General features: G+C 73.3%; 214 protein-coding genes and 1 pseudogene (2 of these 215 only partly in view). 105 read left to right on the top strand and 110 right to left on the bottom strand.

Going from position 1 to position 222,308, the window contains the following annotated elements; genetic code table 11:
* From ACIBQ6_RS03845 to meaB, 4 genes are all read right to left on the bottom strand, one after another.
* Nucleotides 1-89, bottom strand: the beginning of a protein-coding gene (locus ACIBQ6_RS03845) for an acyltransferase (protein ID WP_397210103.1). It extends 979 nt beyond the left edge of the window; only the first 89 of its 1,068 coding nucleotides appear in the window; its start codon is at nt 87-89; its stop codon lies beyond the left edge, outside the window.
* Nucleotides 86-706 (bottom strand): TetR/AcrR family transcriptional regulator, encoded by a 621-nt coding sequence (locus ACIBQ6_RS03840; RefSeq protein WP_397210101.1) that lies wholly within the window; start codon nt 704-706, stop codon nt 86-88. The genes ACIBQ6_RS03845 and ACIBQ6_RS03840 overlap by 4 nt, the downstream gene beginning before the upstream one ends.
* A gap of 120 nt (nt 707-826) precedes the next feature.
* Nucleotides 827-3,034: a CehA/McbA family metallohydrolase gene (locus ACIBQ6_RS03835; RefSeq protein WP_397210099.1), complete on the bottom strand. Its 2,208-nt coding sequence runs from the start codon at nt 3,032-3,034 to the stop codon at nt 827-829.
* Between the two features lie 215 nt (nt 3,035-3,249).
* The gene (gene meaB / locus ACIBQ6_RS03830; RefSeq protein WP_397210097.1) at nt 3,250-4,218 is read right to left on the bottom strand and encodes a methylmalonyl Co-A mutase-associated GTPase MeaB; all 969 of its coding nucleotides are present in this window, start codon (nt 4,216-4,218) and stop codon (nt 3,250-3,252) included.
* A 101-nt stretch (nt 4,219-4,319) separates the two neighbouring features.
* On the opposite strand from meaB, the gene ACIBQ6_RS03825 reads away from it, so the two are divergent.
* Nucleotides 4,320-5,939: a protein kinase gene (locus tag ACIBQ6_RS03825; protein ID WP_397210095.1), complete on the top strand. Its 1,620-nt coding sequence runs from the start codon at nt 4,320-4,322 to the stop codon at nt 5,937-5,939.
* A gap of 22 nt (nt 5,940-5,961) precedes the next feature.
* Here the strand turns inward: ACIBQ6_RS03825 and scpA are convergent, their stop codons facing one another.
* From scpA to ACIBQ6_RS03800, 5 genes are all read right to left on the bottom strand, one after another.
* Nucleotides 5,962-8,106, bottom strand: coding sequence for a methylmalonyl-CoA mutase (gene scpA / locus ACIBQ6_RS03820; protein ID WP_397210093.1), 2,145 nt, complete (start codon nt 8,104-8,106; stop codon nt 5,962-5,964).
* Complete coding sequence (locus tag ACIBQ6_RS03815; RefSeq protein WP_397210091.1) at nt 8,103-9,818, bottom strand: methylmalonyl-CoA mutase family protein; 1,716 nt, start codon at nt 9,816-9,818, stop codon at nt 8,103-8,105. The genes scpA and ACIBQ6_RS03815 overlap by 4 nt, the downstream gene beginning before the upstream one ends.
* A 45-nt stretch (nt 9,819-9,863) precedes the next feature.
* Entirely contained in the window at nt 9,864-10,643 is a 780-nt protein-coding gene (locus ACIBQ6_RS03810; RefSeq protein WP_358293265.1) for an N-acetylmuramoyl-L-alanine amidase, read from the bottom strand.
* Between the two features lie 78 nt (nt 10,644-10,721).
* Nucleotides 10,722-11,660 (bottom strand): S-methyl-5-thioribose-1-phosphate isomerase, encoded by a 939-nt coding sequence (mtnA, locus tag ACIBQ6_RS03805; protein WP_352328327.1) that lies wholly within the window; start codon nt 11,658-11,660, stop codon nt 10,722-10,724.
* Nucleotides 11,661-11,700: 40 nt separating this feature from the next.
* The gene (locus tag ACIBQ6_RS03800; protein ID WP_397210088.1) at nt 11,701-13,566 is read right to left on the bottom strand and encodes a potassium transporter TrkA; all 1,866 of its coding nucleotides are present in this window, start codon (nt 13,564-13,566) and stop codon (nt 11,701-11,703) included.
* A 95-nt stretch (nt 13,567-13,661) separates the two neighbouring features.
* On the opposite strand from ACIBQ6_RS03800, the gene ACIBQ6_RS03795 reads away from it, so the two are divergent.
* The 5 genes from ACIBQ6_RS03795 to ACIBQ6_RS03775 all read left to right on the top strand — a co-directional run bounded on the left by ACIBQ6_RS03795 (nt 13,662) and on the right by ACIBQ6_RS03775 (nt 20,649).
* Nucleotides 13,662-15,191 carry a serine/threonine-protein kinase gene (locus ACIBQ6_RS03795; RefSeq protein WP_397210086.1) on the top strand — a complete coding sequence of 510 codons (1,530 nt, stop codon included), beginning with the start codon at nt 13,662-13,664 and terminating at the stop codon, nt 15,189-15,191.
* A 56-nt stretch (nt 15,192-15,247) separates the two neighbouring features.
* Nucleotides 15,248-16,360, top strand: a complete 1,113-nt coding sequence (locus ACIBQ6_RS03790; RefSeq protein ID WP_358293268.1) for a DUF5925 domain-containing protein — start codon at nt 15,248-15,250, stop codon at nt 16,358-16,360.
* A gap of 117 nt (nt 16,361-16,477) precedes the next feature.
* Nucleotides 16,478-17,512: a C39 family peptidase gene (locus tag ACIBQ6_RS03785; RefSeq protein WP_397210084.1), complete on the top strand. Its 1,035-nt coding sequence runs from the start codon at nt 16,478-16,480 to the stop codon at nt 17,510-17,512.
* Between the two features lie 6 nt (nt 17,513-17,518).
* On the top strand, nt 17,519-19,390 hold the full coding sequence (locus tag ACIBQ6_RS03780; protein ID WP_358293278.1) for a prolyl oligopeptidase family serine peptidase: 1,872 nt from the start codon (nt 17,519-17,521) through the stop codon (nt 19,388-19,390).
* Entirely contained in the window at nt 19,387-20,649 is a 1,263-nt protein-coding gene (locus ACIBQ6_RS03775; protein ID WP_358293280.1) for a M20/M25/M40 family metallo-hydrolase, read from the top strand. Before ACIBQ6_RS03780 ends, ACIBQ6_RS03775 begins: the two co-directional genes overlap by 4 nt.
* Here the strand turns inward: ACIBQ6_RS03775 and ACIBQ6_RS03770 are convergent.
* Nucleotides 20,642-22,213 (bottom strand): FAD-dependent monooxygenase, encoded by a 1,572-nt coding sequence (locus ACIBQ6_RS03770; protein WP_397210081.1) that lies wholly within the window; start codon nt 22,211-22,213, stop codon nt 20,642-20,644. The two genes, ACIBQ6_RS03775 and ACIBQ6_RS03770, sit on opposite strands and share 8 nt — an antisense overlap.
* An 84-nt stretch (nt 22,214-22,297) precedes the next feature.
* Between ACIBQ6_RS03770 and ACIBQ6_RS03765 the strand changes: the two genes are divergently transcribed.
* A complete protein-coding gene (locus ACIBQ6_RS03765) occupies nt 22,298-22,951 on the top strand; it encodes a TetR/AcrR family transcriptional regulator (RefSeq protein ID WP_397210079.1) in 654 nt (217 codons plus the stop codon).
* A gap of 54 nt (nt 22,952-23,005) precedes the next feature.
* Nucleotides 23,006-23,605 (top strand): TIGR03086 family metal-binding protein, encoded by a 600-nt coding sequence (locus ACIBQ6_RS03760; protein ID WP_397210077.1) that lies wholly within the window; start codon nt 23,006-23,008, stop codon nt 23,603-23,605.
* A gap of 55 nt (nt 23,606-23,660) precedes the next feature.
* Here the strand turns inward: ACIBQ6_RS03760 and ACIBQ6_RS03755 are convergent, their stop codons facing one another.
* From ACIBQ6_RS03755 to ACIBQ6_RS03745, 3 genes are all read right to left on the bottom strand, one after another.
* Nucleotides 23,661-24,404 carry a DUF427 domain-containing protein gene (locus tag ACIBQ6_RS03755; protein WP_397210074.1) on the bottom strand — a complete coding sequence of 248 codons (744 nt, stop codon included), beginning with the start codon at nt 24,402-24,404 and terminating at the stop codon, nt 23,661-23,663.
* 40 nt (nt 24,405-24,444) lie between these two features.
* Nucleotides 24,445-25,029: a hypothetical protein gene (locus ACIBQ6_RS03750; RefSeq protein WP_358293300.1), complete on the bottom strand. Its 585-nt coding sequence runs from the start codon at nt 25,027-25,029 to the stop codon at nt 24,445-24,447.
* 71 nt (nt 25,030-25,100) lie between these two features.
* Entirely contained in the window at nt 25,101-25,568 is a 468-nt protein-coding gene (locus ACIBQ6_RS03745) for an adenylyltransferase/cytidyltransferase family protein (RefSeq protein WP_352354085.1), read from the bottom strand.
* A 206-nt stretch (nt 25,569-25,774) separates the two neighbouring features.
* Between ACIBQ6_RS03745 and ACIBQ6_RS03740 the strand changes: the two genes are divergently transcribed.
* Nucleotides 25,775-26,275, top strand: coding sequence for an ATP-binding protein (locus ACIBQ6_RS03740; RefSeq protein ID WP_358293301.1), 501 nt, complete (start codon nt 25,775-25,777; stop codon nt 26,273-26,275).
* Here the strand turns inward: ACIBQ6_RS03740 and ACIBQ6_RS03735 are convergent.
* On the bottom strand, nt 26,229-27,203 hold the full coding sequence (locus ACIBQ6_RS03735; RefSeq protein WP_387669976.1) for a response regulator transcription factor: 975 nt from the start codon (nt 27,201-27,203) through the stop codon (nt 26,229-26,231). The two genes, ACIBQ6_RS03740 and ACIBQ6_RS03735, sit on opposite strands and share 47 nt — an antisense overlap.
* Before the next feature lie 197 nt (nt 27,204-27,400).
* Here ACIBQ6_RS03735 and thrS point away from each other — a divergent pair, with 197 nt between their 5' ends.
* Entirely contained in the window at nt 27,401-28,576 is a 1,176-nt protein-coding gene (gene thrS, locus ACIBQ6_RS03730; protein ID WP_397210072.1) for a threonine--tRNA ligase, read from the top strand.
* A 16-nt stretch (nt 28,577-28,592) separates the two neighbouring features.
* Here the strand turns inward: thrS and ACIBQ6_RS03725 are convergent, their stop codons facing one another.
* Both ACIBQ6_RS03725 and ACIBQ6_RS03720 read right to left on the bottom strand, forming a co-directional pair.
* The gene (locus ACIBQ6_RS03725; protein ID WP_358293305.1) at nt 28,593-29,561 is read right to left on the bottom strand and encodes a magnesium transporter CorA family protein; all 969 of its coding nucleotides are present in this window, start codon (nt 29,559-29,561) and stop codon (nt 28,593-28,595) included.
* The gene (locus tag ACIBQ6_RS03720) at nt 29,561-30,274 is read right to left on the bottom strand and encodes a DUF72 domain-containing protein (RefSeq protein WP_397210068.1); all 714 of its coding nucleotides are present in this window, start codon (nt 30,272-30,274) and stop codon (nt 29,561-29,563) included. Before ACIBQ6_RS03720 ends, ACIBQ6_RS03725 begins: the two co-directional genes overlap by 1 nt.
* 70 nt (nt 30,275-30,344) lie before the next feature.
* Between ACIBQ6_RS03720 and ACIBQ6_RS03715 the strand changes: the two genes are divergently transcribed.
* Nucleotides 30,345-31,634, top strand: coding sequence for a YibE/F family protein (locus tag ACIBQ6_RS03715; RefSeq protein WP_397210066.1), 1,290 nt, complete (start codon nt 30,345-30,347; stop codon nt 31,632-31,634).
* 6 nt (nt 31,635-31,640) lie between these two features.
* Here the strand turns inward: ACIBQ6_RS03715 and ACIBQ6_RS03710 are convergent, their stop codons facing one another.
* Entirely contained in the window at nt 31,641-32,498 is an 858-nt protein-coding gene (locus ACIBQ6_RS03710; RefSeq protein WP_397210063.1) for an NAD(+)/NADH kinase, read from the bottom strand.
* A gap of 78 nt (nt 32,499-32,576) precedes the next feature.
* On the opposite strand from ACIBQ6_RS03710, the gene ACIBQ6_RS03705 reads away from it, so the two are divergent.
* The gene (locus tag ACIBQ6_RS03705; RefSeq protein ID WP_397210061.1) at nt 32,577-33,428 is read left to right on the top strand and encodes a DUF72 domain-containing protein; all 852 of its coding nucleotides are present in this window, start codon (nt 32,577-32,579) and stop codon (nt 33,426-33,428) included.
* Between the two features lie 25 nt (nt 33,429-33,453).
* Here the strand turns inward: ACIBQ6_RS03705 and ACIBQ6_RS03700 are convergent, their stop codons facing one another.
* Entirely contained in the window at nt 33,454-34,710 is a 1,257-nt protein-coding gene (locus ACIBQ6_RS03700; protein WP_352354069.1) for a cytochrome P450, read from the bottom strand.
* Nucleotides 34,711-34,907: 197 nt separating this feature from the next.
* Between ACIBQ6_RS03700 and ACIBQ6_RS03695 the strand changes: the two genes are divergently transcribed.
* Complete coding sequence (locus ACIBQ6_RS03695; protein ID WP_397210060.1) at nt 34,908-36,050, top strand: glutamate--cysteine ligase; 1,143 nt, start codon at nt 34,908-34,910, stop codon at nt 36,048-36,050.
* Nucleotides 36,051-36,089: 39 nt separating this feature from the next.
* Here the strand turns inward: ACIBQ6_RS03695 and ACIBQ6_RS03690 are convergent, their stop codons facing one another.
* The gene (locus ACIBQ6_RS03690) at nt 36,090-37,625 is read right to left on the bottom strand and encodes an NAD(P)-binding domain-containing protein (protein WP_397210059.1); all 1,536 of its coding nucleotides are present in this window, start codon (nt 37,623-37,625) and stop codon (nt 36,090-36,092) included.
* Entirely contained in the window at nt 37,625-38,197 is a 573-nt protein-coding gene (locus ACIBQ6_RS03685; RefSeq protein WP_358293315.1) for a carboxymuconolactone decarboxylase family protein, read from the bottom strand. Before ACIBQ6_RS03685 ends, ACIBQ6_RS03690 begins: the two co-directional genes overlap by 1 nt.
* 139 nt (nt 38,198-38,336) lie before the next feature.
* Here ACIBQ6_RS03685 and ACIBQ6_RS03680 point away from each other — a divergent pair, with 139 nt between their 5' ends.
* Nucleotides 38,337-38,729: a nuclear transport factor 2 family protein gene (locus tag ACIBQ6_RS03680; protein WP_352330337.1), complete on the top strand. Its 393-nt coding sequence runs from the start codon at nt 38,337-38,339 to the stop codon at nt 38,727-38,729.
* A 23-nt stretch (nt 38,730-38,752) separates the two neighbouring features.
* Here ACIBQ6_RS03680 and ACIBQ6_RS03675 read toward each other — a convergent pair whose 3' ends face one another.
* Entirely contained in the window at nt 38,753-39,268 is a 516-nt protein-coding gene (locus tag ACIBQ6_RS03675) for a carboxymuconolactone decarboxylase family protein (protein ID WP_358293316.1), read from the bottom strand.
* A gap of 320 nt (nt 39,269-39,588) precedes the next feature.
* Here ACIBQ6_RS03675 and ACIBQ6_RS03670 point away from each other — a divergent pair, with 320 nt between their 5' ends.
* The gene (locus tag ACIBQ6_RS03670) at nt 39,589-40,296 is read left to right on the top strand and encodes an NAD(P)-binding domain-containing protein (protein WP_358293317.1); all 708 of its coding nucleotides are present in this window, start codon (nt 39,589-39,591) and stop codon (nt 40,294-40,296) included.
* Nucleotides 40,297-40,370: 74 nt separating this feature from the next.
* Here the strand turns inward: ACIBQ6_RS03670 and ACIBQ6_RS03665 are convergent, their stop codons facing one another.
* The 3 genes from ACIBQ6_RS03665 to ACIBQ6_RS03655 all read right to left on the bottom strand — a co-directional run bounded on the left by ACIBQ6_RS03665 (nt 40,371) and on the right by ACIBQ6_RS03655 (nt 44,258).
* On the bottom strand, nt 40,371-42,758 hold the full coding sequence (locus ACIBQ6_RS03665) for a SpoIIE family protein phosphatase (RefSeq protein ID WP_397210058.1): 2,388 nt from the start codon (nt 42,756-42,758) through the stop codon (nt 40,371-40,373).
* Nucleotides 42,759-42,835: 77 nt separating this feature from the next.
* Nucleotides 42,836-43,654, bottom strand: a complete 819-nt coding sequence (locus ACIBQ6_RS03660) for an SDR family NAD(P)-dependent oxidoreductase (protein WP_397210057.1) — start codon at nt 43,652-43,654, stop codon at nt 42,836-42,838.
* A 157-nt stretch (nt 43,655-43,811) separates the two neighbouring features.
* Nucleotides 43,812-44,258 carry an ATP-binding protein gene (locus ACIBQ6_RS03655; RefSeq protein ID WP_358293322.1) on the bottom strand — a complete coding sequence of 149 codons (447 nt, stop codon included), beginning with the start codon at nt 44,256-44,258 and terminating at the stop codon, nt 43,812-43,814.
* 342 nt (nt 44,259-44,600) lie between these two features.
* Here ACIBQ6_RS03655 and ACIBQ6_RS03650 point away from each other — a divergent pair, with 342 nt between their 5' ends.
* The gene (locus ACIBQ6_RS03650; protein ID WP_397210055.1) at nt 44,601-44,981 is read left to right on the top strand and encodes an STAS domain-containing protein; all 381 of its coding nucleotides are present in this window, start codon (nt 44,601-44,603) and stop codon (nt 44,979-44,981) included.
* 374 nt (nt 44,982-45,355) lie between these two features.
* Here the strand turns inward: ACIBQ6_RS03650 and ACIBQ6_RS03645 are convergent, their stop codons facing one another.
* Nucleotides 45,356-45,718 (bottom strand): STAS domain-containing protein, encoded by a 363-nt coding sequence (locus ACIBQ6_RS03645; RefSeq protein ID WP_358293326.1) that lies wholly within the window; start codon nt 45,716-45,718, stop codon nt 45,356-45,358.
* Between the two features lie 306 nt (nt 45,719-46,024).
* Between ACIBQ6_RS03645 and ACIBQ6_RS03640 the strand changes: the two genes are divergently transcribed.
* Entirely contained in the window at nt 46,025-46,633 is a 609-nt protein-coding gene (locus ACIBQ6_RS03640) for a TetR/AcrR family transcriptional regulator (protein ID WP_358293328.1), read from the top strand.
* A gap of 528 nt (nt 46,634-47,161) precedes the next feature.
* Nucleotides 47,162-47,524 (top strand): DUF1622 domain-containing protein, encoded by a 363-nt coding sequence (locus ACIBQ6_RS03635; protein ID WP_358293330.1) that lies wholly within the window; start codon nt 47,162-47,164, stop codon nt 47,522-47,524.
* A 184-nt stretch (nt 47,525-47,708) separates the two neighbouring features.
* On the opposite strand, the gene ACIBQ6_RS03630 is transcribed toward ACIBQ6_RS03635, so the two are convergent.
* Nucleotides 47,709-48,464 carry a PASTA domain-containing protein gene (locus ACIBQ6_RS03630; RefSeq protein WP_397164135.1) on the bottom strand — a complete coding sequence of 252 codons (756 nt, stop codon included), beginning with the start codon at nt 48,462-48,464 and terminating at the stop codon, nt 47,709-47,711.
* 147 nt (nt 48,465-48,611) lie between these two features.
* The gene (locus ACIBQ6_RS03625; protein ID WP_397210053.1) at nt 48,612-49,364 is read right to left on the bottom strand and encodes a peptidylprolyl isomerase; all 753 of its coding nucleotides are present in this window, start codon (nt 49,362-49,364) and stop codon (nt 48,612-48,614) included.
* Nucleotides 49,365-49,721: 357 nt separating this feature from the next.
* Between ACIBQ6_RS03625 and ACIBQ6_RS03620 the strand changes: the two genes are divergently transcribed.
* Nucleotides 49,722-50,288, top strand: coding sequence for a histidine phosphatase family protein (locus tag ACIBQ6_RS03620; protein ID WP_397210051.1), 567 nt, complete (start codon nt 49,722-49,724; stop codon nt 50,286-50,288).
* A 159-nt stretch (nt 50,289-50,447) separates the two neighbouring features.
* On the opposite strand, the gene ACIBQ6_RS03615 is transcribed toward ACIBQ6_RS03620, so the two are convergent.
* Nucleotides 50,448-51,917, bottom strand: a complete 1,470-nt coding sequence (locus ACIBQ6_RS03615) for an alpha/beta fold hydrolase (protein ID WP_397210049.1) — start codon at nt 51,915-51,917, stop codon at nt 50,448-50,450.
* Nucleotides 51,918-52,301: 384 nt separating this feature from the next.
* On the opposite strand from ACIBQ6_RS03615, the gene ACIBQ6_RS03610 reads away from it, so the two are divergent.
* The 3 genes from ACIBQ6_RS03610 (at nt 52,302) to ACIBQ6_RS03600 (ending at nt 54,087) form a co-directional block, all read left to right on the top strand.
* Nucleotides 52,302-52,829 carry a hypothetical protein gene (locus ACIBQ6_RS03610; protein ID WP_397164129.1) on the top strand — a complete coding sequence of 176 codons (528 nt, stop codon included), beginning with the start codon at nt 52,302-52,304 and terminating at the stop codon, nt 52,827-52,829.
* 172 nt (nt 52,830-53,001) lie between these two features.
* Nucleotides 53,002-53,619, top strand: a complete 618-nt coding sequence (locus ACIBQ6_RS03605) for a hypothetical protein (protein ID WP_397210047.1) — start codon at nt 53,002-53,004, stop codon at nt 53,617-53,619.
* A gap of 147 nt (nt 53,620-53,766) precedes the next feature.
* A complete protein-coding gene (locus tag ACIBQ6_RS03600) occupies nt 53,767-54,087 on the top strand; it encodes a GYD domain-containing protein (RefSeq protein WP_358293340.1) in 321 nt (106 codons plus the stop codon).
* A gap of 164 nt (nt 54,088-54,251) precedes the next feature.
* Here ACIBQ6_RS03600 and ACIBQ6_RS03595 read toward each other — a convergent pair whose 3' ends face one another.
* The 4 genes from ACIBQ6_RS03595 to pdhA all read right to left on the bottom strand — a co-directional run bounded on the left by ACIBQ6_RS03595 (nt 54,252) and on the right by pdhA (nt 58,373).
* Complete coding sequence (locus ACIBQ6_RS03595) at nt 54,252-54,593, bottom strand: MazG-like family protein (protein ID WP_358293342.1); 342 nt, start codon at nt 54,591-54,593, stop codon at nt 54,252-54,254.
* 231 nt (nt 54,594-54,824) lie between these two features.
* Nucleotides 54,825-56,255 (bottom strand): dihydrolipoamide acetyltransferase family protein, encoded by a 1,431-nt coding sequence (locus ACIBQ6_RS03590; RefSeq protein ID WP_397210045.1) that lies wholly within the window; start codon nt 56,253-56,255, stop codon nt 54,825-54,827.
* Nucleotides 56,252-57,271, bottom strand: coding sequence for an alpha-ketoacid dehydrogenase subunit beta (locus ACIBQ6_RS03585; RefSeq protein ID WP_358293345.1), 1,020 nt, complete (start codon nt 57,269-57,271; stop codon nt 56,252-56,254). The genes ACIBQ6_RS03590 and ACIBQ6_RS03585 overlap by 4 nt, the downstream gene beginning before the upstream one ends.
* 1 nt (nt 57,272) lies before the next feature.
* Nucleotides 57,273-58,373 (bottom strand): pyruvate dehydrogenase (acetyl-transferring) E1 component subunit alpha, encoded by a 1,101-nt coding sequence (pdhA, locus tag ACIBQ6_RS03580; RefSeq protein ID WP_358293346.1) that lies wholly within the window; start codon nt 58,371-58,373, stop codon nt 57,273-57,275.
* 189 nt (nt 58,374-58,562) lie between these two features.
* Between pdhA and ACIBQ6_RS03575 the strand changes: the two genes are divergently transcribed.
* On the top strand, nt 58,563-59,009 hold the full coding sequence (locus ACIBQ6_RS03575; protein WP_397210042.1) for an Lrp/AsnC family transcriptional regulator: 447 nt from the start codon (nt 58,563-58,565) through the stop codon (nt 59,007-59,009).
* 34 nt (nt 59,010-59,043) lie between these two features.
* Here the strand turns inward: ACIBQ6_RS03575 and ACIBQ6_RS03570 are convergent, their stop codons facing one another.
* On the bottom strand, nt 59,044-59,835 hold the full coding sequence (locus ACIBQ6_RS03570) for an enoyl-CoA hydratase/isomerase family protein (RefSeq protein ID WP_397210040.1): 792 nt from the start codon (nt 59,833-59,835) through the stop codon (nt 59,044-59,046).
* 1 nt (nt 59,836) lies between these two features.
* The gene (paaZ, locus tag ACIBQ6_RS03565; protein WP_358293349.1) at nt 59,837-61,876 is read right to left on the bottom strand and encodes a phenylacetic acid degradation bifunctional protein PaaZ; all 2,040 of its coding nucleotides are present in this window, start codon (nt 61,874-61,876) and stop codon (nt 59,837-59,839) included.
* Nucleotides 61,877-61,967: 91 nt separating this feature from the next.
* On the opposite strand from paaZ, the gene paaA reads away from it, so the two are divergent.
* The 7 genes from paaA to ACIBQ6_RS03530 are packed head-to-tail and all read left to right on the top strand — an operon-like array spanning nt 61,968 to nt 67,432.
* A complete protein-coding gene (gene paaA, locus ACIBQ6_RS03560; RefSeq protein WP_352324189.1) occupies nt 61,968-62,933 on the top strand; it encodes a 1,2-phenylacetyl-CoA epoxidase subunit PaaA in 966 nt (321 codons plus the stop codon).
* Nucleotides 62,930-63,223 carry a 1,2-phenylacetyl-CoA epoxidase subunit PaaB gene (gene paaB, locus ACIBQ6_RS03555; protein ID WP_352324188.1) on the top strand — a complete coding sequence of 98 codons (294 nt, stop codon included), beginning with the start codon at nt 62,930-62,932 and terminating at the stop codon, nt 63,221-63,223. The genes paaA and paaB overlap by 4 nt, the downstream gene beginning before the upstream one ends.
* A 13-nt stretch (nt 63,224-63,236) precedes the next feature.
* On the top strand, nt 63,237-64,157 hold the full coding sequence (paaC, locus tag ACIBQ6_RS03550; RefSeq protein WP_397210038.1) for a 1,2-phenylacetyl-CoA epoxidase subunit PaaC: 921 nt from the start codon (nt 63,237-63,239) through the stop codon (nt 64,155-64,157).
* Complete coding sequence (gene paaD, locus ACIBQ6_RS03545) at nt 64,154-64,696, top strand: 1,2-phenylacetyl-CoA epoxidase subunit PaaD (protein ID WP_387670030.1); 543 nt, start codon at nt 64,154-64,156, stop codon at nt 64,694-64,696. The genes paaC and paaD overlap by 4 nt, the downstream gene beginning before the upstream one ends.
* A gap of 1 nt (nt 64,697) precedes the next feature.
* Nucleotides 64,698-65,783, top strand: coding sequence for a 1,2-phenylacetyl-CoA epoxidase subunit PaaE (paaE, locus tag ACIBQ6_RS03540; protein WP_358293355.1), 1,086 nt, complete (start codon nt 64,698-64,700; stop codon nt 65,781-65,783).
* Between the two features lie 57 nt (nt 65,784-65,840).
* A complete protein-coding gene (locus ACIBQ6_RS03535; protein ID WP_397210036.1) occupies nt 65,841-66,581 on the top strand; it encodes an enoyl-CoA hydratase/isomerase family protein in 741 nt (246 codons plus the stop codon).
* Nucleotides 66,578-67,432, top strand: coding sequence for a 3-hydroxyacyl-CoA dehydrogenase family protein (locus ACIBQ6_RS03530; protein WP_397210034.1), 855 nt, complete (start codon nt 66,578-66,580; stop codon nt 67,430-67,432). The genes ACIBQ6_RS03535 and ACIBQ6_RS03530 overlap by 4 nt, the downstream gene beginning before the upstream one ends.
* Here ACIBQ6_RS03530 and ACIBQ6_RS03525 read toward each other — a convergent pair.
* A complete protein-coding gene (locus ACIBQ6_RS03525) occupies nt 67,420-68,064 on the bottom strand; it encodes a TetR/AcrR family transcriptional regulator (protein WP_358293360.1) in 645 nt (214 codons plus the stop codon). The two genes, ACIBQ6_RS03530 and ACIBQ6_RS03525, sit on opposite strands and share 13 nt — an antisense overlap.
* Nucleotides 68,065-68,184: 120 nt before the next feature.
* Here ACIBQ6_RS03525 and ACIBQ6_RS03520 point away from each other — a divergent pair, with 120 nt between their 5' ends.
* A complete protein-coding gene (locus tag ACIBQ6_RS03520) occupies nt 68,185-69,027 on the top strand; it encodes a PHP domain-containing protein (RefSeq protein ID WP_397210032.1) in 843 nt (280 codons plus the stop codon).
* Between the two features lie 18 nt (nt 69,028-69,045).
* Here ACIBQ6_RS03520 and ACIBQ6_RS03515 read toward each other — a convergent pair whose 3' ends face one another.
* From ACIBQ6_RS03515 to ACIBQ6_RS03480, 8 genes are read right to left on the bottom strand one after another with little or no spacing between them, the layout of a single operon-like run.
* Entirely contained in the window at nt 69,046-69,768 is a 723-nt protein-coding gene (locus ACIBQ6_RS03515) for a tyrosine-protein phosphatase (RefSeq protein WP_397210030.1), read from the bottom strand.
* Entirely contained in the window at nt 69,765-71,387 is a 1,623-nt protein-coding gene (locus tag ACIBQ6_RS03510) for a beta-N-acetylhexosaminidase (protein ID WP_397210029.1), read from the bottom strand. Before ACIBQ6_RS03510 ends, ACIBQ6_RS03515 begins: the two co-directional genes overlap by 4 nt.
* A gap of 4 nt (nt 71,388-71,391) precedes the next feature.
* Nucleotides 71,392-73,341, bottom strand: coding sequence for an NPCBM/NEW2 domain-containing protein (locus ACIBQ6_RS03505; protein ID WP_397210027.1), 1,950 nt, complete (start codon nt 73,339-73,341; stop codon nt 71,392-71,394).
* 10 nt (nt 73,342-73,351) lie between these two features.
* Nucleotides 73,352-74,896 carry an alkaline phosphatase D family protein gene (locus ACIBQ6_RS03500; RefSeq protein WP_397210025.1) on the bottom strand — a complete coding sequence of 515 codons (1,545 nt, stop codon included), beginning with the start codon at nt 74,894-74,896 and terminating at the stop codon, nt 73,352-73,354.
* Between the two features lie 8 nt (nt 74,897-74,904).
* The gene (locus tag ACIBQ6_RS03495) at nt 74,905-76,206 is read right to left on the bottom strand and encodes an ABC transporter substrate-binding protein (protein ID WP_397210023.1); all 1,302 of its coding nucleotides are present in this window, start codon (nt 76,204-76,206) and stop codon (nt 74,905-74,907) included.
* A gap of 22 nt (nt 76,207-76,228) precedes the next feature.
* On the bottom strand, nt 76,229-77,038 hold the full coding sequence (locus tag ACIBQ6_RS03490; protein WP_352327626.1) for a carbohydrate ABC transporter permease: 810 nt from the start codon (nt 77,036-77,038) through the stop codon (nt 76,229-76,231).
* A gap of 7 nt (nt 77,039-77,045) precedes the next feature.
* A complete protein-coding gene (locus ACIBQ6_RS03485) occupies nt 77,046-77,975 on the bottom strand; it encodes a sugar ABC transporter permease (RefSeq protein ID WP_358293371.1) in 930 nt (309 codons plus the stop codon).
* Nucleotides 77,972-79,273, bottom strand: a complete 1,302-nt coding sequence (locus ACIBQ6_RS03480; protein WP_397210021.1) for a glycoside hydrolase family 36 protein — start codon at nt 79,271-79,273, stop codon at nt 77,972-77,974. Before ACIBQ6_RS03480 ends, ACIBQ6_RS03485 begins: the two co-directional genes overlap by 4 nt.
* Nucleotides 79,274-79,434: 161 nt before the next feature.
* Between ACIBQ6_RS03480 and ACIBQ6_RS03475 the strand changes: the two genes are divergently transcribed.
* The 4 genes from ACIBQ6_RS03475 to ACIBQ6_RS03460 all read left to right on the top strand — a co-directional run bounded on the left by ACIBQ6_RS03475 (nt 79,435) and on the right by ACIBQ6_RS03460 (nt 84,287).
* Nucleotides 79,435-80,589: an ROK family protein gene (locus tag ACIBQ6_RS03475; RefSeq protein WP_358293373.1), complete on the top strand. Its 1,155-nt coding sequence runs from the start codon at nt 79,435-79,437 to the stop codon at nt 80,587-80,589.
* A gap of 192 nt (nt 80,590-80,781) precedes the next feature.
* Nucleotides 80,782-82,476, top strand: coding sequence for an RICIN domain-containing protein (locus tag ACIBQ6_RS03470; RefSeq protein WP_397210020.1), 1,695 nt, complete (start codon nt 80,782-80,784; stop codon nt 82,474-82,476).
* 147 nt (nt 82,477-82,623) lie between these two features.
* A complete protein-coding gene (locus tag ACIBQ6_RS03465; protein WP_397210018.1) occupies nt 82,624-83,652 on the top strand; it encodes an alcohol dehydrogenase catalytic domain-containing protein in 1,029 nt (342 codons plus the stop codon).
* Nucleotides 83,653-83,663: 11 nt separating this feature from the next.
* Nucleotides 83,664-84,287 carry a cysteine hydrolase gene (locus tag ACIBQ6_RS03460; protein WP_397210015.1) on the top strand — a complete coding sequence of 208 codons (624 nt, stop codon included), beginning with the start codon at nt 83,664-83,666 and terminating at the stop codon, nt 84,285-84,287.
* Here the strand turns inward: ACIBQ6_RS03460 and ACIBQ6_RS03455 are convergent.
* Nucleotides 84,276-84,755: a hypothetical protein gene (locus ACIBQ6_RS03455; RefSeq protein WP_397210013.1), complete on the bottom strand. Its 480-nt coding sequence runs from the start codon at nt 84,753-84,755 to the stop codon at nt 84,276-84,278. The two genes, ACIBQ6_RS03460 and ACIBQ6_RS03455, sit on opposite strands and share 12 nt — an antisense overlap.
* A gap of 234 nt (nt 84,756-84,989) precedes the next feature.
* Between ACIBQ6_RS03455 and ACIBQ6_RS03450 the strand changes: the two genes are divergently transcribed.
* The 10 genes from ACIBQ6_RS03450 to ACIBQ6_RS03405 all read left to right on the top strand — a co-directional run bounded on the left by ACIBQ6_RS03450 (nt 84,990) and on the right by ACIBQ6_RS03405 (nt 96,842).
* Nucleotides 84,990-87,197 carry a hypothetical protein gene (locus tag ACIBQ6_RS03450; protein ID WP_397210011.1) on the top strand — a complete coding sequence of 736 codons (2,208 nt, stop codon included), beginning with the start codon at nt 84,990-84,992 and terminating at the stop codon, nt 87,195-87,197.
* Between the two features lie 112 nt (nt 87,198-87,309).
* A complete protein-coding gene (locus tag ACIBQ6_RS03445) occupies nt 87,310-88,425 on the top strand; it encodes a GntR family transcriptional regulator (protein ID WP_397210009.1) in 1,116 nt (371 codons plus the stop codon).
* A 55-nt stretch (nt 88,426-88,480) separates the two neighbouring features.
* Complete coding sequence (locus tag ACIBQ6_RS03440; RefSeq protein WP_397210007.1) at nt 88,481-89,773, top strand: extracellular solute-binding protein; 1,293 nt, start codon at nt 88,481-88,483, stop codon at nt 89,771-89,773.
* On the top strand, nt 89,770-90,702 hold the full coding sequence (locus tag ACIBQ6_RS03435) for a sugar ABC transporter permease (RefSeq protein ID WP_358293385.1): 933 nt from the start codon (nt 89,770-89,772) through the stop codon (nt 90,700-90,702). The genes ACIBQ6_RS03440 and ACIBQ6_RS03435 overlap by 4 nt, the downstream gene beginning before the upstream one ends.
* Entirely contained in the window at nt 90,695-91,507 is an 813-nt protein-coding gene (locus ACIBQ6_RS03430) for a carbohydrate ABC transporter permease (protein ID WP_397210005.1), read from the top strand. Before ACIBQ6_RS03435 ends, ACIBQ6_RS03430 begins: the two co-directional genes overlap by 8 nt.
* Nucleotides 91,508-91,539: 32 nt before the next feature.
* Nucleotides 91,540-92,547: a Gfo/Idh/MocA family oxidoreductase gene (locus ACIBQ6_RS03425; RefSeq protein WP_352328344.1), complete on the top strand. Its 1,008-nt coding sequence runs from the start codon at nt 91,540-91,542 to the stop codon at nt 92,545-92,547.
* Nucleotides 92,544-93,314 (top strand): sugar phosphate isomerase/epimerase family protein, encoded by a 771-nt coding sequence (locus ACIBQ6_RS03420; RefSeq protein WP_397210004.1) that lies wholly within the window; start codon nt 92,544-92,546, stop codon nt 93,312-93,314. The genes ACIBQ6_RS03425 and ACIBQ6_RS03420 overlap by 4 nt, the downstream gene beginning before the upstream one ends.
* A 67-nt stretch (nt 93,315-93,381) precedes the next feature.
* Complete coding sequence (locus ACIBQ6_RS03415; RefSeq protein WP_397210002.1) at nt 93,382-94,821, top strand: beta-N-acetylhexosaminidase; 1,440 nt, start codon at nt 93,382-93,384, stop codon at nt 94,819-94,821.
* On the top strand, nt 94,808-95,833 hold the full coding sequence (locus ACIBQ6_RS03410) for an NAD-dependent epimerase/dehydratase family protein (RefSeq protein ID WP_397210000.1): 1,026 nt from the start codon (nt 94,808-94,810) through the stop codon (nt 95,831-95,833). The genes ACIBQ6_RS03415 and ACIBQ6_RS03410 overlap by 14 nt, the downstream gene beginning before the upstream one ends.
* Nucleotide 95,834: 1 nt before the next feature.
* Nucleotides 95,835-96,842: a dihydrodipicolinate synthase family protein gene (locus tag ACIBQ6_RS03405; protein ID WP_397209998.1), complete on the top strand. Its 1,008-nt coding sequence runs from the start codon at nt 95,835-95,837 to the stop codon at nt 96,840-96,842.
* Nucleotides 96,843-96,957: 115 nt separating this feature from the next.
* Here ACIBQ6_RS03405 and ACIBQ6_RS03400 read toward each other — a convergent pair whose 3' ends face one another.
* On the bottom strand, nt 96,958-97,464 hold the full coding sequence (locus ACIBQ6_RS03400; RefSeq protein ID WP_397209996.1) for a hypothetical protein: 507 nt from the start codon (nt 97,462-97,464) through the stop codon (nt 96,958-96,960).
* A gap of 135 nt (nt 97,465-97,599) precedes the next feature.
* Nucleotides 97,600-97,758: a hypothetical protein gene (locus ACIBQ6_RS03395; protein ID WP_358293398.1), complete on the bottom strand. Its 159-nt coding sequence runs from the start codon at nt 97,756-97,758 to the stop codon at nt 97,600-97,602.
* 338 nt (nt 97,759-98,096) lie between these two features.
* Between ACIBQ6_RS03395 and ACIBQ6_RS03390 the strand changes: the two are divergent.
* Nucleotides 98,097-98,309, top strand: a pseudogene (locus ACIBQ6_RS03390) (MFS transporter); the annotation flags it as partial.
* Nucleotides 98,310-98,384: 75 nt separating this feature from the next.
* Here ACIBQ6_RS03390 and ACIBQ6_RS03385 read toward each other — a convergent pair.
* Nucleotides 98,385-98,807, bottom strand: a complete 423-nt coding sequence (locus ACIBQ6_RS03385; RefSeq protein ID WP_397209994.1) for an alpha/beta fold hydrolase — start codon at nt 98,805-98,807, stop codon at nt 98,385-98,387.
* A gap of 355 nt (nt 98,808-99,162) precedes the next feature.
* Here ACIBQ6_RS03385 and ACIBQ6_RS03380 point away from each other — a divergent pair, with 355 nt between their 5' ends.
* The 3 genes from ACIBQ6_RS03380 (at nt 99,163) to ACIBQ6_RS03370 (ending at nt 101,597) form a co-directional block, all read left to right on the top strand.
* Complete coding sequence (locus tag ACIBQ6_RS03380) at nt 99,163-99,516, top strand: STAS domain-containing protein (protein WP_358293401.1); 354 nt, start codon at nt 99,163-99,165, stop codon at nt 99,514-99,516.
* Nucleotides 99,516-100,445, top strand: a complete 930-nt coding sequence (locus tag ACIBQ6_RS03375; protein ID WP_397209992.1) for an anti-sigma factor RsbA family regulatory protein — start codon at nt 99,516-99,518, stop codon at nt 100,443-100,445. The genes ACIBQ6_RS03380 and ACIBQ6_RS03375 overlap by 1 nt, the downstream gene beginning before the upstream one ends.
* Nucleotides 100,446-101,066: 621 nt before the next feature.
* Nucleotides 101,067-101,597: a hypothetical protein gene (locus tag ACIBQ6_RS03370; RefSeq protein WP_397209991.1), complete on the top strand. Its 531-nt coding sequence runs from the start codon at nt 101,067-101,069 to the stop codon at nt 101,595-101,597.
* Between the two features lie 161 nt (nt 101,598-101,758).
* On the opposite strand, the gene ACIBQ6_RS03365 is transcribed toward ACIBQ6_RS03370, so the two are convergent.
* From ACIBQ6_RS03365 to ACIBQ6_RS03350, 4 genes are all read right to left on the bottom strand, one after another.
* Nucleotides 101,759-105,253 carry a hypothetical protein gene (locus ACIBQ6_RS03365; protein WP_397209990.1) on the bottom strand — a complete coding sequence of 1,165 codons (3,495 nt, stop codon included), beginning with the start codon at nt 105,251-105,253 and terminating at the stop codon, nt 101,759-101,761.
* 27 nt (nt 105,254-105,280) lie between these two features.
* Nucleotides 105,281-106,942: a hypothetical protein gene (locus ACIBQ6_RS03360; RefSeq protein ID WP_397209989.1), complete on the bottom strand. Its 1,662-nt coding sequence runs from the start codon at nt 106,940-106,942 to the stop codon at nt 105,281-105,283.
* Between the two features lie 366 nt (nt 106,943-107,308).
* Entirely contained in the window at nt 107,309-108,115 is an 807-nt protein-coding gene (locus ACIBQ6_RS03355; protein ID WP_397209988.1) for a sulfite exporter TauE/SafE family protein, read from the bottom strand.
* Nucleotides 108,116-108,325: 210 nt separating this feature from the next.
* Nucleotides 108,326-109,183: an SDR family oxidoreductase gene (locus ACIBQ6_RS03350; RefSeq protein ID WP_397209987.1), complete on the bottom strand. Its 858-nt coding sequence runs from the start codon at nt 109,181-109,183 to the stop codon at nt 108,326-108,328.
* Nucleotides 109,184-109,351: 168 nt separating this feature from the next.
* On the opposite strand from ACIBQ6_RS03350, the gene ACIBQ6_RS03345 reads away from it, so the two are divergent.
* The gene (locus ACIBQ6_RS03345) at nt 109,352-110,005 is read left to right on the top strand and encodes a TetR/AcrR family transcriptional regulator (protein WP_397209986.1); all 654 of its coding nucleotides are present in this window, start codon (nt 109,352-109,354) and stop codon (nt 110,003-110,005) included.
* Between the two features lie 204 nt (nt 110,006-110,209).
* Here the strand turns inward: ACIBQ6_RS03345 and ACIBQ6_RS03340 are convergent, their stop codons facing one another.
* From ACIBQ6_RS03340 to ACIBQ6_RS03330, 3 genes are all read right to left on the bottom strand, one after another.
* Entirely contained in the window at nt 110,210-110,497 is a 288-nt protein-coding gene (locus tag ACIBQ6_RS03340; protein WP_397209985.1) for a hypothetical protein, read from the bottom strand.
* 78 nt (nt 110,498-110,575) lie between these two features.
* Nucleotides 110,576-110,890: a hypothetical protein gene (locus ACIBQ6_RS03335; RefSeq protein ID WP_397209984.1), complete on the bottom strand. Its 315-nt coding sequence runs from the start codon at nt 110,888-110,890 to the stop codon at nt 110,576-110,578.
* A gap of 205 nt (nt 110,891-111,095) precedes the next feature.
* Nucleotides 111,096-112,202, bottom strand: coding sequence for a mandelate racemase/muconate lactonizing enzyme family protein (locus tag ACIBQ6_RS03330; RefSeq protein WP_397209983.1), 1,107 nt, complete (start codon nt 112,200-112,202; stop codon nt 111,096-111,098).
* 247 nt (nt 112,203-112,449) lie between these two features.
* Between ACIBQ6_RS03330 and ACIBQ6_RS03325 the strand changes: the two genes are divergently transcribed.
* A complete protein-coding gene (locus ACIBQ6_RS03325; protein WP_358293417.1) occupies nt 112,450-112,947 on the top strand; it encodes a CAP family protein in 498 nt (165 codons plus the stop codon).
* Nucleotides 112,948-113,056: 109 nt separating this feature from the next.
* On the opposite strand, the gene ppk2 is transcribed toward ACIBQ6_RS03325, so the two are convergent.
* The 4 genes from ppk2 to ACIBQ6_RS03305 form a co-directional block, all read right to left on the bottom strand.
* Nucleotides 113,057-114,016, bottom strand: coding sequence for a polyphosphate kinase 2 (gene ppk2 / locus ACIBQ6_RS03320; protein WP_397209981.1), 960 nt, complete (start codon nt 114,014-114,016; stop codon nt 113,057-113,059).
* Nucleotides 114,017-114,119: 103 nt separating this feature from the next.
* The gene (pstS, locus tag ACIBQ6_RS03315; protein ID WP_397209979.1) at nt 114,120-115,196 is read right to left on the bottom strand and encodes a phosphate ABC transporter substrate-binding protein PstS; all 1,077 of its coding nucleotides are present in this window, start codon (nt 115,194-115,196) and stop codon (nt 114,120-114,122) included.
* A 68-nt stretch (nt 115,197-115,264) separates the two neighbouring features.
* Nucleotides 115,265-115,972, bottom strand: a complete 708-nt coding sequence (locus tag ACIBQ6_RS03310) for an alpha/beta fold hydrolase (RefSeq protein ID WP_397209978.1) — start codon at nt 115,970-115,972, stop codon at nt 115,265-115,267.
* A gap of 1 nt (nt 115,973) precedes the next feature.
* Nucleotides 115,974-116,732, bottom strand: coding sequence for a DinB family protein (locus tag ACIBQ6_RS03305; RefSeq protein WP_397209976.1), 759 nt, complete (start codon nt 116,730-116,732; stop codon nt 115,974-115,976).
* A 72-nt stretch (nt 116,733-116,804) separates the two neighbouring features.
* Here ACIBQ6_RS03305 and ACIBQ6_RS03300 point away from each other — a divergent pair, with 72 nt between their 5' ends.
* Entirely contained in the window at nt 116,805-117,761 is a 957-nt protein-coding gene (locus ACIBQ6_RS03300; protein ID WP_387670102.1) for a helix-turn-helix transcriptional regulator, read from the top strand.
* On the opposite strand, the gene nhaA is transcribed toward ACIBQ6_RS03300, so the two are convergent.
* Nucleotides 117,758-118,975, bottom strand: coding sequence for a Na+/H+ antiporter NhaA (gene nhaA / locus ACIBQ6_RS03295; protein ID WP_397209974.1), 1,218 nt, complete (start codon nt 118,973-118,975; stop codon nt 117,758-117,760). The two genes, ACIBQ6_RS03300 and nhaA, sit on opposite strands and share 4 nt — an antisense overlap.
* 103 nt (nt 118,976-119,078) lie before the next feature.
* A complete protein-coding gene (locus ACIBQ6_RS03290) occupies nt 119,079-119,243 on the bottom strand; it encodes a hypothetical protein (RefSeq protein ID WP_397209973.1) in 165 nt (54 codons plus the stop codon).
* A gap of 96 nt (nt 119,244-119,339) precedes the next feature.
* Here ACIBQ6_RS03290 and ACIBQ6_RS03285 point away from each other — a divergent pair, with 96 nt between their 5' ends.
* Genes ACIBQ6_RS03285 through ACIBQ6_RS03275 form a run of 3 tightly spaced genes read left to right on the top strand, consistent with a single transcriptional unit; the run spans nt 119,340 to nt 120,465 of the window.
* Nucleotides 119,340-119,702, top strand: a complete 363-nt coding sequence (locus tag ACIBQ6_RS03285; protein WP_358293432.1) for a hypothetical protein — start codon at nt 119,340-119,342, stop codon at nt 119,700-119,702.
* Entirely contained in the window at nt 119,699-120,127 is a 429-nt protein-coding gene (locus ACIBQ6_RS03280) for a MerR family transcriptional regulator (protein ID WP_358293434.1), read from the top strand. The genes ACIBQ6_RS03285 and ACIBQ6_RS03280 overlap by 4 nt, the downstream gene beginning before the upstream one ends.
* A 5-nt stretch (nt 120,128-120,132) precedes the next feature.
* Nucleotides 120,133-120,465 carry a YnfA family protein gene (locus tag ACIBQ6_RS03275; protein WP_358293436.1) on the top strand — a complete coding sequence of 111 codons (333 nt, stop codon included), beginning with the start codon at nt 120,133-120,135 and terminating at the stop codon, nt 120,463-120,465.
* Here the strand turns inward: ACIBQ6_RS03275 and ACIBQ6_RS03270 are convergent.
* Together ACIBQ6_RS03270 and ACIBQ6_RS03265 are read right to left on the bottom strand one after the other, a co-directional pair.
* Nucleotides 120,443-121,132, bottom strand: a complete 690-nt coding sequence (locus tag ACIBQ6_RS03270; protein WP_397209969.1) for a glycosyltransferase family 2 protein — start codon at nt 121,130-121,132, stop codon at nt 120,443-120,445. The genes ACIBQ6_RS03275 and ACIBQ6_RS03270 overlap by 23 nt on opposite strands.
* Entirely contained in the window at nt 121,129-122,109 is a 981-nt protein-coding gene (locus tag ACIBQ6_RS03265; RefSeq protein WP_397209967.1) for an NAD-dependent epimerase/dehydratase family protein, read from the bottom strand. Before ACIBQ6_RS03265 ends, ACIBQ6_RS03270 begins: the two co-directional genes overlap by 4 nt.
* A 128-nt stretch (nt 122,110-122,237) precedes the next feature.
* On the opposite strand from ACIBQ6_RS03265, the gene ACIBQ6_RS03260 reads away from it, so the two are divergent.
* From ACIBQ6_RS03260 to ACIBQ6_RS03250, 3 genes are read left to right on the top strand one after another with little or no spacing between them, the layout of a single operon-like run.
* The gene (locus tag ACIBQ6_RS03260; protein WP_397209966.1) at nt 122,238-123,596 is read left to right on the top strand and encodes a glycosyltransferase 87 family protein; all 1,359 of its coding nucleotides are present in this window, start codon (nt 122,238-122,240) and stop codon (nt 123,594-123,596) included.
* Between the two features lie 41 nt (nt 123,597-123,637).
* Nucleotides 123,638-124,252, top strand: a complete 615-nt coding sequence (locus ACIBQ6_RS03255) for a TIGR04282 family arsenosugar biosynthesis glycosyltransferase (protein ID WP_397209964.1) — start codon at nt 123,638-123,640, stop codon at nt 124,250-124,252.
* On the top strand, nt 124,249-124,860 hold the full coding sequence (locus ACIBQ6_RS03250) for a class I SAM-dependent methyltransferase (RefSeq protein WP_397209962.1): 612 nt from the start codon (nt 124,249-124,251) through the stop codon (nt 124,858-124,860). Before ACIBQ6_RS03255 ends, ACIBQ6_RS03250 begins: the two co-directional genes overlap by 4 nt.
* A 175-nt stretch (nt 124,861-125,035) precedes the next feature.
* Here ACIBQ6_RS03250 and ACIBQ6_RS03245 read toward each other — a convergent pair whose 3' ends face one another.
* The 4 genes from ACIBQ6_RS03245 to ACIBQ6_RS03230 form a co-directional block, all read right to left on the bottom strand.
* A complete protein-coding gene (locus ACIBQ6_RS03245; RefSeq protein ID WP_397209960.1) occupies nt 125,036-125,470 on the bottom strand; it encodes a PepSY domain-containing protein in 435 nt (144 codons plus the stop codon).
* Between the two features lie 129 nt (nt 125,471-125,599).
* Nucleotides 125,600-126,439 (bottom strand): GNAT family N-acetyltransferase, encoded by an 840-nt coding sequence (locus tag ACIBQ6_RS03240; RefSeq protein ID WP_397209958.1) that lies wholly within the window; start codon nt 126,437-126,439, stop codon nt 125,600-125,602.
* 67 nt (nt 126,440-126,506) lie between these two features.
* Nucleotides 126,507-127,553, bottom strand: coding sequence for a methyltransferase (locus ACIBQ6_RS03235; RefSeq protein WP_397209957.1), 1,047 nt, complete (start codon nt 127,551-127,553; stop codon nt 126,507-126,509).
* 182 nt (nt 127,554-127,735) lie between these two features.
* Nucleotides 127,736-128,680, bottom strand: a complete 945-nt coding sequence (locus ACIBQ6_RS03230; RefSeq protein WP_397209955.1) for a hypothetical protein — start codon at nt 128,678-128,680, stop codon at nt 127,736-127,738.
* Between the two features lie 164 nt (nt 128,681-128,844).
* Here ACIBQ6_RS03230 and ACIBQ6_RS03225 point away from each other — a divergent pair, with 164 nt between their 5' ends.
* The gene (locus ACIBQ6_RS03225; RefSeq protein WP_397209954.1) at nt 128,845-129,459 is read left to right on the top strand and encodes a peptide deformylase; all 615 of its coding nucleotides are present in this window, start codon (nt 128,845-128,847) and stop codon (nt 129,457-129,459) included.
* A gap of 94 nt (nt 129,460-129,553) precedes the next feature.
* Here ACIBQ6_RS03225 and lexA read toward each other — a convergent pair whose 3' ends face one another.
* Both lexA and ACIBQ6_RS03215 read right to left on the bottom strand, forming a co-directional pair.
* Nucleotides 129,554-130,213: a transcriptional repressor LexA gene (gene lexA, locus ACIBQ6_RS03220; protein WP_397164039.1), complete on the bottom strand. Its 660-nt coding sequence runs from the start codon at nt 130,211-130,213 to the stop codon at nt 129,554-129,556.
* Nucleotides 130,210-131,031, bottom strand: a complete 822-nt coding sequence (locus tag ACIBQ6_RS03215) for a lysostaphin resistance A-like protein (RefSeq protein ID WP_397209952.1) — start codon at nt 131,029-131,031, stop codon at nt 130,210-130,212. Before ACIBQ6_RS03215 ends, lexA begins: the two co-directional genes overlap by 4 nt.
* Before the next feature lie 212 nt (nt 131,032-131,243).
* On the opposite strand from ACIBQ6_RS03215, the gene ACIBQ6_RS03210 reads away from it, so the two are divergent.
* Both ACIBQ6_RS03210 and ACIBQ6_RS03205 read left to right on the top strand, forming a co-directional pair.
* Nucleotides 131,244-132,212, top strand: coding sequence for an EamA family transporter (locus ACIBQ6_RS03210; protein WP_397209950.1), 969 nt, complete (start codon nt 131,244-131,246; stop codon nt 132,210-132,212).
* A gap of 91 nt (nt 132,213-132,303) precedes the next feature.
* Nucleotides 132,304-133,653, top strand: coding sequence for a S8 family peptidase (locus ACIBQ6_RS03205; RefSeq protein WP_397209948.1), 1,350 nt, complete (start codon nt 132,304-132,306; stop codon nt 133,651-133,653).
* A 71-nt stretch (nt 133,654-133,724) separates the two neighbouring features.
* Here the strand turns inward: ACIBQ6_RS03205 and ACIBQ6_RS03200 are convergent, their stop codons facing one another.
* The 4 genes from ACIBQ6_RS03200 to ACIBQ6_RS03185 all read right to left on the bottom strand — a co-directional run bounded on the left by ACIBQ6_RS03200 (nt 133,725) and on the right by ACIBQ6_RS03185 (nt 137,465).
* The gene (locus ACIBQ6_RS03200; RefSeq protein WP_397209946.1) at nt 133,725-134,447 is read right to left on the bottom strand and encodes a hypothetical protein; all 723 of its coding nucleotides are present in this window, start codon (nt 134,445-134,447) and stop codon (nt 133,725-133,727) included.
* Between the two features lie 87 nt (nt 134,448-134,534).
* Nucleotides 134,535-135,578: a response regulator transcription factor gene (locus ACIBQ6_RS03195; RefSeq protein WP_397209944.1), complete on the bottom strand. Its 1,044-nt coding sequence runs from the start codon at nt 135,576-135,578 to the stop codon at nt 134,535-134,537.
* A 60-nt stretch (nt 135,579-135,638) separates the two neighbouring features.
* Entirely contained in the window at nt 135,639-136,511 is an 873-nt protein-coding gene (locus ACIBQ6_RS03190) for an aldo/keto reductase (protein WP_397209943.1), read from the bottom strand.
* Nucleotides 136,512-136,517: 6 nt separating this feature from the next.
* On the bottom strand, nt 136,518-137,465 hold the full coding sequence (locus tag ACIBQ6_RS03185; protein ID WP_397209941.1) for an NAD-dependent epimerase/dehydratase family protein: 948 nt from the start codon (nt 137,463-137,465) through the stop codon (nt 136,518-136,520).
* A gap of 72 nt (nt 137,466-137,537) precedes the next feature.
* Between ACIBQ6_RS03185 and ACIBQ6_RS03180 the strand changes: the two genes are divergently transcribed.
* Entirely contained in the window at nt 137,538-138,467 is a 930-nt protein-coding gene (locus tag ACIBQ6_RS03180; protein WP_397209939.1) for a LysR family transcriptional regulator, read from the top strand.
* A 69-nt stretch (nt 138,468-138,536) separates the two neighbouring features.
* Nucleotides 138,537-138,998: a VOC family protein gene (locus tag ACIBQ6_RS03175; protein WP_397209937.1), complete on the top strand. Its 462-nt coding sequence runs from the start codon at nt 138,537-138,539 to the stop codon at nt 138,996-138,998.
* 25 nt (nt 138,999-139,023) lie between these two features.
* Here the strand turns inward: ACIBQ6_RS03175 and ACIBQ6_RS03170 are convergent, their stop codons facing one another.
* Entirely contained in the window at nt 139,024-139,194 is a 171-nt protein-coding gene (locus ACIBQ6_RS03170; protein WP_397209935.1) for a hypothetical protein, read from the bottom strand.
* The gene (locus ACIBQ6_RS03165) at nt 139,191-139,337 is read right to left on the bottom strand and encodes a hypothetical protein (RefSeq protein WP_397209934.1); all 147 of its coding nucleotides are present in this window, start codon (nt 139,335-139,337) and stop codon (nt 139,191-139,193) included. Before ACIBQ6_RS03165 ends, ACIBQ6_RS03170 begins: the two co-directional genes overlap by 4 nt.
* A gap of 113 nt (nt 139,338-139,450) precedes the next feature.
* On the opposite strand from ACIBQ6_RS03165, the gene ACIBQ6_RS03160 reads away from it, so the two are divergent.
* On the top strand, nt 139,451-140,092 hold the full coding sequence (locus tag ACIBQ6_RS03160) for a 4a-hydroxytetrahydrobiopterin dehydratase (RefSeq protein ID WP_397209932.1): 642 nt from the start codon (nt 139,451-139,453) through the stop codon (nt 140,090-140,092).
* A gap of 45 nt (nt 140,093-140,137) precedes the next feature.
* On the opposite strand, the gene ACIBQ6_RS03155 is transcribed toward ACIBQ6_RS03160, so the two are convergent.
* Both ACIBQ6_RS03155 and ACIBQ6_RS03150 read right to left on the bottom strand, forming a co-directional pair.
* The gene (locus ACIBQ6_RS03155) at nt 140,138-141,199 is read right to left on the bottom strand and encodes a B12-binding domain-containing protein (protein WP_397209930.1); all 1,062 of its coding nucleotides are present in this window, start codon (nt 141,197-141,199) and stop codon (nt 140,138-140,140) included.
* Nucleotides 141,196-142,791: a PP2C family protein-serine/threonine phosphatase gene (locus tag ACIBQ6_RS03150; RefSeq protein ID WP_397209928.1), complete on the bottom strand. Its 1,596-nt coding sequence runs from the start codon at nt 142,789-142,791 to the stop codon at nt 141,196-141,198. The genes ACIBQ6_RS03155 and ACIBQ6_RS03150 overlap by 4 nt, the downstream gene beginning before the upstream one ends.
* A gap of 237 nt (nt 142,792-143,028) precedes the next feature.
* Between ACIBQ6_RS03150 and ACIBQ6_RS03145 the strand changes: the two genes are divergently transcribed.
* The 6 genes from ACIBQ6_RS03145 to ACIBQ6_RS03120 all read left to right on the top strand — a co-directional run bounded on the left by ACIBQ6_RS03145 (nt 143,029) and on the right by ACIBQ6_RS03120 (nt 150,142).
* A complete protein-coding gene (locus ACIBQ6_RS03145) occupies nt 143,029-144,387 on the top strand; it encodes a TrkH family potassium uptake protein (RefSeq protein ID WP_397209925.1) in 1,359 nt (452 codons plus the stop codon).
* Nucleotides 144,380-145,042 carry a TrkA family potassium uptake protein gene (locus tag ACIBQ6_RS03140; protein ID WP_352326306.1) on the top strand — a complete coding sequence of 221 codons (663 nt, stop codon included), beginning with the start codon at nt 144,380-144,382 and terminating at the stop codon, nt 145,040-145,042. Before ACIBQ6_RS03145 ends, ACIBQ6_RS03140 begins: the two co-directional genes overlap by 8 nt.
* Nucleotides 145,043-145,156: 114 nt before the next feature.
* Nucleotides 145,157-146,284: a M20 family metallopeptidase gene (locus ACIBQ6_RS03135; protein WP_397209923.1), complete on the top strand. Its 1,128-nt coding sequence runs from the start codon at nt 145,157-145,159 to the stop codon at nt 146,282-146,284.
* Between the two features lie 113 nt (nt 146,285-146,397).
* Nucleotides 146,398-147,285, top strand: a complete 888-nt coding sequence (locus tag ACIBQ6_RS03130; RefSeq protein WP_358293482.1) for a GNAT family N-acetyltransferase — start codon at nt 146,398-146,400, stop codon at nt 147,283-147,285.
* The gene (gene menC, locus ACIBQ6_RS03125; RefSeq protein WP_397209922.1) at nt 147,282-148,391 is read left to right on the top strand and encodes an o-succinylbenzoate synthase; all 1,110 of its coding nucleotides are present in this window, start codon (nt 147,282-147,284) and stop codon (nt 148,389-148,391) included. The genes ACIBQ6_RS03130 and menC overlap by 4 nt, the downstream gene beginning before the upstream one ends.
* Nucleotides 148,392-148,480: 89 nt before the next feature.
* Nucleotides 148,481-150,142, top strand: coding sequence for a helix-turn-helix domain-containing protein (locus ACIBQ6_RS03120; protein ID WP_397209920.1), 1,662 nt, complete (start codon nt 148,481-148,483; stop codon nt 150,140-150,142).
* Here ACIBQ6_RS03120 and ACIBQ6_RS03115 read toward each other — a convergent pair.
* The 7 genes from ACIBQ6_RS03115 to ACIBQ6_RS03085 all read right to left on the bottom strand — a co-directional run bounded on the left by ACIBQ6_RS03115 (nt 150,120) and on the right by ACIBQ6_RS03085 (nt 160,798).
* Nucleotides 150,120-152,207, bottom strand: a complete 2,088-nt coding sequence (locus ACIBQ6_RS03115) for a prolyl oligopeptidase family serine peptidase (RefSeq protein WP_397209919.1) — start codon at nt 152,205-152,207, stop codon at nt 150,120-150,122. The two genes, ACIBQ6_RS03120 and ACIBQ6_RS03115, sit on opposite strands and share 23 nt — an antisense overlap.
* The gene (locus ACIBQ6_RS03110) at nt 152,204-153,427 is read right to left on the bottom strand and encodes an erythromycin esterase family protein (RefSeq protein ID WP_397209917.1); all 1,224 of its coding nucleotides are present in this window, start codon (nt 153,425-153,427) and stop codon (nt 152,204-152,206) included. Before ACIBQ6_RS03110 ends, ACIBQ6_RS03115 begins: the two co-directional genes overlap by 4 nt.
* The gene (locus ACIBQ6_RS03105; protein ID WP_397209915.1) at nt 153,424-155,286 is read right to left on the bottom strand and encodes an ABC transporter substrate-binding protein; all 1,863 of its coding nucleotides are present in this window, start codon (nt 155,284-155,286) and stop codon (nt 153,424-153,426) included. Before ACIBQ6_RS03105 ends, ACIBQ6_RS03110 begins: the two co-directional genes overlap by 4 nt.
* Before the next feature lie 46 nt (nt 155,287-155,332).
* The gene (locus tag ACIBQ6_RS03100) at nt 155,333-156,220 is read right to left on the bottom strand and encodes an ABC transporter permease (RefSeq protein WP_397209913.1); all 888 of its coding nucleotides are present in this window, start codon (nt 156,218-156,220) and stop codon (nt 155,333-155,335) included.
* Nucleotides 156,217-157,167: an ABC transporter permease gene (locus tag ACIBQ6_RS03095; RefSeq protein ID WP_358293491.1), complete on the bottom strand. Its 951-nt coding sequence runs from the start codon at nt 157,165-157,167 to the stop codon at nt 156,217-156,219. Before ACIBQ6_RS03095 ends, ACIBQ6_RS03100 begins: the two co-directional genes overlap by 4 nt.
* A complete protein-coding gene (locus tag ACIBQ6_RS03090) occupies nt 157,164-159,224 on the bottom strand; it encodes a dipeptide ABC transporter ATP-binding protein (RefSeq protein WP_397209911.1) in 2,061 nt (686 codons plus the stop codon). Before ACIBQ6_RS03090 ends, ACIBQ6_RS03095 begins: the two co-directional genes overlap by 4 nt.
* A gap of 185 nt (nt 159,225-159,409) precedes the next feature.
* The gene (locus tag ACIBQ6_RS03085) at nt 159,410-160,798 is read right to left on the bottom strand and encodes a serine hydrolase domain-containing protein (RefSeq protein WP_397209910.1); all 1,389 of its coding nucleotides are present in this window, start codon (nt 160,796-160,798) and stop codon (nt 159,410-159,412) included.
* A gap of 220 nt (nt 160,799-161,018) precedes the next feature.
* Between ACIBQ6_RS03085 and ACIBQ6_RS03080 the strand changes: the two genes are divergently transcribed.
* A complete protein-coding gene (locus ACIBQ6_RS03080; protein ID WP_397209909.1) occupies nt 161,019-162,866 on the top strand; it encodes a S8 family serine peptidase in 1,848 nt (615 codons plus the stop codon).
* A gap of 168 nt (nt 162,867-163,034) precedes the next feature.
* Here ACIBQ6_RS03080 and ACIBQ6_RS03075 read toward each other — a convergent pair whose 3' ends face one another.
* The 4 genes from ACIBQ6_RS03075 to ACIBQ6_RS03060 all read right to left on the bottom strand — a co-directional run bounded on the left by ACIBQ6_RS03075 (nt 163,035) and on the right by ACIBQ6_RS03060 (nt 166,454).
* Nucleotides 163,035-164,228: an FAD-dependent oxidoreductase gene (locus ACIBQ6_RS03075; RefSeq protein ID WP_397209907.1), complete on the bottom strand. Its 1,194-nt coding sequence runs from the start codon at nt 164,226-164,228 to the stop codon at nt 163,035-163,037.
* Between the two features lie 186 nt (nt 164,229-164,414).
* The gene (locus ACIBQ6_RS03070) at nt 164,415-164,873 is read right to left on the bottom strand and encodes a hypothetical protein (RefSeq protein ID WP_397209905.1); all 459 of its coding nucleotides are present in this window, start codon (nt 164,871-164,873) and stop codon (nt 164,415-164,417) included.
* 2 nt (nt 164,874-164,875) lie between these two features.
* Nucleotides 164,876-165,445: a hypothetical protein gene (locus tag ACIBQ6_RS03065; protein WP_397209904.1), complete on the bottom strand. Its 570-nt coding sequence runs from the start codon at nt 165,443-165,445 to the stop codon at nt 164,876-164,878.
* A gap of 52 nt (nt 165,446-165,497) precedes the next feature.
* Entirely contained in the window at nt 165,498-166,454 is a 957-nt protein-coding gene (locus ACIBQ6_RS03060; RefSeq protein ID WP_397209903.1) for an NAD-dependent epimerase/dehydratase family protein, read from the bottom strand.
* A gap of 185 nt (nt 166,455-166,639) precedes the next feature.
* Between ACIBQ6_RS03060 and ACIBQ6_RS03055 the strand changes: the two genes are divergently transcribed.
* Complete coding sequence (locus ACIBQ6_RS03055; RefSeq protein WP_397209902.1) at nt 166,640-167,188, top strand: hypothetical protein; 549 nt, start codon at nt 166,640-166,642, stop codon at nt 167,186-167,188.
* Nucleotides 167,189-167,190: 2 nt separating this feature from the next.
* The gene (locus ACIBQ6_RS03050) at nt 167,191-169,890 is read left to right on the top strand and encodes a M48 family metalloprotease (protein WP_397209901.1); all 2,700 of its coding nucleotides are present in this window, start codon (nt 167,191-167,193) and stop codon (nt 169,888-169,890) included.
* Here the strand turns inward: ACIBQ6_RS03050 and ACIBQ6_RS03045 are convergent, their stop codons facing one another.
* Together ACIBQ6_RS03045 and ACIBQ6_RS03040 are read right to left on the bottom strand one after the other, a co-directional pair.
* Nucleotides 169,891-171,942: a SpoIIE family protein phosphatase gene (locus ACIBQ6_RS03045; RefSeq protein ID WP_397209900.1), complete on the bottom strand. Its 2,052-nt coding sequence runs from the start codon at nt 171,940-171,942 to the stop codon at nt 169,891-169,893.
* Between the two features lie 80 nt (nt 171,943-172,022).
* Nucleotides 172,023-172,580, bottom strand: a complete 558-nt coding sequence (locus tag ACIBQ6_RS03040; RefSeq protein ID WP_358293506.1) for a TIGR00730 family Rossman fold protein — start codon at nt 172,578-172,580, stop codon at nt 172,023-172,025.
* A 107-nt stretch (nt 172,581-172,687) separates the two neighbouring features.
* On the opposite strand from ACIBQ6_RS03040, the gene ACIBQ6_RS03035 reads away from it, so the two are divergent.
* On the top strand, nt 172,688-173,593 hold the full coding sequence (locus tag ACIBQ6_RS03035; RefSeq protein WP_397209899.1) for a polysaccharide deacetylase: 906 nt from the start codon (nt 172,688-172,690) through the stop codon (nt 173,591-173,593).
* A 41-nt stretch (nt 173,594-173,634) separates the two neighbouring features.
* Here the strand turns inward: ACIBQ6_RS03035 and ACIBQ6_RS03030 are convergent, their stop codons facing one another.
* On the bottom strand, nt 173,635-175,134 hold the full coding sequence (locus ACIBQ6_RS03030; protein WP_397209898.1) for an alpha-L-arabinofuranosidase B: 1,500 nt from the start codon (nt 175,132-175,134) through the stop codon (nt 173,635-173,637).
* Between the two features lie 281 nt (nt 175,135-175,415).
* Entirely contained in the window at nt 175,416-175,868 is a 453-nt protein-coding gene (locus ACIBQ6_RS03025; protein ID WP_397209896.1) for a hypothetical protein, read from the bottom strand.
* A 126-nt stretch (nt 175,869-175,994) separates the two neighbouring features.
* On the opposite strand from ACIBQ6_RS03025, the gene ACIBQ6_RS03020 reads away from it, so the two are divergent.
* From ACIBQ6_RS03020 to ACIBQ6_RS02985, 8 genes are all read left to right on the top strand, one after another.
* Nucleotides 175,995-176,291: a phosphopantetheine-binding protein gene (locus tag ACIBQ6_RS03020; protein WP_352353844.1), complete on the top strand. Its 297-nt coding sequence runs from the start codon at nt 175,995-175,997 to the stop codon at nt 176,289-176,291.
* The gene (locus ACIBQ6_RS03015) at nt 176,284-177,465 is read left to right on the top strand and encodes a cytochrome P450 (RefSeq protein ID WP_397209895.1); all 1,182 of its coding nucleotides are present in this window, start codon (nt 176,284-176,286) and stop codon (nt 177,463-177,465) included. The genes ACIBQ6_RS03020 and ACIBQ6_RS03015 overlap by 8 nt, the downstream gene beginning before the upstream one ends.
* Complete coding sequence (locus ACIBQ6_RS03010) at nt 177,462-178,736, top strand: condensation domain-containing protein (protein ID WP_397209894.1); 1,275 nt, start codon at nt 177,462-177,464, stop codon at nt 178,734-178,736. The genes ACIBQ6_RS03015 and ACIBQ6_RS03010 overlap by 4 nt, the downstream gene beginning before the upstream one ends.
* Nucleotides 178,729-180,108: an amino acid adenylation domain-containing protein gene (locus ACIBQ6_RS03005; protein WP_397209893.1), complete on the top strand. Its 1,380-nt coding sequence runs from the start codon at nt 178,729-178,731 to the stop codon at nt 180,106-180,108. The genes ACIBQ6_RS03010 and ACIBQ6_RS03005 overlap by 8 nt, the downstream gene beginning before the upstream one ends.
* 105 nt (nt 180,109-180,213) lie before the next feature.
* Nucleotides 180,214-180,813 (top strand): RNA polymerase sigma factor, encoded by a 600-nt coding sequence (locus ACIBQ6_RS03000; RefSeq protein ID WP_397209892.1) that lies wholly within the window; start codon nt 180,214-180,216, stop codon nt 180,811-180,813.
* A complete protein-coding gene (locus ACIBQ6_RS02995) occupies nt 180,806-181,693 on the top strand; it encodes a hypothetical protein (RefSeq protein ID WP_397209891.1) in 888 nt (295 codons plus the stop codon). The genes ACIBQ6_RS03000 and ACIBQ6_RS02995 overlap by 8 nt, the downstream gene beginning before the upstream one ends.
* Before the next feature lie 118 nt (nt 181,694-181,811).
* Complete coding sequence (locus tag ACIBQ6_RS02990; RefSeq protein WP_397163979.1) at nt 181,812-182,372, top strand: RNA polymerase sigma factor; 561 nt, start codon at nt 181,812-181,814, stop codon at nt 182,370-182,372.
* On the top strand, nt 182,369-183,346 hold the full coding sequence (locus tag ACIBQ6_RS02985) for a hypothetical protein (RefSeq protein ID WP_397209890.1): 978 nt from the start codon (nt 182,369-182,371) through the stop codon (nt 183,344-183,346). Before ACIBQ6_RS02990 ends, ACIBQ6_RS02985 begins: the two co-directional genes overlap by 4 nt.
* Nucleotides 183,347-183,387: 41 nt before the next feature.
* Here ACIBQ6_RS02985 and ACIBQ6_RS02980 read toward each other — a convergent pair whose 3' ends face one another.
* Both ACIBQ6_RS02980 and ACIBQ6_RS02975 read right to left on the bottom strand, forming a co-directional pair.
* A complete protein-coding gene (locus ACIBQ6_RS02980) occupies nt 183,388-184,101 on the bottom strand; it encodes an SDR family NAD(P)-dependent oxidoreductase (protein ID WP_397209889.1) in 714 nt (237 codons plus the stop codon).
* Entirely contained in the window at nt 184,098-184,523 is a 426-nt protein-coding gene (locus tag ACIBQ6_RS02975) for a hypothetical protein (RefSeq protein ID WP_397209888.1), read from the bottom strand. The genes ACIBQ6_RS02980 and ACIBQ6_RS02975 overlap by 4 nt, the downstream gene beginning before the upstream one ends.
* Before the next feature lie 230 nt (nt 184,524-184,753).
* Here ACIBQ6_RS02975 and ACIBQ6_RS02970 point away from each other — a divergent pair, with 230 nt between their 5' ends.
* A complete protein-coding gene (locus ACIBQ6_RS02970) occupies nt 184,754-186,607 on the top strand; it encodes a serine hydrolase (protein WP_397209887.1) in 1,854 nt (617 codons plus the stop codon).
* A gap of 111 nt (nt 186,608-186,718) precedes the next feature.
* On the top strand, nt 186,719-187,996 hold the full coding sequence (locus tag ACIBQ6_RS02965) for an NAD(P)/FAD-dependent oxidoreductase (protein WP_397209885.1): 1,278 nt from the start codon (nt 186,719-186,721) through the stop codon (nt 187,994-187,996).
* A 10-nt stretch (nt 187,997-188,006) separates the two neighbouring features.
* Here the strand turns inward: ACIBQ6_RS02965 and ACIBQ6_RS02960 are convergent, their stop codons facing one another.
* From ACIBQ6_RS02960 to ACIBQ6_RS02950, 3 genes are all read right to left on the bottom strand, one after another.
* Nucleotides 188,007-188,990: a BtrH N-terminal domain-containing protein gene (locus ACIBQ6_RS02960; RefSeq protein ID WP_397209884.1), complete on the bottom strand. Its 984-nt coding sequence runs from the start codon at nt 188,988-188,990 to the stop codon at nt 188,007-188,009.
* A 62-nt stretch (nt 188,991-189,052) separates the two neighbouring features.
* Nucleotides 189,053-190,495 carry an MFS transporter gene (locus ACIBQ6_RS02955; RefSeq protein ID WP_397209883.1) on the bottom strand — a complete coding sequence of 481 codons (1,443 nt, stop codon included), beginning with the start codon at nt 190,493-190,495 and terminating at the stop codon, nt 189,053-189,055.
* Nucleotides 190,496-190,683: 188 nt separating this feature from the next.
* Nucleotides 190,684-191,502 (bottom strand): S1 family peptidase, encoded by an 819-nt coding sequence (locus tag ACIBQ6_RS02950; protein WP_397209882.1) that lies wholly within the window; start codon nt 191,500-191,502, stop codon nt 190,684-190,686.
* Between the two features lie 191 nt (nt 191,503-191,693).
* Here ACIBQ6_RS02950 and ACIBQ6_RS02945 point away from each other — a divergent pair, with 191 nt between their 5' ends.
* The gene (locus ACIBQ6_RS02945; RefSeq protein ID WP_397209881.1) at nt 191,694-192,758 is read left to right on the top strand and encodes a serine hydrolase domain-containing protein; all 1,065 of its coding nucleotides are present in this window, start codon (nt 191,694-191,696) and stop codon (nt 192,756-192,758) included.
* A gap of 29 nt (nt 192,759-192,787) precedes the next feature.
* A complete protein-coding gene (locus ACIBQ6_RS02940; protein ID WP_397209880.1) occupies nt 192,788-193,264 on the top strand; it encodes a protein-tyrosine phosphatase family protein in 477 nt (158 codons plus the stop codon).
* On the opposite strand, the gene ACIBQ6_RS02935 is transcribed toward ACIBQ6_RS02940, so the two are convergent.
* Nucleotides 193,261-194,898 (bottom strand): RecQ family ATP-dependent DNA helicase, encoded by a 1,638-nt coding sequence (locus ACIBQ6_RS02935; protein ID WP_397209879.1) that lies wholly within the window; start codon nt 194,896-194,898, stop codon nt 193,261-193,263. The genes ACIBQ6_RS02940 and ACIBQ6_RS02935 overlap by 4 nt on opposite strands.
* A 122-nt stretch (nt 194,899-195,020) precedes the next feature.
* Here ACIBQ6_RS02935 and ACIBQ6_RS02930 point away from each other — a divergent pair, with 122 nt between their 5' ends.
* Nucleotides 195,021-195,470 (top strand): DUF6789 family protein, encoded by a 450-nt coding sequence (locus tag ACIBQ6_RS02930; protein ID WP_397209878.1) that lies wholly within the window; start codon nt 195,021-195,023, stop codon nt 195,468-195,470.
* A gap of 13 nt (nt 195,471-195,483) precedes the next feature.
* Here the strand turns inward: ACIBQ6_RS02930 and ACIBQ6_RS02925 are convergent, their stop codons facing one another.
* Nucleotides 195,484-195,957: a GNAT family N-acetyltransferase gene (locus ACIBQ6_RS02925; RefSeq protein ID WP_397209877.1), complete on the bottom strand. Its 474-nt coding sequence runs from the start codon at nt 195,955-195,957 to the stop codon at nt 195,484-195,486.
* Nucleotides 195,958-196,268: 311 nt separating this feature from the next.
* Here ACIBQ6_RS02925 and ACIBQ6_RS02920 point away from each other — a divergent pair, with 311 nt between their 5' ends.
* The 3 genes from ACIBQ6_RS02920 (at nt 196,269) to ACIBQ6_RS02910 (ending at nt 201,049) form a co-directional block, all read left to right on the top strand.
* The gene (locus ACIBQ6_RS02920) at nt 196,269-198,677 is read left to right on the top strand and encodes a PQQ-dependent sugar dehydrogenase (RefSeq protein ID WP_397209876.1); all 2,409 of its coding nucleotides are present in this window, start codon (nt 196,269-196,271) and stop codon (nt 198,675-198,677) included.
* Between the two features lie 16 nt (nt 198,678-198,693).
* The gene (locus ACIBQ6_RS02915; RefSeq protein ID WP_397209875.1) at nt 198,694-200,442 is read left to right on the top strand and encodes a glycoside hydrolase family 75 protein; all 1,749 of its coding nucleotides are present in this window, start codon (nt 198,694-198,696) and stop codon (nt 200,440-200,442) included.
* A 64-nt stretch (nt 200,443-200,506) separates the two neighbouring features.
* The gene (locus ACIBQ6_RS02910; RefSeq protein WP_397209874.1) at nt 200,507-201,049 is read left to right on the top strand and encodes a cysteine hydrolase family protein; all 543 of its coding nucleotides are present in this window, start codon (nt 200,507-200,509) and stop codon (nt 201,047-201,049) included.
* Here ACIBQ6_RS02910 and ACIBQ6_RS02905 read toward each other — a convergent pair.
* Complete coding sequence (locus ACIBQ6_RS02905; protein ID WP_397209873.1) at nt 201,018-201,875, bottom strand: alpha/beta fold hydrolase; 858 nt, start codon at nt 201,873-201,875, stop codon at nt 201,018-201,020. The two genes, ACIBQ6_RS02910 and ACIBQ6_RS02905, sit on opposite strands and share 32 nt — an antisense overlap.
* Nucleotides 201,876-201,947: 72 nt before the next feature.
* Here ACIBQ6_RS02905 and ACIBQ6_RS02900 point away from each other — a divergent pair, with 72 nt between their 5' ends.
* Together ACIBQ6_RS02900 and ACIBQ6_RS02895 are read left to right on the top strand one after the other, a co-directional pair.
* Nucleotides 201,948-202,499 carry a helix-turn-helix domain-containing protein gene (locus tag ACIBQ6_RS02900; RefSeq protein WP_397209872.1) on the top strand — a complete coding sequence of 184 codons (552 nt, stop codon included), beginning with the start codon at nt 201,948-201,950 and terminating at the stop codon, nt 202,497-202,499.
* A 182-nt stretch (nt 202,500-202,681) separates the two neighbouring features.
* On the top strand, nt 202,682-203,089 hold the full coding sequence (locus ACIBQ6_RS02895) for an ATP-binding protein (RefSeq protein ID WP_358293555.1): 408 nt from the start codon (nt 202,682-202,684) through the stop codon (nt 203,087-203,089).
* 109 nt (nt 203,090-203,198) lie between these two features.
* Here the strand turns inward: ACIBQ6_RS02895 and ACIBQ6_RS02890 are convergent, their stop codons facing one another.
* Together ACIBQ6_RS02890 and ACIBQ6_RS02885 are read right to left on the bottom strand one after the other, a co-directional pair.
* Entirely contained in the window at nt 203,199-203,669 is a 471-nt protein-coding gene (locus tag ACIBQ6_RS02890; RefSeq protein WP_397160161.1) for a nitroreductase family deazaflavin-dependent oxidoreductase, read from the bottom strand.
* Nucleotides 203,670-203,775: 106 nt separating this feature from the next.
* Nucleotides 203,776-204,390, bottom strand: coding sequence for a TetR/AcrR family transcriptional regulator (locus ACIBQ6_RS02885; protein ID WP_397209871.1), 615 nt, complete (start codon nt 204,388-204,390; stop codon nt 203,776-203,778).
* A gap of 63 nt (nt 204,391-204,453) precedes the next feature.
* On the opposite strand from ACIBQ6_RS02885, the gene ACIBQ6_RS02880 reads away from it, so the two are divergent.
* Both ACIBQ6_RS02880 and ACIBQ6_RS02875 read left to right on the top strand, forming a co-directional pair.
* Nucleotides 204,454-205,053 (top strand): hypothetical protein, encoded by a 600-nt coding sequence (locus tag ACIBQ6_RS02880; protein ID WP_397209870.1) that lies wholly within the window; start codon nt 204,454-204,456, stop codon nt 205,051-205,053.
* Between the two features lie 64 nt (nt 205,054-205,117).
* Nucleotides 205,118-205,648, top strand: coding sequence for a GNAT family N-acetyltransferase (locus tag ACIBQ6_RS02875; protein ID WP_397209869.1), 531 nt, complete (start codon nt 205,118-205,120; stop codon nt 205,646-205,648).
* On the opposite strand, the gene ACIBQ6_RS02870 is transcribed toward ACIBQ6_RS02875, so the two are convergent.
* Together ACIBQ6_RS02870 and ACIBQ6_RS02865 are read right to left on the bottom strand one after the other, a co-directional pair.
* A complete protein-coding gene (locus ACIBQ6_RS02870) occupies nt 205,623-207,044 on the bottom strand; it encodes a hypothetical protein (protein ID WP_397209868.1) in 1,422 nt (473 codons plus the stop codon). The genes ACIBQ6_RS02875 and ACIBQ6_RS02870 overlap by 26 nt on opposite strands.
* 124 nt (nt 207,045-207,168) lie before the next feature.
* Nucleotides 207,169-207,690 carry a snapalysin family zinc-dependent metalloprotease gene (locus tag ACIBQ6_RS02865; protein ID WP_358293566.1) on the bottom strand — a complete coding sequence of 174 codons (522 nt, stop codon included), beginning with the start codon at nt 207,688-207,690 and terminating at the stop codon, nt 207,169-207,171.
* Nucleotides 207,691-207,879: 189 nt separating this feature from the next.
* Between ACIBQ6_RS02865 and ACIBQ6_RS02860 the strand changes: the two genes are divergently transcribed.
* Nucleotides 207,880-209,136, top strand: coding sequence for a cation:proton antiporter (locus ACIBQ6_RS02860; RefSeq protein ID WP_397209867.1), 1,257 nt, complete (start codon nt 207,880-207,882; stop codon nt 209,134-209,136).
* 47 nt (nt 209,137-209,183) lie between these two features.
* On the opposite strand, the gene ACIBQ6_RS02855 is transcribed toward ACIBQ6_RS02860, so the two are convergent.
* From ACIBQ6_RS02855 to ACIBQ6_RS02845, 3 genes are all read right to left on the bottom strand, one after another.
* Entirely contained in the window at nt 209,184-210,722 is a 1,539-nt protein-coding gene (locus ACIBQ6_RS02855) for an alpha/beta fold hydrolase (RefSeq protein ID WP_397209866.1), read from the bottom strand.
* Between the two features lie 157 nt (nt 210,723-210,879).
* On the bottom strand, nt 210,880-211,596 hold the full coding sequence (locus ACIBQ6_RS02850) for a YqjF family protein (protein WP_397209865.1): 717 nt from the start codon (nt 211,594-211,596) through the stop codon (nt 210,880-210,882).
* Nucleotides 211,593-211,820: a hypothetical protein gene (locus ACIBQ6_RS02845; protein WP_358293571.1), complete on the bottom strand. Its 228-nt coding sequence runs from the start codon at nt 211,818-211,820 to the stop codon at nt 211,593-211,595. The genes ACIBQ6_RS02850 and ACIBQ6_RS02845 overlap by 4 nt, the downstream gene beginning before the upstream one ends.
* A 141-nt stretch (nt 211,821-211,961) precedes the next feature.
* On the opposite strand from ACIBQ6_RS02845, the gene ACIBQ6_RS02840 reads away from it, so the two are divergent.
* Nucleotides 211,962-212,717 (top strand): ZIP family zinc transporter, encoded by a 756-nt coding sequence (locus ACIBQ6_RS02840; RefSeq protein ID WP_358293573.1) that lies wholly within the window; start codon nt 211,962-211,964, stop codon nt 212,715-212,717.
* Nucleotides 212,718-212,730: 13 nt separating this feature from the next.
* Here ACIBQ6_RS02840 and ACIBQ6_RS02835 read toward each other — a convergent pair whose 3' ends face one another.
* Nucleotides 212,731-213,321, bottom strand: a complete 591-nt coding sequence (locus ACIBQ6_RS02835; protein WP_397160140.1) for a helix-turn-helix domain-containing protein — start codon at nt 213,319-213,321, stop codon at nt 212,731-212,733.
* A 117-nt stretch (nt 213,322-213,438) separates the two neighbouring features.
* Between ACIBQ6_RS02835 and ACIBQ6_RS02830 the strand changes: the two genes are divergently transcribed.
* Nucleotides 213,439-214,275, top strand: a complete 837-nt coding sequence (locus ACIBQ6_RS02830) for an EamA family transporter (RefSeq protein WP_358293576.1) — start codon at nt 213,439-213,441, stop codon at nt 214,273-214,275.
* Between the two features lie 100 nt (nt 214,276-214,375).
* Here ACIBQ6_RS02830 and ACIBQ6_RS02825 read toward each other — a convergent pair whose 3' ends face one another.
* A complete protein-coding gene (locus ACIBQ6_RS02825) occupies nt 214,376-215,116 on the bottom strand; it encodes an ABC transporter permease (RefSeq protein ID WP_397209864.1) in 741 nt (246 codons plus the stop codon).
* Nucleotides 215,113-215,817 (bottom strand): ABC transporter ATP-binding protein, encoded by a 705-nt coding sequence (locus ACIBQ6_RS02820; RefSeq protein ID WP_397209863.1) that lies wholly within the window; start codon nt 215,815-215,817, stop codon nt 215,113-215,115. The genes ACIBQ6_RS02825 and ACIBQ6_RS02820 overlap by 4 nt, the downstream gene beginning before the upstream one ends.
* 87 nt (nt 215,818-215,904) lie before the next feature.
* On the opposite strand from ACIBQ6_RS02820, the gene ACIBQ6_RS02815 reads away from it, so the two are divergent.
* Genes ACIBQ6_RS02815 through ACIBQ6_RS02795 form a run of 5 tightly spaced genes read left to right on the top strand, consistent with a single transcriptional unit; the run spans nt 215,905 to nt 220,073 of the window.
* Nucleotides 215,905-217,008: a sensor histidine kinase gene (locus tag ACIBQ6_RS02815; protein WP_397209862.1), complete on the top strand. Its 1,104-nt coding sequence runs from the start codon at nt 215,905-215,907 to the stop codon at nt 217,006-217,008.
* The gene (locus tag ACIBQ6_RS02810) at nt 217,005-217,634 is read left to right on the top strand and encodes a response regulator transcription factor (protein ID WP_358293582.1); all 630 of its coding nucleotides are present in this window, start codon (nt 217,005-217,007) and stop codon (nt 217,632-217,634) included. Before ACIBQ6_RS02815 ends, ACIBQ6_RS02810 begins: the two co-directional genes overlap by 4 nt.
* 51 nt (nt 217,635-217,685) lie before the next feature.
* Nucleotides 217,686-218,192, top strand: a complete 507-nt coding sequence (locus tag ACIBQ6_RS02805) for a PadR family transcriptional regulator (RefSeq protein WP_397209860.1) — start codon at nt 217,686-217,688, stop codon at nt 218,190-218,192.
* Nucleotides 218,185-218,850 (top strand): ABC transporter ATP-binding protein, encoded by a 666-nt coding sequence (locus ACIBQ6_RS02800; RefSeq protein ID WP_397209859.1) that lies wholly within the window; start codon nt 218,185-218,187, stop codon nt 218,848-218,850. Before ACIBQ6_RS02805 ends, ACIBQ6_RS02800 begins: the two co-directional genes overlap by 8 nt.
* A complete protein-coding gene (locus ACIBQ6_RS02795) occupies nt 218,847-220,073 on the top strand; it encodes an FtsX-like permease family protein (protein WP_397209858.1) in 1,227 nt (408 codons plus the stop codon). Before ACIBQ6_RS02800 ends, ACIBQ6_RS02795 begins: the two co-directional genes overlap by 4 nt.
* A 34-nt stretch (nt 220,074-220,107) precedes the next feature.
* Here ACIBQ6_RS02795 and ACIBQ6_RS02790 read toward each other — a convergent pair whose 3' ends face one another.
* A complete protein-coding gene (locus ACIBQ6_RS02790; protein WP_397209857.1) occupies nt 220,108-220,644 on the bottom strand; it encodes a hypothetical protein in 537 nt (178 codons plus the stop codon).
* Nucleotides 220,645-220,961: 317 nt separating this feature from the next.
* Here ACIBQ6_RS02790 and ACIBQ6_RS02785 point away from each other — a divergent pair, with 317 nt between their 5' ends.
* The 3 genes in view from ACIBQ6_RS02785 to ACIBQ6_RS02775 are tightly spaced (at most 10 nt apart) and all read left to right on the top strand, a layout consistent with a single transcriptional unit that may run on beyond the window.
* Entirely contained in the window at nt 220,962-221,555 is a 594-nt protein-coding gene (locus ACIBQ6_RS02785; RefSeq protein ID WP_397209856.1) for a hypothetical protein, read from the top strand.
* Between the two features lie 10 nt (nt 221,556-221,565).
* Entirely contained in the window at nt 221,566-221,871 is a 306-nt protein-coding gene (locus tag ACIBQ6_RS02780; RefSeq protein ID WP_397209855.1) for a hypothetical protein, read from the top strand.
* Nucleotides 221,817-222,308 carry the 5' portion of a hypothetical protein gene (locus tag ACIBQ6_RS02775; protein WP_397209854.1) on the top strand. It continues 3 nt past the right edge of the window, so 492 of the gene's 495 nt are visible here — the first part of the coding sequence; it begins with the start codon at nt 221,817-221,819; the stop codon falls past the right edge of the window. Before ACIBQ6_RS02780 ends, ACIBQ6_RS02775 begins: the two co-directional genes overlap by 55 nt.

The raw sequence follows: 222,308 nt of genomic DNA, 5'->3' as shown, positions 1-222,308 counted from the left end.
ACGGCGACGTGATGGGCGACGACCAGCGCGGTCAGCAGCACGCGCAGGTTGTCGACGGCCAGGAGTCTGGTGCCGGTCTCGGTCTTCATCGCCTGCATGCCCTCTCGAACAGGTCGGCCAGCTCCGCGGCGTGCGCGTCGAGGTAGTGGTCGGGGTTCGCCACCCAGTAGGCGAACATGTCGTCGATGGCGGAGAAGTGGGTGATGGCCATGACGCGGCGGTCGAAGTCGCGGAACTCGCCGCTGGACTGGCCGTAGGCGTAGATCTGCTCCATCAGCTGGTAGAGCTCGTCGTTGGCGTTGACGCCGTAGCGCGGCTCCCCGTCGGCGGTGCGCAGGTTGTAGAAGATCTCGCCGAGGGCCTTGAGCCGGGTGCGGTGGTCGCGCATGTGCTCGGCGACGGCGAGGATGTGCGTGCGCACCATGGCGGTGGGGCCTTCGACGCCCTCCATCCGCGCCATGACGTGTGCGGCGATCTCGCCGTAGACGCTGTTGACCACCTCCTCCATCAGCTCTTCCTTGCCGGCGAAGTGGTAGGAGATGACGCCCTTGCTGATGCCCGCGTGCTGGGCGATGCGCGCCAGCGACGCCTGACCGAACCCGACCTCGGCGATCACCTCCACGGCCGAGGCGATGATCTGCGCCCGCCTGGCCTCCTCGATGAACGAGCGCGCCTTCTGGCCGCCCGACTGATTTTCTGACCGCATGGCCAAAATCTAGCACAGGCGGCCAGAAACGCGAGTGGGTCAGGGGTCGCACAGAGGTCGCACAGGGGTCGGAAACCGCGAGAGGTCAGGGACCGCGAGAGGTCAGGGACCGCGCCGGGGTCAGGACAGGCGGTCGCGGTAGATCTCTCTGGCCTGGTCCAGCAGGGCGACGTGGTCGGCGAGCTGGCCGGGGGCGGTCAGGCGGGCGTGCGACCTGATCAGCTCCTCCAGCAGGTCCAGCCACTCCAGGCACCAGCGCACGTCGTCCGGCCTGGCCACCCGGCGGCCGGCCAGGTCCACGTAGACGGGGCTGGTCAGGGCGTAGCCGGTGCCGGTCATGGTGCGCGGGTGGGGGTCGCACACGACCTCGGCCAGCACGTACGTCGGCTCGTCCACGCGCAGGTCGGCCGTCACGGTCAGGCGCTCCTCGCCGTCCGGGAGCCGCTCGCCCGCCGGGAGCCGCTCGCCGGCCGGGAGCCGTTCCGCGCCCGCGCGGACGCCCTCGGCCGTGCGGACGCGCACGGCGGCCACCTCCGGGCCGATCGCGGTGGCGGTGACCCGGACGAGGTCGCCGGGGCGGGCGTCGATGACGTGGCCGGGGCCGTGCCCGTCCACCGTCAGCTCCAGCCACGGGCCGGTGGTGGCGAACGTGCGGCCCGCCCGTACGGCGTCGGCGAACGCGCGGGCGGTCAGCTCGCCCTCCACCCGCGCGTAGACGCGGGCCCAGCCGGGCGGGTTGGACTGGTTGTCCGAACGCGTGAAGGAGATCATCGAGTCGGTCCCGGCGGTGACGGCGAGCCGGTTGCCGGCGCCGATCAGCCGCCGGTAGACGGCCGCCGTGGACGGGATCGAGGCGTGGGTGAGCACGTCGAGGCTGTCCACCAGGCCGAGCGCGGCGTCGGCGACCAGCTCGCGGGCCGCGCAGTTGCGCGGCGCCGGGGAGACGACGGCCCTGGGCGGATCGCCGTCGGCGAGCGGCGTGGCGAAGGGGTGGCTGTAGCCGAGGACCGCGCCGAGGCCGCGCAGCTCGCGCAGCCCCTCGGCGTTCGGCGGCCAGTCGGCGTCGCCGGCGAACCCGGTGTGGAACCGGCCCGGCGCGCGCTCCGGGGCGAAGGCGTAGACGTGGCCGAGCAGATCGTTGCGGTACTCGACGCCCATGCGGGCCAGGTGGGTGGCGTCGGACCAGGGCAGGTCCTCCCCCGCCCAGTGGTCGAGGGCCTCCCGGTCGTAGACGCGCGGCCCTGAGACGTTCCCGGCGAGCAGGTTGAGCACGTGCAGGTCCTCGCCGAGCTGGGCGGCGGCCGCGTCGGCGGGCAGGCCCACCAGGTCGCCGGCCCAGTTGAGGTGGACGTGCAGGTCTCCGCCGTACCAGCCGCGGGCGGCGGCGTCGTAGAGGCGTTCCGGGGTGAGCCGGACCACGCGTTCCTCGCCCGGGGCCAGGGTGACGTCCAGGGCGGACTCGGTGTACTCCATGCCCCGGGTGACGGTGATCGTCAGCTGTTCGGCCGGGACGTCGAGGGTGCGGCCGTCACCGTGGAAGTAGGGCCTGCCGTGGTAGTCGTGCCGGGCCGGGACGCCGGGCGGGTACCAGCCGCGGCCGTCCCGGGAGGCGACGCTCCACCGGCACGGCTCCCCCGCCACCAGCGTGAGCCGGGCGGCGGGGACCGGGCGCAGCAGGGGATCGAGCCGGACGCGCTGTCCGTCGGCCATGATCACGCTGCCGGCGTCGGCCTCGACCAGCCAGGCGCCGTGGGGGGCCAGCTCGCGGCGGGCGTCGTCCACGCTGACCGGGCAGGGGGTGTCGCGGGAGGAGTCGACGAGCAGGAAGATCTTCTCCGCACCGCGCCCGGAGGGCGGCGGCGGCGCCTCAACGGCCGTCGCGGGCCGGGCGTCCGCCACCGGCACCGCGCCCACCCCGCGCGGGCCCGAGTGCGGGCCCGAGTGCGGGCCCGAGTGCGGCTCTCCCGGGGTCAGGACGGTGATCGGCGCTCCGCGCAGCTCGATCCGGTCGGGGCCGACGCGCAGCACGGTCAGGTGCGGCGGCAGCTCGCCGGCGAGGGCGTCGCGCAGCACCCGGTCGTAGTCGGGCTCGGCGAGGTGGGCGGCCAGCCGGTCGATCGGCTGCCCCGGGTGCAGCCGCGCGGCCTCCTCGAAGGCCAGGCGCCAGAACGTGCCGAACAGCGAGGGCGGCAGCACCCTGCGCCGGGCGAAGAACTTCACGTAGTGGATCTCCGGCTCGCCCCAGGTGATGCCGTGCCCGGCCAGCAGGCGACCGTACTCCTCCAGGGCCTGCGCGACCGTTCCGGGCAGCATCGGTTCCGCACACATCTGCGCTTCTCCCCACGTCGGTTGCGCGACATCGTGACATGTCCCGCTCAAGCCGTCGGATCGGAGATGACGCTGTGGATGGGGATATTTCTCCCCCGGGCGCAAGTCTGTTCCTCCGGGGAGTGGAGAGCTCCCGGCGCCCGCCGCCGGACGTCAGAGCCGCTTGAACAGCCACAGCCGGACGTCAGAGCCACTCGAACAGCCACAGCCGGACGTCAGAGCCGCTTGAACACCGACAGCAGGCGGTCGGCGGCGAGCGCGGGGGTGAGCTCCCCCGCCAGCACCTCCCGCTCGACCTCCGCCGTGATCGCCGCCACCTCGGGGTCGTGGCGCAGCTCGGCGAGCAGGCGGTCGCGGACCAGCGTCCAGGTCCACTGGACCTGCTGACGGCGGCGCTTGGCGGCCAGGTCCAGCGAGTCCTGATGGGCCAGAATGCGCCGCCACAGCTCTTCCAGGCCGTCGCCGGTGAGCCCGCTGCACGTCAGGACGGGCGGCGGCCCGGCGTCCGAGCGGAGCATGCGCAGCGCTCCGGCCAGCTCCCTGGCCGCCTTCCTGGCCGCGAGCTCGTACTCGCCGTCGGCCTTGTTGACCGCGATCACGTCGGCCAGCTCCAGCACGCCCTTCTTGATCCCCTGGAGCTGGTCGCCGGTACGGGCCAGGGTGAGCAGCAGGAACGTGTCCACCATGTCGGCCACGGCGGTCTCCGACTGCCCGACCCCGACGGTCTCGACCAGCACCACGTCGAACCCGGCGGCCTCCACCACGACCATGGCCTCCCTGGTCGCCTTCGTGACGCCGCCGAGCGTGCCGGAGGTCGGCGACGGGCGGATGAACGCGGCCGGATCGACCGACAGCCGGGCCATCCGGGTCTTGTCGCCGAGGATGCTGCCGCCCGTCCTGGTCGAGGAGGGGTCGACGGCCAGCACGGCCACCCGGTGCCCCTGGCCGGTGAGGTACGTGCCGAGCGCGTCGATGAAGGTGGACTTGCCCACTCCGGGCACGCCCGAGACGCCGACCCGGCGGGCCCGGCCGGACAGCGGGGTGAGCTCGACGAGCAGCCGCTGGGCCAGCGCCATGTGGTCCGGTCTGGTCGACTCGACCAGGGTGATCGCGCGGGCGATCCACGTACGGGAGCCTGCCCGTACGCCTTGGGCGTAGTCCTCCAGCGAGCGCACGCGGTTCACCCCTTTCTTCTCATTGATCAGCCTAACTTCTGACAAGTCCGGTTATTTGCCAGTAAGGTGCTGGAGTTCTGATCACAGCCGTCACAGGAGTCACTCCCCTCATGCCCAACGTCGAACCCCTCCGCGAGGGCGACCCGGCGGCGGTGGGACCCTACCGGCTGGCCGGGCGGCTCGGCGCGGGCGGCCACGGTGTCGTCTACCTCGCCCGCGGGCGCGACGGCGGTCCGGTGGCCGTCAAGGTGCTCGCCGAGGGCGTCACCGCCGGTGAGCCGTTCGCCAGGGAGATCGCCGCCGCCCGTGCCGTGGAGCCGTCCTGCGTCGCGCGGGTGCTGGACGCCTCGGTCAGGGGCCGGCCGTACGTCGTCACCGAGTACGTGGACGGGCCCTCCCTCCAGGACGCCGGCGCCCTGCGCGGCGCGGACGAGCTGCGGCGGCTGGCGGTGACGACCGCGACGGCGCTGGCCGAGGCGCACCGGGCGGGCGTCGCGCACCGCGACTTCAAGCCGTCCAACGTGCTGCTCGGGCCGGACGGTCCGCGGGTGACCGACCTCGGCGTCTCGGCGGCGTTCGGGACGGGGGTGAGCGCGACCGGCGCCATCACGGGCACGCCCGCGTACATGGCGCCCGAGCAGCTCTCGGGACGGGAGGCGAGCGCGCCCGCGGACGTGTTCGCGTGGGCGTCGGTGATCGTCTTCGCGGCGACGGGGATGCCGCCGTTCGGCGAGGACTCGCTGCCGGCGGTGATCAACCGCATCCTGCACGACGAACCCCGCACCGGCGACCTGCCGCAACCACTGCTCGGCGTGGTCCTCGCCTGCCTGGCCAAGGACCCCGCCCGCCGCCCGCCCATGGCCGACGTCCTCCGCCACCTGCTCACCATCCCCGCCCCCACCTCCGGCCCCTCCCCCCACCCGGCACCCGCCGGCTCCTCGCCTCGCCCGGCACCCGCCGGAACACCGACCCGCCCGACGCCCGCCGGAACACCGACCCGCCCCGCACCCGCCGCAGGGCCGGGGGTCGCGTCGGGGACCACCGGACTGCGTCTGGTCGCGGGCACGCCGCCCCTCCCCCACGGGGGACCGCCGACCTCACAGGTCCCGGCCCCACAGGTCCCCGCCCCGCAGGCCGCCACGCCGGGAACCGCGCCCAAGGTCAAGGTGCGGCGGCGGGTGAAGACGGCGATGGTGGCCGGGGTCTCCGGGGTGTCCGTGCTGGTGCTGTCGGGCGCGATCGTGTGGCTCACTCCCTCGACGCCCACGCCCAAGGCGACCCACGTGGCCGACGTGACCACCGCCCCCACCCCCGCGCGCACCCCCGGCGCCGCGACCTCCCCCACCCGACGCCCACGACACACCCGCACACCGGTCCCCGGGCCGCAGGACGAGAGCACCTCCGGCGCCACCCCGGCCCCCGACCGTCTCACCCTGGCCTCCCTGCGTCCGTCCGGCGGCACCAGGAACGGCGACTGCTGGGACGGCACGGTACGGCTCCAGGCGGCGGTGACCAGGACCGGCGACCCGGTCACCCTCCGGTACACCTGGATCGTCGACGGCACGGTCACCACCCGCTCCTCGGCCACGGTCGCCGAGGACGCCCCCCGCCACCTGACCTCGCCGACCGCGCTGACGACCGCCGGCCCCCACAGCGTCACGCTGCGGATCACCGCGCCGGTCACCCGTCAGCGCACCGTCGCCGTCACCATCTGCGACGACGCCCCCTGACCCGGGCGAGCCGCCCGAAGGGTCACGGGCGGCCGGAGAGCGTCCGGAGCAGGTCGAGGGCGGCGTCGGCGATCACCGTGCCCGGCGGGAAGATGGCGGCGGCGCCGGCGGCGCGCAGCTCGTCGTGATCGCCCGGCGGGATGACGCCGCCCACCACGATCATGATGTCCGCGGCGTCGAGGTCGGCCAGGGCGCGCCGCAGCGCGGGCACCAGCGTGAGGTGCCCGGCCGCCAGCGACGAGACGCCCACGATGTGCACGTCGGCCTCGACCGCCTGCCTGGCCACCTCTTCCGGCGTCTGGAACAGCGGGCCGACGTCGACGTCGAAGCCCAGGTCGGCGAAGGCGGTGGCGATCACCTTCTGGCCCCGGTCGTGGCCGTCCTGGCCCATCTTGGCGACCAGGATGCGCGGGCGGCGGCCCTCGTCCCGCTCGAAGTCGGCGCAGGCCAGGCGGACGCGCTCGATGGCCTCGGCGTTGCCTGACTCGTCGCGGTACACACCGGAGATGGTACGCACCTGCTCGGCGTGCCGGCCGAACACCCGCTCCAGGGCGTCGGAGATCTCGCCGACGGTGGCCTTGGCGCGGGCGGCGTCCACGGCGAGCTTGAGCAGGTTGGCGTCGAGGCCAGGCGCGGGGTTCTCGGCGGCCTTGGTGAGCGCGTCGAGCGCGCGCTGCACGGCCTCGCCGTCGCGCTCGGCCCGGAGACGGGCCAGCTTGTCGAGCTGCTGGGCGCGTACGGCGCTGTTGTCGACCTTGAGCACCTCGATGGGCTCGTCGTCGGCGGCGCGGTACTTGTTGACCCCGATGACCGGCTGGCGGCCGGAGTCGATGCGCGCCTGGGTACGGGCCGCGGCCTCCTCGATGCGCAGCTTGGGCAGGCCCGCCTCGATGGCCCTGGCCATGCCGCCGGCCGCCTCGACCTCCTCGATGTGGGCCCAGGCGCGCTCGGCGAGGTCGTGGGTGAGCCGCTCGACGTAGTAGGAGCCGCCCCAGGGGTCGATGACCTGGGTGGTGCCCGACTCCTGCTGCAGGAGGAGCTGGGTGTTGCGGGCGATGCGGGCCGAGAAGTCGGTGGGCAGCGCGAGCGCCTCGTCGAGGGCGTTGGTGTGCAGCGACTGGGTGTGGCCCTGGGTGGCGGCCATGGCCTCGACGCAGGTGCGGGCGACGTTGTTGAAGACGTCCTGGGCGGTGAGCGACCAGCCGGAGGTCTGGCTGTGCGTGCGCAGGCTCAGCGACTTGGGGTTGGCCGCCCCGAACCGCGACACCAGCTTGGCCCACAGCAGCCGGGCGGCGCGCAGCTTGGCGACCTCCATGAAGAAGTTCATGCCGATGCACCAGAAGAACGACAGCCTGGGGGCGAACCGGTCGACGTCCATCCCGGCGGCGATCCCGGCGCGCAGGTACTCGACGCCGTCGGCGAGGGTGTAGGCGAGTTCGAGGTCGCAGGTCGCCCCGGCTTCCTGGATGTGATACCCAGAAATGCTGATCGAGTTGAACTTCGGCATCTTTTCGCTCGTGTAAGCGAAAATATCCGAGATTATGCGCATCGAAGGGGCCGGCGGATAGATGTAGGTGTTGCGGACCATGAACTCCTTGAGGATGTCGTTCTGGATGGTCCCGGCCAGCTCCTCCGGCGCGACGCCCTGCTCCTCGGCCGCCACGATGTACATCGCGAGCACGGGCAGCACCGCGCCGTTCATGGTCATCGACACCGACATGCGGTCGAGCGGGATGCCGTCGAAGAGCTGCCGCATGTCGTAGATGGAGTCGATCGCCACCCCGGCCATGCCCACGTCGCCGGCCACGCGCGGGTGGTCGGAGTCGTAGCCCCGGTGCGTGGCCAGGTCGAAGGCGACCGACAGGCCCTTCTGCCCGGCCGCCAGGTTGCGCCGGTAGAAGGCGTTGGAGTCTTCGGCCGTGGAGAAGCCCGCGTACTGGCGGATCGTCCAGGGCTGGTTGACGTACATGGTGGGGTAGGGCCCGCGCAGGTACGGGGCCACGCCGGGATAGGTGCGCAGGAAGTCGAGCCCGTCGAGGTCGGCGGCCGTGTAGAGCGGCTTGACCCCGATGCCCTCGGGCGTCTCCCACACCTCGCCCCCGGGGACGGCCGCCGCGCCGGAGCCGGCCCCCGGCCCGAGCGGGACGCCCGAGAAGTCGGGGATCATCGCAGCACCTCCAGGTCCTCGAACGTCTGACGGAGCACGGCGAGCGCGTCGCACCCCGCGTAGAGGCAGGCGTCCACGCCCTCGTAGTCTCCCTTCCCCGCCAGCCAGACGCGTCTCGCCCCCGCGTGCCGCAGGGCGGCGGCCACGGCGCGGGCGTGCTGGGCGTACAGCTTGTCGGTGGAGCACAGGCAGGCGACGGCGGCGCCGCTCACGGCGAAGGCGGTGGCGATCTGCTCGGGGTCGGCGCCCGGCCCGGCGGTCTCGGTGGCCAGGCCGCCGGCGTGGAACAGGTTGGCGGCGAAGGAGGCCCGCGCGGTGTGCGCGGCGACCGGGCCGATGGTGGCCAGGAACACCTTCGGACGCTCGGGCAGGGCGTCGGCGACGTCGCGCAGCGCCTCGAACTCCTGGGCGTAGCGGGCCACGGGCCGCCCGGCGGAGGCGGGCGGCCGGCGCAGCGGCTTCTCGCCGGGATCGGGGAACTCGCTGACGCCGGTGATCGGGAAGCGGCGGTGGGCGATGTCGTCGTCGCGGCGGGCCCGGGTGGCCGCGACGCGCCGCTCGATCAGCTCCCCGGCGGCCGCCACGCCTCCGGCGGCCTCGATCTCCTGGAACCACGCCCAGGCACGCTCGGCCAGGTCGGCCGTGCGGCGCTCGACGTACCAGGAGCCGCCGGCGGGGTCGGCCACCCGCCCGATCCCCGACTCCTCCAGCAGCAGCGACTGCGTGTTGCGGGCGATGCGCCGGGAGAAGGCGTCGGGCAGGCCGAGCGCGGCGTCGAACGGCTGCACGGTGACCGCCTCCGCCCCGCCGACGCCCGCCGCGAAGCAGGCCAGCGTGGTGCGCAGCATGTTCACCCAGGGGTCGCGGGCGGTCATCATGGCCGCGCTGGTGACGGCGTGCTGGCGCTGGCCGCCGTGCTCGGCGGCGCCGCACACCTCGGCCACCCTGGCCCACAACCGGCGCGCCGCGCGCAGCTTGGCGATGGTGGCGAACTGGTCGGCGGTGGCGGCGTACCGGAAGTCGATCTGGCCTAGCGCTTGCTCAACCGTGAGGCCGGCGCCGGTGAGCGCGCGCAACTCGGCCACGCCCCGCGCGATCGAGCAGCCCAGTTCCTCGGCGTCGGCGGCGCCCGCGTCGTGGTACGGCGTGGCGTCGACCATGACCGCGCGCAACCCTGGGACCGCGACGCACCGCCCGGCCAGCTCCGCCCCCTCGACGCCGCTCGCGCCCAGGTTGCCGCTGGGCGTGACGCCCTGCGCGGCGGCCAGGCCGAACAGCGCCTCGGCGGCCTCCCGCGTGTGCTCCCCCGCCTCCAGCACGATCGGGGCCAGGTCGAGGTAGACGTCCTTCAGCACGGCGGGCAGCGCGCCCACCGGGATCGCGCCGTCGCCGACGACCAGCCAGAGCGAGGTGACGCCGTTCTCCAGATCGGCCAGCACCGCCTCGGGGTCGGCCACGGCGTGCCGCTGCCGGACGTCCCAGCCGGGCCGCGCCCGCGCCCCCCGCGTGAACGGCGGCGCGCCCGGCAGCCCCGGATCGCCCGGCAGGTCGCCCGCGTCGTAGAGCGGCATGACCGGCACGCCGTCGTAGGTCGGGCTGGACAGCGCCTCCTCGGGCGAGCCCGCCTCGACCCCGGACTTGCGCAGGACCTCGACCGCCAGCCTCCGCCAGTCGTCGCGAGTGGTGGGAGGAAAGCCCGCTGCCAGTTCCATGCAACGGATAGTAGGCGCTGCCCGGCCGCCGCAGTAATCCGGGGGTTACCCGTCAGCCGTCGGCGCCTCCCAGGCCAGCCTCCACGTGAGCGGGCCCACGATCCCGTCGTCCTCGACGCCCTGCTCGCGCTGGAACTTGCGGCACACGTCGCGGGAGCGGGCGCCGTACGCGCCGTCGACGGTCAGGTCGTAGCCGCGCTTGTGCATCTGCCGCTGCCAGGTGCGCACGTCCTCGCCCTCCATGACCGGCGGGTACTTCAGCAACCGGCCGGGGAAGGGCGGCGCGCCCTTGGGCGGCGGCGGGGTGGTGCCGCCGCCGGGGCGGGGCGCGCCGCGCTTGATCCAGGCGTACAGGGGGTCGCCGGGGCAGTCGGTCGAGTAGCCGTCGCGATGGCCCTTGATCTCCTTGCCGGCGCCGCCCCGGTCGCGCACGTACTGGACGGCGTCGAGGACGGCGTCCAGCATCGCGTCGGGCGGCTGCACGAGCCCGGCGTTGCCGACCAGCGCGAGCACGGCGTAGTGACCGGAGTTGAGCCCGGGACCGTTGGCCGCCGGCAGATGATGCAGCCCCCGCCCCTCGAACACCTTCCGGTGCGGACAGGCGACGAAGCTGTAGCCGATGTCCATCCAGCCGTTGCCGTCCATGTGGTACGCCTGGATCGATCGCACGAGGGAGACGCAGCCGGCGTGGTCGGACACGATGGCGGGTTCGACCCGGCCGCCGGTGTAGTGGACCTTGACGCCCTTGGTCGAGTCAAGCTGGGTGTAGGAGCCGCGGGGCGCGCGGGCCTGCCAGTCGCGGCGTAACACCAGATCGATGTCCACGAGTGCTCTCCGAGAGTAGATATCGGGACGACCGAGCGTAACGCCAGCGAGGTGAGCAGGTCCGGGGATCGCGCTATTTCACGGTCTGATCACCCGCCGTTCGGTCACGATCGCGGTGATCAGATCGTGCGGCGTCACGTCGAACGCGGGGTTCAGCGCCTGTGTGCCCTCGGGGGCCAGGCGTACACCTCCGACGGTGAGGATCTCCTCGGGGTCGCGGTCCTCGATCTCGATGTGGTCGCCGGTCGGGGTGGCGGGGTCGATGGTGGACTCGGGCGCGACCACGATGAACGGCACTCCGGCCCGTTCGGCGCCGAGCGCGAGCGCGTACGAGCCGATCTTGTTGGCGGTGTCGCCGTTGGCGGCGATGCGGTCGGCGCCGATGAGCACCGCGTCCACCTCGCCCTTGGCCAGCAGGTACGGCCCCGCCGAGTCGGCGACCAGCCGGTGCGGCGCGCCCATCCTGGCCAGTTCCCAGGTGGTGAGCCGGGCGCCCTGGAGCAGCGGGCGGGTCTCCAGGGCGAGCACCTCGGCCAGGCGGCCGCGTTCGTGCAGGGTCTGGACGACGCCGAGGGCGGTGCCGCGTTCGACGGCGGCCAGGCCGCCGGTGTTGCACACCGTCATGATCCGCAGCCGGTCGCCCTCCAGCAGGGCGGCGCCGCGCTCGCCCATGGCCAGGCAGGCGGCGATGTCGTCGTCGCGGATCCGCAGCGCGGCCGCCAGGACCGCCTGCCGGCCCTCGTCCAGGTGGGCGGCGGCCTGGTCGACGCCCCAGGCCAGGTTGGCGGCGGTCGGGCGGGCCGCGCGCAGTTCGGCGATCTGGCCGAGGTCGCCGTCGGCGAGGACGACGCCGAGCGCGCCGGCCACGCCGAGCGCGGGGGCGCCGCGCACGGCCAGCCGCCTGATCGCCGCGACGAGCTCGGCCACGGTCTCGACTCGCAGCCGCACGCACCGGCCGGGCAGCAGGGTCTGGTCCACGAGCTCGACGGCGTCGCCGGCCCAGTCGATGGTCCTCACGCCGCACACGGTAGCCCACCGGCCTGGGCCGGGCCGGGGGTCAGCGTTCGGCCAGGACGATCACCGAGTCCCCCCGGCCGAGGACGACGGTGTCGCTCTTGGCGGGGTTCAGCACGATGCCGTAGTGCGGCGGGACGTTCCTGGAGACGTTGTCGCGGTAGCCGATCGCGGTCTCGCCCCTGCGCCGGGCCGCCTCGACGATGGTGGCGAAGGTGACCTCGGCGCCGGTCCGGACGTAGGAGGCGGCGGGCCGGGGGTAGATCTCCGAGCCGTGCGAGTCGAACAGGTAGCCGAACACGTCGGCGAGGTGCCGGTTCTCGGCGAGCTGGGCCAGCAGCAGGCCGATGACGGTGTCGCTGATGACGATGTCGTCGGCCTCGGTGACCTCGGCCAGCGCCCGGTTGCCCTCGTCGTGCATCTCGCTGACGATCGAGTAGTGCTCGCCGAGCGTGCTCTGCATGTCGCGGAGCTGGAGCAGGGTCATGAGCGTGCGGGTGTCGGCGTGGTGGGGGTCGAAGCGGTCGTCGGACAGGACGATGACGTGCTGGTAGAGGCCGACGCCGAGGGATTCCAGCGCGTACCGGTCGGTGGTGTCGCAGTCCTTGACGTTGACGGTGAGGGTGCGCAGCCCGGTCAGGCCGGTGCCGGCCTTGGGGTGGTCGGCGGCGATGTCCAGGACCGAGCCCGTGGAGACGTAGCCGTCCAGGTAGCGCACGATCTGTTCGGCGCGGCCGTTCCAGTTGAGCAGGAGGGTGCGTTCGGGCTCGGGCGGCGGGGCGGCGGCGGTGGTGACGGCCTGTTCGTCGATCGGGGGCTCGCCGGTGGCGAGGGTGATGTGGGAGTCGTCGTGGGCGATGACGACGACCTGGTCCTTGGCCGTGATGACGGTGTCCATGGGCGGGTTGAGCACGACGCCGGCCGGGCCGCGTAAGCCGATGACGGCGGCGGTCTCGTAGGCGTGCAGGGCCTTGCTGTAGGTGGCGCCGACCAGTTCCTCGTCGGCGCGCAGGTAGATCTCGCCGCCGTCGAAGTTGAGCAGGTCCATGCAGACGACGGACATGCCGGACTGGCGGGAGGACTGCACGATCAGCCGGGAGGCGGTGTCGTCGGAGTCGACGAGGTGCACGTCCTCGCCGCCGGCCAGCCGGGCGGCGGCCAGGTTGCGGGCGGAGGCCAGGGCGGCGACCACGGGCGGGTGTGAGCCGTCCCGTTTGGCCAGGGCGAGCAGGATCTTGATGACGTGCGCGTCGGGGTCCTCGCCCTCGGGGGAGAGCACGACGACGGACCTGGCGGCGGTGAGGTTCATCAGGCCGAGGTCGCGCGGCTCGGTGGGACGTCCGGTGCGGCAGACCAGGCGGGTCCTGCCGAGGTCGCCGACGTGCTCGCGGATGTCCTCCTCCATGGCGAGCTTGTCGCGGTCGGCCAGGACGGCGATGACCGAGTTCTTCTGGCTGGCGTGCGCCTTGACGAGTTCGGTGACGATCGTGAAGATCTGGTCGGACCAGCCGAGCACCACGGTGTGGCCGGACTCGACGATGCGCGAGCGGCCTCTGCGCAGGCGGTCCACCTTCTGCTTGAGGCCGTTGGACAGCAGACCGACGAGCATGCTGACGATGAAGATGCCGCCCAGCGATCCGGCGAACATGACGGTCATGTAGCCGAACGAGCCCTTGTCGCTGGCGACCTTGCTGGGGGTGAGGGCGTGCATGAGGGCGACCCACAGCACCTGCCCTGGGCCGCTGACGCCGTCGGGCTCGTCGGGCGCGAGCCAGAGCGTGAGCGCGGCCACCACGAGGATGAGCGCGACCGACACCACCGCGAGCCAGCCGATGAGCGAGGCCGTCCCCCTGGACATGGTGTTGTCGAACCAGTACCGCGCCCGTTCGCGGACCGTGATCCTCGACACTTCCCCGATACCTCCGTGTAAGGAGTGATTTAAACCGACGTCACAAGGTACCGGGCGATCTTGGCTTCCGCATGGCGACCGGTAACGTAGCCGCCATGGTGATCCCCCTCACACCGGACGATCCGGCGTTCCTGGGCGATTTCCGGCTGGCCGGGCGTCTGGGCGAGGGCGGGCAGGGCGTGGTCTACCTGGCCCACTCCGCCTCCGGGGAGCCGGTCGCGGTCAAGCTGCTCAACGCCGGTGACCAGGAGACCCGGGCGAGGCTGGCGCGCGAGCTCGACGCGCTGGAGTCGATCGCCTCCTTCTGCACGGCCCGCGTGCTCGGCGTCTCGACGCGGGGCTCGCGGCCGTACGTGGTGAGCGAGTTCGTGGACGGGCCCTCGCTGGCCGACCGGGTGGCCGGGAACGCCGCCGGGAACGCCGCCGGGAACACCGCCGGGAACACCGCTGGGAACGTCGCCGGGCGCGGCCCGCTGCGCGGCGGGGAGCTGGAACGCCTGGCGGTCGGCACGGCCACCGCGCTGGCGGCCATCCACGCGGCCGGGGTCGTCCACCGGGACTTCAAGCCGTCCAACGTGCTGCTCGGGCCGGACGGGCCGCGGGTGGTGGATTTCGGCATCGCCAGGGCCGAGGGGGCGGCGACGCACACCTCGGGGCTGGTCGGCACGCCCGCGTACCTGTCGCCGGAGCAGATCGCGGGCTCGCCCGCCTCCGGGGCCTCCGACGTGTTCGCGTGGGGGGCGACGATGGTCTACGCGGCCACGGGGGTCAGCCCGTTCGGGGCGGACACCGTGCCGGCGGTGCTGCACCGGGTGCTGCACGCCGAGCCCGACCTGTCGGCGCTCCCGCCCCGGCTGCGCGGGCCGGTCGCCGGCGCCCTGGCCAAGGACCCCGCCCACCGCCCGACGGCCGCCGCCCTCCTGATGACCCTGGTCTCCCCCACCCCGGCCACAGGACCGGGAGCAGGAGCGGCACCGGGGCCGGGAGCGCGGGCTCTGAGGGACGCGAGGGCGGCCGACACGCGCGAGAGCCGCGCGGCCCGAAATCGGGGACGCCGCGCCCTCGTCGGCGCCGGAGCGGCCCTGCTGGCCCTGGCCGTGGCCGGCGGCGTGGTCCTGCTGACCACCCGCACGCCCGGCTCGACCGCCATCCAGTCCACCCCGCCGCCGTCCACGGCCGCCGCCGCCCTCTCCACCCCGCCGGCCACGGCCACCGGCCCCGCCACACCCGCCGCGACCTCCGGGACGGCCACGGCGCCGGCCACCGCGACCCCTGGCGGCACCGGCGATCTGAAGATCCCGGCCGCCTTCGCCGGCACCTGGTCCGGCCACACCGACACCACCAACCCGCTCGACCCCGACGGCGCCGAGAACACGGTGGAACTGAAGGCCGGCCAGTCGCGGGCGGCCTGGACGGAGAAGGACTCCCAGGTCGACTGCGCCGCCACGATCACCCTGACCGAGGTGCGCCCGGACCGGCTGACTTTCTCCCTCGGGACGTCCACGGGCGGCTGCATCCCGGGTACTGTCTGGCTGGAGCTTGAAGGCGACACTCTCACCTACACCTGGCGGGACGTGCCCGGCCTGGGCATGGTCACCCAGACCGGCGATCTCGGCAAAAAGTGACCGAACCACTCGTATAACCCTTCGACATCCGAGCCCACGAAGGAGATCCTTTACCTATGTCTGTGATCAGGGAGGTGCCGTTCCCCAGCGCGGACTCCTCGTCCGAGCTGCCGATGAACATCTGGATCGACGACGCCGACTCAGCGATCGACGTCATCGACGCCCTGGCGTTGTCGCCGTTCGCGACCGGCGTCCAGCCCTGGTCCAAGCTGGCCAATCTGGAGCGCGTACGTCCGGACGCCCGGTTGCAGCCGGCCGAGGGCCGGATGCTGCGCACCGCGCAGGTGGAGGACGGTTCGGAGTCGCGGCTCATCTGCGGCGAGGGCTGGACGCTGCGGGTCGTGCGGCACCGCAACCGCACCGCCACGGTGAGCGTGACGGCGGTGAGCGAGGAGCTGGCCGCCTCGGTGCTGAAGGAGAGCATCGACGGCGCCGAGGAGCCGATGCCCGACGCCGACCACGTCGAGATGGGCTTCTGGTGGCGCGGCTCCCACGGCGGCAACCGGTCGGAGAAGCCGATCACCGCCCAGCCGTGGGACGAGATCGGCACGAACTACTCGGCGCAGGTGCGCCCGGCGCTCGGCCGCCTGATGGCGACCACGCCCGCCGACGTCAACGGCCGGCTCATCCTGCTGCACGGCCAGCCGGGCACCGGCAAGACCACGCTGCTGCGCACCCTGGCCAAGCAGTGGCACGACTGGTGCCAGGTCGACTGCGTGCTCGACCCCGAGCGGCTGTTCAACGACCCGGGCTACCTGATGGAGGTGGCGGTCGGCTACGACACCGACGACGACACGCAGCGGTGGCGGCTGCTGGTGCTGGAGGACTGCGACGAGCTGATCAGCTCGGGCGCCAAGGCCCAGGCGGGGCAGGGGCTGTCGCGGCTGCTCAACCTCACCGACGGCCTGCTCGGCCAGGGCCGCGACGTGCTGGTGGCCATCACCACGAACGAAGACCTGACCCGCCTGCACCCGGCCGTCATCCGTCCGGGCCGGTGCCTGGCGCAGATCGAGGTGGGCCCGCTGACCAGAGACGAGGCGGTCGCCTGGCTGGGGTCGTCGCAGGGCGTGGGCGCCTCGGGGGCGACGCTCGCCGAGCTGTACGCCCTGCGCGCCGGCCGCGCGATCGCCCCGGCGGGCACGGACGAGTCCACCGGTCTCTACCTCTGATCCGGCTCCGCCGGGGGCGCCACGCGCGTCCCCGGCGTCCGCGCGCCGGGGGCACGTCCGGGCTGGTACGTAAACCAACCGATGTGCGACACCGGGTGTGAAACCACAATATGGCTGGTGCTCACCGTCGATCTGGCGCGCGTCGCCTTCACCCGTCTCACCGTGCCCGGAGGCACGTGGACCAGCGAGGAACACCGGGTCGGCTTCGCGGCCACCCAGCTCGTGCCCTCGTGGACCGCGCGCACCCCGCCCGGCGGCGGGGTCGAGGTGGAGCTGCGGGCCAGGACCGGGGCGGGCACGCTGACCAAGTGGTACGTCATGGGCCGGTGGTCCGAGCACGGGCCGCGCACCTCGGTGCCCGGCCAGGGCGACGAGGACGGCGACGTGGCCGTGGACACGTTCGTGGCCAGGCGGCCGGTCGTGGCGTTCCAGCTGAGGGTCACCGCGCGCGGCGAGGGCGCGCGGATGACCTCTCTCGGCGTGCTGGCCTCGGCCCTGCCGCAGCGTCCGGTCACGGTGAGCGCGCCAGGGGTGGCCGGGCACGTCGAGCTGGACGTGCCCGGCCACTCCCAGTACGCGCACGCCGGGCACCACCCGCGCTGGGACGGCGGCGGCGCGAACTGGTGCAGCCCCGCCTCGGTGGCGATGGTGCTGGCCTTCTGGGGCCGCGGCCCCGAGCCCGGCGAGCTGGCCTGGGTGGGCGCGGACGACCCCGCACCGGCGGTGGACCACGCGGCCATGGGCACCTACGACGACAGCTACCAGGGCACCGGGAACTGGCCGTTCAACGTGGCCTACGCCGGGCGTTACGGGCTGACCGGCTTCGTGACCAGGCTGCTGTCGGCGGCCGAGCTGGAGGCGTTCGTGCTGGCGGGGATCCCGGTGATCGCCTCGCTGTCGTTCCGGGCCCATGAGCTGCCCGGCTCCGGCTACTCCACGAACGGCCACATCCTCGTCGTCACCGGCTTCACCGCCGCGGGCGACGTCGTCGTCAACGACCCCGCCGCGCCCGCGGACGGCGAGGTTCGGCGGATCTACCCGCGGGCAGCGTTCGAGAACGTGTGGCTGAGGAGCTCGGGCAGCGGCGGCATCGTGTACGTCCTCCATCCGCCCGGGCACCCGCTGCCTCCCTGTACCAACGGCAATTGGTGATCTTTCATGAGTATTCGACCGATCGATGTGGCGCGTACCGACGGCGGCCCCCAGTGGGTGGAGGCCGTCGCCACGCCCGAGGGCGTGGAGGTGTGGTGGGACGAGCCGCGCCCGCACGAGGGCGGCAGGCGCTGCGTGGTGCGCCGCCTGCCCGACGGCTCGCGCGCCGACGCGCTGCCTCAGGGCTGGAACGCCCGCAACCGCCTGGTCGAGTACGGCGGCCGCTCCTGGCGCCCGCTGCCGGGCGGCGGCCTGGTCTTCACCCATTGGGCCGACCAGCGGCTCTACCGCCTGGACGCCGCCCCCGGGACGGCCGCCGAGCCGGTCGCCCTGACGCCCGAGGGCCCGGCCCGGTACGGCGACCTCTACCTGCCGCCCGGCCGCGACGAGGTGTGGGCGGTCCGCGAGATCGACGACGCGCGCGACCTGGTCGCGGTCCCCCTGGACGGCGGCCCGCTCAGGGTCGTCGCCCGCGCCCACCATTTCCTGATGAACCCCCGCCTTTCCCCCGGCGGCACCCGGATCGCCTGGATCGGCTGGAACCACCCCGACATGCCCTGGGACGGCACCGAGCTGTGCGTGGCCGACCTGTCCCCGGACGGCGTCGCGGGCCCCCACCGGGTCGTGGCCGGCGGCCCCGAGGAGTCGGTGACGCAGGCCGAGTGGCGCGACGAGGAGTCCCTGTACGCCGTCACCGACCCGACCGGCTGGTGGAACGTGCACCTCGTGCACCTCGACGGCTCCCCCTCGCGCAACCTCACCCCCGTGGAGCTGGAGTTCGGCGCGGCGGCCTGGAAGCCGGGCCTGGCCTGCCTGGCCCCGGCGGGCGAGCAGCTGGTCGTCGTGTACGGCACCGCCGACCACCGCCGCCTGGGCGTGCTGGACCCGGCGACGGGCGGCCTGCGGGAGATCGGCGGGGACGGGCACACGTACTGGGCCTCGACGGTGTCGGCGGCCGGGGGCAAGGCGGTGGCGGTGGGGGCGACGCCGTACACGCCGCTGGAGGTGACGCTGGTCGATCTCGCCACCGGCGGGCACGAGGTCGTCTCGGCCCCCAAGCCGCTGCCGGACCGGGCGCTGCTGCCCACCCCGGAGGCGGTGACGATCGAGGGCGTGCACGCCCATCTCCACCCGCCGGCGGGGGTCGCCGGGCCGGCGCCGTACGTGATCTTCGTGCACGGCGGCCCGACCGGGAACACGCCGGTCGTGCTGGACCTGGAGGTCGCCTACTTCACCAGCAGAGGGATCGGCGTGGCCGTGGTGAACTACGGCGGCTCCACCGGTTACGGCCGGGCCTACCGCGAGCGGCTGCGGCACCAGTGGGGCGTGGTGGACGTCCAGGACTGCGCGAAGGTGGCGCGCGGGCTGGTGCAGCTCGGCCTGGCGGACGCGGCCAGGATCGCGATCCGGGGCGGCAGCGCCGGCGGCTGGACCACGGTGGCCGCGCTGGTGCACAGCGACGTGTTCGCGGGTGGCGTCGCGCACTACGCGATCACCGACCCGGAGAGCTGGGCGGCCGAGACGCACGACTTCGAGTCGCGCTACCTCGACGGCCTGGTGGGCCCGCTGCCCGAGACGCGGCAGCGGTACACCGACCGCTCGCCGCTCCTGAACGCGGCCCGGGCATCGGGCCCATGCCTCATGCTGCACGGTCTGGAGGACGCGATCGTGGACGTGAGCCAGGCCGAGCGATTCACCGCCGAACTGGACAAGCACGGCAAACAGTGGGCTCTGCTCACCTTCGCCGGCGAGCAGCACGGCTGGCGCAGGGAAGAGACCATCGTGGCGGTGCTGGAGGCCGAGCTGGCCTTCTACGGGCTGATCTTCGACCTGGAGACGCCCGGCGTGCCGCCGCTGACGCTGAAGGGGAGAGCGTGAAGAGCGTCGCCGAGATCTGCTCGGACCTGATCAGGTTCGACACCACCAACCCGGGCTCGGGCGAGCGCCCGGCGGCCGAGTACGTGGCCACGCTGCTGGCCGACGCGGGGCTGGAGCCGGTGGTGTTCGAGTCGGAACCCCGGCGCACGACCGTCGTGGCCAGGATCGACGGCGACTCCTCCGACGCGCTGCTCGTCCACGGCCACCTGGACGTGGTGCCGGCCGACCCCGCCGAGTGGCGGATGCACCCGTTCTCCGGCGAGATCACCGACGGCTGCGTGTACGGCCGGGGCGCGGTGGACATGAAGGGCTCGTGCGCGATGACGCTCGCGGCCGTGCTGGACATGGCGGCGCGCGGCGTGCGGCCTAAGCGGGACCTGGTGCTGGCCTTCCTGGCCGACGAGGAGGCGACCGGCGACCACGGCTCCCGGTACGCGGTGACCGAGCACCGGCACCTGTTCGACGGCGTCACCGAGGCCATCAGCGAGTCGGGCGGCTTCAGCGTCGAGGCCGGCGGGCGGCGCGTCTACCCGATCGCCGTCGGCGAGCGCGGCACCGCCTGGATGAAGGTGACCGCCCACGGCGTGGCGGGCCACGGCTCGCGGCCCGCCGTGGACAACCCCGTCGCCACGCTGGCCCACGCCCTGTCGCGGGTCGCCGCGCACCAGTGGCCGGTACGCCTGACGCCGTCGGTCGCCGCGCTCCTGGAGAGCCTGTCGGAGATCACCGGCCGGCCGATCGACCTGGACCGGCTGGACGCCGAGGCCGACCGGCTGGGCGCGCTCGGCGAGCTGTTCCACGGCCAGATCCGCAACTCGGCGAACCCGACGATGCTGGCGGCCGGTTACAAGGTGAACGTGGTGCCCTCGACGGCCTCGGCGCACGTGGACGGCCGGTACCTGCCGGGCCTGCAGGAGGAGTTCCTCGCGACGATCGACGAGCTGCTCGGGCCGAAGATCACCCGTGAGTTCGTGAACCTGGAGGAGGCGCCCGCCGCGCCGTACCCGTCGGCGTTCTTCGACGAGCTGGCGGGGGCGCTGGTGGCCGAGGATCCGCAGGCGCGGCCGGTCCCGTACGTGATGAGCGGCGGCACCGACGCCAAGTCCTTCGCCACCATCGGCATCCAGGGGTACGGCTTCGCCCCGCTCATGCTCCGGCCCGATCTGGACTACTTCGGCATGTTCCACGGCAAGGACGAGCGGGTGCCGGTGGAGGGCCTGGAGTTCGGCACCCGCGTGCTGACCCGCCTGCTCACCTGACCGTCCCGGCCCGGCGACGCCCTCGGGCCGCCGGGCCGAACCAGGCGGTCAGCGCGTCCTCCAGACCGCTCCCGCCCGCCCAGGCGACGTAACCGTCGGGACGGACGAGCAGCGACCCGCCACCGGCCTGGGGCATGTCGGCCACGGCCGGGCGCACGCGGTCGCGGTGCCCCGCCAGAGCGTCGGCCGACGCGCCCGCGCCGCCGGACAGGTCGAGCAGCAGCCCCCGCCCGTCCCGCAGCAGCTCCGCGACCGGCCGCCCGGCCTGTTCCGCCGTCGCGGCTTGCGCGTCCGGCAGCGGGGTGGCGGTCAGGGACGGGGTGAAGCGGCCCACGCGGGGGTCGGGCGCGGCGGGCGCGTAGTCGACGTCGGTGCCCTCGACCATGCGGGTGAAGTGGCGCTCGGCGTCCGGCAGCGCCATCACCTCCGCCAGCACCTCGCGCAGCGCGTCCACCTGGGCTCCCGGGCGCATCGCCGCCACCTGGGCGCGGGTGTTGCGCAGCACGCGGGCCGCCACCGGGTGACGCTCGCCGGTGTAGGTGTCCAGCAGGCTCTCCGGGGCCGCGCCGCGGGCGACCAGCGCCAGTTTCCAGCCCAGGTTGACGGCGTCCTGCAGCCCCAGGTTGAGTCCCTGGCCGCCGATCGGCGAGTGCACGTGGGCGGCGTCCCCCGCCAGCAGGACGCGTCCGTTGCGGTAGGAGTCGGCGTGCCGGGTGTTGTCGCTGTAGCGGACGCCGGCCTCCAGGCGGGCGACCCCGACGTCCTCCCCGGTCACCCGGCGCAGGCTGCCCGCCAGCTCCTCGGCGGTCACCGGCGCGTCCCGCCCGGAGGACGCGTCGCCGGGGCCGCCGTCGAACTCGATGGTCGCGATCTCTCCGGGCACCAGCGACAGGTTCACCAGCCCGCCCGGGCTGCGCAGGGACGAGCCGACCACCCCTGGGCCGGTCAGCGTGGCCACGGCCGTCCTGCCGGTCATGGTGGCGGGCGTGCCGGAGAAGGCGAACCCGGACCGCTTGCGCACCAGGCTCCGCCCGCCGTCGCAGCCCACCAGGTAGGCGGCCTCGACGCGCTCGCCGTCCGCCAGGGTGGCCACCACGCGGTCGGCGTGCGCGGTGACGTCCACGACGGCGCGGCCGTGCCGGACCGGCACGCCGAGCTCGGCGGCCCGCGCGGCCAGCACGGCCTCGATCCGGTGCTGCTTGAGCATGACGTACTCGGCCGTGCCGTCCTGCGCCAGCAACGGCAGGCCGGCGAAGTGGCCGCGCATCACGCCCTTCCGCAGCAGCTCGGTCATCATGCCGACCATGTCGGAGCGGTCCGGCTCGGGGCCTGCGGCCAGCTCGTCGAGCATCCGCCACTGCGCCTCGGCCAGCGGCTCCACCAGCCCGCGCAGCTCCAGCGAGTGCAGGGTGCGGGCGTTGAGCGAACGCAGGCCGAGGCTGCGGCTCACACGTTCCGCGCCGGTGGCCGCCTCCAGAACCAGCGGCCGCGCGCCGCCGAGCCGGAGCTCGCAGGCCAGCAGCAGCCCGACCGGCCCGCCGCCCACGATGATCACGTCGGTCATGCCGACTCCTTACTTACGCCGTATGCTTACGTCGTAAGTAGAGCACGTACACCGTAAGCTCTGTCAAGCGCGAAGGGAGAGCCGATGGCACGGCGCGAGCCGCTGAACCGGGACAAAGTGCTGGCCGCAGCCCTGGAGCTGGCCGACAACGAGGGCCTCGACGGCCTGTCGATGCGGCGGCTGGCCAAGGTGCTGGGCGTCGAGGCGATGTCGCTCTACAACCACGTCTCGAACAAGGCCGACCTGGTCGACGGCATCGTGGAGCTGGTGTTCCGCCAGATGGAGCCGCCCGACCCGGAGCTGCCGTGGCAGGAGCAGCTGCGCGCGACGGCACGCAACATGCACCGGGCGTTCAGCCGCCATCCGGTGGTCCCACTGGCGCTGGCGACCGACCGGTCCAACCCGACCTCGCCGCACGCCCTGCGGACCCTCGACGGCCTGGTCGGCACGCTGTACGCGGCGGGCTTCGACGACCTGGGCGTCTGGCGGGCGCTGACCGCCGTGAACGGCCTGGTGTTCGGCACCCTGCTGCTGTCCACCGGCGGCTTCGGCGGCGCCCCCGGCCGGCACGCGGGCGAGGAGCAGGTGGGCGTCTACATCCGCGCCCTCGACCCCGTCCGCCTGCCGCACTTCGCCCGGCTGCTCCACTGGACGCGCGGCGGCGTCGATCCGGCCGCCGACTTCGACCAGGCCCTGGACCTGCTGATCGACGGTCTCGCGAAGGCCGTCGCAAACTAGTGGAACAAACTATTCCGTTCTGCTAATATGGAGTCATCTCGAAAGGAGCTCCACATGGGCGACATCATCAGCGGCTGGGACGTTCTGGACGCCTCGCACGAGGCGCTGCGCAAAGCCGTCAGCGGCATCCCGGCGGGCGGCTGGGACCTGCCGACCCCGTGCTCCGAGTGGAGCGTCACCAAGGTCTTCAAGCACGCCGTGGGCGACCAGATCGGCTTCGCCGCCACGCTCACGGGCGAGGCCGGGCCGGCGTTCAACCCGTTCGACCCGCCCGCCGAGCCGGGCGCCGACCCGGCGGCCGAGCTCGATGACGCGCTGACCCGCTCGGCCAGCGCGTGGGCCGCGGTCGACCGCGACGCCGCCGAGGTGCCCACGCCGGTGCCGCCGAACAAGATGTCGCCGTGGGCGGGCTCGACGGCGTGCGCGCTCGACGCGGCCGTGCACGCCTGGGACATCGCCGTGGCCACCGGTCAGCCCTCGCCGCTGACGCCGGAGATGGCCGGGCCGCTGCTGGAGGTCGCCCGGCAGATCGCCGACCCGCTGCGCCCGTGGGGCGCCTACGCCCCGGCGCTCCCCGACGACGCCTCCGGCGACGAGGTCGCCGCGCTGCTGCGCTACCTCGGCCGCGACCCGCACTGGTCGCCGGCCGCCTGAGGCCCGCGTGCGCCCCGCCCGAGCGGCGGGGCGCCGGCAGGGCGCATGACCTCGGTCAGGAGAACTTGGTCTGCGGACGCTCCTCGCGCTCGCCGTCGACGAAGATGTCCAGCTTCTCGTTGTAGAAGGCGATCAGACCCGCCACGCGCTCGCTCTCGGGCAGCGGCGTGCGGTAGGACCAGGCCAGGTCCTTCTTCCCGTTGACCGACCAGTACTCCGCCGTCCCCTTGTACGGGCAGCGGGTCGCGGTGTCGGTGTGCTCCAGCAGGTCGAGCCGTACGTCGGTCTTGGGCAGGTAGTAGCGGGCCGGCAGGCCGGTCTCGAACAGGATGCGGGCGTTGCGCGAGTCGGCCACGGTGACCCCGTCCACCTCCACCCGGATGTGCCGCGAGCTCGGCAGGATGTCCACCCGCGTGTACGGGTCGCGGGCGTGCACGTAGACCTCCTCGTCCTCCTCGAACCAGGCGTCCATGGCGTCCCAGTCGAAGCGCACGTGCCCGCGGATCTCCTCCAGCGGCGAGTCGCCGTAGACCAGCGCCGCCTCCGGGGCCTGCGCGGCGCCCGAGGTGACCGTGTGGACGGCGGCGTCGCCCCTGCTCGGGGAGTGCCTGGACGCGCCGGTCGGCTTGAGCGCCGCCTCATCGACGTCCTGGAGGGGGAAGTAGTAGGTGGGGTAGAAGGGGCCTTCCCACACCAGCAGGGCCCGGGTCGTGTCGGCGATCGGCCGGCCGCCCAGGTAGGTCCGCACGCGCTTGGCCGACCGCTCGACGCGGACCCGGCCCCGGTTCGTGGCATCCATGTCCCGGCCAACCCGCGTGGCGGCGGGGCTATTCCGGCACTCAGACCCCGAACAGCGCCAGCGTCGCCCACGTGGTGAGCGTGCCGGTGACCGCGCCCGCCGCGACCTGCGCCCATGTGTGATGGGCGAGGCGGACCCTGGCCCAGCACACCAGCGCCACCACGGCCGCGCCGGCGATCGCCACCGGCACGGCGGGCAGCACGTGCGCCAGCACCACCACCGTGCCCGCCGAGACCGCGGCGTGGAAGGAGATCTTCCAGCGGGTGGTGATCGGCACGGTCACCGCCAGGGCTACCAGCATCGCGGTCACCGTGGCCACCAGCAGCCGCGGCGCGCCCAGCACGACCAGCAGCGCGAGCGCGACCAGCACGGCGGCCACGGCGGCCAGCAGCGGACCGGTGCGGCGGGCCCGGTCGACGATGTGGTGGGAGTCGAGCCGCCCCGAACGCACGCCGAGCGCGATCACCGCCGCCGGCACGCCGCCGCAGAACGCCGAGGCCACCAGCCCCCAGGCCGCTCCCGCCCATCCCTGGGCGAGCAGGCCCACGGCGGGCGGCATGACGATCACCAGCACTTGCGGTGCCAGCAGGTTCGTCACCCGCTTCGCCACCAGGTCGGCCATCATGGCATGAAAGATTACGCGATCATGGCCGCTGCCCGTTTCAGCGACGCCCCGGCCGCTCCGGGGCCGCCTGGTCAGCCCTTGCCGGCGGCGTTCACGATGCGGGTCGTGGAGCGGTCGGGGATGGCCGCCATCTCCCAGCACTCCGCGCCCAGGATGGCCGCCGCCGTGGCCCGCGCGCCCGCGTGCGGGTCGCCGGCCGTGTGGGCCAGCGCGCCGGGCCGCATCGGCGCGAGCAGGTCGATGTAGTCCTCGGGGCCGTGCGCCTCGGGCGGCCCGGCCACCACGAAGACGCCGGCCACGCAGCGCAGCGCGGCCAGCACCTCGGCCCGCTCCGCCGCCGGGTTGAACGGCCGGCTGGGCCCCTTCCACGCCCGCACGCGCGGGTCGTCCTCCACGCCGACCACCAGGGGCAGCCCGCGGGCGGCCACGGCGCCCAGGTAGCGCACGTGGCCGACGTGCAGGATGTCGAAGACGCCGGTCACGACGGCCGCCCCGGGCCGGTCGTACGGCTCCACCCAGACGGCCTCCAGGCTGCTCACGCGACCTCCTCCGACGGCCGGGCGAGTAGGCTGCTGTGCACGCTTTGCTCCCCCACGGGCCTAGACGACTCGTCGATCGCAGCGTACTCGGTCGCCGCGGCAGGTCGTGCAGGCGACCTTGGAAAGAGCATTCCTACCTTTTCGCGATAATCTCTCGCCCCCTGCCCGCGCGTCTCATGACGTCACCTGATTCGGGGGAGGTCGCCGTGGCGCCGAGGGACTCAGACCATGCCGACGGGGGTGAGACGCCCGGCTTCCGCGACCTCGCGGTCCGGCTTCCGGGGGTCGCGTCCCAGGTCTCGCGGGCCAGGGGGCTCGTGACGGACGCGCTCGGCCGCGATCACCCCTTCCATGACGACGTGGTGCTGCTCACCAGCGAGCTGGCCACGAACGCGATCCTGCACACCAGGTCCGGGGACGGCGGCTCGTTCACGGTGTCGGTGCTCAGCTCGGACACCACGGTCCGGGTGTGCGTGGCCGACGGCGGCGCGGACGGCCCGCCGTGCGTGTGCCGGACCGCTCCGCAGGCGACCAGCGGCCGGGGACTGCCGCTGATCGAGGCGCTCAGCCACCGGTGGGGGTTCGTCCGCGAGGGGGGCTCGACGACCGTCTGGTTCGAGCTGACGCAGGCCCGCGTGCCCGCCGGGCAGGAGCCGTGCGTCACAGGTCGAGCCGGCACAACCCTTCGGCCAGCGCCTTCGTGGTGAGCCTGGTGCGGCTGTCGCAGCCCAGCTTGGCGAAGATGTGCTCCAGATGGGTGGTCACCGTCCGGACGCTCAGCACCAGGCAGGCCGCGATCTGCGGGTTGGAGTCGCCGGCCGCGACCCGGGTGAGCACGTCGACCTCGCGGCCGGTCAGGTCGTAGGGCAGCGGGCAGGGCCGTTCGGCGGCGACCGCGCCCTGCAGCGAGCCCTGGTAGCCGACGCCGGCCCGCAGCAGCCGCACCTCGTGCCAGCGGCCGCCGCCGTCGAGCCACAGGCCGCGCCGGCTCAGCTCGCGCGAGTCGATGAACGCCCGCGCGAAGGCCGCCATGGCGGGGTCGTCCCACAGCTCGCGGGAGACCTCGTGGCCGGGCACCGCGCGGCGCTCGCCGAGCCGGTCGAAGGCGACCGCGCGGAAGTCGGGCGGCAGCCCGGCGGGGTCGATCACGCACCGGGTCAGGTCGGTGACGTGCGCGAGCATCGGGCTCACGGCGGCGACGAGGGCGCCGGCCAGCAGCGGGAAGGCGTCCTTGGCGGCCAGGTGCAGCAGGCCGGTGTAGCGGCCGCCGTCGGCGAGGAACAGCGGCGCGGTCAGCCCGGCCCGCCATCCGTAGGGGGCCAGGTGGCGGCGGAAGTACCGTTCGGTGCCCGGCTGCGGCATGGGCACCGGCCGCCGCCCGGCGATGGCCTCGCGGCAGGCGTCGAGCGCGGCGTACTCCTCGGCGGCGTCGCGGTCGATGCGGCGGTGGCCGTCGGAGACGACGCTGTGGTGCCGGCCGGTGGCGGGGTCGTAGGCGACGAACTCGTAGGCGTCGAGCGGGACCACCTGGCGCAGCGCCGCCATCGCCGCGTGCGCGCCGCCACCTCCCGCGACCTGGTAGCCGACCTCGGCGAACGCCTGCAACTGGCGGACGCTCAAGGTGATCTCAGCCACGTGCTCTTTTATATCATTTGCCATTCCTTGACCGGCTGTTGAAGATTTTCTTCACGGCCGCCGCGGTGCTACGGTGGCAGGCATGCAGCGCGCTCTCGTCACGACGACGCCGGACACGGTCCCGGCGCGCTGATTCCACGCATCCCGGGCGGGCGCCCGGGAGCTGGTCGTTCGCCCTTTCACCGCAAAGGACGATCATGAACGACCACCGCAGGCTCGGCCGCGAGCTGGAGATCTTCGGCACCGACCCGCTGATCGGCTCCGGCCTGCCCTACTGGCTGCCCGCCGGGGCCGCCGTGCGCAAGGCCGTGGAGGACTACGTCCACGAGCTCGAACGCCGCCACGGCTACGTGCACGTCAACTCCCCCGTGCTCGGCAAACGCGAGCTGTACGAACGGTCGGGCCACTGGGCGCACTACGCCGAGGACATGTTCCCGCCCATGAACGTGGGCGGTGAGGAGTTCGTGCTGCGGCCCAGCCTGTGTCCGCACCACGCGCTGATCTACCGCTCGCGCGGGCGCAGCCACCGGGAGCTGCCGCTGCGCGTGGCCGAGCTCGGCGGCATGTATCGCTCGGAGCTGTCGGGCGTGCTCGGCGGCCTTACCAGGGTGCGGGCCATCCAGCTCAACGACGGCCACGTGTTCTGCGCGCCGGAGCAGGCGGCGGCCGAGGTGTCGGCCGCGCTCGACCTGATCGAGGCCGCGCACGCCCAGCTCGGCATCGAGGCCGCCCGCTACCGGCTCTCGCTGCGCGGCGAGGGCGGCAAGTTCGTGGACGACCCCGCGATGTGGGCGCGCTCGGAGGCCGTGCTGCGCGAGGTGCTGCAGGAACGCGGCCGCGCCTACGACGAGGAACGCGGCGAGGGCGCCTTCTACGGCCCGAAGATCGACATCCAGATCGCCGACCCGGCGGGACGCGAGAGCACCCTGTCGACCGTCCAGGTGGACCTGTACCAGCCCGAGCGCTTCGACCTGTCGTACGCGGGCGGCCGGCGTCCCGTCATGGTGCACCGCAGCGTGGTCGGCGGGATCGAGCGCCTGGTCGCGCACCTGATCGAGGTGCACGGCGGCGCGTTCCCGGCGTGGCTGGCGCCCGTGCAGGCGGTCGTGCTGCCGCTGTCGGACGCCGAGCTCCCGGCGGCCGAGGACCTGCTGCGGCGGGCGGTGGCCGCCGGGCTGCGGGCCGAGCTGGCGCCCGCGGACCGTGGCAGCCTCGGGGCCAGGATCAGGGCGCACCGGCTGGTGCCGTACCAGCTCGTGGTGGGGCCGCGGGAGGTCTCGGACGGCGTGCCGTCCGTCCGGCTGCGGGACGGCGGCCAGGCGGGCCCGGTGCCGGTCGAGAGGCTGGCCGCGAAGTGCCGGCCGCGCTTCTGACGTCCCTCACCGGCGTTCAGAGCCAGTCCTTCTTCTTGAAGACCGCGTACAGCACCACGGACGCCACGGCCACCAGCACCGACGACACCCAGAAGCCCGAGATGTCCCCGGAGCCGGGGTAGGGCACGTTCTGGCCGTAGAAGCCGGTGATGGCGGTGGGCACCGCGATGATGGCGGCCCAGCTCGTCACCCGCTTCATGATCTCGTTGAGGCGGAAGCCCTGCTGGGCCAGGCGGGTCTCGCGGACGTTGGCGAGCATGTCGCGGATCGCCTCCACCCACTCGGCGACCCGCTGGACGTGGTCGTAGACGTCCTCGTAGTAGGGGGCCATCACCGGGTCGGCGACGATCTCCTGGTCGCGGCGGAGCAGCGTGCCGAGCACCTCCCGCATCGGCATGGAGATCTTGCGCAGCCTGGCGGTGTCCTTGCGCAGCACGTACATGGCGCGCTGGAGCTGCCTGCCGTCGCGGGGCGCGTCGTCGAACAGCGACTCCTCCATGGCCTCGGCCCGCGCGTCGAGGTCCTGGACGAGGTCGAACTGGCTGTCCACGACGTAGTCGAGCAGGCCGTGCAGCAGGAAGGAGACGCCGTGCCCGGCCAGGCGGGAGGTCGCGTCCCAGCGCCTGACCACCTCGTCGATGTCGAAGCAGGCGTTCTCCCGCACGGTCACCAGGGCGTTGCGGGTGACGAAGGCGTTCACCTCGACGGGGACGAGGCGGCCCTCGTCGAGGTGGATGCCGTACACGGTGATGAACAGGTGGTTGTCGTAGACGTCCACCTTGGGGCGCTGGTGGTCGCTGAGGACGTCCTCGACGGCCAGTTCGTGCAGGCCGAGCTCCTCGCCGACCTGGTTGAGCTGCTCGGGGGTGGGCGAGCACAGATCGAACCAGACGGCGGCCTCGGGGTCGCCGACGTGGTCGGAGACCTCCTCGACGGGGAAGCCCTCCTTTTCGAGGACGCCGTTCCTGTACAGACGCGTGCGCATCAGGTGAGTCTGGCAAATCGCCGGGCATCGCGCACGGCCGCTCCCCCCGGATCGTTGTTGAAGTAGACGTGGACGTCCCGCCATCCGGCCTGCTCCACCCTCCTCGCCCAGCTCTTCAGCGCCGCCGCGCCGTAGGAGGGCCGGGGGGCCGCCAGGCCCTCGTGCAGACGCACGTACCCCCAGTCGGCGGTGCGCCACAGCGGCGTCAGCGGCCGGCCGAGCCGGTCGGCCCAGCACAGCGCGGCGCCCCGCGCGAGCAGCACCTCGCGCACCTCGCCGGTCCACCAGGAGTCGTGCCGCGGCTCCACCGCCACCCGCACGCCGCCGGGAAAGCAGCCCAGGCAGCGGTCCAGCAGGGCGGGGTCGGCGCGCAGCGTGGGCGGCAGTTGCAGCAGGACCGGGCCCAGCTTCTCCCTGAGCGCCCCGGCGGCCGCCATCAGCCGGGCGACCGGCTCCTCGGGCCCGGCCAGCCGCTTGATGTGGGTGAGGTAGCGGCTGGCCTTGACCGCCATCACGAACCCGTCGGGCGTGCGCTCCCGCCAGGCGGCGAACGTCTCCGGCGACGGCAGGCGGTAGAAGGCGTTGTTGCTCTCGACCGTGGGGAACTCGGCCGCGTACGTCTCCAGCCACAACCGCTGCGGGACCCCCTCGGGGTACAGCACGCCGCGCCAGTCCTTGTACTGCCATCCGGAGGTGCCCACCAGCGTCGCCACACCCGGCTCCTACCCCGCGCCGGGTGCGTTACTGTCGCAGTCCCGGAAGCCTAGGAGGATCTTTCACGCGATGGGCGCCGATCATTTCCCCGGCCATTCCCACGGTCACGGTCACGGCCACGGCGTGGCCGCAGCGCCGCCGTCGCGCGGCGCGGTCGTGGCGAGCCTGGCCGTGCTGGTGCCGCTGGCCCTGGCCACGCTGGCCTGCCTGGTGTGGCTCTGGCCCGCGGGGCAGGCGGCGCCGGCCGGCCAGGACGGGCGGGAGGGGCCGGCGGTCGAGCGGGTCGAGGGCACGATCGCCTCGGTCACGCTCAGGCGCTGCCCGGCCGTCCAGGAGGGCATGCCGGTGCCCGACCCGGCCACCTGCGGCAACGCCACCGTACGGGTCGGCTCGGGGCCCGACACCGGCCGCGACGTCACGCTGCGGCTGCCGGGCGGGCCGGGGGCCCAGCGGTTCACGGCGGGCGACGACGTGCTGCTGCTGCGCGCCGCCGACGGGGACTACCAGCTCTCCGACCACGACCGGTCGACGACGTTGTGGCTGCTGGGCGGCGCGTTCGCGCTGGCGGTCATCGCGTTCGGGCGGTGGCGCGGGGTGACGGCGTTGGTGGGGCTGGCGGTGACGTTCGGGCTGCTGCTGACGTTCGTCATCCCGGCCGTCCTGGCGGGCGAGCCGCCGATGCTGGTCGCCGTCGTCGGCTCGGCCGCGATCATGCTGACGGTGCTCTACCTCACCCACGGCTTCTCGCTGACCACGTCGATGGCCGTGCTGGGCACGCTGGCCAGTCTCGCGCTCACCGGGCTGCTGTCGTACGGGGCGCTCGGCCTGGCCCGGCTCAACGGCGTCACCGACGACACCGCCCTGACGCTGGGCATGAGCCTGTCCATCGACACCGAGGGGCTGCTGCTGGCCAGCATCATCATCGGGGCGCTCGGCGTGCTCGACGACGTCACCGTCACCCAGGCGGTGACGGTGGGGGAGCTGGCCGCGGCCAACCCCTCCTACGGCTTCGCCCGCCTGTACCGGGCCGCGGGACGCGTCGGACGGGCCCACATCGCCTCGGTGATCAACACGATCATCCTGGCGTACGCGGGGGCGTCGCTGCCGCTGCTGCTGCTGTTCAGCATCGGCGCGCAGCCGCTCGGCGATGTGCTGACCACGCCGGTCGTGACCCAGGAGATCGTCCGCAGCGTCGTGGGCACGCTCGGGCTGATCGCCGCCGTGCCGATCACGACCGCGCTGTCGGCCCTGGTCGCCGCCCGCGGCGCGCGGCCCGCGGAGATGCCGGAGGGCGAGCCGTCCACCAGGCCCGTGCGGGCCGGCGGGCCCCTCACCAGGCCCGCCCGGCACCGCCGCTGAGCGGGGTCAGCCGACCTCGGCGCTGCCGTCCACCCGCAGCTTGCGGCGGGCGCGTTCGTAGAAGGTGGTGCCGAGGCGGACCACCTTGGCCGCCCCCGGCCAGGCGGTGACCGTGACGGTGTCGCCAGGGCACAGGTGGCCGACCACCCGTCCGTCCACCTCGACGGCGAGCCGGCCGCTCGTGGGCAGCACCTCCAGCGTCACCTCCTCGTCGGCGGGCAGCACCAGGGCCCGGTTGAAGGAGGAGTGGGCGGCGGCGGGCACCACGAGGACGGCCTCCACGCGGGGCGAGACGATCGGCCCGCCGGCCGAGAAGCTGTAGGCGGTGGAGCCGGTGGAGGTGGCCACGATCACCGCGTCCGCGGACAGGCTCACGAACGGGCTGCCCGACGGGGTGACCGACACCCCGGCCAGCCCCTCGCCGGGGATGCGGACCAGCGCGATGTCGTTGAACGCGGTCACCGCAACCCCCGCGACCACACTCCTGATCGCCATCCGCGGCTCGATCGTGTACTCGTGGCGGTCGATGGCCGACAGCGTGCCGGCCAGCTCGTCCACGTCGATCTCGGCCAGGAAGCCGAGCTTGCCCAGGTTCACCCCCAGGATGGGCGTGGGCCGGCCGGCCAGCAGCCGCATGGTCCGCAACATCGTGCCGTCGCCGCCGAGCCCCACCAGCAGGTCGGCCCGCTCGACCAGGGCGACCGCGTCGACCGGCACCGCGCTGCAGTCGATGCGCCCGACCTCCTCGGGCAGCCCGAGGACGGTGGCCCCCTTGTCCGCGGCCCAGCGCAGGATCGTGTCGATCGCCTTCTTGGAGTCGCGCTGGGGATGCAGCACCAGCCCGACCGTCCCGACCATGCCCATGCGACCAGCCTAAACGGTGGCGTACTCGGACATCCGCGGCGGCCCCGGGCACCCGGCGGCTCCGCTAACGTCGGAGGCATGCGGCTTCATGTGGGATGCGCGATGTGGACGCACACACCGTGGAACGGACGTTTCCTGCCCCATCCGCTCCCGCCGGGCGAGCGCCTGCGCGCCTACGCCACCTGGTGCGACGCGGTCGAGGGCAACACCACGTTCTACGCCACCCCCGCCCGCGCCACGGTGGAGTCGTGGGCCCGGCAGCTCGACCCCGACTTCCGCTTCGTGGTCAAGCTGCCCAAGGCCATCACCCACCACCACCGGCTGACCGGCGCCAAGCAGGAGCTGCACGCCTTCCTCGACGCCATCGAGCCGCTCGGGCCACGCGCGCACGCCCTGTGGGTGCAGTTACCGCCCGGTTTCGGCCCCGCCGACCTCGGCACGCTGGCGGCCTTCCTGCACCGCCTGCCCCGCTCCCACCGCCACGCCGTGGAGGTCCGCCACCGCGCCTTCTTCGACGACGCCCGCCAGGCCGGGCAGCTCGAACGGGTGCTGGCCGCCGCCGGCGCCGAATGGGTGCCGTTCGACACGGTGACGCTGTTCCGCACCCCGCCGACCAGCGACGCCGAACGCGACGCGTGGACGAAGAAGCCGCGCGTGCCGCGCCGCACCCGCGCGCTCACCGGCCATCCGATCGTCCGCTACCTGGGCCGCGACTCCGTCGAGGCCACGGTCGAGGGCTGGCGGGAGTGGGTGGACACGGTCGCCGGATGGCTGCGCGAGGGCCGCTCCCCCACCGTGTTCGTCCACACGCCCGACAACGCCGACGCGCCGATGCTCGCCCGCCGCTTCCACGACGAGGTGCGCGCCCGGGTGCCGGAGCTGCGCCCGCTGCCCGAGCCGATGCCCGCCGAGCCCCCCACGCTGTTCTGACCGCCCGCCGGCTGCGCGGGCGGCCTCACGCGCGCAGCGTGTAGCGGATCGGCAGGTGCTTGATCCCGCCCACGAACGTGGTGGCCACCCAGGCGGGCTCGCCGTCGAACTCCACGCTCTCCAGCCGGGGCAGCAGCTCGGCGAACAGCGCCCGGATCTCCATCCGGGCCAGCGCGGCCCCGAGGCAGAAGTGCACGCCGGAGCCGAAGGCCAGGTGCCGGTTGGGGTCACGGCCGGCGTCGAAGCGGAACGGCTCGGCGAACACCTCCTCGTCCCGGTTGGCCGACGGGTACGACAGCAGCACCGACTCCCCCCGCCTGACCGGCGTGCCGCGTACGGCGGTGTCGGCGGCGGCGGTGCGCATGAACTCCTTCACCGGGCTGACCCACCGGATCATCTCCTCGGCCGCCAGCGGCAGCAGCCCGGGGTCCCGGCGCAGCCGCCGCAGCTCGCCGGGGTGCCGGATGAGCGCCTCCAGGCCGCCGGCGATGGTGGAGCTGGTGGTGTCGTGCCCGGCGGTGGCGATGATGACGTAATAGGAGGCGGCGTCCAGGTCGCTCAGCGGGCGGCCGTCCACGCGGGCGTTGGCGATCTCCGAGGCGAGGTCGCCGGTGGGCCTGGCCCGGCGCGCGGCGGTCAGCTCGCGGAAGTAGTCCAGCAGGTCGGCCAGCACGGCGGTGTGGTCCTGGGCGGTGCCGCCGCGCCGGTTGTCGCTGTCGTCCTGGCCGAACAGCTCCTGGGTGAGCCGCAGCATGCGCGGGAAGTCCGACTCCGGCAGGCCCAGCAGCGACAGGATGACGTAGAGCGGGTAGTGCACGGCGACCTGCCGGGCGAAGTCGCAGGAGCCGCCGTGGGCGGTCATCCGGTCGACGTAGCGCCGGGCCAGGTCGCGGACGCGTACCTCCAGGGCGCGCATGGCCCTGGGCCGGAACCAGTCGGCGGCGACGGCGCGCACGACGCGGTGCTCGGGGTCGTCCATGTGGACGAGCGTCTTCAGGCCGGTGCCGCGGGCCCGCTGCTCGGCCAGCCGGGCGTCGATCTCCGCGCTCCGCAGCACCGGGCGCGGCGCGCTCAGCCACAGGGCGTTGTTCCGCTCGATCTCCAGCAGGTCGGCGTGCCGGGTGACGGCCCAGAAGGGGTTGTAGCCCGGCACCTCCACGCGGTGCACCGGGGACTCGCGGCGCAGCAGCGCCAGGGCCTCGTGCAGCCGGGTCTCGTCGGCGTACGCGGCGGGCGTGGCGAACACGTGCCCGGCCTCCTCCACGGACATGGTCGCGGTCACGAGCGGGGCCCTCCTTCGGATGCGGGGGTGATGCGGCCAGGAGAGCCATTCCCCCGGGGCGTGTGCGCCATTCGGCCCTGCGGCGGCCACCGGCAGGGCAAGATCGGATGGCAGCGTCCCCGCAGTGTCCCCGCGGTGTCCCCGCGGTGTCCCCGCGGTGTGCCCGCAGTCGAGTCGAGCAGTGGAGTGGAGCGCACATGACGGCTACCGCCGAGTCGTTACGGCAGTCCTCCGGCGGCGTGACCGCCCGCCTGATGGGCGTCGAGGAGGAGTACCTGGTCGTCGATCCGGCCACCCGCGCCGTGGCCCCCGGGGCGGCGGCCGTCGTCGGGCGCGCCGCGGCCGGGCTGGGCGACCGGGTCTGCACGGAGATCACGCAGTTCCAGGTGGAGGCCAAGACGGCGCCCTGCGCGAGCCGGGCCGAGCTGGAGGCGGAGCTGCGGCGGATGCGCGAGGTCGTGGCCGCCGCCGCGCGCGCCGAAGGGCTGGCCGTGGTCGCCTCCGGCACGCCGGTGATCGGCGACGTCGTCCCGCCGCCGATCACCGAGCACCCCCGGTACGGCGTCGGCATCGACAACTACCGCGCCCTGCACGACGAGCAGGCCATCTGCGCCGGTCACGTGCACATCCACGTGCCCGACCGGGAGCAGGCCGTGCTGGTCTGCAACCACGTGCGCCCGTGGCTGCCGGTGCTGCTCGCGCTCATGGCCAACTCGCCCTTCTGGGCCGGCCGCGACACCGGTTACGCGGGCTGGCGGGTGCTGGCCTGGGGCAAGTGGCCGGTGGCCGGGCCGCCGCCGTACTTCGGGTCGCTGGAGCACTTCGAGCGCACGGTCGCGGCGCTGACCGACAGCGGCGCGCTGGTCGACCCCGGGACGCTGTTCTGGGACGTGCGCCCGTCGGCCCGGCTGCCCACGGTGGAGGTGCGGGTGGCCGACGTGCCCGCCTCCACGCGCGAGTCGGTGTTCCTCGCGCTGGTGGTGCGGGCGCTGGTCACCACGTCGCTGCACCGGGTGCGGGACGGCGATCCGGGCCCCGAGGTGCCCGCCGAACTGCTGCGCGTGGCCTACTGGCGGGCCGCCAGGGACGGGCTGGGCGGGTCCGGGGTCGATCCGTTCACGGGGGCGGCGCGGCCGGTCGCCGAGCTGGTGACGCGGCTGCTGGAGCACGTCGGGCCCGCGCTGGCCGCGGCCGGCGACCTGGAGGCGGCCGAGGAGGGGTGGCGGCTGCTGCGCGAGAACGGCGGCGGCGCCGAGCGCCAGCGGGCCGCGCACGCCCGGCGCGGGGCGCTCGCCGACGTGGTCGACGATCTCGTGGCCCGCTTCTCCGCCTACGCCTGAAGCCGACCGGCTCCGCCTACGCCTGAAGCCGGCCGGCTCCTACGGCTGGAGCCGGTCGGCCAGGAACGCGCGCAGCGGCTCGACGTGACGTACGGGGTCGCGCCAGCGGGCCTGGAGGTCCTCCAGGAGGTGCTGCTCGGCGACCGGCTCGCCGTGCCGCCAGGCCCGGACGACGGGATGCAGGAAGGCGCACTCGTCGGCCCGCTCGGGCGTGGGGTGGCGCTGGATGGCGAACACGTCGGCCCGGTCGCGCGGCCCCCAGCGCAGGGTCAGCGTGAGGCACAGCCCGGCGGCGGCGAAGCGCTCGCGGGCGTAGTCCTCCGGCAGGTCCTCGTAGTGCCGCACGACGCCGTCCGGGCCGAGCACGTACGCGTCGGACAGGTACTCGAACTGGGTCCACAGCGCCGAGCTGTGGTTGACCCGGTCGAGCATCGACCCGGTGAGCAGGTCGGCGTCGGCGGGCAGCTCGCGCACGGGCAGCGGCCGGCCCTCGTAGCGTTCGAGCAGCAGGGCGGTCAGGGAGCGCAGGTTGTAGCGGAAGCCGTCGATGAACGCCGAGGAGGCCCGTTTGAAGTCGCGGGCCTGCATGAGGGTGCCGGCGAAGTACAGGCCGTCGACGTCGGCCGACTGGAAGTCGGGGCGGATCGCCGGCATCCGGCCGCCGGGGGTCAGCGCGGGCCGGCAGGAGTCGCCGAACAGGCCGGTGTCCATGGTGAAGCCGGTGCAGCGCAGGACGGCGTCGTAGTCGAGCAGCGCCTGCTCGCCGTCGGCCAGCGTGTAGGTGATCGCGGCCCTGATCCCGCCGCCCTCGCGCCAGAGGCGGTTGACGGTGCACTCCAGGACGCCGTGCAGGGTCTTGAACCAGTAGCTGTCCAGGAAGGCGCCGTACTGGCCGCGGACGTGGCCGGGGTGCTTGCTCGTCCAGGCCAGGCGGACGGGGCTGGGGCTGGCCAGGTGGATGACCGCGGCGTACGGGAGCAGCGCCTGGGCGGTCTCGAACGCCGAGTTGCCCTTGCCGATGACCAGGACGCGCTGGTCGGCGAAGTCCTCGCCGTTGACGGGGACGTCCTCGTAGCCGGTGGCCAGCTCGATGCCCGGGATGTCGGGGATGTGCGGGCCGCCCCAGCCGGTGGCGACGATCAGGCAGTCGGCGCGGAGAACCTGGTCACCGGTGTGGACGACGAAGCCCGCGCCGTCCTTCTCTACGCGCTCGACGGCCGTCGAGTACCGCACCCGCAGCCCGTGGACGCGCTGGAAGTCGGCCAGGTAGCGGACCAGGTCGTCGGCGTGCGGGAAGTACTCGCGCGAGTAGTTCGGGAACATCAGGTCGGGCTCGTCGTTGAGCAGGGAGTTCCAGTCCCAGCGGAGCTGGATCTCGCGCTCCTTCTCGCCGGTGTGCACCTTGTTCAGCGAGATGAGCCGGCGGTGGCGCGGGTAGCTGCGGAAGAAGCCGCCGGGCGCGTCCTCGCGTTCCAGGGTGACGTAGTCGGCCCCGGCGCGCTGCAGGAAGTAGCTGAGCTGCAGCCCGCCGGGTCCGGCGCCGATGATCACGAACCGGTGGTGTTCCGCGTCCATCAGTCCTGCTGTCCCGCCGCCGGTGGGACGGTCGTGTAGCCGTGCGTCAGGATGCGCTGCGCGGCCAGGTCGTACCCGGCGGGGTCGTCGGGGGCGAAGGTGCCCAGGCCGTCGACGTACCGGTTGAACATGCAGAACGCGGCCGCGATCAGCACGGTGTGGTGCAGTTCCTTGTCGGTGGCCCCCTCCGCCCGGGCCGCGGCCACCAGCTTGTCGGTGACGTCCCTGCCGCTCCGCTGCACGGCGGCGGCGATGGCGAGCAGGGCGCGGAGCTTGGGCGTGACGGGCGCCGTGCCGGGGTCGGCGCGGACCTGGTCCACCAGCGTCATGCCTTCGGGGAGCTGGGCGGCGGCGAACGCGGCGTGCGAGGCCGTGCAGAACCGGCACTCGTTGAGCCCTGACACGTAGGCCGCGATCAGCTCCCGCTCGCCGCGGCTCAGTGTGCTGTCGCCACGCAGGAGGACCTCGGCCAGCGCGTTCATCGGGGCGGCCGTCTCTGGGCTGAACTGGAAAAGTCCGCGGATTCCGGGTTCATCGGAATCGAGGGCAATATGGGGCACGCAAGCTCCCATCGATGCGGTTTTCTCCTAGTCTGCACACTCTGGCAAATTGCGCAAGATCTCGTTAATTGTGCCTCCTTCTTGTCTCCTGCAACTGACACGCGTAATGTCACGGACGCCACCTAAACCCCGTTTGTGACTGGCGGTCGTCATGGATGAGCATCCCCACATCACCGTTGCCGGCAACACCTACGACGCCATTGCCAAGGGCGACCTGGAGGACCTTCGCCGGCTGCTCGCCGACGACGTGATCTTCCACGTCCCCGGCCGCGGACCGATGGCCCGCGACTACTCCGGCAAGGAAGCCGTGCTCGGCTACCTCGCCGAGCTGCTGAAGTCCACCACCGGCACGCTGCGTCTGGAGCCGGAGTCCTACCTCGTCGGCGGCGACCAGGTCGCCGCCGTCCTGCGCATCCGCGGTGAGCGCGACGGCCGCTCGCTCGACGACCGCGGCATGCAGTTGTTCCGGATCACCGACGGGAAGATCAGCGAGCGCTGGAGCTTCCCGCTCGACCCCTATTCGGTGGACGAGTTCTTCGGCTGATCAGGCCCGCCGGACGGGGCCGCTCAGCCGGCCTCGTCCAGCGCCTCGTCGTTCCACACCTTCACGTATCCGCTGGTCAGACGTGCCCTGTCGGCGTAGTGGCCGGGGTCGTCGGTGGCCAGTGTGGCCAGGCCGTCCACGTACCGGTTGTACATGCAGAAGGCCGCCGCGATCAGCACCGTGTCGTGGATCTCCAGGTCCGTGGCGCCCTCGGCCCTGGCCGCGCGCACGTGCTCGTCGGTGACCTCCCGTCCGCCGCGCTGCACCGCCCCGGCGATGCCCAGCAGGGCCTTGAGCTTGCCGGAGAGAGGGGCCGCCGCCGGGTCGGCGCAGGTCTCGTCGACCAGCGTCATGCCGTCCGGCACGCGGACGGCCGCGAAGGCCGCGTGGGTGTGGAAGCAGAACCGGCACCGGTTGAGCGACGACACGTACGCCGCGATCAGCTCGCGCTCGCCCCGGGTCAGCGGACTGTCCCCGCACAGCAGCACCTCGGAGAGCAGGGTCAGCGGTTCGGCCGCCTCGGGACGGTAACGGAACAACCCCCGAATCCCCGGCTCGTCGGACACCAGCTGGATATGCGGACGCGTCCCGCCCGCGTGATTAACGAATTCACGCCGCCCAGCGTCGTGCGAGACGGAACGTAATGCTGAATTTCCCATTCGGTCCTCCAACGTCCGTTTGCCTGCCTATGGGTTCCAGTGTGCGGGTTCGTCGCGCGCAGATTCCGCCGCGGAACGACCAGGAAGTTGCGTGCCGGTGACCACTTGATGCCAGCGGCGCCGCTGGAACCATCCGCCCGGAATCGGGTTCGGGTGCCGTCCGGCGCGCCGACACGGCCTCCGAACAGCGATAACGCATTGTGACGATATCCTGGCGAGCAGTAGCTGAGGCGCACAACCGGGGGCGGAGCATGAAGATCGGCATCATCGGCGCGGGGAACATCGGCGGCACGCTCACCCGGCGCCTGACCGAGCTGGGGCACGAGGTGGCGGTGGCCAACTCCCGGGGCCCCCAGACGCTCACCGGCCTGGCCACCGAGACCGGCGCGACCCCGGTGACCGTCGAGGAGGCGCCCCAGGGAGCCGACCTGGTCGTGGTCACGATCCCCCAGGGCAAGGTGCCCGAGCTGCCCGACGGCCTGTTCGACGACGTCACCGGCGGCCTGACCGTCGTGGACACCGGCAACTACTACCCCCAGCGCGACGGCCGGATCGACGAGATCGAGGCCGGGATGCCGGAGAGCCGATGGGTCGAGCAGCAGCTCGGCCATCCGGTGGTGAAGGCGTTCAACAACATCTTCGCCGACCACCTCGCCCACGGCGGCCGCCCCTCCGGCACCCCCGGGCGCATCGCCCTGCCCGTGGCCGCCGACGACGAGCGCGGCAAGAAGATCGTGATGGGTCTGGTGGACGCGCTCGGCTTCGACCCCGTGGACGCCGGCGGGCTCGACGAGTCGTGGCGGCAGCAGCCCGGCAGCCCCGTCTACACCACCGACAAGGACGCCGAGGGCGTCAGGGAGGCCCTGGCCCAGGCCCGCCAGGAACGCACACCGGAGTGGCGCGCCTGACCCGACCGGGACGCCTGCCCCCGCCCGGTGCTGCTCGGATTCGATCGGCGCTGCTCAGATTCGGTCGGCGCTGCTCAGGCTGGGCCGGTGCGCAGGAGCAGCATGGCGATGTCGTCGGCGCGGTGCTCGACGGCCGCCGCGGCCGCGATCATGTCCTCGGCCACGTCGGTGAGCGGCTGGTCCGGCGCGGGGGTGAACCCGGCGGCCAGGCCGCCGATGGCCTCGCCGAGGTCGTGTCCGGGCACTTCGATGAGCCCATCGGTGTAGAGGGCCAGCACCGAGCCGGGCGGCAGGGCGAGCTGGGTGGTGGCGTACTCGGCGCCGGGTTCGATGCCGAGCAGCAGCCCGGGGGCGGACTCCACCACCTGGGCGGGCTCGCCGGGCCGGCGCAGCAGCGCCGGCAGGTGGCCCGCGCTGGCCACGCACGCCATGCTCCGCCCCAGGTCGACGCTGATGTACAGGCAGCTGGTGAACCGGTCCGGGGCCAGCTCGTTGAGCAGGCGGTTGGTGTGCGCGAGCACCTCGCCGGGGTTGGCGCCCGCGCTCGCGTGGGCGTGGATGGCCGTACGCACCTGGCCCATCAGCGCGGCGGCGGTGACGTCGTGCCCCTGGACGTCGCCGATGACGGCGGCGGCCACCTTCTCCTCCAGCCGGATCAGGTCGTAGAAGTCGCCGCCGATGTCCATGCCGGGCGTGGCGGGCAGGTAGCGGGCGACCACCTCCAGCCCCGGGACGCCGGGCAGGGTGCGCGGCAGCAGGCTCGACTGCAGCGACTGCGCGAACTGGTGCTTGACGTCGTAGAGGCGGGCGCGCTCGAACGCCTGGGCGATGAGCCCGCTCAGGGCCGTCAGGCTGGCCCGCTCGTCGGTGGTGAAGCGGTGGGGACGGTCGTAGGCCAGGATGCACATGCCGGCCGTCCGCCCGCCGGCTGTCAGCGGCAGGAACGCCCAGGCCGACATGTCGTCCGACCTGATCGCCTCCGGGTACGTCGCGCGCAGCTCGGCCCAGCTGCCGAAGAAGGCCGGTGCGCCGGCGGCCAGCGGGTGGCCGGGCGACAGGTGCAGAAGGGGCTGGCCGTCGTACTCCTCGATCGCCTTCTCGCTGTATCCGCGCGAGGCGGCCACCTGCATGCGCCCGCCCCTGGAGGTGAGGATGGCCAGGGCCTGCACGTGGTAGGCGGGCATCACGTGGTCGGCGACCAGGTTGATCACCTCCTGGGCGGTGACGGCCCGCGCCAGGGTGGTGGCCAGGTGCAGCATCTCGTGCAGCGCGACGAGGCGCGGCGGCCGGTCGGCGGCGACGAGCTGGTCGGGCATGACCGGACGCGGGTCGCGGGCCATCGTGCTCGGCGTGACCCGCATGGTGACGCCGGCCAGGCCCGGATAGAGGTGGAAGGCCAGCCACTGGCCGCCCGGGTTGCGGGTGGTGAAGTAGGTGACCTCCTGGCTGACCACGGCGGCGCGGTAGCGGTCCTCGTAGGCGGGCTCGCCCAGCCAGGGCAGGGCGTCCCAGGGGCGCTTGCCGGTCAGCTCGCCCGCCTCGGCCTGCAGCAGCTCCTCGGCGGGGGCGGTGACCAGGGTGAGCCGCCCCTCGACGTCGAGCATGCAGTAGCCCTCGGGCAGCCGGTTGAGGCAGGTCAGCAGGTCCTCGCCGCCGGGCGGCTCCCTGGTCAGCACGCGCGGCTGGTGCCCCGGCGGCACCGGCCGGTTCCCCCTCGGGACGATCTCCGCCAGGTCGGCGCAGGTGGCGGTCAGGACGTCGAGCTGGTGCCGGGTGGGACGGCGGGCCGGGGCGGGCGGCCAGAGCAGCATCATGGCCCCGCGCACCTCGCCGTCGCGGTCGACCAGGGGCGCGACGGCCAGCGCGAACCCGTACGGGAAGGCGAGCGCCACGAGCGGGAACTCGCGGGCCATGGCCTCCCGGTCGGGCACCCACACCAGCCGCCGCTGCCGCACCGCCACCGCGACCGGCGACTGGTCGGTGGACCTGATCAGGACCCACGAGCGCGAGAAGGGCTCGGGGAGCCCCGACTCGGCGTCCATCATCAGCACACGCCCGTCCTCGGCCAGGACGAAGAGCACGCACACGTGCGCCTGCGTGCTGGTGGCCGCGCCGAGCAGCAGCCTGTCGACGTGCGCATCGCCCGCCGGGCCACCGTCGTGCGCCCGCGCCTCGTCGTGGAGCCGTCCTTCGTTGCGGGTGCGCTCTTCGTCGGAGGCCCACCCCTCGTTACGGACCTGCTCCTCGTTACGGGCCCGCTCCTCTTTACGGGCCTGCCGCTCCTTACGGGCCCGTTCCTCTGTACGGGCCCGCTCCTCGTCGTGGGCCCGCGCCTCGTCGTGGGCCCGCGCCTCGTCGTGGGCCGGGCCCCCGTTGTGGACCGGCCCGCCGTCGCGGGTCCAGCCGCCGTCGCCGGCCGCCGGGCCGGGAGGTGGTGGCGGGTTGTGGGGGACATCTCCCATGAAATCAGGCTATGCAAGCTCCCCGTACGGGAATATGCACGGTCCGTAATGGATGGGCAAAGTGTTCCAAGACGCCGTCAGGCGAGCGGCCCGAGGTACGTGCCACCGGAGACGTCGATGGTCTGCCCGGTCACCCACCGGCCCGCCGGACCGGCCAGGAAGCCGACCACGTCGGCGACGTCCTCGGGCTCCCCGAGCCGGCCGAGCGCGGTGATGGACTCCAGCGCGGCCACCACCTCGGGGATCGAGGTGTAGCCCGCGGTCATGTCGGTCCGTACGGCGCCGGGCGCGACCGTGTTCACGGTGATGCCACGCCGTCCCAGCTCGTTGGCGAGCGTCGGTGCCATCGCCTCCAGCGCCGCCTTGCTGATCGTGTAGCCGATCTGCGTGGTGACGGCGAACCGGCTGGCCGTCGAGCCCATGTTGATGATGCGGCCGCCGTCGTTCAGCAGCGGCAGCGCACGCTGGATCACGAAGAACGGAGTGGTGACGTTGACCGTCATCACCCGTTCGAACTCCGCCGGGGTCAGGTGCGCGATCGGGACGGTCGAGGCGATGCCGGCGTTGTTGACCAGGATGTCCAGGCCACGCCCGGCCAACCCGTCGGCCAGCCCCTCGAACAACCGCTCCACCGCCCCCTCAACGCCCCTGCCCTCTTGCGCACCCTCCGCGTCCTTGACGCTCTGCCGGGGCTTCGCGCCGAAGCGGGCCTGCACGGCGAACGCCCGGCCGCCGCGCTCCTCGATCAGGGCGACGGTCTGCTTGGCCGCCTCGTCGTCGCCGCCGTAGTGCACGGCCACCAGCGCGCCCTCGGCGGCCAGCCGCAGCGACACCGCCCGGCCGATCCCCCGGGAACCGCCCGTCACCAGCGCCGTCTTGCCGGTCAGCATGCCCATTGTCCGCTCCCCACGTGTGTGGCCTGTGCTCCGCGGTCGCGGAGACAGGTCAACAGTGGCGGGGCCGGCTCACCGCGTCCTCACCGGCGGCTCACCGCTCATCAGGACGGCTCACCACCCGTCCGCCCAGCAGAGACGGACGGGCGGATCACCGTGGCTAGCTGGCCGCGGGTGAGGAGTCGCCCCCCTGCCAGGGACGCAGACGGGTGGCGAGGGGCAGACGCATACGCAGCCGCAGCCTGCTGCCCCCTTGCGGATGGTCGATGCCGACCTCGTCGCACAGACGATGGATCAGCCACAGGCCGAGGCGCCGCGCCGAGGGCGAGGGACGCGTGAGCCGGGCGTCGGCCAGATGCTCGGCCCGCAGGCGTCCGGCCGTGTCGCAGACATCGACCGTGAGGACGGCGGCGTCGGTGTAGGCCGTCACCGTGCCGCGACCGCCACCGTGCTCCAGGACGTTCGCGGCGGCCTCGTTGACGGCGAGCACCAGGTGGTCGAGCCGCGCGCCGGACAGCCCCGCGTGGGTGGCGTAGACGCGCACCAGATCGCGGGTGAGCGCGAGATTGTTGGTGATGGTGCACCGCAGGTGGAAGGGTGCTTGCATGGCTTGCCCCTACCGGGTACGGAGGTTACGGCGGCGTAAAGCGCTCGATCGAGGGCAGAGAGTAAGGCGACCGAGTAAACGAGCCGAGCCGGGCGCGCCACGGGCGCACCTGTCCGGTTCACCGGCGGCCGAAGCCGTGGTGACCTGGACGATGCCTGGCGGAAAGGGTTGATCGCCCGACATCTGCTTCTCCCTCTGCCCGATGTGCCGACGCTGTATGGACGCGCGGCGCGCCGGGCCCTCTTGTTTTCGGCGATCTGTCAGGGGCGCCCGCACCTTCCCTCGATAGGGAACGTGGCGCGGCTCGGCTCTGCCCTAGACGACCGCATTGGTGTGATTTCAATGACCGACCAGACCGGCGACCCTGCCGATGTGCTGCCCATGGTGCACCCCTTCGGCCTGCGCGTACGCGGCGAGATCGACCACCATGGACGGCCCGCACTGGCCCGAGCGCTGGCGTGGGCGTTACGCATCGGCGAGACCGACGTCCATCTGGACCTGTCCGAGCTTACCTTCATCGACGCCGGCGGGCTGCGGCTGATCATCAGCACGGCCACCGACCTGCCGCCGCCGCGCAGGCTGGTGCTCCAGAACGCCTCGTCGACGGTGCGCGAGCTGCTGGAACTGCTCGGCTGGCGGCTGGGGCCGGAGGGTCAGCTGTACCAGGTGATCAACGCGTCACATCCCCACGGCCCGGACCCGGCCCCCTCCCCACCGTCCTGACCTGACACCCAGGCCCGCTTCGGGGCCCCTGGCCGTCACCGCCCGCCGGGCCCCGCAGGCCCCCGCCCCGCCCGGCCTCGCCCGCACCCCCCAGGGCCCGGGCCCGACTCCGCTACCGGCCCATTCCAACCCCACTGCCGGCCCCCCTCCCGATCCCTCCCGATCCCGCGTCGGCCCGGCGCCGTGCTGTGACCCTTCACCGGCACATCCGGCCTGGGCGTCCGCCGCGATCCCCGCCGCCCCCGAAGGGCCGTCGTCGGGCTCCTGCCCTGAAGCCCTCGCCGCGCCCCTGGCCCGGCTGACCCGTACTGGGCCCGGACCCGCGCATGTCGTTGCCAAGCGGCCGTGGCCGCCGCCCTCACCGTCCCTCCGGGTCAGGACGGCCAGCCGCGCGGCTTGGCCCAGCTCGCGGTCTCGGCCGGACCGTCGTCCGAAGGGAACAGGCGCGACAGACTGGTGATGTCCAGCAGGCGGGCCAGCGGCCCGTGCACCCCGACCAGCCGGACGCTGCCGCCGCGCCGCTCGGCCTGCCGCTGGCCGACGATGAGGGCCCAGAGGCCGCACGAGTCGCAGAAAGCCAGGTCGGTGACATCGATCACGACCTTCGGACGCTCCGCCTCCAGGAGTTCCGCGAGCGTACGGGCCAGCGGCATGCGGGTCACGCGGTCGAGGTCGCCGTCGAGATGCACCACATGGCAGCCCGGCAGACGTTGGACGTTGATCGCTAACTCTGTCATGAGGGAATCCAGAGCTCAGCGCCACCGCTGTCCACAACCGGCACATCGGCGGCGACATCGAACATCGCCCGCCCCTACCCCTCAGCGACAGCCTTGCTCCTCCACGCGTACCCAGGTAAGCACGATGTGGCTCAGCCGTCACAGCTTGGATGGCCGCCTTTCAGCCTGCCGCCTCACGTCCTGCCACTCACGTCGTGCGCCTCCCGACATCTTCGCCACGTCCTCACCCAGCCCGCCCGCGCCGCGCCGACTCATTCGGTACGCAGAACCGCCCGTCCCTGCCGTCCTGGACATATAGTAAGTTGGGTGACTGACTCAACGAGGACACGGGCCCGGGGGGCCGACAAGCGGCGCAGGCTGATGGCCGCCGCCGCCCGCGTCCTGCACGAGCAGGGCGTCGAGCGGACGACCATCGCCGACATCGCCGAGGCCGCCGGCGTGCCCGTGGGAAACGTGTACTACTACTTCAAGACCAAGGACGAACTGGTCCTGGCCGCACTGTCCGAGCACGCCGGGCACCTGGCCGAACTCACCGCCGAACTCGACCGGCTCCCCGACCCGCGCGCCCGCCTCAAGGCCATGGTGGACGCCTGGGTGAGTCAGCGGGACATCGCCGCCCGGTACGGCTGCCCCACCGGCACGCTCGCCTCCGAGCTGGACAAACGTGCGGAGGGCGGCCTCGACGTCGAGGCGGGCCGGGTCGTACGGCTGCTCCTCGACTGGTCGGAGCGCCAGTTCCGCGACCTCGGCCAGCCGGACGCCGACGATCTCGCGCTCACCTTCGTGGGGGCGTACCAGGGGATGTCGCTGCTGGCGAACGCCTTGCGCGACCCCGAGATCATGACCCGCCAGGGCACCCGCCTGACCCACTGGCTCGACTCCCTCCCCACGAACCCCCCTCACCCCACAAACTGAGCTCCCCCTCCTCCCTCCACGAAGACGCCCGCCGTCCAGACCACCACCTGGACGGCCCAACTTCCTCCCCCAAGCCCCCTGCCACCTCGGGAAGCTGCACCGCAATACCCGAACCGCACACAACCCTCCATTCCAGGTCCGCCCCTCTACCCTCCGATCCCGCATAAGCCCCCACCCGAGGCCGCCCGCTCGGCGCGCCGCTCGGCCGGCTGCTTGTGGCGCATGAGCCCCCGCCTGAGGCCCGCACCCCTCCCCCGTTCCTCTCGTGTATGACCTGGGACCCAAGGCCCTCCCTCATCCCTCCGATGGCGCATGGCTTCCCGCCCCACGTTCGCCCGCCATCCGAGCGGGAGACGGTCGCCCGCTCCCCCATCTGGCCACGTATGGCTCCCTGCCAAAGCCCGCGCCCTCCCCACGCGAGGCACCGTGCGGTGGCCTGGCAAAGAGGGGGGCTGGTGCGGCGTGTCGGGGCGGTACGCGGGGCGCGGGACGCTGATCCTTGCTGAAGGCGGGGCAAAGAGGGTGGTCATGGACTTCGCGCGGATCGTGGAGGCGATCGGCCAGGCTGTCGATCTCGCAGGCGTGGCGATCATCGTGCTGGGCGCGCTGACGGCCACCGTGTCCTTCGTGCTGCGGCTACGCGAAAGAGAAGCCCCGCACGGCGTCTACCGCGCCTACCGCCAGGGCCTTGGACGGGCGATCCTGCTCGGGCTGGAATTCCTGGTGGCCGGGGACATCATCCGTACGGTGGCGGTGGCCCCGACGTTCGTGAGCGTCGGCGTGCTCGCGCTCATCGTGCTCGTACGGACCTTCCTCAGCTTCTCGCTGGAGGTCGAGCTGGAGAACCGCCTGCCCTGGCAGCCACGGCGCAGCACCGACACCCCCGGCTGAACCTGCCCGACCCGCCCGAACGGGGCCACCCACCCGAACGCAGCGAATCCCATGAAGTGGACCACCTCGCTCGAAATCGCACGCTTCGCAGGAAACGCCCGATTCGGAGCGACACAGCCATCCGCTTCAAGGCGTCCGGCCGCCCGAGGAGGCGAGGACGCCTCGGGCAGCCGGACCGCCGGGGTCATCTGAAGATGCAGGGCCGCCCGTTGCGATCCACCCCGCTGGACTCATTGAGGTTCACCGCCGAACCGCGCGGCACGGTCGCCCCCGCCCCCGGGCTGCTGAACAACACGGTCCCGCGAACGTCGACGCAGTTGTTGTCGAACGTGACCCCGCCGACCGTGAGACCCGCCCCGGTGATGGAGTTCCGCGCGCTGCCGTCGTCGAAGCCCTGCACGTTGGGCACGGTGGTGAGGTTGCACTGCACCCGGAACAGCTCCCACGACCGCACCTGGGTCGCGTCGCTGTGCACCACGTCGGTGGTGCGGTTGCCGCCGCCCACGGCGGTCAGGAAGTGGCCGTCGACCGTCTGGATCGCGAAGCCGTCGCCGCCCTGGCGGACCAGCGCGAACTTCTCCCACGCCTGCAGGAGCGTGGCGTTGGAGTGGATGACGTCGGTCTGCAGGCCGCCGCCGTTCACGGCGGTCAGGTAGTTGCCGGTCAGCGTCCTGATGCCGACGTGCACGCCGTCGCCGGCGTCCACGAGGGTGAAGCGTTCCCACGAGCGGGCCACGGTCGCGTCGCTGTGGATCACATCGGTCGTACGGCCCCCGCCGCCCACCGCGGTCAGGTAGTTCCCGGTGTTGACCGTCTGGAACGTACAGGTGGTCGGGGTGGCGAAGGGCAGCGCCGCCCACGCGGGCCCGCTCAGCCCCACCATCCCCGCGGCGGCCAGCGCCAGCCCCGCCACCGTGCCGAACGCGCGTGTCAGGTTCATGCGTCTCTCCCTGCTCCCGGCTCCTCGGTCGGAGCCCTCGCCCTGAGGGCGTTCCAGACCGTGCCGCCCCCGTTCCACCGGCATGCGGGACGGGGAGCCCTTCCACCGGCATCGGGGACGGGGGCGGCTCTGGAGCGGGAGTGACGCCTACTTCCTGCAGACCCGGGCGTCCCGGATGTCGACCGGCAGGACGGGCTTGCCGTCCACGGGCGGCGTGGGCCCGTCGGGGTCCGGCTGGATACCGCCCGCGGCGATACGGTCGAGCGCGGCGAGCCCGGCGGCGTCGACCGTGCCGAAGACCGTGTAGTTGGGCGCCAGGCCCGAGTCACCGTAGACCAGGAAGAACTGGCTGCCGTTGGTGTCGGGCCCGGCGTTGGCCATGGCCAGCACGCCCCGGGCGTACGTCTTGCGCACTCCGGTCGGGTCGCCGGGCCACGGCGGCAGGTCGGTGGGCAGTTCGTCCTTGTACCGGTAGCCGGGCCCGCCCTCGCCGGTGAAGCTGGGGTCGCCGCACTGCAGCACCTTCAGCCGGTCGTACGCGGTGAGCCGGTGGCAGGAGGTGACGTCGTAGAAACGATGACGGATCAGGTGCACGAAGCTCTGCACGGTGCACGGCGCCTTGGCCGGGTCGAGGGTGAGCCCGATGTCGCCGTGGTTGGTCCTGAGCACCGCCGAGACCGGACGGGTGGGGGTGTGGCGCGGGTCCGACGGCAGCGGAACCTTGCGCACGGCCAGGTCGTCGGGGGTCTCGGTGTACGCGCACGGCCCCTTGGTCGTCCGCGGCGGCCGCTCCAGGACCGTCGCGGAGGCCGGCATCGCGGCGGCCGCGACCAGCGCGCCCGTCGTGACTGCGGATAACGCGGCGCGGGCCGCGAGTCGTACCAACGCTCTGCCGGACATCGTGTCCTCCACTGCGTGATGATCGCCGGGCTTCCTGTGGTCTAGTCGATCTGACCCGCTCAGTCAAGACCGTGGCCGCACGAGGTCGGCGCCCCCTTGTGCGACTTCCGCGGCAGCCTTAGCCCGCCGCTGGTCGGCGCGCTGCGGCCGGGCCGCGGTCGGCGTGACAGCTGCCCCTCACCACCACCCCTTCGCCCTTCGCTGGTGGATCTTCGCCGTCCTTTGCTCGGCCGGGCGCGGCTACGCTATGGCCTGCGGCCACATGATCTTTGGTTGTCAGCACACCGCTCGTTGATCGCGGTGGCCGCACGCGCCTCTGCCCTTGCCCGCCGGAACACCGTTGCAGGAGGACGCCAAGTGCGCTGGCTCGATGTGCGCCGACACAGCTTGACCAAGAAGGGCGCGGCACGTGGGCGTGGGTCACACCTGTCGGGTGACGGCATCGCCCTCGCCCGCTTCATCGGCTCGGGAGTCGGTCCCTACGAGCGCGTGGTCACCAGTTCGTCTCCTCGGGCCGTCGAGACCGCTGTTGCGATGGGCTTCGCCGTCGACGACACCATGGACATGCCGTCGGGTTATGTGCCGGGAGAGATCGCTCGGCACGCGCAATGGGGCTGGACCGAGCCCTACCGGCGGCTCGCGGAGATCATCCGGGAGGGTCGGGAGGCGGCGACCGTGGCCGAGACCCACCGAGCGATCTGGGCGGACACGGTCCGCGACGTCGCGGAGGGCTGCTCGGCGCTCCTGGTCGGGCATGGAGGGGCGATCGAGCTGGCGTTGGCGGCGTGCTTTCCGGACGCTTCACACGACTCCTGGGGGACGCCGTTCGCGCACTGCGACGGTGTGCGCCTCGGCTTCGACGACGGTCGGTTCGTGAGTATCGAGTTCCACCGGGCGCCGCAGAGCCCCGTCCGGACGAGTTGAAGATCGCCGACTGCGGCTGGCGTACTGGCCCAGCAAGACCCGGTCCTTCCCTTCGCTCTCGGGGTTCTCGCGCTCGGGAGCCCAACTGCTCCGGCTGAAGCGTGGGGCGAGGACGTTCCAGTTCGCCCGGATGGCTGCCTACCGGCGGGGTCGAGGTGGTCAGCATTGGGTGTTCGGCGGCGGCAGGGTCAGGTCGGTGAAGTAGCGGTTCATCAGGTCGCGGGCGCAGGGGTTGAAGCCGTAGAGGGTGTGACCGGGGCCGTCGTGGCGGATGGTGACGCTGCCGGGGACGGCGGCCAGGGCACGTTCGACCGCGTCCGACTCGCCCCAGGCGCCTGCTCCCAGGACCGGAGGCACGCCCTTCGGGAGGGGAGCGGGCGGGTTGGTGACCGGGGCCGGCCAGCCGATGCAGGTGAGGGTCGCCGAGGCCAGCGTGTTGGCGGTGCCGGTGAGAGGGGCGATCTTGCGGAGGCGGGCGTCGGTGCTGGCCAGTTCCTTGAGGGTCGTGGGGCGCGGCCAGTCGAGGCATTCGGTGACGGGGGTGGTCTGGTCGGGGTAGCGGGCCCCACGGGCTGGGACGAAGTCGGAGGCGTCGCCCTGGCCGGCCGCCTTGCGGATCGCGCGTGCCAGGGCGGGCCAGGCGGGGGCCCCTTGGCGGGCCATGAAGAGGGCGAGGGACTGCAGGTCGCGGGCGTTGTAGGCCATGTTGGCCGTCGTGGTGGGGATGGGCTTGCGGCGGGCTCGTTCGGTCAGCTTGTGCCAGAGGCCGGGTATGTCTTGGCAGTCGTGGGTGGCGCACCAGGTGAAGAAGCGCCGCATGGACTGCTCGTTGGACTTCGCCATCTCCTCCAGTTCGCGCGACCAGTCGGTGGGGCTGTGGTTCCAGGTGCCGTCGAGGACCATCGTGCGGATCTGGTCGGGGAAGAGGCGGGCGTAGTCCTGGCCGTAGAAGCCCGCGTAGGAGGCGCCGTAGTAGTTGAGCTTCGCGCCGCCCAGGGCCTTTCTGATCGCCTCCATGTCTCTGGCCTGGTCGGCCGAGCTCATGTTGGCGAACAGTTGGGGGTCTTGGTGGCGGCATGCCTCGGCGAAGCCGCGGTTGGTGTCGGACAGGCGGCCGAAGCCGGCGTCGTCACGCGGGGCTTCCGGGATGGGGATGCGGGTCCAGACGCACGCGAGGCCGGTGCTCAGGCCGCCGAACTGCTCGCCGTAGCCGCGGGTGTCCCAGGTGACGATGTCCATGCGCTCGCGCAGCCGGGCCCACCACTCGGGGACGGCTGCGGTGGTGGCGATGCCGGGGCCTCCCGGGCCGCCGTAGGCGACCAGGACCGACCCTTCGGAGGCGCCGGTCGCTTTCAGCCTGCCCAGCTTCAGTGTGATCTTACGGTCGTCGGGCTTGCGCCAGTCGACCGGGACCTGGAGGTCGGCGCACTCCATGCCGATCTTGTCGTTGGGGCAGGGCTGCCAGGTCAGTGAGGTTCCGGCGGTCATGGCGGATGGGGTGATCGAGGAGGGACGGGCTGGGCTCTCGCTGCCGGGTCGGGTCTCGGCGCTCGGGGTGGCGGTGGCCATGGCGGGTTGGCCGGTGATCACCAGCAGGGCGGCCAGGATCGTGGCGAGGGGTTTCGGCATGCGGTCATAATTGCGGCGCGGGGGTCGGGAGCGCGTCGGACCAGGGTCTGATCTTGAAGCGGGGAAGTCCTACCACGGGTTGTCAGACCGTGGTCTGGCCGGTGCCACGCACCCGCTCCGTGATCCAGCCGGTGCCACACACGGCCCGTGGTCCAGCCGGTGCCACGACGGCCCATGGTCCAGCCAATGCCACGCAGGATCCGGAGCCCGTCTTACTGCTTGTGCAGGCTGTCTCGTCACCTCACCGTCGAGGAGTCTGTCCGGTCAGGACGCTCGGTGAGGGGCGGGTCGTCGGTCGGCAGGGGCGCGGGAAGGCGTCGTGCGCGTTCGAATGGCCTGGCAGCACGGCGGGCTCGGCGGGTACGGCTGCGCTAGCCTGCCGGGATGCGGCGGATTCTGGTGGCGGGCATCAGCGGGGCGGGCAAGTCGACGCTCGCGCGCGCACTGAGCAACCGGATTGGCGTGCCCTGTCACGAGATGGACGGCCTGTACTTCGCCGGGCCGGGTTGGGCCGTGGACGAGGCGTTCCCGGAACGGGTCGCCGAGATCGCCGGGACCCCGGCGTGGATCTTCGACTCCTTCGGCTACCCGGAGGTGCGCGACCTGCTGTGGGAACGCGCCGACACCATCGTCTGGCTGGACTATCCGCGCCGGGTCGTCATGCCGCGGGTCCTGCGGCGCTCGCTGCGCAGGACGGTGCTGCGCGAACCCGTCTTCAACGGCAATCGGGAGACGGTCGCCGGATGGTTCCAGAGTGATCATCCGGCGTGGTGGGCCTGGTCGCAGCACGCGGCGCGACAGGCGGAGATCCGGCGGCGCACCCGTGATCCGCGTTTCGCTCCCTTGCGCGTGCTCCGCTTCACCGGCCCGTACTCGGCGGCGGTCTGGCTGCGGTCGGTCGGGCCCGCCTGACGGCGGACCGCCTCCCCCTCACAGGCGTCCGTCGCCTCAGGGCCGTCTGCTTCACGCGCGTGGTGGCGGTCGGCGGGGTGAACGTGGCGTGGGCGGACCGGGATCGCAGGATTCTGGACGTTCAGGGTGTTCGGCCTCAAGGTGGGCGGAGGTGGCGCGGGAGAGTCGGGGCATGGTTGAGATGTCGTCCGCGCAAGGCGGCTCGCAGGAGCGCTCCCCCACCGGCCGGGTGCTCATGGCCGTCGCACGTCGCTGGCCCACGGTGCTGGGCGTGGCTTTCATGGTCTTCAATGTCCTGGGGCTGGAGGACGGGCGGGACGCGGCCCTTGTGGTGTTCCTCGCCGCGCTCGTCTACCTCGCCACGGCGGTGACCGGCAGGCCGGAGGTGGCCTGGCCGTTGTTCGGGGCGTCCGTGGTGGCGGTGGCGGTGCTGCGGCTGCTCGGGCTGACGCCGTGGCCGGGGCTGGTCGGGGGTGCGGTGTGCGTCGCCCTCGTCGGCCTGGCGGGCGGGCTGGCGGGCGGGCTGGCGGGCGGGCTGGTGAGGAGGCCGACGCTCGTCGCGGCGCAGGTTCCCGCGATGCTGGTCTTCGGGGCGGTGTCGGTGGCCGCGCTGTCCCTGTCGCCTGCGTTCGGAGGCTACCTGGTCGCTGCGGCGCTGGTCGGGCATGCCGTTCTGGACGTGGTCCTCTGGCGCAGGAACAAGGTGGTGGTCCGGTCGATGGCCGAGTTCTGCGCCGCGCTCGACCTGACGCTCGGGGTGGTGATCGTGGTGCTGACGGTCTCGGCCTAGACGGCGGCGTCGGCCGGTGTCGAGGGCCGCAGGGCAAACCCAGCACTACCGGTGGGATTACCTTCATCCGGAGCCGAGAATTCCGACCTCGTGACCCGCGACAGCCACCTCGCACCGGGGCGGCGGCACGAGAAGAGGAACTCGACCATGCCCAAATATCTGATCCAGTCCACGTACACCACAGAGGGGCTCCGCGGCGTGCTGCGGGACGGTGGCACCGGACGCCGGCAAGCGGTGGATCGCCTGGTGGAAAGCCTGGGCGGACGGGTCGAGCAGATGTACTTCGCGTTCGGGGAGACGGACACGTTCGTGGTCGTCGACTTGCCGAGCAACGCGGCGTCGGCGGCGTTGGGGATGGCAGTGTCGGCGTCCGGGGCGGTGCGGACGACAACGGTCGCCCTGCTGACGGCGGAGGAGGTCGACGAAGCCACGCGGATGGATGTGGCTTACCGGGCTCCTGGCGCGTGACAGCCAGGCGCAGATGCAGGCACAGGCGCAAGCCAATGCCTCGGCTCGCGGGATGTCGGCGAAGGCAGCCGTTGGACACGGCGGTGAGGAGCGATCCGCGGTTCTCACCTGCGTAGTGCGCGGCGAGCGCCAGAGTGGCGGCTTGTACGGCTCGCAGGGGAAGGTCAGGCGCGCTGGGCCTCGAACGCTGAGACGCGGTCGGCGATCTTCCTCAGCTTCGCCTCGAACACAGCCCGCGGGTCGTCGACGACGGAGGTGAGGGCCACCATTGCCGTCACGATCACGTCGCACAACTCGTCGGCGAGGTCCTGGCGGGTGTGGGAGGCGGGTTTGCGCGGGTTCTGGCCGAGTTCTCCGATGCGGGCCTCGACCGCCTCGCCGAACTCCTCGCCGATCTTCATGACACGCAGCGTGAGTTCGTGAGGGTCCCGGCCGTTGTTACGGTCCAGCCATGCCACCAGCTCGCCGATCGTGGACCACGGGTCTGTCGATGTCGGATCAGGCATCGGGCTCCTCCTCCATGCCGGCGTCTGGCGTCGAGGCCGGGCGTCCGCCTCACGGACGGCAGCGTTCGATGGACTCAGAGTGGTGCGCTCAGAGCGCCCAGCGCAATGATCGGTGGCGTGAGTTCAGCTTCTTGACCGTCGTGAGCGTGAGAGGGCTCGGTGTCCGGTGGGCCCGAGGGTTGCTGCCCTTGGGCCCACCGGGTGACGTACGCCCGCCTGGGGAGCGTGCTGCTAGACGTGGGCGAGCAGCACGGCGGGGTTCTCCACGCAGTCGGCGACGAAGCGCAGGAAGCCGCCCGCTGCGCCGCCGTCGCAGACGCGGTGATCGAAGGTGAAGGACAGCTGGGTGATCTTGCGGGGCACCACCGCGCCGTCGTGCACCCAGGGGCGGTCGATCACGCGGCCCACCCCCAGGAGCGCCGCCTCCGGGTGGTTGATGATGGGGGTGGAGCCGTCCACGCCGAAGACGCCGTAGTTGTTGAGGGTGAACGTGCCTCCCGTCAGCGCGGACGGGGGCAGGCTGCCCGAGCGGGCCAGCGCAGTCAGGCGGGTCAGCTCGGCGGCCAGGCCGGCGGTGGTCATGAGGTGCGCGTCGCGGACCACCGGCACGACGAGGCCGCGTTCGGTCTGGGCGGCGAAGCCCAGGTTGATGTGGCCGTGGCGGACGATCTCGGCCCGGTCGGTGTCGACCGAGGAGTTCAGCTCGGGGAAGCGGAGCAGGCCGGCCACGCAGGCTCGGGCCAAGAGCGCCAGCAGGCCGATGCCCAGGTCCGGGCTGGTCCGCCGGAGGGTGTCGCGGATGGTGAGCAGGTCGGTGGCGTCCACGTCCACCCAGGTGGTGGCGTCGGGGATCTCGGTGCGGCTGCGGGTCAGCTTGTCGGCGACCGTACGGCGCAGGCCGCGCAGAGGGATGCGCTCCGCCACCGGGGCCACCGGAGACGCGGGGGCCACCGGAGACGCGGGGGCCACCGGAGACGCCGCCTGGTCGGCGGACGGGGCGTCAGGGGTCGCGCCGGAGTCGGCGCCCGGGTTGGCGATGGCGTGTTCGACGTCCCGGCGGAGGATGACGCCGTGCGGTCCGGTGGCAAGGACGGCGGCGAGGTCCACGCCGTGCTCGCGCGCCATCCGGCGCACCAGCGGCGAGATCACCCGAGGCGCACGCTCCGGCCCGCCCGGGGACGGAGAAGCAACCGCCTCCACCGCGGGTGCCGGTGCGGGGCCCGATCCCGAAGCAGGTGCGGGGCCCGATCCCGGAGCGGGGGCGGGGGCCGGGGTGGAGGGAGCCGGGTTGGTGGGGCGGGGGCGGCGGCGGCTCTTGTGGGGGGTGCCGGTGGTGCCGTAGCCGATCAGGACGTTGCCCGAGCCCGCGCGTTCCTCCTCCCGGTACCGCGCCGCCGCCGGGTCCTCCTGCGAGTCCCCGACCTCGATGAGCGGCTCCCCCACCGCCACGACCGCGCCCGCCTCGGCGTGCAGCCGCAGGACGGTCCCCGCGTACGGCACGGGCACCTCCACCGCCGCCTTAGCGGTCTCCACCTCCACCACGATCTGGTCGATCTCCACCGTGTCCCCCACGGCCACCTTCCACTCGACGATCTCGGCCTCGGTCAGGCCCTCGCCGAGGTCCGGCAGCCGGAACACCTGCCGCGCGGCGGTCGCCGTCATGACGCCTCCCGGGTGAGGTGCAGCAGGTCGGGCTGGTCGTCGAACTGGAGCCGGTCCACGGCGTCGAGGACGCGGTCGACGTCCGGGAGGTGGGAGTGTTCGAGCATGGGCGGCGGGTACGGGATGTCGAACCCGGTGACGCGCAGCACCGGCGCGGCCAGCGAGTGGAAGCACCGCTCCTGCACGCGGGCGGCGATCTCCGCCCCCACCCCGGCGAACCCCTGGGCCTCCTGGATCACCACGCAGCGCCCCGTCCTGCGCACCGAGGCCACCACGGTCTCGTCGTCGAACGGGACGATCGTCCGCAGGTCGACCACCTCCAGCGAGAGCCCGTCGCGGGCGGCGGCCTCGGCGGCCTGGAGCGCCACGGGCACGCTGGGCCCGTAGGCGACGAGCGTCGCGTCGCGGCCCTCGCGGCGGACGGCGGCCCGGCCGAACCCGGCGGCGCGGCGCTCCGCGACGGAGGTCTCCTCCTTGGACCAGTACAGCCGCTTGGGCTCCATGAAGATCACCGGGTCGGGGTCGGCGACGGCGTCGCGCAGCAGCCAGTAGGCGTCGTCGGCCGTCGCGGGCGTCACGACCTTGAGCCCCGGCGTGTGGGCGTAGTACGCCTCGCTGGAGTCGCAGTGGTGCTCGACGCCGCCGATGCCGCCCGCGTACGGGATCCGGATCACGATCGGCAGCGACAGCCGCCCGCGGGTGCGGTTGCGCAGCTTGGCCACGTGCGAGGCGATCTGCTCGAAGGCCGGGTAGGCGAAGGCGTCGAACTGCATCTCGATCACCGGGCGGAAGCCGCCCATGGCCAGGCCCACGGCCAGGCCCACGATCCCCGCCTCGGCCAGCGGCGTGTCGAAGCAGCGCTCCTCGCCGAACTCCTTGGTGAGCCCGTCGGTGACGCGGAAGACGCCGCCGAGCGGCCCGACGTCCTCGCCGAAGACGAGGACGCGCTCGTCCTCGCGCAGGGCGTCGCGCAGGGCGGCGTTCAACGCCTGGGCCATGGTCATCTTCGCGGTCATGTCAGTCCTCCCGCGCGGTCAGCTCGGACGCCAGCAGGGCCCGCTGCTCGTGCAGCTGGGGCGTCGGCTCGGCGAAGACGTGGTCGAACAGCTCGAAGGGGTCGGCCTCGGGGTCGGCGTTCATCGCCTCGCGCAGGCGCGCGGCGTACTCCTCGGCGGCCTGGTGCGCGGCGGCGACGTCCTCGGCGCCGAGCAGGCCGCGCCCGCGCAGGTAGGTCTCCAGCCGGGCCAGCGGGTCGGCCGACTCCCACTGCTCGACCTCCTGGCTCTCGCGGTAGCGGGTGGGGTCGTCGGCGTTGGTGTGGGGGTCCATGCGGTAGGTGTGCGCCTCGACGAGGAACGGGCCGCCGCCGGTCCTGGCGTGCGTCACGGCGGCGGTCAGGACCGACAGCACGGCGACGAGGTCGTTGCCGTCCACCTGCTCGGAGGGGATGCCGTAGCCGATGCCCTTGTAGGCCAGCGCCGGGGCCGCGCTCTGCTTGGCCAGCGGGACGGAGATGGCGTACTTGTTGTTCTGGACGAAGAACACGACGGGGGCGCGCAGCACCGCGGCGTAGTTGAGCGCCTCGTGGAAGTCGCCCTCGCTGGTGCCGCCGTCGCCGATGAAGGCCATGACGACGCCGTCCTCGCCCTTGCGGCGCATGGCCTCGGCCATGCCGACCGCGTGGATCGTCTGGGTGGCCAGCGGCGTGCATTGGGGGGCGACGCGCGTGGCGGCGGGGTCGTAACCGCAGTGCCAGCCGCCGCGCAGCAGCGTGAGCACCTCGACCGGGTCGAGGCCGCGGGAGACGAGCGCGACCGAGTCGCGGTAGGTGGGGAACAGCCAGTCGTCCTCGCGCAGCGCGAGCACGCCGGCGATCTGGCAGGCCTCCTGGCCGCGGCTGGAGGGGTAGACGGCCAGCCGGCCCTGCTTGGTCAGCGCGGTCGCCTGGCGGTCGAAGCGGCGGCCCAGGACCATCCGCCGGTACGCCTCCACCAGGTGCTCCCCGGCGGGCTCGGCGTACCCGGCGGGCGGCTCGACGGCGGTGCCGTCCTCGGCGACGAAGCGCACCGGCTCTGGTGAGGGCAGCAGGCCGTCGACCGTCTGGGGACTCCTCCTCACGGACATGGCGACGCTCACTTTCTCTGGACGTTTGTGAGGGAAAGCGTCCGCTTCCGGGGCCATCCGTTCAAGACATCAGGCATGATGAGCGACAAACGGCTTTAAATGGGATTAGTGGAGGGCCAATTGTCAGCCAACGAGGGCGTCGAAGGCGGCTGGCCGGGACGTTCGGCCGCAAACCTGGACGGAGTGGACCGAGCGATCATCGCCGAGCTGCTGCGCGACGGCCGCATGTCGATGCGCACGCTGGCCGAACGCGTGCACGTCTCGCGCGCCAACGTCTACGCCCGGCTCACCCGGTTGATGGACGACGGCGTGATCACCGGCTTCACCGCCGAGCTGGCGCCGCACCGGGCGGGCCTGGGCACCAGCGCGTACGTGTCGGTGACGATCGAGCAGAACTCCTGGCGCCAGGTCACGGCACGGCTGCGCGAGACGCCGTACGTGGAGCACTTCGCCATGGTCGGCGGCGACTACGACGTCCTGGTGCTGGTCAGGACGCCGGACAACGCCGCGCTGCGGCACGTCGTGCTGGAACGCATCCAGGACATCCCAGGGGTGCGGGCCACCCGGACCTGGCTGGTGTTCGAGGAGGCCCGCGGCCGGGGCGCGGAATGGGGGGCCCACGAGAGCTGAGCCCCCACCCCGAGCCCTCGTTCAGCGCCCTCGTTCAGCGCCCTCCGAAGGTCGGCCTGCGCTTGGCGAGGAACGCCTCCACCGCGCCCGCGTGGTCGGCGGTGCGTCCGAGGCGGGCCTGCGCGCGGGCCTCCTCGGCGAGCACCGCCCCGAGGCCCTGCTCCCACCCCTGCGCGATGAGCCGCTTGGACTCGGCGTAGGCCGCGGTCGGCCCGGCCGCCAGCCGGGCGGCCAGCTCGCGTCCCGCCATGCACACCTCGGCCCCGGGCACCACCCGCCCCGACACGCCCCACGCGACCGCCTGCGCGGCCCCGAACGGCTCGCCGAGCAGCACCAGCTCCTTGGCCCTGGACTCGCCGACCGCCCGCGTCAGCGTCACCGACAGGCCGGAGTCGCAGGTGAGCCCGATCCCCGTGAACGCCGTGGCCAGCTTGGCGTCCTCGGCCAGGACGCGCAGGTCGCAGGCGAGCGCGAGGGCCAGCCCGGCGCCCACGCAGGCGCCGTTGACGGCGGCGACGACCGGCTTGGGCATCGTGGCCAGGAGCCGGACGACCGGCGCGTAGTCCGCCTCGACGGTGTCGAAGGCGTGGCCGGGGTCGGCGCGCAGGGCCTCGGCGTGCTCGGCGAGGTCCTGGCCGACGCAGAACGCGCGGCCCGCGCCGGTCAGCAGCACGGCCCTGACCGAGTCGTCGGCGGCGACCTCCTCCAGCGCCCGGCGCAGCGCCTGCTTGAGCCCGTCGTCCAGCGCGTTGCGGTGGTCGGGACGGTTGAGCGTCACGACGGCCACGGCGCCGTCGCGTTCGAGCAGGACCGGGGTGTCGTCCACGTCAGCCCTCCGGCCAGGTCTTGGCCACCAGGGTCAGCACGTCGTACGTGGCGACCGGGACGCCGTCCTGGTTGGTCACGGTGGCGTCCCAGCGCACCTCGCCGTAGTCGGCGCCGCTGCGCGGCGTGATCTGCTTGACGGTCAGCGCGACGGCGATGGCGTCGCCGGCCTTGACCGGGGTGAGGAAGCGCAGCCCGTCGACGCCGAAGTTGGCCAGCACCGGGCCGGGCGCCGGGTCCACGAACAGCCCGGCGGCCAGGGACACCACCAGGTAGCCGTGCGCGACGATGCCGCCGAACAGCGGGTTGCGGGCGGCGGCCTCGGGGTCGGTGTGGGCGTAGAAGGTGTCGCCGGTGAACTCGGCGAAGTGCTCGATGTCGGCGAGCGAGACCGTGCGCGGCGCGGAGGCGATGGTGTCGCCCACCCGCAGCTCGGCCAGCGACTTGCGGAAGGGGTGGACGCCGGAGTCGGCGCGGGCCGAGCCGGTCGTCCAGCGGCCGGTGATCGCGGTGAGCTGGTCCGGCGAGCCCTGGACGGCGGTGCGCTGCATGTGGTGCAGGACGCCGCGCACGCCGCCCAGCTCCTCGCCGCCGCCGGCCCGCCCGGGGCCGCCGTGGACGAGGACCGGCAGCGGCGAGCCGTGCCCGGTGGACTCCTTGGCGTCGTCGCGGTCGAGGACCAGCACCCGGCCGTGCCAGGGCGCGAGCCCGAGCACGACGGACCGCGCCACCTGCGGGTCGTGGGTGGCGACGGAGGCGACCAGGCTGCCCTTGCCGCGCGCGGCCAGGGCGACCGCCTCCTCGACGCCGTCGTAGGCGAGCACGGTCGCGACCGGCCCGAACGGCTCCACGTCGTGCGGCTCGGCGGCGCCGGGGCGGGCGCGCAGCAGCAGCGGGGTCATGAACGCGCCGCGCTCGGGGTCGCCCTCCAGCAGGGACGCGCCGCGCGGGTCGCCGTGGACGACCTCCGCGCCGGCCCGCAGCGCCTCGACCGCCTTGCGCACCTCCTCGCGCTGGCCCAGGCTGGCCAGCGGGCCCATGCGCACGCCGGGGTTGCGCGGGTCGCCGACGGTGATCGACGACAGGCGCGCGGCCAGCGCCTCGGTCACCTGGTCCGCCAGGTTCGCCGGCACGAGCACGCGGCGGATGGCCGTGCACTTCTGGCCCGCCTTGACCGTCATCTCGGTGACGACGCCCTTGACGAACAGGTCGAACTCCGGATCGTCCGGGCGCACGTCGGGGCCGAGGATCGAGCAGTTGAGCGAGTCGGCCTCGACGCCGAGCACGACGCCGCCGTCGAGCACGTTCGGGTGGCGGCGCAGGATGCCGGCGGTGTGGGCCGAGCCGGTGAAGGCGACGGAGTCCTGGACGGTCAGCTCGTCGAGCAGCCCGGCGGGGCTGCCGGCCAGGAGCTGGAGCGTCCCCTCCGGCAGGATGCCGGACTCGATGATCTGCCGGACGGCCAGCTCGGTGAGGTAGGCGGTCTGGGCGGCGGGCTTGACGATCGAGGGCAGCCCGGCGAGGAAGGCCGGGGCCAGCTTCTCCAGCATGCCCCAGACGGGGAAGTTGAAGGCGTTGATCTGCACGGCGACGCCCGGCCGGGAGGTGTAGAGGTGCTGGCCGGCGAAGGTGCCGCCCTTGCCCAGGCGTTCCAGGCCGCCGTCGAGGAAGACGGTGTCGTTGGGCAGCTCGCGCACGCCCTTGCTCGCGTAGCTGAACAGGGTGCCGATGCCGCCGTCGACGTCGACCATGGTGTCGCGGGAGGTGGCGCCGGTGCGCGTGGACAGGGCGTACAGCGCGTCCTTTCCTTCGAGCAGGTGCTTGGCCAGCGCCTTGAGCAGGGCGGCCCGTTCGTGGAAGGTCAGGGCCCGCAGCGCCGGGCCGCCGGTGTCCCTGGCGTGCCTGACCATGGCGGCGACGTCCAGCCCCCGGCTGGAGATCCGCGCGACCTCCTCGCCCGTCGCGGCGTCGAGCAAGGGTTCCCCGTCGTCCGACGCGCGGAACCATCGTCCGGCGGCGTAGCTCTCCAGCAGCGCGCTCACGCTGTCTCCTCTCTTGCGCGGAAGCCCCGACTCATGCAACCGTATTACTGACCGAGCGATAAGTAAATAAGACCGATGTCTCGGAGGGACGATGACCACCACGCCGGCGGAGCCGGACCTGGAGGAGCGGCTGCAGTCCGCCTTCGACGCGACCATCGCGGGTCACGACCGGATCGAGCCCCGCGACTGGATGCCGGAGGCGTACCGCAGGACGCTCGTCCGCCAGATCGCCCAGCACGCGCACTCCGAGATCATCGGCATGCAGCCGGAGGGCGAGTGGATCGGTCGTGCGCCGTCGCTGCGCCGCAAGGCGATCCTGCTGGCCAAGGTGCAGGACGAAGCCGGGCACGGCCTCTATTTGTACTCCGCGTGCGAGACGTTGGGCGTCTCCCGCGCCGAGCTGACCGAACTCCTTCTGGCCGGGAAGCAGAAATACTCCTCGATCTTCAACTACCCGACGCTGTCCTACGCCGACGTCGGCACGATCGGCTGGCTCGTGGACGGCGCCGCGATCTGCAACCAGGTGCCGCTGTGCCGCACCTCCTACGGCCCGTACGGGCGCGCGATGATCCGCATCTGCAAGGAGGAGTCCTTCCACCAGCGGCAGGGCTACGAGCTGCTGATGACGATGATGCGCGGCACGCAGGCACAGCGGGAGATGGTCCAGGACTCGGTCAACCGGTTCTGGTGGCCCTCCCTCATGATGTTCGGCCCGCCCGACGACCGCTCCCCCAACAGCGAGCGCTCGATGGCCTGGGGCATCAAGCGCAACTCCAACGACGAGCTGCGCCAGAAGTTCGTCGACATGACGGTCCCGCAGGCCAAGGCGCTCGGCGTCACGCTGCCCGACCCCGACCTGCGCTGGAACGAGGAGCGCGGGCACCACGACTTCGGGCAGCCGGACTGGTCGGAGCTGGCCGCGGTCATCCGCGGCGACGGGCCGTGCAACGCCCAGCGGATGCGCCACCGCCGCGCCGCCCACGAGGACGGCGCCTGGGTGCGCGAGGCCGCGTCGGCGTTCGCGAGCCGCACGGCGGCCGGGGCGGGCGCCCGATGAGCGCCGACCGGCGGGAATGGCCGCTGTACGAGGTGTTCGTCCGGGTCAAGCGCGGGCTCAACCACGTGCACGTCGGGTCGCTGCACGCCCCCGACGACGCGATGGCCCTGCGGCACGCCCGCGACGTCTACACCCGGCGCAACGAGGGCGTGAGCATCTGGGTCGTGCGCTCCGACGCCATCACCGCCTCCAGCCCGGACGAGAAGGACCCGCTGTTCGCGCCGAGCGGCGACAAGGTCTACCGGCACCCGACGTTCTACGACATCCCGGGCGACGTCCCGCACATGTGAGAGGGGGTCCAGCGTGAGCGATGACCACGAGAGCATCTTCGACGGCCTGACCGGCGGGGACTCCGCGCAGTGGGCGTTCGGCACGGACTTCGAGGACCCGCTGGCGGGCGTGGACACCACCGTGCCCGACGGGGTCGGCTGCGCCGAGCTGGCCGCGTACTGCCTCATGCTCGGCGACGACGCGCTGGTGATGTCGCAGCGGCTCACGGAGTGGTGCAGCCGCGCGCCCGACCTGGAGGAGGACATCGCGCTCGCCAACGTGGCCCTCGACCTGCTCGGGCAGGCGCGCCTGCTGCTGGCGCGGGCGGCCGCGGCCGACCCCGGCGTGGTGCCCGCGCTGCCCGAGGGCTCACCGGTGCCGCCGGAGGACGCGCTGGCGTTCTTCCGCGACGCCGGGCAGTTCAGGAACGTGTGGCTGGCCGAGGTCGCGAACGGCGACTTCGCGCACGTCGTCGTGCGCCTGCTGCTGTTCTCGACGGCCCGGCTGGCGCTGCTGGAGCGGCTGTCGGCGAGCGCGGACACGGTGCTGGCCGCCGTCGCCGCCAAGGGCGTCAAGGAGGTCGCCTACCACCGGGACTGGGCGGGCCGCTGGTTCCTCACCCTGGCCCAGGGCACCGAGGAGTCGCGCCGCCGGCTCGACGCCGCGCTCGGCGAGCTGTGGCCGCTGCTGGCCGAGCTGGTCACCGCGCATCCCGTCGAGCTCGCGCTCGCCCGTTCGGGCGTCGCCGTGGAGGCCGCCGCGCTGCGCGCCGACGTGGACGCCGTGCTCGGCCAGGTGCTGACGGTGAGCGACGTCCCCCGCCCGGCCCTCGAAGACCGACCGGACGAGGACAGGCCGGGCAGCGGCCGGGACGGCGTCCACACCCCGGCCCTGGCCGACCTGCTCGCCGACATGCAGTCGGTCGCCCGCGCCCACCCGGCAGGCCGCTGGTGACCGCCGCCGAGCACGCCGGACCCGCGCCCGGGGACGCCCGCGAGCGCGCCGCCCGGGTCGCGGAGCGGGTGCGGGACCCGGAGATGCCGATGCTCACCCTGGCCGACCTCGGCGTGCTGCGCGGCGTCGAGCTGCGGCCGGGCCCGGACGGCGAGGTCGTGGTCGCCTCGATCACCCCGACCTACACCGGCTGCCCGGCCATGGCGACCATGCGCGACGACCTCGTCCATGGGCTGCGGGCGGCGGGTTTCCCGCGGGTCGAGGTGCGGGTCGTGCTCGACCCGCCGTGGTCGAGCGACTGGATCTCCGAGCGCGGCCGGGACGCCCTGCGGGCCGCCGGGCTGTCGGCGCCCGGACCGGCCCGGCGGACGTCCGGGCCGGTGCCGCTGACGCTCGGCCCGGCCAGGACCGCACCGGCCTGCCCGCGCTGCGGCTCCCGGGCCACCCGGCTGACCTCCGAGTTCGGCGCCACCGCGTGCAAGGCCCTCTACGCCTGCGCCGACTGCCTGGAACCGTTCGAGCATGTCAAGGAGATATGAGATGACCACGCTCGCGCCCGCGCCGGCCCGGGCGCACGCCGCCTTCCACGAGCTGACCGTGGCGGCGGTCGACCACCTGTGCGAGGACGCCGCCGCGATCACCTTCGCCGTGCCCGGCGACCTGCGCCAGGCGTACGCCTTCCGCGCGGGCCAGTCGCTCACCCTGCGCCGCTTCGTGGACGGGCGGGAGGAGCGGCGGTCGTACTCGATCTGCGCCCCGGCCGGGGACGCGCCGCGCATCGGCGTCCGGGAGATCCCGGACGGGCTCTTCTCCTCCTGGCTCGTCCGCGAGGTGCGGCCGGGCACGCGGATCGAGGTGCAGACCCCCACCGGCTCCTGGCAGGCCGACCCCGGCGCGGGCGAGCGGCACCTGTGCGTGGCGGCCGGGTCGGGCATCACCCCGATGATGTCGGTCGCCTCGACGGTGCTCACCCATCCCGGCGCGCGGGTGTCGCTGCTGTACGGCAACCGCAGCAGCCGCACCGTGATGTTCGCCGAGGAGCTCGGCGACCTGAAGAACCGGTACGGCCCCCGCCTCCAGCTCGTCCACGTGCTCTCCCGGGAGCCGCGCGACGTCGAGCTGTTCTCCGGCCGGCTGGACGGCGACCGGCTGCGGCGGCTGTTCACCGAGCTGGTGCCGATCGAGACGTTCGACCACGTCTGGCTGTGCGGGCCGCTGCGCATGGTCGAGGACGCCCGCCAGGTGCTCGCCGAGCTGGGCGTCCCGGCCGCGAAGGTGCACGTCGAGCTCTTCTACGTCGACGCTCCCCCGCCGCTGCCCAGGCGCCCCGAGGGCGTGCCGGCGGGCGCGACGACCGTGCTGACGACGGTGCTCGACGGAAGGCGCACGACCGCCACCGTCTCGCGCGAGTCCACCCTGCTCGACGGCGCCCAGCAGACCCGCTCGGACCTGCCGTTCGCCTGCCGGGGCGGGGTCTGCGGCACCTGCCGGGCGGTGGTCCGCGAGGGCGCGGCGGACATGCGCCGCAACTACGCGCTCGAACCGGCCGAGGTGGACGCCGGTTTCGTGCTCACCTGCCAGACGTTCCCGGCCGGCGACCGTGTCACCGTGGACTACGACGCCTGACCCCGACGCAGAGGAGTTTTCCGTGACGAAAGCCCGCGCTCCCCAGGCGGAGCGCCCATGACCCTCATCGTCGAGGAGGGCGCCGACCGGGTGGTGTGGCGGCTCAACCGGCCGCAGGTGCGCAACGCGATCGACCGGGAGCTGGTCGCCGCGCTGCACGAGGCGTGCGCCGCCGTCGAGGACGAGCCGCGCGTCGTGCTGCTCACCGGCGAGGGCACGACCTTCGCCGCCGGGGCGGACATCGCCCAGCTCCGTGACCGGGACCGGGGCGACGCGCTGCGCGGCATCAACTCCAGGATCTTCGACCGCATCCACCGGCTGCCGATGCCGACCGTGGCCCTCGTGGACGGTTACGCCCTGGGCGGCGGGGCCGAGCTGGCCTACGCCTGCGACTTCCGGATCGGCACGCCGCGCACCCGGATCGGCAACCCGGAGACCGACCTCGGCATCCTGGCCGCCGCCGGGGCCGCCTGGCGGCTGGCCGAGCTGGTCGGGGAGCCGCTGGCCAAGGAGATCCTGCTGGCCGGCCGGGTGCTGACGGCCGCGGAGGCGCGGGCGGTGCACCTGCTCAACGACGTCGTGGAGCCGGAGGACCTGCTCGCCGCCGGCCACCGGCTGGCCGACCGCATCGCGGCGCGCGCGCCGCTGGCCACCCGGCTGACCAAGGCCGTCTTCCACGCCCCGCGCGCCGCGCACCCGTTCGTGGACGACCTGGCCCAGGCCGTCCTGTTCGAGACCGAGGAGAAGCACGCGCGCATGACGGCGTTCCTCGACCGGCGGAAGGAGCCGCGCTCATGACGTCCCCGTCGATCCTGCCGCACATCGTCGGCGTCTTCGGCGGCGGGCGGATGGGGTCGGGCATCGCGCACGCCTTCCTCGCCGCCGGCAGCCGGGTCGTCGTCGTGGAGAGCGACCCGCGCGCCGCCGCCCAGGCCCTGGAACGGGTGACCGGCAGCCTGGCCAAGGCCGCGGAGAAGGGCAGGCTGGGCAGCCCGCTCCCGGACGTCCTGTCCCGGCTGCGCACGACGGCCGACCCGGGCGAGCTGGCCCCGTGCGAGCTGGTCGTGGAGGCGGTGCCGGAGGACGCGGCGCTCAAGGCCCAGGTGTTCGCCCTGGTCGAGCGGCAGGCGCCGGGCGCGGTGCTGGCCACGAACACCAGCAGCCTGTCGATCGGCGGGCTCGCGGCCGACCTGGCCGCGCCGGAGCGCTTCATCGGGCTGCACTTCTTCAACCCCGTCCCGGTCAGCGACCTCATCGAGGTCGTCGTCGGCCCGCGGACGGACCCCGAGCTGGTCGAACGGGCCCAGGAGTGGACGCGGGCGCTCGGCAGGACGCCGGTCACGGTGGCCGACTCGCCGGGCTTCGCCAGCAGCCGGCTCGGCGTCTGCCTGGCCCTGGAGGCGATGCGGATGCTGGAGGAGGGCGTGGCGAGCGCGGCCGACATCGACACGGCCATGACCCTCGGCTACCGCCACCCGACGGGCCCGCTGCGCACCACCGACGTGGTGGGCCTGGACGTGCGGCTCGCGATCGCCGAACACCTGGCCCGCGAGCTCGGCCCCCGGTTCGAGCCGCCGCGGATCCTGCGCGACCTGGTGGCCGCCGGGCATCTCGGCCGCAAGACGGGCCAGGGGTTCTACACCTGGTGAGCCCCGGGCGCGTGCCCGGCCAGGCCGTCGAAGGCGATCGCGGTGACGGCGTCGGCGACCATCGCCCGGTCGTAGGCGCCGTCCGGGCGGTACCACTCCACCAGCGAGTTGACCATGCCGAACAGCAGCCGGCTGACCAGCGCGGGCGGCACGTCGTCGCGCAGCGCGCCCTCGGCGACGGCGTCGGCGACCAGCGCGGCGAGGCGGTCGTCGAGCCAGCGGCGGCGTTCGAGCGCGGCCAGCTCGACCGGGCTGTTGCCGCGCACCCGGAGCAGGAGCGTGACGCTCGGCTGGTGGGCGACCAGCACCTCGACGCTGCGCCGCACGACCTCGCGCAGGCGTTCGTAGGCCGTGCGGCCGGCGGCGTCGCGGGTGGCGGCGGTGACGGCGGCGGTGAGCTCGTCGAGGGCGTCGTCGAGGGCCTGGCCGAGCAGTTGCTCCTTGCCCGTGACGTGGTGGTAGATGGCCGGCTTGGTCAGGCCGAGCTCCTTGGCCAGGTCTCCCATGCTGGTGGCGTCGTATCCCCTGCGGTTGAACAGCTCCACCGCGGCGCGCAGGATCGCGGCCTGGTCGTAGCCGGGTCGGCCGCGCCCGCGGCGCGGGGCGGGCCCGGCGGGCTCGGTCGTCGTCACGAAAGCCAGCATCTCACGGCAGATCAGACCTCTTCCCCGAGGCGGCGCGCCCCCGGGACGCCGGAACGCTCGCGGGGTACAGTCGTGACGATCTTCTCCTACCCTCCGAGGAGTGAGCCCGTGACGTTGCCCGCCGACAGCCATGTGCACAGCGAATGGTCCTGGGACGCCCCGAAGGGCGACATGGAGCGTTCCTGCGCGCGGGCGGTGGAGCTCGGCCTGCCCGCCATCGCCTTCACCGAGCACGTCGACCACACGGTCTGGACGGTCGACCCCGGCGCCCTCGACGGCCACGACCACCTGCTCGCGCTGACGACGCCGGACGGGCGCCTCCCTCCCCCGGCCTTCGACGCCGCGGGCTACCTGGAGGCGGTCGAGCGGTGCCGCGAGCGTTTCCCGCAGCTGCGCATCCTGAGCGGCCTGGAGCTGGGCGAGCCGCACCGGCACGCCGGGGAGGTCGCCCGCGTGCTCGCCGCCGGGCGCTTCGACCGGGTGCTCGGCTCCCTGCACAGCCTGCCCGCCGGCGACGGGTTCTGCGAGCCGCCCGGCCTGTACGCCCGCAGCGCCGCCGCCCAGGTGATCCGGGACTACCTGGCCGAGATCCCCGAACTGGTCGCGGGCAGCGACGTGTTCGCCGTGCTGGCCCACGTCGACTACCCGGTGCGCTACTGGCCGCGGGCGGCCGGACCGTTCGACCCGGCCGGCTTCGAGGAGGAGTTCCGGCACGCGCTTCGGGTGACCGCCGGGTCGGGCCGGGCGCTGGAGATCAACACGGTCCTGCCGCTGCACACGACGCTGCTCGGGTGGTGGCGGGAGGAGGGCGGGCAGGCCGTGACGTTCGGCAGCGACGCCCACGAGCCGTCCGTCGTCGCGCGCCGGTTCCGGGAGGCGGCGGAGCTGGCCCGGGCGCACGGCTTCCGCCCAGGCCGGGACCCGTACGACTTCTGGGGCCGTACGGGCTGACCGCCGCCCTCCGGCCCCTCAGCGGTCCACCAGGCGGGCCCGGAGCAGCGCCAGGTCGTCCGGTGGCAGGCCGCCGGCCAGCAGGTACGCCTGCGCGCCGCCGTGCCGGTCGTCCAGGTGGGCCAGGGCGGCCAGCATGGTGTCCGCGGTGACCTCGGCGAACAGGCGCAGCGCCCTGGCCCGCCCCGCGTCGCCGTCCAGGGCGGCCAGGTGCTCGTCGAGGCGCAGGCACACGGCTGTCATGGCGTAGTCGGCGGCGATCTCCCGCCGGGAGACGCCGGCCAGCGAGAGGGCCAGCGCGACCGCCAGCCCGGTTCTGTCCTTGCCGGAGTGGCAGTGCAGCAGGACGCCACCGTCCGGCGCGTGGGCGACGGCCGACAGGACGGCGGCGAACCGGGCGGCGCCCCGGTCGAGGATCACCCGGTAGATGCCGGGCAGGGTGTCGTCCAGCGCCTCCAGCACGGTGTCCTCGTCCCGCAGGACGGGCAGGTGGCGGCGGCCCGGCACGTCGGGACCGGGGTCGGCCCGGCACTCGGCGGCCAGCCGGAGATCGGCGACGAGCCGGATCCCGTGCGCCCGCAGCGCCGGGACGGCCGTGCCCCGCGGACGGTCCCCCCGCACCAGCGCGCCCCACCGGATGCGCCCGCCGTCCTCGGTCGGCAGCCCGCCGAGGTCGCGCACGTTCTCGCAGCCCGGCCAGCTCAGCACCCGGCCGCCCGGCGGCGGCTCCGGGGGCCTCACGCGAGGTCCCGCAGGTTGCTGGTCCAGGCGTCGATGGTGGCCTGCCACTCCTTCGGGTCCTCCGGCCGCCCGGGCACGCCGGGCCTGGTCTGCCAGGGCAGCGGCCCCGACTCCGGCCGGTACTCCACCCCGATCGCCGCCAGCCGCGGCAGGTGGCCCGCCAGCCGCGCGCGGAAGTCCTCCAGGTCGCGTCCGGGCGGCCCCCAGACGGTCTCGGCGAAGGCCGCCAGGCGGGGGAAGACCATGTAGTCGACCCGCCGGTTGGAGTCGATCAGCTCCGTCCAGACCCCGCACTGCGCGCCGAGCACCCGTTCCGCCGCCGGGTCGTCGCGCAGTTGCGCGGGCACGGGCTCGAAGGCGTAGACGTCCTCCAGGGCCAGCACGGTCCCGAACGGCACCGGCTCGTCCTCCCCCGGCCCCTGGCGGTAGTCGAAGTAGACCTGGGTGTTGGAGCAGTTGATGACGTCGTGCCCGCGCCGGGCGGCGGCCACCGCCCCGAGGTCGCCGCGCCAGGACGCCACCACCGCCCCGGGCGCCAGCCCGCCCTCCAGGATCTCGTCCCAGCCGACCAGGCGGCGTCCCCGGGCGGCCAGGAAGTCGTCGAACTGGTGGATGAACCAGCTCTGCAGCTCCTCCTCGTCCCGCAGGCCCAGTTCCCTGATCCGGCGCTGGGCGGACGGGCTCTCCCGCCACTGCTCCTTGCGGCACTCGTCGCCGCCGACGCACACGTACGGGCTGGGGAACAGCTCCAGCACCTCGTCGAGCACGTTCTTGAAGAAGGCGACGGTGGCGTCCTCGGCGTTGAGCACGTTCCGGCCGATGCCCCAGGTCGTGCGGACCTCCAGCGGCGTGCCGAGGTTGCCCAGCTCGGGGTAGGCGGCGATGGCGGCCTGGGTGTGGCCGGGCAGGTCGATCTCGGGCACGACGGTGACGTGCCGGGCGGCGGCGTAGGCGACGATCTCCCTGAGGTCGTCCTGGGTGTAGTAGCCGCCGTGGGGACGACCGTCCATGGCGCCGTTCCAGCCGGTCTGGCTCTCCCGCCGCCACCCGCCGACCTCGGTCAGGCGGGGGTAACGCCGGATCTCGACGCGCCAGCCCTGGTCGTCGGTCAGGTGCAGGTGCAGGACGTTCAGCTTGTGCAGGGCCATCAGGTCGATGAACCGCAGCAGGTCGTGCTTGGTCATGAAATGCCGGGCGACGTCGAGGAGGCAGCCGCGCCAGCCGAAGCGCGGCTCGTCCTCGATGTGCACGCCCGGCGCGACCAGGGGTTCGGCGGCCGGCGACCGGCGGTAGGCGGCGGCGGGCAGGAGCTGGCGGAAGGTCTGCGCGCCGTAGAAGGCCCCGGCGGGCCCGCCCGCGTCGATGGCGACGCCGTCGTCACCCACGCTCAGCCGGTACGCCTCCGGGCCGAGGCCGTCGCCCAGCCCCAGGGTGATCGTCCCCGGGCCCGGCGTGCCGGGCAGCAACTCACCTCCGGTGACCTCGCTGAGCTCGGCGCGCAGCCAGGCGGCCACCCCGGCGAGCGCCGGGTCGGCGGTGAGCGCCGTGCGCCCGTCGAGGACGAACCTCCCGCGCCTGGTCCCGTGGCTGACGGGCCTGGGAACGATCTTCAAGTGCATCTCCTCACTGGCAGGTGACGGTGGCGTCGGCGAAGTCGGCGTGGTCGGAGGTGGCGTTGTCCCCGCCGTTGGTCGCGACCAGCCGGACGAACCGGGCGCCCGCGACGAACGCCGTGACCTTCCTGGCGGGCATGGCGCCGGTCAGCACGCCGGAGTGCGCGACCCGGCCGCCGTCGGCCCACACCTCGAAGTCGGCCGAGCCGGCCTGGCCGACCTCGTCGTCGATGCCGGCCTGGAACTCGACCGTCGTGCATCGGCCGGCGGTGTGGAACTCGATGTCGGCGGGGGCGTGCGTGCCCAGGCCCTTGGCGTACCGGACGCCCTCGACGGTGATCGGACGGCCGTCGCCGGCGGCCCGCTCGCCGTTGCTGGTGTCCTTCTCGACCGGGCCGAAGTAGTTCGCAGCCCTGGTCCAGGCCAGGTCGCTCAGGTAGGTGCGGCCCGTGCCCGGCGCCCTGGCCACGATGACGACGGCGACGGCGCGCCGGTCGCCCTGGGTGAAGGCGACCTCGTAGGTGCCGGGCGCGGCGTCCGCGGGCGGGGTGACCGTCCAGGTCACGGTGAACGTCTCGGCGGCGCCGAGCCGGGCGGTCCTGGCCGGCGTGCGGGCCTCGGCGCGCCAGCCGTCCGGCGCGGACGCCTTGACCTCGACGTCCCGCAGCGGGGCGGTGGCCCCGGTGTTCGTGACGCGGGTGACCAGCTCGCCGGGCACGCCGGGCTCCAGCACCGAGGGCCGGTCCTCGCCGAGGAAGCGCGGCGGGTCGGCCTCGAAGGTCACCAGCGGCGGCGCCTGCTCCCGGCTCTCCGAGACCCGGTAGAGCACCGCCGCGTGCGCCGGGACCTGCGCCGACAGCACGTCCTTCGTCGAGCTGACCGCGCCGGACCACAGCTCCTCGACCCGGTGGCGGGAGCCCGCGCCGAGCCGGGTGGAGATCACCGCCGCCCGGTCGCTCTCGTTGAACAGCGCGATCGCCCGGTCGCCGCCGTCCAGGGGCTTGGCCAGGACGTGGTACCAGCCGTCGGAGGCGACGAGCCGGCCGTGCGCGCCCAGCCGGTCCTGGTCCACCGCGATCACCTTGGGGTTGGCGACGACGGCGGCCGGCGCCTTGGCCGGGTCGGCCTGCAGGACGAGCGGCGCGGCCCCCATGGCCCACAGCGTGAACTGGGCGCGGTACTCGGTCTCGGTCATCCCGCCGCGCCCGGCCTGGATCAGGTCGGGGTCGGCCCAGCTGCCCGGCCCGGCGTACTCGGCTCTGAGCTGGTTGGTCTCCCAGATGTCCACCATGCTGGAGTAGCTGTCGGGGATGGGCTTGTTGTAGACGTTCGTCCGCCAGGTGGTGGCGCCGGCGTCCTTGCCCCACAACCAGGGCACGGTGCTGCCGTCCTCGTTGTTCATGGCGAACACCACGCCGTCGCCGAGGGCCTGGCGCATGCGCGGGTAGAGGGTCTGGGCGATCTGCTGCACGTTCTGGCCGGGGAAGTCGGCCGTGGGGACGTTGCACCAGTCGTACTTGACGTAGTCGGCGCCCCAGGCCCTGAGCTGGGCGGCGTCGGCGGCCTCCTGCTTGTAGGAGCCGGGGCCGCCGCCGGAGCACGCCTTGGTGCCGGCCGACAGGCTCAGGCCGAGTTTGAGCCCCTTGGCGTGCAGCTCGTCGGCCAGCGCCTTGACGCCGCCCGGGAAACGGGCCGGGTCGGGGGCCAGGGCGCCGCCGCTGCGCTGGGCGGCCAGCCAGCAGTCGTCGAGCACGACGTACCGGTAGCCGAGCGGCGCGAGCGGGGCGAGGGCGCCGGCGGCCTGGCGGACGGCCGCCTCGGAGACCGAGCAGCCCAGGGAGCGGCTGCTCCAGCCCATCGGGGGCACCGCGACGGCCGCCGCGGTCGCCACGGAACCGGGTAAGGGCGCGAAGGGCAGGGTGAGGAGGGCCGCCGCGACGGCGGCCGTGATCGTGCGCATGGGGATCCCGTCAGGCTGGGTGGAGGCTCGGGTCGCCCGGCTCGACGACGAACGAGCCGGAGGTGTAGGCGGGCGCGTACGGCTCGGTCACCCGGGACAGCGAGCGGAAGTCGACCTTCATCTCCTGCTGGGTGAGCTTGGCGCGGACGTAGCCGCGGCGGCCGTTGAAGAACTTCACGTGCGGGTTCTCGGCGAGCAGCGTCTGGGTGTTGGGGTACTCGTCGAGGCCGTTGCCGGCGCTGGTGACCGACGTGGTGACCAGCTCGACCGCGACGGACTTCGACTCGGGGTCCTGGAAGTCGCGCTTGACCTCCCCGGCCCAGTGGGAGTGCACGTCGCCGGTGAGGACGACCGCGTTGCGCCGGTAGTCGTCGATGGCGGCGGTCAGCCGGTTGCGGGAGGCGACGTAGCCGTCCCAGCCCTCGTTGGAGTAGCCCTTGCCCTCGCCGTTGGTCCAGTCCATCTCCATGAGGAAGACTTGCTGGCCGAGCAGGTCCCAGGTGGCCTGGGAGCCCTTGAGCTGCCCATCGAGCCAGGACTCCTGCTCGCCGCCGAGCATCGTGCGGTTGGGGGCCAGCCGCTCGGCGCAGTCGGCGCCGACCGTGCCGCTCCTGCCGGTGCAGGCGTACAGGTCGCGGTACTGGCGGGTGTCGAGCATGTGCAGGTTGGCGACCGCGCCCCAGCGGATCGTGCGGTAGAGCCGCAGGGCGGGGCCGTCGGGGCGCTGGGCGCGGCGCAGCGGCATGTTCTCGTAGTACGCCTGGAAGGCCGCGGCCCGGCGGGCGAGGAAGGGCGGGTCGGGCTGCTCGGGCACGTCGCCGGCCCAGGCGTTCTCGATGTCGTGGTCGTCCCACACGACCACCCAGGGGGCGATCGCGTGGGCCAGCCGCGACTCGGGGTCGGCCTTGTGCTGGGCGTGCCGCAGCCGGTATCCGGCCAGGTCCAGGCATTCGCCGCCAGCCTGGTCTCGGACGGGGTACTTGTAGTCGCCGTACTCGTAGATGTAGTCGCCGAGGAAGGCGATGAGGTCGGGGTGGTCCTCGGCCATCCGGCGGTAGGGGGTGAACCAGCCGGTCTGGTAGTCGGCGCAGGAGGTGAACGACAGGTTCAGGGGGCGGGAGCGGGCGCCGGGGGCGGGGGCGGTCAGGGTGCGGCCGACCTCGCTGATCTCGCCCTCGGCGCGGAAGCGGTAGAAGTACTCCGCGCCCGGGCGCAGGCCGTCCAGCTCGACGTGCACGCTGTGGGCCGACTCGCGGCGGGCCTGCTCGACGCCCTGGCGCACGACGTGGCGGAAGCTCTCGTCGGAGGCGAGCTGCCAGTGCACCGGCACGACGCGGTCCGGCATGCCGCCGAGCCCGTCGAGCGCGACCGGGTCCATGGCGAGCCGGGTCCAGAGGACGACGCCGTCCGGCGTGGGCTCGCCGGAGGCGACGCCCAGCTGGAACGGGTCGGACAGGGGGGCACGCCGGGCCGCCGCGCGCACGGGTGAGGCACCCAGTGCGGCGGCGAGGCCCAGGCTCGCGCCCCCGGCGAACAACGATCGCCGGGTGATCAATGGAGCTCCTACTTGATCGAGGCGTTGCCGGCGGCCACGGCCTGGTCGGCGGCCTGCTGAGGGGTGAGCTTGCCGAGGTACATCTCGTTGAGGATCTGGTTGAGCTTGTTCTCGAAGCCGGTGAAGCCGGTGGTGACCGGCAGCGGGAAGGTCTGGCCCTCCGACTCCTCCTGGAACGGCGAGACGTCGAGCTTCTTGGACTTCCAGTAGTCGACGTAGCCCTGCGACAGCCCGTTGAGCGCGGGGAAGACGTAGCCGCCGTCGGCCATCATCTTCTGCGGCTCCTCGGTGCCGAGCCAGGTGGCCAGCTTCATCGCCTCGGCCGGGTGGGCGCTCTTGGCGGAGACGGCCTCGGACAGGCCGTTGAGGTTCACCGAACGGCCCTGCGGGCCCTCGGGCATGGCGGCGACGCCGATCTCGAAGTTGGCCTCCGGCGCGACGAACGGCAGCAGCGCGTTGTTCGCCGGGAACATGGCGACCTTCCCGGCCTTGAACATGTCGGTGACCTTGCCGGTGGGCGGGTTGGTCTGGGTGGCCGGGGGCGAGACGTGGTGCTTGTTGACCAGGTCCACGCCGAACTGCAGCCCCTGGACGGAGGCGGCGTCGTTGAAGGTGTAGCTGCCGAAGGGCTTGTCCAGCAGCTTGCCGCCGTTGGAGCTGACCCAGTTCATCCACTGCGTCTGGTAGTGGTTCCAGGAGGCGAAGCCGTACGTGGTGACCTTGGCGGGGTCGAAGCCGGGCTCGCCGGGGTGCTTGCCGGCCTCGTCCACGGTGAGCTTGCGGGCGGTGTCGAGCAGGGTGCCGGAGCCGTCGGCCGCCCAGGTGAGCTTGTCCGGCATGGTCACGCCGGCCTTGGCGAACAGGTCCTTGTTGTAGAGCAGGCCGACGATCCCCCAGTCCTTCGGCACGCCGTACAGCTTGCCCTGGTAGGTGAACGAGCCGACCACGGTCTGGTGGTACTTGGAGCCGTCCACCTGGACGGGCGCCAGCACGCCCTTGGTGACGAACTCGGGGAACTGGGTGGGGCTCATCCAGAAGACGTCCGGCGCGGTCCCGGCGACGGCGTCGGCGGTGAGCTTGGTCCAGTACTGGTCGTAGGGCAGCAGTTCTATCTTGACGTCGATGCCCGGGTTGGCCTTCTCGAAGGCGGCCATCACCTTCTCGTAGCCGACCTTCTGCTGGTCGTCCCAGAGCCGGTAGGTGAGCGTGACCTTGCCGGAGTCTCCGGAGCCCGACCCGCAGCCGGACAGGATGAGCGTGGCGGCGCAGAGCAGCGCCCCGGCCCAGCGAATCGGGGGGGATTGCAACATTCGCTGACCTCTTGTTCGTGTGCTACTTGAGGCCGGTGAGGACCACCGACCGGACGATGTGTCTTTGGAAGAAGACGAAGACGGCCACCATCGGCACGAGCGCGATCAGCCCGCCGGCCATCATCAGGTTGTAGTCGACGCCGATGCCGACCTTGAGGGTGGCGAGCGCCACCGTCATCACCCTGGTCTCGTCGCCGCTGGTGATGATCAGCGGCCAGATGAAGCTGTTCCACGACGAGATCACGGTGATGATCGTCAGGGTGCCGAGCGCCGGGCGGCACAGCGGCAGCAGGATGCGCAGCAGGACGGTCATCGGCCCGGCCCCGTCGATCCGGGCGGCCTCCTCCAGCCCGGCGGGCAGGGACTTGAAGAACTGGCGCATCAGGAAGATGCCGTACGGGGTGCCCAGCACGTACGGGATGAGCAGGCCGTACCAGGTGTTGACCAGGCCGAGCTCGCGCATGATGAGGAACAGGGGGATCATCGTGACCGCGCCCGGCACCATCATGGTGGCGACGTACAGCCAGAACAGGGCCTCCCTGCCCCGGAAGCGCAGCCGCGCGAAGGCGTAGGCGGCGAAGGTGGTGAAGACGAGCTGCCCGAGGGTGAGCACGACCGTCATCAGCAGGGTGTTGAGCACGTACCGGGGGAAGTCGCCGCTCAGCAGCCGGGTCAGGTTGGCGGTGGTCGGCGGCAGGCCGGGCAGCCACGGCTCGGTGGAGCTGAGCTGCGACTGCGTCTTGAACGCGGTCAGCACGACCAGCAGGTACGGGAAGACGGAGACGAACGCGCCGGCCGCGAGCACGACGTGGAGCAGGGTGCGCTTGATCATGGGGGCCTCAGCTCAGGTCGTAGGTGGTGCGCTTGCCGAAGAACCTGACCTGCGCCAGCGTCACCAGCAGGATGACCCCGAACAGCAACATCGACAGGGTCGAGGCGTAGCCGAAGTCGAACTGCTTGAACGCCGTCTCGTAGATGCGGAAGTTGAGCACTTCGGTGCTCTGGCTGGGGCCGCCGTTGGTCATGACGTAGACGGTGTCGAACACCTGGAAGGCGCCGATCAGGTTGGTCACCATGACGAAGAACATCGTGGGGTTGAGCAGCGGCAGCGTGATGCGCCAGAACCGCTGGGCGGGGGTGGCGCCGTCGGTGGCGGCGGCGTCGTACAGCTCCTTGGGGATGCCCTGGAGGCCGGCCAGGAAGAACAGCATGGTGTAGCCGGTGTGCTGCCAGACGTTGACCAGCGCGATCGCGGGCAGCGCCCAGGCGGGGTCGGACAGCCAGTCGGGGCCGGTGACGCCGGCCAGGCCGAGCAGGCTGTTGAGCGCGCCGTCGCGCGGGTCGAAGATCCAGTTCCAGACCAGGCCGAGGACGATCGGGGTGGCCATCCACGGGATCAGGTACAACGAGCGGTACAGCCGCAGGCCCTTGACCTTGCGGTCCAGCAGCAGCGCCAGCACCAGGGCCAGCACGGTCTGCAGCGGGATGCACAGGACGACGTACAGGAGGGTGACGCCCAGCGCGTGCCAGCTCTCGCCGTCGGCGGCCAGCCGGCGGTAGTTGTCCAGCCCGGCGAACGTGGGCTCCGACAGCAGCTCCCAGTTGAAGAAGCTGAGCACCAGGACGATGACGACCGGCAGCAGCAGGAACGCCACCACCCCGAACAGGCTGGGCCCGACGAACAGGTAGGCGTGCCAGTCACGGGTGCGCCTGCGCGGCGGCCGCCGCGGAGCCTCCTTGGCGGCGGCCCGGACCGTCTCGGTGATCACGACGGGTCCGTGGCGGTGGGGACCAGCAGGCGGCGGGTGGTCTCCAGCCCCCACTCGTCGAGGGCGGCGATCGGGTCGCTGGAGCCGCGCAGGCCGCCGGTGCCCTCGATGTGCGCCGCCCACTCCTGCCGGGCCTCCACCTCGGGCCGCACGATGAGGCAGTCGGGGTCGTTGACCCACCAGCGGGCGTGCAGGAACTCGCGGGCCGCGCCGGTCAGCCGGGCGCCGAGCTGGGAGGGCTGGCTGATGTCGCCCGACCTGGGGTGCAGGGTGGGCGCGATGTCGGGGCTGACCCGCATGATGTCGACCAGCCCGATGCTTGGCAGCATGGGCGCGCCGCAGCCGTGCAGGGTGGCCTCGGGGCCCGCGCCGCGCCGCACGAGCTCCAGCCCGCGCCGGTAGGCCGCGATCGGGTCGAGGTCCTCGTGGCGGCGGCCGGCCAGGGCGCCGGCGTAGAGGTAGTCGAGCTTGAAGTGGGTGACGCCCATGGCGGCGAAGGCGGCGAACACGTGGACCAGGTGCTCGGCCGCGCCGGGGTGGGTGACGTCGAGGACGGCGAGGTCCTGGTTCCACATGCGGCCCGCGTACGCGCCGTCCACCAGCCAGTCGGGGTGCTCGTGGAACAGGCGGCTGTCGTGGCCGACCAGGAAGGGGGCGGTCCAGATGCCGGCGCGGCGGCCGGAGCCGGTGACGGCGTCCAGGGCGCGGGCGAGGGAGCCGAAGCCGGGCCTGGGGTCCAGCCAGTCGCCGATGCCGGCCTCGTAGCCGTCGTCGACGAGGAACATGTCGGCGGTCAGGCCGTGCCGGTCGGCCAGCGCCAGGTTCTCCAGGACGTCGGCGTCGGTGACCTTGTCCCAGTAGCCGTACCAGGTGCACCACATGGGGGGGACGGCGGGGAACGTCCTGGGTTCTGCCATGCCGTCCGCCCAGTCGCGCAGGGCCCGGCCGAGGTCGCCCTCGACGCGGTGGTGGCGTACCGGGCCGTCGGCGGAGACGACCAGGCGGTCGCCCTCCCGGCGGGCCCGGACGGAGGGCACCTGGAGCGGTCCGGGCGCGCTCCACAGCTCGACCGCGCCGTCGCCGGTCTCGACGGCCAGCAGCCCCTCGCCCTGGAAGACGCCGTCGGGGACGGGCGTCTCGGGGCGGTAGCAGAGGATCTGGATCGTCTCGTCGGCGGGTCTGGGCGGAAGGTCCCCGAGGCCGTAGGCGCCGGTGGGGCTCCACGACTGCCAGCCGTGCTCGAACACCCGGGTCCGGGCCTGGTCGCACCTGATCTCGCCGACGTCAACGAATGACATCAGACCTCATCTCTCTCAACTTACGAAGGAGCGCTTCATTAGTAGCACCGTCGGTTTCGGAGGGTCAACGCCCAATTTGAAGGGGTTCTTGGGTGGTGCGCCGTCGAGCTGGGCCCTGGCATAATCTCTGCTTACAGAGGAGACCTACGTTAAGGACGGCGATGGCGGATCTACGCGGCGGCGACCTGTCACGGCTGCGACAGCTCAACTCGCTGACCGCCATCCGGGCCTTGCGCCGGGCCGGGCCGCTCACCCTGTCGGCGCTGGCCGAGCGCACGGGGTTGTCGCGGCCGTCCATGAAGGAGGTCGCCGGCGAGCTGATGGACCTGGGCTGGGTGGAGGAGGTGCCGCCGAGCCCCGGCTCGATGGGCCGGCCGGCCCGCCGCTACCGCTTCCGCGCCGACAGCGGCTACCTGGTCGGCGTCGACGTGGGCGGCCACAACATCCGCGCCGCCCTGTCCGACCTCGACGGCGAGATCCTGGCCGAGACCCGCCAGCCGGTGCTGCCGGACGCGCCGCTGGAGGAGCGCCTGGCCGCGATCGAGCGGGCCGTCTCCGGCTGCCTGTCGCTCGGCCGCGTCGCGGTGTCCGACCTGTGGACGATCGCCGTCGGCACCATCGGCATCATCGACATCGAGGGGCGGGTCATCTACTCGGCCGCCGTCCCGTCCTGGCGCGACCTCGACCTGGCGGGCCGGATGCGGGAGATGTTCCCCTGCCAGGTGCTGATCGAGAACGACAGCCGCCTGGCCGCCATGGCCGAGACCCGGCGCGGCGTCGCCCAGGGCGCCAAGGACGTGGTGTTCCTGCACGTCGGCAGGCGCATGGGCGCCGGGCTGATCATCGGCGGCCGGGTCCACCGGGGGTTCGGGGCGGCGGCCGGGGAGATCTCCATGCTGCCCGAGGCCCGCTGGTTCGACGCGCCCGAGCACCTCAACTCGTGCGCGGCCGTCCCCGGGGGCACGCCGCCGGAGGACGCGGCGGGCTACACGCTGGCCGCCGCCAGGAACGGCGACCCGGTGGCTCTGGAGGCGGTCGGGCGCTTTCTCGACGATCTGGCCGTGGGCGCGGCCGCCATGGTGCTCGTCCTCGATCCGCAGGTCGTGGTGCTGGGCGGCGGGTTCTCCAGGTCGGCGGACGTGCTGCTCGGGCCGCTGCGCGAACGGCTGGAGCGGCGGTGCATGCGCATGCCGGAGGTGCGGGCGTCCACGCTGGGCGACGAGTGCGTGGTGGCGGGCGCGATCGACTACGCCGTCGACCACCTCGACGAGCAGCTCTTCACCCCCGAGAGCGGGCCGCTGCCCCTCACCCGCTGACCCGCTGTTTGCAGGTTTCCTGCAATCGGTTGTTGCAGAAATAGCCACGCCACCAGGCGCAACGCTCGAAGCGTTTGCAGTTTTACCTGGACGTCTTGACCTTTCCTCGGCACGAAGCCACTGTTACTGCAACCGGTTGGCAAGGCTCGCGCGGCACCCCCCTTCCACTCCTCCATCGAAACGGAGCTGGACGTGCGTAAGAACCAACCCTTGGCGAGGAGACCGGCGGTCGTGCTGACCACCGGCCTGCTCACCGCCGGCGGCCTGGTCGCCGTGCTGAACACGCCCGCCTCGGCGGCCCCGGCCGGCGGGAACTACACGCTGGTCAACGGCGGCAGCGGCCTGTGCGCCACCGTGCCGGGGCAGAGCACCGGCGACGGCGTGCAACTCGCGCAGAACGCCTGCGCCGAGGCCGCCGGGCAGGTCTTCACCCTCACCGCCGCCGGGAGCGGCTTCCAGGTCAAGGCGGCGCACAGCGGCAGGTGCGCCGGCGTCCGCGACGCCTCCACCAGCGCGGGCAAGCCCGTGCAGCAGGAGACCTGTACGGGCGCCGCCTCCCAGACCTGGCAGCTCACCGCCGCCGGCGACGCGTACCGGATCGTCAACGCGGGCGGCGGCAAGTGCCTCAACGTCAAGGACGACTCCACCGCGCCGGGCGCACTGCTGCAGCAGAACTCCTGCGACTCGGCCGCCACCAAGCAGTGGACCCTGAGGCCCGCCGGCGGTGGACCGACCACCAGCCCCACCCCGACGCCCACTGTCACGCCCACTGTCACGCCGACCGTCCCGCCGCCGACCGGCGCGCTGTACGTCTCCCCGACCGGCAGGGACGGCGCGACCGGCACCCGGTCCGACCCGACGACGCTCACCTCCGCCATCACCCGCGTCGCCGCGGGCGGCACGATCTACCTGCGCGGCGGCACGTACGCCTTCAGCCAGACGGTCACCATCGCCCCCGGCAACGACGGCACCGCGGCGGCCCGCAAGAAGTTGTCGGCCTACCCCGGCGAGACGCCGGTGCTGAACTTCGCGGCCCAGAGCGAGGACCCGGCCAACCGCGGGCTCGCCGTCAACGGCTCGTACTGGCACCTGTACGGCATCACCGTCGAGCGCGCCGGCGACAACGGCATCTTCGTCGGCGGCAGCGGCAACATCATCGAACGGTCGGTGACCCGGTACAACCGCGACACCGGGCTGCAGCTCTCCCGGATCGCCTCCGACACGCCGCAGAGCCGGTGGCCGTCCGGCAACCTCGTCCTGAGCACGGTCTCGCACGACAACGCCGACTCCGACGGCGAGGACGCCGACGGCTTCGCCGCCAAGCTGACCGTCGGGCCCGGCAACGTCTTCCGGTACGCGGTGTCCCGCAACAACATCGACGACGGCTGGGACCTGTACACCAAGACCGAGACCGGCCCGATCGGCCCGGTCACCGTCGAGGACTCCCTGGCCTACGGCAACGGCACGCTCAGCGACGGCAGCCAGGCCGGCGACGGCGACCGCAACGGCTACAAGCTGGGCGGCGAGGACATCAAGGTCGACCACGTCGTGCGGCGCAACATCGCCTACCGCAACGGCAAGCACGGCTTCACCTACAACCGCAACCTCGGCACGATGTCGATCACCGGGAACGTCGCCATCGACAACACCGAGCGCAACTTCTCCTTCGACGGCGGCACCTCGGTGTTCCGCGACAACACCTCGTGCCGCTCCGGCGGCGGCGCCAACGACAAGATCGTCGGTTCGGCCGACGCGTCCAACCAGTTCTGGTCCGGCTCGAACGGCTCCCGCTGCTCGGCCTACGGAGGCGCCCTGAACTGGTCCTTCGCCGCGGACGGCCGCCTGGTGGTGACCTTCGGCGGCGTCCCGGTCGTCCCGGCGGGCTGACCGGCGGCCCCTGAGGTCCGGGATCCGCCTCAGGGTCCCGGGCCTTCGCCGTGCCGGTGGGGTAAACGAGGCGGAAGTGGAAAAGGTGGCCTTGTGAGGGCCTCCCGGTGAGGCCGCTGCGTCCCGTACGAAGAAAGAGCAGACGCCATGCCGTCTTCCGCCCTGCACCGTTCCATCCAGGTCGCCGAGCCCGGCGGCGCCCTGGCCCAGGCCCCTGCGCGGACCCGCGAACCGGGCCCCGGCCAGGTGCGGATCACCGTCGAGGCGTGCGGGGTGTGCCATTCCGACGCGCTGATCATCGGCGGCGCGCTCCCGGGCACCGCCTTCCCCGTCACGCCGGGGCACGAGATCGCCGGACGCGTCGACGCGATAGGCGACGGCGTCGCGGGCTGGTCCGTGGGCGACCGGGTGGCGGTCGGCTGGTACGGCGGGAGCTGCGGCCACTGCGACGCCTGCCGGGAGGGCGACGGGGTGCTCTGCCCCGAGCTCCAGGTGCCGGGCGCCGCCTACCCGGGCGGGTTCGCCGACTCGGTCGTGGCGCCGGCCGTCGCGCTGGCCGCGATCCCCGACGAGCTGACCGCGGTGCAGGCGGCGCCCCTGGCCTGCGCGGGCGTGACCGTGTTCAACGCGCTGCGGCGCAGCTCGGCGCGGCCTGGCGACACCGTCGCGATCCTCGGGCTGGGCGGCCTCGGCCACCTGGGCGTGCAGTTCGCCGCGCGGATGGGCTTCGACACGGTCGCCATCGCGCGCGGGAGCGACAAGGAGCCGCTGGCCCGCGAGCTCGGCGCCGCCCACTACATCGACGGCGCCGCCGAGCAGGCCGCCGACGCGCTGCTGGCGCTGGGCGGGGCCAAGGTGGTGCTGGCGACGGTGACCAGCTCGGCGGCGATGTCCGGCACGATCGACGGGCTTGGCCGGCGCGGCGAGCTGATCACCGTCGGGATCGACACCGACCCGCTCGCCGTCACTCCGCTGCAGCTCGTCGGCAGCGCCCGCCAGGTCTACGGGCACGCCTCCGGCATCGCCGTGGACACCCAGGACACCATGAGGTTCGCCGCGCGGAGCGGCGTGCGGGCCTGGACGGAGGAGGTGCCGCTGGAGGAGGCCGCGACGGCGTACCAGCGGATGATGTCCGGGCAGGCCCGCTTCCGCATGGTCCTGACCACCGGCAACTGAGGAGGGCGGCCATGACCGAGTCCTACGACCCGCGCCGCACCGCGGTGCTGCTGGTCGATCCGTACAACGACTTCATCTCCGAGGGCGGCAAGGTGTGGCCGCGGCTCGGGCCGGTGGCGCAGGCGATCGGCCTGCTGGACAACCTGCGGGCGGTGATCGCCGCGGCGCGTGCGGCCGGCGTGCGGGTGGTGTTCGTCCCGCACCGCCGCTGGCAGCCGGGCGACTACGAGAGCTGGGCCCATCCGAACCCGACGCAGCACGGCATCCAGGAGCGGCACACCTTCGCCCGCGGCTCGTGGGGCGGGGAGTTCCATCCCGACCTCCAGCCGGAGGAGGGCGACGTCGTCGCCGCCGAGCACTGGGCGCAGAGCGGGTTCGCCAACACCGACCTGGACCTCCAGCTGCGGCAGCGCGGCGTCACGCACGTGGTGGCCGTGGGCGTGCTGGCCAACACGTGCGTCGAGTCCACCGGGCGGTTCGCCATGGAGCTGGGCTACCACGTGACGCTGGTGCGCGACGCGACCGCCGCGTACCTGCCGGAGATGTTGCACGCCGCGCACGAGCTCAACGGCCCCACCTTCGCCCACGCCATCCTGACCACGGAGAAACTGGTCGCGGCCTTCTCACGGGGCTGACCGGGCCGGGCCGGGGCTCGGGCGGGCGGGGCGGGTGGCCGTCCAGTAGGACCGGGTCATCCCGGCGGCCAGGCCGGCCACGACGAGCCCGATGATCCCGTGGTACCAGCGCCAGCCGACGCCGAGGCCGACGAACCCGTCGAGGATCATGATGCCCGCGCCTCCGCCGAGCGCCGCCAGCATCACCGCCAGCACGGCGAGCATCGCGGCCCGCGGCAGCCGGCGGCCCGCGGCGGTGACGGTGGCCACGGCGACACAGGCCCCCAGCACCCCGGAGGCCGCCGCGAACCCCTGCGCGAGTGACGGGTCCAGGAAGTAGCGCGCGGCCTCGGCCGCCGGCACCGGTGGCCCGCCGGGGAACCCGAGCCTGCCCTGGACGGCGAAGGCGGCCTTGCCGGCCGCGTACCCGAGCATCAGCGCCGCAAGCCCGTACGCCGGCCAGCGCCGCGGGCGATGAGAGTCGACCATGCCCGCAACGCTAGGAACCGCCCGGCGCCCGCCCCTCCCCACTGCGCGCGAACCTCCTCCCCCGTCAGAGGGATCCCGCCCGCCTGCTGCGCCGGCGAGGGGCCCGCGATTCGGTGGCCGGAATTCATGCCATTCTTCTTCTGGAAATTCGGGGCTATCGTTTCGCCATCTCATGGATTCAATGTCCGGACATATCCGTTTCCGGCGTTAATTCATTCCTATGGAGGTGGCTTCATGCCCGCACGGCTATGGAGAATCGCGGGCGCGCTCGCGCTCGCCGTCCCGTTCACAGTGGCCGCACCGGCCGTGGCGAGCGCGGCGGACCCGCCGTCGGTGGTGATCGACTCCGCCGAGCCGGCCCCCGGCCTGATCCGGCTGACCGGCCGCTTCACCACCGCCTACGACGTGTCCGTCGTGGTGGACGGCGAGCGCGTGGACCGGGCCGAGGTCACCGACCCCGACGCCGACGACAACGGAACCTGGTCCTACGACCTCGACACCCGCGCCCTGGACGGCGAGATCGAGGTCTACGCCAAGGCCACGGCCGCCGACACCCGCTACGGCGCCTGGTCGCCGCCGCTGACCCTGCGCGTGGACAATCCGCAGGCCAGGGCCCCGCGTGTGGCGATCGCCGAGCCCGCCGACGGGGCCCGGCTCACCCGTCCCACGCCGGTCCGGGTGGACGTGGCCGGCGCGGACGTGCGCTCGGTCCGGGTCCGCGTCAACGGCGGCCCCTGGCAGCCCGCCGCCGGCGCGCGAGGGCGCTACGTCGCGCTGCTGAACCCGGCCAGGTACGGCGACGTGATCGCGAGCCTGGAGGCCGAGGCGGTGGACGCGCGCGGCCACGTGTCCAGGTCGTCCACCACGTATGTGGCGCTCGGCGCGGCGCGCGGGCAGGCCCCGGTGCCGCACCGACAGGACCGGGCGATGTGGATCTGGGAGAAGGCGTCCTACAACCTGGTGCTCAACCCGGGGTCGCGCCGCCTGCTGGAGACCGTCCTGCCCGCCGGGTCGACGCTCTACCTGGGCGTGGACACCTACGCCGGGCGCGACATGATCGAGGACGCGCGTCCCGGGCTGCGTGACCTGGTGGCCTGGGCGCACGGCCGGGGCATGAAGGTGCACGCCACCGTCGCCGGCGGGACGCGGCCGCCGTACCTGGGGGCGCTGTCCCGCTACCGCGAGCGGGCGGTCGGGGAGATGGAACGGGTGCTCGACTACAACCTGTCCTCCAGGCCGGCGGAGCGGTTCGACGGGATCAACGTCGACATCGAGCCGTACAGCCTGCCCTGGTTCACCAGCGGCAAGCCCGACGTGCAGATCCAGTGGCTGGACACGCTGCGCGCGATGATCGCCCGCCGGGACGCCTCCGGGCAGCCGCTGCTGTTCGGCCCGGCCGTGCCGCGCTGGCTGGACACCTCCGCCTGCTGCACCGGCATCACCTACGGCGGGACCACCCGCACCTTGGCCGAGCACGTCCAGGACCTCAGCGACTACATCGCGATCATGGACTACCGCGACCAGGCGGACGGCGGCGCCGGCATCATCGCGCAGGCGGCCGGCGAGCTTGCCTACGCCGAGCGGATCGGCAAGCCGCTGTCGGTGGTGGTCGGCGTGGAGACGCTGGACATCGCGACCAGCGGCGACCCCTCCAGCATCACCTTCCGCGAGGAGGGCAGGGACGTGCTGGAGGCCGAGCTGGCCAAGGTCTCCCAGGCGTTCGCGGGCAGCCCGGCCTTCGCCGGGATCGCGCTGCACCACTACGACTCCTACCGGGAGCTGCCCACGGTCTGGGGGCCTTCGGCCAGGTGGCCCGAGCCGCCCGCCGACTCCGGGCCGCCCACGGGCGTGGCCTCGCCGCCGCGGGCCGTGGCGTTCGGCCACGCCACGGTGGACCTGACGTACGGGCGGGCGCGCGACGACACCGAGGTCGCCCACTACGAGGTGCACCGCTCGACCGAGGCGGGCTTCACCCCCGGTCCCGGCACGCTCGCCGGGAAGGCCCGCGGCCTCACCCACACCGACACCGGCCTGCTGCCCGCCACCACCTACCACTACCGGGTCGTGCCGGTGGACGTCGCCGGTCACCGCGGCCCGCCCTCGGCCCCGGTCACCGTGACGACCGGCGCGAGCGGCCTGCGGCCCATGGTCGTGCAGTCGGCGGCGGTGACGGTGGAGGGCGGCGCGGCCCGCGTGCGGCTGCGCGTGGTGGACCTGGAGAGCGGGCAGCCGGTGGCCGCCACGGTGCGCGGGCGGTTCACCTTCTCCGCCGGCCGCTACGTGACGGTGACCGCGGGCGCCGACGGCTGGGCCACCGCGACGTCGGAGGCGCTGAAGCAGCCGACCGGCGAGGTGGGCTTCGCCGGTCACCGCCTGACCGCCACGGGCCACTACTGGGCCGCCGCCTACGACCGCGACAAGGACGTCACGGCCCGCTGGTGACCCCCAATGGGAGGGAATTCATTCCTAATATGCCGCGAATAACGGAGTGAATTTAGGGTTGACATTACTTCGGAATGACGAGAAGAATCCCGTTATGGAGCCACCTGAAGGAATGAATTCCCTCCCCAGGGGAAGGCGATTCCGCACCCTCGCGGCGCGCCTGCGGCAGGAGATCGTGCAGGGCCGCTGGCCGGTCGGCGGCCGGCTGCCGACCGAGTCCGAGCTGGCGCAGACCTACTCGGTCGGGGTCAACACCGTGCGCCGCGCGGTCGACCTCCTGGTCGAGGAGGGGCTCGTCCGGCGCCGGCAGGGGTCGGGCACCTTCGTGACCAGCTCCGTCACCCCGGGGGCCAGGCCGCGTCTCATCGGCGCGCTCGTCCCGTCGAACACCTACTACTTCCCGCAGGTCGTGCAGGGCATCGAGCGGGCGGCCACCGCCGCCGGCGTGCAGCTCGTGCTGGCCTGCTCCAACTACGACCCCGACGTCGAGGCCGGGCAGATCCAGCAGCTCGTCGACGTCGGCGTGGCCGGCCTGCTGCTGGTGCCCAACCTGCACCTCGCCGCCGACCCCGACGCCCACCTGGCCCGCCTGCGCGGGCTGCCCGTGCCGTACGTGCTGGTGGAACGCCGCCCGGCCGACCCCCGCCCGGCCGACCCGACCTCCTACGTCTGCACCGACGTGCACGGCGGCGGCTACGCGGCGGTGCAGCACCTCAGCGGGCTCGGCCGCAGCCGGATCGGCTACCTGGGCCGCATCGGCACCGCCAGCTCCGAGCAGGTCTTCGCGGGATACCGCCAGGCCGTCGTCGACCTCGGGCTTCCGGAGATCCCGGAGGCCGTGGCCAGGCAGCCCGTCTGGACCGGCCCCGACATGCTGGCCTACGCCAACACGCTGGTCGCCGAGAAGGTGCGCGCGGTGGTGTGCCTCGGCGACCGCGAGGCCACCGCGCTGCTGCCCTACCTGCGCCGGGTCGGCCTGACCGTGCCCGACGACATCGCCGTCGTCGCCTACGACGACGAGGTCGCCGACCTGTCGGAGGTGCCGCTCACCGCGGTCTCGCCGCCCAAGGCCGAGGTCGGCCGGATGGCGACCGAGCTGCTGCTGCGCCGGATCGAGCTCGGCCCCGCCGCCCCCGTCTGCCGGGTCGTGCTCCAGCCCCGCCTGGCCGTCCGCGCCTCCTGCGGAGCCGCCTCCGGCAGCCTGGTCGAGGTCCGCGTCCCGACGTGACGGCGGCGTCCCCCTCACCCCCCTTCCCCCCTCTTCGTTCCTGTTGGAGGACCCAATGAGAGTGCGCGTGCTCGCCGCTGCCGCGGCGGCCGTCCTCACCGTGGCCGGCACGGCGTCGTGCGGCGGCCCGGCCGACGACTCCGGGGCGGTCACCCTGAAGCTCGGCTTCTACGCCGCCGCGGGCGACCCGGCCGACACGACCATGCGGGAGCTCGTCAAGGAGTTCACGGCCGCCAACCCGTCGATCAAGGTGCAGCTGGAGGTCGCGCCGTACGTCAAGTTCTTCGAGCGGCTCAGGACGCAGATCGCCGGCGGCCAGGCGCCCCAGGTGTGGTTGTCGGACGGCGTGCTCGTGCAGGAGTTCGCCGCCCGCGGCGCGCTCGCCGACCTGAGCGACCGGGTCAAGACCGTCAACGCCGCCGACTTCTCCGGCATCGAGCTGAACCGCGACGCCCAGGGCCGGGTCTTCGGCTTCCCCCAGGGCGCCCAGACCCCGGTGCTCTTCTACAACAAGAAGCTGTTCGCCGAGGCCAAGGTGGCCGAGCCGACGGCCGAGTGGACCTACGACGACCTGGCCGCCGCGGCCAAGAAGCTCACCAAGGACGCCAACGGCGACGGCAAGCCCGACACCTACGGCTTCCGCGCGTACTCGCCAGGATTCACCGAGAGCTGGTGGCCCATCGTCAAGGCGTTCGGCGGCGACGTCGTCACCGACGGGGGCCGCAAGGTCGTCGTCGACAGCCCGCAGTCCACGGCCGCGCTCGACTGGATGCTGCGCGCCATGGGCAAGGACGGCTTCGCCCCCGACTACGTGACCACCGAGGCCATGGGCAAGGGCGTGGTGCACACGCTGTTCGCGACCGGCCGCGTCGCCATGTCGTACGGCATCTACGCCCGGACGCTGCCCGCGGTGAGCGCGGGCGTCGACTTCGGCGTGGCGCCGCTGCCGAAGGGCCCGGCCGGGCGCGGCAACGTCGCGATCGTCAACTCCTGGGTGGTCGGCAAGGGCGCCTCCCCCGCGCAGGCCGACGCGGCGTGGAAGTGGATCACCTTCTTCTCCGGTGAGGGCCCGCAGCGCAAGTGGGCCGAGCTGGGCGAGGCGATCCCGATCAACAAGAAGGTCGCCGCCACGGCCCTGCCCGCCGACCGCGGCCCGGTCTTCCTGGAGTCGCTGGACGCGGCCACCGACCTCGGCACCAACGCCGTGTGGTCGGAGTACACCGAGGCCCTGGCCAAGCGCATGAACGAGGCCCTGTCGGGCGCCACGCCGGTCGCCACCGCGCTGCAGACCGGGCAGAAGGAGGCCCAGGAGGTCATCGACCGCTTCTACGCCGGGAAGACGCAGTGACGGTGCTCACCAGGCGCTCCGGGCAGGTGGCCGCCGAGCCGCGCCCGCCCGCCCGGCGGCGGCGCACGGGCGAGCGGGCCTGGGCCTTCGCGTTCGCCTCGCCCTACCTCCTGCACCTGGTCGCGCTGGCCGCCTGGCCGCTGCTGGCCTCGCTGTTCTTCAGCATGACCGAGTACGACCTGATGTCGGCGCCGAGGTTCGTCGGGTTCGGCAACTTCACCCGGCTGTTCGGCGACCCGGTCTTCTGGCGCACGCTGGGCAACACCGCCTACTTCGCGGTGCTGTTCGTGCCGGCGCAGACGGCGCTGGCGCTGGCCCTGGCGGTCGCGCTCAACCAGCGGCTGCGCGGCATGGCGCTGTTCCGCGCGGCCTACTTCGTGCCGGTCGTCTCCTCGTGGGTGGTCGTCGCCTACGTGGCCGACGCCGTCTTCAACCCGCAGACCGGCATCGCCAACCAGGTGCTCGGCTTCCTCGGGCTGCCGGCCGAGAACTGGTTGCAGGATCCGGCGCTGGTGATCCCCACGCTGGCGGCGGTCGCGGTCTGGAAGGGCGTCGGCTACATGACGGTGCTCTTCCTGGCGGGCCTGCAGGCCATCCCCGAGGAGCGCTACGAGGCCGCCAAGATCGACGGCGCGTCGGCCTGGAACCGGTTCCGCTACATCACCCTGCCGGGCATCTCCGGCACCACGTTCCTGGTGCTGGTGCTCACCTCCATCGAGACGCTGCAGTCGTTCGAGCAGGTCTTCGTGATGACCGACGGCGGGCCGCACGGCGCGAGCGAGCTGACCGTGCTCTACCTCTACCGGCAGGGTTTCCAGTTCTTCCAGATGGGCTACGCCTCGGCCGTGGCGTGGGTGCTGTTCGTGCTGGTGCTCGCGCTGACCCTGGTGCAGTTCCGGCTCCAGCGCAGGTGGGTGCACTATGCGTAAGACCGTCTCGTACGTGCTGGTGCTGGCGGGGGCGGCGGTCATGCTGCTGCCGTTCGTCGCGGCGCTGGGCAACTCGCTCAAGAGCTTCGCCCAGTACATCCAGGTGCCGCCCGCGTGGATCCCCGACCCGGTCCAGTGGGACAACTACGCCGAGGTGTGGCGGCGCACGCCGTTCGGGCTCTACCTGGCCAACAGCCTGGTGATCGCGGTGCTCGCGGTGGCCGGGAACGTGCTGACCAGCGCCATGGTCGGGCACTCTCTGGCCAGGATGCGGCTGCCGGGCAAGCAGGCGCTGCTGACGATGGCCCTGGGCACGATGATGTTGCCGACCGTCATCACGATCGTCCCGAACTTCCTGCTGTTCCGCTCGCTGGGCTGGCTGGACTCGATGTTGCCGCTCATCGTGCCGTACTGGCTGGCCACGCCGATCGGGATCTTCCTCATGCGGCAGACGTTCCTCGGCATCCCCAAGGACTTCGAGGAGGCGGCCGGCCTCGACGGCGCCAACCCCTGGCAGGTGTTCTGGCGCATCCACCTGCCGCTGGCCAAGCCCGCCCTGGCCACGCTCGCGGTCTTCACCTTCACCACGTCGTGGAAGGCCGTGCTGGAGCCCACGATCTACCTCACCTCGCCGGAGAACTACACGCTGCCGGTCGGCGTGCTGAGCCTGAAGGGGCAGTTCGTCGGCAACGACCAGCTGGTGACGGCCGCGGCGATGATGAGCCTGCTGCCGATGCTGGTCGTGTTCGTGCTGGCCCAGCGTTACTTCGTCCGCGGAACCATGTCCGCGGGTCTCAAGGGCTGACCAGAGCCCATGTCCGATCCGGAAAGGAAATCGTGACCACAACATCCGGGCTGCGCCTGGGCGTCATCGGCGCGGGCACCATCGCGGAGTTCCACGTGGCCGCCGCCCGCCAGAGCGCCGGGCAGGTGAAGGTCGCCGCGGTGTGCGACGTCCGGGCCGAGGCGGCCGAGAAGCTGGCCGCCGAGGCCGGCGCCCGCGTCTTCACCGACCACCGGGCGATGCTCGACGCCGGCGGCCTCGACGCGGTCGTGATCACCGTGCCGCACGCGCTGCACGCCCCGATCACCCTCGACGCCGCCGCGGCCGGGCTGCACGTGCTCGTGGAGAAGCCGATCGCCACCACCCGCGAGGACGCCGTCCGCATGATCGAGGCGTGCCGGGCGGCCGGCGTCGTGTTCGCCGTCGGGCACGTGCTGCGCTTCGTCCCGATGCTGCGCGCGGCGGCCGGGTTCCTCGCCTCGGGCGAGCTCGGCCAGGTCGTGGTGGCCGCCGAGCGGCGCACCGCCGACTACGCCGACCCCACGCGCCCCCGCTGGTTCCTCGACGCCGACATGGCCGGCGGCGGCATCGTGCTCAACGTCGGCACGCACAGCATCGACAAGCTCCAGATGCTGGTCGGCTCGCCGATCGCGGAGGTCACCGCGCACGTCGCCGGGCCCGCCGGCGGGTCGGTGGAGACCGAGGCGGTCGCCCTGGCCCGGCACGCCGACGGCACCCGTTCGACGATCTCGGTCACCGGCACCGGCCTGCCGTTCACCGACGAGGCGGAGATCGTGTGCGGCGAGGGCGCGCTGCGCATCAGCCGCGGCGAGGGCGTCTGGTCCTTCCGGGGCGGCGTCGCCACGCAGGTCGCCGCGCCCGGCATCGGCGAGATGGCCACCGCGTTCGCCGCGCAGCTCGCCGACTTCGCGCGGGCCTGCGCCGGCCGCACCGCCCCCGAGGTCACCGCCGAGTACGCCCTGTCGGTCCTCGACGTCGCCCTGGCCGTCTACGAGTCCGCCCGCCGGGGCTCCACCGTCACAGTGAAGGGACAGTCATGAACCCGCTCGCGTTCAGCACGCTCGGCATGCCGGGCGCACCGGCCGAGGAGGTCGTCGCCACCGCCGCCCGGTACGGCTGCGCCGCCGTCGAGCTGCGCTGCGCCGAAGGTGAGATCGTCGCGCCGGACACCCCCGACGCCGAGCTGCGCTCGATCGCCCGGACGTTCGCCGCCGCCGGGATCGGGATCGTCGCCGTGTGCTCCTACACCCGCGTGGCCCGGCCGGACGGCGACCCGGTGGCCGAGGTGCTGCGCCACGTCGAGATCGCCGAAGCGCTCGGCTCACCGTACGTGCGGGTCTTCGGCGGGGTCGAAGGGCAGGACGACCCGGCCGCCGCCGCGACTCGGAGGCTCGCGGACGTGGCCGGTCGGCTGCCGGACAACGGCGTGGACGTGCTGCTGGAGACGCACGACGTGTTCCTGACGGGCCAGGCGGTCGCCGGCGTGCTGGCCGGGGTCGGCTCGCCGCGCGTCGGCGCGCTGTGGGACGTGGTCAACCCGTGGCGGGCCGGCGAGAGGGCCGCGGCCACCGCGGACGCGCTGGGCCCGTACCTGCGGCACGTGCAGATCAAGGACGCGGCCTCGCCCGCCGACCTCGCGCCGGTGCTGCCGGGCAAGGGCGCGGTGGGCGTGCCGGGCGTGCTGGCCGAGCTGGACCGGATCGGCTACGCGGGCTTCCTGGCGCTGGAGTGGGAACGCGCCTGGTACCCCGACGCGGCGCCCGTCGGCGAGGCCCTGGCCGCCTTCCGAACGGTGCTGGGACGGTGATCCCGACGGCGATCCCGACGGCGATCCCGACGGTGGTCCCGACGGTGGTCCCCCAGTGGTCCCGCCGGTGATCCCCCTGCCCGCCTCGGCACGTCGGGCCGAGGGAACGTTCCAGCCCGGCGTGCGCGCGCCGGTGCGCGGGCCGCACGCCGCCCTGGCCAGGGAGCTGCTCGGACCGGCCGCGGGCGGCGACGCCCCCGGCGAGATCGAGCTGCGCCTGGTGCCGGACCCGTCGCTCGGCGCGGAGGGCTACACCCTCGACGTCACCCGGGAGCGGGCGGTGATCGCCGCGGCGGACGTCGCCGGGCTGCGCTGGGGCGTGCAGACATTGCGCCAGCTCGACGGCCCCGGCGGCGTGCCCTGCGGGACGGTGCGCGACGTGCCCAGGTACGCCTGGCGCGGCGTGATGATCGACGTGGCCCGCTGGTGGCGTCCGATGTCCTTCCTGCGCTCGTACGTCGACCTGCTGGCGTTGCACAAGTTCAACGTGCTGCACCTGCACCTGACCGACGACCAGGGCTGGCGGTTCGAGGTGCGCGCGCACCCGCGGCTGACCGAGGCCGGGGCCCGCCGCGCCGAGTCGCCGGCCGGGCACGCCCGCGAGGGCCGGTTCGACGGCGTCCCGCACGGCGGCTTCTACACCCAGCGGGAGCTGCACGACCTGGTGGCCTACGCGGCGGCGCGCGGCGTGAGCGTAGTCCCCGAGATCGAGTTCCCCGGCCACTCGCAGGCCGCCATCGCCGCCTGCCCGTGGCTGGGCCACCCCTCCGGGACGCCCGTCCAGGTGCGGACGTCGTGGGGCATCTCCTCCCACGTGCTCAACGTGGGCGAGCGGGCCGCCGGGTTCGCCCGCGACGTGCTCGACGAGCTGTGCGAGGTGTTCCCGTCCCGGTACGTGCACATCGGCGGGGACGAGGTGCGCGCCGGCGAGTGGGCGGCCGACCCCGAGGCGGCGCGGCGCGTCGCCGAGGCCGGGCTCGACGGGCCGCGGGCCCTGCTCGGCTGGTGGGGCCGGCTGCTGGCCGGGCACCTGCGCGGGCTCGGCCGCCGCGCGGTGGCCTGGGACGACATGCTCGACCACGACCCGCCCGAGGACATGGTGATCATGGCCTGGCGGGGCGTGGACCGGATCGAGGCGGCCCTGCGCGCCGGGCACGACGTGGTCGCCGCGCCGCACACGCACACCTACCTCGACTACGCCGAGTCCGACGCCCCGGGCGAGCCGGTCAGCATCTCCGGGCCGCTCCCCCTGGAGACGGTCTACGGATACGACGCCGGCGACTCCGTGCTCGGCATGCAGGCCCAGCTGTGGGGTGAGTACCTGCCCACCAGGGAACGCTTCGACTACAACGCCTTCCCGCGCCTGTGCGCTGTGGCCGAGGCCGCCTGGTCGGCGGGCCGCGACCTGGGCGGCTTCACCCGGCGGCTGGCCGATCACCTTCCCCTGCTGGACCGGATGGGCGTGGCCTACCGGCGACCCGAAGGAGCCGCGCGTGTTCACCTCTGAGCAGGAGCTGGAGGACCGGCTGGCCACCCCGTCGGCCGCGCTGGCCGCCGACGTCGCCGGGCTCGACGGCGACCTCGTCGTGCTCGGCGCGGGCGGCAAGATGGGGCCGAGCCTGGTCCGGCTGGCGCGGCGGGCCCTGGAGGCGGCGGGCCGCGGCTCGGCCCGCGTGTACGCCGTGTCCCGCTGGTCGGACGGCCGGGCGGCGCGGGCGCTGGCCGACGACGGCGTCGAGGTGGTCGCCGCCGACCTGATGTCCGGCGGCGACCTGGCCGGGCTGCCGGACGCGGCCAACGTCGTGTTCATGGCGGGCGCCAAGTTCGGCACGTCGGCGGCGCCGTACCAGGCGTGGGCGGTCAACGCGGCGCTGCCGGCCGCCGTGGCCCGGCGCTACCGCGACTCGGCGATCGCGGTGTTCTCCACCGGCAACGTGTACCCGCTGGTGGACGTGGCCGGCGGCGGCAGCGCCGAGGAGGACCGGCCGGACCCGGTGGGCGAGTACGCGATGAGCTGCCTGGGCCGGGAGCGCGTCTTCGAGCACGCCGCCGCGGCCTACGGCACCAGGGTCGCGATCCTGCGCCTGAACTACGCGGTGGACCTGCGCTACGGCGTGCTGGCCGACCTCGCGGCCACCGTGGCGGCGGGCCAGCCGGTGGACCTCACCACCGGGTACGTCAACGTCGTCTGGCAGGGGTACGCGAACGAGGTCGCGCTGCGGTCGTTGCGCCACGCGCGCGCCCCGGAGGCGTTCACCCTGAACCTGACCGGCCCGGAGACCGCCTCGGTGCGGCGCACGGCGGCCAGGCTGGCCGCCGCGATGGGGACGAAGGCGTCCTTCACCGGCGGCGAGAGCGGCACCGCGCTGCTCAGCGACGCCTCGCGCTGCCACGGCCTGTTCGGCTACCCGGACGTGCCGCTGGACACCCTGATCGGGTGGCAGGCCGGCTGGCTGTCGCGCGGGCTGCCCCTGTCGGGCAAGCCGACCAAGTTCGCGGTACGCGACGGGAGGTTCTGAGATGTCGATCGGCCTGCTGCGGGAGGGGACGGTCATCCCCGCCCATCCGCTGGCGCTGACCGGCGGGCGCACCTTGGACGAGCGCCGCCAGCGCGCGCTCACCCGCTACTACCTGGCCTCGGGGGCGGGCGGCGCGGCCGTGGCGGTGCACACGACGCAGTTCGAGATCCGCCGGGCGGGGCTGCTGCGGCCGGTGCTGGAGCTGGCCGCCGAGGTCGTGGCGAAGGAGGCGGAGCGGCCGTTCGTCATGGTCGCGGGCGCGTGCGGCGACACCGCCCAGGCCGTGGCGGAGGCCGAGCTCGCCGCCTCGCTGGGCTACCACGCCGTGCTGCTGTCGCCCCAGGTGCCCGGGGCGGGCGAGCCGGAGCTGCTGGCGCGGGCCAGGGCGGTGGGCGAGGTGCTGCCGGTGATCGGCTTCTACCTCCAGGAGGCGGTGGGCGGACGCCGGCTCGGCCCGTCGTTCTGGCGGTCGCTGAGCGAGCAGGAGTCGGTGGTGGCGATCAAGATGGCGCCCTTCGACCGGTATCGCACGCTCGACGTGGTCAGGGCGGTGGCGGCGTCCGGGCGCGGCGACGACATCGCGCTCTACACCGGCAACGACGACAACATCCTGGCCGACCTGCTCTCCCCCGTCGCGGGCCGCCGGATCGTCGGCGGGCTGCTCGGCCAGTGGGCGGTGTGGACGCGGGCGGCGGTGCTCATGTTCGACGAGGTGCGCCGGGCGTGGGCGGGGGACGACGAGGTGCTGCGTTCCCTGCTGGCCCGCGCCGGCGACCTCACCGACGCCAACGGCGCGGTGTTCGACGTGGCGGGCGGCTTCCGCGGCTGCATCGCCGGGGTGCACGAGGTGCTGCGCCGCCAGGGCCTGCTGGCCGGGACGTGGTGCCTGGACCCGGACGAGGGCCTGTCACCGGGGCAGGCCGAGGAGCTCGCGCGGGTGAGCGCGGCCTATCCGTGGCTGGTGGACGACACGTTCGTCGCCGCCCACCTGGACGACTGGCTGCGCTGAGACCGAAGCCCGGCCCGATCCCGCGGCACTCTCCATGCGAAGGGGGTGCAAGGGCCCCGCTCGTGGACGGCACACGCAGCGGGGCCCTAATTCATCGGGCCGCCACAGAGGTTACTTACGGCGCATTGTAGTATTGGTAATATATGGCTTCATTTTCGCTGCAGGAGCCGACACGCCAGCCTCTCAGGAGGCATTTGCTCGCGTCAGCCACCGGCTGGTACCCATAACGGCCACTGTGTTGACTGGTGCCGGCCGAGATCTTTTCCTCGTTGAATTGCTGGCTCCAGACGTTGCCGCAGGGGCCGGTGGTGACGGTGAAGCTGCTATCGACATTCAAACATTTGTCGTAGTTGACATTGTGGAGTACGACCATGTGGGTGACCGTGTTGTGGCGGACGTGCCAGCGAGCTCTGGCGCCGCCTTGCGCGCAGTTCCCCTCATAGGTCTTGCCGTCGGAGATGGACAGCATGCACAGCTTGTTCGGGAGGTCGAACACGAAGCTGTAGGGGCCGTACGTCTTCCATTCGCCGCTGGTGGCCGCATGAGCGGCCGGGGTCACGAGCAGCGAATTGGCGAGGAGCGCCATGATGATCGCTGCGATCACGGCCTTGAGTTTGAGCATGACCCCGTCCCGTGTTTGTCTGATCTTCGAAAGTCGAGCGCTCGCGGATTCGCAGAGATGGTTCGCCGCCGCATATGCCGTCACTTTGTCCGCGCATCAGAGTCCGTGCCGGAAGCCCGGCCCGGGTCGCACACCTCACCCGCCGCTGTGCGGCCAGTAGTCGTTGCCCATCGGGGCGATCCCGCCCGAGCTGGGCCAGGGTTCCTCCTTGGCGGCTGCGGGGCCGGCGGCCAGGGCGAGTCCGGCTGCGGTAAGCAGCCCGATCGCGGCGAGTCTGAGCGTCGTCCTGGTCATGCCGTCACCTCTCGTCGCTGTTGATGTGTGACCTCCCGACCGCCCCGGGGCGGCCACGGATTCAGTGCACAACGCGGGCCGCCCCGCCCGGTCAGCTGCTGCGTCCGGCATTCCCCCGCATCGCCGTGGCGCCGGCGGGACCTCAGCCTCACCGAACCGCTGATTGTCAGCCAGCCCCTTCGGCCGTCCAGACAATCGGCATCGGGCCCGCCGGCGCCCTTGGCCGGCGCTGGTGAACCGCTTGCCGCGTCCCGCCGGACGGGCTGATCACTGACTATGCGCGCCCGCGCTATGGATCCGCTGTAGAGCCGCTATAGGCCCGTACGCTCGTCGCATCGGACGCCACGATCGTCGACGTCGCCTTGCCGTCGGTGCAGCGCGATCTCGGCTTCGGCGACGCCGACCGCCATTGGGTGGTCACCGCCTGCACGACGGCCCTGGCGGGTTTCCTGCTCACGGGCGGGCGGATCGCCGACCGCATCGGGTACAAGCGTTCGTTCGCCGGAGCCCTCGCCGTCTTCGCGGCCGCCTCCGCGCTCGCGGGCGCGGCGCCTGGCTTCGCCACGCTCGACGCGGCCGGCAGGATGTGGCGCGGTCCGGCAGGCCGCACGTGGCCAGTCCAGGCATCAGGGATCACGGGTCGTCGTCGGCCCCGCCGCCGTGAAGTCCAGCAGCAGTTCGCCGATCGTCTCGGGGGCTTCCAGCATGGGCAGGTGCCCGACGCTGGGCAGCAGCTCCACCCGCGCGCCCGGCACCGCGTCGTATCGGTGCGCCGACGACGGCTCCCAACGGGGGTCGGCAGCACCGAAGATCACCTGCACGGGGACCCCGAGGGCGGCGAGCCGCTCGGGCACGCTCCGTTCGGCGATGTAGGCGGTGTTCTGGCGCAGCACCGTCCTCATCACGCGGTAAGTGATGCCCCGGACGTCGGCGACCACGTCGTCCGGGAGGTCAACGGGGCGAACGGCCGTCGCGATGATCCCCTTGCGGATCATCGCATCCGAACGCCTCGGCCACATGAGCGGGCCCAGCGGCGGGGCCAGCAGCACCCGGAGGATTACACGGGTCGGGGGCCTCGGGCGGTTTCTGGGGCCCGGTGGTCCCGGCGCTGGCCGGTCACCGTCACGTCTCGGTGACGGCCGTATCGAGGTCCCACGGCCGCGACACGGGCCCGGCGGGCTCTTTTGCACGGGCGTCGGTCGCCGCCGCCCGCACCTCCGCGGCGCTTGCGCCGGGACGGCCCAGGCGCACAGCAGGTGTTGGAGACGGTGCCGAAGACGGCGAGCACCGCCTCCGGCGCCCGCCGGCCCGGCCCCAGGTAGACTGCCCGGGCGCACAGGCGTGTCCTTTCTGTCCTGGCGAGGTGCGATGTCAGGGGCGGGCAGATGGTGAAGGAGTGCGAGCGTGGGTGTCCCGCATGCGGGCGGTGGTCTGAGCCCCGCGGTTCCGGCCGAGGTCGCCTTGGCAGTGATCCCGATGCCTGATCGTCCCGGCATCCGGGTCAGCGGCGAGATCAGCGCGAGCACCCGCACTGTCTGGGAGGAGGCCCTGTCCGGGCTGGCTCGCCGGCACACGGGCGTTTCGCACGTGGAGCTGTCGGAGGTGACGTTCATGGACGTTGCCGGGGTGACAGCGCTGGCGATCGCCGCCATGGGCCTGCCCGAGGGGCGGGTCGTCGTGGAGGGGCCGCCACCGCAGCTGCCGCGGCTGCTGGAGATGTTCTGGCCGAACCTGCCGCAGATCGAGGTAGCGCAGTGATGAGCACGATGACCCCGAGCGAGGCATTCGCGCATCCTGCGCTCTTCTACCGCACCGAGCAGGAGTACACCCAGCAGACGGTGGCGTTCCTGCGGGAAGGCCTGGCCATCGGCGAGCCGGCGGCCGTGGCGGTGCCCGGCCCCAACCTCGAACTGATCAAGACGGGACTCGGTGCCGACGCCGAGGGCATCACGTTCCTGGACATGACCGACGTCGGCCGCAACCCTGGACGGATCATCCCCCGCGTGCTGCGCGGCTTCGCCGATCGTCACCCGCACGGACGCGTGCGGATCATCGGCGAGCCGATCTGGGCCGGGCGCAGCGCGGCGGAATACCCTGCGTGCGCGCAGCACGAGGCGCTGATCAACGCGGCCTTCGAGGGCCGGGCGGCGACGATCCTGTGCCCGTATGACGAGGGGCGGCTGGACGCCGAGGTGATCGCCGATGCGCGGATCACCCACCCCACCGTCATCAGCAATGGCCGGGAGGAGGCGAGCGACGCCTACGACTGGCGGGCGGTCGTCGCCCGCTACAACGAGATGCTGGTGCCCGCGGTGGACGCAGCCGTCTTCTCCTTCACGGATCCGCTGCTCCCCGCGGTCCGGCAGTTCGCCGTCGCCCATGCCATGCGGCTGGGGCTTACAGGGCAGCGGCTGGGGGATGCGGAACTGGCGGTCGCCGAGTTGACGACCAACAGCGTGCGGCACGGCGGCGGACAGGGGACGCTGGCGGTCTGGTCCGAGGCCGGACAGTTCGTGTGCGAGGTCCGTGACGCGGGACGGCTGTCGGACCCGCTGGCCGGCCGCAGACCGCCCGATCCTACGCAGCTCGGCGGCCGAGGATTGCTGCTGGTGCACTATGTGGCTGATCTCGTACGCGTCCACGCCTCTGAGGACGGCACGGTCATACGCTTCTACCTCGGCCTGTAAGGCACGAGGGCTGCCACCGAGCCGGCGGCCGCCCCGCTCGCCGCCGTACGGCTACTGGCCGGGTTCAGCTGCGAATCATGCCGGCCGCCGACGATCGTTCTTCAAGCAGGTCTTCTTCTTGCTGCTCAACCCGACATGTGCGCATTCCGAGGAGTCACGGGCTACGTCACCAACGACAACGGAGGCCGTCCCGTCACCATGGCCACTGCTCACTGCCGCTGTAGGAGTCGGCTACCCCATCGGCGCGGGTCTGCCTTCGGCGAAGACCCGGTGGCGCGGCTCCGAGCCCCGCGCTCGTCCGGTCTCGCCTCGGGCTGTGCCCTGTTCGCATCTTGCGGCAGATCGTCCAGCCGATGCTCTCCTACGTTCGTCCGTCCAGACGTTTCACCGCATACCGACACCATCCAGGACAGCACAGCACAACACGCCGATCCGCCTCTGATGCCTGAGTAGTTCCTCCACGCTGAGCACATGCCTGGACACAACCATGATCCCCGCCTCTCCACTCGAACCATCAGACGACTTGCCACTCGCCGTCGGGCGGGTCGGCATCTTCGTCGCAGACTCACCTCGATCCAGCTCTGGACTGCCATCGCGGGGATCACCGGGAGTCTCATGTCCGTGCCCGCGTTCATCGTCTCCATGAACGCTCTGCGCGTCAGTGAACAGCAGCGATCGGATGTTCAGCGGGCGAAGACAGCGTCTGATCGGGCCAGTCAGCGTGATTTCGCGTTGCGCATCAACGTTGAACCGGGCGAAGTAGATATCGCCGACCCCCTCATGACCGGGGGCACAATCACCGTCAAGAACGGGAACGCCCTGCCCACCACTGTCCAGGTCCATGTCGCGTTGTCCTACAGCGACAAGGCGCAAAGGCCTGAGCACTATGCCACCTTCGACGCTCCCGCGTGCAGCCAGGTCGACTACCACGTGCAACACGATGAGGAGCGCACCCGGACCCTCACCAAGGCCAAGGGCTGGACTACGCTCGTCGTCATTGTCAACCCGCTCGACCCGCACTCCCGCTTCTGGTCTTCCGGGCTCGGCGCGGAACCGGTCACAACGGATGAGGTGACGAGGTTGAGTGCGGTTGATTCCCTCTCCATCAGCGACTTCGTCTCCACGAGCCGCTACCTTCCAACCTGCGTATGACCATCCTGGCTCGGGTGACCATGCGGCGGGATCCCTTGATCACGGCTGAGCAGCCGGCCGGCGGGGTCGGGGTCGGCCCCGGATGCAGCGCGGCCAGGCGGTGCGCAGGCCCGAGTGGTAAGGGGCCTTCGTCCATTCCGTCTCGAATGCCGGCGCGTGCTTCAGGACTTGAACATCAGGGCGCTGGACGCGCAGGACATCGAGCCGTAGGCGAGGTTGAGCACCGTTGCGACGCCGACCGCGATGCCCCAGGAGACGGGGTCCTCGTCGTCCGCCAGCACGGGCGACATCATGCCGTTGAGGTTGAAACAGGTGCCGCCCCAGACATTCAGTTCGTCGATCGTGTCTCCCTCCGAACAGGCGAACGCGCCGAGGGTCGGCGCGTTCCAGACGAGGTTCGCGGCGGCGTCCAGGTAGGGAGTCACCGGACCCCATACCTTGTCCGCGGCCGACCCTTCCTCGGTCGATCCGACGCACATGTCCACGACCGCCTTCACGGTCATGAGATCTCCGAGGACCTGGTTGGTGATGTCCCACCACTGCGGGTTCTTCGGCTCGGCGAGCTGCCCCACGATGTCGGGAGTCACGTAGAGCAGGTACGACGGGCCGTTGATGATCGGGAAGACCTCGCTGTCCCGGAACTTCTTGGCCAGCGGCTGGAAGATGCTCAGCGACACCGCTCCGATGAGGGAGCCGACACCACCGGTGAGCGCCATGACGTCGTCGACTGATTTCTGGGCCTGCCCGCTCACCGGCCTGGTGGACGGGGCGGGCGTGGAGGCGCAGAGCCGTCGGATGGTCGCGAAGTCCGGTGCGTCGATGAGCGCGGTCGTGGTGGCGTCGTCCGGGAACGGCGCGGCGTCGGCGACGAGCTTGTAGCCGAGCGTGACCGGGATCGCGGCCACCAGGCAGGCGGCGTCCAGCAGGCTGAGGTCGTTGCCGGAGACCTTCTTGTACATCCACGACAGGACGGGGATCTCCAGGGTCGCGTTCAGGATCTCCATGCAGCCTTCGACGAGCTCGGCCAGCACGTTGATCGCCGCGATCAGGACGTTCTCGACGCTCTGCAACAGCGCGTCGATGTTGATCGCGATCGCTTCTTCGAGAAGCTGGGTGAACGTGAGCTGGTCGATCTTGTCGATGACGTCGGTCCTGAAGCTCTGGAGGGCGAGTTCGAGAATGTCCTTCTCCCTGCTCAGGGCGTCCACCAGCGGCTGCAGCGTGGCCGTCACGTCACCCGTGACCCCCTGGTTGGGCTGGGCGGTCGTGGTGCCGTTGGCCGCGTTGCTCTTCAGCTGGAACAGCCCCCAGTTGCTCTGCGGGCTGTTCTGGCCGGGCATCGGGGTGGCTGCCGCCATGGCACTGCTCCGGCTGGTGCCGCCCAGGCTCGCCGGGATGTCGTCCGGCAGGCCGGCCCACGTGTCGACATAACCCTGCACCTGGGCGAACACGTTCCGCACCTGGGTCTCCGCGCCGTCGAGCCCGTCGACGCACTTCACCAGGTACTGCGTGAAGAGGTTCTTCAGCACGTTGTGCGTGCGCACGATGTCCGACCAGACGAACAGGAAACCCAGCCACTTGATCAGGTCCTCGAAGAACACCATGATCTTGTTGAGGACGAACTCCACGGCGTGCACGACCGCGGCGACGCAGTCGAGCAACACGTCGTAGACCTTGCCCGCGATCGTCGCGACGAAGTGGTAGATGCCCTCGGCCTCTTGTACGACGAACTTCTCGACGTCCTCGAAGCCGTCCCGCAGCCATGAGAAGAAGTCACCCATCGCCACTGATATGTCCGAACCGATGCCGAGAGGCGCCTCCCCGGACTCCCCGGGGGCGAGGTGCTCGACGGCACCGGCGCCCTCGTGATAGGCGAGCCCACCGCCGGCGAACGAGAGGCCCCACAGCTGCGGCGTGCGGCCGGCCCTGGCCTTGGAGGTGGCGGAGTCGCCGGAGGTCTGCCGGGAGCCGTCCTGCGGCAGTCCGGCGTTGATCTTCATGAATTGCGCGATGGCCTGGGCGGCCGCGTCACTGTCCGCCGTGGAGATGCCGGACGGCACGAGCGGCTGCCGCGTTCCGTCCGCGTCCGTGACCATGACGGCTCGCAGGTCGTCACCCGTCTGCACGGTCTCCAGCGTCGCGGTCGCGTTGCTCATGGGGTTGACCTCGGCCACGACGTCCGGCGCATCCGTCAGGACGACGCGGAAGCAGACGGCGGCCAGGGACTGCGTTTCCTGGACGACGGTCAGCACGCCGGTCGCGTCGGTGGTCGTGTTCACCGGCACGGTCGTCGAGAGCAGGTGGTACACGTCGTTCAGATAGATGCTGACCGGGCTGGTCGCCGTCACCGCGACCGCCGTGTTCGGCGCCGCGAGACCGCTGTCGTCGGTGACGGTGACGTGGGTGGTGAAGCTGTTGCAGGTGATCACGTCGTCCGGAACGGTGGCGGGCAGCAGGACGGAGCGCTGGAGCCAGTCGGTGGTGACGGGATCCTGAGTGAGTCGGACGAGGTCCTGGCCGTCCACGTCGGCGAACAGCACGCTGGTGCCGGCGCCGACGTTCAGGAAGAACGCGAACTGCTCCGCGTCGGGCACCAACGGCACCGGCGTCGACCACGCTGCCGGGTCCGCCTCGCTGCCCGCCGGGCAGCTCACGTAGCACAAGGTGCCCTGCGGACCGAGGCCCCAGACCGCCGTCCGCTTGGCGTCGGTCGCCGCGGCGAGCGTGCCGGCGCCGGCGAAGAGGCTGTTCGCCACGATCTGTACGGGCGTCGCCCGGTCGTACTGATTGTCCGGCGCGAAGACGTACAGGCCGTCCGTGGCGGCGACGAACAGATTGGTCACGCCGGAGCCGTTGAGCGCGGATGCGATCGCGGTGGCCCCCGACGGCGGCATCAGCCGGGCGGGGTCGGGTGGGTTCGTGGGCCGGAAGTAGTTGTACTGCGGCGTGAAGAGCAGTTGCGTCTCGTCGCTGATCGTGCCGAAGGTGTAGATGCCGGGAACGTGGAAGCCGGTGGTCGGGTCGTTCGGCCGTTGGCCGAGGCAGTTGGCGATGCTGCCGGCGGCGAGGTCGGCGGCGAGCTTGTGCGGCTTCCACTGGGGTGACGTGCCGGGCGTGATGTAGTAGCGGTCGAGCAACGGGCTGTCCGGCCGGCGCAGAATGTCGACGAAGATGTTCTCGACAGCGCCGGAGCCGCCGGGCCCGGGGATGTTCATGATGCTCACGTCGGCGATGACGAGCGGGTCCGGGGCGGTGCCCGCGTCGAACGGGACGGCCGTCCAGGTGACGCCGTCCGCCCATGCCGCGTCCGTGTTCGCGTTGCCGATGGAGAGGTACAGGCCGTCCGCGCCGCCGACGGTCACCACGAGCGCGATGTCGACGGCGAGGGTCTGGACGTTCTGGGTGACGGCGAACGCCTTGGCCGTCACCTGAGCACCGTCGTTCTGCACCGACAACGCGCTGCTGAGATCGATCCTGTTCCAGCCCGTCGAGGTCTCGGTCACCTCGCGGGTGAGGTAGCAGACGCCGTCGGTGCCGATCGAGAAGAAGAGCGCGTCGCCGTCCTGCGACTGGAGCACCTCGAAGGCTTTGTCGGGGGCCATGACCACGGCGGCCTTGTGGTTCTCCATCAGCTCGGAGTCGAAGAAGATCTTCATGGGAATGTCACCGCTCCTGGAAAGAGGTCACAGCGTCGGGTCGGCGTACGTGATGTGACCGACAAGGTCCTGGTTGTCCGAGAAGACGGCGTCGCAGAACGAGAACGAGGCTCCGCCCGGAAAGATGAAGTTCTGTATGACCGAGGCCGGAACATCCGCAAGTGTGGTCGCGGCGAGTGCCTGCGAGGCCTGCGTCACGTAATCGAGGAGATCGTTGATACCGGTGAACCAGTTCAGGAATCCGTTCACGCCGGGGGTCTTGGAGTCGTCGACCGTGGTCGAGTCCGGCGCGGGGATCGCCATCCGGCCCATGTCGTCGACCCCGATCGTGTAGACGTCCGTGATCGTCTTGTCGACGACATTGCCGCCGTCGCCGGTCCCCTGGTCTTCGATGTAGGTGTAAAGGACAAGGTGCTGGACGATCGTCATCGTGTCGTCCTGCACGCTCACCGTCATGTCGTAGGACAAGGTGAGCTTCATGGAGCCGCCGAGGAGTGGCCCGCCGCACTTGTCCGAGGCGCTTTGCGAGAAGGTGGCGGTGATGATCTGCGGGCCTGACGAGGGAAAGGCCATCGTCGGCCGGTCGGGGAAGAAATAGAAATAGTATTCCTTGATCTCCTGACCACTGCACTGGCAGGTCACCTCCGGCCGCTGGCAGTTCCCCTCGATGTATTCGAGCAACGTCGGCCCGTTGCCGCTGTTGTAATTGAGCAGGAAGCCGGCGAACGTGTTCCGGTTCAGCGCGGCCACGCCGTCGTACTGGGACACCTCGCCGGGCTCGATCCAGTTCCAGCCGAACCCGGCGTGCGTGGTGTCCGGCAGTTGGTCGTTGCCGGTGGCGCACAGATAGTTCAGCGTGAGCGGTGCGCCGTCCCCGCCGACGGCGTCCGGCGTGAAGAAGTTCACGTCCGTCACCGCGAGCGAGGTCTCGACCGGCGCCGTCTGCGTCGCGGTGTAACCGAGAATCTCGGCGCCACCGAGCTCCTTCCAGTAGGTGTCGATGAAGTCGGCGGTCATGAACCCGTTGAGCGGGCTGTTCGACGGGAGTTCGTCGAACTGGAAGCCCTGCTCCAGGGCGGAGCTGTTCAGGTCGTAGTAGAGCTGCTGGACGCCGAACATGTCGGGGTCGCCGATGCCCTTGAGCCGCTCCTGCACGTCCGAGGGAAGGCTGGTGAACGAGGTGTCCTGGAAGTTCAGGTCGACCGGGCCGTAGAAGGTCCAGCTCGTGCCGGACGGCTGCGACTGGTTGAACCAGGCCATCGGCCCGCGCGGACCGTAGGTGAGGTTCGTCGCGACGAACTCGCTGAACATCAGCGTGTACGTCACGTACGACTGTCCCGGCTTCAACACCATGATCGGTGGCAGGGAAGAGGGATCGAAGCCGGCCGGAACACCCAGCTTCGCCTTGATCGCGAACGCGAAACCGGCGTTGCTGAGATTCTGCACCCTCGGGTCCGTGGGCGCCGTTTCGTCGGGCACGGTGAAAGGATCCGTGTTGCCGGCCCCGGCCACGAATTCCATGAAGTCGACCAGAACGGGATCGTTACTGCTGTCATAGGCGTAGCACAGAACGGTCTCGGGCAGGCCGCTGTAGAGGTATTCCTCAAGGGTGCCGTTGATGCTGTCCTGCGTCACCGCGACGACATAGTCGAAGCCGGTCGACGAGAGATTGGAGTCCTGAGCACCCATGAAACGCTTCCTTAACAAGAGGAGGTGGCCGCGAGACAAGCACATCGCTACACCTGGACTGGATCCGTCCAGAGCAGTAGAAATCGGCGTGCGTCACCTGACGAATTCCCGGGCAAAAAAGCTCGCCGCTACGAGCGGTAAAGCCGTCAGATCGCAGACTCACTCACTGACTCGACTCCATGAGCGCCGCCAGCTACCGTTTCCGAAGATCCGTAAAGCGGAACCCGGGATATGCACATCAGATGTCAGATCCCGCCGGGCAGGTGTGTCCGGGGCGGTCTGTCGCTGGCGTCGGTGGAACCCACCCGTCCGGCCGATCTGGGGTGATGGTCGACGGCGCGGCGTACGTCCGGAATGCGTTCCGGCTCAGACGCCTGCGAGCAGCAGGGTCGCCGCGACGAGCATTCCAGCCTCGACGACCAGCACGAAGATCTGGCTGTTCATCCGCATGACGGTCCTCTTGCCCAGCCACGCTCCGGCGACTATGGCCGGGGTGAGGGCCACGCCGAGCTGGAGCACATGGAGGGAGAACAGGCTGCCCGCGCCGTAAGCGATCGTCTTGGTCAGATGGATGATCAGGGAGGCCGCGGCCTCGGTTCCGACGTACGCGGCGCCGGTGAGCCCCTTGGCGAGGAAGAACGGGGCCGCGAGCGGTCCTGCCGCCCCGAACAGGGCTGAGCCGAGTCCGGCACCCGCGCCGACGGCGGCGAACGTCTTGTCGGCCGGCGCGCCGGGCGTCGGCCGCAATCGCCGCCAGAGGGCGACGGCGATGAGAAACGCGCCGAGGGCACGCTTGAGCGGTTCCCCCGGCACGTAGGGCAGGAGGAGCCCGCCGGCCAGGGCGAAGGGGATGGCGCCGAGGGCGTGCCACTTGATGACCCGCCACCGGACGTCTCGCCGGTTGTACCAGGCGCGGCCCCCGTTACTGACCAGTTGAGTCAGTGTGAGGGTGGGCACGGCCACCTGAGGGCCGAACAGGGCGGTGAAGGCGAGCAGCATCAGCACGCCGCCGCCCATGCCGCCCACGGACGACAGCCAGGCCAGAGCGAAGGCCAGCGCCGAAGCGGTCAGCAACGTGGGGATGTAGCCGGTGGACAGCTCAAGAGCCGACGCACTCTGACGCGCGATCCCACTGGGCAGATGCTGGACGAACAGCACGAAGGTCGGGCACACCAGGAGGCCTTTCCGGCTCCCACACTCGCGGGAACCACGACCTCCAGGCTTTTGTCCCTTCAGTTGACCGGCGGCCACCGGAGCCGCCGGCGATATCGCTCGGACCAGGCCCGCCCGGCCCGCATGATGCCGGCCGGGCGGCGGAACCCTAGATACTCACCTGACACCGTACTCTCCGGAGAGAGCTCACGAAATGCCCGTCGAGATCTCCTAGCGGAAGTCCTCGACGTGATCGCGTGCCCACTGCGCGAACGTCCGTGGCGGGTTGCCCGTCACGGCCTGAGCCGTGGGCAGCGGGCCCAGGGCACTCGGATCGAAGTCCACGCTGTCGGCCGGATCGGCCGGATTGCCGTCGTAGTCGGTGAAGCCCAGCAGGAAGTCCGCGTTCTCGGCGGCGAATCCGCCGATCTCCAGGTAGATCGCGCGCGCCTGCGCCGGAGTGACCTGCTCGAACCCGACCTCTTCGCCGAGCGCGTCGGCGATGGCTTTCACCTGGTCGCGCAGGCTGATCAGCTCCGGACCGTTGATGTCGTACGCCTTGCCGTGATGCCCCTCCTCCAACAGGGCTCTCAGCGCCACGTCGGCGACATCCCGCTCGTGTACGGGAAACCAGGCCGCGTCCGGGTTCGCGTCCCGCACCAGCCGCTCGGCCCGGATCGACGGCCCCCACAGCGAGAGCTTGTTGGCGGCGAACTCGCCCGGCCGCAGATGCGTCCACTCCAGACCGGACTCCTGAACGGCCTGTTCGACCGGTGGATGGAAGGTCGTGTCGAAACCGCCGCTGACCGCCCCCGACGACAGCACGACGATCCGCTGAACGCCGGCCTGCTCGGCGCGTTCGACGATCTCCTTCGCCGTCGACGGCTCCGGGAAGAGGAACATCCGGTCCACGCCGTCGAACGGCACGCTGTCCGGCTCGGTGAGATCTCCCTGGACGACCTCGGCGGCGGGCAGCCGGGCCCTGGCCGGGTCCCTGGTCAGGGCCCGGACCTGGATCCGAGCCTCGGCCAGGCCGGCTGTCACGTGCCGCCCGACGTTCCCCGTTGCCCCTGTCACCAGCACTCGCATGTGCTTCCTCCATTTCCGTACATCCTACGGATAAAAGTTACCGTACGATCTACGGAAAAGGGAGGCTTGGTGGAACGCAGCGGTGGCGGAGACCCCCGGGAGACCTTGCGCCTGCTCTGGCGTTCCCCGCAGGCTCGATCGGGCCGCGGCCGGCCGCCCAAGGTGTCCGTGGACAAGATCGTGGCTGCGGCCATGGCACTGGCGGACCGGGAAGGGCTGGCCGCCATGACCATGGACCGGCTGGCCGCGTCCCTCGGCGTCGGCACGATGACGCTCTACACCCACGTGCCCGGCAAGGCCGAACTGGTTGACCTGATGGTGGACTCCGCCTGGCGGGAACTCGACCTGACTCGATCCGGCCCCTGGCGCGACCGGATCGAGCACTACGCGAAGCAGAACATGGCCCTGCATGAACGCCACCCGTGGCTGCGCATGGTGTCGACCGTACGGCCGCCCCTCGGTCCCGGGCTGCTCGCCAGGACCGACTTCCTGCTGGCCGCTCTGTCTATGACCGGGCTGTCCGCCGCCGAGGTGTCCGCGGCGAGCGACTCCGTCGTCACGTTCGTCGACGCCGCGACCGCCACCCTTGCCGAACACGCGCATGCCCAGCGGCTCAGCGGCGTGTCCGGCGATGACTGGTGGGCCGCCCGCCAAGAGTTCTGGGAGACCGTCTTCGACCCGGCGCGCTACCCGGCGATCGAACAGATCTGGCACGACGGCGGCTTCGACCGCAGCGCGGCCGAGGCAGCGGTGAGCGCGTTCGGCCTCGGCCTGCGTGCCCTGCTCGACGGAATCGCCGCGATGGCCCGGCGCGATGGATGATCGGCCGCCAGCCTGTCCGGCGCCGGTGGCGCGATTGAGGCAGGCCCGGGTCCGGCGAAGACTCCCGGCCCATCGGTGTTTCCGCAGGTCGTAGTGCTCGACCTTCATGTTCATGTCAAGCCCGTCCAGTGGACCTTACTCGCTTGAGCCCCGGCTACACGATCCTTACCGACACCCCAGTGGTGTGGACCCGCTCATGGTCGACTATCGCTTGATCGGCCCCGGATCCTTTTTCGGGTGTGACAGCGCGTCCTCGGGCTTATGACAGAGCTTCAGCACGCGGTGCTGTAGCTCCTCATCCCAGCAGTACTGGCACACCACCTTCTTCGGGTAACGACGGCGAACAACCTTTTCGCAGTCGTCCGCCGCCACGGAACACGTTGCCGGCGAGAAATGCGTCGGCGTGGTGCCGGCGGTAGCGGCAAAGCTGGTCGCGCCCCCGGCCGTCGCGGCAGCCGTCATGACGGCAGCGAACATCAAACGCACGATCATGGCTCTCCCTCGGCTCGGGTCGGTCCCGTGTGGGCGAGCCTGCCCAGGTGGACAGCCGAGCAGGCTCGTGGCCGTTGGCTAGGACGGGCAGTTCCTTCTGCCCGAGTCGTAGCCCGCGTTGTAGCCGACGTCGTATGCCTCGGCGTCGGAGTATCGCCCGGTCATGCGGGGCGGGCCGCACTTCCTTCCGGCCTCGAATCCGTCTGTGTAGCCTTCTACGCAGGGTGGCTGCTCGTCCTTGTAGATCTTCTTGCAGACAGGCGGCACGGCCTTCGAGGTCGATGCAGCATGACTGTCGCCGGTGCTCGCGGGCCTGGGAATGACGGCGGCGTTCGAGGCCCCCATCGTCCCGAACCGCAGACGGTCTCCGTACATCCTCGTCTCCTTCCTCATGAAGGCATCCGGCCCTCGACTGGAAGCTGGGACGCACTCTGGGCGGCCGTTGGCCGATCCTCATGAAGACGAACTAGGAGTATCTACATCCGCCCCCTCACAGATGACGGAGGTGCTCAGGCCGACCTGGCCAGGCTCTCGCAGCCACCAGGCACTGCGCCCGCCGGGGCCGGGACGCGCGTCCCGGCCCCGGCTTCTTCGTTCGTCAGACGGTCCAGTGGGCCGTGGACAGGGCGCGGACGGCGTTCTCGTCCACCTCGACGCCGAGGCCGGGGCCGGTGGGCACCAGGGCCGTGCCGTCCGAGACCTCCACCGTCGGGCCGCCGACGTACGCCGAGTGCACGAACTGGCGGCCGTTGAGGTCGACCGGGGTGTCCACGCCGAACGCCGCGAACAGGTGCAGCGAGGCGGCGAACCCCAGGTCGGTGTCCGTCAGCCCCGAGCCCATGATGCGCAGCCCGGCGTCCTCGGCCAACTGGCACAGCCGGCGCGACAACGTCAGCCCGCCCGACCGCTGCACCTTGGCGATGGCGATGTCGACGGCGTCGAGCTTGACGAATGTGGCCAGGTCGGAGGGGTGGCGCAGGCTCTCGTCGAGGGCGACCGGGAGCGGGCTGTGGTCGCGCAGGCGGCGCAGTCCGGTGACGTCGTTGGCGGGCAGCGGCTGCTCGAACGCCGTGACGTCCAGGTCGGCCAGCCGACGGGCCATGCGCAGCGCGCCGTCCACGGTGTAGGCCTGGTTGGCGTCCACCCACAGCGGGGCGTCGGGGGCCGCCTCCCTGACGGCGGCGACGACGGACAGGTCCGTCGCCTCGTCGTGCAGGCCGACCTTGACCTTGAACGCGTGGTAGCCCTCCGCCCGCCCTTCCTCGACCGCCTGCCGCACCTCGCCGGGCGTCTGACCGGCCACGATCCAGCCGAGCGTGATCCGGTCGCGGCGGCGCTGGCCCCACAGCACGCCGACGGGCACCCCGAGGGCCCGGCCGAGCAGGTCGTGCAGGGCGATGTCGAGCGCGGACTTGGCGATGGGCGACCCGATCGTCAGCCCGCGGTTGATCACCTTCTCGTAGGCCGCGCAGGCGCCGTCCAGGTCCCAGGCGGGGCGGCCGAGGAGGGCGGGGGCCAGGTAGCCGGCGATCGTCGTCGAGATCGTCTCCACGGTCTCGTACGTCCAGGCGGGCGTCGGCGTGGCCTCGCCCCAGCCGGTCACCCCACCGGCCGTCACCTTGACGAGAACCCGCTCGGCGGGCTTCCCCTCGGTGGTGACGTTTCCGCCTGAAATGCTGAACGAACGGATGGACGGCAATTCCACGACGAATATCTCAATACGCTCGACGACCAGCGATCTCATCATTCTCCAATGAGCAGGAATTCATGCTTACCCGAGCATTTAAGCCTCCCGAATCTAGCACGCCGGATTTGATTTCAGAATCAACGGCAGGAATTCATTCGGCCCTTTCGCCGGGGCCTCCTGGCCGCATCCGGACATTGACCGGCGGACCGCCCGGGCGCAGGCTTCGGTGGTCCCCACTTCTCCCGTTCACGACGAGGTGATCGTGATGGCCGGAACCCGTCCCGCTCTTCCGGACGCGACCAGCGACAGCTTCCTGGCCGAAGCACTGAACGAGGCCAACGCCTACCGCGCCAAGCACCACGCGCCCCCCATGGAGATGGACGCCAAGCTCGTCGAGTACGCCAAGGAGCGCGCGTCCTCGCGTTCGGAGTACGCGAAGCTGTCGGCCGGCCACGACGGCCTGCGCGACACCACCGGCGAGAACATCTTCTGGGGCATGTCCTCCGGCTCCACGCCGAAGACCGCCGGCGACGCCGTGACCGCCTGGTACAACGAGATCGCCGACTACAACTGGGCGAACCCGCCGGGCGACCCGGCCAAGACCGGCCACTTCAGCCAGCTCGTCTGGAAGGACACCAGGAGGGTCGGCGCGGCCCGCGTCGCCGGCCAGGGCCCCGACGGGTTCGAGACCTACATCGTGTTCGTCTTCGAGAACCCGGGCAACTACGAGGGCGAGTACCCCCAGAACGTCCTGCCCGCCTGACGACGGGCCGGTCAGGGGGCGGCGAGGGCCCCCTGACCACCGGCCGCCTGACCACCAGCGGCCGACCGGCGCAGGACGGTCACGGGTCGGACGGTCACGGGTCGGACGGTCACGGGTCGGTGCCCTGGGAGGCGACGTGGTCCTCGTCGAAGATGTCCCCCGCCGAGATCACGATCCGCGGGTCGGGCACGCCGACGACCTCGTCGTCCTTGTCGTCGTAGTCGAAGAGGCTGAGCACGTGGCGCATGGCCTCCAGCCGGGCGCGCTTCTTGTCGTTGCTCTTGATGACGGTCCAGGGCGCCGACTCGGTGTCGGTGTGCAGGAACATGTCCTCCTTGGCCTGGGTGTAGTCGTCCCATCTGCGGAGGGAGGCCAGGTCCATCGGCGACAGCTTCCACTGCCGCACCGGGTCCACCTGGCGGATGATGAACCGGGTGCGCTGCTCGGCCCGCGAGACCGAGAACCAGAGTTTGACCAGGTGCAGCCCCGAGTCCACCAGCAGGTCCTCCAGGCGGGGCACCTGCTCCATGAACTCCAGGTACTCGTGCACGTCGCAGAAGCCCATGACCCGCTCGACGCCCGCCCGGTTGTACCAGGAGCGGTCGAACAGCACGATCTCCCCGTTGGCCGGCAGGTGGGCGATGTAGCGCTGGAAGTACCACTGGCCGCGCTCGCGCTCGCTCGGCTTCTCCAGCGCGACCACCGTGGCGCCGCGCGGGTTGAGGTGCTCCATGAAGCGCTTGATCGTGCCGCCCTTGCCGGCCGCGTCGCGCCCCTCGAAGAGCACCACCAGCCGGCGGCCGGTGGCCTTGATCCAGTACTGCAGCTTGAGCAGCTCGATCTGCAGCAGCCGCTTGTCCCGCTCGTAGATCTCCCTGGACAGGCGCTCGTCGTAGGGGTAGTGCTGCCGCCAGGTGTCCACCGGCCGCCCGTCGGCCCGCATCAGCACCGGATCGTCGTCGTCGCCGTCGTCCACCCACAACCCGGGAGTGGTGTCGAGCAGTTCGCTGTGCTCCGCGGCCGCCAGGGGGGTGAGGACCACGGGCTGCTCGTCGCCTGGACCGGTCATGCGGCCCGCGACCGGATGTTCGCGTTCATGGCGTCCTCTCTTCACCGGATGCGGCCGGCTAATCGTGCCGGCGGGCACTGTTCCGGGAAATCCCGCGAGCCGTTCAGCTCGTTGCTCCCAGGCGGCCGCGTACCTGGGCGAGCAGGTCGTGCGGCAGGGGGGCGTAGCCGTACAGGGCCAGGTAGGACTGGCCGGCGTCGCCGGCGGCGTAGCCGAGGAAGGCGCGCGCCAGCGGGTCCGCCCGGCCCGCGCAGATGATCTCGTACGTGACCTGCACGATCGGGTAGGCGCCCGGGACCGGCCGCCTGTGGTCGAACGTCAGCACCAGCCCGCGCTCGCCGCTCTCGACCGTGGCGCCCTGCAGGGCCTTGCTGGCGTTCTCCGGCGACAGCGCGACGAACTCCCCGGCGGCGTTGCGCACGTCCGCGGTGCTCAGGCGGGCGCTGCTCGCGAAGCCGTACTCGACGTAGCCGATGGAGTCCCCGGTGTGCTGGAGCACCTGGGTCATGCCGCTGGAGCTGGTGACGCCCTGGCCGGCGCCGGTCCACGTCCTGGACGGCTGGTGCGGCCAGCCGCCGGTCGCCCGCAGGAACTCGGTGAGGTTCTGGGTGGTGCCGGACTGGCCGGAGCGGTGGAAGACGTGGATGCGGGTGCCCGGAAGGGGTTGGCCGGGGTTGTCGGCGGCGATCTCGCGGGCGTTCCACCTGGTGAGGCGCCCGGTGAAGATGCCGGTCAGGGTCGCCGGGGACAGCCGCAGGCCGGGCACGGAGGCCAGGTTGTAGGCCACCGCGACCGGGGCGACGACCATCGGCAGGTGCTCGGCCCGGCCGCCGCAGCGCCGGTCGGCCCGCGCCTGCTCCTCCGGGGTCATCGGCACGTCCGAGCCGGCGAACGCGCTGCGGCCCGCGATGAAGTCCTCGATGCCGCGGTCGGAGCCGTTGGCCTCGTAGACGACGCGCAGTTCGGGGTGGACGCGCTCGAACTCGCCGGTCCAGGCGTCCATGGCGCCCTTCTGCGCGGTCGAGCCCGAGCCGTGCAGCCACGCGACCACCGGCTCGGGAGCGGCGCCGTCCTCGCTGCTCATGCTCAGGAACACGGCCCCGGCCGCGGCGGCGGCCCCGCCGGCCAGAACGAGCACGGTGACCAGGACCGACTTGGCCGTCCATGTCAGCCTTGCCATTGCACAAGGCTATGAACCGGACGCGTCCGGACCCGTCATCCCTTGGTCAAGCCCTCGGACCAGAAGGGTCACCTTGTCGCCAAGCCGTCCGGCGTCCCGTCGGCCGCGGCGGCCAGGAGGCGGGCCAGCTCGACCGGCCGGGTGAACATGGGCCAGTGCCCGGAGTCGAGGTCGACGAGGTCGAGGTGCTTGACCCGGGCCAGCTCAGGGGCCTCCCCGCCGTTGATCCACTCCCGTGCCTGCGCGGGGCTGAACTCGGGGCACACGACGACGGCCGGCACCTCGAACCGCCGCTCGTCCCTCAGCCGCACCACCCCGTTGGCCACCCCCTCGGGGACGGGGACCGCGGCGGCGGCGAACCTCTCCTTGGCCTCCTCGTCGAGGTCGGCCGAGTCCGGCCCCTCGAACGGCTCCCATCCGGGGAACGGCACGACGCCGTCCACAGCCTCGAAGAGGTCGGCGTAGGCATCGCCGTCGGCGGCGGGGAAACCGCCGATGAAGGCGACCTTGCCCACCTTGTCCGGCCGCGCGTCGGCGGCCAGCCAGGCCAGCGTGCAGGCCGCGGAATGGCCGGCCACCAAGGGGGTTCCGTCCGCCGCGTCCACGGCGGCGAGCACCGCCGCCACCTGGTCGGCGAGTGTGGCGGCGGCGTTCCCGTCCCCCTGGCCGGGGAGGGCGACCGGCACGGGACGGTGGCCGAGCGCCTCGATCGCGGGCGTCACCTCGTCCCAGGCGGACGCGTCGAGCCAGAGGCCGCCGATGAGCAGGATGTCCATGTCAGTCTTCTTTCTCCAGTGCGTTCAGGTCGCGTTCCGCGTAGAGCCGGTGTTCCCATTCCTCGTGCAGGACGATGTGCAGGCACTCCTTGAAGGGGAAGCCGGCCAGCCGCGGCCAGCCGGGCTCGTCGCGGGTGACGTGTGAGGCGAGCAGCTCGGGCGTGAGCGAGGCGACGACCCGGCCGACCATCGCCCGGCGGTCCCGGCGGACGGCGAGCACCTCCGCCAGCGGCGGCCGGGCCGCGCGGTCCCACGGGACGCCGTCCCAGCCGGGCGCCTCGTCCCACGGCAGGTCGAGCGGGTGCCACGGCGAGGGGTCGCCCAGGATCATCCGGCCGACCCAGGCGGCCGAGGCGAAGTTGAGGTGCCGCAGCGTCTGGACGAAGGACCATTCGCCGTCGACGCCGCGGTGCAGCGCCGCCTCGGGGAACGTCGCGGCGCGGGCGAGGGTGCCCGCCCACAGGCGGTCCAGGATGGCCCACGCCTCGCCGAACCCCTCGGGGTCGTCGGGGCGCATCCGGGCGCGTTCGGGCATGCGGCGGTTCAGCTCGGCCTCGACGAGGGGGGCGATGTCCACGCCGTTCACCACGACGTTCCGCAGCTCGCCGCTGATCTCGACGTCGACGAGTTCGGCGCCGCGCACCCGCACGCCGGACAGGCCGGCCGCGCGCACGCGGACGTCGCGCACGCGCAGCCGGGTGAACGTGGCCCGCCGCACGCTCACGTCTTCGACGTGCGGGTCTTCCCGGGAGTCGGTCATGACGCCACACGGTAGGCGGTATTCCGGACGTTCTACTTCCGGTATCTGCCGGAACCGCTCTAATCTGCTCGGGTGCCGACCGAACTCAGCCCCACCGCGCGGGCCCTGCGCGCCATGGAGGTCCTCCGGCAGCGTCCCGGCGTGACGGCCGGGGAACTGGCCGCGGCCCTGGGCGTGACCGAGCGCGCCGCCCGCCGGTACGTCGGGATCCTGCGGGAGGCGGGCATCCCCGTCGAGTCGGCCAGAGGCCCCTACGGCGGCTACCGGCTCGGCCGCGGCACCAGGCTGCCGCCGGTCGCCTTCACCGAGCCCGAGGCGCTGGCCCTGGTCATGGCGGTGTTCGACGGCCAGCCGGCCGCCACCGACCCCGACGACCTGGTGGGCACCGCCCTGTCCAAGGTCATCCGGGCCCTGCCGGAAGGCGTCGGACGGCAGGCCGCCGCGCTGCGCGAGCACGCCTCCGCCGCGCCCGACCGGTACGCGGCCCGTCCCGGCGTCGCCGTGACCAGCGCGCTGGTCGCCGCGTCCGCGGCCCGGCGGCGCGTCCGCATCGCCTACCGGAGCGGATCGGGCACGGAGTGGGAGGCCGAGGTCGATCCCTGGGCGGTCGTCGTCCGGTACGGGCGCTGGTACCTGCTGTGCCACTCCCACCGCGCCGGCGCGATCCGCACCTACCGGGTCGACCGCGTCCGGGCCGTCCACGAGACCGTCCACGGCTTCCGGCCGCCCGACGGGCTGGACCCGGTGGCGGCGCTGGAGGAGAACCTGGGCGCCGGATGGGCGTACGCGGCCCGCGTGGTCTTCGGCGCGCCCCTGGCCGAGGTGGCGCCCTGGGTGCACCCGCCCATGGGACGGCTCGAACCGCATGACGAGGGCTGCGTGCTGGTCGGCAGCACGGGCAACCCGGCCATGTACGCCCAGGAGTGGCTGCCGGCCGTGCCGTTCGCCTTCCGCGTCGAGGGCGGGCCGGAGCTGCGCGCGGCGGTCGCGCGCCTGGCCGCCCGCCTGGCCGCCGCGCTGCCCGGCTAGGCCGCCGCCCGCCCGGCCGTGCGGTGCCGGCGGACGCGCGCGCCGAGGATCAGGGCGGCCAGCACGGACGCCGCCGCCGAGGCCAGCAGGATCGCGCCCTTGGCCTGCGTCAGGTGGGCCGGCCCGGTGTAGGAGAGCTCGGCGATCAGCAGCGAGACGGTGAAGCCGATGCCGCCCAGCACGCCCACGCCGGCGATGTCGCTCCAGCCCAGCCGCGGGTTGAGATGGGCGCTGGTGAGGCGCGCGGTGAGCCAGGCGGCGCCGACGATGCCGAGCGGCTTGCCGGCCAGCAGCCCGGCCAGCACGCCCCAGGTCACGGTCCCCGTCCAGAAGCCGCCCGCCCCCGACAGGGAGATCCCGGCCGACAGCAGCGCGAACACCGGCAGCACCACCCCGGCGCAGAACGGCCGCAACGCGTGCTCGGCGCGCTGCGAGGGCGGCTCCTGCTCGCCGGCGCGCGGGCTGGTGCGCATCAGCAGGCCCATCGCGACGCCGGCGATGGTGGCGTGCACCCCGCAGGCGTGCACCAGCGCCCAGATCAGCACGGCGAGCGGCCCGTACAGCAGCCACGCGGGCAGCGCGCGGCGCACGGCGGTGACCGCGCGGCCCCGCCCGTGCTGCAGGTACGCCCACACGCACAGCGCGGCGGCGGCCCCCGCGAGGGCGGCGAGGTTCACCCCCGAGGTGTAGCCGACGGCGATCACGACGACCGCGCACACGTCGTCCACGGTCGCCAGCGTCAGCAGGAACGTGCGCAGCGGGGCGGGCAGGCCGCGGCCCACGACGGCCAGGACGGCGAGTGCGAAGGCGATGTCGGTGGCCATCGGCACGCCCCAGCCGCGGGCCGCCTCGCCCGGCGCGGCGGCGTTCACCGCCAGGAACAGCAGTGCCGGGACCACCACGCCGCCGAGCGCGGCCACCACGGGCAACGCGGCGCGGCGCGGGTCGCGCAGCTCGCCGTGCACGAGCTCCTGCTTGAGCTCGTTGCCGACGATGAAGAAGAACACCGCCAGCAGCCCGTCGGCGGCCCACGCCTGCGCGCTCAGGCGCAGGCCCAGCCACTGCGGGCCGAAGGACCACGTGCGCAGGGCCTCGTAGGAGCCGGCGAGGGACGAGTTGGCCCAGGCCAGCGCGGTCAGGGCGGCCACGATGAGCAGGACGCCGCCGACCGCGTCGGAGCGCAGGGCAGTGATGATCCGCGAGGAGGCAGACATGAAGGGAGAACTCCAGGACGGTACGGAAACGATCGGGCCGCCCCATGCGCGGCCCGGGCCTCATGGCGACCCGCGCACCCGGATCACGTCCGGGTGCGGGCGCTCAGCGGACCTGCGGCGGGCGGATGCCCGCGATCACGCCCCACGTGCTGACGTAGCCGTTCGTGCCGACCGGACGGAACTCCAGCGGGCGCAGCGGGCGGGCGTGCCGCTCGCGCGCGAGGTGGAGGCAGGAGCGGGAGTGGAGGCAGGAGCGGAATTCGCGCACCTTGCCTCCCTTTTGTCCAATCGTGTCCTCCTCCTACCCTACAAGTTCCCGCCGCCCCTTGAATCCGGTACCCGGGTACGGGGTTACCGTCGGGACATGACCGCAGACCTGCCCCTCTCCCCCGCCTGGACGCCGTCGGCCTGCACGCTGCCCACCGCCGAACGGCCGCTGCGGGTGGCCGAGTTCGACGAGCTGTTCGCGCGCTCGGTGCGCTCGGTGCGCCGCCCCGCGCCCGACCGGCTGGAACTCGACCTCGCCCCCGACGGCCCCGGCGCCGACGCTTCCGGCGTGGCCGCCCGTGCCGCCGGGCTGGCCGCCCGGGAGAACGCCTGCTGCTCCTTCTTCACCTTCACCCTCACCGTCGGGGGCGGCGGCCTGACGCTGGCGGCGACCGTCCCCCCGCGGCACACCGGCGTCCTGGACGCCCTCCAGGCCAGGGCGGGGGGACGGCCCGCGTGAGCCCCGAGGAGCCGTACCTGCGCAGCGGGCAGGTGGCCGCGCGGGCCGGGGTCAACCTGCAGACCCTGCGGTACTACGAGCGCCGCGGCCTGATCGCCGAGCCGCGGCGCAGCCCGGGCGGGCACCGTGCGTACCCGCCGGGGACCGTCGCGCTGCTCACCGTGATCAAGGCCGCCCAGCGGCTCGGCTTCACCCTGGACGAGATCGCCGCGCTGATCGGCGCCGGCCGCCGCGGTCACCCCACGGCCGGCCTGCGCGCCCACGCCCAGGCCAAGATCGACGAGATCGACGCGAGGATCGCCGACCTGGCCACCGTCCGGGAGTCGCTGACGCGGGTGGTCGCCGCCGGCTGCGACAGCCTGACCGGCTGCACCGGCCCCGGCTGCCCCCTGCCCGCCGCCGCCCGCGCGGATGCGATGTACTGACCGTCATGACGATCATCCGCTCACTGCTGCTGTTCGCCCTGGCCGCGCTCGCCGAGATCGGCGGCGCGTGGCTGATCTGGCAGGGCGTGCGCGAGCAGCGCGGGCTGCTGTGGATCGGCGGCGGCGTCGTCGCCCTCGGCCTGTACGGCTTCGTCGCCACCCTCCAGCCGGACGCCAACTTCGGCCGCATCCTGGCCGCCTACGGCGGCGTCTTCGTCGCCGGGTCCCTGGTGTGGGGCATGGTCGCCGACGGTTTCCGCCCCGACCGCTGGGACGTCATCGGCGCGCTGATCTGCCTCGTCGGCGTCCTGGTCATCATGTACGCCCCCCGCGCCTGACCCCGGCACCGGGGCGCGCGTCCGCCATGACGCGGCGCATGTCGGCGACGGCCCGCAGCGTCCCGCGCAGGGTGCCGGTCACCTTCGAGCGGCCCGCGCGGGGCAGGTAGTCCACGTCCGTCTCGCCGATCCGCCAACCGGCCGCCGCGGCGCGCAGCACCGTCTCCAGCGGGTAGCCGAAGCGGCGGTCGGCCGTCCCGAGCGACAGCAGCGGCACGCGGGCGGCCGCCCGCATCGGCCCGAGGTCGCGCAGCGCCACCCCGGTGCGCCGGCGCAGGCTCCGGGCCAGGACGGCGTTGCCCAGCCGGGCGTGCCCGGGCCAGACGCCGGCGCCGCGCGGCCGCCGGCGTCCGAGCACGAGGTCCAGTTCCCCGTCGAGGACGGGCCCGGCCACCCGGGGCAGCTGGACGGGATCGAGCGAGGCGTCGGCGTCCATGAAGCAGACCAGGTCGGCGGAGGAGGCCAGCAGCCCGGCGTGGCAGGCGGCCCCGAACCCGCGCACGGGCTCGGCGACCACCCGCGCCCCGAGCTCGCGGGCGACCCGCGCCGAGCCGTCGGTGGAGCCGTTGTCGACGACGATCGGGCGGTAGCCGGCGGGCATGCGGCCGAGCACCCAGGCGAGCGCGGTCTCCTCGTTCAGGCAGGGCAGGATCACGTCGATCGTCATGACCGGGCGAACTCCGCCATCCCGGACTCGAACCCGATCGCGGCACGGAAGCCGAGCTCGGCCTCCGCCCGCCGGGGCGAGGCGACGATGTGCCGGACGTCGCCCAGCCGGTAGCCGCCGGTCACCCGCGGGCCGGGGCCGCCGCACCCGGCGGCGAGCACGCGGGCCATCTCGCCCACGGTGCGCGGCGCGCCGGAGGCGATGTTCCAGGCTCGCAGCCCGCCGGGCGGCAAGGACGCGGTCAGGGCCGCCAGGTTCGCCCTGGCCACGTCCCGCACGTGGACGAAGTCGCGGAGCTGGCGGCCGTCCTCGAACACCGCCGGCGCCAGGCCGGCCCGCAGCGCCGAGCGGAAGATCGCGGCGACCCCGGCGTACGGGGTGTCGCGCGGCATGCGGGGCCCGTAGACGTTGTGGTAGCGCAGGGCCGCGACGGTCCCGCCGGTCTCCCTGGCCCAGTTGGCGGCCAGGTGTTCCTGGGCGAGTTTGCTGGTGGCGTAGGCGTTGCGCGGATCGGGCGGGGCGTCCTCCTCGATCGGCGCCCAGCGCAGGGGCTCGCCGCAGCGCGGGCAGGGCGGCTCGAACCGGCCGCCGTCCAGGTCCTCCGCGGTCCGCGGGCCGGGCCGGACGTCGCCGTGCGCGGCGCACGCGTAACGTCCCTCGCCGTAGACGACCATCGAGGAGGCCAGCACCAGCCGGGTGATCCCGTGCCTGGCCATGGCGGCCAGCAGCACGGCGGTGCCGAAGACGTTGACGCAGGCGTAGGCGGGCAGGTCGGAGACGTCCACGCCCAGGCCCACCTTGGCCGCCTGGTGCACGACGGCCTCGACGCCGGGCAGCAGCGCGTCCAGGGCCGTGGCGTCGCGCACGTCCGCGCCGGTCCGCGTGTCGAGGCCGACGACGTCGTGACCCGCCGCCTCCAGGGCCTCGGCGACGTGGCCGCCGATGAAACCGGCCGAGCCGGTGACCATCACTCTCACGCCGCCGACGGTAACCGCCGGGCCGGGCGGACCGAAGCCGCGTTCGCGGTTCGTAAGGGTTCTTACGAACGACGAACGTGAACCGCCGCGGCGGCCCCGGACCGGCCTCCGGATGCGAGGCTGCCGCCGTGAACCGGAACACGACGGCGGCCGCAGGGACGCTCGCCGCCCTGGCGGCCGTGGTGCTGCGGCTGGTGACGGGCCCGCCCCACCTGGGCTGGTACCTGGCGGCCTGGGCGCTGTTCGCGACCGCGCTGTGGCAGACCGCCCGGCTGCCGGAGCGGCGGACGGCCGTCCTGGTCCTGGCCGGCGGGATCACGCTCGCCGCGACCGGCCTGGCCGCCCCGCCGAGCAGCAGCACCGACTCCTTCCGGTACGCCTGGGACGGCCGCGTGCAGGCCGCCGGCATCTCGCCCTACGACCACCCGCCGGCCGACCCGGCGCTCGTCCGGCTGCGCGACGACTGGCTCTTCCCGGCCGCCTGCGACGCCCCGTCCCTGTGGCCCCTGCCCGGCGGCGGCTGCACCCGGATCAACCGCCCCACCGAGCCGACGATCTATCCGCCGGTCGCGCAGGGCTACTTCCTGCTGGTCCACTGGTTGTCGCCGGACGGGGTGCGGCACAAGGCGCTCCAGCTCGGCGGCTTCGCGGCGGCCGTGGCCGTGCTGGCGATCCTGTGCCGGGCGGCGGGGGCCCGGCGGGCGGCGTACTGGGCGTGGTGCCCGGCCGTGCCGGTGGAGGCGGTGAACAACGCGCACGTGGACATGCTGGGCGTGCTGCTGGTGGTGCTGGCCTTCACCGCCGTGCGGGGGCGCGGCGCGCTGCTCGGCGCGGCCGTGGCGGCCAAACTGCTGCCCGTGACCGCGCTGCCCGGCGCGCTGTCCGGGGTGCTGTCCGGGGTGCTGTCCGGGGGCCCCGGTGGAGGCGCTGGCGGAGGTGTGGCCTGGCGGCGGGTGCTCGGCGTCGTCGGGCCCGCCGGGCTCGTGATCGCGCTGTCCTACCTGCCGTACGTGCTGGCCTCGGGCGCCTCGGTGGCGGGCTACCTGCCGGGTTACCTCAAGGAGGAGCGCTACGACGGGCCCGGCGGCGGGAACCGTTATGCCGTCCTGCGGCTGTTCGTGCCGGACGGGTGGGCGCCCTGGGCCGCGGTCGCGCTGCTCGTCCTGATCGTCCTGGCCGTCCTGCGGTACGGCGACGCCGACCGGCCCTGGCGCGGCGCGCTGCTGGTCAGCGGCTCCCTCCTGCTGCTGTTCACCCCCGGCTACTCCTGGTACGCGCTGCTCGTCGTCGCCCTGGCCGCGCTGGACGGACGGTGGGAGTGGCTGGGCGTCGCCCTGGCCGGCGCGGTCGCCTACACCGCCGGCCCGGCGGCCCCGGGCACCCCCGGCACCCCCGCGTACGCCGTGGCCGCCCTCGTCGTGCTGGCCGGCTGGGCCGTACGGCGGTCCCGCGGCGATCACCTGCTGTCATCGGCACGGAAGGACTGAGGAAGCTGAGCCGTCCCACGTTCGAGCACCTGCCGCAGATCGTGCTCATCGCCAAGGAGCCCGTGGCCGGGCGCGTCAAGACCCGGCTGACACCCCCGTACAGTCCGGCCGAGGCCGCCGCGCTGGCCGAGGCCGCGCTCCGCGACAGCCTGCGCGCCGTCGCCGCGACCCCGGCCGCCCAGCGGGTCCTCGCGCTGGACGGCCTGCCGGGCCGCTGGCTGCCCCCCGGTTTCGTGGTGATCCCGCAACGCGGCGCCGGCCTGGACGAGCGCCTCGCGGCGGCCTTCGCCGACGCCCACCGGCTGCGGCCCGGGCCCGTCGTGCTCATCGGCATGGACACCCCGCAGGTCACGCCCGAGCTGCTGCGCGAGGCCGGGGAGGCGCTGGCCGACCACGACGCGGTGTACGGCCCGGCGGCCGACGGCGGCTTCTGGCTGCTGGGGCTCCGGCGGCCGGACCCGGCGCTGCTGCTCGGGGTGCCCATGTCGCACCCGGAGACCGGCAAGGTCCAGCTCGACCGGCTGGTCCGCGCCGGGCTGACCGTCCACCACCTGCCCGAGCTGATCGACGTCGACACCGCCACCGCCGCGACCGAGGTGGCCCGCCAGGCCCCCACCTCCTGCTTCGCCACCACCCTCAGAACGCTGCACCGGTGATCGGGGAGATCTACGCGGCCGCGCTCGCGGGTGAGCGCGCCGAGATCGAGTACCTGGACGGCACCCGCGCCGAGCTGGCGGCCGCGCGCTGGTCGGCGCCGATCGACGGCGACGAGGAGATCCTGAGCCACTGCCGCAGCCCCACGCTGGACATCGGTTCCGGCCCCGGCCGGCTCACGGCGGCGCTGACCCGGCGCGGCGTCGCCTCGCTCGGCATCGACGTCACACCGCACGCCGTCGCCCTGACCCGCCGGGCGGGCGGGTTCGCCCTCCTGCGGGACGTCTTCGACGACGTCCCCGGCACCGGCCAGTGGGCGACGGCGTTGCTCGCCGACGGCAACATCGGCATCGGCGGCGACCCCGCGGCTCTGCTACGGCGGGTCCGGCAGCTCGTACGGCCGGGCGGCGCCGTCCTGGCCGAGCTCGCGCCGCCGTGGACGCGCAGCCGGGTCGACCGGGTACGGCTGCGCGTGGGCGTGCGCGCCGGGGACTGGTTCGGCTGGGCGACCGTCTCGGCGGCCGACATCGCGCGCCTGGCCGCGAGCGCCGGATTCACGGCCGCCCACTGCCGGCCGACGCACGGCCGCTGGCTGGCCCACCTGCACTGACCTCCAGGCCCCCACCGCCCACGTCCCGGCCGGCACCGGCGTGCGGCCATACCCCGCCGCCCACAGCACGGCTGGGCTGGCGTTCAGCCAGGCCCCGCCGCCCAGGACGCGCCTGGATCAGCGTCCGGTCGGGACGCCGCTCGGGACGCCGGTCGGGACGGCCGGTCGGCGTCGCTCAGTCGTCGTCGCCGTCGGCGTCGGCGTCGGCGTCGGCGTCGGCGTCGCTGCCGGTCTTGCCGTGGTCGTCGGCGTCGGCGTCGCTCTTGGCGGTCTGGTCGTCAGCGTGGTCGTCCGCCTCGTCGTCGGTCTCGTCGGCGAGGACGGTGCCCTTGGCGGCGTCCACGGTGATCTCGCGCTCGGTGCCGTCGGCGGCGTCGATGTCGATCTCCCAGACCTGGCCGGCGTCCTCGTTCTCCAGCTCGGCCGAGGTGACCTTGCCGCCCGGCACCTTCTCCAGCGCCGTCTTCTCGGCCTGCTCCCGGGAGACCGCCGGAGCGGGCGCGGACGTGGCGGCAGAGGTGGGGGTGGAGGCGGTGGCGAAGGCGGTGCCGACGCCGGCGGCGAGCACGCCGGCCGTGGCCAGTCCAGCGATGATCATGGGCTTACGCATGCGGAATCACTCCGTCGTTCGGTCGTCGTCCTGACGCCTCCCAGAGTGGCCGCCGGGACGATAGCGACGAACTGCGGGAACCCTAACGTCCGGTTAAGACGTCGAACGGCCCCCGCAACCCCGACGGACCTACTCGTAACGGGCGCGGCGGGCAATCTTGTCGAACCCGAGACCGCCGAAGAGCGCGGCCGAGGCCGGGTTGTTGACGTTGACGTCCAGGAAGACCTGGCCGGCGCCGCCCTCGCGCATCCGGCCGAGCGCCGCGACGGCGAGCGCCCGCGCCAGCCCGCGCCGCCGCCACCCGGGCACGGCCCCGACCTGGATCAGGAACTCCTCCGCGCACGTCACGAAGCCGACGGCGACGTCGCCCTCGAACGCCACCAGCGAGCACCCCGGCAGGAACTCGTCATCGACCAGCCAGTCCGCCCACTGCTCCCGCGTCCACCCGGGAAAGCCCGGACGGTCCGCGAAGGACGCCGAGTACGCCTGATGGAAGGCCCCTTCGGTGAGTGGGGACCACTCCTCGACCGTCACCCGCGCCGGCATCGGGACGTCCGGCAGCGGCCGGGTCAGGTCGCGCCGGAAGACGTCCTCGGCGAACGCCTGGCGGAAGCCGCGTGCCAGGAAGAGCTCGTGCGCCTGCGGGGTCAGCGACTCGGTCTCCAGCCGCACCTTCCCGGGCTCGGCGGCCAGCCGGTCGAGCAGGCCGGACCCCAGCCCTCGTCCGCGATGATCGGGGTCGACCAGGCCGGTCGCCGCCGACGTCTCGCCCACCGGCCGCACGGCCCCGCAGGCCACCAGCCGCCCCTCCGTGAACGCGCCCACCGCGGCGCCCGTGACGTACCGGCGTTCCAGGAAGGAGGGCGACGCGGTGGCCGGGAGCCCGCCGTCGCGCGCCGCGCACCTGCCGGCCAGCTCGGCGATCGCCGGCAGGTCCGTGGCGGACAGCGCGGCCCATTCGATGGTCACCGTGGCCTCCTTCGCGTGGGGATGATCAAGTATGTCACCACGCGGGGCCGCGCCGGACGAGAGCTGGTCAGCCGCTTCGGGGGACGCAGTCGAGGACGACGTTGCCGAGCGGCGTGTGACGCACCCCGGCCACGTCGAGCCCGGCCGCGTCGGCGAGCGTGGTGTAGTCGGCGACGGTGCGCTCCCGGCCGCCGCTGATCACGAGCATGCGCAGGTCCATCTCGGCGAACATGGCCGGGTCGTCGCCTGCGCCGCCCCGGGACTCGATCACGACGACCCGGCCGTGCGGCCCGGCCGCGTCGGCGCAGCGCCGCAGGACGCGCTCGGCGTCGGCGTCGTCCCAGTCGTGGATCACGCGCCTGAGCACGTAGACGTCGCCGTCCGGGGGCAGCGGCTCGAAGAAGCTCTGGCCGGCGAACGCGCACCGCCCGTCCAGCCCGAGCCCGGTCAGGTACCGCCGGCCCCGCTCCAGCGTGTCCGGCAGGTCGACGAGCGTGGCCCGCAGCCCCGGGTGGGCGCTCAGCATCTCGGCGATCAGCGCGCCGGTGCCGCCGCCGACGTCGACCACGTGCCGTACGCCGGACCAGTCGTACCCCTCGGCCGCGTCGGTGAGGTCGTCGGCGCCGGCGGCCATCAGGGCGTCGAACGACTCGCCGACCTGCTGATGGGCGGCGAGATGGTGCCAGATCGGGGCGCCGTGGACGTTCTCCCACGCGGGCCGCCCGGTGCGGACGGTGTGCAGCAGGCCGGTGAACGCGACGTCCATCTGCCCGCCGAAGCCGTCGAGGTCGAGCCGGTCGCGCATCATGGAGGGGTGGCCGGCGGCCAGCAGCGCGGCGGGCTCGTTGACCGCGAACACGCCGGGCTCCCGTTCGGCGTAGACGCCGTGGCAGGAGAGGTGGCGCAGCAGCCGGCCCAGGGCGTCGGCGTCGGCGCCCGAACGGCGGGCCAGCTCCTCGACGGGCAGCTCGTCGCCGCCCATCAGATCGGTCAGGCGCAGGGTGGCCGCGACGCGCACGGCCATCGGGGTGACCATGTCCGTGACGGGGGCCAGCACCTCCCACGCCGCCTGCCACGCCGTCGGGTGGACGGTCTCGTCGCCGGTGCCTGTCACGGCCGCAACCCCCTTCTCCCAAAGGATCAAGGCTCGCCCGCAACCTACCACGCGATCCCGACCCCGTCCGGTTCCGCGCGAAAGGCCCAGGAGGTCCCGCGCGCAAACCCCGGCCGGTCCCATGTGGAAACCCCAGCCGGTCCCGCGCGCAACCCCGGCGCGGGGCGGCCTCCGGGGGTTCGTCAGCCCAGGAGTCTGGAGAACAGGGCCCCGAGACCGAGGCCGTTCAGGAGCGACCTCGGCCGGTCCTGCTCGGTGGTCGCCGCCGACAGGGGCACGTCGGCAGCGGGGCAGGCCGCAGAGGGCCGGCCGGTCAGGACGTCCAGCGTCCTTCTGACGCCGAGCGCGTCGAGCAGCGACACCCGGGACGACGAGCTCGTGACCGACATGCCGTCGTCGCCGGCGCGGATGGTCGCGGTGCCGTCGGTGACGCACGTCTCGGGCCGGTTGACCAGCGCTTCGAGCACCGCCGTGGCTCCCGCGGCGTCCAGCAGGGACGCCGGCTCCGCCTCGGCCGACGACCCGTCGTCCGGCAGCCCGGTCTCCGCCCAGCCGGTCCCCCACGCCCCGATGCCTGACGCGCCGGTGGCCGACGTATCAACGTCCGACGTGCCGGTGACAGACGTGCCGGTGACAGACGTGCCGGTGACAGACGTGTCAGTGTCCGGCGTGTCGGCGGCCGGGGAGGTGGTGGCCGGGGTGCAGTCCAGAGCGGCGGCGACGAGCGGTTCCAGGATCCGCCGGGCCGGCGCGTCGCCGTCCGCCGCGGTCAGCCGGACCTCCTCCGTGCCGCCGTCCGGCCTGCCCACCCCGATCTCCCGCTCGACGTCGAGCAGGAAGGCGTCGAGCACGCCGGGGAACTCGGCGGCCTCGGCGAACGACGCGTCCGCCGACCGCGGGAGCGCCCCGGGCCGGTCCGCCGGGCGGACGAGCCCCTGCAGGAACGTCCGCACGGCCGAGGTGTCGAGCAGCGCGCCCGCCGCGACCGAGGGCCCGCCGGTGATCTCCAGCCGGGCTGCGACGCACGGAGCGGCGGCCCTGCTGCCGTCCTCGGCCGCCGCCGGGCCCGCCGCCGTCAGCAGCCCCGTTGCGGCCAGGCCGAGGACGGCGATCGTTCTCTTGCACATGGGTGTCTCCCTGCGACGTTACGTGATCATCCGCAGCGATCATTACCCATTGCAGTGGATCAACTACTCTATGAATGTTTCTAGCCCTCTTTACCCGCCGAAACCGGGTCACCGCGCATGCTCTACCGTCTGCTGAGCGAGCGACGTCGAGCGGAAGGACCCCCATGAGCCCCCTGAACGGCACCGGCCCGAGCGCCGAGGAGCTGACCGAGCGGGTGCACGCCCTGCTCGCCTCCCCCAGGCCCTGGTCGGTCACCCAGGTCGGCGACCCGGTGCTGCGCCGGACCGCCGAGCCGTACGACGGCCAGCTCTCCGACGCCCTCCTGCGCGAGCTGCTCGACGCGATGTTCGGGCACCTGCCGGGCGTGGGGGTGGGCCTGGCCGCGCCGCAGGTCGGCATCCCGCTGGCGCTGGCGGTCATCGAGGACCCGGCCGAGCTGCCGCCCGCCCTGGCCGCCGAGCGCGAACGCGTTCCGCAGCCGCCCCTGGAGCTGGTCAACCCCGTCGTGACGCCCCTCGGCCCCGGCTTCCGGGCGTTCTACGAGGGGTGTCTCAGCGTGGAGGGGCTGACCGCCGTCGTGCCCAGGCACGCGCGGGTGCGGCTGTCGGCCCTCGACGGGGACGGCCGCCCGTACGAGAAGGAGCTGTCCGGCTGGCCGGCCCGCATCGCGCAGCACGAGACCGACCACCTGAACGGCGCGATCTACCTGGACCGCGCCGACCTCCGCTCGTTGTCGACCACCGCCAACCACGAACGGCTCCTGGCCCCCCGCCCCTGACGCCGCCAGGTCACAGGCTGCCGGTCACACGCTGCCGGTCACACGCTGCCGGTCACACGCTGCCGGTCACACGCTGCCGGTCACACGCTGCCGGTCACACGCTGCGGATCACCGAGACCACGATCCCCAGCACCACGGCCCGGTCGCCGTCGATGACGTCGTAGCGGGGGTTGCGCGGTTCGAGCAGGACGTGGCCGTCGCGCCGCCGGTAGACCTTCACGGTGGCCTCGCCGTCGATCATGGCGGCGACGATCTGCCCCGAGTGCGCCTCGGGCTGCTGCCGCACCACCACGATGTCGCCGTCGCAGATGGCCGCCTCGACCATCGAGTCGCCGCGCACCCGCAGGCCGAACACGGTGCCGCGGCCGGTGAGGTCGCGGGGCAGGGTCAGGGTGTCGTCGAGGTGCTCGTCGGCGAGGATGGGCGCGCCCGCGGCGATGTCGCCGACCACGGGGACGCTCACCAGCTCGGCGGGCGGCTCGGCCGACGGCGGCCGCAGGAACAGGCGCACGTCGATCGGGCGGGTCATCGTCGCGCCGCGGCTGAGGAAGCCCTGTTCCTCCAGGCTCCTCAGGTGTTTCGAGACCGACGAGGGCGAGCGCAGCCCGACCGCCTGGGCCAGCTCGCGGGTGCTCGGCGGGTATCCGTGTCTGACCACCCAGTCGCGGATCGTGGCCAGGATCCGCTGCTGTCGTTGCGGCAGGGCCGAGACGTTCAGGTGCTCGAACGTGTCATGGTCGTCGTAGGTGGTCACAGAGGAATGCTAGAGGCCGGCCGGCCGGAGCGGTGGCGGCCTCCGGCGGAACGGGCGATCCCGGCCGCGAGGGCGCAGGCCGCCGTGCCCGCCAGGACGAACAGCCCGGTGTCGCCGGCCAGGTACTCGGCCACCACCACGGGCCGGTCGGTGATGACGGCGTGCTCCAGCAGCAGGGCGAACGTCGCGTTGTGCGCGAAGTGGGCCAGCACGGCCGGCCACACGCTGCCGGACATGACCCGCAGGTACCCGAAGAGGAACGAGAACGCGATCACCGACCCGCCGAACAGCGGCAGCACGACGGCCCGCGCCCCCTCGGCGTGGTAGTACGGCGTGAACAGGATGTACGGCAGATGCCAGGCGATCCACACCACCCCGGCGACCAGCATGGACGTGCGCTCCCCCAGCCAGGCGAGCCGGGGCTGCAGGTAGCCCCGCCAGCCGATCTCCTCGGCGAAGGCCAGGATCGGCCCGGTGACGAGCACGGCCGCCACCGACTGCGCCCAGTCGCCCCGCGGCGCGGTGAACCGTCCGAACCCCAGGACGACCGCGCCCGCCGTGGCCAGCAGGCACACCCCGGCGGTGGCGGCGACGGCGGCCGGCCAGGCGCGCAGCCCGGCCCGGCCCAGGCCGAGGCGGCGCAGCCCGTCCCCGGAGAACCCCTCCCGGGTGATGACGAACAGCAGCACCAGCACGGTGAGCAGCGGCGACAGGGCCAGGACGAGCCCTTCAGCGACGCGCGCGGTGGCCGCCGAGACGGCGAGCACAAGGACGATGTAGACGATCGACGTGACGCGGTCGTCGAGCTGTCGGAACACGGGCGGACCTTCCTCCGGGGCGGGCCCTGCCAAGTGTTCAGGAGCCTGCTCCCGCCGCCCATCGGCCGAAGATCCGAATCGCCGCCCCGCCTCTGCCACCCGGGGACTACGACCACCGGCTGAGGGCCGGTAATCGCGTTGCGCCCGCGCCGGGGCGCGTGTCAGGGTCGTGGCTTCCTGGCAGGCAGTGATGACGGCGCTGGTGGTGCGGTATGAGGCATGCGGGGCTCGCGCTCGCGTTCGGGTCCTCGTCGTGTTTCGCGTTCTCGGGGCCGATGGCCAAGTACCTCGTCGCGGCCGGGCTGACGCCGATCGAGGCCGTGTGGGCGCGGATGGCGGCGGCCGGGCTCCTGCTGCTGGGCGTGCTGGCCGTGGTCCGGCCCGTGGCGTTGCGCATCCCGCGGGCCAGGTGGCCGTTCTTCGCGCTGTACGCGGTCGTGGCGGTGGCCGGGGTGCAGTCGCTGTACTTCGCGGCGATCACCCGTCTGCCCGTGGGGGTCGCCCTGCTGCTGGTCTACATGGCCCCGGTCATGGTGGCGGCCTGGGTGCGGCTGGTCCGGAAGGTCCGGCTGCCCCGGGCGGCCTACGCCGGGGCGCTCGTCGCCCTGGCCGGCCTCGGGATCGTCGCCGAGGTCTGGCACGACCTGCGGCTGGACGCGCTCGGCCTGGCCCTCGGCCTGCTGGCCGCGGCCTGCTCCGCCGGATACTTCCTGATGAACGACAGCTTCGGGGACGACGTCGACCCGCTCGGGCTGGTCGCCTGGGGCATGGCGGGCGCGGCCGTGGCGCTGGTCCCGGTCGCCCGCCCGTGGGCGCTGCGGTGGGAGGCGTTCACGGCGTCCGCCACTCCCGCGCCCGGCGCCCTGACGCTGCCCGTGCCGGTGGCCTTCGCGTGGATGGTGGTGGTCGCCAGCGTGGTGGCCTACATCCTCGGGGTGAACGCGGTGCGGCGGTTGTCGGCCGCCGTGGGCGCCACGGTGGCGTCGCTGGAGGTCATCGGCGGCGCGCTGGCGGCCTGGGGGGTGCTCGGCGAGGGCCTGGGCGGGCTGCAGATCGCGGGCGGCGTGATCGTGCTGTCCGGCGCGCTCCTCGCCCAGACCGCGACCCGCCGCACACGACCATCCCAAGCGACGGGGCTGGACGGCGACAAAGAGGTGACCTCGGGAGCAATGAAGTGCTGACACTACTGTAAGTGGTTAGTTCACTACGGCGGGTATTTACAAGGGGAAGCAACGACTGTCCCATCCCCGTCCCGAGGAAGGAGGTGGAGCCTTGCGTGTCCTGATCCAGCTCCGCCCCGCCCGTGAAACCGTCGAAGCCGTCCTCGACCCCGGCGTCACCGCCACGGCCGCCGACGTGGCAGGAGAGCTGCCGGGAATCGTCCTGGACCAGGCGTTCGCCCCGGTGCCCCTGCCGCGCGCGCTGCCCGCCCCGCCCTCCGGCGGCCTGCTGTCGTCGCTCAACCGGCCGCTGGGCTTCTCCCTGTCGGCCGAGCACGCCAGCGTGCTCGTGCGCGGCGAGCTCTCCGACGACGACGTGCCGTCCAGGCTGGCGTTGTTGTCGTCGTCCGTACGCGAAGTCGTCGGCGTGTTCGCCGACCCGTCCATCCATCCCAACCTGACCTGCGCCGACACCGGCCCGGTCGGCGACTGGCACGACGTCGAACGGCTGCTGCACGCCTCCGACCTGCGCGCGGCCGGCTACGACGGCCACGGCGTCAACCTGGCGGTGGTGGACGGCGGCGTCAACGCCGACCACGTGAGCACCAAGCTCGGCCGCCAGGTCACCCTGGACGCCGGGCACAGCTGGGCCCCGCCCGGCGTCACGCCCACGCCGGGGCGCTACCCGGTGGAGCACGGCAGCCTGTGCGCCTTCAACACCCAGCTCGCCGCCCCGCGCTCGACGCTGCTCGACATCGCCGTCCTGCAGAGCAGGAAGGGCACGGTCGAGGGCATGCTGTCCGACGCCGTGGCCGCCTACACCCACCTGCGCGGGCTCCTGGAGGCCATGCCGGCCGAGTCCCGCTCGCTGGTCGTCAGCAACAGCTGGGGCCTGTACAACCCGGAGCAGGACTTCCCGCCCGGCCACCCCGGCAACTACTCCGACAACCCGATGCACCCGTTCAACGTCATGATCTCCAGCCTGGAGCACGCCGGGGCCGACATCGTGTTCGCGGCGGGCAACTGCGGGCGCGACTGCCCGGCGGCGAGCTGCGGGTTCACCGACATCGTGGGCGGCAACGGCCATCCGAAGGTGGTCACGGTGGCCGGGGTCGACACCCACGGGGAGCGCGTCGGCTACTCCTCGCAGGGGCCGGCCCGGCTGGGCGACCACAAGCCCGACCTGGCCGCCTACACCCACTACGCCGGCTCCGAGGCCAGCGGCCCCGGCACGCCCGACACCGGCACCTCCACCTCCTGCCCCGTGGTGGCCGGCGTCATCGCCGCCCTGCGCACCCGCCACCCGTCCACCAAGTTGTCGCCCGCGCAGCTTCGCACGCTGCTCAACCGCACCGCCGAGGACCGCAGCACGGTCGGCTTCGACCACGACTACGGGTACGGCATCGTCAACCCCGCAGGCGTCCTGGCCGCGCTCCGCTCGCACCGCACCCGGGCCGCCTGAACCGCGACGGCGCCGCGCACCCGTGGGTACGCGGCGCCGCCGTCCGCCGGGGAGGGCCGGTGGACGAAGGGTCAGCCGTGGTTCCAGACCGAGGAGATCCGGTCGTTCCACCCGCTGGGGACGAGGTTCGGGATGTCGGAGAAGGGCGGCACGATCAGCGAGCTGCCGCCGAAGTTGATGTGCTCGTAGTAGCGGACCGTGCAGTTCGTGCCGCCCATGGAGCTGATGACGTCGTTCCAGTCGTGCAGGTGCAGCGGGCCGTGGTGGACGTCGGTCAGGTCGTTGTACGCCTGGCGGGCCGGGCACCAGAACCAGTCGCCGGCGTACTCGACGTGCTCGAACATCTGCACCTCGCCCCGCGTGGCCGGACGCGGGTCGCGCAGCAGCGCCGCGGCCCACAGCGCGCCGTTGACCGCGGTGTCGTCGGTGACCGCCGTCAGGCGCTCGGGGTGGTAGAGGTAGGTCAGCGGGCGGCCGTCGAACCGGGTCAGGTCCGCCGGGTCGTGCTCGACGCCGTCCACGACCACCGCCATGGCGGGCGCGGGGTGGGTGATGCGGGCGGTGGCCGGCGCGGCGGCGGCCTTGGGCCGCGCGAGCGTCCTGGCCGGGTCCGCCGGCACGGGCTTGGCCGAGCGCGGCGCCCTGACCGCCTTGGCGACGAGCTGCTCCAGCGTGGTGATGTCGTGGTCGCGCAGGAGGGCCAGCACGTCGGCCTCCTCCAGGCCCCCGACGTGGTCGGAGAAGTCCAGGAAGCGCTCGACCTGGCGGCGGGCGGGGGTTGAGATCTGGGTCACGGGTGCCTCCCCTTGGTAGTGCTGCGTACTCCCTCATGGTCGGGCGGGGCGGCGGCGCGGGCAGCCCCCCAGTGTTGGGGATGGCGGTCAGGCGGTGAAGGCGGCCATGAGCTCGTCCCGGCCGCTCGCGCCGGTCTTGCGGAAGATCGCTTTGAGGTGGTCGTGCACGGTGTGCCCGGACAGATCGAGCAGCCGGGCGATCTGCTTCGGCGCGGCTCCGGCGCACAGCAGGTCGAGGACACCGCGTTCGCGCGGGGTGAGGGCGTACCAGTCGCAGAACGAGGGCAGCAGCAGGCCGCCGGTCGCCGCCTGGATGACCACGGCCACCTCGCCCGTGCCGTCCTCGTCCAGGGTCTGGCCCTCGACGGCGAGCCAGCGGCCGTACCGGGCCGCCGGGGCGCAGATGATCGGCCGTCCGGCGTCCGTGTCGCGCGCGTGCTCGGCGGCGTCGGCGGCCAGGGCGGTGACGAGCGTGTCGGCCAGCCAGGCGTGCGCGCCGTGCCGGTCGGGGCGGCGCAGCCGGTCGAGCCACGCGTGGGCCTGCGGCGTCACGGCGCGGACGCGGCGGTCGGGGCCGACGACGATCACCCCGGCGGGCAGGGCGGGCGCGGTGGGGGCGAGCGGGGCGGCGGTGACGTACCTGCGCAGCGCGGTCATCAGGGCCGGGGCGAGCAGCGTCGCCCTGCGCCGGTCGTCCTCGGTGAACGGCGCGGCGTCGCAGGCGCGGACCAGCCCGAGCAGGCCCCACACGCCGCCGCGCCCGTCACGCAGCAGCAGCCGCAGCTCGCAGGAGGCGCCGCAGGCCGCGAACGCCCGCCGCGCCCCCTCCTCGGCGCCGGCCACCGCGACCGGCACCCGCAGCCGGGCCAGCGACGCGGGCCGGCACGGGTCGCCGTGGGCGCGGCGGTGGGCGAGCAGGGAGAGGGCCAGCTCGCGTTCGTAGCGGTGCCAGAAGCTGAACGAGCCCTGCCCGAGCCCGGTCGCCGGGCTGGTGCCGACCAGCCTCAGCGCGTCGTGCGGCAGCAGCGGGGCGATGGCGGCGGACACGGCGGCGCCGACGTGCTCGGCCGCGACGCCCCGGTCCATCAGGGTGCGCACCTCGTGGACCACGCGGTCCTGGCTTGAGCTCACGCGGCCAGGTCAGCACGCCGCGGCCCCGCCCGGCAAGCACAGGGTAGTCATTCGGCTACGTCAGGTCACATTCAGCCGCCGCAGCTCGTCCTCGGTCAGTTCCAGGGCCGTCGCCTCCGCCGACGCCCGCACCGACTCCGGGCGGGTGGCGCCCGGGATGGGGACGACGTGCTCGGAGTGGGCCAGGTGCCAGGCCAGGCAGACCTGCTGCGGGGTGCGGCCGCGTTCCTCGGCCACCTCGTGGAAGGGGGTGCGGGGCGGGGCGGCGCCGGGGCCGTCCAGGGCGCTGCGGGCGATGCCGCCGAGGGGGCTCCACGGCAGGAAGGCGATGCCGAGACGGTCGCACAGCCGCAGCTCGGGCAGGCTGTCGCGGTGTTGAGGGCTGTAGCGGTTCTGCACCGAGACCAGGGAGTCGCCGAGGACGGCCCTGGCCTCGTGGATCTGCTCGCAGGTCACGTTGGAGACGCCGGCCGCGCGGATGAGGCCCGCGTCGAGGAGGTCGCGCAGCGCGCCCACCGACTCCGCCCACGGGACGTCCGGGTCGGGCTTGTGCAGCTGGTAGAGGCCGATCGCCTCGACGCGCAGGCGGCGCAGGGAGCCCTCGCAGGCGGCCCTGAGGCGGTCGGGACGGCCGTCGACCGTCCAGGTGCCGTCGCCGGGACGGCCGCGCCCGCCCTTCGTGGCGACCAGCACGCCGGAGGCGTCGCCGGACCAGGTGGCCAGGGCCTCGGCGACGAGCTCCTCGTTGTGGCCGCGCTCGCCGGCGTGCCAGTGGTAGGAGTCGGCCGTGTCGATCAGGGTGAGGCCGGCGTCGAGGGCGGCGTGCACGGTGGCGATCGCGCGGGCGCGGTCCGGACGGCCCTCGATGGACAGCGGCATGGCGCCCAGGCCGACGGCGCCGACCTCGGCGGTTCCGATGCGACGGGTGATCATGGTCGGTCAGCCTTCCGGGAGGAGGTCGGCGACGGCTCGCGGCAGCCAGGCCGCGACGTCGGTGAACGTGAAGCCGAGCGCGGCGGCCCGGCCGGCGTCGACGGCGTAGGAGCGGTCGAAGGAGAACGGCGAGGCGGGCTCGCCGCCGGTCACCACGCGGTGGACGGGCGGCGGCGAGCCGGTCGCGGCGGCGACGGCCGCGCACAGGCCGGTGACGGTCAGCGTGTCGCGGGAGGCGGCGTTGAGCGCGCCGGTGACGTCGGTGCCCGTCGCCGTCCAGTGCAGGAACGCGGCGATCTCCGCGTGGTGGACGAACGACGTGGGGGCCGGGTCGCGGTGCACGGCGACCGGCAGCCCGGCGCGTACGCGGTCCACGTAGTGGCGCAGCCGTCCGGTGAAGTCGGCGTCCCCGCCGCCGAGCACGTGGGCGCTGCGCACGGCGAGGAACGGGAAGGCCGGTTCCCGGGCGAACACGGCCTCGGCCTGGCGTTTGCCCTCGGCGTACGCGGCCGCCTCGCCGAGCAGCCGGGACAGGGCCTCCGGCGATCCCCACGGCAGGCCGCGGTCCACCGGCCAGGACGCGGCCTCGACCGTCTCCTCGCGGACCGGGGCCGCGGCCGGGGGCAGCAGGGACGGCGAGGTGGCCGGGTCGTAGACCTCCATGGTGGAGGTCATCACGTAGCGGGCGGTGCGGCCGGCGAAGACCCGGCGGGCGACGTCGGCGTGCGAGGGCGTGTAGCAGACCTGGTCCACGACGGCGTCGAAGGCCCGGCCGCCCAGGGCGCGGGCGAGGGCCGCCGCGTCCGCCCGGTCGGCGACGACGTGCTCGGCCCCGGGCGGCGGCGCGGCCGAGCCCCGGTTGACCACGGTCACGCGGTCCCCGCCGGCCAGCAGCAGGCGGATCAGGCGGCGGCCGAAGTAGCGGTTGCCGCCGATGACGCAGATGTGTCGCATGCGGCCAAGACTGGCCCGGACGGCGTCAGCAGTGGTAGTGGTGACTTGCTGGCCTCGTGTTAAGGAGAACTGTTGATCGACGCCCACCGGCTCAGGGTGCTGCGGGAGGTGGCCGCGCACGGCAGCTTCAACCGGGCGGCGGCCGCGATGCTGCTCACGCCGTCCGCCGTCTCGCAGCAGATCGCCGCGCTGGAACGGCAGCTCGGCACCCCGGTCGTCACCCGCAGCACCCGCGGCGTGGCCCTCACCGAGCCGGGCCGGCTGCTGGTGGAGACGGCCGAGACGATCGCGGCCGAGCTGCGGCACGCCCGGGAGCGGATCGACGAGCTGGCCTCGGGGCGCCGGCGGCTGACCGTGGCCACCTTCACCAGCGGCGGCCGCGCGCTGCTGCCCGGCGTGCTGGCGCGGTTCGTCGCCGCCCATCCCGAGGTCGCGACGAACGTGGTCGAGCGGGAGCCGGAGGACAGCCTGCCGCTGGTCCGGCGCGGCGAGGCCGACCTGGCGATCGCCTACCACTTCGACGGGCCGCTGCCGGTGCTGCCCGGCGACCGCACGGGGCTGGCCTGGACGCCGCTGGCCGAGGACCCGCTGTCGGTGGCGCTGCCGGCCGCCCATCCGCTGGCCGGCCGGGCGTCTCTGGACCTGACCGAGCTGGCCGAGCAGCCGTGGGTGATCGGCTGCTCCAAGACCGAGGCGTTCCTGCGCGGGTACGCCGCCGCGGCCGGGTTCGAGCTGCGGGTCAGCGGCTCCACCACCGACTACCACCTGGCGCAGGCGCTCACGGCGGCCGGGCTGGGCGTCAGCCTGGTGCCGTCCATCTGCCTGGCGCGCGACACGCCCGGCCTGGCCGTCGTGCCGCTGAACCCGCCGCGCCCGGCCCGCTACCTCGGGATCGCCACCGCCCCGCGGCGCGCCCACCCGCTGGTGCCGACGCTGGTCGAGTGGCTGCGCGAGGAGGCCGCGACACTGGGACGGCAGCGGACCGATCCTGTCCGCCGGTGATGTCACAGTGTCCCCGGGAACCTTTTCTGTCCCCGGGAACCTTTTCCCGCACCGAACGGAGTGATTCATATGAGCCGCCATGTCCAGATCACCTTCGACGCCCACGACCCGAAGGCGCTGTCGACGTTCTGGCGTGACGCGCTGGGCTACGTCCACCCCGGCCCGCCCGGGGTCGAGCTGCCGCAGGGCGCCGACCCGCTGGCCGCCTGGGACGACTTCCTGGCCGGGATGGGCGTCCCCGAGGAGGAACGCGACACGCGGTCGGCCATCGAGGACCCCGACGGCCGGGGCCCCCGGGTGTTCTTCCAGCGGGTGCCGGAGGGCAGGACCGCCAAGAACCGCGTGCACCTCGACGTCCGGGCGGCTCCAGGGCTGCGCGGCGAGGAGCGGATGGCGGCGCTGGAGGCCGAGTGCGAGCGGCTGGCCGGGCTGGGCGCGACGCGGGTGCGGCGACACGAGCCCGAGCCCCCGTTCGCCGCCGGCCACATCGTGATGACCGACCCCGAGGGCAACGAGTTCTGCCTCGACTGACCGTCCAGGACGCCCAGCTGCGGAATCAGTCCTCGGCACACCTGCAGGGCACGATGACCAGCGTGCCCGCTTCGATGTGGGTCACCTTCTTCGAGCCGAGGCAGAAGCGGCCGCAGAACGTGCAGGAAAGGAACAGCTCGCCGAGCTGCACGCCGCGGCGGCCCTGGCATTCAGGGCAGGTGATCGGGTCCGTCACTTACGGCCGGTCCCGCTGCGGGACTTGCACGACACCCATGTGGACTGCTTCTTCGAGTCGCCGTTCCGGTCGATCCGCTCCCCGCCGGCACCCATGCGGATGCCGCACACCGGACGCTCTTCCTGCTCGTCGTCGTACGCCATACTGCGGACGGTAGCCGCGCATGCGCAGGCTGTCTGTCGCCTGACGGATCTGGTTGCGCTCACCTCAGTCACGCGCGGGGAAGGCAGAAGGTGAGTGCTGCGAGAATGGCCGTATGGCCAAGCTGACCGGAGCGCAGATCGCACAGGAGGGGCCGGCGGGGTGGGCGTACCTGCTCGGCAGCCTGCACACCCGACTCCACACCGGCACGTTCGCGGCCGGGCTCGCACTCGTCGACGCCATCGGGGCGGTGGCCGAGGAGATGGACCACCATCCCGACCTCGACCTGCGCTACACCCATGTTGACGTCCGGCTGTCCAGTCACGACGCCGGCGGCGTCACCGAGCGCGACCTGCGGCTGGCGCGCGCGGTCACGACGCTCGCCGCCGACGCCGGGGTGCGCCTCGACCCGGCGTCCGTCTCCGTGCTCGAACTCGGCCTCGACACCCCCGCGCGGGACACGGTCCGGCCCTTCTGGGCGGCGGTGCTGGCGGTGCCCGCCGACGACCGGGGCGAGCTGCAGGACCCGGCCGGCGCGCTGCCGGGCGTGTGGTTCCAGCCGTCCGGCGTCGAGGAGCCCCGCCAGCGCTGGCACCTCGACGTGTGGGTGGAGCCCGCGCAGGTCCAGCCCCGGATCGACGCGGCGCTGGCGGCGGGCGGGCGGCTGGTGCACACCGACGGGGCGCCACGGTTCTGGGTGCTGGCCGACCCCGAGGGCAACCACGTCTGCCTGTGCACCTGGCAGGAGCGCGACTGAGCCGCGGCGGCGGTCAGCGGGGCCGTCGGGCAGCCCGCCCCCTGGTCAGCGAGGCCCGTCGGGTAGCCCGGCGCGTGCCTGGGCGAGCAGTTCGCGAGTGCGCGGCAGGCCGGCCAGGCGGGCGGCCAGCGCGTCCAGCGTGACGGCCAGCACCCGGGCCGGCACGCCGCGCGCCGTCAGCACGTGCGCCATCCAGCTGACGAAGGACGTGAACAGGCCGGGGTCGTCGACGTAGGCGGCGGCCTTGAGGTAGTCGACGACGTAGGCGACGTCCTCGGCGGTGTGGCCGGTGGGCTCCTCGCCCGCGGTGACGGGCACGTGCTCGTCCAGCTCGTGCATGACGCCCCTGACCAGCTCGGGGGCCCGGTCGGTGAGCGCCGTGTACTCGGGGCCGGCCAGGTGCGGCGGCCGTCCGGGGCTCAGCCCGGTCGCGGCCCGGCGCGGCGGCGGCCCGGCGTCGAGCAGGTCGGCGGCGGCCCGCGCGTCGGGCGCCCAGGCGTCGGCCCCGAGCAGACGGGCGTAGCGGCCGTCGGGCCCGAAGGCGGCGCCGCCGACGAGCACGGGCGCGCCCGCCGCCTGGCAGGCGCTGATGGCCGCGTGCGCGGCGGGCAGCCGGGTGGCGATCGACCCGGACAGCGCGACCGCGGCCGGGGCGGTCCTGTGCACGTGCACGACCAGGTGCGCGGTCGGTACGTGGGCGCCCAGGTAGTCCACCTGCCAGCCGCGCAGCCGGAGCACCTCGGCCAGCAGCCGGGCCGGGAAGGTGTGCCACTCGCCGTCCACGCACGCCACGCTCACCCGCCCCCTGGCCGGGCCGGTGCGGTGGCCGCGCGCGCCCGGCTCGTGGGCCAGCACGGCCAGCACCCGCTCGTGGACGGCGGTCGCCGTGTGCTCCTGGGCGACGGTGAGCCGGTTGGCCGCCCAGTCCAGGCCCACGCGGGTCTGCGCGACGGCGACGACGTCCAGGAGCATGGTCTCCAGGGGCACGCCGGCGTCGAGACCGGCCCGCGCGGCGTCGATCGCGGCGTACTCGTCGCCGGACGTCGCCGCCGTCCGCAGCGCCTCGACGCAGTGCTCGATCTCGTCCCCCAGGCCGGAAGCGCTCACGCCGGAAGACCTCCGTCCGGGCCGTCGGGGGCGTCGGGGGCGTCGGGGGCCTCGCGCGGCGCGCCGATGGCGACGATGGCGATGTCGTCGCGCTCCCGCTCGCCCGCCCACTGGGAGGCGAGCATCTGGACGCGTTCGGCCAGCGCGGCGGCCGGCATGCCGGCGCACTGCCGCAGCTCCTCGCGCAGCCGGTCGTCGCCGAACATCTCGTCGCCCAGCGGGCCGCCCCTGGCCTCGATGACGCCGTCGCTGTAGAGCAGGCACGTCTCGCCGGGGGCCAGGAGCACCGTCTCGGTGACGCTGGTGATCTGGTCGAGCAGGCCGATCAGGGTGCCGCGGGTGCGGGCGTCCTCCACCCGGCCGTCGTTGCGGACGATCATCGGCGGCGGATGGCCGGCGCTGGTCAGCCGCAGCTCCAGCCGGTGGCCGCGGCGCTCGACCCCGGCCAGCACCAGCGTGACGTAACGCGGGCTGGGCCCGGCGAGCAGCACCTCGTTGAGCCGTTCCAGCACGCGCTGGTGGTCGTCGGCCAGCGGCAGCAGGGCGCGCAGCGTGTTGCGGATCTTGCCGGTCAGCACGGCGGCCTCCAGCCCCTTGCCGGAGACGTCGCCGAGCACCACCAGCGCCGCCCCGCCCGATCCGGCGACCGGGTGCACGTCGTAGAAGTCCCCGCCGACCAGCGCGCCGTGGCCCGCCGCCCGGTAGCGGGCCGCCACGTCGGCGACGTCGAGGTACGGCGTCATCGGCGGCAGCAGGTCGGCCATCAGCGTCTCGGCGATGGCCCCCTGCTCGGCGTACACGCGGGCGATGGAGATCGCGGTGCCGGCCCGGGCCACGAACAGCCGGGCGAACGCCTCCTCGGCCGCGGTGAAGCCGGCCGAGGAGCGCAGCAGGATCAGCGCGCCCGCGGGCAGGCCGTAGCCGGGCAGCGAGATCACCGCCACGGAACGCGTGTCGTCCCGCCCCTCGCCCAGCACCCAGCCGGGCGCCTGCCCGGGGTCCACCCAGCGGGCGGGGACCGGCGGGAAGGCCCGCAGCGCCTCGGCCAGCCCCGGCATGGAGCGCGGGTCGATGTCCAGGTTCCGGCGCACGGCCTCGCCGCCGGCCTCGTGGTAGGCGACCTCGTACCGGCGCGGGCCGAACGGCACGACGACCCGGGCGGCGTGGGCGAGGTGCGTCACGGCCAGGCGGGCGACCGCCTCCAGGCAGCGGTCGAGGTTGAGCGAGGACAGCAGCTCGGTGGCCGCCGCCACCATGGACGCGGCCGAGTCCCGCTCGCCCCGCAGCACCTCCATGGCCCGTTCCGACGCGGTGACGTCGACCAGCCACCAGGTGACGCGGTCGCGCCCGGCGCGCACGGGATGGGCCTCGAACACCCGCTCCCCGACCGGCCCCCGGACGGGCTCCGGCCTGCTCCCGGCGTCGGGCGAGGCGGCCAGGCGGGCGCACAGGTCGTGGTGGGCGCGGGCCAGCCAGTCCGGCGCGATCCGCGTCGCGTCGCCCAGCAGCGACCGGGCGGCGGCGTTGGCCCGCTCGACGGCGCCCGAGGCGTCGGCGACCAGCATCGGGTACGGCGTGTCCTCCCCCAGCATGCCGATCGCGCCCCGTTCGTGAACACCTACGAGATTTTCACTCTACTGACGTGACCTGCACGGCTTTCCCGACGCCGAATCGTCTTTGTCGCATTTTTAGCCGCGTTACCTTCGGCGCACGCTCCCGGCCCCCGTCTGCGGACGCGTGTGCCGGAGCGGTGGCCGGGTGGTCTAGCGTCTGATCGTGCTCGCCTCACACCCTGTCCCCCGCCCGGCCGCGCACGGCGGGGGCGCGCCATGAGAAACCTGCGGCTGACGGGCGCCTTCCTGTCCCGGTTCCACCATCCGGCGCAGGTCATCGCGACCGGGTTCGCGGCCCTCATCCTGACCGGCACGGCCCTGCTGACCTCGCCCATGGCCACGGCCACGGGCGAGTCGGCCGGCTGGCTGACCGCGCTGTTCACCGCGACGTCCGCGGCCTGCGTGACCGGCCTGGTCGTGGTGGACACCGCCACCCACTGGTCGGTGGCCGGGGAGGTGGTGATCGCCATGCTGGCCCAGGTGGGCGGGCTGGGCATCATGACGATGGCGACGCTGTTCACCGTCCTGGTCGCGGGCCGGCTGGGGCTGCGCGCCCGCATGTTCGCCCAGGCCGAGACCAAGACGCTGAGCATGTCCGACGTCCGGCGCGTGGTGCGCAACGTGGTCATCTTCAGCCTCGTCTCCGAGCTGATCGTCGGCGCCGTGCTCACCGTGCGCTTCGTCACGGGCTACGGCGAGCCGCTGGGCCGGGCGATGTATTTGGGCTGGTTCCACGCGGTGTCGGCGTTCAACAACGCCGGGTTCGCGCTGTGGCCGGACAACCTGATGCGCTTCGTCACCGACGCGTGGATCTGCCTGCCGATCGCGTTCGCGGTGATCGTGGGCGGGCTGGGCTTCCCGGTGGTGTTCGAGCTGGCCCGCGCCTGGCGCCGGCCCAGCCGGTGGTCGGTGCTCACCCGGGTCACCGTCGGGGTGACGCTCGTCCTGCTCGCGGTGGGGACGCTGGTCTTCCTGGTGACCGAGTGGCGCAACCCCAGGACGCTCGGCGGGCTCGACGACTCCGGCAAGCTGCTGGCCGCGTTCTTCACCGGGGTCATGCCGCGGTCGGGCGGGTTCAACAGCCTCGACATCGGCCAGCTCTACCCGAGCAGCCTGCTCGCCACCGACCTGCTGATGTTCATCGGCGGCGGCAGCGCCGGCACGGCGGGCGGCATCAAGGTCACCACCTTCGGGCTGCTGGCGTTCATCATCTGGGCCGAGCTGCGGGGCGAGCCCCGGGTGAACATCGGCCACCGGCGCCTGGCCGAGTCCGCGCAGCGCCAGGTCATCTCGATCACCATGATCGGCGTCGTGCTGGTCGCCGTCTCCACCTACCTGCTGCTCGCCCTCACGCCGCACAGCCTGGACCAGGTGCTGTTCGAGGTGGTCTCGGCATTCGGCACGAACGGGCTGTCCACCGGCATCACCGCCGACACCACGCCCGCCGGGCACCTGCTGCTGGCGGCGCTGATGTTCATCGGGCGCATCGGCCCGCTCACGCTGGGTTCCGCGCTCGCCCTGAAGGAGCGCACCCGTCGCTACGAACTACCCGAGGAACGTGTCATCGTTGGCTGACAAGAAGACAGACCCCGTCGTGGTCATCGGCCTGGGCCGGTTCGGCACCTCGCTCGCCCTGGAGCTCACCCGGCGCGGCACCGAGGTCCTGGCCATCGACAACCGGCCGAAGGTCGCCCAGAGCCTGGCCGGGCAGATCACGCACATCGCCACCGCCGACTCCACCGACCTGGAGACGCTGCGGCAGCTCGGCGTGCCCGACTTCTACCGGGCGGTGGTGGCCATCGGCGGCGATCTGGAGGCCAGCATCCTGACCACGTCGCTGCTGATCGAGCTGGAGATCGACGACATCTGGGCCAAGGCCGTCAGCCGCCAGCACGGCCGGATCCTCGGGCGCATCGGCGCCCATCACGTCGTCTTCCCCGAGCACGACATGGGCGAGCGGGTGGCCCACATGGTGACCGGCCGGATGCTGGACTTCATGCAGGTGGACGAGAACTTCGCGATGGCCAAGACCCGGCCGCCCAAGGAGTACATCGGGGTCCCGCTCGGCCGGTCCAACCTGCGCCGCAAGCACGGCGTCACCGTGGTGGCGGTCAAGAGCGCGGAGGAGGAGTTCACCTACGCCGGTTCCGACACCGAGCTGGGGTACGGCGACGTGATCATCGTCTCCGGCCGCACCGAGGACGTCGAACGCTTCGCCGACCTCACCTAGCCGGACGGTCGTCGGCGGGGCCCAACGCGGCGGGCCGATGTTGGCCGGGGCGACAGGCCCGGCCGGGTCGTGGTTGACGATGATGGGCGGTCCGTCCGACCGGAGGCAGCCACCATGACACCACGCCGTACCCCGTCCGACCGGGCCCGCGAGGCCGCGATGATCGCCGACATCGAGCGGCTCGTACGCTGCGAGTCGCCGTCCGGCGATCTGGCCGCGGTCGCCCGCAGCGCCACGGCCGTGGCCGAGCTGGGCGCCGCCCATCTGGGAGCCGAGGCCGAGCGCGTCGTCATCGACGGGCGCACCCACCTGCGGTGGCGGTTCGGCGGCGAGCCCCGGGTGCTGCTGCTCGGCCACCACGACACGGTGTGGCCGGTCGGCTCGCTGGAGCGGCACCCGTTCGAGGTGCGCGACGGGGTGCTGCGCGGGCCGGGCTGCTTCGACATGAAGGCCGGGCTGGTGATGGCCTTCCACGCGCTGGCCGCGCTGGACGACCTGGACGGCGTGACCGTCCTGGTCACCGGCGACGAGGAGCCCGGGTCCCCCACCTCGCGGCGGCTGGTCGAGGACGAGGCCCGCGGCTGCGCGGCGGCGCTGGTCCTGGAGGCCGCCGGTCCCGGCGGGGCGCTCAAGACCGAGCGCAAGGGCGTCTCCCGGTACGAGGTGCTGGTGCGGGGCCGGGCCGCGCACGCCGGGCTGGAGCCGGAACGCGGCGTGAACGCGACGGTCGAGGTGACCCACCAGGTCGCGGCCGTGGCGGCGCTGGCCGATCCCGCGCTGGGCACGACCGTCACCCCGACCCGCCTGGAGTCGGGCACCACGGTCAACACCGTGCCCGCGCGGGCCCGCTTCGACGTGGACGTACGGGTCAGGGACGCTCGCGAGCAGGACCGGGTGGACGCGGCGATGCGCGGGCTGCGGCCGGTGCTGCCCGGCGCGGACGTCACGGTCGGCGGCGGGCCCAACCGGCCGCCGCTCCCTGCGTCGGCGTCGAAGGACCTGTTCGAGCGGGCGTGCCGGCTCGCCGCCGCCCTCGGGATCGGCCCGCTGGCCTCGGTCGCCGTGGGCGGGGCCTCCGACGGCAACTTCACCGCCGGGACGGGCACCCCCACCCTGGACGGCCTGGGCGCGGTCGGCGGCGGCGCGCACGCCGACGACGAGCACGTGCTGGTCGCGGAGCTGCCGGGCCGCACCCGGCTGCTGACGGCCCTGGTCGCCGACCTGCTGGCCGCAGCGCGGTGACCGCCCCTCACAAGGGGGCCCTGGACGCTGTTGTCCGGGCGGACGAACCGGACGCCGCCGCCCGGTGCTCGCCGACCAGCTACGGGACGGAGGCGGCTGCGACCATGACCGGCGTGACTGATCTCATCCGTGACCGTCGCGACTCCCGGCCCGTGGAGGCCGCGTGCGCCGCGGCGCAGGCCGCCGCCGACGGCGCGGGCATCGACATCCGCCCCCTGGACAGCGTCGGCGAGCTGGAAGCCGTCCGCCGCCTGTACGAGCACATCTGGCGCACCGGCGAGAACAACCCCCCGGTGACGGCCGACATGCTGCGCGCGTTGTCGAAGGCGGGCAGCTACGTGAGCGGCGCCTTCGACGGCGACCGGATGGTGGGCGCGTGCTTCGGCTTCTTCTCGCCTCCGGCGCGCGCCGCCCTGCACAGTCACATCGCCGGCGTGCTGGCCGGCATGCAGGGCCGCAACGTCGGGTTCGCCATGAAGCTGCACCAGCGGGCCTGGGCGATGCTGCGCGGCGTCGGCGAGATCTGCTGGACCTACGACCCGCTGGTACGCCGCAACGCCTACTTCAACCTGGCCAAGCTGGGCGCCGACCCGGCCGAGTACCTGCCGGACTTCTACGGCCCCATGGACGACGACATCAACCGCGCCGACGCCACCGACCGCGTCCTGGTCCGCTGGCGGCTGGAGACGCCCGTCGTCGAGGCGGCCTGCGCGGGCCGTCCGGCCGTGGCGGACGCGGCGGCGGCCAGGGCGGCGGGCGCGGCCGTGGCGCTGGAGGCGTCGGCGGCGGGCGGGCCGCTGGTCCGGTACGCCCGCGCGGCCACCGTCCTGGTCGGCGTGCCCGGCGACGTCGAGGCGATGCGCGAGAGCGACCCGGCCCGCGCCGCCGACTGGCGCAGGGCGCTGCGGGACGTGCTGGGCGAGCTGCTCGAACAAGGCGGCCGGGTACGCGGCTTCGACCGGACAGGCTGGTACATCGTGGACAGACAGGAGACGGAGTGAAGATCACCGGTGTGGAGGTCCGCACGGTCGAGATGCCGCTCGTGACGCCGTTCCGCACGTCGTTCGGCACCGAGACGGTACGGCGGGCGGTGCTGGTGCGGGTCGTCACCGGCGAGGCCGAGGGCTGGGGCGAGTGCGGCGCGGGCACCGCGCCCCTGTACTCCTCGGAGTACACCGACGCCGCCGCCGACGTGCTGACCCGGTTCCTGGTCCCGGCGCTGGCCGGCGTGGCGGACCTGGACGCGCACAAGGTCGCCCCGGCGCTGGCGGCGTTCAAGGGGCACCGGATGGCCAAGGCCGCGCTGGAGACGGCCGTCCTGGACGCGGACCTGCGCGCCCGCGGCGTCCCGCTGGCCCACGCGCTCGGGGCGGTGCGCGACAGCGTGCCGTGCGGGGTGTCGGTGGGCATCACCGGGTCGATCCCGGCGCTGCTGGACGCCGTCGCCGAGTACCTGGACGCGGGCTACCTGCGGATCAAGCTGAAGATCGAGCCCGGCTGGGACGTCGAGCCGGTCCGGGCCGTGCGCGAGCGGTTCGGCGACGTCCCGCTCCAGGTGGACGCCAACACCGCCTACGGGCGCGGCGACGCCCGGCACCTGGCCGGGCTGGACCCGTTCGGCCTGCTGCTGATCGAGCAGCCGTTCGCGCAGGACGACCTGCTCGGGCACGCCCGGCTGGCCGAGCGGATCACGACGCCGATCTGCCTGGACGAGTCCATCGTCTCGGCCCGCGCCGCCGCCGACGCGATCGCGCTCGGGGCCTGCCAGGTGGTCAACATCAAGCCGGGCCGGGTCGGCGGACATCTGGAGGCCCGGCGCATCCACGACGTGTGCGCCGCGCACGACGTCCCGGTGTGGTGCGGCGGCATGCTGGAGACCGGCGTGGGCCGGGCCGCGAACGTGGCGCTCGCCGCGCTGCCCGGGTTCCTGCTGCCCGGCGACACCTCGGCCTCCGACCGCTACTACCGGACCGACCTGACGCCGCCGTTCCGCCTGGAGGACGGCCACCTCGCCGTGCCGACCGGCCCGGGGATCGGCGTCGCCCCGATCCCGGAGGTGCTGGAGGAGGTCACCGTCGCGACGACGTGGGTGCCGATGCCGTCCTGATCTGTTGGTCGGTTCCGACAGGTCTGCCGGTGGCATTTCGTCGTCCCGGACGAACGATGTGCCACCGGGGCGGCGCTAGCGTCGGGAGCGTGCTTGTCCCCGTGACCGGCCTCCCGCGTGCCAGCCTGGGCCGCGTCCTGGAGGAACTCGGTACCACCCTGCTCCAGGTCGTCTGCGGCGACGCCGGGCTCGCCCGCGACATCGGCGGCGTCGTCATCCACGACCCGCTCGACGAGCCCGAGCTGCCCGCCGACGCGCTCGTCCTCGGCGTCGGCCTGCACGACCCGGCCGAGATCGCGCAGGTCGTGACCCGGCTCGGGCGGCACGGCGCCGCCGCGCTGGTCGTCCGCGCGCCCGTCGTCGCCGACGAACGGCTGGTCGCGGCGGCGGGCCGGGCGGGCGTGGCGGTGCTGGCCTTCGCCCGCGGCGCGTCCTGGACGCACCTGGCCGGCATGCTGCGCGAGCTGACCTCCGACGGCGGCCGGCTCGGCCCCGACGCCCACGCCTCGGGCCGGATCGGGTCCGGCGACCTGTTCGCCGTGGCCAACGCCATCGCCGCGCTGCTCGACGCGCCCGTCACCATCGAGGACCGCCACTCGCGGCTGCTGGCCTTCTCCAGCCGCCAGGAGGACACCGACACCTCCCGCGTGCGGACGATCCTGGGCCGCCAGGTCCCCGAGCAGTACACCCGCATCCTGGAGGAACGCGGCGTCTTCCAGGCGATCTACCGCAGCGACCGGCCCGTCTTCGTGGCGCCCCTGCCCGACCCCGAGGGCCGGCAGCCGCCCGCGCTGCCCCGGGTGGCGATCGCCGTGCGCGCCGGCGACGAGATCCTCGGCACGATCTGGGTCGTCGTCCCCGAGCCGCTGGGCGAGGAGCGCAGCCAGGCGCTCTACGAGGCGTCCAAGCTGGTCGCGATGCACATGGTGTGGCAGCGCGCCGACGCCGACATGGAACGGCGGCTGCGGGCCGAGCTGCTGGGCACCGCGCTGGAGAGCGGGCCCGGCTCCCTGGAGGCCGCCCGCCGCCTGGGGCTGAAGGACGAGCCCGCGGTCGTCCTGGCGCTCACCGTCGTCGGCCCGGCGGGCGAGAGCCCGCTGCCCGCCCAGCTCGCCGCCGAGCGCAAGCGGCTCGCCGACGCCTTCGCCATGCACCTGTCGGCCGTGCACCCGCGGGCCGCCGCCGCGCTGGTCGGCGACGTCGCCTACGGCATCCTGCCGCTGCCGCAGAACCGGCAGGACGCCGACGAGCGCGCGGTCCTGGTGGCCACCGAGTTCCTGGCCCGGGTCGGCTCCCGTCTGCGCCCGCTGGTCGGGGTGGGCCGGCCGGCCGGGGACAACTCGGCCCTGGCCCGCTCGCGTTCGGGCGCCGACCGGGCGCTGCGCGTGCTGCGCTCGGGCGGCGCCGGACGGCAGGTGGCCCGCCTGGACGACGTGCACGTGGACGCGCTGCTGCTGGAGCTGGCCGACCTCGTGCCGCGCGGCGACGTCCCCAGCGGGCCGATCGCCCGGGTCGTCGCCTACGACAAGGAGCACCAGACGAGCCTGGTCGAGACGCTGGACGCCTGGCTCGACGCCTTCGGCGACGTCTCGGTGGCCGCCGCGGCGATGTTCGTGCATCCCAACACGTTCCGCTACCGGCTGCGGCGCGCGGCCGAGGTGGGCCGGATCGACCTCGGCTCCCCGGACGCGCGCCTGTCGGCCATGCTGCAGCTGCGCCTGATGTCGATCAGGTCCGCGCCGGACGACTGACCGGGCCGCGCAGGCCGAGCGTGCCGATGAGGAAGGCCAGCCATTCGGCGTCCTGGGCGACCGCCACGTCGTGGGGGGTGGCCGCGCCGTGCCCGGCGTCGTCGAAGACGTGCAGCAGGACGGGCTCGTCCCCCTGCTGGGCCGCCTGGAGGCGGGCGGCGAACTTGCGCGCGTGCCAGGGACGGCAGCGCGGGTCCGTCGCCCCGGCCTGGAGGTAGACCGCGGGGAAGACGCCGGGGCGCACCCGCTCGTACGGCGACATCCGCAGCAGCCGCCGGACCTCCTCGGGGTCGTCCGGGTCCGCCCACGCCTTGCGGATGACGAAGTCGAGGTACGGGTCGCGGGTGCCGCCGATCAGGTCCAGCAGCGGCGCCCGCGGCAGGACGGCCCGCCACAGCTCGGGCCGGCTGGTGACGGCGATCCCGCACATGAGCCCGCCGTCGGAGCCGCCGGTCAGCGCCAGCCGGTCGGCGGCCGTCACGCCCTCGGCGATCAGGTGCTCGGCGACGGCCACCAGGTCGGAGTCGCGGACGTGCCGCCGCTCCCGGTGCGCGGCCCGGTACCAGTCCCCGCCGAACTCGCCGCCCCCGCGCAGGTACGCCTGCACCAGCACGCCCCCGGCGGCGACGAAGGCGGCCAGGTCCGGCTGGTACTGGGGAAGCAGGGGCACGTTGGCCGCCCCGTAGGCCGAGACGAGCACCGGCGCGGGCCGCGCCGGGTCGAGGCCGGCCGGGCGCACCACGTGGTACGGCACCGCGACCCCGTCGGCCGCCACCGCCTGCCCCTCTTCCACCTCGGCGTCGAGCGTGACCGCCGGGGCCGACAGGGTGTGCGGCGCGCCCTGTCCGGGCCGGTGCCGGTAGACGCCCCAGGAACTGGTCAGCGTGGAGAAGGCGAAGACGAAGTCGGCCGCGGGCACGCCGGTGGCCAGGGCGGTCAGGGCGAAGAAGGGGGCGGCGAGCGCGCCCCGGCCGGGCAGCGGCACCTCCCCGGCGACGACGCCCGCGCGGTCGAGGATCCGCACCCGGGCGAACGTCCGGTCGAACTCGCTGAGGTACAGGTGCTCGCCGACCGGCGTGAGCGAGCGCAGCACGGTCTCGCCCTCGGGGACCAGCTCCGTCCATCCCGACGGGTCGTCCGGGTCGGCGGCGTCGAGCGGGATGGCGACCACCCGGCCGCGCGGCGCGCCGACGTCGGTCACCGCCACGTAGCGGTCGCCGACGACGTGACCGGCGACCGTGCCGGCGCAGCGGGTGACGAAGGACCGCCACGCGGACCCGGGCACGGACAGGTCGCGGACGGCGCACGGGATCGGGCTGCCCACCCGGTGCGCGGCCACGGCCCAGCGGCCGTCCGGGGAGAACTGGACGAGCGTGTACTCCCGCGAGCCCGCCGGGACCGGGATCGGCTCCACGACGGTCTCCCCCGGCGTCCCGAGGCGGTGGCTGAACACGGCCTGCCGGAACTCCTCCGGCGGGCCGGTGAGCGCGAGGAAGGAGAAGCCGCCGCTGTCGGGCGTCCAGGAGACGCCGCCGGCCCACGCGCTGTGCAGGACCTGGCCGGGCGCATCGAGCGTGCGGCCGGTGTCCACCTCGACGAGCCGGATGGTGTTGTGCTCGCTGCCGTCGGTGCACACGCCGAGGGCCAGGACGCGGCCGTCCGGGGAGGGCGCCAGCCAGGACAGCACCGCGTCCTGCGCGCCGCCGAACCGCGCCAGGTCGGCCACCGTCCTGCCGGGGCCGTAGGGCTCGTCGGCGACGACCACGGTGGACGCCGTCCCGCCGGGCGGGGTGACCGGGCGGAACCAGCGGCCGGCCGCGTGCCTGGGCAGGGCCGGGCGGGATCCGGCGTCGAAGGCCAGGATCAGGTCCCGGACGGCCGCCGGGTCCTGCCCGTCGTAGGCGACGGCGGCGGCCAGCTCGGCCTGCCGCCGCTGCCACCGCCGCACCTCGGGCGTCTCCTCCTCCAGCCACCGGTACGGATCGGGCACGCGGACGCCCGCGACGTCCTCGACGACCTCGACGGTGCGCGCGGGCGGATAGGCGAGCGGATAGGAGAGGGTCACGACAACTCCGGCGATTCAGGACGGGCAGGACGGGCGGCGGCGAACTCGGCCTGGAGCCGTTCGAACGCGCCGGGGACCCGGCCGACCCGGCGGACGTGGATCAGGGCGTCGTAGGCGGCCGGGAAGTCGTCCACCGGGTCGAGGCCGCCGCCGGCGAGCGTGCCGTCGATCCCGTCGAACAGCTCGCCCGGCGCGCGGCGCAGGTCGACGACGGTCACGGGCGGGCCGAGCCGGTCCAGCGGCGCCTCGACGCAGTTCGGGGGCAGGGTGCGCGCCTCCAGCGAGACGTCGCAGTCGAACGGGCGCGGGGAGCGCTGCGTGAAGCGCACCTCCGGGCCGGAGCCGTAGGTCGTGCCGACGACGACCAGGCCGTCTCCCAGGGACGCGGCGAGCAGGCCGCCCAGCGTCGGCCGGCCGTGGAAGGGCGAGCGCCGGACGTGGGAGTTGTGGGCGCTGACGACGATCCGCTGCTCCCGTTCGAGCACCCATTCCACGGTCTCGGCCATGAACCGGTCCCGGGGATAGGGCGCGCCCGCCGGCCCGGCCTCCCCCGCCTCGGCCTCGTCGGCGAACGCCCGGAGGGAGGCCGCGCACCGGCGCAGCACCGGGTCCGCCGACCCGAGCGCGCGCCCGGCCAGCTCGCGCAGCCCCGCGAGCAGGCGGGCCCGGCCGGCCGCGGGCATGGCCGCGTACCGGACCGCCGCCTCGGTGCGGCCGCCGAGGTCGCTCAGGATCAGCAGCTCCTCGTCGCCCGGCCCGGCCGGCATGCGGTCCAGGCACGCGCGCACCGCCGGGCCGGGCGAGGTGGACGAGCCGGGCAGGTCCATGCCGTAGAAGGAGACCCGCCCCGGGCCCGCCGAGTTGCGGCGGCGCATCCAGCGCAGCTGCCGCCGCATCGGCTCGCACTCGCCGAACCGGTAGGTGATGCCGTCGCGGGCGACCGTCGCGGCCGCGCCGGGCCCGCCGTGGACCCAGGCGTCCACGGCCAGCCCCTCGGCGAAGCCGGACTCCATCACGAACGCCGAGAACCCCAGCTCGCGGACGAGGATGCGGAACAGCCGGTCCTTGAGCCGGTAGAACTCGGTGACGTTGTGCGCCCCCTCGCCGACGGCCACCACGCGGGCGTCGCCGACCAGCTCGCGCAGTGTGCGGGCGTCCGCGTCGGCGGCGGCGGCCGGGTCGAGGTGGCGCAGCGGCCGGGCGAAGGCGTCGGGCGTCATGCGTGGAAGTACCAGAGCTCGGGCGTGTACAGGTAGCTGAGCAGGGCCCGGAACGACGACTGCGGGCCGGACAGCGTGTCCTTCCACACGACCAGGGTGTGCGGGGTCGGGAAGAACAGCACGGGCAGCTCCTGGGCGATCCTGGTCACCTCGGCCGACAGGGCCCCGGCGTCGGCGCCGAAGGTCGAGGCGTCGATGAGCCGGTCCACCTCGTCGTCGCGGTAGCCGCCCAGGTTGAAGCTGCCCTTGGCGTTGAACACCGTGTTGCTGCTGGGGTAACCGGCCGCCAGGTAGAGCGGCCCGTAGTCCTGCATCGCCCACTCGTTCTTGTTCGCGGGCGCGAAGGTGTTGCCGTAGTTGGCGTACATGTAGGTGAGGGACTTGGTGACGATCTTGACCTCGACGCCGAGCTTCTTGGCCGCCGAGGCGAAGGCGACGTCCCGGGCGCCGACGTAGGCGGGGGTGTTCGCGGAGGCCAGGGTGAAGCTGATCTTCTGGCCTCGCGGGATGCCGGCGCCGCACTCGCCCTGACCGGTGCCGGGCCGCACGCAGGTGGTGGAGCCGTTCGGGACCACCTGCCAGCCGTTGTCGGTGAGCAGCTTGGCCGCCACCGCCGGGTCGTGCGGGTACGGCGGCGCGTCGCCGAACGCCGGCGGGTACGGCGAGCCGCTGCCCGCGGTGCTGTAGTTGGGCGAGCCGGCGCCGTTGTAGATGCCCCGGCCGGCGATGTACCCCGGCTGGTCGATCAGGCGCTGGAGGGCCTGCCGGACGTACGGCTGGGCGATGATCTTGTCAAAGCCGTTCACGGTGTTGCCGAAGTTGATGGTCAGCGCGTCGAAGCGGGCGGGCGCGGGCGCGCCGTAGACGTTGAACCCCTTGGCCTTCAGCGCGCCGATCTGCGTGATGAAGCTGGAGTCGAGCGTGCCGACGGTCAGGTTCCCCGCCTTGAACTGGTTGAGCACCGCGGCGGCCGAGGTGAACGCCTTGAAGTCGACCTGGTCGAGCCGCGAGTCGCCGGGCCCGCTGTAGGACTCGTTGGGCGCCAGCGAGAACGAGCCGGTCGTCGGGTCGAAGCTCTTGAGCCGGAACGGGCCGTTCACCACCTGCCACAGCGGGTTCGTGGCGAACGTGGACTGCGACTCCGACTCCTTGGTGAGGTACTTGTAGATCGCCGTGGCGTTCTTCGGCTTGGTGTAGTCGAGGTGCGGGCCGCCCGCGCGGTCGATGTCCCACGCCTTGGACGGCATCACGTACAGCAGCGTCAGCATCGACATCAGGTACGACGGGTTGTACGCCGTCTCCAGTTCGAGGGTCAGTGTGTCGGGTGCGGCGGCCTTGGCGGTGACCCCGTCGGGGAACTGGCCCGGGGTGTAGAAGCTCCAGTTGGCCGGGCTCTCCGCGAGCGCCGCCTTGAGCAGCGTCAGGGAGAAGACGACGTCACCGGCGGTGACCGGGTTGCCGTCGGACCACTTGTAGTCCTTCATCTTGATGGTCACGGTCTTGCGGTCGGTGCTGTAGGCGGGCGGCTCGGCCAGGCTCAGCTCGGCGTCGGCCACCTGGTCGCCCTCGCCGCTGGGCCGGTAGAGGGAGCGCCACATCAGGCCGCGGGCGATGACGGTCCCGTTGGCGGCGGCCGGCGGGTAGGGGTAGATGTAGTTCGGGCTGAGGCCGGGGGTCAGCGCGACGGTGACCGTGCCGCCGTCCTTGGGCTTGCCCGACTGCGCCGGCTGGCTGGCGTACCCCGCGGCGGGGTCCTTCGCGGCGCCCCCGCCGCCGGTGCACGCTGTGGCGAGCACCGCCACCGCGGCGGCGAGCGCCACCGCCAGGCGTGCTCGCCGCTGTCCGGACACGTGCGTCATTGCAGGCTCCCTACATGTGGGGGTGAAGATGCGCGACGAGGTTCCATCAGTCGGCCTGCCGCCCGACGGCGTCGCGCAGGGCGTCGGCGAGCAGGTTGAGCGCCAGCACCGTCAGGACGATGCAGCCCCCGACCGGGTAGATCAGCCACCAGTAGTCGGCCGAGATGTAGGCGACGCCGCCGGCGAGCTGGCTGCCCCAGTCCTCGGTCGGGTACGTCAGCCCGAACCCGAGGAAGCCCAGCGCCGCCACGACCAGGATCGCGTCGGCGACCTGGAAGGTGATGTTGACGATGATCACGCCGAGCGCGTTCGGGATCAGGTGGGTGAGGATGAGCCGCCGGCGGGAGGCGCCCATCACCCGCGCGGCCAGCACGAACTCCCGCACCCGCAGCGTCAGCACCTCGCCGCGGACCAACCGGGCGGAGACCAGCCAGGAGAACCCGCCGATGACCAGGCTCAGCGACAGCGCGTCGGCGTGGAAGCGGGCCGACAGGATCAGGACGAAGAACAGGAACGGCACCGAGAGCATGACGTCGACCAGGCGCATGAGGAAGCCGTCCACGACGCCGCCGGCCAGGCCGGCGACCGCGCCGTACAGGGTGCCGATCGCGGTGGCGAACAGGGCGGCGAGCAGGCCGATCTGCAGCGACAGGCGGCCGCCGGCCATCAGTCGGCCGAGCACGTCGAAGCCGTTGGCGTCCGTGCCGAGCGGATGGCCGGGGCCGGGCGGCAGGGCCGCGTTGACCAGGTCCACGTCGATCTGGTTGGTGCGATAGAGCAGCGGCCCGAGGAAGCAGAACCCGGCGATCAGCAGCAGGAGCAGGCCGCCGGTCAGGCCGAGCGGGCTGCGCCGCAGCCCGCGCAGCACCGAGCGCCGGCTGCGCGCCGGGACGGCCTCGGCCTCGGGCCGGGCCTCCACGTTCTGTGTGGTCATTTCGTCAGCTCGATTCGGCGGTCGGCGGCGGCGACCACGAGGTCGGCGACGAAGTTGCCGGCCACGGTCAGGACGCCCCCGACGAGGGTGTAGGCGAGCAGCACCGGATAGTCCTCGCGTTGCAGGCTGTTGAGGAACAGCAGGCCGAGGCCGGGATAGTTGAACAGCGACTCGACGATCAGGTTGCCCGCCAGGAGGGTGGGAATGAGCGTGCCGACCAGGGTGACCAGCGGCAGGCAGGCGTTGCGCAGCAGGTGGCGCAGCAGGATCAGCCGCTCGGGCAGCCCCTTGGCCCGCGCCACCCGGATGTAGTCCTGGCCGAGCTGGTCCAGGGCCGAGGAGCGCTGGTACTGCGCGAAGACCGCGACGCTCGCCGCGGCCAGCGTGATGACCGGCAGCGCCATCGCCCGCGGATCGGTGAGGACGACCCAGGGCGAGTGCGACTGGGACGCCTCCGCCGGGAAGATCGGCAGCGCCTGGCTGAAGACGGCGATGAGGATCAGCCCGAGCAGGAACGACGGCGTCGCGTAGAGCACGTACGAGACCGCCGTGAGCAGCCGGTCGGCGACGCTGTTGCGCCGGACCGCCTGCAGCACGCCGAGCGGCACGGCGATCACCAGCGCCACCGCCAGGCCGGCCGCCGAGAGCATCGCGCTGCGGCCGGCGTTCTGCCCGAGCAGGGTGGCCACGTTCTCGTTCAGCTTGTACGACCTGCCCAGGTCTCCCCGGGCGAGCTGGCCCAGGTAGCCGACGTACTGGGCGAGGACCGGGCGGTCGTACCCGTGCTGCCGGTTGAAGTCGGCGACCGCCTCGGGCGAGGCGCGCTGCCCCAGGACCACCCGCCCGGGGCTGTCCGAGACGAGGTGCAGCAGCAGGAACACCACCGCGGAGATGCCGAGCAGGACGACGACCGAGATCGCCAGGCGCCGGACGACGTACCAGGTCATGACCGGGAGGCTCCCTTCAGCGGGGTGGCCGCGGGTTCGAGCGGCTGGAGCGGGTGGTGGCAGGCGACCTGGTGGCTGCCGGTGACCGGCCGCGGAAGGGGCTCGGCCTGGGCGCACAGGTCGTCGGCCAGGGCGCAGCGGGTGCGGAAGCGGCAGCCGCTGGGCGGGTCGATCGGGCTCGGCAGCTCGCCGCGTACGCGTTCGCCGCGCGGCTGCCGGGCCTGCGGGTCCGCGTCGGGGACGGCGGCCAGCAGACCGGCGGTGTAGGGGTGGGCGGGGGCGCCGTACACCTCTTCGGTGGTGCCGGTCTCGACCAGCTTGCCCAGGTACATGACGCCGACCCGGTCGGCCAGGTACCGCACGACGGCGAGGTCGTGCGAGATCACCACGCTGCTGAGGCCGCGTTCGAGCTGGACGGCGCGCATGAGGTTGAGCACCTGGGAGCGGATGGACACGTCCAGGGCGCTGACCGGCTCGTCGGCGACCAGCACCGCCGGGTCCAGGGCCAGGGCGCGGGCCAGGTTCACCCGCTGCCGCTGCCCGCCGGACAGCTCGTGGGGGTAGCGCTCCATGACGCCCGCGGGAAGGCCGACGTCCCGCAGCAGCTCGCGGGCGCGGGCCGTGCGGTGGGCGCGGTCGCCCGCGCCCTGGATCGCCAGCGGCTCGCGCAGGATCGTGCCGATGCGCATGCGCGGATCGAGGGCGGCGCCGGAGTCCTGGAACATCATCTGCAGCCGGCTCCGGCGCGGGCCGAGCGCCCGCGCGCCCATCCGGCTGACCGGCTCCCCGTCGAAGATCACCTCGCCGGAGGTGGGCCGGTCGAGGGCGACGAGCATCCTGCCCAGGGTGGACTTCCCGCACCCCGACTCGCCGACCAGCCCGAACGTCTCCCCCGCCGCCACCTCGAAGCTCACGCCGGAGACCGCCTTGAGGGTGCGGCGCGCGCCGAACAGGCCCCTGCCGCCGACCGGGTACTCGCGCCTGAGGTCGACGACGCGCAGCCGCGGCGCGCGCTCCGCAGACGCCGCGGGCTCCACCGGTCGGGTGCGGAAGCGGCTCTGGACCCGGTCGGCCGGTCCGGTGGCCGGGTGGTGGCAGGCGTGGACGTGCCCGTCGTCCTCGACGGCGAGGGCCGGACGCTCTTCGCGGCACCGGTCGGTGGCGGCGTCGCAGCGCGGCGCGAACGGGCAGCCGGGCCCGGCCGCGGTCAGGTCGGGCGGCGCGCCGGGGATGCTGAACAGCCGCTCGTCCCGGTCGTGGGTGAGCGAGGGGATCGAGGCCAGCAGCGCGTGCGTGTAGCGGTGCCGGGTCCGGGCGAAGAGCACGGGGGTGGGGGCGGTCTCGGCCAGGCGGCCGGCGTACATGACGCCGACGCGGTCGGCGTGCCGGGCGATGACGCCCATGTCGTGGGTGATGAGGATCATCGACATGCCGAGCCGGGAGCGCAGGCCGTCCAGGAGGTCGAGGATCTCGGCCTGGATGGTGACGTCGAGCGCCGTGGTGGGCTCGTCGGCGATGACGACCCGCGGCTCGCAGGCCAGCGCCATCGCGATCATCACGCGCTGCCGCATGCCGCCGGAGAGCTGGTGCGGGTAGTCGTCCATGCGCTCGGCCGGGCGGGGCAGGCCGACCAGGGCGAGCACCTCGGCGGCGCGGTCGCGGGCGGCCCGCCTGGAGGCGCCGTGGTGCAGCCGGACCGGCTCGGCGACCTGCTCGCCGATGCGCCGGGTCGGGTTCAGCGCCGTCAGCGAGTCCTGGAACACCATCGCGATCTCGTTGCCGCGCAGGGCCCGGTAGCGCGCGGCGGGCAGGCCGACCAGCTCCTCGCCGCCGAAGTCGATCGAGCCGCCGGTGACCCGGCCGCCGGCCGGCAGCATGCCCATGATCGCGAGACCGGTCATGGACTTGCCGGACCCGGTCTCGCCGACGATCCCCAGGGTCTCGCCGCGGTTCAGCACCAGACTGACGTCCGAGACCGGGCGGACGACCCTGTCGCCGCGCCGGATCTCGACCGACAGATCCTGGATCGCCAGCACGCGATCGCTCTCCAAATCCATCCGACGATAGTGGGACCCGCGTCCCCGGCGGTGTTCGTCGCGGACATCGAACGTTGGGGCCGGGGTTCGTCCGGGCGGACCAACTGATCAGCACTGATCAGCACTGATCAGCGCGGCGCGGAGGCCGGGGGCGGGCATGAGAACGGCCCGCCGGCGCTGTGCGCGGGCGGGCCGTTCTCGCGGGGTCAGCCGGACGTGCGGCGGTCGGCGCGGCCGTCGTGCAGGTAGAGGGCGCGGCCGGTCCCGTCGTCGCCGAGGAAGGCGATCGGGGCGTGCGCGCCGCGCTCGGGTTCGAGGGGGATCAGCACGTCGTCGCGCCAGGCGGCCAGCTCGGTGCGGTACGGCACCTCGTCCAGGTCGGCGGTGATGCCCACGGGCGTCCGGCGCAGCCACAGCCGCCCGGCGCCGTCCAGGGTCACCTCCGTCTCGCAGGTGCTCGACGTGTACGTGCCGGCGTACCGGGCCGCGTTCGCGGGCGGGACGGGGGCCGGGCCGGGCGCGGGGGGCGCGGGCACCTCGACCCCGGCCAGCTCGCCCAGCACGCGGCCGGTGATCTCGGCGAACACGGGCCGCGTCCGCCCGCCGTTGGCGACGACGACCACGGCCACGTCGCGCCCCGGCGCCACGCGCAGGCACGCCGCCTGGCCGACGGTGCTGCCGTCGTGGCCGAAGACCGCGCCGCCGGGCCGGTCGAAGAGCTCCCAGCCCAGGCCCCAGGCCGTGCCCTGGGCGAAGTCGGGCAGCCTGACCTGCGGCCGCCGCATCTCCGCGACGCTCGCCGCGCTCAGCACGCGGGCGCCGTCCGGGCCGGTGCCGCCGGCGAGGTGCATGCGGGCGAAGGCCAGCAGGTCACGCGGCGGCATCGCCAGCATCGACCCGGCGGGCGCGTTCGAGCGGGCCAGCGCCCACACCGGGGTGGGCCGGTAGGGGCCGTCCGGCGTGCGCTGGACGTGGCCGACCGCCGTGCGGTGCACGATCGCCTCGTACGGGTCGCAGGCGGCGTGGGTCATGCCGAGCGGCGTGAGCAGGTGGTCGCGCAGGCACGCGTCGAACGGCTTGCCCCGCACGACCTCGATGATCCGGCCCAGCACGCAGTAGCCGGCGTTGTTGTAGGAGAACATCTCGCCGGGCTCGAACAGCTGCGGCACGTCGTGCAGGACGTCGAGAAACCGTTCGACGCAGTCGTCGCCCTTGCCGGTGTCGGTGAAGACGTCCCCCTCGAAGCCCGCGACGTGGCACATGAGCTGGCGCGGGGTGATCCGCCGGGCGGCCCGCTCGTCGCCGATCCGGAAGGCCGGGAGGCGGTCGCGCACGGGCGCGTCCAGGTCGAGCAGGCCCTCGTCGGCCAGTTGCATGGCCAGCGTCGCGGTCAGCACCTTGGTGATCGAGCCGATCTGGAACAGGGAGCCGGGGGTCGCCTCGACGCCCGTCGCCGTGCTCAGCGTCCCGGCCGCGACCTCGACCGTCCGGCCGCCCGCGTGGACCGCGACAGCGGCCCCGGGCACCTGGTTCTCGGCGAGCAGTCCCGCCAGCCGGTGACGCAGCCACGCATCGATCTCCTCCAGCTCCGGCACCGGTGTCCCCCCTGGTCGACTCCGCCCGACCCTAGAGCCGGCGGGGACCGCCCGGTTCGTCCACCGCCACTATGACGGCCCCGGTTCTTCGTCGGAACGACCCAGACCGATGTGATCTATGACAGATATTTCAGTATTGCCTGACTCGCTGTCATATGCGATGTTCCGCTCACAAGCCGCATGAGCACAGCTCATGTCACCCCCGGAGAAAGGCGTTTCCATGCGTCGAATCTCAACCCTGTTAGCCCTGGCCTCCGGCGTCTGCCTGGCACTGTCCGGCTGGGCCACCGCCGCCGAGGCCGACTCCCCGGCCGCCGCCGACCAGCAGCGCTACATCGTCCAGCTCTCTGGCGTGTCGCGGGCGCAGGTGGCGAACGAGGCGCAGCAGCAGGTCACGGCGCACAAGGGCGTGCTGGTGGGAACCTACCGGTACGCCTTCAACGGCTACTCGGCCCTCTTCACCCCCGAGGAGGCCGCCAGGCTGAAGGGCGATCCCGGTGTGCTCACCGTCGAGCCCGACCACGAGGTGCACGCCTTCGCGCAGACCGTACCGAGCGGCATCAAGCGCATCTACGCCGACCAGAACATCAACCTCGACATCGACGGCACCGACGACGTCCGCGTCGACGTGGACGCGGCGGTCGTGGACACCGGCGTCGACCTCGACCACCCCGACCTGAACGTGGTGGCCAGCACCAACTGCACCAGCGGCGTCTGCTCGGGCACCGGCGACGACGACAACGGGCACGGCAGCCACGTGGCCGGCACGATCGGCGCCATCGACAACTCCGTCGGCGCGGTCGGCGTCGCCCCCGGCGCCCGCATCCACGCCGTCAAGGTGCTCAACTCGGCGGGCTCCGGCACGCTGGCCGGCATCGCCGCCGGCCTCGACTGGGTCGTGGCCAGGGCGAGCACGATCGAGGTCATCAACCTGAGCCTCGGCTGCCAGGGCTGCAGCAGCTCCGCGATCAGCAACGCGATCACGAACGCCACCAACGCGGGCATCGTCGTCGTCGTGGCCGCCGGCAACAGCTCGGCCGACGCCTCCGGCTTCTTCCCCGCCAACCACCCCGACGTCGTCACCGTCTCGGCCGTGACCGACTTCGACGGCCAGCCCGGCGGCCTGGTCGGCACGATCACCGTGCCGTGCCGCACCGACGGCGCGACCGACACCGACGACACCCTCGCCTGGTTCTCCAACTACGGCACCACGGTCGAGGTCGCCGCCCCCGGCACCTGCATCTACTCCACGTGGATGAACGGCGGCTACAACACCATCAGCGGCACCTCCATGGCCAGCCCGCACGTCGCGGGCGCCGCGGCCGTGCTTACCAGCGGCTCGAACAAGCCCACCACCCGGGCGGGGGCACTGGCCGTCCGGGACAAGCTCAAGGCCACGGGCAACCTCAACTGGACCGACGACGCCAGCGACGGGGTCAAGGAGCCGCTGCTCGACGTGCACGACGCCACGCAGTACCCCCCGACGACCGGTGGCAACCAGCCGCCGGTGGCGAGCTTCACCCAGTCGTGCGACAACACCACGCGGGCGTGCTCGTTCAACGGCTCCGGCTCCAGCGACCCGGACGGCAGCATCGCCTCCTACGCGTGGACCTTCGGCGACGGCTCCACCGGCAGCGGCGCGACCGTGTCGCACACCTACGCCGCCGCGGGCACGTACACCGTGGCCCTCACCGTGACCGACAACGGCGGGGCCACGAACTCCACCAGCAAGAGCATCACGGTCGGGACCACCCCCGGGAACTGCACCGGCTACCAGACGCCGTTCTCCGGCAACCTGACCAGCGGGCAGAACGTGTACTACCCGAACAGCTCCGGCTACACGGCCGCCGCCGGGACGCACCGGGCGTGCCTCGACGGGCCCTCCGGCGTGGACTTCGACCTGTACCTGCAGAAGCAGGGCATCCTCGGCTGGACCACGGTGGCCAGCAGCGCGGGCAGCGGACCTGACGAGTCGCTGACCTACAACGGCACGGCGGGCACCTACCGCATCCGCGTGTACGCGTACAGCGGAAGCGGCGCCTACACGGGCGGCTACACCAAGCCGTAACCCCACACCTCCGCGACCCCGTGCCCCGCACGGGGTCGCCCCCGTTCTCCGGCCTCCGACGTTCTCCCACACGGGATCGCGCTCCCCCGTCCGCGTTCCGACCCGATCTCGGGCACGCCGCGCCCGGCCCCGCCGCGGCCGCTCACGAGCCTGACCCGCCGGAGATCGTCAGGGTCGCCGGACCGTGCCCACTCCCGCCGCGAGCCGGGGTTCGAGCTCGGGGAAGGAGCCGTCGCCGAACAGGATCCGCGCCGCCAGCGCCCGGCCGGGACGGGTGCGCAGGACGGTCACCGCGGCCTCCGCCGCGACCGGCGACCGGATCCCCGCCGACAGCCGCCGCAGCAACAACCGGCCCCGGAACCGGGCCCGCAGCGCGGCCCCGTCGTACCGCTTCAGCACCTCTCGGTCACCGGTACGCAGATAGTCGGCGATCACCGACGCGGCCAGCTCGGACATCCGCAGGCAAGGGTCCAGCCCACCGGCCGTCAGGGGCGACACCGCGCCCGCCGCGTCCCCGACCAGCAGCCCGTCCGGGCACGCCAGTCGCCGCAGCACGCCCCCGACCGGGATCGGGCCTCCCCGGCGCTCGACCGGCCCGACGGGCGTCGCGCGACCGGGCGCGTCGGCGGCGAAGGCGTCCAGCAGACGGCGGACGCCGGCCCGCATCACCCCCGGCTCCCCCGCGACCCCCACATGGGCGTGCCGGCCGTCGTCCACCACCCACCCGAGGTACCCCGGAGCCACCCGGGGATCCAGCACGCAGTGGAACGCCGGAACGCCCGAACCCGGCGCGACGGCATGGACGATCTCGGCGCCGACGAGAAAGCGCCGGTTGACGTCGAGACCGAGGTCACGCGCCACCCGCGACCGCGCCCCATCCGCCCCCACGACGAACCTGACCCCCACCACCTCCACCCCCACAACCCCCACAACGCCGTCCACGCCGTCCACGCCCTCGGCGCCGCTTGTGCGCTCCAGGCGTATGAGGCCCGATGAGCTGCCCGTGTACCGGACGCCCAGCAGGACGCGGGCGCCGGCCGACTCCGCCGCGCGGCGGGCGTGCTCGTAGACGGCGGCCATGTCGGCCACCCGGAACTCGTCCCGGTCGCTGGTGAGCCGGATCGGCGAGCGCCGCGACGGCGGATACAGCAGGACGTCCCGGACACCGGGCCCGAGCAGGTGGCCGGGCAGGTCGAAGTCGTCGAGCGTGCGGCGTACGAAGATCCCGGTGGTCCGGACGCCGGCCGACAACGACCTGCGGCGATCGACGACCATGACGTCCAGCCCCCGCCGGGCCAGCAGGCGGGCGGTGCTCAACCCGGCCAGCCCCGCCCCCACCACCAGAACGTCCACTGTCTGCATATTCCGGGACGTTAGGCCCGAACCACCACCCAAGGGGCAGTCTGCACGGTACCCGCCCCCAACCTGCACACCCCCACCACACCACCAGCCGCACGTTCACACAGAGGCCCGAGGCCGGCAGTCAGGGCCGAGCATCGCGCCCACGGTTGAGGGCCGTCAGCGCACCGCGCACACGGGCGAGGGACGTCAGCGCACCGCCCCCACGACCGCCTTGCCCTCGCGGGCCGCCGCCGCGTAGAACGGCGCCAGCGCCTCCAGCCCTTCGTACGTCCCGCCCGCGTGACCGGCGCCGAACCTCCACCCCTCCTCGGCCAGGCCCCGCGCGACCGCCGCCACCTGACCGGGATCCAGCGCGAACGGCGGACCGTAGCCGACCTCGCACCCGGCCACGTCGTTCGCGCCGTCCTCGCCGGTGGCCGCCGCCAGCCAGGGAAAGCAGTGCCCCCACCGCGCGGTGCCGTGCTCGGCCTCGGCGCGTCCCTCGGCGATGGCGGTGAGCGAGCGGTGGTCGTCCGCGAACACGTCCGTCTCTGGAGGGAGACCGGGCGACCGGCCCTCAAGGACGGCCCCGATGAGGGCGGGGTCGGCCCGTACGGACTCCAGCAGCGCGGCCTCGATCTTAGCGAGGCTCAACCTCATCGACACGATCAGGAATCGTACGCGGCGCCCGGCACGTCCGGATGCTCCTGGAGTGCGGCGAACGGCCCCCGATCGACCACGATCACCTTGTCGCCGGCGTACCCGTCCAGGTCAGCGGCGTTCCAGCTCTCGCCCGGCCTGATCTGGTGGAACCGGAACGTCGCGCTGGTCTCGTTCGCGGTCACGACGCAGCGCACCGGGCCGCGCGGGTGCAGGGCGCGCGCGAGCCGGACGACCTCCAGGGCGAGCGCCACGCCGTGCAGCAGCAGCAACCGCTGGCCGTCGTCGCCGATCACCGGCGCGTGATCGACGGTGACGACCTCGACCGGGACGAAGTCCTCCAGATGCACGGAACTCCGGTCGCACTCCCAGCCGGTGAGGTCGTGGAAGGGCGCGGGGGCACGTTCGGCGCCGTCCGTCGAGGCGGCCCAGCCGAGCACCTCACCCCGCCGGACCAGCCCCTGGGCCACCCGTTCCCGCAGGCCGGGAGCGAGGCCGCCCGACGGGGCCGACAGGGCCGGGCCGCCCGGCACACCGAGCAGACCGGCCGCGGAGTCGTTCATCGCCACGCGCAACACACCGTCCATGATCCCGGCCACGGCGCCCCCGCGAACGGCCGGGGGTCGGGGGTCAGGGAAGCAGGTGGAGGAGTTCGGATTCTTCGTCGGTGGTGAGGCCGGCGCGGGTCACCTGGTGGCCGGAGGCGCGTAGCCAGGCGAGCGTGTCGCGGGCGGTGTCGGCGACCGGGCGGATGCGCAGCCCGGCGGCCAGCGTGGCGGAGGTGTCCCGGGCCATGAACCCGGCGTATTCCGGCAACGGCAACCACAGCGGCAGCGAACGCGGCCCGGCCCACGGCTCGACCTTGTGCCCGGTGAGGAACTCCTGGCCCGCCCAGACGAGCTCCGGCGCCACCGCCAGCCCCTCGGCGATGCCCGCCAGCATCTCCCCCCTGGTGAAGGGCATGGAGATGCCGTCGTAAGGGCCGGTCAGCCCGGCCTGGGCCGCGTCGAGCGTCCAGGCCGCGAGATCGCGTACGTCGACGAGCTGCACCAGATCGCCGGGCGAGCCGGGAGCCAGCACGCGGCCGCCGCGCGCCAGCCGCTCGACCCAGTAGGTGAACCGGTCGGACTGGTCCTCGGGGCCGACGATCAGCCCGGCCCGTACGTGCAGGGCGCCGTCGCCGAGGATCTGCTCGCACGCCACCTTGGCCGGCCCGTAGTTCTCCGGGTCGCTCTCGTCGGCTCCGGCGGGCAACGGGTCGTGCAGCACCTGATCGACCCGGGTCGCGTCGGAGTAGACGCTGCACGACGACACGAACGTGTAGTGACCGGCCCGGCCCGCCAGCTCCGTGACCGCGCGCCGCACCTGGCTGGGCAGCCTGGCGACGTCGACGACCAGGTCGAAGGCCCCCTTCAGCGGCGCGAGCCCGCCGTCTTCGGCCCGGTCGACCCGGACGAACTCCACGCCCGAGGGCGGCTCGCCGGCCACGCCGCGCGCCGCGCACACCACCTCGTGCCCGCGGTCGCGGGCCTGCCGCGCGATCTCCCTGGACAGAAACCTCGTGCCGCCGAGAACAAGTGTCCGCATGCCTGCCATCTTGGCCCACCCGGCCCGTCCGGACCCCCGCTCTTCACTTCCAGCGCAACACTCCCCCGGCGGCGGGACGTCCGCGGAAGGGGGCCGATCGCCTTCAGCGGTCATGTATCCGCAGAGCGGCGGACATGCTCTCATAGGGGTGATTCGGGGACTCAGTTCAAGTCAGGCGAGGAGACATGCCCGAACCAGGCTCCCCAGAACCCGGCATTTCCGGCGACGGCTCCCGTCGTACGGCGCCGACCATCGAAGAGGCCGCCCGGACGATCCTGCTCGACGTGGCCCCCGAGGACGTGCGCTTCCTGCCCCTGGCCTGCGCCGACTTCTTCGGCAACCCGGCCGCCCGCAGACGCGCGGTCCGCGCCACGCTGCGCGGACGCGAACGCGACCAGCCCACCGGCTTCGACGCGGGCGAGGGCATGCAGCTCGTGCTCGGCGTGGTCCTGACCCTGCTCAACGGCGTGGCCTGCGAGGTGCTGACGGGCATGACCACCGAACGGGTCGACCGGCTGCGGGCCCGGTGGCGGGCGCGCCGCCGTCGCAGGGCGCTGACCTCGGCCGTCGCCCCGCAGGGCGAGCGCACGCCGTTGCCCAGGGTCAGCGCGGTGGAGGCGGCGGCGATCGGCGCGCAGGCGGCCGAGATCGTGCTGGCGGCGGGGATGCCCGAGGAGCTGGCCCAGCGCGTGAACACGCTGCTCGCCGCGGCCCTCATCGACCCGGGGCCCTGACCGTGGGCCCGCCCGCCGGCCCCTTCCGGCAGGCGACGGCGCGGGCCGGCACGCCCGCGACGCCGCCTCCTCCGCGGCTGGACCCGTTCGCGCTGCCGGCTGCGACCACGGCCCGCTTCCTGCTCATGATCGTCGTCGCGGTCACCAGCGCCGTGCACCTGTACCTGGTCCTGCTCGACCGGTACGCCGCCGGCAGCCCTGACCGCGGCTATCGTGCCTGCGCCCTGGCCGCGGGATCCGGCGCGGGAGGGATCCCCGACGGCGTCCTGGTCTCGGCCTACATCGACTGTGTCCAGCGGTATTCGGCGCGCACCGGGTGGGTGGTGATCGGCATGGTGGCCGGGCTGCTGGCGGTGGCCGTCGTGATCCACCTCCTGCACCCGCGCCTGGTCATGCTCTCCGGTCCCCGACCGCTGGCGCAGTTCGCGGTGGACGAGGGCATGGCCGCCGTGGTGCGGCGCGTCGAGGACACCGTACGGGCCCTGGCCCCAGGGACGGAGGTGTACGTCGCGACCCTGCGCGCGAGCGCGAGCGGCCGGGCCTTCGGCCGTCGTCCCCGGTACCGGATCATCCTCGACCTCGGACTGCTGCGCGCGGCCGACGCCGATCCCGGGCAACTCGACACCGTCCTCGCCCACGAGCTGGCCCATCTGCGCAACAAGGACGTCGGCCTGACCACGTTCGCCTTCGCGGTCTGGTGGGCGTACCTGCTGGTCGTCGCGCTGCCCCTGCTGCTGCTCGCGGCGGTCGAGCCGGGCCTGCTCACCGTCCTGCCGTGGCGGCTGGCGGCCGTGCTGGCCCTGCTGTGGTTCGCCCGCACCTCGGTGCTCAGGACCAGGGAGTACTACGCCGACCTGCGCGGCTGCGCCACACCGGACGGCGAGCGGCTGCTCCTGGACACCCTGGGCCCGTCACGGCCGCACAACCGGCGGCGCCGACGGGACCGGGGACCGTGGTCCTTCCACCCGGGCGACGAGGAGCGGGCGGGCGTCATCCGCGGCGCGCCCCGGCTGTTCCGGATCGGCGTGGTGGAGTCCGCGGCCGCCGGCGCGCTGCTCGGACTGGGGTACTCGCCGTGCGTCCAGCTCGTGGAGATGACCTTCACAGTGCCCGTGGCCTCCCCGTTCAGCCCGGCGCGCCTGGCCGTCGGGGTGCTGTTCGGGGCGCTGGCCACCGGGGCGGTCGCCGGCACCGTGTGGCGGGCCGGGCTGCTGGCGCAGGCCACGCACACGCGTCCGCCGTCCACGCTGCCCGCCGCGCTGGCGCTGACGGCGGGGACGGTGACCGGTCAGCTCGTCGCGCCGCCGCTGGCGACCGCGGCCGGCTCGTGGGCCGACGTCCTGGCCGGCTCCCCCGTGATCGCGGTCGTGCTGGCGGCGCTGCTCGCCGTCCTGTTCCAGCTCATGCTGAGGTGGGCGGTCCTGTGCGCGTCGGTGTGGCTGCCGCTGGCCCGGCGGGTCCGGACGGCCGCGCTGGCCGGCTCGGCGCTGTCGGCGGTGATCTTCGGGGCGTGGCTGAGCCACTGGTTCGACATGATCGCGTCGATGATCGACAGCGCGGCGAGCTGGGACATTCTCTGGTACGGCCTGTACACCGCCGCTGTCAGCCCGGCGTTGCAGCTCTGCGTCATGCTGGCCTGCGCCACCGCGTCGATCGGCTGGGCGGTGCGGCGCGGCCTGCCGCCCCGGCCCCTCGCGGCCGTCTGGCGGGACGCCCCGCCGAGCCGTCTGGCGGCCCCCCGCATGCCGCTGCCGGCGGTCAACGTCACCGCGCTGGCGATCTGCCTCGTCTACGCCGGGGTGATGATCCCCTTCTACGGATGGCTGCGCTCGGTCCTCGGCGGCATGCCGCCCAAGGGGGCCGTCCCCACGGCGGAGGCAGCCGGTCACTTCACCCCGTTGCTGATCGTGGCGGTCATCGTGGCTCTGGCCGGGGCGTTCTGCTTCGGCGTGGCGGCCGGAGGGCGGGGCGGCACCGCGCCGGTCGTGGCGGGCGCCGGGGTTCTGATGTTGCTCGCCGTGTTCGGCCTAGGAGCGCTGTTCGTGGCCCATCTGGTCGCCGCGGTGTGCGGCGCCGAGTTGTTCTCCTCCTGCATGGCTTCTTTTCCGCGCGTGTTCGACCTGTCGCAGAGCGGGCCGTTCTTCTCGGTCGGGTTCGCCGGGCTGATCGTCGTGGGCGCCGCCGCCGCGTGGCTGGGCAGCGCCCTGCGCGGCGCCGCGCAGGCGCTGTCCGCCGCGGGCCCCCGGCCTTGGGGAGCGCGTCCGTGGAACGGCGTCACCGGGCGGCCGGTCGGCGCCGTGTTGTCGCTCGTCCCCACCGCGCTCGCCACGCTGCTCTTCGGCTACCTGGCCGTCAACATGGTGGCCGCCGCGGGCGGCAAGCCGGTGGCCGTGGATCGCGCGGCCGTGACCCGCGAGCTCAGCGCGGCTCCCCGGGGTCCGGTGCCGCCGGCCCGCGCCTGCTCGGCCGTCGACGCGGTCAGCTCCGGACTGCTGTTCACCGACACCCTCGACGACTTCTCCCGCGTCATCGCGGGCATCGCCAGGAGCGCCGGGTACGCCATGGCCGCGCGCGACCCGGCCGTCCAGGCCATGGGACGCGAGACCGCGGCCGCCCTGCTGGCCGGGGACTCCGCACGGGCGATCCTCGACCATAACGCTCTGCGCAACCTGTGCGTGGTCACGGGCGTGCTGCCCTCGTGATCACTCCTCCCGCGCGGGCGGCAGCCGCAGGGCGATGACGGCGATGTCGTCGAGGCCGGTGCTGGGCAGGCCGCTGAGCACCTGGTCGCAGAAGCTCTCCAGCGGCTCGGCGGCGAGCGACTCCGCCACCCGGCGCAGCCGTTCGAGACCGAGGTCCAGGTGCTCGCCCGACCGCTCGATGAGCCCGTCGGTGTAGAGCAGCAGCGTGCTGCCCGGCGGCAGCGGCTCGGTCCAGGAGGCGCGGGTCTCGTCGTCGAAGAAGCCGAGCAGCGGGCTGACGGCTTCCTCCAGGAAACGTCCGTGGCCCTGGGCGGTGACCAGCAACGGCGGCGGATGGCCGGCCACCGCGAACCGCAGCCGGTGGCCGCCGTCGCCCTCCTCCACGCGTGCGAACACGCACGTGGCCGTGACCTCGGAGGACAACGACCCCATCGCGACGTTGAGCCGGGTCAGGATCTCGCCGGGCGGCTCGCGGCGGTCCATCGCCAGCGCCCGCAACATGTTGCGCAACTGGCTCATCAGGACGGCCGCCGACAGGTCGTGCCCCGCCACGTCGCCGATGACCAGCGCCGGGACGCCGTCGGGCAGGACGAAGGAGTCGTACCAGTCGCCGCCCACCTCGGCAGCGCTGGGGCTGGCCCGGTAGCGGGCCACGATCCGCAGGCCGGGCAGGCGCGGCGGCTCGGCGAGCAGGCTGTACTGCAGGGCCAGCGCGACCTGCTGGGTGCGCTGGAAGCGGATGGCCCGGCTCAGGGCGTCATGGGCGTGGCCGAACATGTTGCCCAGCAGCGTGATGTCAGCCCGGTTGATCGCCGGACGGTCCCCGCACGTCACCACCCCGACCACGGCGGGCACCGCGCCGTCGACCACGACCGGCAGGACCAGCATGCTGTTGGCGCCGCTGGCGGCCAGCCACGCGCGGGTGCCGACCGGCGCCAGGTCGGGCGGCGGGCACCCGGCGGGGAACGTCTGGAGCACGGGCCGCCGCCGGCGGACGACCGCCACGAAGGCGTTGCCGTCGTCGAGCTGCTCCTCGCTGTACGGCGACAGCGGCACCAGGCCGCGACGTACCGCGGTGACCAGCCGCTCGACGACGAACGGCGTGCCGCCGTGCCGCTCGCCGGTGAGGTCGGTGATGAGGTAGACGCCGCAGCCGTCGGCCAGCTCGGGCACGATGACCTCGGACAGCGCGCCGAGCATCTCCTCCAGGCTGGTGAGCTGGGCCGTGGCCGCCGCGGCGCTGTCGAGCAGGCGCTGCCGCCGCTGCTCCTGCCACTGCTCCTCGATGTCGGTGCACGACCCCACCCACTCCACGACCTGGCCGTTCTCGCAGATGGGCACGGCCCGCATCTGGAAGTGCCGGTAGGAGCCGTCGGCGGTGTGCAGCCGGTAGACGTGCTCCCAGGTCTCGGTGGCCCTGCTGACCGCCCCGGCCCACGACCTGATCGTGTCCTGGCGGTCGTCGGGATGGACCATCCTCAGCCAGCCCTGCCCGCGGTGCCCCTCCCACGGCTGCCCGGTGACACGCTCCCAGCTCGGGCTGGGCTCCTTCACGTAGCCGTCGCGGGTGGTCACCCAGACGATCTGCGCGCTGACCTTCATCAGGCTCTCGTAGCGGCGCAGGATGCGGCGGCGCTCCTCGGCCAGGGCCTCGATCCGGCGGGCCGCGGTGACCTGGTCGGTCACGTCCATCACCACTTCGAGCACGCCGTAGTCGCCCGGCCCGAAGACCACGCGCGACAGGCTGGAGGTGAAGAACCGCGGCTCCTCGCACTCCGGCCCGACGACGTACTCCGGCTCCGCCGTGGTGACGAACGGCTCGCCGGTGGCGTAGACCCGGTCGAACTGCTCGCGGAAGTGCACCTCGACGAACTCCGCGAACGCCTCCTCGATCGGCAGGCCGGTGCGGGTGTCGGCGAACAGGGAGCGGTAGGCGGCGTTGGTGTAGACCAGGCGGTGATCGGGGCCGCGCGCGACCGCCACGCCGACCGGCGCCGGTTCCAGCACCTCGAACGCCAGCCCGCTGCCCGCGGGCTCGCCGTCAGCCCCCATCGTGACCTCCCCCGACGGCCACAGCCTCCCTCCCCCCTACCCGCGCACGATCCGCCCCGAACGCGCGCCGCGGGGGCCGGTCAGCCGCCGGCGCCCGGCGGGACCAGGCCCGACTGCTCCTCCAGGTAGGCGATCGCCCCCACGGCCTCCTCGGCGAAGAACACCAGCTCGGTGAGGGGCAACGGCAGGAAGCCCTCCGCCTCCATGCGCTGGAACTGCTGCTTGAGCCCGTCGTAGAAGCCCGCGGTGTTCAGCAGCACGACCGGCTTGCTGTGCAGGCCGTGCTTGCGCAGCTCCAGGATCTCGGTGGCCTCGTCGAGCGTGCCGCTGCCGCCCACCATGATGACGAAGCCGTCGGCGCGGGACAGGAGCTGCGCCTTGCGCTCGGCCAGGTCGCGGGTGATCATCATCTCGTCGGCGCCCGGACGGGCCTTGTGCGCCAGGAACTCGACCGAGACGCCCACCAGGCGGCCGCCGGCCTCCTGCACGCCGTCGGCCATGACCTTCATCAGGCCGCTGTCGGAGCCGCCCCACACCAGGGTGTGCCCGCCCTTGCCGATGAGCTCGGCGAACTCGCGGGCGGGGCGGGTGTAACGCTCGTCGAGGTCGGCGGCGGAGCAGAAGACGCAGATGTTCACGCCGTCACTGTAGGCGAACCTGTCCAGGCCAGGGCACCTGGGAAGGATCTGCCCAAGATCCGTCGAGCCCGGTGCCCGTCCGTCATGGCGGGGGTACGTCCTGGTCCATGAAGAAAGCCATCAACGTCTGCTTCGGCGTGGACGTGGACGCCGTGGCGGGCTGGATCGGCTCGTACGGCGGCCAGGACTCGCCCAACGACATCCAGCGGGGCGTGTTCGCCGCCGAGGTCGGGACCCCGAGGCTGCTGCGCCTGTTCGCCCGCGAGGGGATCAGGACGAGCTGGTTCGTCCCCGGGCATTCGGCGGAGTCGTTCCCCGACCAGATGCGGCGCATCGTCGAGGCCGGGCACGACGTCGGCGCGCACGGCTACATGCACGAGAACCCGGTCGCGATGTCGGCCCAGCAGGAGGAGGACGTCCTGGCGCGCAGCCTGGAGGTGCTGGACAAGGTGCTCGGCGTCCGGCCCCGGGGCTATGTGGCGCCGTGGTGGGAGATGTCCGCGCGGACCGTCGAGCTGCTGCTGCGCTACGGCTTCGGCTACGACCACTCGCAGTCCTACCGCGACTTCCAGCCCTTCTACGCCCGCAAGGGCGAGCAGTGGACGCACATCGACTACGAGCAGGCCGCCTCGTCCTGGATGAAGCCGCTCGTGCCCGGCCAGGAGGTGGACCTGGTGGAGTTCTCGGCCAACTGGTACCTCGACGACCTGCCGCCGATGATGTTCATCAAGAGCTCGCCGAACAGCCACGGCTTCGTCAACCCGCGCGATCTCGAACAGCAGTGGCGCGACCAGTTCGACTGGGTCTACCGCGAGCTGGACTACGCGGTCTTCCCCGTCACGCTGCATCCCGACGTCAGCGGGCGTCCCCAGGTGCTGCTGATGCTGGAGCGGCTCATCGCGTACATGCGCGGGCACAAGGGGGTCGCGTTCATGTCGATGGCCGAGGCCGAGATCGACTTCCGCGCCCGTTTCCCCTTCGACGGGCGGGCGCGCCCGGCCGACATGCACTGAGCCGTCCCCGGCCGCCGGCCGGGGACGGCTCGGGCCCCCGCCTAGGCCCAGGGCGGGCCGACGACCCAGCTCACGTCCGCCGCCCAGGAGGCGGCGTTGTCGAAGGTGTGCGAGCCGCCGTTGCTCGCGATGTAGACGGTGTTGTCGTAGTGGCGCAGGAACCGGTCGGGGAAGTTGGCGGCGGCGAACGACGTGCCCTGGCCGCTCTTGCCGGCCTGCGGGCAGAAGGTGGCGTCGGCGGCGAACAGCGCGCTGCCGTCGTCGTGCTGCCGGTACAGCTGGTAGTTGCGGTGCCGCAGGTAGTCGCCGGGGTAGTTCCGCGACTCGAACGACACGCACGACGCCCCGGCCAGGCCGCTGCGGACGATCCACGTGGCGTCGCTCCTGTCCAGCGACGAGCTGCCGGAACCGATCACCGACGTGACGACCTGGTCTTTCTGGTGGCGCAGGTAGCGGGTGGTGCAGCAGGCCGTGGTCGCGCGCAGCGAGACGGACGCGCCGGGGGTGAGCGTCCCGTCCGCGCCGCCGCCCGCGGTGGTGTAGCCGGCGGCGACGATGTTCGCCTGCACGGCGTTCTCGGTGGCGTTCGAGGGGTAGCCGGCGGTCATCACGCCCTCGTAGAAGGTGCCCGCGGAGCCGTTGCTGTTGTCGCCGCCGATCCCGAGGATGATCGCGCCCTCCTTCTTCATGGGGTTGTAGCCGGGGGCGTTGGGACGGGGGCCGTCGTAGTAGGTGGACAGGCCGCCGGACTGGGCGTTCCCGGCGCGGATCGCCCAGTGGTTCGGCTCGCCCTTGACGACGGCGGTCAGGTAGCGGTGGCTGACGCTGGGGTCGCCCGGGTTGTAGCCCGGGTTCACGCCGGAGAACAGGCCGTTCTCCAGGTCGGCCATGACCCAGGGGCCGTTGCCGGTGCCGTAGCCCCAGACCTTGATGTCGCCGAAGTAGATGGCCTCCATGGTGCCGTTGCCGTTGTCGCGGCTGTTGGTCTCGGCGTTGCCGTAGTCGAAGCAGCAGCCGCCGTTGTGGTGGGTGCCGTCGAAGACGGCGTACATGCCTTCGGGCTGGTCGCCCTTGGCGATGCCGTTGGTGACGTTGTCGCGGTAGCCGGTGCCGGGGGTGACGCGCACGCCGTACGCCTTGTGGCCGTTGACCATGGTCGGGGCGGCGGTCGCGATCGCGAGGTTGTCGTACCCGCCGGGCGCCGGGCCGGGGAAGCCGCCGGGGGGCGCCTGGGTGAGGTGGTTGCCCCGTCCGGACTGGTCGTAGAGGACCGTGATGAGGCAGGTCGTGCCGGCGCAGAACGTGTCCTGGGCGGCGGCGTCGGCGTAACCGCCCGCGGCGAGCAGGCCGATGTCGCGGGTGGCGTTGTCGGAGGAGCGGCGGACCTGGTAGAGCGGGCCGTTGTAGGCGGCGTACAGGGCGCGGGTCGTGCTGTGGGCCGCGACGCAGGGCGTGCCGCCGGCGGCGTAGATGTCGCACGACTGCTGGGCGGCGGCCAACGCCGCCGAGGGGGCGCCGGCGAGCAGCCCGGCGACGAGCACGACGGCGGCTCCCGCCTTTTCGAGAATGCTTGATCCGGACCGGGACCTCATCAATGGACCTCCGCTTTCCTCGGAAATTCCAGGCATGAGAAGGCGCACTCGCGCACGCCAGAAATGCCCACCCGACCTGCTGCGTCACCGAATAGACGGCGGCGATGTTATCGCTAACATAATTACCGGCAAGAACCTCCGGGCATACGTAAGGGACTTGACCGGCCCACTATGAAACGAAATCCCGCAACCCGTCAAGCTCTGTTCTGCTCGTTTTCAGCGGGCCCGGCTCACGCCGTTTCACACAGCCGCACCACGACGACCGCATCGGACTTCAACCGACCGGCGTAGGCGTCCGCCTGCATCCGGTGGGTGCCGGCGCTCCAGAGGGAGCCGACGGTGAGTGACGCCTGCTTCCAGGCGGGCGAGCTCATCAAGAGGCGATCCGGCCCGTCCGCGCCGTCCTGCCAGCCGCGCCGCCGCAGGCGGTCGTGCGCCAGGCGCAGGGCCTCCTCGAAGGTGGCGGCGCCGAGGTCCAGCACCACGATGTCCTCGACCTGGATCGTGCCGTCATGGGCCAGCTCCGCCTGCTCCTGTCGCACTGTCCGGCCGATCTCCCGGACCTGGGCGAGGGCCGCCGGGTCGGCCTGGAGGCGATGGGGGAACCACTGGGTTCCGCAGGCGGTGAGGGCGGCCGACAGGCAGAGGGCCAGCAGCGCGTTCCTCGTGCGCGGACCGTTCACGGTCACCTCCCGGCGGGAGTCTAGCCGGGCGGAGGGCGGGGGTGATCAACGGATTCTCAACGGGGGCTCAACATCCTTGGGGGCAGGGTGGCCGGGTCTTCGCGTTCACCTCACCACGGAGCTGGGATGACCACTGTCACGTCACGGGACGACCTCGAACTGGAATCGGCGTACGAGGCTCCGCGCACCGACATCGAACGGCGGCTGGCCGGCCTGTGGTCGGCCAAGCTGGGCGTCGCGCCCGTCGGCATCGAGGACGACTTCTTCGAGCTGGGCGGCGACTCCCTGCTGGCGGCCGACGTGCAGTTCGCGATCGACCGGGAGTTCGGCTTCGAGGTGCCCGCCTGGACGCTGTTCCTGTCGCCGACCATCGCCGAGCTGGCCGAGGTGATCGGCTCGCCGGCCCCGCTCGACCATGCGTGACCTCGCCGACCCCGGCCTGTTCGAGGCGGGCGGGCAGCACGAGACCTGGCGGTGGTTGCGCGAGAACGACCCGGTGCACCGGCACGACCGGGGCTTCTGGTCGGTCACCCGGTACGCCGACGTGGACCGCGTCCTGCGCGACCACACGTGCTTCACCAGCGAGCGCGGCACCCTGCTCAACCTCCTGGGCCGCGACGACCCGGCCGCCGGGCGGCAGCTCGCCGCCACCGACCCGCCCGAGCACGACCGGATGCGCGCCCCGCTGCAGAAGGTCATGGGCATGCGCTCGGCCGCGGCCTACGAGCCGTCCGTCATCGCGGCGATCACCGCCCTGCTCGCCCCCGGCCTGGACGGGCCGGAGTTCGACCTGGCCGCCGCCGTACGGGGGCTGCCGCTGGCGCTGGTCGGGCCGCTGCTGGAGCTGCCCCGCGACGACCGTCCGCGCCTGCTGACGCTGGTCATGGCGGCCAGCGCCGAGGACGACCCCGACTTTCAGCTCGCCGGCGACGCGTCCGGGACGCTGCGCCGGGCGCACCGCGAGCTGTTCGCCTACTTCCTGCACCTGGTGCGGGAGCGCGCCCGCAAACCGGGCGACGACCTGATCAGCCTGATGGTGTCGCAGGACGGCGGCCGGATGGACCCCGGCACCGCCGTCTCGAACTGCTACAGCCTGCTGCTGGGCGCGAGCGTCACCCTGCCGAACGTGGCCAGTTCGACGGTGTTCGAGCTGGCCAGGGGCGGCGGCTACCGCGATTGGGCCGGCCGTCCGGACCTGCTGCGCGACGGGGTCGAGGAGGCGTTGCGCTGGGCGTCGCCCGGCAGTCACTTCATGCGGCACACGACCCGGCCGGTGCGGCTGTCGGGCGTGGAGCTCGCGGCGGGCGAGCCCGTGGTCGCCTGGATCGGCTCGGCCAACCGCGACCCCGCCGTCTTCGCCGACCCCGACACGTTCGACCCGGCCCGCACGCCCAACCGCCACCTCGCCTTCGGCAGCGGACACCACTACTGCATCGGATCCCACCTGGCCCGGCTGACGCTGCGGCTGTTCTTCGCGACGCTCTTCGCGACCTTCGCCGACGTCGAGGTGGCCGGCGAACCGGTCCGGGTGCGATCGACCTTCCTCACCGGTTTCAAGAAGCTGATCATCTCGGGGACGCCCAGGAGAGGCCAATGACGACAGAGATCCCGTTCACCTACGCCCAGCAGCTGCTGCTCGGGCTGGAGCAGGCCGTGCCGGGGAGCGTGGTCAACTCGACGTTCATCGTGCGGGCGGCCTACCGGGTGGCGCACGAGGTGGACGCCGGCGTGCTGCGCCTGGCCGTGGACGACGTCGTGGCCAGGCACGACGCGCTGCGCACGGCCGTGTCGCGCGACCCGGACGGCGAGGTCCGGGCGCGGGTGCACGAGAGCGCGCCGGGCCGCCTGCTGGTGCACGACGTGGACGACGAGGACGCCTTCCTCGCGATGGCCACCGGATCGGCGTACCCGCCGGAGGAGCCGCCGTTGTTGTGGGTGCACCTGGGCCGGTGCGCGGACGGCACGAGCCTGCTGGTGATCGTCGCCCACCACCTCACCTCCGACGCCTGGTCGCTGCCGCTGCTGGCGCGCGACCTGTCGGACGCCTACACCGCCCGGCTGCGCGGCGGGCCGCCGCCCGGCTCCGCCGTCATGGGGTACGCCGAGGTCGCCGCCGACGACTTCTCGCCCGCCTGGGAGCGGACGATCACCGACGCGCTGCCGTACTGGAAGGAGCGGCTGGACGGCGTGGCGGAGCTCGCCATGCCGGTGCCGACGCCCGGCAGGCGCGGCGACCAGCGGACGTGCCGCTTCACCGTGCCCGGCCCGCTGTGGCGGGACCTGGGCCGGGTGGCCCGCCGCCGCCGGACCACGCCGTTCACCCTGCTGCTGACGGCGTTCACCGCGTCGGTCTGGGCCGGGCGCCACGACGCGGTCGTGCCGGTCATCACCGCGGGGCGCAAGCCGTCGGAGTGGTACACGGCCGGGTTCATGCTCAACATGTTGTGGCTGCGGATCACCACCGGCGACCCCGCCGACCTGGACGAGCTGAGCCGCCGCGCCGACGAGGCGTGCCGGGCGGCCTACCGGCACGACGTGCCGCTGCTGCGGGTGCTGCCCGAGGCGCCGGAGCTGGCGGCCGTGATGTTCGACCCGTCGGAGGTCGTCGAGCGCGCCTTCCCGGTGTTCCAGCTCATCCCCAGGACGCCGTTCGCCCCCACCGCCGAGGACCCGGCGCTGGTGCTGACGCCCGTGCCGGAGGAGCGGCAGCCCGCGCCCGTGATGCCGGTGCACCTGCTGTGGTCGATGCGGGTGGACGAGGAGGTGGTCGGCATCGTCGCCTACGAGGCCGCGATGTTCGGCCGGGACTGGGTGGAGGCGAAGGTCGCCGGGTTCCTGCGCGTGCTGGAGCGGCTGGCCGATGCTTGAGCTCATCGAGCCGCACCTGGGCGGCGCGGCCACGGCGATCGCCGACCGCGAGGGCGAGCTGTCCTACCGGGACCTGGACCGGATCAGCGCCGGGCTGGCCAGGGTGTTGCTGGACGCGGGCCTGCGCCCCGACGAGCCCGTGGTGATCCACGCGCATCTGTCCCGGTGGGCGGTGATCGGCATGCTCGCCGTCCTGCGGGCCGGCGGCCGTTACGTGGCCATCGACGCCGCCTTCCCCTTCCAGCGCCAGCAGGACGTCGCGCAGGCGTGCGGGGCCCGGATCGCGCTCATCGAGCCCGACATGATCGTCCCGCTGACCGGCCCGGCCCGGCGCGTGGAGATGTCCGGCACGGAACTGCCGGACGGGCCGCTGCCCGCGACCTCGGCGCGGCTCGCCTACACCTGCTTCACCAGCGGCTCGACGGGCACGCCGAAGCCCGTCACCGTCTCGCGCGCCGCCCTGGCCTGGTCGACCGGGGCCCGGCTGGCCCACTACGCGGCGCCGGTCACCGGGTTCCTGCTGTGCTCGTCCATCTCGTTCGACAGCTCGGTCGCCGGCATCTACTGGACGCTGGCCTGCGGCGGCAGGCTGGTCATCCCGAGCCAGCGCCCGTCCGACCTGGCCGCCGTCGCGCGCTTCGCCGTCGAGCACCGGCCCTCGCACCTGCTCATGGTGCCGTCGTTCTACGGGCTGGCGCTCCGCAACGGCCTGGCCGACGCGTTCGGGTCGCTCGGCACGGTGATCGTCGCGGGCGAGACGTGCCCGCCCGCGCTGGTCGGGGAGCACTACGCGGCGCTGCCCGGCGCGGTGCTGCACAACGAGTACGGCCCCACCGAGTGCACCGTCTGGAGCACGGTCCACCGCTGCCTCCCCGAGGACGCGGCGGCGGCCCGGGTGCCGATCGGCCGCCCGGTCCCGGGGGCGCGGGTGTCGATCGCCGATCCCGGCCCGGACGGCGTCGGGGAGCTGGTGATCTCCGGCCCCGGCCTGGCCGAGGGCATCGGGGACGCCTACCGTACCGGCGACCTGGTCTCCCTGCGCCAGGACGGCGAGCTGCTGTTCCACGGCCGCGCCGACCACCAGCTCAAGCTGGGCGGCGCGCGGCTGGAACGGGCGGAGATCGAGCACGCCATGGCGGGCTTCCCCGGCGTGCTGGCCGCCGCCGTCGGGGTCGCGCGGGCCGGTTCCGGACCGGCCCGGCTGAAGGGCTACCTCGTCACCGGCGAGGACCGGATCGACCGCCGGGCCCTGCGCGCCCACCTGCTGGACCGGCTGCCGATCGTCGCCGTCCCGACGGTGTTCCAGCGGCTGGACGCGCTGCCGCGGCTGCCCAACGGCAAGGTCGACTACAACGCCCTCGACGGCGGCTGACCGCCTCCCGGGATGATGGGGGCGTTCCGTACGCGGTCGCCGGGAACCGCTCGCGGCCGGTCAGGCAACAACAGTTGTCCTGATTCATCGCCGAAAGGCCACGAAGTGAGCGCCCCGAACCCTACGGAAGGTGATGACGCCTCCCATGTCCAACGCTCCCTGCACGAACCGGAAGCCTTCGCCGAGCTGTTCCGCCGGCACGCCTCCGGCATCACCCGGTACGTCACCAGACGGCTGGGGGCCGACGCCGCGGACGACGTCGTGGCGGAGACGTTCCTGACGGCGTTCCGGCAGCGCGGCCGTTACGACCTGTCCCGCCCGCACGCCCGTCCCTGGCTGTACGGCATCGCCACCAACCTGATGGGCCGCCACGTGCGCACCGAGGTGCACCAGCTTCGCGTGCTCGAACGCACCGGCACCGACCCGGTCACGGCCTCCTTCACCGACCGCAGCGACGACCGGGTCAGCGCCGCCGCTGCCCGCCGCCGCCTGGCCGGGGCGCTGGCGACGCTGCCCCGGGGGCACCGGGACGCGCTGCTCCTGGTCGCCTGGGCCGGGCTGACGTACCCCGAGGTCGCCGAGGCGCTGGACGTACGCGTCGGAACCGTGCGGTCGCGGATCAACCGGGCCAGGGAGAAGTTGCGCGGGGAGCTCGGCGGAGTCAACCCCATGGCCATCGTCAGCGAGGAGCCCGTCCATGAATGAGATGACCGAGCTCGAACGCCTCCGCTCCGAGGTGCCCGCGCCCGCCGCGGACGCGCTGGCCGCGCAGGAGGGCCGCTTCCTGGCCGCGCTGGCCGCGGAGGGGGACCGCTCCCCGGCCGCGCCGCGCGTTCCCCGGCGCGGCCGCTTCCTGCTCGCGGGGCTGCTGGCGGCCGCCGTGCTCGCCGCCGTGCTTGCCGCCGTGGCCGTGCTGGGGCCGGTGGTGGCCGGTCGCGACGCCCGTCCCGCCGCGTACGCCAACGCCGCCATCGACATCGAGCTGCGCGGCGACGAGTACGTGGCCACGATCAAGGACCCGTTCGCCGACCACGCCCTCTACAACGAGGCGTTCCGGGCGATGGGCCTGGACGTCGCCCTCGACCTGCGGCCCGCGTCCCCCACGGCGGTCGGCGAGGTCTTCCGGCTCGGCTTCAGCGGCACGACCGAGAGCGACCGCATCGGCGGCACCCTGCGTCCGAAGGGCTGCACCCCCGGACGGCCCGGCTGCGCTCTCACCGTCACCGTCTCCAAGGGCTTCGGCGGCAAGGGCGTGCTCTACCTGGGCCGCCCCGCCAGGCCCGGCGAGCCGTACCAGAACAACGCCGACGCCGGCCGGAAGGGCGAGGCCCTGGAGGGGTACGTCGCGGACGGCCGCACGGTCGCCGAGGTCCTGGCCGAGACGCGCAGGCGGGGGCTGGAGGTGACGTTCCAGATCATCGAACCCGCTCCCGACGGGAACGGCTTCTCGGTGAACCCGCGCGAGCAGTCGGCGAAGGTGGGCGGCCACTGGGTGGTGTGGGCCGCCGAGCCGCAACGGCAGGGCGCGGTGCGGCTCCTAGTGTCGGAGAAGCGCGTGCCGAGGAACCCGGTGAGCGGCGAGTGACCTCGCGTCTCCTCTCACACCTCGCGCTATTTCCGGCGAAATGATGGCCCATGAGCGCACATAGGCAGAGGTGTCCGAACAAATGATTCGATGAGGAGATCCGCCATGGGAACCGCCCGTGGATGACGAGCGGTCGGCCAGGTTCGAGGCCGCCTACGACCGGGCCTACGGCCAGATCACCGCCTACGCCGTACGCCGGTGCGACTCGCCTCAGGACGCCGCCGACGTGGTGGCCGAGACCTTCACCGTCGCCTGGCGGCGGGTGGACGAGCTGCCGGAGGGCCCGGAGGCCACCCTCTGGCTGTACGGGGTGGCGCGCAAGGTGCTGGCCAACCACTTCCGGGGCGACAACCGCCGTAGGGAGCGCACGGCCGAGCTCGACGCCGAACTGGCCGACCGGTACGGCCACTCGCCCGACACCCAGGTCGAGCTGGACGCGATCGGCCGGGCGTTCCGCAGCCTGCCCGACGACGACCGGGAGCTGCTGTCCCTGGTCGCCTGGGAGGGGCTGGAGCGCGAGGAGATCGCGAAGGCGCTGGGGCTGTCCCGCAACGCCGTGCGCATCAGGCTGCACCGCGCCCGCAAGCGCCTGTCGCGCGCTCTGACGTCGGCGGGCGTGCACGTCACCGCAGAGAGCCGGCTGGTCCCGGCGGAGAGGCCGTTGGGGGGAGCGCTGTGAAGGACACCGAGAAGGACACCGTGAAGAAGGTCGACGAGATCGCGGCGATCAGGGCGTTGGCCCGGGTCGCGCCGGGCGAGCGGGCAGGTGAGCCGTCCGGCGCGGGGGCGCGGGCGCTGCTGGCCGCGATCACCGCCGAAGAGCCGGGGCCGGGGCCGGGCCCGGCCCCACGGGTGCGGCGGGGCGTCAGGCCGAGGCGGCTGGCGTTCGGGCTGGCCGCCTCGGTCGCGCTGGCCGCGGGTGTGGTGACGGTCCCGATCGCGCTGAAGGACGGCGCGCCCACCTCGTGGGCCGTCAACCTGGACGACGGGACGGTGACGATCCAGATCCGCGACTTCGACGACGCGCCGGAGCTGGAGCGGCGGCTGAAGGAGCTGGGTGTGCCCGCGATGGTGGACCACGTCCCCACGGGCATGATGTGCCGCGAACCGCGCGGGAAGCACGTGGAGAACATCCCACGCGGTCTCTACAGCGTGCCGGAGAACATCCCGGGCGAGACCGAGGGCTGGCAGATGCGCATCAACAGCAAGCTGTTCGGTCCGGGCCAGACGTTCGTCTGGACCATCAGCGGCAAGACCGGCATGACCACGACGTACCTGATGGAGGGCCCGGTGTCGCCCTGCGAGCCGGTGCCCGCGCCCACGCCGCGGCAGATCGAGCCGGAGTTCCGCGTCGCCACCGACAAGGGCCGCTCGCTGGCGGGCCTGCGGGTGGACGAGAAGACGGTCGGCGAGGTGCTGCCCGAGCTGCGGAAGCGCGGCAAGAAGGTGATCTTCGCCGTCATCTCCGTCCCGCCCGGCAACCCGGGAGGGTACGGCATCGACCGCACCCAGAGCACGCCCGTCGGCGACAACTGGGTGGTCTGGGAGGCGGAGGAGAACGCCAAGGGGGTGATCCAGCTGCTCGTGACGGAGGAGCGCCTGGACAAGAACCCGGTCTACGGCGGCCCCCGCGACGCGGTCATCAAGGACTGACCGGCGGTCCCGCGCGCCTCCCGGGGAGGCGCGCGGGACGGTCACCAGGCGAGCGGCCCCTCGGCGTCGAAGTAGCCGCCGGTGGGGCCGTCCGGTCCCACCTGGGCCATGCGCACGATGATCTCGGCGCCCTGCTCGACGGTCTGCCGGCCGCTGTTGCCGTTCAGGTCGGTACGGGTGAAGCCGGGTTCGACCGCGTTGATCCGCATCTGCGGGAACGCCTTCGCGTACTGGACGGTGACCATGTTGACGGCCGCCTTCGAGGCCGGGTAGGCGACGCCCGGGTAGGGATAGCCGGGCCTGCCGGGGTCGGTCATCCGGGACAGCGAGGCCAGGCCGCTGCTCACGTTGACGACGACCGGCGCGCCGGATCGCCGCAGCAGCGGCAGGAAGGCGTGGAGCACGCGCACCATGCCGAACACGTTCGTCTCGAACGTGCGCCGCATCATCTCGGCGGTCACCTCCGCCGCCCCGGCCACCACCTGGCCGTCGTCCCCCATCTCCACCTGGATGCCGGCGTTGTTGACCAGCACGTCCAGCCCTCCGTCCGCCTCGACGGCCCGCGCCGCCGCCGCCACGGACGCGTCGTCGGTGACGTCCAGCGCCACCGCCCGCGCGCCCAGCCGCTCGGCGGCCAGCCGTCCACGTCCGGCGTCCCGGCTCGCGACGTAGACGGTGTGCCCCGCGCCGACGAGCCGCCGCGCGGTCTCGAACCCGAGCCCCTTGTTGGCCCCTGTGATCAGTGTCGTCGTCATGGACGCGACGCTAGGAATTCGAGCGCGCTCGAAGTCAATTCGCCCTGATGGTCCTTGGCACGGGCGCACCGGCGCACCTCGAGGACGACGGCGACGCTTCGTACCTGCCGGTATCCGCCGGGGCCGTACTCGTCAGGTGTCGGCTCGCCGACGTCGGAAACCTGCACGTCGGCCCATGTGTCCAGCGGGTCGTCGGGCCAGCTGTGGACACGCCGGTAATGAGCCGGCGCCGACAGAAGACGGACCGCTTCGTCGTCACGGGCGGCGATGGCCGCCAGATACGCGCGCACCACCACATCGGCGGCCGCGTCCCTCTTCGGCATGGTGACCGGCGGCCCCTGCGCGACGGAGCAGGTGGAACAGCCCGCACCACAGCACACCAGGAGCAGGGCGGCCAGCGTCGCGAGCAGCTTTCTCATCATCAACCCCTCGTCCTTCCCGCTCCTACGGCCGAATGCGGGGAGAGGGCGTCATCGATCTCCTCCGCCTGTTCCGATGCGCTGATCATGATCCATCAGATCGACCCTCATCGCATGGAATTGACCCGATTCGGATACACCCCCGCCCCCCGCCGGAGCCGGTCGCGGTTGGCCCTGGCCGGACATCTCTGCCAAGATCACCGTGTTTCGCCCCGCCTTGACCGAGGAGCCCTGTGGACAGGAGACGTTTTCTCACCCTGACCGGTGTCGCCGGACTGGCGGCCGCCACAGTGCCCGCCACAGTGCCCGCCGGGCCCGCCTTCGCGGCGGCCTACCCGTCCGCGGACGCCGGGCTGACCGCCGAGGCGCATGCCAAGCTGGCCGAGCTGGCTCCCTACGGCGTCACGGCGCTCGCCTTCACGCCGTCCGGCGGCTGGGTCATGGTCACGCAGGACGGGCGGTACTTCGCCCGCGGCATCCCCGACGCCTGCTTCACGGAGTTGGGGGCGCTGGTCAAGGCCGGCCGGAAGGTCAACGCCATCGCCTTCCCGCCGGAGGGCGGCGACCGCTGGGTGATCACCACCGACAAGGGCGTGTCGTCCCGCGGCCTGCCCGCGGCGTGCCTCAGCCGGATCAAGGCGTACTACACCGCCGGGCAGCAGGTCGTGGACGTGGCCTTCCCACCCGCCGGGGGCGACCGCTGGACGGTCGTCGCGTCCGGCGCCTTCCAGGCCAACGGCGTGGACGACGAGTGCTACCAGATGATGCGCAACCTGACCCAGGGCGGCCGCCGGCTGACCCGCGTCGCCTTCCCCAAGGCGGGCGGCTGGGCCCTGGTCGCGCAGGACGAGTTCCACGCCCGCGGCATCGACGACGCCTGCTTCGCGAAGATGAAGAGCCTGGCCGGCGGCGGCTGGCAGCTGCACAACGTGGCCTTCCGGCCGGGCGGCGGCTGGGCGCTGTGCTCCCGGGGCAAGGCGCCCGCGCTGCCCGCCGACCGGGTGCGCCAGTTCGAGAACGCGGTCGGCGGCTCGACCATCTGGCAGCGGATGAGCGCGTACAAGACGCCGGGCGTGGCGGTCGCGGTGGTCGTCGGCAACAAGATCGCCTGGTCCACCGGCTACGGGCGGCTCGCCGCCGGCGGCGCCCCCGCCGCGCACCCGGAGAGCGCGTTCCAGGCCGCCTCCATCAGCAAGGCCGTGGCCGCGGTGGGCGTGCTGCGGCTGCTCCAGACGCGCAAGATCGCGCTCACCGCCGACGTCCGCCCGCATCTCGGCTGGACGCTGCCGGCCCGCTCGTGCGTGTCACCGACGGCGGTGCCGACCGTCGAGCAGCTGCTGACGCACCGGGCCGGGGTCGTCGGGCGCGGCTCCACCTCGCCCGCCGGAGCCTGCTCCGGCTTCGACGCCGGCGGCGGCGGCTTCGCCGGGTACGGCGCCGCCGCCACGGTCCCGTCACTGCTCCAGGTCATGAACGGCGAGGGCAACTCCCCCAGGATCGAGCTGTCCACGGAGCCGGGCGCCGAGTACCACTACTCCGGCGCCGGGTACGTGCTGCTGCAGCGCATGGTGGAGGAGCTGACCGGCAGGTCGCTGGCCGACTACATGGGCCAGGAGGTGTTCGCCCCGCTGGGCATGGCGGGCAGCTCGTACGCGCTCTCCCCCGCCTTCGAGCTCGCCTCCGGCCACACCTCCACCGGGACGGTCATCCCGGGCGGCCACAACCGGTATCCCGAGTCCGCCGCCGCCGGCCTCTACACGAACGTGCTGGACCTGTGCCGCCTGGTGTCGTACCTCAACCGGGCCTGGACCGCCACCGGCGACATCGCCGGGCCGCTCACCCGCGCGTCGGTGCGCTCGCTGCTCACCGAAGGCCCGCAGCCCGGGATGGGACGCGGCCTGTTCGTCGCCGGCTCCGGCACCCAGAACTTCTCCTACACCCACGACGGCTCCAACTACGGCTTCAGATCGGTGTTCAAGGGCTATCCGGAGCTCGGCGCGGGCTACGCCGTGCTGGCCAACGGCAACGACACGGCGCTGGTCAACGAGGTCGCCGCGGCCGTCAGGTCGGTCTACGGCTGGGCGTAGGGCACGGCGAGGCGGCGAGGGCGTCCCTCAGCAGTCGTCGGCCTGGGCCACGCCCAGGCCGATCACGACTCGCCGCGTCTGAGCTGCGAGGTCGCGGGTAGGGCCCCTGGCATGGACAACGAGCGGAGAGCGGCTGGGACCGTCATCGTCGTGGGGGCCGGGATGGCGGGGCTGGCCTGCGCGGTGCGGCTGCACGAGGCCGGTGTGCCGGTACGGGTGCTGGAGGCGTCCGACGGGGTGGGCGGCCGGGTGCGCACCGACGTCGTGGACGGGTTCCGGCTGGACCGCGGCTACCAGGTGTTCAACACCGCCTACCCCGAGGCCCGCCGGCTGCTCGACCTGGACGCGCTCGACCTGCGCCCGTTCGCCTCGGGCGTGATCGTCCAGGGGACGCGGGCCAGGGCCAGGGTGATGCTGCCGTGGCGGCATCCCCGGCACGCGCTGAGCGGGCTGCTGACCGGCCTCGGCACGCCGCGCGACGACGCCGTGCTCGCCGCCCTCACAGCCCGTGACCTGGTGCTGCCCGCGTCCCGGCTGCGCGGCGGGCCCGACCGGCGCACCGACGACGAGCTGCGCGCCTGGGGCATGTCGGAGAAGATGATCGACTGCCTGATGCGTCCCTTCCTGGCCGGGGTGCTCCTGGAACGCGACCTGGAGACCTCCAGCCGGATCTTCCACCTGTTCTGGCGGTCGTTCGCGCGCGGCACCATCGCGGTGCCCGCCCTGGGCATGGGCGAGATCCCGCGCCGGCTCGCCGACCGGCTGCCGCCGGGCACCGTCACGCTCGGCGCCCGTGTCATCGAGGTGAGCCCCAGCGGCGTGCGGCTCGCCGACGGCGCCACGGTCGTGGGCCGGGCCGTGGTGGTGGCCGCCGACCCGGCTGCCGCGGGCCGCCTGCTGAGCGGGATCGAGACGCCGGAGATGCGCGCGGTGACCACCTTCTACCACGCCGCGCCCCGCTCCCCCATGCGCGAGCCGATCCAGGTCGTGGACGCCACCGGGGCCGTCACCGACACCCTGGTGCTCACCGACGCGGCCCCCGGGTACTCCGCCGACGGGCGGGCGCTGGTGTCCACGTCGGTCCTGGGCCTGGCCGACGACGAACGCGCGGTCCGCCGCCGCCTGACCGAGATCTACGGCGACACCTCCGGCTGGGAGCACGTGGCGACGTACCAGGTGCCGGCGGCGCTGCCGGCGATGCGGCCGCCGTACCCGCTGCGCAGGCCCGTGCGGCTGCGGGCCGGCCTGTACGTGTGCGGCGACCACCGCGACACCGGCTCCCAGCAGGGGGCGCTGGTGTCCGGCCGGCGCGCGGCCGACGCCGTGCTCGACGACCTTCGGTCGCTGCGCGCCGAAAGCCTGGCCGCCCTCGACCGGGCGGCGCTCTAGCGGCCCGCGCTCACAGCTCGCGCAGGGCCTGCATGGCCTCGCGTTCGATGCGCGCGAGGTCGTGCAAGACGGTCCCGGCCTGTTCCAGGTACGCCGCCTCGCGCCCCTCGCCGGCCTTGGCGATCAGGGCGGCCACGTCCGTCCACAGGGCGGCGGCCTCAGCGTACAGGCGGTGGCCGGCGCGCAGGCGGTCGTCGTCGACGAATCCGGCGCACTCGCCGAGGAAGTCCCGGTAGAGGGCGCGGAACAGGCCGCCGCCGGTGCCGCCCCTCTCCATGAGGAGGGCGGCCGTCGACAGGTCACGCGCGGGCTCGGCCACGCGGTCCAGCCACTTGGGCACCAGGCGGGCGGCCTTGTCGATGCCGCGGTGGCCCAGGTTGGCGATGGGCGCGGCGAGGAACGCCTCCGCGCACGCCCTGATCGCCGGGACGGCCCGCTCCCGCCAGGCGGGCGGGCCGCCCGGCAGGGTGAGGGTGAAGGACCGGTTCCTGGCGGTCATCGGGCCGCGTTCGGACCGCGCCGCCGCCAGGCTGTCCCGGCTCGTCCGCACCGCGCCGCCCTGTTGCGCGGTGTCCACCAGGTACGCCTGCCGCTCGTCGTAGCCGTACATCGCGACGACGTGGCCGCCGAAGTGCACCTTCGAGCCGAAGTAGTCCAGGTGGTGGCTGTCGAGCTGGAGGCCGACCGGCAGGCCGTCGTCGATGCGGGCGGCCACGTTCTCCCAGGCCCTGCGGGCCGAGCCGGTCTCGGCCACGTCCAGGGTCAGCCCGAGCCTGGCGGCCAGGTTCCTGGTGAGCTCGAACGGCTTGACCCGGCCGCCCAGGAACGGGACGTCCATGCCCTTGGCGTCCCAGTAGACGAAGGACAGGCCCGAGCCGAGCCCGAACAGCATGGGCTCGGACAGGTCGAGCCCCTGGTGGCGGAGCAGCACCCCCAGCGCCGTCGTCTCGCAGTGCTCCATGCCGCGAGCCTCGATGCCTTCCACGATGGTCATGCGTCGCTCTCCTCTGGCCGGTTCGATCATCGGGCGCGGGGCCGCCGGCCGGTCCGGCCCCGTCAGGCAGCCTGCGGCCTCCCACGGGGGGAGAGTCCATCGTCCCGCTCCCGCCGCGCGGCCCGGTGGGCGGTGAGGGCGCCGGTCGCGCAGAGGGCCGCGAAGCCGAACAGCACGTACCGGGCCGAGTCGAGCATGGAGGCGCCGCCGAGGTTGACCAGGATGCCGGCGACCGCCGTGCCGAACGCGACGGACAGGCTGGTCACGGTGGCGATCGCCGCGGCCGCCCGGCCGCCTTCGGCCGGGTCCGGCGTGCCGGTCAGCACGGCCACGGACAGGTGCGGGTAGGCCAGGCCGATCCCCGCGCCGGCCGCGAACAGCACCGGCACCCAGACCAGCACCAGCCATCCCGGCGGGTCCGTACGCTGCATCAGCCCCTGGACGAGCAGACCGGCCGCGAGCAGCAGCGGGCCGGCCACCCGCAGCCGCCGCACCGCGCGCCGCCCGCCCACGGACGAGCTGCCGATCTGGGTCGCCGACCAGCCGAACGAGACGGCCGCGGCGAAGAACCCGGCCACCAGCGGCGGCAGCCCGGCCAGCCGCTGCGCGAACAGCGGCAGGAACGACTCGACCGCGACGCCGAAGGTCAGCATTCCGATCGTCAGGTAGACCCACTTCAGCGGCGAACCCGGCCGGTAGGTCTCCGCCGGGAGGACCCTGTGCTCGCTGCGCCGCTCGTGGACGACGAACCCCACGGCCGCCAGCAGCGCCACTGCGAGGACGGCGGTCTTGGCGAGCGTGCCGGCGACCACCGCCGCCACGCTCACCGCCCCCGCGACCGCCGTCACCAGCAGCGACGAGCCCACCGGCACCCGCACCCGGCCGGCACCGCCGTCGCGCGACGCGTCGCCCCGGCCGCGCAGGGCCCGCGGGACGACCAGGCCGCAGCCGGCCCCGAGCACCGCCATCGCCGCGAACGCCGGCCGCCACGCCCCGAACTGCGCGAACAGCCCGCCGAGCGCCGGTCCGGCGAAGTTGCCGACGCCGTACATCGCCGACATGAGCGCGGTGCCGCGCGTCCAGAGCCGGGCCGGCAGGGCCGACCGGACGACGGCGAACCCGAGCCCCGACAGCAGCCCGGCGCCGAGCCCCTGCACCCCGCGCGACACCAGCAGCACCGCCATCGCCGGGCTCACCGCGCAGGCCAGCGAGCCCGCGGTGAACGTGGCGAACCCGGCGAGGTAGGAGCCGACGGTCCCCCACGCCGACAGCGACCGGGCGGTGAGCATGGTGGCGATCACCATGGCGACCAGGTAGACCGTCATGTTCCAGGCGTAGAAGCTCGCCCCGCCGAGCTCGGCCACCGCGGTCGGCAGCAGCCCGGCGGCCAGGTAGATGTTGATCGCGCCGGCGAGCACTCCCCCGGCCGGCACGACGGCGGCCCCGAGATGCTCCCGTCCCAGCAGCTCCCGCCAGGTGGCGGGGGCCTCCTGCGCGCGGCTCATCCGCGTGCCTCGGCCGTGCGGGCGGGCGGGGGCGGCGGCGGGACCGGCGTCCCGTGCGCGGGCTCGGTTTCGGTTCTCATGACTTCAAGGCTGTCGTTGAACCGCTCCCGGAAGCTTCGCGCCGGCTGCGGCGGGCGGCGCTGGGCCTCTGGGTGGCGCGCCCTCAACCGCCGGTGCAGCCCCGCCGGTCAGCTGTAGGCGCGGATCGTCCGGTCGAGCCACTCCGCGTATGCCGGCACGCTGGTGTACAGACCGGGGCCTTCCGCGCAGGACGGGCTCTTGGCGCCGGGCCCCGAGGTGACCCCGATGAGCTCCCATCGGCCGTTCCTGCCCCGCTGCAACTGCGGGGAGCCGGAGTCGCCGTTGCACGCCATCGCCTTGGGCACCCGGCTGACCGTGCACAGGCGGGTGCCGCTCGCGTATCCGGGCCCGCACTCGGACGGAGCGCCGCGGCGCGTGTCGAGCTGGTTGAGCCGCGGGGACATCTTCCAGTCGGCCGGGTCGGGCTTGGACTCGGTGACGCCGAAGCCGATGATCCGGGTCGGGGTGCCGGGCCGTCCCGGCCGCGCGGCGATCGGCACGGGCTTCTGGGTGACCGGACGGTCGAGGCGGACCAGGGCGATGTCGTTCCTGTTGGGCGTGTTCTGGGAGTAGCGGGGGTGGAGCACGGCCTGGGCGATCTCGCGCACCTCCCCGCCGGACTTGCGCTGGTCGCTGCCGACGCGGACGGTTCCCTTCGGGATCGACCCGATCTCCATGTCCAGGCAGTGGGCCGCGGTCACCACCCACTGCGGCGCGATCAGCGCCGCTCCGCACACGCCGTCCGTGAGCCCCATGGCCGGGGCCTTGATCGGGATCGAGGCCATGAACGGGTACGCCTCCGTGGCCTTCCCGCCGTTGACGATCGCCCCGGCGCCGCCGGCGGTGACGGCGAGACAGGCGGCGCCCGCCACGGCGACGACGGCGGAACGGCCCAGGACACGACCCAGCGATTTACGACTAAACAACGGATTTATCCATTTCAGTGCGTGATTACGATGAAAACACGCTATCTGCGAAGAATTCGCCCGCATCAGTACGCCAGCACGCCAACCCGCGGTAGGGACAACCCCCCTCACGACGTGCTGTGGTTTTCCGCAGCAGGACTGGGCGGAGCACCGCATTCCGCCGTACGGCCGATCTTCCTAACGTTGACCGCATGATGCAGACGATGATGAACGTGCTGGTGGCGGCGACGATGGCGGCGGGCGCGCCGGGCGCCGGAGTGGGCAAGGAGCTGGCCGGGATCGTGGCGGGACAGGGCGCGACGGCGGCCCTGGCCCGGGTCACCGACGAGCGCGGCACCTGGACGGGCGCGGCGGGCGTCCGCGACGTCGAGCGCGGCGGACGCCCCTCGCCGGGCAGCTACTTCCGGATCGGCAGCGTGACCAAGACCTTCGTCGCCACCGTGGTGCTCCAGCTCGTGGACGAGGGGAAGCTGAAGCTGGACGACCCGATCGGCGACCACCTGCCCGGCCTGGTCCCCGGCGGCGACCGGATCACGGTCCGCGGCCTCCTCGACCACACCAGCCACCTGTACGACTACATGAGCGAGCCCGGCTACTCCACCAACCGCTGGCGCGGCGAGGCCCGTTTCCGCTCCTACCGGCCGGGCGAGCTGCTCAAGGTGGCCTTCGCCAAGAAGCTCCCCGACGACGGCAAGTGGCACTACTCCAACACCAACTACGTGGTGCTCGGCCTGCTGGTGGAGAAGCTGACCGGCCACACGTACGGCGAGGAGGTCGCCCGCCGGATCCTGCGCCCGCTGGGCCTGCGCCACACGCTGGTCCCCGGCGACCGGGCGGGCCTGCCGTCCCCCCACGCCAAGGGGTACGAGCCGATGCCCGGCCTCGTGGACGCCACCCGGATGAACCCCTCGCTGGACTGGGCCGCGGGAGAGATGATCTCGACCGCCGCGGACCTGGAGCGGTTCATGTCCGCCCTGCTGGGCGGCAGGCTCACCAGCGCCGCGTCCCTGAAGGCCATGCGCACGACCGTCGAGACGGGCGCCGGGTTCCGCTACGGCCTCGGGCTTCAGGCGTACGCGCTGCCGTGCGGCACGGTGTGGGGGCACAGCGGGGAGCTGATCGGCTACCTGACGTTCGCGTTCCGCTCGGACTCGGGCAAGTCGCTGACCCTGTCGCTCAACCCCTCGACCAGGAACCCGTCCACGGCGGAGATCATGGGCATGGCCGTCAAGGTATTCTGCGGGACCGCGGGCTGAGCAGGCCCCCGAGACCACGAGGAGGACCCGTGACGACTCCGACGGACGGCCCGACGGGCGAGCCGCCGCTCGCGGGCGCCTTCCGGCTCCCGGACGGCTCCTGGATCCGCGGCCGGGGCCTGCGCCACCCGCTGCCGGACGGCCCGGCGCCCGGCTTCGGCCTCTACCTGGGGTCGGCGCGGCTCACCCGCCGCCACGAGGACGGGCTGCGCTGGCCGCACGAGTGGATCGAGTGGCCCGACTTCCTGCTGCCCCGCGACCGTGACGCGGCCGTGGAGCGGATCGGCGACCTGCACCGGCGGGCGCGGGCGGGCGAGGCGGTCGAGGTGGCGTGCGGGGGCGGCGTGGGCCGCACCGGCACCGTCGTCGCCTGCCTGGCCGTCCTGGCCGGTCTCGACCCGGCCGACGCCGTCGCCTGGACGCGCGAGCACCACCATCCCCGGGCGGTCGAGACCCCGTGGCAGCGCCGCTGGATCCTGCGCTTCCCGGGCCCGGCGCGGGGCTAGGCCGGTCCGCGGGTCTCGCCGGTCCGGGGCTCGGTGAGCAGGCCCTCTTCGAGGACCACGCCGAGCTGGAGCTCGCGGTATCCGGCGTCCTCGAACAGGACCGTCAGGCGGTCCTCGCCGCGCTGGATGACCTGGCCGGGCCCCCACGCGCGGTGTTCCACCCGGGCGTGCAGCGGGAAGGGGCCGCTCTCCGGGGACGCCTGCCCGGCGGTCCCGGCGCGGCAGGCGTCGCAGTTGCCGCAGTTGTCGGCGAGCTCCTCACCGAAGTAGCCGAGCAGGAAACGCCGGCGGCAGTCGGTGGTCTCGGCGTAGCGGCGCATCATCTCCAGGCGGCTGCGGTCGACGTCCCGGCGGCGCTCGGCCAGCTCCCTGGCACGGCTCGCCGCCGCCCTGGGGTCGAGGCCGGGCACGGGATCGACCTTGCGGGTGCCGAGGCGTACCGCGCCGGCTCTCTCCAGCAGGTCCAGCAGCGCCGTGAGGCGTCGCGCCGACAGTCCGGCGCGTTCGGCCAGGCCCTTGCGGTCGCTGCCGGGGCCGGACTCGGCGACCGCCTCGGCGACCCGCGCCAGCCGTTCCTCGTCGGGCGTCCCGCCGGTGAAGAACCGCTGCAGCCCCAGGTCCTCGGGCCGGTAGAACAGCAGGGCGTCGGCCGGCTCACCGTCCCGGCCCGCCCGGCCGATCTCCTGGTAGTACGCGTCCGGCGAACCGGGGATCTCGGCGTGCAGGACGAAACGCACGTCCGGTTTGTCGATGCCCATGCCGAAGGCGTTGGTCGCGACCACGACGTCCAGGTCACCGGCCATGAACCGGTCGTGCACCGTGTCCCGTTCGGCCCGGCGCAGCCCGGCGTGGTAGGCGGCGGCCCGTACGCCGGCCTCGGCCAGCAGCCCGCTCAGCCGTCCGGTCTGCCTGCGCGAGCTCGTGTAGACGATGCCGGGCTTCTTCGCCGCCGCGACGGTCGTGACGATGTCGCCGGCGGGGTCGTCGAGCGCCCGGCGCACCTCCAGCGAGATGTTGGGCCGGTCGAACCCCTGGACGATCTCCACCGGCGTCCGCATGCCCAGCCGCTCGGCGATCTCCGCCCGTACCGGCGGGGCGGCGGTCGCCGTCAGCGCCGCGACGACCGGACGGCCGAGCGCGTCGGCCACCGCGCCGAGCCGCAGGTAGTCGGGGCGGAAGTCGTGCCCCCAGGCCGAGACGCAGTGGGCCTCGTCCACCACCATGAGCGAGGGGGCCGCGGCGGCCAGCTCGCGCAGGACGTCGGGACGGGCGAGCTGCTCGGGCGCGCAGAACAGGAACTCCGTCTCACCCGCCCGCAGCGCCTGGAACGTCTCGGCCCGCTCGGCGGCCCGCGTTCCCGCGTCCAGGCTGACGGCCTCCTCGTCGCGGTCGCGCAGGGCCTCGACCTGGTCGCGCTGCAGGGCGATGAGCGGCGAGACCACCAGGGTCGGGCCGCGCAGCAGCAGGGCCGGCACCTGGTAGATCGCCGACTTGCCGCTCCCGGTGGGCATCACCACCAGCGTGTCCCTGCCCTCGGCCAGGGCCGTCATCGCCCGGAGCTGGCCGGGCCGCAGGTCGGTCAGGCCGAGCGCCTGCCTGGCCACCCGCTCGCATTCCGCCGCCGTGTCGCCCATCCGGTCCTCTCTGGTCGGGAAGACCGTTCCTCCTGCCCCGCCGGCCGGCCGGCATGTCAGCCGCCGGCCGTGTTCTGGGTCATGGCCGGTTTCCGGCGTTCCGTCCCGGGCACCGGCTTCGCATGCGCAACCTCATGAAAGGCGCCGCGGGCGGCGCCGTGGCGACCGCGGCGATGAGCGTGGTGATGCTCGCCGGCAGCCGGGCGGGCCTGATGGAGGACCAGCCGCCGAAACGCATCGCGCGGGCGTTGCTGCCCGGCCACCGGCACCGCCCCAAGACGGGCGAGGGCGTCGTGGGGGCGCTGGCCCACCTGGGGTTCGGCGTCACCGCCGGAGCCCTGTACGGCCTGCTCACCCGCGGGCGCCGCACCTCGTCCGCGCTGGGCGTCGGGTACGCGCTGACGATCTGGATCGCCAGTTACGAGGGCTGGATCCCGAGCCTGGACATCCTGCCGCCGGTCTCCCGCGACCGGCCCGGCCGTCCCGCGGTGATGGCCCTCGGGCACGTGGTCTACGGATCGGCCCTCGCGACGACCCTGAACCGGCTCAACGCCCGTACGGACCCCCGATGAGCGGGCGCGGCCGTCATCGGGGCGGGAGCCGCAGCTCGAAGACGACGCGGTCGACGCCGGGGCCGTCGTAGTCCGGGACGGGCCCGGTGACCGTGAAGCCCATCGCGGCGTGGAAGGCGATGGACGCGCCGTTGACCGGGGAGGTGATCGCCCTGACCCGGTCGCGCCCGTCGGCCGTGGCGAGCGCGAAGAAGCGCCGGTAGAGGCGGCGGGCCAGGCCGCCGCCGCGCAGGCGCGGCGTGACGCCGACGAAGTGCACGTAGGCGAGGCCGGGCGTCGAGGGCGACAGGATCCCGACGAGGAACCCGGCCAGGCCGTCGTCGTCCTCGGCCACCAGGCTGGTGCGGTGGAAGTGGTCGAGGAACAGGCGCGGCAGCCCGGCGCTGATCGGCCGTCCCCACCAGTCGTCCAGCACGGCGACGATGCGGCCGTGGTCATCGGGCTCGGCCGGCCGCAGGCGCGGCTTCCCGGGGTCGTTCTGGTCCATGATCACGTATCGTCCCGGCAGCACCGCGCGGCTGTCCAGCCGCCGGGGGTGAGCGTTGACGTCGGCTTCCGGGCCGCATGGCGCCGACCTCCCGCCGAAGGGTGACGATCACAGGTCCGACCTCCCATCTGCTTCAGGCATACATCTCGTACGGATGTCTGTCCACGGCCATCCGCACCTCCGATGTCTCCTCCGAGCCGAGTTAGTAAAGTTTCCTAAAGTTGGAGCGTTCCAAGATCGACAACTTGTTGACGGGTGTGACTCCCTGTGGGAACACGATGAAAAGCCGCTCACCCCCCAGGAGCCACCCGATGAACTCGTGGAAGCCCCGGTTATGCGTCCTCGCGCTGGTCGCGGGCGCGCTGGCCGTGCCCGCCGGCCCCGCCGACGCCGCCCCCACCAGGTACGAGGCCGAGAACGCGACGCTCTCGCAGGGAGCCGTCGAGTCCAACCACACCGGCTACTCCGGCAGCGGCTTCGTGAACGGCGACAACGTCGCCGGCTCCTACACGGAGTGGACCGTCAACGCGCCCGGCGCCGGAACCGCCACGCTGGCCCTGCGCTACGCCAACGGCACCACCGGCGACCGGCCCGCCGACCTCGCCGTCAACGGCTCGGTCGTGGCCGCCTCCCGCGCCTTCGCCCCCACCGCGAACTGGGACACCTGGGCCACGGTCACGCTGACCGCCCAGGTCAAGGCGGGCCCCAACACGATCAGGGCCACCGCCGCCACCGCCGGGGGCAACCCCAACTGGGACTACCTCGACGCCGACGTCCAGGTCAGCGGCTTCACCGACTACCAGGCCGAGACCGCCACGATCGCGCGGGGCGTCGTGGAGTCCAACCACGCCGGCTACACCGGCTCCGGCTTCGTCAACTACGACAACGCGACCGGCTCGTACGTCGAGTTCCAGGTCAGCGCGGCGGCCACCGGCCCGCAGAGCCTGACCTTCCGCTACGCCAACGGGACCACGGTCGACCGCCCGCTGAGCATCTCGGTGAACGGCGCCGCGAGCACCCGTTCCTTCCCCGGCACCGGCGCGTGGACCACCTGGAACGAGGTCACGCTCAACGCCGCCCTGAACGCGGGCGCCAACACCGTACGGGCCACCGCGACCACCGCGGACGGCGGCCCCAACCTCGACCGGCTGCGCGTCAGCGGACCGGCCGACACCCAGAAGCCGACCGCGCCCGGCCAGCCGGTGTGCGGCGAGATCACCCACAACAGCCTGAAGCTGGACTGGCCGCCCGCCACGGACGACATCGGCGTCGTGGCCTACGACATCTACCAGCAGGGCCAGCTCATCGCCACCGCCCCCGCGCCGCCGGCCACGCTGACCGGGCTGACCCCCGACTTCGGCTACCAGCTGTCGGTGTTCGCCAGGGACGCCTCCGGCAACGTCTCGCTGAGCAGCCCCGAGGCCGCCTGCCACACGCTGCCCGCGCCGCCGGACGACCCGCCCTCGCCGCCCGGCACGCCCGCGGTCAGCGGCGTCCAGCCCACGTCGGCGACCGTCACCTGGGCCGCCTCCACCGACGACGGCGGCGTGCGGGCCTACCTGGTCCGCGACCACGCCTCCGGCGCCGTGCTGGCCACCGTCACCGGCGCGCCGCCCGCCACCAGCACGAGCGTGCCGCTGGAGTGCGCGCGCACCTACCAGCTCGACGTCGTCGCCCGCGACACCGCCGGCCAGCTCTCCGCGCCGAGCGCGGCGTCGGCCGCGTTCACCACGGGCGGGTGCGGGACCGTGCCCCAGACGCCGACCTCCGTCGCGGGCGGCTGGGACGTGCCCTGGGACGCCTCCTGGACGCCGGACGGCTCGTTCGCGCTGGTCACCGAGCGGGACACGTTCAAGGTGTTCAAGGTGACACCGTCGGGCACGAAGACGCAGGTCGGGACCGTGCCGAACGTGCAGACCACCGACGGCGAGGGCGGCCTGATGGGCCTGGACCTCTCCCCCACCTGGAACGGCACGACCGACCAGGAGGTGTTCTTCATGCACACCGCCGCCGAGGGCAACCGCATCGCGAAGATGAACTTCAACGGCAGCACACTCAGCGGCTACACCACGATCCTCCAGGGCATCGACAAGAACCGGTACCACAACGGCGGCCGCATCCGCTTCGGCCCCGACGGCTACCTGTACGCCACCACCGGCGACGCCCAGCAGTCGGCCAACGCGCCCAACCTGAACTCGCTCAACGGCAAGATCCTGCGCCTGACCAGGACCGGCGCCGCCGCGCCCGGCAACCCGTTCGGCACCCGCGTCTACAGCTACGGCCACCGCAACCCGCAGGGCCTGGCCTGGGACTCCGCCGGCCGGCTGTGGTCGTCGGAGCTGGGCAACTCCGCGCGCGACGAGCTCAACCTGATCCAGCCCGGCAAGAACTACGGCTGGCCCACCTGCGAGGGCACCTGCACCACCTCCGGCATGACCAACCCCAAGTACACCTGGGGCGTCGCCGAGGCCTCGCCGAGCGGCATCGCGATCGTCGGCAACACGGTCTTCATGGCGGCGCTGCGCGGGCAGCGGCTGTGGCGCATCGTCCTGAACGGCGAGAACGTCTCGACGGTCAACTCCTACTTCAACGGCACGTACGGCAGGCTGCGCCTGGTCGAGAAGGTGCCGGGCGCCGCCGCCATCTGGTTCGGCTCGACCAACTCCGACAACAACGGCGACGGCAGCGCCGACACGATCCGCCGCTCCGCCATCCAATAGCCCAGAGGGAGTGACCGTGCTCGCAACCCGCTTACGCACCCTCGTCCCGGTCGCCGCCGCGTGCCTGGCCGTCTCCGCGCTCGTGGCGCTGCCCGCGCGCGCGGCGACCGTGCGCTACGAGGCCGAGAACGCCGCCAACGTCCAGGGCGCCGTCGAGGCGAACCACGCCGGGTTCTCCGGCACCGGCTTCGTCAACAGCGTCAACGCGGCCGGCCCGTACACGGAGTGGACCGTGGACGCCCCGGCGGCCGGCACCGCCACCCTGGCCATCAGGTACGCCAACGGCACCGGCTCGGCCCGCGTCGCCGACGTCTCCGTCAACGGCACGGTCGTGTCCGCCGGGCGTTCGTTCGGCGCGACCGCGAACTGGGACACCTGGGCGACCTCCACCCTCACCGCCGCCCTGAACCGGGGCGACAACAAGATCCGGGTCACCGCGGCGTCCGCGGGCGGCAACCCCAACCTCGACTTCCTGGAGGCCACGACCGCCGACGCCCCGGCCACCGAGTACCAGGCCGAGGCCGCGACGCTGACGGGGGCGAGCGTGGCCACCAACCACACCGGCTACACCGGCGCCGGGTTCGTCGACTACGTCAACGCCCCCGGCGGCTCGGTCGAATGGTCGGTCAACGTGGCCGAGGCCGGCAGCCACACGCTGACCTTCCGCTACGCCAACGGCACCGCCGCCGGCCGCCCGATGGACGTCGCCGTCAACGGCGTCACGGCGGTGACCGGCCTGGCCTTCCCCGGCACCGGCGGCTGGGACACCTGGGCCGACGCCCGCGCCACGGTGACGCTGAACGCCGGCGTCAACACCGTCCGCGCGACCGGGACCGGCGCCGAGGGCGGCCCGAACGTGGACAGGTTGTCGGTCAGCGGCGCCGGCGGCGCCGACGGTCAGGCGCCCACCGTGCCGGCGAGCCCGCGGGTGACCGGCGTCTCGGCCACCGGCATCTCCCTGGCCTGGACGGACTCCACCGACAACGTGGGCGTCACCGGCTACCGCGTCTACGAGGGCACGACCGTGGTGGCGACCTCGCCCACCGCGAGCGCCACGGTGGCGGGGCTGGCCGCCGGGTCCGCCCACACGTACACGATCACGGCGGTGGACGCCGCGGGCAACGAGTCCGGGCACAGCGCCGCGGTCACCGGCACCACGACCGGCGGCGCCGGCGGGCCCACCGCCGACCAGCTCCTCGCCGAGCTCACCACGTGCGCCCAGATCTCCAACGGCAAGTACAAGACCGACTCCGACGTCTCCGCCGGGACCGTCGCGGTGTGCGGCAAGACCGGCGGCGTGTTCTGGAAGGGCGACCTGGACATCGACTGCGACGGCGTCCGGACCGCGCAGTGCAACGAGAGCACCGACTGCTGCTTCCAGGCCGAGACGTTCTGCCACACCACCTCGGACACGCCGCTCAACGCCGCGCAGCTCCCGTACGTGGTGGTGCCGAGCCCGAGCTCGATCTGGGACTACCGGACCAAGGGCATCGGCTGCGGGACGGTGGTGGCGGTCATCTACAACGGCCAGGTCGAGTACGCGGTCACGGGCGACACGGGCCCGTCGGGGATCATCGGCGAGGCCTCCTACCGCACCGCCGCCGACCTCGGCATCAACCCCGACCCGAGCAACGGCGGCACCGACTCCGGCGTCACGTACATCGCGTTCACCGGCTCCGGGACGAAGGTGGCCGCCATCGAGAACCACGCCCAGGCCGTGACGCTGGGCCGGACCCTCGCCCAGCGGTTCATCGACGACAACTGACCGACCACGCCATGCCCTGATTTGTCCTGGATAAAACAGCAGGTAGCTGGACAGGACAGGGGTTATGGCAAGATCTGCGCTGGTCGTCATCGACATGCTGAACCCGTACGAGCACCAGGACGCCGAGCTGCTCGTCCGGCAGGTGGAGCCGATCGTCGAGCCGCTCGCGGACCTGGTGGCGCGGGCCCGCGAGCGGGACGACGTCGAGCTGGTGTACGTCAACGACAACTACGGCGACTTCGCCGCCGACCGGCGGGAGATCGAGGAGCGGGCGATGAAGGGCCGGCGGCCGGACCTGGTGCAGCCGGTCCTGCCGCCGCCGGGGTGCGCGTTCCTGCCCAAGGTGCGGCACAGCGCGTTCTTCGGCACGTCGCTGGAGTACCTGCTGTCGCACAGCGGGGTGGAGCGGGTCGTCCTGGCCGGGCAGGTGACGGAGCAGTGCGTGTTGTACAGCGCGCTGGACGCGTACGTGCGGCACTACGAGCTGACCGTGCCGCCCGACTGCGTGGCGGCCATCCACCACGATCTCGGGCAGGCCGCGCTGAACATGATGGAACGCAACATGTCCGCCCGGCTCACCCCGTCCGGCGACTGCTTCCCCCGATGAGCTCGGCTGTGCGGTCGGCGACGAGGTGCGGCTGCTCGGCCTGGACCAGATGGCCCGAGAGGACGTCCTCGTGGCGCCCGTCGGGCAGGCTGTCGGCGTAGCGGCGCTGGTGCTCGCGGTTGGCGGCGTGCTGCCGCTCCCGCCCTCGGGCGGCACGGGTCACCGACAACACGATCGTCGGGCAGCTTGGCGGCCGAGGGGGTCGCGCCCGGAACTCCGGGATGGCGGCGGCCACGGCCCGGATCTCCTGGCGCGTCCGGGCGACCCCGGCGGGGGTGAAGTCCTCGGCGAGCATGGTCCGGTAGGTGTCGGCGGGGAACAGCCGCCGGACGTTCCCGCTGAACAGCCGCGCCGACGGACGGAACCGGCTGAGCGCCTGCGTCACCGCCATCACGCGGTCGACCTGCGCGGCGGTCCGGTCCCAGGTGTCGTACACCGGCGAGGTCTCCGGCAGGACGTCGGCCAGCAGCAGCCCCCGCAGCCGGGGCCCCAGCAGCTCGGCGGCACGGCGCGCGACCAGCCCGCCCATGCTGTGCGCGACCAGCACGAACTCCCCCGGCACGACGGCCTCGGTCATCGCGACCAGGTCGGCCGCCAGGTCGTCGATGCCGAACGGCCCCGTGGCGGGGCCGCTGCGCCCGCGCCCGGCCCGGTCGTAGGTCACCAGCCGCGCCCTGCTCGCCAGCAGCGGCGTCACCGCGTCCCAGCAGGTGCGCCCGCAGCCCCCGCCGGCCTCGAACACCACCGGTAAGGGTCCTTCACCGGTCTCCTCGACATAGACGTGCCGGCCGTTCACCGGCACCGTCCGCCCCGGCACGTCCCGCATGCCGCCTCCTCCGCTCCGCGAACCGAACGTTTTCATTTTGGATAACGGTATCTCATATGAAATCGTTAGGCCATGGACCCTGTCGAGCAGCTGCTGCACCCCGTACGGCTGCGCATCGTGCACGCCGTGGCGGCCGCGGACACGATGACGATCGCGCAGCTCTGCGCCCGTATGCCCGAGGTTCCCAAGATCACCGTCTATCGCCAGGTCGCGCATCTGACCGAGGGCGGGTTCCTGGAGGTCGAGGGCGAGCAGCGCGTACGCGGGGCCACCGAGCGCCGCTACCGGCTACGCCAGGACCGTCCCGCGATCGACGCGGGGGCCGCCGCGTCGATGTCGCTCGACGACCACCGCAGGGGGTTCGCCGCCGCCATGGCCGTCCTGATCGCCGAGTTCGACGCCTACCTGCGCCGCGAGGGCGCCGATCCGGTCGCCGACTCGGTCTCCTACCGGCAGGGCACCGTGTGGCTCAGCCCCGGCGAGCTCGCCGCGATGCTGACCGACCTGCTGGCGGTGCTGGGCGACCGGCTGGGCAACGCCCCGGCCCCCGGCCGCGCCCCCTACCTGCTCAGCGCGATCCTGTTCCCCTCCGGCGAGCCGCCCGCGCCCGGAACCGGCCTCTAGCCCGAGGTCGTCCCCATCCTGGGCAGGCGCGGCACGCCTTCCGGAGGGGTTTCACGGGATTTCCGGCCGAATGTCGTATCAGGGTGCCTAGGATTTGCTCACTGACGGATGAGTGGCCGCACACTCCGCTCGTTCGCGGCGGGGGGCCGGTACCGACCAACGGGACAAATCAGGCGGTGACCATGGGGGAGTCCTTCGGGCTGCACGTGCCGATCGGTACGAACCTGGCTCACCTGCGGGGCCTGGTCAGCGCTTTCGCCCTGGAGGCGGGGCTCGACAGGCAGCGGGTGGAACGGCTGGTGCTGGCGGTCAGCGAGGCGGCCGGCAACGTTCTGGAACACGCCCAGGCGCCCGGCACGGTGAGCGCCCGCAGCGACGAGGACGGCGTGACGGTGCACGTGATCGACGAGCGCGGCACCCTGACGCACGCCCACCTCGACCGCGTCCCGGCCTGGCCGCCGCAGCGCGGCATGGGGCTGTGGATGATGCAGCGCGTGTGCGACCGGGTGACGCTCGACCACCCGGACGGCCGCTCCCGGCTGGAGCTGTTCATCCGCCGCGCCCCCGCGGACCAGGACGGGCAGCCGTGAACCCCTGGGCGTGGCCCGATGCCCGCCTGGTGGTCGTGGAGGACTCCGGGCACACCGGGAGCGGCGCCTTCCGCGACGAGATCCTGAAGGCCCTGGACGGCTTCGCCGATCACTCCGGAACGAACCGGACGAACGGGATGCGGCTGCCCACCTCGCGGTAGTCGTCCACGCCGCCGTCGACGGCGAAGCCCATGATCCGGCAGAGCCGGCGGGCGGCGGCCGGGTGGCGGGGGGCGTACCGGGCCATGATGTCCGCGCCCTCGCCGGGCTCCAGCGGCACCGCCGTGGCACGGCAGCGGCGGCCGCCGACCTGCAGGCTCACCTGCGGGGTGGCCATGACGTTGCGGTACCAGTCGGCTTTGGGGCCGAAGCCGGAGGCGGCCACGTAGCCCTGCCCGTCGCGCTGGACGACCTCGATGACGGCCCGGCGGGGCAGGCCCGAGACGCGGCCGGTGTGGGTGAGCAGCATGACGCGGCCGCCGAGCACCGGCCCGAGGCCGAGACGGTACAGCAGGATGGGCAGCCGCCACAGCCGGCGGCGCAGCCCGGTCGGCGGGTCCGGTCTGCTGACGATCTCCATGGTCGGTCTCCTTCCGTGGTGGGTGGCGGGCCCCGGACGGCCCGGTCGAGGACGGTCTCCTTCCGTGGTGGGTGGGCTCCGGACGCCCGGTCGAGGACCGTCTCCGTCAGCCGGGCGGCGACGCGGCCGGCTCGCCCGCCTCCAGCAGGTCCTCCACCGCCGACAGCGCCGCGCCGACGGGGAGGGCGGGGTCGATCATGTGGTGCAGCATCAGCCCGTCGATCGCGGCGGTGACGAGCGTGGCGACGCCGTCGAGGCGGTCGGCCGGCCAGCCGGGGCGCAGGCGGCCGAGGCGGGCGGCGATGCGGCCGCGGGCCCGGCGGAGCTCGTCGCGCAGCACGGCGCCCAGGGCCGGATCGCGGGTGGCGCCCACGATCAGCTCGGCGGCCAGCCGGGTCGTCGGCCCGTCGGCCGCCGCCTGGGCCGGCAGGCCGCGCAGCAGGGTCAGCGCGGCGCGCTCGTCGTCGGCGGCCAGCAGCTCGGTGACCAGCGGGCCGACGACGAGGTCGGTGGCGCGGCGGAAGATCGCCTCACGCAGGCCGGGCAGCCCGCCGAAGTGGTAGTGGATCAGGCCGGGGTTGGTGCCGGCCCGCTCGGCGACGGCCCGCGTGGTGACGCCGGGCCACCCGTGCTCGCCCAGCAGCGCGACCCCGGTCTCCACCAGTTGCTCACGACGGCGGTCGCCACGCGCCGAATTTGGCCGATCGGCCAAGTTGGTCATACGGCCAAGTTAGCACGGGGAAAATCGCGTGCGCCACGGCGGCGGCCGGTGTTGCATGTCCGGATGATCGACGAACCGCTGGACCGCCTCCGCGCCGCCGCACGACGTACCCGCGAACTGGCCCTGGAGCGGGGGGCCACCGGCGTGGGCCACGAGGACGCCGACGACGACGCCGGCACGATCGGCACCGACGGCGCCCTCGGCTTCGACCCGTTCCCCCTGCTGGAAGCCCTGCACCGGCATCGCGTCCGGGCCGTGGTGATCGGGCAGGTCGCCGGCATCATGCACGGCTCCGCCGAGCTGACCGGCGACCTTGACCTGCTCTGGGACGGCCGCCCCGCCCACGCCCCGGCGCTGGCCGCCGCCTTCGCCTCCGTCGGCGCCCGGCTCGCCGACGAGACGGGCGGCCCGCTGCCCCTGCACCCGGACTCCCTGCTGCGCCCGAAGACGCGATTCACCTCGCCGGGGGCCGGCGGCGACTGCTGCACCCCGGCGCTCCCCTGGGGCGGGCTTCGGGTCGGCGAGTGCCTGGACCGCGCGCTGACCGCGACCGGCCCCGGCGGCCTGGAGGTCCACTACGTCTCCCGGGAGGACCTGATCCGGATGCGCCGCGCCCTGGGCCGGCCCAAGGACCTGCGCCGGGCGGCCGAACTGGAGGCGTGACCTGCGGCGCCCCGGCGGAAAACGAGTCGTCGGGGCGCGCGGCGTTCGAGTAGGTTCGCCGTTCATGACCCCTACTCTGCGCACCGAGCGGCTGCTGCTGGAGCCGTACGTCCCCGCCGACGAGGACGCGTTCGTCGCCATGTTCCAGGATCCACGGGTCACGCGGTGGATGGGGGACGGCACCGCCACCGAGGCCGAGGACCGCGCGCTGTTCGGCCGCATCTTCACCAAGGTCTACGCCCAGGACCTGTTCGCCGTCTGGGCCGTACGCCGGGACGGCGAGCTGGTCGGGCACGCCGAGATCAAGCCGACCGACACCGTGTCGGGCCACGAGCTCATCTACGCGCTGGTCCCCGCGGTGTGGGGGGCGGGCCTGGGCCGGGAGCTGGCCGAGGCGATCGTCGGCCACGGCTTCGACGCCCTCGGCCTGACCGAGGTGCACGCCACCGTCGCGCCGGACAACCTCGCCTCGCTGGCCGTGCTGCGCAAACTCGGCTTCGAGCACGTGCGCGACATCACCGAGGACGACGGCGGCACCACCCGCGTGCTGACCCGCCGCCGTCCGCCGGTCACTCCACCGCGCCCGTCCGCGTGAGCAGGTCCCGGTACCAGGCGTCGTAGGGATGGTTGGTGGCCGGGTAGTTCGCCGGCGGATCGGTCGCCTGGCCCGCCGAGTCGAAGTCCCAGCCGCGGACGAGCCGGCCCGCCCGCCGCGCGTCGGTGATGAACGACGACTGCCCGGCGGGCGCGGCGTAGAACAGCGCGTCCTGCCGCAGCTCCGCGCTGTCGCCCTGCTGGAACTCGGCGAAGGCGACCTGGCGGTGGCGGATGCGGTCGCCGGTGAACGCGTCGGTGTCCACCCGGAGGGTCCGCGACGGGGTCGGGCCGTCGGCGCCGGTCCACACGTGCACGCGCGGCGCGCCGCCGTAGGAGGTGGTCTTGTCGTGGCGGGCGTCGGAGGTCCTGGCGTTGCCGCTCCACGCGACGCTCGCCGCGCCGGCGTCGAGCGTGCCGGACCACTCCCAGTTCTGGCTGTTGCTCTGGCTGCGGTGGATCTCCCGGAGCCGGGTCCCGCCCGCGTCGGTGAAGCGGACGGTCGGCAGGACGCCGTTGTCGTACTGGCGGCCGGCGGACCAGGTGATCTCGCCGGCGGCGTCCAGGCGTCCCACGCGGTACCAGAGGGTGGTGGCGTTCTGCGACTGGTGGACCTCGACCAGGTCTCCGTTGTCGTTGAGGGCGACGGCGGGGGTGACGCCGCTGTCGTACCTGCCGTGGCGCAGCCAGGTCACCCGGCCGTCGGCGCCGTACGCGCCGGTCCAGTACCACAGCGCTCCGGCGCCCGAGTCGTGCACCTCCACGACCTGGCCGCGGGCGTTGGCCGCGACGGCCGGGTTCGAGCCGAGGTCGCGCTTGTACAGCGTGCGGGTCGTGCCGTCGCCGGAGATCACCGGGAGCACGCGGCCGCGCAGCGCGTCCACGGCAGGCGGGCCGGCCGGGTAGTCCTCGGCCCGCAGCAGCCGCGGCCCGAAGGCGGCGACGAGCTCGTCGTTCAGCGCGGCCGGGTTGCCCGCGGCGTAGGACGGGTTGTCGGTCAGATCGTCCTTGAGGTCGAGGGCGACGACGATCGGCGCGGCCGCGGGATGGGCCGCCGACCAGCCGGCGATCACCGCGAGCCAGTCGCCGAGGAGGTTGGAGGCCGGGTTGCCCGCGTGGTCCACCTCGTCGCCGGGGGCGTCGTGGCCGACGGAGTAGTCGCGGGCGGTGGCGTACCCGTTGTCGTGCACGTCGAGCTCGACGAAGCGGACGCCGTGGTCGAGCTGGTAGGCGATCGAGTTCCTGGCGCCGGCGATGTTGCCCGAGTAGCTGTTGTGCGTGGCGCGGAAGACCGCCGAGGGTAACGGCACGTCCGCCGCCGCCTCGGCCGATCCGCCCGCCGTCAGGACCGAGGCCGCGGCGGCGAGGGCTGACAGGACGGCTCTCGAACGGGGCATGCGCTGATCCTCACGTCGGGGGGCGATTGCTCCCAGACAATACGATCACGGCCCTCCGGCCAACCCCGCCGGACGAACCGGCGGGGCGGCGCGGAGTGAGACAGCCTGACGGGTGCGTCGGAGGTCAGCGGTCCTCGTGGACGCGGCCGAACTCGACCGCGGGCGCGCTGCCGGCGAAGTTGCGGTCCACCTCGGCCCGCTCGGCCACGCTGGGGGTGGCGTTCGTGCAGCTCACGGGCGCGCTGGAGCCGGACATCAGGTCGCCGCAGAGCCCGGTGCGCCGGTCCGGCAGTCCGAGGATGTGACCGATCTCGTGGGTGGCGATCCGCAGCGGGTAGTAGCCCTGGTTGACCGCCTGGCGGCCCATCCAGATCGTGCCGCGGCCGAGGCTGGTGGGCAGCGTCCTGGGCCAGTTGTTGTCGGCCAGGACGACGAAGCTGGCGGGCGTGCCCTGCATGAGCCGGACGTTCACCACGTTCGCGTTCCAGACCTGGGCGGCCTGGTCGATCACGTTGACGAACTCCGCCGACCGGGAGGCGTCGTACCGCAGCACCCGGACCAGCACGGCGGCCTGGGCCGGGGAGGTGACCAGCAGGAAGGAGAGGGCGAGGACGACGGAGAGCGTGACACGGAGAGACCTTGACACGGATCCTCCTCCAGAAGTTGGGGGGTCCTGTCACGGTAGGCGCGCAGTCAGGGGTGCGAAAAGTAGCTATTAGTGCATATTGCCGCGATATGCCGACGACGGCCCTGGCTTGTCGATCCGAGCGATACTGAGCGGTTTGCGCGCATAAAAGGAAGATTGTCCTGAGTTGATCAGGGCAGTGGGGCCGGGATGTCCACCCCCGATCTCGTCCTGGCCCTCGGCGGCGCCGCCGCGCTGCTCGCCGCCGTCCTGCCCGGCCTGCTCGCCCACCGGGCCTTCTCCCCTCCCCTGGTCTACCTGCTCGGCGGCATGGGGCTGTACCTGCTGCCGATCGGGCTGCCCGAGCCCGATCCCGTCGCCCACCGGGCGGCCGTCGAGCACATCACCGAGATCTGCGTGCTGGTCTCGCTCATGGGCGCGGGGCTGGCGCTCAACCGGCGGATCGGGTTACGGAGCTGGTCGACGACCTGGCGGCTGCTCGGCTGGGCGATGCCGCTGACCGTCGCCGGGGTCACGGCGGCGGCCTCCGGCGTGCTGGGCTGGCCCGTCGCCGCCGCGCTGCTGCTGGGGGCCGTGCTCGCGCCGACCGACCCGGTGCTCGCCTCCGACGTCAGCGTGGGCGAGCCCGCCGACGCCGAGAACGCCGACGACGAGGTCCGCTTCGCCCTCACCTCGGAGGCGGGCCTGAACGACGGGCTGGCCTTCCCCATCGTGTACGCCGCCATCGCCCTGGCCACCGCCGGCGGCCTGGGCTGGACGGGCGAGTGGGCGCTGACGGACGTGCTCTACCGGATCATCGCCGGGGTCGTCTGCGGCCTGCTGATCGGCCGCCTGCTCGGCCGGCTGTTCTTCCACTCCCCCGCCGAGGAGCTGCGCCTGGCCGAGCGCCGCGACGGCTTCGTCGCCCTGGGCGCCACCCTGCTCGCCTACGGGGTCACCGAGCTGGTCAGCGGCTACGGCTTCATCGCCGTGTTCGTCGCCGCCTGCGCCATCCGCCGGGTCGAGCACGGACACGGCTACAACAACGTCCTGCACGGCTTCGTCGAGCAGCTCGAACGGCTCTTCACCTCCTGGCTGCTGCTCCTGCTCGGCGGATTCGTCGCCGCCGGCGGCCTGGCCCCGCTCACCTGGCGCGGCGTCCTCGTCGGGGTGCTGCTGATCCTGGTCATCCGGCCGCTGGCGGGCTGGCTCTCCCAGGTCCGGGGCCCGGCCGGCCCCCGCGAGCGCCGGGTCATCTCGCTGTTCGGGATCCGGGGGGTGGGGTCGCTGTTCTACCTGGCGTACGCGCTCGGCCACGCCGACTTCGGCGTGCCGCCCGAGGAGCTGTGGGCGGTGACGGCCTTCACCGTGGTGCTCTCGGTCGTCCTGCACGGCATCACCGCGACCCCGGCCATGGCCCGCCTCGACGCCCTCCGCGAGCGCCTGACCACGGGCGCGCGGGGGTAGGACGCGGCCTCGCGGAGAGGGGGCCGCGAGGCCGCGTCACCATCCGGCTACCGCAGGACGGACGTCCACCCGGGGCGGCCGGGCAGCGGGCTCGGGCTCGGGACCCGCCTGAGCGACGTCTCGTCCGGCGGGACGGCCGGGCAGCGAGCGCCCTGGGCGGGCAGGTCGCGGGAGAGCAGGTAGCGGTCGAAGGCGGCCGTCGTGCACTCGCCGCGCCCGTAGATGCCGTGCCCCCACCCTTCGTAGGTCAGCAGCCGGGCCTGCCGGCCGGCCTGCAGCGCCGTGGAGGCCGCCCACACGTACGGCGTGGCCGGGTCGTGCAGGGCGTTGCCGAGCAGCAGCGCCGGCGAGCCGTCCACCCTGAGCCGGTGCTGCCGGTTGGGCGTGGCCGTGCCCTGGCAGGCCAGCGCGAGCGGGTGCGCCGCGGCGCTGACCAGCATGTCCGGCGCGACGGCCGCCGACCTGCGGAGCAGCCGGTCCCAGTCGCGGTAGCCGCGGACGGGCAGCGCGTAGTCCTGGCAGAAGACGAAGCTCGCGTCGTTGACGGTCTCCCCGGCGACCCGGACGGGCGGCGCGAAGAGCGGGCTGACCGGGCCGGCGCCGCTCTCCATGGCGGCCAGCAGCTGGGCGAGCTGGCTCCAGGCCGGGCCGTAGAACGCGCCGAAGGCCAGGCCGATGAGGTCGAGCCTGCGCAGCTTGACGTCCGGCTGCCCGGGGAAGGTCAGCTCGCCCCGGTCGGCCCTGGCCAGCAGCTCGTGCCACACCGCGCGGACGTCCCTGCCGTGCAGCGCGCACGAGCCGGTCCGGCCGCACCAGGCCACGAACTCGTTGAAGGAGTCCTGGGAGGTCCAGGCCTCGGTGTCCAGGAACGCCTGGATGCCCAGGCTGTGGTCCATGTTGCTGTCCAGCGCGAGGGCGCGGACGCGGCGCGGGTAGCGTTCGGCGTAGAGCTGGCCGATCAGGGTGCCGTACGAGACGCCGTAGTAGGTCAGCTTGTCGTCGCCGAGGGCGGCGCGCAGGGCGTCGAGGTCGCGGATCACGTACCCGGTGTGGACGTTGTCGAACAGCGGGCCGGTGCGCCGGCGGCAGTCCTCGCCGTAGCGCCGGTTGAAGGCGAGCAGGGCGTCCCAGCCGGCCTGGTCCTTGATCGACAGCGGGTCGGGCGCCTGCTGGGCGAGCTCCAGCGAGCAGGTGACGGGATGGCTGCGGCCCACGCCGCGCGGGTCGAAGCCGACCACGTCGAAGCGGCTGGTGATCTCGGGGGTGAAGCTGAGCCAGTTGTTCACCACGGCGTCCACGCCGGAGCCGCCGGGGCCGCCGGGGTTGATCACCAGCGACCCGATGCGGGCGGCCGGGTCGCTCGCCCGGCGCCGGGCCAGGGCCAGCTCGAACGTCCCGGCGCGCGGGTCGTTCCAGTCGATCGGCACGGTCAGCGTCCCGCAGTCGGCCGCGAGGTCCTCCGCGCACGGCGCCCACCGCACGGCCGGGGCGGCTGTGGCACCGGCGGTGGCGGCGGCCGCGGGGACCGGCGCGAGCGGCGCCGCGAGGGCCGATAAGAGGGTGAGGATCAGGACTGGTCTTCGCATCGCGACTCCAATCGTTCGGGGACCTGATCATCGATCAGTTCCTCCGACAAGACCATCCGACTGGAGGAGGAGACCGGAGTCATCCCTGAGGACCTTCCGCGCGGCCGCCGCGATCGGCTTCCTCTTCCGGTGACCCGTGGGCGGGCCTCGCGTCAGGTCACCACGACCACATGCCGACGCGGACGTCCACGCCCGGGGAGGCGTGCAGGAGGGGCGGGCCGGCCGGGCCGGGCAGGCCGGCGGCCCGCAGCAGGTCCTGGTCGAGGCCGGTCAGCTCGACGTGCTGCAGCGGCCACGGCGGGTGCTCGACCTCGGCCGCGGCCAGCCGGCCCGCCACCCGGGTGAACAGCCGGTGGCGGGCGGTCAGGAAGTGCGCGAGCTCGTCCCGCTCGTCCTCCCGCAGGACGCCGCCCACCTCCGCCTCGACGTCGCACCGCACGCCCCGCGTCCCCGGCCACCTCCGGCGGCAGCGGTAGCGGCGACGCCGCCGGTCGATCCGGACCGACATGTCGGACCAGTGGTAGGGCAGCCGGTAGCCGGAGCGTCCGCCGAGCGCGGCCAGCAGCCGTCCCGCGTCCAGGGACAGGAACCAGACGCCGGAACGGCCGCGCGCGTCCCGCACGTACGTGCGGCAGTTGGTCTCCGGGAACGCCGACAACCACGGCACGGCGGGCAGGCCGGGCACGCGTACGTCCTCCATGAGGAACGGCGTCACCCCCACCCACGCCGACCCGTCCATGGTCTCGACGGCGAGCTCGTCCGGCACCAGCTCACGGACCACGTCGACGGGGTAGCGCCAGTGCAGGAACGTGATGTGCGCCCACCGGTGGCACATCACCGGCAGCGCCACGCGCGGCGACGGCGGCGCCTTCACGCGCTGCGGCGGTGCTCGGCGAGGACCCGGCCGTCGCGCCGGATCCGGGCGGCCCGGTAGGGCGGGACCGGCCGGGTGACGCACGCCCGCGCGGCCGACTCGGCCTCCGCCTGGTCGATCCCCCAGCCGATGGTGTGCCAGCGGTCGCCCGCCGCGTCCAGGACGGTGATCTCGTAGAGCTGTCGCGCCGGACGCGGGGTGCAAGGGGTGTGGCGGTGCTCCATCCAAGTCTCCTCACGACGGGGGCGGACCGCCGCCTGCCCTACCCGGGGCGTTCCACCCCAATCCCCGCCTCCGGAACGCGTGACGGGAAGGGCTTGGGCGAGAGAACCTTGGGGACGAGGACGCGAGAGGGATCGGTGCACATGCCTGAGTGGCTGGAAGCGGGGACGTGGGGGCTGGTCGCCGGTGGCGCGCTGGTCCTCGGCGCGGCCGTGGCGATGCTGGTGCGGGTCCCGGCGCGGGCGATCGCCGCCGTCATGGCCTTCGGCGCCGGGGTGCTGATCTCGGCGCTCTCCTTCGAGCTGCTGGACGAGGCCGAACGGTCCGGCGGGCTGCTGCCCACCGCCGTCGGCTTCCTGGCGGGAGCCTGCGCGTACGTGGCGGCCAACGCGATCCTGGCGCGGCACGGCGCCCGGCACCGCAAACGCTCCGGCGACCAGCAGCCCAGCGAGGCCGACGCGCAGGGCAGCGGCGCCGCCATCGCCGTCGGCGCACTGCTCGACGGCATCCCGGAGTCGGTGGTGCTCGGGCTGTCCCTGCTGCACGGCGGCGAGATCGGCCTCGCCGTCGTGGCGGCGGTGTTCGTCTCCAACGTCCCCGAGGGCCTGTCCAGCGCCGCCGGCATGCGACGGGCCGGGCGCAGCCCCGCGTACGTGTTCGGCGTCTGGGGCGGCATCGCCGTGGTCAGCGGCGTGGCGGCCATGATCGGCTACCTGACCCTCCGGTCGGCCTCCCCCGAGGCGATCGCGCTGATCACCGCGATCGCGGCCGGCGCCATCCTGGCCATGGTGGCCGACACCATGATCCCGGAGGCCTTCGAGCAGGCGCACGTCCTCACCGGGCTGATCACCACCGTGGGCTTCCTGTCCGCCTTCGCCATCGAGCGCCTGGCCTCCTGACGGCGAGCGCAGCTCAGGGCCGGCCGGCTGTCCAGGGGCCCGGAGGGAGGTGGACCGTCATGATCATGTCGCAGGCGCCGTCGCCCTCGCCCCGGTAGCCGTGCGGGGCGTCGCCGTCGAAGGTGGCGGTCTGGCCCGCCTCGACGGGGTGCTCGGCGCCGTCGAGGACGAGCGTCATCCGCCCGGAGACGACGCTGAGGGTCTCCACCACCCCGGCCTGGTGAGGCTGGCTGGGGTACTCCTCGCCGGGTTCCAGCCGCCAGCGCCAGACCTCGACGGGGGCGGGGCCGGTGGTGGTCAGCATGAGCCGGGCCTGGCCGCCGCGCGGCCCGGTCCACAAGGGGGCCACGGCGTCGGCGGCCACCACGCGCAGGCGGCCCTCCGGCGGCCCCTGCATCAGGGCGGAGACCGAGATGCCGAGGGTGTCGGCCAGCCGGACCAGCGTGGCCAGGTTGGGGTTGCCCTGCGCCTTCTCCAGCGCCACCAGCGCGCCCTTGCTGACCTGGGCGCGCCGGCCGAGCTCCTCCAGGGACAGGCCGGCGCGGGTGCGGGCGGCCTTGACGTTGTGGGCGACCGTGCGCAGGGCGCTGGCCGGCTCGGCCATCTGTTCACCTTCCTCGCGGGGCGGACCGGTGGAATGTACTGCGCGGTCGGTCCGTTGTCCTCCAGCAGTCATTCTAATGTACTGTTTGGTCGTTCCGCTGAATGTCCAGGAGGTGTCGTGATCGCTCTGCTGCTGGCCCTGGGCAGCTCGCTCGCCTACGGCTGCGCCGACTTCCTCGGCGGCCTGGGCGCCCGCAGGGCCCATGTGCTGCGTACCGTGATGGTCGCGGCCCCGGCCAGCCTCGTGGTCGAGCTGCTGCTGTGGCCGATGCTCGGCGCGTCGTTCAGCCCCGCCGCGCTCGGCTGGGGCGCGGCCTCGGGCGTCGCCTCGGCGGCCGTGTTCGCCCTGCTCTACCGCACGCTGGCGATCGGCCCGATGAACGTGCTGTCGCCGGTGACCGCGCTGGTGTCGGCCGCGCTGCCCGTCGCCGTGGGGCTGCTCCAGGGCGAGCACCTGTCGGCCGCCGGGCTGGTGGGGCTGCCGCTCGCGCTGGTGGCGGTCGTCCTGGTCAGCGCGGGGCACGGCGCGGGGTCGGCGCGTCCGTCGCGGACGGCGCTGCTGCTGGCCTTCGGCGCCGGGTCGGCGATCGCCCTCCAGCTCGTCTTCCTGCACCAGGCGCCGTCCGACAGCGGGGTGGCGCCGTTGATCGTGGGACGGGCGGTCTCGTCGGCCGTCACCCTGACCGCGGCGGGACTGCTGCGCCGCCGGCTGGGCTCCGAGCGGCCCGCGTACGCGCTGTCGGCGACCGCGGGCGTGCTCGACTCGGTGGCGAACCTGCTGTTCCTGCTCGCGGCCCGCAGCGGCGACCTGGCCGTGGTGGCCGTGGTGACCGCCCTCTACCCGGCCGGGACGGTGCTGCTCGCCCGCGGCGTGCTCGCCGAGCGCATCCACCGCGGCCAGCTCGTCGGCCTGGGCGCCGCGGCCCTCGCCGTCAGCCTCCTCGCCCTGCCCTGAACCCTGCCCCGCCCCCTGCCCTGACCCCTGCCCTGACTCCTGCCCTGACTCCTGGCTTCGCCCCCTGGCCCCGGCCTCTGCCCGGCGGGCCCGCGCGGCGTCAGGAACGCGCGGCGGCGACCACGGCGACGGACAGCGGGACCACCGCCCACGCGCCGAGCACGGCGAACGCCGCCCAGGTCGGCATGACGTCCGGCACCTGCTCGATCAGCTGGAGGGCCGGGTACCCGGGCAGGACCCGGTTGACCACGTCGCCGCCCGGCAGCACGCGGGCGGCGAACGGCGCCACCAGGACGATCACCACCAGCGCCGCCGTCGCCACCGCGCCGTTGCGCAGGACCGTGCCGAGCGCCAGCCCGAGCAGGGTGGCCACGACGATCATGAGCGTGCCGCCGGCGACGACCGTCCAGGCCCCGGCGGGCAGCGACGACGGGTGGAACTCCGCGGCGACGAACCGCCCGTAGAGGTAGCCGGGCACCGCGATGAGCAGCGAGCCGGCCACCGCGACGCCGCCCAGGACGACCGCCTTGGCCACCAGCACGCGCGCCCTCGACGGCATCGCCACGAACGTCACGTCGATCATGCCGGACGTGTGCTCGCCACTGACGGTCATCGCGCCCAGCATGCCGAGCGGGAGCTGGGCCAGGACCACCCCCACGTACACGGCGACCACGACCCCCATGGCCGCCTGGTCCCCCGTGCGGCCCGGGTCCCAGCGCGAGATGACGGTGGCGGCGCCGAGCACGGTGAGCGCGAGCGACACCAGCACCCCGACGCCGAGCGCCCACCAGGTGGAACGCAGGGTCCGCAACTTGATCCACTCGGCCGCGAGCGCGTTCACCGCTCCCCCCTTCCGACGAGCTCCATGAACGTCTCCTCCAGCGAGCCGCCCGGCCCGACCAGCTCGCCCAGCGCGGCGTCGGCGCGCAGCCTGCCCCCCGCCAGGACGACGAGGTGGTCGGCCGTGACCGCCATCTCGCTGATGAGATGGCTGGACACCAGCACGGTGCGGCCCTCGGCGGCCAACGACCTGAGCAGGCCGCGCATCCAGCGGATGCCCTCGGGGTCGAGCCCGTTGGCCGGCTCGTCGAGCACCAGCACCTCGGGGTCGCCGAGCAGCGCCGCGGCGAGGCCGAGCCGCTGCTTCATACCCAGCGAGAACCCGCCGACGCGCCGGCTCGCCGCTCCGCCGAGCCCCACGAGCTCCAGCAGGGGGCCGATGCGGGCCCGGTCGAGGCCGTTGGAGCGGGCCAGCCACCACAGGTGCTGTTCCGCGCGCCGCCCGCCCTGCACGGCGGAGGCGTCCAGCAGCGCGCCGACCTGGGTGAGGGGCCGGTCCAGCGCGCGGTAGGGCAGGCCGTTCACGGTGGCCCGTCCGGCGGTGGGCCGTTCGAGGCCGAGGAGCACGCGCATGGTGGTGGTCTTGCCCGCGCCGTTCGGGCCGAGGAAGCCGGTGATCCGGCCGGGCCGGACCATGAAGGTGAGGTCCTGCACGGCCGGGGTCCGGCCGAAGCGTTTGGTGAGTCCGGTGACTTCGATCATGTTCCTCACCCTCCACGGCCTCCAGCCCGGCGCGCATCGGTCCTGGGACCGATACGGGCGGCGTGGCCGCCGGGTTAGGTTCGCACCGTGCGCCAACAGATCCGTCCGCCGCTGCTGAACCGGGTGCCCGCCTGGGGCTGGATTTCCCTCGACGCCGTCGTCGCGCTGGTCGTCGCGCTCGGCTACGCCGGGCTCACCTCGTCGCGCAACCCGGCCGAGCCCGGTGTGCTGGACTTCGCGGCGGCGCTGGCGGCCGGGCTGCCCGTGGCGGTCCGGCGGTTGTGGCCGGGGCCGGTGTTCGTGGTCGTCCTGCTCGGCGGGCTGGGCATGCGGGAGTTCCTGCTTCCCCACGCCGAGCTGCTCTGCCTGCCGCTCGTGCTGTACACGCTGGCCACGCGGAGCAGGGCCGTGCTGCCGCTGCTGGTGGCGGGCGCGGTCGCCGCGCAGGGCGTGGCGGAGGTCCCCCTGACGGCCGCGGTCCGCGACCGGCTCGGGCTGGCGGGGGCGATCCTGCTCGCCGCGTGGGCCGCCGGCACGGCCGTACGCCAGCGCGGGCTCTACACCGGGCAGCTGGCCACGCAGGCGGAGGAGCGGGCCCGTGCGGAGGCCGTCGCCGAGCGGCTGCGGATCGCCCGGGAGCTGCACGACGTCATCGGCCACAGCCTCAGCACGATCGCGGTGCAGGCGGGCGTGGCGGGACACGTGGGCGGGGCGGAGGAGATGAGCCGCACGCTCGCCTCGATCGAGGAGACCAGCAGGTCGGCCCTGCGGGAGACCAGGCAGCTGCTCGGCGTGCTGCGCGAGGACGACGCGGCCGAGCTCGCCCCGGCCCCCGGCCTGGCCGATCTCGACGCGCTCGTCGCCCGCACCAGGGCGGCGGGCCTGGAGGTGGAGCTGTCGATCGACGGCGCCGTGGACGGCGAGCTGGGGCCGACGGTCTACCGGATCGTCCAGGAGGCGCTGACCAACGTGCTCAAGCACGCCGGCGCCCGGCACGCCCTCGTCCGCATCGAACGCCTCCCGGACGCGCTGACCGTGGAGGTCACCGACGACGGCACGCGCGGCCGGGCGCGGCCGTACGGGCACGGCCTGACCGGGTTGCGCGAGCGCGTGCGCGTCTTCGGGGGCGAGTTCGAGGCGGGCGTCCGTCCCGTGCGCGGTTTCCGGGTGAGGGCGAGGCTGCCGCTGTGATCAGGGTGCTGGTGGCCGACGACCAGGCGCTCATCAGGGCGAGCTTCCGGCGGCTGATCGACTCCACGCCGGGGTTCCAGGCGGTCGGCGAGGCCGCCACGGGCGCGCAGGCGGTGACGGCGGCCGGACGCGACCGTCCCGACCTGGTGCTGATGGACGTGCGCATGCCGGAGATGGACGGCATCGAGGCCACCCGCCGCATCTGCGCGGAGCGGCCGGAGACGCGCGTGCTCATCGTGACCACCTTCGACCTCGACGACTACGTCTACGGGGCGCTCCGGGCGGGCGCGGCGGGCTTCCTGCTCAAGGACACGCCGCCGGCCGAGCTGATCAGGAGCATGGCCGTGGTCGCGTCCGGCGAGTCGCTGCTGGCGCCGACCGCGACGCGGCGGCTGGTCGAGCGCTACGTGCGGCCCCCGTCCGGGGACGGCGGCCTGGACATCACCGAACGCGAGCGCGAAGTGCTCGTCCTGGTCGCCAGGGGCCTGTCGAACGCGGAGATCGCCGGCGCCCTGTTCGTCAGCATGAGCACGGTCAAGACGCACGTCAGCAGCCTGCTGACCAAACTCGGCGCCCGCACCCGGGTACACCTGGTCATCGCCGCGTACGAGGCCCGCCTCGTGTGAGGCCCGCCGGTTCCGCTCACGCGACTATTCATTGAATGTATAGTCGTGATCATGTCAACCGGTCACGTGCTGCTCGGCTTCCTCGCCGAGCGGCCGAAGCACGGCTACGAGCTCAAGAAAGAGCACGATCACCGTCTCGCCGGCGCCAAGCCCCTGGCGTACGGGCAGGTCTACGCCACGCTGCAACGCCTGGAACGCGACGGACTGGCGGAGGTGGCCGAGACGCGGCAGGAGGGCGGCCCCGAGCGCACCCTGTTCGCGATCACCGAGGCCGGCCGGGCGGAGCTGGAGCGGTGGCTGAACGCCGTCGAGCCGTCGGCGCCGTACGTCGCCAGCCCCCTGTTCGCCCGGGTCGCCGTCGCGGGGAGGGCCGCCGACGGCCACCTCCTGCGGCAACGCGAGGCCCACCTGGCCCGCATGCGGGAGCTGACCGCCGAGAAGGCGACCGGCTCGCCCGCCCAGGTGCTGGCGGCCGACTACGCGCTCCAGCACCTCGACGCCGACCTGCGCTGGATCGAGACCGCGCTCGCGCGGATGAAGGAGGACACCGATGCTTGAGGCCAGGAGCCTGGGCAAGTCGTTCGGCGGCACCAGGGCGCTGAACGGCGTCTCGCTCGCGATCGCGGAGGGCGAGATCGTGGCGATCACCGGTCCGAGCGGCGCGGGCAAGTCGACGTTGCTGCACTGCCTGGCCGGGGTCGTCCGGCCGGAGTCCGGCGAGGTCGTCCTCGACGGCACGCGCATCGACACGCTGCCCGAGGACGACCTGACCCGGCTGCGACGCCAGAGCTTCGGGGTCGTCTTCCAGTTCGGCGAGCTGGTGCCGGAGCTGACCGCGGCGGAGAACGTCGCGCTGCCGCTGCTGTTCGACCGGCACGGCAGGCAGGAGGCGATGACCGCCGCGGCCGAGTGGCTGGCCCGGCTGGAGGTGTCCGGCTGCGCCGGGCGACGCGCCGGCGAGCTGTCCGGCGGGCAGCGGCAGCGGGTCGCCATCGCGCGGGCGCTGGTGACCGGCCCGCGTGTGGTGTTCGCCGACGAGCCCACCGGAGCCCTGGACACGCTCGGCGGCGAGCAGGTGATGGGCGCGCTGCTCGGCGCGGCCCGCGCCGGCCGGGCCGCCGTCGTCCTGGTCACCCACGACAACCGGGTGGCCGCCTACGCCGACCGCGAGATCCCGCTGCGCGACGGCGCCGTCCTGGTGGGGGCGGAACGATGATCACCGTGCTCGGCATGCTGCACAGGGGACGCTCGCGAGCCGAACGCGTGCGCGCCCGGCTGGTCGCCGCCGGGGCGGCGGTGGCCACGTTCCTGGTCTGCACGGCCGTCGGCATGGCCGACTTCCAGGACGAGGACGGCTCGCTGACCGGGCTCGGCCTGGCGCTGCTGGCCGTGCCGGTCGCCGGCCTGGTCCACCAGGCCAACCGGCTGGCCTCGGCCACCAGGGAACGACGGCTGGCCGCCCTGCGGCTGGCGGGCGCGACGCCGGGCGACGTACGGCGGCTGGGCGCGCTGGAGGGCGGCCTGCTGGCGCTGGTCGGTTCGCTGACCGGCGGCGCGCTCCACGTCGTCACCCACCTCGGCGGGCCGCTGCCGCAGATCCCCGTGGTCGTCGCGCTGGTGACGCTCGGCGGGGTCCTGTCGGGGGCCCGCGCCGGACGGCACGTCGTCACCTCGCCGCTGGGCGTGACCCGCCGCGCACGCGTGCGGGGGCCGCAGGTGCTGGACCTGGTCCTGTTCGCGGCGGGCGTGGGCCTGCTCGTCCTCGGGCTGTCGGTCAAGGGCCGCTTCCCCGTCGTCGGCAAGTACGGGACGGCGACCGCCATGGCGGCCGGGCTGGTCCTGCTGCTGATCGGCGCGACCCTGGCCACGACCTGGCTGATCAGGGCCTACGCCCGCAGGGCCGGTCGGCGGGCCCGGTCGCCGGAGACGCTGCTGGCCGCGCGGCTGGTCGAGGCCGACCCCCGGGCGTGGGCCAGGGCCCTGTCGGTGGTGAGCCTGACGGTGTTCTTCGGCGCGGCGGTCGGGGCCCAGCAGGCCTCCGTCGGCTACTCCCAGGCCCACGCGCTGGTGGACGTCGCGCTCCTGCTGGCCCTGGCGACCTCGTCGATCGCCCTGGTGGCGCACCAGGCGGAGGAGCTGATCGACCATCGCCGCTCGTTCGCCGCGCTGGCCGCCGCCGGGGCGCCGGAACGGGCGCTGGGCGGGGTGCTCGTGCGGCAGGCGGTCGTCGCGGCGCTGCCGGTCTGCGTGGTGGCGGCCGTGTCGGGGGTCGCCGTGGTGGTGCTCCCCCTGGTGAGCGTCTACCGCGTCGAGTCGCTGCCGTGGGCGCTGACCAGGGCCGTCCTCATGGCGGGCGTCGGGGTGCTGGCCGCCGTGGTCGTCGCCCTGGCGGCCCGCCCCCTGCTGCGGGGCGCGCTGCGGTCCGGCACGCGGACGTGACCGGCGTCCGCTGACACCGCCTGCCCCTGGCCGTCTACCGGTGAGCCGCCTCCTCCGGCCGGGGGGCGACCGGCTGCCTGAGCAGCGTCTTCGGGTCGGGGTCGGTGAACTCGGTCAGGTAGATCTCGTGGTGCAGCCCGTTCGGCACCAGCCCGTGCTCGGCCATGAACGCCTCCATCACCTCCAGCGACCTCTTCTCCTCGCTGTAGGGCCCCTCGTGCAGCAGTTCCACGCACTCGCCCTCGGTGAAGGTGACGACCTGGACCCGGTCCACGGCGGCCCCCGACGGGCGGGCCCGCTCACGCGCCGCCTCGGCCGCCCCCGGCTCGGGCATCCCCGGCAACGGCAGCAGCAGGTGCCACCGCCACTGGTCGCGCGGGGTCTCCAGCGGCGGCAGCGACGTGTCCTCCACCCACCACCGGCCCTCCAGCGGCCCGGCGGCGCCGCCCATGGCGGAGGCCACGGCGTACAGGGCGCCGATGGCCGACAGGTGCTCGGCGCCGCCGGGCTCTCCCATGCCCGTGACGTTGAGACAGGTGACGGGATGGCAATGGACCAGTCGCGGGGTCATGGATCCTCCGAGTAGATCTGGGTGGAATCCCCCATAGCGTGGGGTCTCCCCGTGGGGGAGAGTCCAATCAGCGTCGGCCTGCACACGGCCGAGATCCTGGTCGCCGCGGCCTCACCCGCGCCTACGTCACCGCCTTCTTCGACCGGCACCTGCGCGGTCAGCCCCGGCCCCTGCTGGACGAGCCGTCGGCCGACGTCCCCGAGGTCAGGTTCTGCAGCCCGGAGGACCAGACCTGCGAGTGAGCCGGGGCCGTCTGTACGCGGGGCCGTTCCGGCGGGCATGATGAACAACCATCGGTCCGTCTCCTTGGAGCGTCCATGGATCGTCTGTTCGTGCGGCTGGCCCTCTACGTGGTCAGGTTCGCCGGAGCCGTCGCGGGGGTGTGGGGGGTCGCCTACGCCGTCAACGGCGCCACGCAGGCCGACGGGGAGATCGTCGTTCGCGTCGTCCCCCGCCTGGAGGCCGCCGACCGGCTCGGGCTGAGCGGGGTCAAGCTGCCCCGCGGCCTCTCCCTGGGAGGCGGGGAGCTGTCACTGCGGGTCTGGGACTCGACGGCGGCCGAGCAGGTGCTCTTCCGGGCGGACGTGCTGGTGGGCGGCCTGTGCGCGCTCGTCGCCGCCCTCCTGGTCGGAGGGCTGCTGACGTCGGTGTTCGAGGGCGAGCCGTACCGCCGCGGCAACGCGGCGCGGGTCGCCTGGCTCGCCGTCCTCGCGCTCGTCTCGGGAGCGGCCCAGGCGCTGCCCGCGCTCGCGGTGGCCGCCGTGCTCGACCGCGCGGGGGTGGGCGGGACGTTCGGGCCGCCGTCCGGGCTATCGTGGCTGCCGTTCACGGGCGCGGCGCTGCTGGCGGCGCTGGCCCTGGCGCTGCGGGCCGGACGCCGGGCCCGCGCCGACGTCACGTCCGTCACATAGTGTCGCGATCATGACGATCGAACTGCGCGCCGTCCGCGAGGACGATCTGGCGTTCCTGACCCGGCTGATCGGCGACCCGGACAGCAGGCGTGACGGCGTGATGTACGGCATCGTCCGCGCCGACCTGGACCGGCCCCGGCGCCTCCGGGCGGCTGACCAGCGGCGGCGCGGCCCCCGGCGGAGATCAACACGGGCTCAACGGATCCTCAACACCGGCGCCCCTACGTTGCGATCACACGATTCCGCACCAAGGGGGAGCATATGCGCAACCTTCCAGCTCTGGCGCTCGCCGCGGTGGTGGCCGGCGGCCTGCTGACCGTCGCCTCGCCCGCCGGCGCCTCCGTCCAGGACGCCCGGCAGGCGTCGCGGACGCAGGCCGCCGGGCCGATCAACTACTCGTGCGGCGCGCGGCTGCGGGTGAGCCGGGACGTGCCCAAGCCCTGGCACCGCATGGCGAAGGCGAAGGGCCGCCGCGGCATGGTCTACCTGTACGAGGCCGACGGCGTCTACCGCGGCCGGAACGTTTGGTGGGCGTGGGGCACCAGCCTGCGCTCCGGCGACCGCATCTCCATCGACTGGACCGACGACGGGGGCCGCACCTACCACGCCTGCCACGCGGTCGTCCGGGGCGGCGGACGCCGCAGCGTCACGTCGTACGCGGTGGACGCCCCGAACGGCCGCAAGTTCCGCGCCTGCGTGAAGGCCGCGGGCAAGTGGTCGTGCACCCGCGGCTGGTGGGAGATCAGGTATTCC

This window comes from Nonomuraea sp. NPDC049655, from assembly GCF_044465465.1.
Lineage (GTDB): Bacteria > Actinomycetota > Actinomycetes > Streptosporangiales > Streptosporangiaceae > Nonomuraea.
This window is presented reverse-complemented; position numbering and strand designations above follow the sequence as displayed.

Excerpts from the sequence above, each read along its gene's own strand:
- ACIBQ6_RS03840 (WP_397210101.1), bottom strand. The coding sequence starts at position 706 with ATGCGGTCAGAAAATCAGTCGGGCGGCCAGAAGGCGCGCTCGTTCATC.
- ACIBQ6_RS03835 (WP_397210099.1), bottom strand. The coding sequence starts at position 3,034 with ATGTGTGCGGAACCGATGCTGCCCGGAACGGTCGCGCAGGCCCTGGAG.
- ACIBQ6_RS03825 (WP_397210095.1), top strand. The coding sequence starts at position 4,320 with ATGCCCAACGTCGAACCCCTCCGCGAGGGCGACCCGGCGGCGGTGGGA.
- scpA (WP_397210093.1), bottom strand. The coding sequence starts at position 8,106 with ATGATCCCCGACTTCTCGGGCGTCCCGCTCGGGCCGGGGGCCGGCTCC.
- ACIBQ6_RS03815 (WP_397210091.1), bottom strand. The coding sequence starts at position 9,818 with ATGGAACTGGCAGCGGGCTTTCCTCCCACCACTCGCGACGACTGGCGG.
- ACIBQ6_RS03795 (WP_397210086.1), top strand. The coding sequence starts at position 13,662 with ATGGTGATCCCCCTCACACCGGACGATCCGGCGTTCCTGGGCGATTTC.
- ACIBQ6_RS03790 (WP_358293268.1), top strand. The coding sequence starts at position 15,248 with ATGTCTGTGATCAGGGAGGTGCCGTTCCCCAGCGCGGACTCCTCGTCC.
- ACIBQ6_RS03780 (WP_358293278.1), top strand. The coding sequence starts at position 17,519 with ATGAGTATTCGACCGATCGATGTGGCGCGTACCGACGGCGGCCCCCAG.
- ACIBQ6_RS03770 (WP_397210081.1), bottom strand. The coding sequence starts at position 22,213 with ATGACCGACGTGATCATCGTGGGCGGCGGGCCGGTCGGGCTGCTGCTG.
- ACIBQ6_RS03765 (WP_397210079.1), top strand. The coding sequence starts at position 22,298 with ATGGCACGGCGCGAGCCGCTGAACCGGGACAAAGTGCTGGCCGCAGCC.
- ACIBQ6_RS03760 (WP_397210077.1), top strand. The coding sequence starts at position 23,006 with ATGGGCGACATCATCAGCGGCTGGGACGTTCTGGACGCCTCGCACGAG.
- ACIBQ6_RS03755 (WP_397210074.1), bottom strand. The coding sequence starts at position 24,404 with ATGGATGCCACGAACCGGGGCCGGGTCCGCGTCGAGCGGTCGGCCAAG.
- ACIBQ6_RS03750 (WP_358293300.1), bottom strand. The coding sequence starts at position 25,029 with ATGATGGCCGACCTGGTGGCGAAGCGGGTGACGAACCTGCTGGCACCG.
- thrS (WP_397210072.1), top strand. The coding sequence starts at position 27,401 with ATGAACGACCACCGCAGGCTCGGCCGCGAGCTGGAGATCTTCGGCACC.
- ACIBQ6_RS03725 (WP_358293305.1), bottom strand. The coding sequence starts at position 29,561 with ATGCGCACGCGTCTGTACAGGAACGGCGTCCTCGAAAAGGAGGGCTTC.
- ACIBQ6_RS03715 (WP_397210066.1), top strand. The coding sequence starts at position 30,345 with ATGGGCGCCGATCATTTCCCCGGCCATTCCCACGGTCACGGTCACGGC.
- ACIBQ6_RS03710 (WP_397210063.1), bottom strand. The coding sequence starts at position 32,498 with ATGGGCATGGTCGGGACGGTCGGGCTGGTGCTGCATCCCCAGCGCGAC.
- ACIBQ6_RS03705 (WP_397210061.1), top strand. The coding sequence starts at position 32,577 with ATGCGGCTTCATGTGGGATGCGCGATGTGGACGCACACACCGTGGAAC.
- ACIBQ6_RS03695 (WP_397210060.1), top strand. The coding sequence starts at position 34,908 with ATGACGGCTACCGCCGAGTCGTTACGGCAGTCCTCCGGCGGCGTGACC.
- ACIBQ6_RS03690 (WP_397210059.1), bottom strand. The coding sequence starts at position 37,625 with ATGGACGCGGAACACCACCGGTTCGTGATCATCGGCGCCGGACCCGGC.
- ACIBQ6_RS03685 (WP_358293315.1), bottom strand. The coding sequence starts at position 38,197 with ATGGGAGCTTGCGTGCCCCATATTGCCCTCGATTCCGATGAACCCGGA.
- ACIBQ6_RS03680 (WP_352330337.1), top strand. The coding sequence starts at position 38,337 with ATGGATGAGCATCCCCACATCACCGTTGCCGGCAACACCTACGACGCC.
- ACIBQ6_RS03665 (WP_397210058.1), bottom strand. The coding sequence starts at position 42,758 with ATGGGAGATGTCCCCCACAACCCGCCACCACCTCCCGGCCCGGCGGCC.
- ACIBQ6_RS03660 (WP_397210057.1), bottom strand. The coding sequence starts at position 43,654 with ATGGGCATGCTGACCGGCAAGACGGCGCTGGTGACGGGCGGTTCCCGG.
- ACIBQ6_RS03655 (WP_358293322.1), bottom strand. The coding sequence starts at position 44,258 with ATGCAAGCACCCTTCCACCTGCGGTGCACCATCACCAACAATCTCGCG.
- ACIBQ6_RS03650 (WP_397210055.1), top strand. The coding sequence starts at position 44,601 with ATGACCGACCAGACCGGCGACCCTGCCGATGTGCTGCCCATGGTGCAC.
- ACIBQ6_RS03645 (WP_358293326.1), bottom strand. The coding sequence starts at position 45,718 with ATGACAGAGTTAGCGATCAACGTCCAACGTCTGCCGGGCTGCCATGTG.
- ACIBQ6_RS03635 (WP_358293330.1), top strand. The coding sequence starts at position 47,162 with ATGGACTTCGCGCGGATCGTGGAGGCGATCGGCCAGGCTGTCGATCTC.
- ACIBQ6_RS03630 (WP_397164135.1), bottom strand. The coding sequence starts at position 48,464 with ATGAACCTGACACGCGCGTTCGGCACGGTGGCGGGGCTGGCGCTGGCC.
- ACIBQ6_RS03625 (WP_397210053.1), bottom strand. The coding sequence starts at position 49,364 with ATGTCCGGCAGAGCGTTGGTACGACTCGCGGCCCGCGCCGCGTTATCC.
- ACIBQ6_RS03615 (WP_397210049.1), bottom strand. The coding sequence starts at position 51,917 with ATGCCGAAACCCCTCGCCACGATCCTGGCCGCCCTGCTGGTGATCACC.
- ACIBQ6_RS03610 (WP_397164129.1), top strand. The coding sequence starts at position 52,302 with ATGCGGCGGATTCTGGTGGCGGGCATCAGCGGGGCGGGCAAGTCGACG.
- ACIBQ6_RS03605 (WP_397210047.1), top strand. The coding sequence starts at position 53,002 with ATGGTTGAGATGTCGTCCGCGCAAGGCGGCTCGCAGGAGCGCTCCCCC.
- ACIBQ6_RS03600 (WP_358293340.1), top strand. The coding sequence starts at position 53,767 with ATGCCCAAATATCTGATCCAGTCCACGTACACCACAGAGGGGCTCCGC.
- ACIBQ6_RS03595 (WP_358293342.1), bottom strand. The coding sequence starts at position 54,593 with ATGCCTGATCCGACATCGACAGACCCGTGGTCCACGATCGGCGAGCTG.
- ACIBQ6_RS03590 (WP_397210045.1), bottom strand. The coding sequence starts at position 56,255 with ATGACGGCGACCGCCGCGCGGCAGGTGTTCCGGCTGCCGGACCTCGGC.
- ACIBQ6_RS03585 (WP_358293345.1), bottom strand. The coding sequence starts at position 57,271 with ATGACCGCGAAGATGACCATGGCCCAGGCGTTGAACGCCGCCCTGCGC.
- paaA (WP_352324189.1), top strand. The coding sequence starts at position 61,968 with ATGACCACCACGCCGGCGGAGCCGGACCTGGAGGAGCGGCTGCAGTCC.
- paaB (WP_352324188.1), top strand. The coding sequence starts at position 62,930 with ATGAGCGCCGACCGGCGGGAATGGCCGCTGTACGAGGTGTTCGTCCGG.
- paaE (WP_358293355.1), top strand. The coding sequence starts at position 64,698 with ATGACCACGCTCGCGCCCGCGCCGGCCCGGGCGCACGCCGCCTTCCAC.
- ACIBQ6_RS03535 (WP_397210036.1), top strand. The coding sequence starts at position 65,841 with ATGACCCTCATCGTCGAGGAGGGCGCCGACCGGGTGGTGTGGCGGCTC.
- ACIBQ6_RS03530 (WP_397210034.1), top strand. The coding sequence starts at position 66,578 with ATGACGTCCCCGTCGATCCTGCCGCACATCGTCGGCGTCTTCGGCGGC.
- ACIBQ6_RS03510 (WP_397210029.1), bottom strand. The coding sequence starts at position 71,387 with ATGCACTTGAAGATCGTTCCCAGGCCCGTCAGCCACGGGACCAGGCGC.
- ACIBQ6_RS03505 (WP_397210027.1), bottom strand. The coding sequence starts at position 73,341 with ATGCGCACGATCACGGCCGCCGTCGCGGCGGCCCTCCTCACCCTGCCC.
- ACIBQ6_RS03495 (WP_397210023.1), bottom strand. The coding sequence starts at position 76,206 with ATGTTGCAATCCCCCCCGATTCGCTGGGCCGGGGCGCTGCTCTGCGCC.
- ACIBQ6_RS03490 (WP_352327626.1), bottom strand. The coding sequence starts at position 77,038 with ATGATCAAGCGCACCCTGCTCCACGTCGTGCTCGCGGCCGGCGCGTTC.
- ACIBQ6_RS03480 (WP_397210021.1), bottom strand. The coding sequence starts at position 79,273 with ATGTCATTCGTTGACGTCGGCGAGATCAGGTGCGACCAGGCCCGGACC.
- ACIBQ6_RS03475 (WP_358293373.1), top strand. The coding sequence starts at position 79,435 with ATGGCGGATCTACGCGGCGGCGACCTGTCACGGCTGCGACAGCTCAAC.
- ACIBQ6_RS03465 (WP_397210018.1), top strand. The coding sequence starts at position 82,624 with ATGCCGTCTTCCGCCCTGCACCGTTCCATCCAGGTCGCCGAGCCCGGC.
- ACIBQ6_RS03460 (WP_397210015.1), top strand. The coding sequence starts at position 83,664 with ATGACCGAGTCCTACGACCCGCGCCGCACCGCGGTGCTGCTGGTCGAT.
- ACIBQ6_RS03455 (WP_397210013.1), bottom strand. The coding sequence starts at position 84,755 with ATGGTCGACTCTCATCGCCCGCGGCGCTGGCCGGCGTACGGGCTTGCG.
- ACIBQ6_RS03450 (WP_397210011.1), top strand. The coding sequence starts at position 84,990 with ATGCCCGCACGGCTATGGAGAATCGCGGGCGCGCTCGCGCTCGCCGTC.
- ACIBQ6_RS03445 (WP_397210009.1), top strand. The coding sequence starts at position 87,310 with ATGAATTCCCTCCCCAGGGGAAGGCGATTCCGCACCCTCGCGGCGCGC.
- ACIBQ6_RS03440 (WP_397210007.1), top strand. The coding sequence starts at position 88,481 with ATGAGAGTGCGCGTGCTCGCCGCTGCCGCGGCGGCCGTCCTCACCGTG.
- ACIBQ6_RS03430 (WP_397210005.1), top strand. The coding sequence starts at position 90,695 with ATGCGTAAGACCGTCTCGTACGTGCTGGTGCTGGCGGGGGCGGCGGTC.
- ACIBQ6_RS03420 (WP_397210004.1), top strand. The coding sequence starts at position 92,544 with ATGAACCCGCTCGCGTTCAGCACGCTCGGCATGCCGGGCGCACCGGCC.
- ACIBQ6_RS03405 (WP_397209998.1), top strand. The coding sequence starts at position 95,835 with ATGTCGATCGGCCTGCTGCGGGAGGGGACGGTCATCCCCGCCCATCCG.
- ACIBQ6_RS03400 (WP_397209996.1), bottom strand. The coding sequence starts at position 97,464 with ATGCTCAAACTCAAGGCCGTGATCGCAGCGATCATCATGGCGCTCCTC.
- ACIBQ6_RS03395 (WP_358293398.1), bottom strand. The coding sequence starts at position 97,758 with ATGACCAGGACGACGCTCAGACTCGCCGCGATCGGGCTGCTTACCGCA.
- ACIBQ6_RS03375 (WP_397209992.1), top strand. The coding sequence starts at position 99,516 with ATGAGCACGATGACCCCGAGCGAGGCATTCGCGCATCCTGCGCTCTTC.
- ACIBQ6_RS03365 (WP_397209990.1), bottom strand. The coding sequence starts at position 105,253 with ATGAAGATCTTCTTCGACTCCGAGCTGATGGAGAACCACAAGGCCGCC.
- ACIBQ6_RS03360 (WP_397209989.1), bottom strand. The coding sequence starts at position 106,942 with ATGGGTGCTCAGGACTCCAATCTCTCGTCGACCGGCTTCGACTATGTC.
- ACIBQ6_RS03350 (WP_397209987.1), bottom strand. The coding sequence starts at position 109,183 with ATGCGAGTGCTGGTGACAGGGGCAACGGGGAACGTCGGGCGGCACGTG.
- ACIBQ6_RS03340 (WP_397209985.1), bottom strand. The coding sequence starts at position 110,497 with ATGATCGTGCGTTTGATGTTCGCTGCCGTCATGACGGCTGCCGCGACG.
- ACIBQ6_RS03335 (WP_397209984.1), bottom strand. The coding sequence starts at position 110,890 with ATGAGGAAGGAGACGAGGATGTACGGAGACCGTCTGCGGTTCGGGACG.
- ACIBQ6_RS03325 (WP_358293417.1), top strand. The coding sequence starts at position 112,450 with ATGGCCGGAACCCGTCCCGCTCTTCCGGACGCGACCAGCGACAGCTTC.
- ppk2 (WP_397209981.1), bottom strand. The coding sequence starts at position 114,016 with ATGACCGGTCCAGGCGACGAGCAGCCCGTGGTCCTCACCCCCCTGGCG.
- pstS (WP_397209979.1), bottom strand. The coding sequence starts at position 115,196 with ATGGCAAGGCTGACATGGACGGCCAAGTCGGTCCTGGTCACCGTGCTC.
- ACIBQ6_RS03310 (WP_397209978.1), bottom strand. The coding sequence starts at position 115,972 with ATGGACATCCTGCTCATCGGCGGCCTCTGGCTCGACGCGTCCGCCTGG.
- ACIBQ6_RS03305 (WP_397209976.1), bottom strand. The coding sequence starts at position 116,732 with ATGACCGACTCCCGGGAAGACCCGCACGTCGAAGACGTGAGCGTGCGG.
- nhaA (WP_397209974.1), bottom strand. The coding sequence starts at position 118,975 with ATGTCTGCCTCCTCGCGGATCATCACTGCCCTGCGCTCCGACGCGGTC.
- ACIBQ6_RS03285 (WP_358293432.1), top strand. The coding sequence starts at position 119,340 with ATGACCGCAGACCTGCCCCTCTCCCCCGCCTGGACGCCGTCGGCCTGC.
- ACIBQ6_RS03275 (WP_358293436.1), top strand. The coding sequence starts at position 120,133 with ATGACGATCATCCGCTCACTGCTGCTGTTCGCCCTGGCCGCGCTCGCC.
- ACIBQ6_RS03270 (WP_397209969.1), bottom strand. The coding sequence starts at position 121,132 with ATGACGATCGACGTGATCCTGCCCTGCCTGAACGAGGAGACCGCGCTC.
- ACIBQ6_RS03245 (WP_397209960.1), bottom strand. The coding sequence starts at position 125,470 with ATGCGTAAGCCCATGATCATCGCTGGACTGGCCACGGCCGGCGTGCTC.
- ACIBQ6_RS03230 (WP_397209955.1), bottom strand. The coding sequence starts at position 128,680 with ATGTGCAAGAGAACGATCGCCGTCCTCGGCCTGGCCGCAACGGGGCTG.
- ACIBQ6_RS03225 (WP_397209954.1), top strand. The coding sequence starts at position 128,845 with ATGAGCCCCCTGAACGGCACCGGCCCGAGCGCCGAGGAGCTGACCGAG.
- ACIBQ6_RS03210 (WP_397209950.1), top strand. The coding sequence starts at position 131,244 with ATGAGGCATGCGGGGCTCGCGCTCGCGTTCGGGTCCTCGTCGTGTTTC.
- ACIBQ6_RS03190 (WP_397209943.1), bottom strand. The coding sequence starts at position 136,511 with ATGATCACCCGTCGCATCGGAACCGCCGAGGTCGGCGCCGTCGGCCTG.
- ACIBQ6_RS03185 (WP_397209941.1), bottom strand. The coding sequence starts at position 137,465 with ATGCGACACATCTGCGTCATCGGCGGCAACCGCTACTTCGGCCGCCGC.
- ACIBQ6_RS03175 (WP_397209937.1), top strand. The coding sequence starts at position 138,537 with ATGAGCCGCCATGTCCAGATCACCTTCGACGCCCACGACCCGAAGGCG.
- ACIBQ6_RS03165 (WP_397209934.1), bottom strand. The coding sequence starts at position 139,337 with ATGGCGTACGACGACGAGCAGGAAGAGCGTCCGGTGTGCGGCATCCGC.
- ACIBQ6_RS03160 (WP_397209932.1), top strand. The coding sequence starts at position 139,451 with ATGGCCAAGCTGACCGGAGCGCAGATCGCACAGGAGGGGCCGGCGGGG.
- ACIBQ6_RS03150 (WP_397209928.1), bottom strand. The coding sequence starts at position 142,791 with ATGCTGGGGGAGGACACGCCGTACCCGATGCTGGTCGCCGACGCCTCG.
- ACIBQ6_RS03145 (WP_397209925.1), top strand. The coding sequence starts at position 143,029 with ATGAGAAACCTGCGGCTGACGGGCGCCTTCCTGTCCCGGTTCCACCAT.
- ACIBQ6_RS03135 (WP_397209923.1), top strand. The coding sequence starts at position 145,157 with ATGACACCACGCCGTACCCCGTCCGACCGGGCCCGCGAGGCCGCGATG.
- ACIBQ6_RS03110 (WP_397209917.1), bottom strand. The coding sequence starts at position 153,427 with ATGACGCCCGACGCCTTCGCCCGGCCGCTGCGCCACCTCGACCCGGCC.
- ACIBQ6_RS03105 (WP_397209915.1), bottom strand. The coding sequence starts at position 155,286 with ATGACGCACGTGTCCGGACAGCGGCGAGCACGCCTGGCGGTGGCGCTC.
- ACIBQ6_RS03100 (WP_397209913.1), bottom strand. The coding sequence starts at position 156,220 with ATGACCACACAGAACGTGGAGGCCCGGCCCGAGGCCGAGGCCGTCCCG.
- ACIBQ6_RS03095 (WP_358293491.1), bottom strand. The coding sequence starts at position 157,167 with ATGACCTGGTACGTCGTCCGGCGCCTGGCGATCTCGGTCGTCGTCCTG.
- ACIBQ6_RS03090 (WP_397209911.1), bottom strand. The coding sequence starts at position 159,224 with ATGGATTTGGAGAGCGATCGCGTGCTGGCGATCCAGGATCTGTCGGTC.
- ACIBQ6_RS03080 (WP_397209909.1), top strand. The coding sequence starts at position 161,019 with ATGCGTCGAATCTCAACCCTGTTAGCCCTGGCCTCCGGCGTCTGCCTG.
- ACIBQ6_RS03075 (WP_397209907.1), bottom strand. The coding sequence starts at position 164,228 with ATGCAGACAGTGGACGTTCTGGTGGTGGGGGCGGGGCTGGCCGGGTTG.
- ACIBQ6_RS03060 (WP_397209903.1), bottom strand. The coding sequence starts at position 166,454 with ATGCGGACACTTGTTCTCGGCGGCACGAGGTTTCTGTCCAGGGAGATC.
- ACIBQ6_RS03055 (WP_397209902.1), top strand. The coding sequence starts at position 166,640 with ATGCCCGAACCAGGCTCCCCAGAACCCGGCATTTCCGGCGACGGCTCC.
- ACIBQ6_RS03045 (WP_397209900.1), bottom strand. The coding sequence starts at position 171,942 with ATGGGGGCTGACGGCGAGCCCGCGGGCAGCGGGCTGGCGTTCGAGGTG.
- ACIBQ6_RS03035 (WP_397209899.1), top strand. The coding sequence starts at position 172,688 with ATGAAGAAAGCCATCAACGTCTGCTTCGGCGTGGACGTGGACGCCGTG.
- ACIBQ6_RS03020 (WP_352353844.1), top strand. The coding sequence starts at position 175,995 with ATGACCACTGTCACGTCACGGGACGACCTCGAACTGGAATCGGCGTAC.
- ACIBQ6_RS03015 (WP_397209895.1), top strand. The coding sequence starts at position 176,284 with ATGCGTGACCTCGCCGACCCCGGCCTGTTCGAGGCGGGCGGGCAGCAC.
- ACIBQ6_RS03010 (WP_397209894.1), top strand. The coding sequence starts at position 177,462 with ATGACGACAGAGATCCCGTTCACCTACGCCCAGCAGCTGCTGCTCGGG.
- ACIBQ6_RS03005 (WP_397209893.1), top strand. The coding sequence starts at position 178,729 with ATGCTTGAGCTCATCGAGCCGCACCTGGGCGGCGCGGCCACGGCGATC.
- ACIBQ6_RS02995 (WP_397209891.1), top strand. The coding sequence starts at position 180,806 with ATGAATGAGATGACCGAGCTCGAACGCCTCCGCTCCGAGGTGCCCGCG.
- ACIBQ6_RS02980 (WP_397209889.1), bottom strand. The coding sequence starts at position 184,101 with ATGACGACGACACTGATCACAGGGGCCAACAAGGGGCTCGGGTTCGAG.
- ACIBQ6_RS02975 (WP_397209888.1), bottom strand. The coding sequence starts at position 184,523 with ATGATGAGAAAGCTGCTCGCGACGCTGGCCGCCCTGCTCCTGGTGTGC.
- ACIBQ6_RS02965 (WP_397209885.1), top strand. The coding sequence starts at position 186,719 with ATGGACAACGAGCGGAGAGCGGCTGGGACCGTCATCGTCGTGGGGGCC.
- ACIBQ6_RS02960 (WP_397209884.1), bottom strand. The coding sequence starts at position 188,990 with ATGACCATCGTGGAAGGCATCGAGGCTCGCGGCATGGAGCACTGCGAG.
- ACIBQ6_RS02955 (WP_397209883.1), bottom strand. The coding sequence starts at position 190,495 with ATGAGCCGCGCGCAGGAGGCCCCCGCCACCTGGCGGGAGCTGCTGGGA.
- ACIBQ6_RS02945 (WP_397209881.1), top strand. The coding sequence starts at position 191,694 with ATGATGCAGACGATGATGAACGTGCTGGTGGCGGCGACGATGGCGGCG.
- ACIBQ6_RS02935 (WP_397209879.1), bottom strand. The coding sequence starts at position 194,898 with ATGGGCGACACGGCGGCGGAATGCGAGCGGGTGGCCAGGCAGGCGCTC.
- ACIBQ6_RS02930 (WP_397209878.1), top strand. The coding sequence starts at position 195,021 with ATGCGCAACCTCATGAAAGGCGCCGCGGGCGGCGCCGTGGCGACCGCG.
- ACIBQ6_RS02925 (WP_397209877.1), bottom strand. The coding sequence starts at position 195,957 with ATGGACCAGAACGACCCCGGGAAGCCGCGCCTGCGGCCGGCCGAGCCC.
- ACIBQ6_RS02920 (WP_397209876.1), top strand. The coding sequence starts at position 196,269 with ATGAACTCGTGGAAGCCCCGGTTATGCGTCCTCGCGCTGGTCGCGGGC.
- ACIBQ6_RS02910 (WP_397209874.1), top strand. The coding sequence starts at position 200,507 with ATGGCAAGATCTGCGCTGGTCGTCATCGACATGCTGAACCCGTACGAG.
- ACIBQ6_RS02905 (WP_397209873.1), bottom strand. The coding sequence starts at position 201,875 with ATGCGGGACGTGCCGGGGCGGACGGTGCCGGTGAACGGCCGGCACGTC.
- ACIBQ6_RS02900 (WP_397209872.1), top strand. The coding sequence starts at position 201,948 with ATGGACCCTGTCGAGCAGCTGCTGCACCCCGTACGGCTGCGCATCGTG.
- ACIBQ6_RS02895 (WP_358293555.1), top strand. The coding sequence starts at position 202,682 with ATGGGGGAGTCCTTCGGGCTGCACGTGCCGATCGGTACGAACCTGGCT.
- ACIBQ6_RS02890 (WP_397160161.1), bottom strand. The coding sequence starts at position 203,669 with ATGGAGATCGTCAGCAGACCGGACCCGCCGACCGGGCTGCGCCGCCGG.
- ACIBQ6_RS02885 (WP_397209871.1), bottom strand. The coding sequence starts at position 204,390 with ATGACCAACTTGGCCGATCGGCCAAATTCGGCGCGTGGCGACCGCCGT.
- ACIBQ6_RS02880 (WP_397209870.1), top strand. The coding sequence starts at position 204,454 with ATGATCGACGAACCGCTGGACCGCCTCCGCGCCGCCGCACGACGTACC.
- ACIBQ6_RS02875 (WP_397209869.1), top strand. The coding sequence starts at position 205,118 with ATGACCCCTACTCTGCGCACCGAGCGGCTGCTGCTGGAGCCGTACGTC.
- ACIBQ6_RS02870 (WP_397209868.1), bottom strand. The coding sequence starts at position 207,044 with ATGCCCCGTTCGAGAGCCGTCCTGTCAGCCCTCGCCGCCGCGGCCTCG.
- ACIBQ6_RS02860 (WP_397209867.1), top strand. The coding sequence starts at position 207,880 with ATGTCCACCCCCGATCTCGTCCTGGCCCTCGGCGGCGCCGCCGCGCTG.
- ACIBQ6_RS02855 (WP_397209866.1), bottom strand. The coding sequence starts at position 210,722 with ATGCGAAGACCAGTCCTGATCCTCACCCTCTTATCGGCCCTCGCGGCG.
- ACIBQ6_RS02845 (WP_358293571.1), bottom strand. The coding sequence starts at position 211,820 with ATGGAGCACCGCCACACCCCTTGCACCCCGCGTCCGGCGCGACAGCTC.
- ACIBQ6_RS02840 (WP_358293573.1), top strand. The coding sequence starts at position 211,962 with ATGCCTGAGTGGCTGGAAGCGGGGACGTGGGGGCTGGTCGCCGGTGGC.
- ACIBQ6_RS02835 (WP_397160140.1), bottom strand. The coding sequence starts at position 213,321 with ATGGCCGAGCCGGCCAGCGCCCTGCGCACGGTCGCCCACAACGTCAAG.
- ACIBQ6_RS02820 (WP_397209863.1), bottom strand. The coding sequence starts at position 215,817 with ATGATCGAAGTCACCGGACTCACCAAACGCTTCGGCCGGACCCCGGCC.
- ACIBQ6_RS02805 (WP_397209860.1), top strand. The coding sequence starts at position 217,686 with ATGTCAACCGGTCACGTGCTGCTCGGCTTCCTCGCCGAGCGGCCGAAG.
- ACIBQ6_RS02800 (WP_397209859.1), top strand. The coding sequence starts at position 218,185 with ATGCTTGAGGCCAGGAGCCTGGGCAAGTCGTTCGGCGGCACCAGGGCG.
- ACIBQ6_RS02795 (WP_397209858.1), top strand. The coding sequence starts at position 218,847 with ATGATCACCGTGCTCGGCATGCTGCACAGGGGACGCTCGCGAGCCGAA.
- ACIBQ6_RS02790 (WP_397209857.1), bottom strand. The coding sequence starts at position 220,644 with ATGACCCCGCGACTGGTCCATTGCCATCCCGTCACCTGTCTCAACGTC.
- ACIBQ6_RS02785 (WP_397209856.1), top strand. The coding sequence starts at position 220,962 with ATGGATCGTCTGTTCGTGCGGCTGGCCCTCTACGTGGTCAGGTTCGCC.
- ACIBQ6_RS02780 (WP_397209855.1), top strand. The coding sequence starts at position 221,566 with ATGACGATCGAACTGCGCGCCGTCCGCGAGGACGATCTGGCGTTCCTG.